Here is a 230686-nt window from a genome sequence, read left to right as displayed (position 1 = left end):
TGCCCATTTGATCATTTTTGCTGGAATAATCCCAGTTGTTTCTAGCAAGTTAGTAAAATCTAAACGCCCCTCTTTAGTAGCTTGTGCCAGCTTATCAAAATAGGGAGCAGTTTCAAAATCAACTGGAGAGACAGATAAAATTAAGTTTTTAATAGGTTCCTCAGCAATGGCTGCATACATGGTAGCAAGTGTTCCACCAAGACAATAACCAATAATGGTTATTTCTTTTGCATCAGAGTGACGAAGTGCCCTTTTGACACCTTTTTGAATATAGTTAACAATATAGTCGCTTGCTGTTATATCCTGATCTTCATAGCCCGGTATACCAAAATCAAGTAAATACACATCAAAACCATTTTCAGTGAAACTTTCAATCATACTATTACCAGGAGCCATATCTAAAATATAGGGCTGATTTACTAACGAATAGACGAGAAATAATGGGATACTGTACTTTTTATTTGGTGAGGGATAATACCACAAAGTTGCTTTATTCTTTTTCCAAACAGCACTTCTGGGCGTCAAACCTACTTCAATTTCTGGGTTTACAATTGCTTTGAAAAATCCCTGCCATCTCTTCATTTCTTGATCCAGATTATATTGATGACCGAGGTCAGATTTACCCATTTTCACTTCCACTATTTCTTATTTTTTCTTGAAGAAGTTTAGTTAGTAGATTATTTACTTCTTTAAGGTCCACATTTGTTGTTGGTTGTAATAGTTGATCTAGTAGTTCTTGCTTTATATTCGCCATGTTAGAATTAGAATGGCTATCCTTAGTTTTTGAACAGATTGAGTGTTTTGACGTGATATCAATTACTGAATCTTTTATTTTATCAATTTTTTTACAAACCTGTTTATTTAGATATACCTGTTTATTTTTCCATTGCTTTTTACCTTTATGACAAGCTGGCTTTATATATTTGGTTGCATGGATTGCTTTTTTATCAATCTCCATTTTAAGTTCTCTAAGTAGATTTATCGCTTCTTTAATTTCATCCTCAATATCATCTAACTTATCTTCTGATTGGACAATTAACTTACCTAGTCTTCCGATATCTTTTTTCGTTGGAAGGTTAAGTTGTGAAGATACTTCTTCTACATATTCTTGAATCGCCTCACTAATTTGAGCAATCACTTTACCACCTGAATTCATTGCCATAGCAATCTCTTCATTATTAAGTTTATCTTTAATAGATGTGTTTAAAGTATGTTCGAGCTTAAATCCAATTTGCTTTAGTAATTTGAACACATCAGTTGTTTTTTTACTCATTAAATTTTTTCCTCCTTGATTGCTGTATTCAAATAAACATGCAAAACTGATAGGTTTATAAATACAAGCAACATTTTTCTATAGTATAAGAAGGTAGAATTGAATGAGTGCTTAAAATGATAGAAACACCCCTGCCTTTTTTTATATGGACAATGATATTCACTGAGTTTTGAAGATTGGAATGTAGTTTTTCTCTATTTAGTCAAAACACCAATCACATCCTATTAACAATGAATAAGATATATTTATTCGAATTTTTAGGAAAAGGGGTGGTTTTACACTGTGTATAAAAATCAAATAAAAGATATATTTCAGGAATATGGGAATGAAAGAGTTTTTGAAAAAGTAGAATACATGAAGATTGATTTAGAAAAAGTCGATGGATTAAATCAAGATAGCTTGGAGGCCTTTTTTTATTTATTTGAGGTTGATGAAAATATGACAGGTGAACAATTTGTATTTCTATTTTGTATGTTTTCAACGTTTTATGAGAAGGAAAAGTTTCCTATTATTTTTTAAGAGTTATCTTTAATCCTATCGATCAGCTTTATATGAATTTAAATTTCCACTTAGTTTTAGTACCTAGCACAAGGCGCCCTCGAGTTGGTAAGCGGCGCCTTGTGTTATTCTTATTCTACTAGATATGAAAGTACAGCAAGTGCTTGTTCTACATTTTCAACGGTTACATTAGCTTTGTTTGATAGTTCCTTTAATGGATGGTGGAGTTGTTCAGGTCGAATGATAATAAGTGGCTTATTTAAGGAGATTGCTGTGCTTGCATCCATTGCAGTATTCCACTGTTTATATTCTTTACCAAATAAAGCAATTACGATATCTGCTTTATTCATAAGGACACTTGTTCTGAAATTATTAATTCCTGAAGCCATATCATCCTTGATAATAGAGTTTGGCTGTTTGCCAAGTATATTTTCACCAATAGAGTCAGACAAATCGTGGTTTTCCATAGGTCCAACAAAATGAAATGGAAGTTGTTTGCTAGATACTTCTTGTTTTATTTGATCTCTCCAGTTTGAATGTATTTCTCCTGCTAAATAAACAATGAATTCCATAAAATCCCTCCTAGATCAATATTACTCAATATTAACATATTTTTCACTCATTATTGTGTTTTGTTCCTATACTTTCTCTTGTCACGTTTTTATGAAAAAGGTTATTATTAAATAGGTTCTTTTTTACGATAACTAAATTTTTCTGCTTTTTAATAAGTATTTCCTTGCATTTCTTTGTTATAAACAATATCTAATGTAAAATCTTTTTATAAAGCAAGCTATCTTTAGGCTATAAAGCAATGTAATAATCGCATACTTAGGTCAATGGCAGCTAAAAAACCTTTGAACCTATCCTTGCATTTATCAGTTTTCGAGGGGGATTGGTGTGAATAAATTAATTACCTTATGTTTTAGTTTTTTTATAATTCTCACTTTAACAAGCTGTAATATATCTGATGAAGATTTATCAAAAACAACAGTCAATCAGGCAAAAATTGCTTTTGAAGAAAAACCTAAGAAACCAAATAAAGAAACAAAACTTTTTTCATATTATGTTCCAGAGAAATTTGAAATAGAAGAAACTAATAAATATAATGTAATACTTGAAAAAGGGAAACAAAGCTATATTTTATTTGTGAATTTAAAGGAAAAATCGAATAGTCAAGTTTCTTATGAAGCTTTGTCAAAACAATATAAAAATCCTTTAATTTTAAAAACATTCGAAAACGAAGAAAAATTTGGTTATTTGTTTGTTGATAAGGTTGAGAAAAATCAGTATGAGATTACTGTAGGTATCGGTGGTACTAAGTTGACAACAGAAACAAATAAAAGTGACATTGAAGAAGATGCACAAAATATGATGGAAATTGTGAATTCAGTGAAAAAATAGGTTAAAGTGGATGACTCAAAAGGAGCTTACTTTTGCTTTTGTGTTATCCACTTTTATTTTATATTGAATATGTTAAGCTTACTATGATTTTAGATGCCTGTAACGGAAATCAACCAATAAGATTAAACAGAGCATTTATACTAATAACCTAAGCTCATTGATATATCTCAAGTTGGTTAACTGGAAACAGGATCGGCAATCATATACACTATAATGATAATAGCCTTAAACAATATAGATATAATGAACGAATAATTTATCCTTAATAATCAACCTAATGTGGAGGGAAATAATATGAAGAAATTACAATCTATTGAAGAATATAAGAATGTTATACAGGAGAAGAATACTATTTTAATGTTTTCAGCTGATTGGTGTCCTGATTGCCGAATCATAGAACCAATTTTACCAGAATTAGAACAGGAAAATACTGAATTTACATTCTACTATGTTGATCGTGATGAATATATTGAGCTTTGTCAAGAACTAGATGTTTATGGAATTCCTAGCTTCGTTGCATTTAATCAAGGAAAAGAAGCTGGTCGATTTGTTAATAAGGATAGAAAAAAAAAGAAACAAATTCAAGAATTTATTGATACGATTCATAATTAAATTTTTTTAAAAAACAACTAGTTTAAAAAAACAAATTATTCATACATGATATTGATAACTAGGTGCTAAGCACTTTGCTAGTAAGATCTAAAAGTATTAAATTTTGTATTAGTGTCTAGCTTCAGCAGCAATTGCCAATAAAACTCCAGATCATCTCCCTATGATAAGTTAACATCGTTCGCTTTGCTTACTGTGTTTCCTTTATCTTAGTCGATGCTCCTATAGTTTGTATGGCGATGAGCAAGACACTTTTGCTTTTCTAAAGAGGAGGAAAATGAAAATTGAAGATGACTTCTAGAAAGTTAGTTGAGATGCTTAAGGAGAAGCTAAATAAGTCCGAATGGCAATTCAATTATGATCGTGAAAAAGATACTTTAAGAGTTGAGGATTCTCAGTCAAATAAAGGTGTTACATTAACTTTACCAAGAATCATTGCAAAATGGGAAAACACAAAGGAACAAGCAATTGATGAGGTTGTGTATTATGTAAAAGAAGCACTTACTGTTATGAATGAGGAGCAGGAGATAACAGGAAAAGAAAGATCGATTTATCCTGTTATTCGTTCAACATCCTTTCCATCAGAAAGTAATGAAGGAATTAAATTGTTTTATAGTGAGCATACAGCGGAAACAAGAATTTATTATGCACTAGACCTTGGAAAAACGTATCGTTTAATCGATGAGAAAATGATGGAAAAAGAAGGTTGGACTAAAGAACAACTTAAAGAAATTGCCTTGTTTAATGTTAGATCATTAAAGACAAGTGTTAAAGAAGATGTTGTTGCAGGTAATGTTTTTTATTTCCTTAATGCAAATGATGGATATGATGCAAGTAGAATTTTAAATGAAAACCTTCTGCAGTCTTTTGAAGAGAAAATTGAAGGTCAAATGGCTGTAGCTGTACCACATCAAGATGTACTTCTTATTGTTGATATAAGAAATGACACTGGTTATGATATATTAGCTCAGTTAACTATGAGTTTCTTTGCAAGTGGGACAATTCCAATTACCGCTCTATCATTTTTATATGAAGAAAAGAAGCTTGAGCCTATCTTTATATTAGGTAAAAATAAACCACACACTAACTAATCTATCCTTTTACGACCTGAACCCCAACAAGAAAAGGATTAATAACGAATGGTATATTATAGCAAGAATTTTTCTGTTAGCTTTTTATTAATAAGTTTAGTGAAAATAAAAGAGGTAGCTCATGCATGTACATTGTGAGCTATCCTCTTTTTTCTATTTTACCGGTTGCTAGTGTCTCACAAGGATCTACTAGTTAGTTATGAACATTGACTAATAAAAAAATAACAGTAGATTTTTTTCTTATCTACAAAACATGACATTTATTGATACAATAGTAAGTAGGATTATATGTTCTATTAGGATATATAAATTGAAATTCGAAAGTAAAAATCGGTTCTACGAGAATGAATTCTAATTTATGAGAGTAATAAGTGAAGTTACAGAAACTTGTGGTATGTTTCTGGGCAAGTTACTTAACTTCAATAGGGTTTAACAAAATCGTAGTATATACAACGATTTTTAATTATGTGAAAGAGTGATTAAGATGAATTGGGTAAAAAAACTAGTAACCTTCTTTTTAGGTGATGATGAAAAAGAATTTAATAGAACAGTTGATGAATTAAAGAATGATGAGCAAATTAATGTGAAAAATGTTTTTAATGAACGAAATATGACTGCAGGACAATCAAATGATCATCAAAAAGCTGAAGCTAGAGTATCTTACCAATATCCAAAAGGTAATTTTAAATTTCCCGTTATTCCAGATGAAACATATACAAAAAAAGAGAGAGATGAAAGACCAAAGCGAACTGTTCGTAATCAGAGCCAGACTCAACAAACAGCCAAAAAGCAGCAAACTACACCAACCTTTGATTATTCTGAATCTTCATTTGAAGAAAAAAAACCTGTTGTTGAGAAAATGAAAAAACCTTTCCACCCGACGTCAACACCATCTCCGATATATGGATTTCAAACAGATCATATAAGGTATCCTAATTCTTCACGAATTGTAACGGAAAAAGCGAATGAGGAAAAAGTTCATTTATTCAGTAGACAACATGAAGAGGTTATGGAAGATAGTAATGAAGAAGCAGAGTTTGAAATCAGTTCTTCTTCAAAAAATAAAGAGATACAAGAAAGTTCATATCAAAGTGAAACGGAAATTGAGGAATCTGAATATGCTGAATCTAGTTTTAGAGATAACAACTACATTTTAGAAGAACGTAATATAGAGCTTTTCGACGATGAGGATAACGATACAATAATAAATAACGAAACAAATGGAGATGTGGAGGATGAGGTTCTTCAGCAACTTCTCAAATCTGAAGTTCAACCAATTGGTGATCAAAGTATAAAAGATAACTTATTATCTGAATCTAATTCACCTAGCCTTGATACTGAAGAAGATGTGGTTAAACATCAAGAAATTGAAAGTAGTCATACGAATTCAGTGTCGTTTAAGGAAGATAAATTAACTGATAATAATAAAGAAAAAGAAGCTAATGTCATTTTGGATCAACCAAATGAAGGTAAAGTTGAACACATCCAAGCTATTCCACAACAGAAGGAAAGTAGAAAAAGTTCACATCCTTTTAATGTAATGATGCTAGGAAGAGATAAACAGCGTATTCATGGTAAAGAAAAAAACGAAGACAGTTATCAATTTCCCTTACTTTCTTACTTAAATGTTCCGACACAAGAATTAACAGAAGATAATACATGGCTTGAATCACAAAAAGAATTACTAGATCTTACATTAACAAACTTTAATGTGCGTGCAAGTGTAGTAAATGTTACACAAGGTCCGGCAGTTACTCGCTTTGAAGTACATCCTGAGCCAGGAGTAAAAGTGAGTAAAGTAACCAATCTAAGTGATGACATTAAATTAAGCTTGTCTGCAAAAGATATAAGAATCGAAGCGCCCATACCAGGTAAAAATACGATAGGAATTGAAGTTCCAAATAAAGTAAGTAAGATGGTTTTTCTGCGTGAAATTTTAAGAAGTCAAGAATTTCGTAATAATCCTTCTCCGATGAATGCTGTCTTAGGTTTAGACATTTCTGGACAGCCGGCAGTTACTGATCTTAAGAAAATGCCACATGGATTAATTGCAGGTGCTACAGGCTCAGGTAAGAGTGTATGTATTAATACGATCTTAGTTAGCTTACTTTATAAAGCTGCACCACATGATGTTAAACTCATGTTAATTGATCCAAAAATGGTCGAATTGGCACCATATAATGACATACCACATTTAGTTAGTCCTGTTATAACAGATGTGAAAGCTGCAACAGCCGCATTGAAATGGGCGGTTGAAGAAATGGAAAGACGATATGAATTATTTGCTCATTCTGGAACAAGAGAAATTACGAGATATAACCAGCTTGTTAAAGAACATAAGCAAGGTGAACATCTTCCATACTTAGTTATTATTATCGATGAATTAGCGGATTTAATGATGGTTGCACCTAATGATGTAGAAGAATCAATTTGTCGTATTGCCCAAAAGGCTCGTGCATGTGGAATTCACTTAATTGTTGCAACACAGCGTCCATCTGTAGATGTTATCACTGGTTTAATTAAGGCAAATATCCCAACTAGAATAGCCTTTTCTGTTTCTTCACAGGTAGACTCAAGGACAATAATTGATGTTAGTGGAGCTGAAAAACTATTAGGAAAAGGAGATATGCTATTTTTAGAAAACGGGTCTTCTAAAGCTGTGAGACTTCAAGGGACCTTTGTTTCTGATGAAGAAATTGAAAGAGTTGTTAAACATGTTAAACTACAAGCAAAGCCAGACTATCTATTTCATCAAGATGAGTTAGTGAAAAAGGCAACAATTCAATCTGAAGAAGATGAGTTATTTGTTGAGGCGTGTGAGTTTGTCGTGAATCAAGGTGGAGCTTCGACATCAAGTCTTCAAAGACGCTTTCGAGTTGGTTATAATCGTGCAGCCAGGTTAATTGACATGATGGAAGAGCAAGGTATTGTATCTGAAAATCGTGGTAGTAAACCAAGAGATATTCTTATTTCCGAAGAAGATTTAGACGCGATACAGGAGAGCAGTACTTTTTAAATAGTACTACTTAAAAATACTATCAATAATTAAAAAACAATTTTTAAAAGCAAAAATTGTAAAGTAATTAACAGAGCTTTAAAGAAATGGTATGATACGAGAAAAAGTAGAGGTTAGTTTCATTGCATGGATAAAATAGTTGATTTAAAATTAATTCGTCAGGAAAAGGAAGATCGTTTGATCACTTTTGCAGCTCAGCATATTGGCGAACTGCATTATTTTGTTAATCGAAAAGTAAATATTCGCGAAAAAGTAAAGGCTAAGCATATTTTCCGAAATAAAAATAGTATTAAGACTATTGAATTTACGGATGATCAGGAATTGCTTTTTCGTGATTGGTTTACGTTTGATTATTTAACATTAAAAGGTTTAACAATTTATCAGTCTTATGTGAGTTCGCAAACTAGTAAGTTACATCCTTTACATTCGGTTATTCATGCCCTTTTTATGGCTTGTGTACTTGAACCATTTAGAGTAATAAAAGTAAATAATGATCATATACATGCAGAGAAATTACTTACAAAAGAAGTAGTTGAAATAAATATCAAATTACTAAATAAGAGTAGAGATATTAAAGAGAAAGAAAATATTTTTATTCGAACGATTCCGATCTATGACCAGCTATTATGTATTAGTGAGGTATATGTACAAAGAGATACAGAGGTTATTAACAGGCTTTTAAAGGATATTGAGAAATCTGAAGAAAACTGGCGTACATTTTTAAAGAAATATTCCATAAAATATACTTGGGTATAAGATTTCACCATGATAATTGAAGGATTTTCATGGTCTTTATGTAAAGCTGATGATATAATATATTTTCGTAAGCTGATTACATATGTATATATTCTGAAGCAATTAGCTAATTTTTGTGGATTGATATAGATGAGTTGCAAATCAAGATGAGCGTCATATACTGTCATCAGATAGACGTTTGTTGGAGGTTCTAATTATGACTGTTTATCATTTTGTTGGAATTAAGGGTACTGGTATGAGTGCCTTAGCACAAATTTTACACGATATGAATTATGAAGTTCAAGGATCAGATATAGAGAAACATGTATTTACAGAAAAAGCCCTTGAAGCACGTAACATTAAAATATTACCCTTTGCCAAAGAAAATATTAAAGAAGGCTTGACCATTATCGCAGGAAATGCCTATGCAGATACACATGAAGAGATTGTTGAAGCAGTTAATTTAGGGCTGCCTGTTATTCGCTATCACCGTTTTCTTGGCGACTTTATTCAAAGATATACGAGTGTGGCAATAACTGGTGTTCATGGGAAAACTTCTACAACAGGATTGCTATCACATGTTATAAAAGGTGCAGAGCCTAGTTCATTTTTAATTGGTGATGGAACAGGCAGTGGTGTACCTAATAGCAAATATTTTGTTTTTGAAGCTTGTGAATATCGCAGACATTTTCTTTCGTATAACCCGGATTACGCAATTATGACAAATATCGATTTTGATCATCCGGATTATTTTACAAACATAGAAGATGTTTTTAGTGCATTTCAAGAAATGGCACTTAAAGTAAAAAAAGGTATTATTGCTTGTGGAGATGACGAGCAACTTCAACAAATCCAAGCCAAGGTGCCAGTAGTATATTATGGTTTTGGTGATGAAAATGATTTTCAAGCTAGAAATGTTGTAAAGTCTACTGAAGGAACTTCCTTTGATGTTTTTGTTCGAAACACTTTTTATGCAAACTTTAAGATTACATCATATGGTGACCATAGTGTGTTAAACGCTTTATCTGTTATTGCATTATGTCATTATGAAGATATCGATGTAGAAATTATTCAGCAAAGATTGCAAACATTTGAAGGTGTTAAACGCCGTTTTAATGAGAAAAAAATCGGTGATCAAATTTTGATTGATGATTATGCACATCATCCGACTGAAATTAATGCAACAATAGATGCAGCAAGACAGAAATATCCAGATCGTGAAATTGTAGCTGTATTCCAGCCTCATACCTTTACGAGAACACAATCATTTTTAGGTGAATTCGCTGAAAGCTTACAAAGAGCCGATCATATTTATTTATGTGATATATTTGGTTCTGCAAGAGAAAATGTAGGGAAACTTTCAATTGATCATTTACTAAATAAAATTGATAATTCTCATTTAATTAATGAAGAAGATACTACTGTCCTTAAGGAGCATGATTCTGCAGTCTTAGTGTTCATGGGTGCAGGAGATATTCAAAAATATCAACAAGCATATGAAAAGGTTTTAGTATAACCTTATAATAAAAAAAGCTGACATCAGGAAGTGGATTGTTGTAATCCATCTTTAGATGTCAGCTTTTTAATTTTCACATAATTTCTTTCTTATTAATTGATTTACTAGTTATTTCAAGTTTTCTGGATTTAAATCATTAAGTTCATCAATGACAAAGCGACCATCTTTACGAATAAGCACGTCATCAAAATAGATTTCTCCTCCACCGTATTCAGGTCGTTGAATCATAACCATATCCCAGTGGATGTTTGATTTATTACCATTGTAAGCATCATCATAGGCTTGTCCAGGTGTAAAGTGGAAGCTACCATCGATTTTTTCGTCAAATAATATATCCTGCATTGGATGTAAAATATATGGATTAACACCTATCGCAAATTCCCCAATATATCTAGCACCTTCATCGGTATCAAAGATTTTATTAATACGATCTGTATCATTTGCTGCTGCATCAATAATTTTTCCATCTTTAAATGTTAATTGAACATTCTCGAATGTAAACCCGTTATAGGGTGATGGTGTATTATATGTAATTTTTCCATTAACAGAATCCCGAACAGGAGCTGTATACACTTCTCCATCGGGTATATTCATTTGACCAGAGCATTTTATTGAAGGTATATCTTTTATTGAGAAAGTAATGTCTGTATTGACACCAGTTAATCTAACTTTATCTGTTTTATTCATGAGTGTAACGAGTGCATCCATTGCTTTGTCCATTTTACTATAATCCAAATTACATACATTAAAATAGAAATCTTCAAATTGCTCGGTGCTCATTTTAGCTAACTGAGCCATTGATGATGTAGGATATCTTAATACTACCCATCGTGTGTTTGGAACCCTAATTTCTCGATGAACCTTTTGTCCAACTGTCTTACCTTGCAGTCTCATTTTTTCATCAGGCACATCAGCGAATTCATTGATATTATTACCAGCTCTTAACCCAATATAAGCGTCCATATTCTTCATAACCTCGGCCTCAAAATCAGCCATCATGTTATATTGCTCTTCTTGTCCACCCATTAGAAGTGCTCGATCAATTTGATGATCTTTTATAGAAACAAACGGGAAACCACCAGCTTTGTATGCTTCATTTACAAGAGCGGAAACTAATTCCTTTTGTAACCCAAAATTTTCAATAAGTACTTTCTCACCTTTTTGAAGTTGAATTGAGTAGTTAATTAGATTTTTAGCCAATTGTTCTATACGTTGGTCTTTCAAAATAAAACCTCCATTTATTTTCTTTTCTGTCATACCTATTGTACCCGATTTTAGCAGCTTTCCCTATATTTATACTGAAAGGCCAGGAAGGTATTATAAACGCTAATATCTCTTTTATAGTAATGATATAGTTCCATTGTCTTCAGACACAGAATTCAACTTTGACACACTAATTTTTTGTCTTTATAAATAGAAACAACAAAAGTAGGAATATTAAAGGGATTGTCTAAATAAGTGGAGAAATTAGATATTATGTAATATTTATGTTTATAATAAGTAATAACCGGGTATGGCAAATAGTAAATGTTATTGGAGGTGTGAGATATGATAATTATTTTATATTTGAGTGTTGCTTTAATTGCGATCGCTTTTACAATTTTAGTTGTATATGTGTCAAAAACCTTAAAAGCACTGCAGGGGACTTTAACAAATGTTGCAGGAACTTTATCAGGTCTTGAAAGACAGATGGAAGGTATAACAACAGAAACGACACAACTGTTACATAAAACAAATGCTTTAGCAGAAGATATACAACATAAGTCAGATAAACTTAATACGGTTGTTGAATCTGTTAAAGATGTTGGTGATACAATTCAGAAATTAAATCTAACTGTTAAGAAAATAACCACGACTGCATCAACAAGTATGGAGAATAATCAAGAAAAAGTTAATCAAGTTGTACAGTGGAGTAATGCAGCAATGGATATTTGGGGAAAATGGAAACAAAGAACTGAAAAAAGACAACAGGTTAATAATGATCACTTAATTTGAACTTGATTAAAATCAACTATCAGGAGGTATAAATAATGGCGAAGAAGAATAATAGCAAAGACTTTTTAGTGGGTTCAGTAATTGGGGGACTAATCGGTGCAGCAACAGCTTTATTTTTAGCTCCTAAAAGTGGTAAAGAAATGCGAGATAATCTTGGTGAACAAGCAAATGTCATGAAAGAACGAACAGGAAAGTTGACGAATAATGCACTTGAAAAGAGTTCAGATATAGCTGCTTTAGCTAAAGAAAAAACAGCTTCTTTATCTCAAGTTGTATCAGATCAATCTACACAAATTATGGATAAAGTAAGAGATATTACGAGTCAATCAAGTGCTAATTCAGAGGACCAAGCAGAATTAGCAGAGCAACAGGTTTCTAAAGCTCTTGAAGAACTGTCAGAGGGTACAGAAGATAAAGATAATACAGAAGAGCAACAAGATAAAACTATACTTTCTGCTGTAGAATCATCTAAGGATGAAGAGAAGTCTAATGCAAATGAAGAAGACAATGACATTACAGAAGATAATAAGAAATAAGTGAACTAGTGAAATCTTACTTTCTATATTGAAGGGTGAAAAATATGAGTACAAAAACGATTTCAACAGTAGAAGAATTTGAAGAGCTACTAACAGAGCATGATCAATTTTTATTTTTAAAGAATAGCTTAACATGTCCAATTAGTCAGGCTGCTTATGAAGAATATCAACAGTTTGCTAATAATCATGATGAGTTTCCTACATATCACCTTCATGTACAAGATTCTCGCCCACTTTCCAATCATATCGCAGAGAATTTTAATATTAAGCATGAATCACCACAAGCACTATTATTTAAAGACAAAACCGTTACATGGAATACATCACATTGGAAAATTACAAGTGATACCCTAAGCAAAGCAATCAGTGAATAATAAAAAAGTGTCTACCATATTGGATAGACACTTTTTTTGCTTCTTTTTATAGCCATTTAATTGAAAGGCTATCTCCTGGTAATAATGGCTCCTGAAAGCTTACTTCTTGCTCGTTTTTTAATAAGATAAATTTACTAGTACCTGAAGTGGGTACATCAATATCAATTGCAATGAATATATCTTGAAAAATAAATGGCTCAACAGCTTTTCTTTTTGTTGTTACTCTATCGCCATTAAGTAAAACATCTTTGTGTGATAACAGTTTTTCATTTCGGTAAAATTCAGTTATTGATTTTTCAAGTGTTATTGATTTTTCGTTAAATGTGATTGGTAAAGATTGAACAAGCATCATTTTTGTTTCTTTTACAAATTCCTCAACAGTTGGTAATTTAGTAGGCTTAATAACAAGGATATCACCATTCTCAAGATTGGAATTTCTAGTTGTTTGAAGCCCATTTTTATAGATTTTACCTGAAAATACATCTAAAGGTACTACTGCTTCATCTAATTGAATTGAAAAAGGTTTAAGCTCTGAAAGTTCGCTCTGTAAGTTTATTTTTTCCAGGAATTCCTCAATTGTTTTAGGTATAGAACATGAAATCTTATCACGATCAGATAAAATTACATCCTCATGTGTTTCTTGATTATTTAGAAGTATATTAGCTTGAACGGTATAGATTGTTCCATTGACTGAAACTGACTTTGATGGTATTTCATCTATTATTTGTGATATTGGGATTACTGGAGTTGATCCATTTTGCCCGTTTTCTACAATAATATTATCTCCATGCTTTATTTCATCATCAAGGAAACATATGCTATCATTTTTTCTAATCACAGGTGATGAGCCTTGATTACCTGGGATCGTAATTGTTTGTCCATTTACTTCAACCATTATGGCCATTCCGGGTTTTCCATAGAGCTTATTTAGTTGTATCCCTGAAGCTAAAAGGCTATCTGCAATTGTTAAAGTTTTCATATGAAAAAGTCTAACAGACCGATCATTTACTTTAACACTTATATATTGAATTGGATTTTGTTTGGATGAAACAGCAATCCCAATTGGTGTTACGAGCTCAGGGCCTTTTTGCACATGATCAGCAAGCTTTAACTGATTTATAGCATCAATCCCCCTTATAGCTACACGATTGGTAGGTAATTGAAGTAGTGCTGCTAATTTTTCTGGTAGCTTGGGTGTTAAACTTCCTCCACCGACAAGCATAATTGCTTTTGGTGCTATTCCATTGTTTAATAACAATAATTCATCTTTAATAGCAATAGCCAGTTTATCAATAGAAGGAGATATTTTTTCGATTACTTCTTCTCTCGGCATCTCAGTTTCAAAGCCCAATATATCTGTTACGATAATCTTTTCTTGAGAAGATAGCTGTCTTTTTGCTTCTTCTGCTTTGGGGAAATCTAATAGAAATTCATCTGAAACTGCTTCTGTGATCTCATCTCCTGCAATAGGCACCATCCCGTAAGAAATGATTGTACCAAAGTCTGTAATGGCAATATCAGAAGTTCCTGCACCAATATCAACAAGAGCGACGTTCAACCTTCTCATTGATGCAGGAATTAAAACGTTAATTGCAGCAATCGGTTCTAGAGTAAGTGCTTCCATTTCCAAGCCGGCACGGTTTAATGCGGCTAGTAAAGATTCAACAACAACTTTAGGAAGAAATGTCGCAATTATTTCTACGGACGCTTCCTCACCTTGTTGATCTATTAAACTACCGATTTCCTGATTATCTAAATGAAAATGAAGAACAGAGTATCCAACACAATCATAATGGTGAGCACGTTCACTATCATATTTTTCAGCTAATTGCTTTTGTGCAATTTGAACAGCCATTAATTCCAAATGTAGGATATCTTCTTTTTGGATCATTGGTTTACCTTTTATTTCTGTGGTGACTTTTGCTCTTTCAGTCCTTAATGCACGCCCTGCTGCTGCAACACATACTTTATTTAAGGATCCATGTGTTTGTTCAAGTTCATTCTTTATTGATAAAATAACGTTAGCCACAGCCAACACATCATGTATTTGCCCATCAAGCATTGCTCGTTTATCATGCTCTTTTATTACTGTATCTATAATGTAATAGAAGCCATCTTCTTCTTTAAGAATTAAACCCACAACAGATCTAGTTCCAATATCCAGAGCAAATGTTAGGTCTTTATTATCCATTTTTTACACCCTTCTTCGTTAGAAAACATGATTTGAGTCCTATTTTATATATTTTATGTCATTACGAGATAGTAAATTAAAATTTGATCGTATATGTGCTTGTAAAGGAAGTGAAGGTCCTTTATTTATAAAAGCAATTCTTTAGAAGACACGTTTGAGGAGTTCTTGCCAAATGTTCGCCAATTTAAATATATTTGAATCAGAAAATCTACAGGTGCTTGTCCTAGTAAAATAATGAAAAGCAACCTCGTTATATGTTACGATGCTGTTTGTATCTGTTAAAATTACTTAACTCAGACACTTTACTGCTTAAAAGCGTTTAAATGTTAAAGTTTTTGGTGACAATCTTAATTTTATCGTATATAATTACAACTAATTATAGAAAATGTACCATACTTTCAGTGAATGATAAAGAAAACATTGTATTTCTATAGTGTTATCCATCAAGATAGATTATGAATCTATAACTTCTACTTTATTCACAAGATTTGTGTGGTTGACAGATTTAATTTTTAATGCGAAAGGATGAGACAGATGAGTAATGCAGAATTAGAAGCATTAAGAGAAAGAGCAGATGAGATTAATTTACAGATTTTAAAGCTGATTAATGAACGAGGAAGTGTTGTTCAAGAAATTGGTAAAACAAAAGAGGCACAAGGTGTACATCGTTACGATCCTGTTCGCGAGCGTAAAATGCTTAATAGTATTAAAGAATTTAACGATGGTCCATTTGAAAACTCAACATTACAGCATATTTTCAAAGAAATATTTAAAGCTGGATTAGAACTACAAGAAGATGATCATAGTAAAGCATTATTAGTTTCACGTAAGAAAAAGCCTGAAGATACAATCGTTGAAGTAAACGGTGTTAGAATCGGCGATGGCAGTCAATCATTCATTGTTGGTCCTTGTGCAGTAGAAAGCTATGAGCAGGTTGCAGCAGTAGCAGAGCAAGCTAAGAAGCAAGGAATTAAAATACTTCGTGGTGGGGCTTATAAGCCGCGTACAAGTCCATATGATTTCCAAGGTCTTGGCCTTGAAGGTCTGAAAATTCTGAGAAGAGTTGGGGATGAGTATGGTTTAGCGATTATAAGCGAGATTGTCAATCCGGCTGATATTGAAAAAGCTCTTGATTACGTTGATATCATTCAAATTGGTGCAAGAAATATGCAAAACTTTGAATTATTAAAAGCAGCTGGTGCTGTACGTAAGCCAGTATTACTTAAACGTGGTTTAGCTGCAACAATTGATGAATTTATAAATGCTGCTGAGTACATTATTTCACAAGGGAATGATCAAATCATTCTTTGTGAACGTGGAATTCGTACGTATGAGCGTGCAACTCGAAATACATTAGATATTTCAGCAGTTCCTATTTTAAAGCAAGAAACTCATTTACCAGTTTTTGTTGATGTAACACATTCGACAGGTAGAAGGGATTTACTTATTCCAACAGCAAAAGCTGCACTTGCAATTGGTGCTGATGGCGTTATGGCTGAGGTACATCCAGATCCAGCTGTTGCGTTATCAGATTCAGCACAACAAATGGACTTTGATCAGTTTGATAACTTTATGACTGAATTAAAACATTTAGTTAAGGTGAATGCGTAATTATCAGGTAATTTTATATATAACACATCAAGAGGCTGACCTTTCGTTAGCCTCTTAATTTTATTTATGTATATAAATGTGGTACATTTAGGCAAAATGATTTTATAGATTGTTATTAATGAGGGAAAATCTAGGGGATTTATCATGAAATTGTGAATAAATAAACAAAATATGTTGCAACAACGTAAAAAACAGTTGAAATAGATTGCAGACGTTTTTAGAGTATCGTATGATTATTTACATAGAATGAGAAATAACTTTATTTTTAGACATAAGTCAACAAACTTTACATACGAAAATAGAGAGCGATTAACTAAACGTATTGAATGTAACAGAAGGAGTGTTTTAAATGTCAAGTGTAACTATATATGATGTTGCCCGTGAAGCTAATGTTTCTATGGCTACAGTTTCTCGTGTAGTTAATGGAAATCCAAATGTAAAACCAACAACTAGAAAAAAGGTACTAGATGCAATAGATCGATTGGGATATCGACCAAATGCAGTTGCGCGTGGATTAGCAAGTAAGAAAACAACGACTGTTGGTGTAATTATTCCTGATATATCAAGCATCTTTTATTCTGAGCTTGCTCGTGGAATTGAAGATATTGCAACAATGTATAAATATAATATTATTTTAAGTAATTCAGATTCCAATAAAGATAAAGAGCTACATCTCTTAAATACAATGCTAGGTAAGCAAGTAGATGGTATCGTATTCATGAGCGGTAATGTAACAGAGGAGCTTGTTGAACAATTTAAACGCTCTCCAGTGCCGATTGTCTTAGCTGCTTCTATTGATTTAACTGATACAACACCATCTGTTAATATCAATTATGAACAAGCTGCCTATGATGTCATTTCAATGCTTGTTGAAAAGGGACATAAACGGATTGCATATGTTGAAGGCCCGGCAGAAGAGCCTGTTAATCGTCTAAAGAAATCTGTTGGATATCGACGTGCTTTAGAAGATGCAAAAATTGCGTTTGATGAATCATTAATCATCGAGGGTGATTATACGTATGATTCTGGTATTGAAGCTTTTGAGAAGATTGATGAGCTTGCTGAAAAGCCTACAGCTATTTTCGTTGGAACAGATGAAATGGCATTAGGAGTAATTCATGCGGCACAAGATCGTAATTATTCAATTCCAGATGACTTTGAAGTTGTTGGGTTTGATAATACAAGACTAGCAACAATGGTCCGACCACAATTAACTACAGTTGTACAACCAACATATGATATTGGTGCCGTATCAATGAGATTGCTTACGAAGTTAATGAATAAAGAAGAAGTAGAAAATCAAAATGTAGAACTACCACATCGTATGGAATTCAGACAATCCACTAAACAATAAATTAATTAGTTAAATATTTATAATGAGGTGAGCGAACTTTAAGTTTTGCTCGCTTTTTTATGTTTATTATTATAACCTTTACAAAAGTACTCGTTTTTCAATTTTTTGTTGGTTGTTATAGTGGGGCGAAATGAAGTGAATTCATTACTACTCCTCTTAGAATATGTTTAAGCACAAGTGTCTAAACGCATCTTATGGATTATGTAATAGGAAGGAGTTTTTCTACATGCCTGATTGGTCATACCACACAATCTTTAAGCATATAGTAGCCAAACTGCCTGGGCATATTGGGAGAGAAGCTATTCATAGAGGAATGAATGGCATTGCCACGATTCCAGGGGGGAAGTATCTTATCCGTTTTTTAGGTCATATGGAGCCTTCGGTACATAATAAAGTAAGAGTTGATGAACTGACTTTTACATCTCCTATAGGACTTAGTGGTAAGGTAGATCCACAATTATCTGGAACGAAGGCATTTGAAAATTTAGGTTTTAGCTTTATAGAGATTGGTCCTGTTACAGATCAGTTACAAAAACCTGAGGTAAGACCTCACTATAGTAAGAAAGATCATTTGAAAATTGAATTTCCAGAACGTGAAGAATCCTTAGGATGTCAAAAAACAATTGAAAAATTAAGTCAGTATGATCATCTTTCAGTAAAGAAGTTAATTAGGATAAAAGGAAATCAAACAGAGCTTTTAAACATGACTAGTAAATTGAGTCCACATGGTGATGCATTTATTATCGAGTATACGACAAATCTAGATGAGCATTCTTTTTTACAATTAAAGAAAAATGTAGATTATTCACCTCTTTTCATTGCTGTTTCACCAAAACAGTTAAATAGTTTCACAGATCATATTTTTGGGCTTATTCAGGATGAGAATGTAACTGGTATCTTACTTGACTGTGATAGAGAAGAAGATAGCTATTCTATTAATCAATCATTACGTATGATTAAGTCATCCTTACCGAAAACTTTGCCTATTATTATTTCTGGAGGAATTAATGAACCTAAAGATGCAATAACCTATCTAAATGAAGGAGTAAGTCTGCTCATGTTATCAGGTGGTTATATTACATCAGGCCCAGGCTTGCCAAAGAGGATTAATGAATTAATAGATGATAAATTTGCTCAAACCTCAGATCGCTCCTATCCAGGATGGATTTGGTATTGGTTATTTGGGTTTTGTATTTTTATTGGTGGAATTTTAGCTTTACTTTTTAGTATGACAAAAGTGATTTTGCCGTATGATGAAGCTTTTCTAGGTATTTCAAGAAGTGAGATATTGGCTTTTAATGAGTTAATAGTCTTTTTTATGGCACATGATCGAATGACTTTAGCAGGCACTATGATATCCGGTGGCATTTTGTATATGCAGCTAGCTAGACATGGAGTACGAAATGGAATTCATTGGTGTAGAAAAACAATTAATATAGCTGGTGTAACTGGATTTTTAGGTATATTAATGTTTATAGGATATGGTTATTTCGATTGGTTACATGGTTTATTTTGGGTGATTTTATTACCACTATTTGTTATGGGATATAGGAAAACTAAGAATGTCACAAATAGCCCTAAGTCAAAAAATGAACGTAACCATCAAGCATGGAAAATTAGTTTATATGGACAACTGTCATTTATTATTTTAGGCTTCTCATTTACGTTAGGTGGTGTCATTATCTCGGTTATAGGAATGACAAATGTTTTTGTTAAAACAGATGTTGAATACTTATGTATGCCTCCTGAAGTAATTAATCAGTTTAATGAAACGTTAATTCCAGTGATTGCTCATGATCGGGCTGGATTTGGTAGTGCTCTTTTAAGTGTTGGGCTTATTGTACTTATGATCTCATTATGGGGATTTCATGAGGGAGACAGATGGGTATGGTGGAGTATGTTGATCGGAGGTCTTCCAGCATTTTTATCTGGCATCATTATTCATTATGTGATTGGGTATACCACCTTTATTCATTTATTGCCAGCATATATAGCGAGCGGTTTATATGTATTCGGACTTCTTTTCTCCTATTCTTTCTTAATGAAGACACATTCTGATAAATCTATAACTGCTATTAGAAATAGTAAGGTACTGGGAAATAATTAAAGAAATAGTCCATAAAGACGAATAAATCTAAACTATTCAATATGTAAAACTGTTTTCTATTAATCAGCTAAGCTGGAGAAACAAGTTTGCTCCATTCCACCAGTACTAAAAAAATAGTATGCAACGTCATAAAATATATTATAGACAGCAAAACCCGAACTTTTAGGCGAAAGAATAATGTAACGATCTCCTAATAATTCGGGTTTATCTTTAAGTTAAATAATAATGTCCCACTCTTAATGGAGTAAAAAATTAATCCTTTGATGGTCGAATGGAGTGTAGAGCTTTTTCTACTGTTAAAGCATTTTTTTCTTCAATTTCAGCTTTTCTAGGTATTGGTTTAACTATTTCTTTAGGATCCTGCCATTGTGTTGGGAGGGTTACTGGAGCTTGAGCTTGCCAATGCTTGATCCATTCTTCAGGGAGGGCTTGTGGTACTTGTATATTATTCATTTCAAGCCAAATTAGACTCCATGCTCTTGGTACAACACGCCATATATCATATCCACCCCCACCTACTGCAATCCATCGACCATTACAATACTTATGGGCTATTTCATGAGCGAGCTTAGGAATTTCATGATATATCCTCATAGTACTAGCTAAGTGTGTTAATGGATCGTAGAAATGGGCATCCGCTCCATTTTGTGTAAGGATAACATCTGGTTTAAAAAATGCTGCTACTTCTTCTAAAGAGGTTTTATAGGCATAAAGCCAAGATTCATCCTCTGTGAAAGCGTCTAAAGGTATGTTAAAGGAATATCCGTAGCCTTTGCCAGCACCTCGTTCTGTAATATTGCCTGTTCCAGGAAATAAATATCTTCCGGTTTCATGAATAGATAAAGTACAAACATTTGGGTCATCATAAAATGTCCACTGTACACCATCACCATGATGAGCATCTGTATCAATATATAGTACTCTTGCGTTGTATTTTTCTTGCATATAACGAATCGCTACAGAGCTATCATTATATATACAAAAACCTGAAGCTTTTCCTCGGAAACCATGATGAAGCCCACCACCAAAGTTAGCAGCATGTGTAACTTTACCTTCCATTACAAGATCAACTGCTGTTAAAGTACCACCAACTAAAAGTGAACTAGCTTCATGCATATTCTTGAAAATTGGCGTATCTTCAGTGCCAATCCCATAATTCATACCTTCTTCACTGGTTAATTTCCCATGTCCAGCTAACTCCACAGCTTTTATATACTTTCTATCATGAACAAGTGCTAATTCGTCAACTGTAGCCATTCTAGGAGGTGCTATATCGTTATCAGTAATAGCATTTATTTTCCTTAATAAATCATAAGTAAGCTCAACACGCAGCTGATTAAATGGATGATCATTATTAAATTTATATGTCTGAAAGAGAGGTGAATAAATAAATGCAGTATCTTTATTAATCATTCTAAGCTCTCCGGAAAATTAGGCCATAAAATTTCATATCCTTCACCCTTTAAATCATTAATTATCATCGTGACGTTTATCGTTTGGACTCTAAAAACAAGTATTTTAAAGTTTGGATCAGCATCAGGGTAAACTAAAACACTTGAGATATTAACATTTCTATGACGAAAAATAGATGAGACCTCTGCGAGCATGCCTGCTTTATTAGGAACCTTTATTTCAATATGTGATGCTGGTTGATCTCCACCAGTCAGTTTTACAAAAGTATGCAGCAAATCTGTTTCTGTGAGCATTCCAACTAGCTTGTCATTTTGTAATATTGGTAAACAACCAATTTTATGCTCCATTAAAACAGCTGCAACTTCTTCAACAAAATCTAGAGGATGACCTGTTACAACATTTTTTGTCATGACGGTATTTATAGGTTTATTTAAAAAGTCTTCTTTTAATTCAAGCTGAAAAATAGATGGGCTTGCATCTTTTACATCTCGTTCTGTAATAATGCCGACTAACTTAGCAGTATCGGATAATATTGGGATGTGACGTATTTTATTTACTTTCATTGTATTTAGTGCTAATTGGATTGTATCGTTTGAGTTTAAGGCTACCACGTTTTGCTTCATTATTTGCTTAACGATCATCATGTTGCCTCCTTACGAAATGAAAGAAATTACCTATAAAAGATTACATTCCCTTTGAAGGGATTTTGTTTATCATTTAATACATAAAGCGATTTTTAAAACGTAATTGATCAAATTGCTGAATAGAGTTAGGTTGTATTCTTTTACCGATTTTGGCCATGAGACAGTTTGCTGGATGAGAACTAATTTCAGGTTCATCTGTAGCGTACCACTCTAAACCACCAGCATTCATCATTTTTTCCATTACTTTTCTATATTCCCAGACATTTAAACCTGAGCCTTTTAAATCCCAATGCCAATAGTATTCTGTTGTGATAATGATATAATCTTCCATTGCATCATCCATCATTGAAACCTTCAAGAGATTTTTACCAACAGAAAAACCTCTGTATTCAGGGGCAACTTCAATGGCTCCTAATTCAATTAGCTCTTCCATATTACCCTCAGACCATCGTTCTAAAGGATCTGGATAAAGGTAAGTTACATATCCAATAATCTGGTCATTTTGTCTAGCGATAATAATCCTTCCTTCAGGTAAAGCCGCTATTTCGATCAATGCCTTTTGCTGTTGCTTAGGCTGACGAAAAGCAACTAACCCTTCATGGAAATCATATGTAGCAAGTTTTTCAGGTGAGATAGGACCTTCAATAAAAATACTCCACGTTGGTGTTTTTATTTCTTTTGCATTATATGTTTTAGGGTGTTTCAATAAGGTCACCGCCTTTTAATATTGTGATGATCAGATAGTAAACTAGTTTTGGTTTAGAAATTCTACACTTTCATTATAGACCATGATAAATGATGGAATCATCCATAGAAACCTGACTTATGTAAAAGCAGATTATTGCTGTTATTCTATTATTATACTAAATGCAGTATAAAATAAAGCGTTTACAATATAATTTAGTAAATATATGTCTCAAAATTGTGAAAAGTGAAATATTGTAATATAATAGGAATGTAAAATGTTACATAAGGGGGAGTAAATAATGAAATTGGAAGCGTTGTCACCGACAAAGGGGAAATTCAACTTATCAGACTATGATGCTGCTTATGCATCCTTTGATTGGAATAAGGTAGAAGAGAACTTTACATGGTCAGAAACAGGTCGGATTAATGCAGCTTATGAAGCAATTGATAAACATGCAGAATCTCACCGTAAAAACAAAATTGCTCTTTATTATCGCGACCCTGAACGAGAAGAGAAGTATACATTTAAAGAAATGAAGGAACTTTCAAATAAAGCTGCAAATGTTTTAAAAAACAAGGCTGACGTTGAAAAGGGAGATCGACTATTCGTCTTTATGCCAAGAACACCAGAATTATATTCTGTTATTTTAGGAGCAGTTAAACTAGGTGCTATTGTAGGACCATTGTTTGAAGCGTTCATGGAAGGAGCAGTTAGAGATCGTCTTGAGGATAGTGATGCTAAAGTAATTGTAACTACACCAGAACTATTGAAAAGAGTTCCTGTAGATGAGCTGCCTTCATTAAAGCATGTTGTTGTTGTTGGGGAAACAACTGATGACTCACAAATTGATTTCTTACTAGAAATGAAAACAGCAAGTAAAAATATTGATATTGAATGGGTAGAAAAAACAGATGGATTATTGCTCCATTACACTTCTGGTTCAACAGGAAAGCCAAAGGGTGTTTTACATGTACATCAAGCCATGGTCCAACATTATCAAACTAGTAAATGGGTCTTAGATTTGCAAGAAGATGATGTATACTGGTGTACAGCAGATCCTGGTTGGGTAACAGGAACCGTTTATGGAATATTTGGTCCTTGGTTATCTGGAGCAACGAATGTTATTGTTGGAGGAAGATTCAAGCCAGAATCCTGGTATAAAACAATCGAGGATTATGGAGTAACTGTTTGGTATAGTGCCCCAACAGCATTCAGGATGTTAATGAGTGCTGGAGATGAGCTGGTTAAGCAGTTTGATACAACCTCATTAAGACATGTTTTAAGTGTTGGTGAGCCGCTAAATCCTGAAGTTGTTCGTTGGGGAGTAAAGGTATTTAATAATCGCATTCATGATACATGGTGGATGACAGAAACAGGTGCACAGACTATTTGTAATTATCCTTGTATGGAGATCAAGCCAGGATCTATGGGTAAACCGATTCCTGGAGTTCAGGCAGCCATTGTTGATGACCAAGGTAACGAGCTTCCACCATACCGAATGGGGAATCTGGCTATTAAAAAAGGCTGGCCATCAATGATGCATACAATTTGGAATAACCAAGAGAAATATGAATCTTATTTTATGCCTGGAGATTGGTATGTATCAGGTGATTCCGCTTATATGGATGAAGAGGGGTATTTTTGGTTCCAAGGTAGAATTGATGATGTTATTATGACATCTGGAGAACGTGTTGGTCCCTTTGAGGTTGAAAGTAAATTAGTTGAACACCCAGCAATTGCAGAAGCTGGGGTAATCGGTAAGCCTGATCCAGTTAGAGGGGAAATTATTAAAGCGTTTGTCGCATTGCGTGAAGGGTATGAGCCATCGGATGAGTTAAAGGAAGAAATCCGCTTGTTTGTAAAACAGGGTCTGGCTGCCCATGCTGCTCCAAGGGAAATTGATTTCCGAGATAAGTTACCAAAAACAAGAAGTGGTAAAATTATGCGGCGAGTTCTTAAAGCGTGGGAACTTGATTTACCAACAGGTGATTTATCAACGATGGAAGATTAACAAAACCAATAAAAAAGAGATGTTCGCAAATTAAATGAACATCTCTTTTTTATTGGTTGTTTATTTTAAAAAGAAAGGAAAAAAAGTTTTTCTTATTCTGTAACTGGTTCTGGTGCTGAATCAGATGGTGATTGTGGTGAATCTTCATTTGTATCAGGTTTTTGAGAAGTTTCTTGTTTGTTTGGCTTTTGATCTTTAGGTACGGTAGGTTTAGGTTTTTCTTCTAAATAGTCTCCTACCTTAATAATTGAAGAAGGAGCTGATTCGTTTCCACCAACGTCTACAGCAACGATATAATATGCAGCTGGTGTACTTCCAACTGATACTGCTAATGAATCTGTTGATAAAACACTAGCAACTTTTCTAAAGTTTTTTGAAAAGTTTGGAGCTGCATATATTCGGTAGCCTAATACATCGTTATCACCATTTGCACTCCAACTAATTCTTGTACCGCTAGCAGAAACACCACTAACTTGTCTTGGATTTGAGCCATTATCAGATATTTCCTTACCTTCAGTAATTACTAGATTATCCCAGCGTACTGTCTTAGGTAATAGTTTTCTTAAATCAATTAAATTACTGATATCATGTTTTTCTAATATTTCCTTTTTGAGCATAACACCTTCTTGGACAAATTCTGATGGTGCTGAGGCAGGTACCTTGTATGCTCTATCTTTTACAAAAACATATTTGCCTCGAGTTAAGCTATCGTCAACCTTATTTGGTACATATTTAGCATTAAAAAGATCTGATGCGACTAATCCAGCACTTCTACATAGATCAGAAGGTAACTCTCCTGTTAACGCACAGTAAGAACGCTGGACGATACCACCTGGCATTTCAAAACGGTTTTTAGGTGCTAATAACTCTGGCTCTACATCGTGTGCCACATTCATTAACTTTGCCCATAGTAGAATATTTCTTCTACTGTATGACATGCCCTTATAGTTTTGCTCTAATGACTTCGGAGTATCATACCCTATCCAGGTTCCGAACGTTACATTTGGGTTGGTTGCGACAAACCATGCATCCTTATAATCCTGTCCAGTTCCGGTTTTACCAGCCCAATCTGCACTAAATCCTAAATAGCCATTCAAAGAAGTAGCAGTACCACTATTAATGACATCCCGCATCATATCAATAGTTAAGTATGCAGTTTGAGCTGAGAACACATCATTTTCTACTTTTTCATGTTGATAAATAACTTGACCATCACTATTCTCAATTTTTTCTATGAGATAAGCATCAATAAACTTTCCTTGGTTGGCAAATGTTGCATAGGCATTAACATTTTCTTCTACTGTTACACCATCTGTCATAGCACCTAAACTAAGAGATTCGATCCCGTAATCAGCTTTATTCAAACTTGTAAATCCCATTTTTTCTAGATAAGAAACTGGATTTTGGTCTAATATATTCTTATACGTTTTTACGGCGGGAACGTTGTAGGAATATTTGAGTGCCGTTCTAGCACTTGTCAGACCATGGTAGCCACCGCCATAATTTCCTGGATTATAGCCGGATGCAATTGGCATATCTGCTATGACTGAACCTGGCTGTGATTTACCTAATTCCATTGATGGAGCATATACTAGCAATGGCTTCATAGTAGAACCATTAGGACGTTTTGAATCAGTAGCATGATTAAGATTTTCTCGCTCGAAGTCACGCCCACCTACAAAACTTATAATTCTACCTGTACTATTCTCAATTAACACCCCACCAACCTCGACAGGCTCTTTAATCGTTATCTCTTTCCCTGTATCTGGATCAATTACCTCTTCAGGTTTGTCACTGCCATAATATTCGTAATTATTAACAACATCCTGCATTTTATCGTAAATTTCTTTATTGATTGTTGTATGAATTCGATAGCCGTTTTGTCTTAAATTCACATCGGCTAGTGATCTATATTGTGCATCTAACTTCTTATCCTTCTTTAAGTCTTCCGCCGTATAGCCATCTTCTTCTGCTAATTGAACTTTAATAATCTCTTTTGCGCGATCTTCAACTTCATATGTTAAATATGGGTACTGATCAACAGATGAAGGTTTTTTCGCGACTAAATTAGCACGTACATCAAATGCAAGTGCTTCTTCATATTCAGTTTGATCAATATAACCAGCTGAGAGCATGCGGCTTAAAACTGTTTTCATTCGAGTAATTCCCGGATCAAGTTCTTCTTTTACTTCTCCTCCATTATTTGAAAAAGGTGTATATCCGAAAGGACTCTGAGGTAAACCAGCTATAAAGGCAGCCTGTGCAATCGTTAAATCCTTAGCAGGAACACCAAAAATTCCTTTTGCTGCAGCTTGGATTCCGGCAATATTTTTACCATTTGAATTTCGACCAAAATCAGCAACATTTAAATAAGCCTCGAGTATTTCCTCTTTCTCGAAGAATTTCTCTAAACGAAGAGCTAAAAGAATTTCCTTTGCTTTTCGATCAAATGATACTTCATTAGTTAAAATTTGATTTTTAATCAATTGCTGTGTAAGTGTACTACCACCCGTTTGAACAGATGCGTTTGTAAACTCTTGAAAAAGGGCTCGAAGTATTGCTTTAGGGACAACACCCTCATGCTCATAAAACAATTCATCCTCTGTAGCGACTACAGCATTAATTACATGTGGTGAAACATCACTTAATTTGACTTCTTCCCGCTCGATATCAGTGTTTAATTTACCCAAGTGAACATTTTTATCAAAGTATATGAGTGAAGTCTCTTCGTAGTTGTATATATCCCTTTGCATATCTTCAAAAGATCGTATTGGCTCGTCCTTGACTAATGAAGCAAAATAACCAGCACCAACCCCCCCAGCAAAGCATAAACCAATTAGTCCTATGACGAAAAATAGCAATAAAAGATTTCCTATGACGTTATATGATATTCTAAGACCTTTGGTTATATCTTTGTTAAAAGGTGAGAAGCGCCTATTTGTTTTATCCTTTTTATCCATTTATGCAATCCCCCCAAACCTAACTTATTATACCATAATAAAGTGAGGAATTTGTATGGTTTTGTCAACAAGAAGTTCTAATGTATTGTTTCTCCTATTGACTTTCATAAGTGTTTATGGTTAAAATTGCTTGTAATTATAACTAAATATTTAAGCTTTGATTGGAATAAGTAGTAGAAATCTCCCTGTTTTAGAGAGCTGATGGTTGGTGGAAATCAGTACAAAGGTATTCTATGAATTACATCCATGAGCATCTTTTTTGAAAAGGATAGTTCCCTAGTAGAAAAAGACGGATTATCCGTTAAATAGCCGAGATAGAAGTAACTTAGTTATTTCTAAGTAGGGTGGTACCGCGATTATTTCGCCCCTTCAGTGATGAAGGGGCTTTTTGTTGTTTTGTACATTACGTTCATTATGGGCACTATGTTGAAAGAAGCTATTACAATAGTTGTTTGACAATTAGAGAGTCCTTTGATAATTGCTCTTTTCTAAAAGATTGTTGCTAATTTTACTGTGAACATTGCTGTTACCTTGAAGTTCTAAAAGCGACAAAATTCGCGAAAATAGCCTAGCTAAGAAACATCTTGAAATTTAAATGTGTGTAAAAGGAGGAAAAATAATGAGTGATTTATTAAAAGATTTAAAATTCAGAGGGTTAGTAAACCAAATAACTGATGAAGAAGGACTTGCAAAAGCTTTAGAAGAAGGGGAAATAAAACTGTATTCTGGATTTGACCCAACTGCTGATAGCCTTCATATTGGGCATATGCTACCTGTTTTAACTTTAAGACGCTTTCAACTAAATGGACATCATCCAATCGCACTTGTTGGTGGAGGGACTGGATTAATCGGTGATCCGAGTGGTAAGAAGGCAGAGCGCACTTTAAATACAGCTGATATTGTCCAGGATTGGTCTAATCGAATTAAAGAGCAATTATCTCAATTTCTTGATTTTGAAGCGAGTGATAACCCAGCAATTATTGTTAATAATTATGACTGGATTGGTAGCTTGGATGTTATATCATTTCTTCGTGATGTTGGGAAAAACTTTGGTATTAACTATATGCTTGCAAAGGATTCTGTTCAATCACGCATAGAATCAGGTATTTCCTTTACTGAGTTTAGTTACATGATTTTACAATCATTTGATTTCTTAAAGCTGTATCAAAATAATGGCTGTAAACTTCAGATTGGTGGTAGTGATCAATGGGGGAATATTACAGCGGGCTTAGAATTAATTCGTAAGTCAGAAGAAAATTCTAAAGCTTATGGGTTAACCATTCCACTTGTTACAAAAGCAGATGGAACAAAATTTGGTAAAACAGAAGGTGGCGCTATCTGGCTAGATGCAGAAAAAACATCTCCTTATGAATTTTATCAATTTTGGATTAATACAGATGATCGAGATGTAGTGAAATATTTAAAATTCTTTACATTCCTATCACACGAGGAAATTGAAGAGCTTGAAGGTGAAGTTGCATCTGCACCTGAAAAACGTTTAGCACAAAAAGCGCTAGCTGAAGAAGTGACAAAGCTTGTTCATGGTGAAGCGGCTTTACAGCAAGCAATTAAAATCTCTGCTGCATTATTTAGCGGTGAAATTAAAGATTTAACGGGCAATGAAATTTTAGAAGGCTTTAAAGATGTTCCGACAACAGAAGTGACGGAGGGGGAGATTGGTTTAATTGATCTACTTATCCAAGCAAAAATTGCACCTTCTAAACGTCAAGCTCGTGAAGATATTACAAATGGAGCAATTTATATTAATGGTGAACGTATTCAGGATTTAGAAAAAATCATTTCTAGTGATGATAAAATTGATGGGAAATTCACTGTTATCAGAAGAGGGAAGAAAAAGTATTTCCTGATCAAATACATGTAATGTGCTCTATTGAACAGGGGAATGGATGAAAGTCCTTCTCCTGTTTTTTATTTTGTCGTGATAAATCTAGTCTTAGTTCTTATAAAATAAAAAACCTGTACCAAAATTGGCACAGGTTTTTTGTAGCTATTAACGAGAGTAGAACTCAACGATAAGAGCTTCGTTAATTTCAGCAGGTAGTTCAGAACGTTCAGGTAAACGAGTGAAAGTACCTTCTAATTTATCAGCGTCGAAAGTTAGGTAATCAGGTACGAAGTTACTTACTTCGATAGCTTCCTTAACGATATCAAGGTTGCGTGATTTTTCACGTAAAGTGATAGTTTGACCAGGTTTTACTTGGTATGATGGAATATCAACACGTCCACCATCTACTACGATATGACCGTGGTTAACTAATTGACGAGCTTGACGGCGAGTACGTGCTAAACCAAGACGGTATACTACGTTATCAAGACGAGAATCAAGAAGAATCATGAAGTTCTCACCATGCTTACCAACCATTTTACTAGCTTTATCAAATAAGTTACGGAATTGACGCTCATTTACACCATACATATGACGAAGCTTTTGCTTCTCTTGTAGTTGTAAACCATATTCAGAGATTTTTTTGCGTTGCCCTGGACCATGTTGTCCTGGAGCGTATGGACGCTTTTCTAATTCTTTACCTGTACCACTTAATGAAATTCCTAATCGACGAGAGAGTTTCCAGCTAGAGCCTGTATAACGAGCCATGCTAACTCCTCCTTTATGTTTTTATTTTTGCATAAAATAAAAACCAGACTGACTATACAATTCTGCACATTTTGTTTTCATGTATCCTCGCTCCAGCAGCATAGAGTTACTCGATACACCTCCTTATTTACCAAGGGGAACAAAATGAAATCACAACTGCTACATCAATAGGCTGCATATTTTATACACAACGAATATTATATGACTTAAAACATATTAAGTCAAGAATTTTTCTGACTATCTATTTTTTAGTGTTTTTTAAGAGTTCAGGTAAAATAATTTTATCCATAAATAAGGTCTTATTGAAGGTCAAAAGAATATATGTCAAAGATAAAGTTAATTATAATTCAATGGACAATCTGTATTTTCTTTCTACTATTTATGTGATGGTTTTATGTTATAATAAAGAGTAAATATGGTATTATTTTGTAACTTAATTAGTGTGGGTGATTTTTGTGGGTAGTCAATCAGTTGAAAAGACAATTAAATATGCTTTTTTTAATTATTTAAGTGAAAATAATGAAAAGCCTTCTATTAACGATGTAGTAGAAAATCTTACAAGTATACTAAAGAATGAACTGTCTATTCAGCACGTAGTTTTCTATCTATATAATAAAAAGCTAGATTACCTTACACCACTTGACAATCGTGATCTTCCGTCAAAATCTTTACCACACAGTTTCATATACGGAGAAGTATTTCAGCATGAAGGAACATCTTTTATTCCAATTATGCAGAAAGATCGTTTGATTGGAGTAATAGAACTAGCGGATATAAATGAAACTCTAGCAAATAAAGAGCTGACAGAAGTAGCTAAAGCATGTTCTACCTTTTATTCTTACTGTATGAATTTAGTTTCTGTAACTCAAAATGATCAAAAATATGAAGAGTTGTATCGTATAACAGAAAAATTTCATTCTTTAATGGACAAAGATGATGTATTAGTTGAATTGATATCAACACTGCAAGCATTGTATTCAGAATTTATTTTTTATCTATTTTTATCACATGATAATGAAAATCACCGAAACTTACCAATTAAAGAATTAGGTTTTGATCATCAAGATGGTAATGAGCTTGCAATGGAAGCATACGTAACGGGGAAAGTTACAGTATCAAACCAAGATGAGGCAAATCAAGCAACTATATATTCACCTTTAAAGGGAAAACAGGGTGTGTATGGTGTTTTACAAATAGTCGCAAATAATGGCGTTGAGTTATCAGATGAAAATAAAAATTTCATTGTTATGCTTGCAAATACAGCTGGGACTGCATTAGAAAATGCTCAACTGTACGATCAGTCTAAACGATTAATAAAAGATTTACAGCTTATTAACGAAACATCGCATCGATTAAATAAAAATTTAAGACTTACAGATACAATGACATATATGTCTTCTAGAATTATGGAATCATTTGATGCAGATGAGGTAGGTTTTTTCTATATTAATCCAGATGGGACAATTCAGATATTCCCAGGTAGTACTAAATTTTTTAGTTCAGATGAATTACAAATTTATCTTGATTATATAAAGGGGAAAATTGAGAAGGATTTAGAGGGCTTGTTCATTGGGGATATTTCAACATACCTTTCAGGTGCAGAGTACTCTTCAATAATGGCTGTTCCAATGGTGCAAAGTGATAGTCTTAAGGGTTGTGCTTTAGTCATGCATAAAAATCCCTATCATTTTTCGTTCGACATGTTTAAGCTGCTTCAATCGTTAATTCATCATTCAACACTAGCTTTAACGAACTCACTTCTTAGAGAAGAGCTTGAAACTTTAGTTAAAACAGATCATTTAACACAGCTACATTCTAGAAATCATATGAACAATCGTATTGAAAAATCAATTAAAGTTGATCGTCAAGGTACATTTGTTTTGATAGATATTGATAATTTCAAAATGGTGAATGACACATATGGTCACCAAATTGGTGATGATGTACTTATACAAGTTGCTAACATAATTCGCAATAATATTCGTGAACAAGATATAGGTGCTAGGTGGGGTGGAGAAGAGCTTGCTATTTATCTGCCACATGTAGATTTGGAAGCCGGGATAGCAATTGCCGAAAGAATTGTTACTCGTGTTAGAGAAGATACAACTCCAGCCATAACTGTTTCATGTGGAGTTTCATATTGGAATGCTGAGAATCAGTATAATTTTGATCAACTATTCAAAAAAGCGGATAATGCACTGTACGAGGCGAAAAGTCTGGGGAAAGATCAAGTCATTGTCCAATCGGATACAAAATAGAAAAAGGATGACAATTTGTCATCCTTTTTTGCTGTTCTTAAAGATTGATGCGTTAACTGAAACGAACATATGTTACGAAATTTTAAAGATATTGAATTAATACATTTACAAATTCTTCTAAAAATGTTTGATCTTCCTCGTCGAATCTATTTTTAATCGGGCTATCAATATCTAAAACCCCAAGTAATTTACCTTCTTTAACGAGTGGAACGACAATCTCTGAGTTTGATGCTGCATCACATGCGATATGTCCTGGAAACTCATGCACATCTGCTACACGTTCAGTTTTTAAATTAGCAGCAGCTGTACCACATACACCTCTGCCAACTGGAATACGAACACAAGCAGGTAAGCCCTGGAATGGTCCTAGAACTAGTTGATCTTCCTTCATAAGATAAAAGCCTACCCAATTTATGTTATCTAGAAATTGATTTAATAATGCAGATGCATTAGATAGATTTGCGATCTGATCTTCTTCACCATCTAGTAGTGCTTTGAGTTGATTAAGTAATAATTGATATTGATCTTGTTTATTACCATTGTATTTTTCGACATGAAACATGAATATTACCTACTTTCAGCTATTTAGTTACAAAACCTCATCAAACATTGTCGAGCGAATGATAAAGGATTCTTCTAATTCGAATTGAATTATTACATAAGGAGGTGAGTGTGATGGCTCAAAAAGTGTTAAAAGATACAAGACAGAAAATTCTTACTGCTGCGATTGAACTTTTTAATTCAAAGGGTTTTACTGGAACATCAGTTAGAGAAATCGCCAGTAAGGCAGACGTAAATGTAGCTCATATATCTTACTATTTTAAAGGAAAAGGTGGCTTACTAGAATTTCTTGTTTCTTATTACTATGAAGGATATATTAAACTAATAGAAGATAATTATTCTCTTCTCCAATATAGTAATGTCCACGCAGTATTAAGTAAGATTATTCTAGATATATTAAATTATCAACATGAAAATCGTCAACTTTCAAGATTAGTATATCGTGAAGTGACGGTTGATTCGATCTTAATACGTGAGGTTATGACAACATATTTAACAAAAGAGAAGTACTATATTAAGTCTTTATTTGAACAAGGAATTAAAGAAGGTTATTACCGCAAGGCCTTTATTCCACATTTGATCATTCAACTTCGAAGTCTTTTGCATACGCCATACCTACAGCCACAATACATGAGTGAAGTGCTGCATATTCAGTCACACGAAGCTTATTTTGTTCATCAATATTATAAAGAGTTGAAAATTTGGTTAAATTCATTGCTAATCGAAAGCTATTCAAGAAATGAAAAAATAGCAGTTATTCGGTAGAAATGTAACGAATACTTTAAAAAAATTGGAATAAACAGTTTTTTAAGAAAAGAATTATGTTAATGAATAAAAATAAGAATAATTCTTCCCTACATCCCTTGCACAATGGGCATCAGAACCGTATATTAAAGGGATTTTTTGTTTTTTCGCCAATTCGATAATTGTTGATCCAGGATACGTTTCTCCACAGAATTCTTTTCTTAAACCTGCTACATTATAATCAATCTCCATACCTTGTTCCTTAATTGCCTGTAGGATATGATAAATCGATTTTTCCATAGAAAATGTTACTGGATATAACTTTTGGAATTTTTTCACTAATGTTAAATGACCAATTCTATTTGGTTTATAAGTACCTAGATTACTATTAACTGAATGTAAAACTTCATCATAATATAATTGGTGAAGTTTTTGCAATGTTCCGGTAAGCTGAACCATTTCTCCAAAAGTATTTTCATCAAAGTCTAGGCAATAGTAGGAGTCCTTTATATTTAAGAAATGAACAGAGAGAATACTATCGTCTAAGTACTTTCCATACTTATTTAAAAACTTTGTTGTTTCATTTTCAAAATCTTTAATATAATCTACCTCTAGTCCAAGGTTGATTGCTATTTTATTATGATATTTATTTTTTACTTTTTGAACTCTTTCAATATATTCCTCTAAATCGTCTAGCTTCATTGCACTATCCTTCATAGGTGTAGGATCCATAAAACCAATTGGAAGTGGAGCATGCTCCGTAAAACTTAAGCTTTGAAAGCCTTCTGTAATTGCTTTTTCAACATATTCTTCTAATAAATCTGTAGTCCCGTGTGGACAATATGGTGTATGAACATGTCCATCTATTTTCAACATATTTCTCTCCCTCTCCGCAACCATTGTATTTATGCTTTTCAACTATAGCTGTAGCATTTAGAACTTGAAGAAAGCAGTTTATAAAAGACTTGATATATTGCCATAGGATGTTTTCATAATAATGATATGCTTCATCATTACTCCTCAGACACAGGATTATATAGGCGAAAATCTTAGGCTTCTAGTTCTCTGATGTTGGGGCTCGATCTTTTCTCGACCAAACACTATTATCAATTATTTCCTTTGCTTTTTTAGTTTTTTTGAGTGAATTTCGCTTACAAAATCACATTTACAACAAAATAGGACAAATAATGTAAAAAAATAAAAATTTCTGGTCAAAAAATGTCGTTTACATGGTATCATAAAAACATTGAAAAAACATTATAAACTCTTATATAAAGTGTGTTCTGTTTTAGGACTTTACCATATGTTTAAATAAATAAAGTAAATTAGCTTAGCATGTAACAGAAATCAACAACAAAATTTAATAAATTCTAATAATTAGTAAATATAATTTGATATAAACGCTTATCAGCATGATCATGTGAAACCTTTCATCTTTGGGGAGTTTCAATCATCCCTGTCATGACGATTTTGTGTAACAACGAGGGGGCTCATTATGGAAGTTATCATTGGACTAGTCCTTCTAATATGTATTTTATTTGGTACTGGATATGTATTAAGAAGAAAGATATATAAAGAAGTAGATCGGTTAGAGGCTCGGAAAATTGAAATTATGAATCGATCTATTATAGACGAGTTATCAAAAGTAAAAGAATTGAAAATGATCGGACAAGCAGAAGAGTTGTTTGAGCAGTGGAGAGATGAATGGGATGAGATTATCACTTCTCAACTACCAGAAGTTGAAGAACTTCTATTCGATGCTGAGGATTACGCTGATAAATATCGTTTTAAGAAATCAAAAAGTGTTCTTGAACATATTGATGAGGTCTTAAGAACTGTAGACGATAATATTGATAAAATCATCTTAGAAATTAATGAGTTGGTTTCAAGTGAGGAAGAAAACTCACTTGAAAGTGAAGAAGTAAAAGAACAAACGAAAAAAATGAGAAAGACACTGTTAGCACACAGCCACCAATTTGGGAAATCTCATAGTAAATTGGAAGATACGCTTGATGAGATAACGAGTGCGTTAAAGCAATTTGATATTGAAACAGAACAAGGCAATTATTTAGTAGCGAGAGATCTATTAAAGAATACAATGAAAAATGTCGATACACTTCAAGTCAAAATAGATGAAATTCCTAAGCTATTGACTGAATGTCATACAACAATTCCAAATTTACTACATGAGCTAGAAGATGGTTATAAGGAAATGATCGCAACTGGTTATTATTTAGAACATCTCCAAGTAGACGAAGAAATTAGAAAAGTTAGAGAAAAGCTTTCCTTGATTAGTCAAAAAATAGAGGATACTGAAACAGAGGATATTCAAGAAGGTCTTCAATTACTACAAGAATCAATAGACCAATTATATGATCTACTAGAAAAAGAAGTGGAAGCAAGTCAATTTGTGAAGCAATCTAAAAACAAAATAGATCAACAATTAGAAAAGCTATCAGAGCAAAAAACAGCTACTTTACTAGAAACGGACCTAGTGAAACAAAGTTATCAATTATCTGAAACTGAGTCTGAGAAACAGAAAGTTATTGAAAAGCAGATTTCTCAAATTGAAAAGAAGTTTGTGCATATACAGCAAAACCTGCAAAGTGATCATGTGGCACATTCAATCATTAAAGAAGAGCTTATGGAAATTGAAATACAAATTGCTCAACTTTTTGCTGATCATAATGCATATAGAGAAATGCTTCAGACACTGAGAAAAGACGAGCTTCAAGCTAGAGAAAGACTTAACGAATTAAAACGCATGCTATTAGATACGAGTCGATCTGTTCAACAAAGTAACATACCAGGTTTGCCAATTGAATTTGGAGAATTGATTGATAAAGCGAGAAAAGATGTACAGAAGGTAACAAATAAGTTAGATGAGATTCCTTTAAATATGACTGTTGTCATTCAATTACTAGATGAAGCTGTACAGTCTGTTGAGTCACTGAAGGAATTTGCTGATGCATTAATTGAACAAGTTCTATTAATAGAGCAGGTTATACAATATGGGAATAGATATCGAAGTAGAAACCAAGAGCTTGCATCCAGGTTTAGAGAAGCTGAGGATTTATTTAGGGACTATGACTATAGTAAAGCATTAGACGAAGCTGTAGCAGCCCTTGAGCAAGTTGAGCCAGGCTCCTTTCATAAAGTTCAAGAACTTTATGAAGAACAATATAGTAAACCAAAAAATCGTAAATCTTAAGAATTATTCATATTCAAGGATGACACTATAAAATGGTTGTAGTTTTGAAACTAGAGAAATCTTGTTTTTAATCACCATTTAATTTTGTTATCCTTGTTTTATTTTTAGGCATTTATAAGAGTTTTTTAGATAGTCTACAATAGATCATTAGCGAATTCTTGCTTTCGTTTAGGAAACTATAACGATGACCCTTTTGATTGTGCTTAGCATAGTTGAATAACTTTTTGCGAAAAGTAATATATCTAGCCTAGCTATCGAGAAGGAAAATCAGACTCTAATACCTAGTGGGAAAATAAAGAATAGAAAGTTTTTCAACAATCATAAGAGGGTTTAAAAAGGGGAAAAATGGTAGTTTCCATATTAAACTGTCTTACTTGCTGCGGCTGTTTAAGGTGCTTGCTCTTTTGTTGTTGAGGTTGTTATGATATGATTACTTCTGAATTTTTCCCTTACAAGGAAAAGATTTGGATTATAATTTATGAGGTTTCTTGCTTGGGGGAAGAAGAAGGATGCTGTATTTAGATAACAGTGCAACAACAAAGCCATATAAAGATGTACTTGCTACCTTTATTAAGGTCACTGAAGAATACTTTGCTAATCCATCTTCTATACATAAATTAGGTAGTGAAGCAGAAGGATTACTCAATCAATCAAGAAAACAAGTAGCAAATTTATTAGGAGTATTACCTAATGAAATTATTTTTACTTCTGGAGGAACAGAAGGAAATAATTTAGCCATAAAAGGTGCAGCATTCGCAAATCAACATAAAGGGAAACATTTGATCACCTCAGTTATTGAACACCCATCAGTATTAGAGTCTTTTAAACAGCTTGAGAAAATTCATGGCTTTGAAGTGACTTATTTATCTGTTGATGAAAATGGAACTGTATCATGCGAAGACTTACAAAAGAATTTACGAAATGACACAATTCTTGTCTCAATTATGCATGTAAACAATGAAGTCGGAACAATTCAGCCGATAGCTGAGATTGGACAACTTATAAAACAATTCAAAAATACATTATTCCACGTGGATCATGTTCAAGGTGTGACAAAGGTACCCTTAAATATCAATGATGCACATATAGACTTATGCACCATTTCAGGACACAAATTTCACGGACTAAATGGAACAGGAGCTGTATTTATAAAAACAGGAGTACATTTGCTGCCCCTTTTTACAGGTGGCTCTCAGGAACTAGAGATGAGATCTGGAACTGAAAGCCTTGCGGGGAATGTTGCTTTAGCCAAAGCACTTAGACTTACAACAGAGAAAGCAGAAAAGCAATTGAAGATCGTGAAAGAAACACAAGAAAAGCTAAGAAGTGAATTAATGAACATTAGTGGTGTTGTCATTAATACCCCAGTTTTTGCAGCACCACATATATTGAACTTTTCAGTTCCAAACTTAAAAGCAGAAGTATTAATTCATTATTTTGGTGAACATGGTATTTATTTATCAACTACTTCAGCATGTTCATCTAGAAGAAGTACTGTAAGCCATACCTTGTTAGAAATGAAGAAAAAAGAAGAAGTAGCCAAAAGTGCAATTCGTGTAAGCTTATCAGTTGATCATAATGAAGAGATAGTAGAACCGTTTATTACTACACTTAAAAATGGAATAAGTAAATTAACAAAAGTTATGAGGTAGAAAAATGAAATTTGATCATATTTTAATACGTTTCGGCGAAATTTCTACAAAAGGCAGAAATCGCAGGAAATTTATCGATCGTTTAAAACGAAATATACGTGAAGTCTTAATAGATTTTCCTAATTTAAATTATCAAGGCACAAGAGATCGAATTTATATCCTTTTAAATGATGAAAGTCATGAAGAAATTGTAAAAAAATTAAAGCTGGTTTTTGGAATTCAATCTTTTAGTTTAGCTATTAAGTGTGAAAGTGAAATATCAGCTATAAAAGATACAGCTTTAAATGCGATTACTAGTCTCTACAAACCGAACGATACATTTAAAGTAACAACAAAGCGCGCTGATAAGCAGTTTCCATTAGATACAAATGCATTAAATTATCAAATCGGCAGTCATGTTCTTATAAATACAGATAACTTAAGCGTTGATGTGAAAAACCCTGTTATTAACCTTCGAGTTGAAGTAAGAAGTGAAGCAACATATATTACCTGCTTCGATTATCAAGGTGCTGGTGGCTTACCAGTAGGCTCTGGTGGAAAAGGATTGCTTCTATTATCTGGTGGAATAGATAGCCCTGTAGCAGGTTATCTAACCTTAAAAAGAGGTGTAGAGCTTGAGATTATTCACTTCTTTAGCCCACCTTATACAAGTGACCGTGCTAAACAAAAGGTGGTTGACTTAGCTAAAGAGTTAACTTCATATGGTGGTAAAATAAAGCTTCATATTGTTCCTTTTACAACTATTCAGGAAAAAATTCAGGCTCAGGTACCGGAAAACTATACGATGACATCTACACGAAGAATGATGTTAAAAATTGCTGATCAATTGAGAGAAAAACAACAGGCTTTAGCATTAATTACAGGTGAAAGTCTTGGTCAAGTTGCAAGTCAAACATTAGAAAGCATGCTTGCTATTAATGCTGTGACAAATACACCGATCTTAAGACCACTAATTACAATGGATAAGTTAGAAATAATCGAGATTGCTAAAGAAATAAATACTCATGATATTTCTATTCGTCCTTATGAAGATTGTTGCACAATCTTCACTCCTGCAAGTCCTAAAACGATGCCAAAATTAGAAAAGGTTTCAAGATTTGAGAGCTTTGTCGACTTTGATGAGTTAATATCAGAAGCTGTGGATAACATCGAAACAATTTTGATTACAAAAATTCAAAAAGAAGAAATGAATAGTTTATTTTAAGTAATTTTTTTGTAAAAGGCTGAGTTAAGGCTTAATGTTGATTATTAGAACTTTTGTTGATTGAAGTGAAAAGCATGAGACTTTTGTAACGGAAATCAACAACAATGTTTAACATCGCCAAGTAAATAAAAGCAGAGAGAAGAAATTACCAATAAATATTATGAATGAAGCCATGTGTATTGACACATTCTATACTCACAAGGAGGTGATACACATGGCACAAAACAGCGGATCAAACAGCTCAAACCAACTTGTTGTACCTGGTGCACAACAAGCAATCGATCAAATGAAATACGAAATTGCTTCAGAATTTGGTGTTAACTTAGGACCAGAAACTACTTCACGCGCAAACGGTTCTGTTGGTGGTGAAATCACTAAGCGTCTAGTTTCTTTTGCTCAACAACAAATGAGCGGTTCTTATCAACAACAATAATTGAATAGATAATGGCTACTAAGGTGGGAGTTTATCTCCTGCCTTTTTTGATGCCTTCTTTACTACTTGGGCTTCGCAAACTTTCACCTTAAGCTAGACAGTTTTTTCAGGAATTCATCAACTTTTGTTGCTATTCCATCAACTTTCTGCGATATTCAATCAACTTCTTACGATAATCCATCAACTTTCACGAATAATCCATCAATCGACAAATCTCATCAACTACCCGTGCCCCCTTTTACTTTCCAATTTCAGATGTAAAAGAATATGGTCAACTTATAAAATGAGAGAAAGATAAATAATTTTTTAACATAACCTTTATTACCCGAAAATAAACTATAAAAAATCCATTCTAAATATCATTAGTAATATTTTAAAAATTATAATAATTATGTATACTATTATTGTACAAACATTGGGGAGGGGAAATAATGGTTAAAGAAGAATTGCTTGCACCTTCAAAATATAATCTTGTTGAAGAGATTGAAAAGTATGCTGCAGAGCCATCAAAAATTGCTTTGAAATTTGAAAATGAAGATGGTGGCAAAAGTGAAATTACATATTATTCCTTGATTGAAAAAGTGAATAAAATTGGAAACGCTTTAATTAACCAAGGCCTAACTCCTGGAGATACTGTTTTAGTTGTCATTCCTCGAATGATAGATGCTTATGTTGTCTATTTAGCAGCCCTAAAGGCAGGACTAGTAGTCATTCCCAGCTCTGAAATGTTGAAAACAAAAGATTTACAATATCGAGTAACACATGGTGATGTTAAAGCCATTATTAGTCATGTGTTGTATATAGATGAATTTAAAGAAATTAGAGAATTTAATGATTTAAAGAAATTTGTAATCAATGGTAATAATAATGAGTGGATATCACTTGAACAATTAAGTAGTAGAGAAAGTAATAAAATGAATATAGCTGATACATTGTCTACAAGTATGGCTTTTTTATCTTATACTTCCGGTACAACTGGAAATCCAAAGGGTGTGGTGCATACACATGGTTGGGCTTATGCTCATTTAAGAACAGCAGCAAAAAATTGGTTAAGTATTAATGAAGAAGATACAGTTTGGGCAACAGCGGGTCCTGGTTGGCAGAAGTGGATTTGGAGTCCATTTTTGTCTGTATTAGGCTGTGGTGCTACAGGGCTTATTTATCAAGGTAAGTTTGATCCAGAAAAATATTTACAGCTTTTAGATGAATATCAAGTTAATGTATTATGTTGTACACCTACAGAATATCGGTTAATGTCTAAGGTTGAAAATCTTGAAAGATATTCTCTCTCCTCATTGCATAGTGCTGTATCTGCTGGCGAACCATTGAATCGTGAGGTGATTGATACCTTCCAGAAACATTTCAAGGTAAGTGTACGCGATGGATATGGTCAAACAGAGAACACACTGTTAGTTGGAGTTATGAAAGGTATGACAATTAAGCCAGGATCAATGGGGAAGCCAACACCAGGTAACGACGTCATTATAATAAATGATAATGGAGAACCTTGTGAAGTAAATAAAGTAGGGGATATTGCGGTTCATAAAGATACACCTGCGCTATTTAAAGAATATTATAAAGACACCGAAAGAACGCTAATGCAATATAGAGGAGATTATTATATTACAGGAGATCGTGCGAGAATGGATGAAGATGGATATTTTTGGTTTGAAGGAAGAATGGATGATATCATCATCAGCTCTGGCTATACAATAGGACCATTTGAGGTTGAAGATGCTTTAGTGAAGCATCCATATATTAAAGAATGTGCTGTTGTAGCAAGTCCGGATGAAATTAGAGGAAATATAGTTAAGGCTTATGTTGTTCTAAGAGATCAATCATTAACAATAGATAATAAACTAATTACTAGCTTACAAAATCATGTAAAAGAATTAACAGCTCCTTATAAGTATCCTCGTGAAATAGAATTTATCGAAGAATTACCGAAAACAACATCAGGAAAAATTCGTCGAATAGAGTTGAGGCAACGTGAACTTAAACTAAAACAAGCATAAACAAAAACTTTTTAAGCCAGGTGACTTTACCTGGCTTTTTTATATGTTTCTATGATTACAAATGACTTGAAGCTGTTGTTTGGTCTTCAAAATTGATTTAACTTATTGAGAGAATACTTTAAGCTTACAACGTAAGTATTTTACTGGAGTCTCTACCTTGCCCACCGCTCACCACAGAAGTCTCGCACTTCCGCTTCCGTCAACCTTAAGTAGCTTGTAGCAAAATTGCATTGAAACTTCTAAATCTAATTTTGATTCATTATAAACTATATTTCCAAAATACATGGATTTCTGGTAATGTTTCAAATAACAACATTATTGGTGATTTATATCCTTAATATTGAGGACTTAAATTAGGAAGAAATTGCTTGACGGAGGGAAAACATCTTGGGAACTTTATGGTACGGAGGAAATATTTATACATTAGAATACGAGGATTGCAAAGTTGAGGCTGTTTTTTCAAAAGAAGGAAGAATTATTGAGACAGGAAAGTATAGTGATCTTGTTAACCAATATAAAGAAGAAATCTCTAAATACATAGACTTACATGGTAAAACAATGATTCCTGGTTTAGTTGATAGCCACCTGCATTTAATTGGACATGGAGAAAAACTTGTAAGGTTAGATTTCTCTGAAACAACAAATTCAGATGAAATTATCCAAACAATAAAAGATAGAACCCTTCATCTTAATCCTGGCAGCTGGATAATTGGAGAGGGATGGAATGAGAATCAATTAGAGGATCAAAAAATTATACATCGAAATGAATTAGATGAAATATCACCGAATCATCCGGTAATGCTAAAAAGAATATGCAGACATGCAATTATTGTGAATTCAAAAGCATTAGAGCTTGCTAATATATCAAGTGATACACAAGATCCCCCTGGTGGAGTCATTGTGAGAGATTCAACAAATACTCCAACAGGATATTTACTAGATCAGGCTCAAGAGCTTGTGTTTGAGGTTGCACCAACTTCTTCAAAAGAAGATCTTGTTCTTGCACTTGAAACATCTATAAAAGATTGCTATAAAAAAGGGTTAGTTGGAGCACATACAGAAGATCTCTCCTATTACGGTGGATTAGATAAAACTTTGCATGCTTTTGATGAAGTTTTATCAAAAGGCTTAAAATTTCGAACACACTTACTTGTTCATCACCTTATCGTCGATGAATTTCAGCAGAAAGAACGAGATTTAGGAGAGTTTGGAGAATTCGGTGCGATGAAAATATTTGCTGATGGTGCCTTAGGAGGAAGAACTGCTCTTTTAAGCTTTCCTTATCATGATGATCCATCAACAACTGGTGTGGCTATACATACAGAAAACGAGCTTGCTTTATTAGTAAAAAAAGCTAGAAGCTATAAAATGGAGGTAGCAGTGCATGTAATCGGTGATTTAGCCTTTGAAATGACCCTTGATGCGATAGAAGCTAATCCCCCTCAAGCTGGTCAACACGATAGGTTAATACATGCTCAAATATTGAGAAAAGATTTGATTGAAAGAGCAAAAAAATTACCGATCATTCTTGATATACAGCCACGATTTGTGGCAAGTGATTTTCCATGGGTAATTGATAAAATCGGTGAAGATCGAATGAAATCTTGTTATGCATGGAAGACTTTAGTAGAAGAGGGTATTCACTGTGCTGGAGGATCTGATGCACCAATAGAACCAATCGATCCGTTACTAGGTATCCATGCAGCTGTTACAAGAGAGAGTATTTACGACAATACGGGAACATGCTATTTTCCAGAACAAAAGCTATCTATATACCAGGCAGTTGAATTGTTTACAAAGGGAAGTGCATATGCGATTCATCACCAACATGATAGAGGGATGATTAAAAAAGGATTTGTAGCAGATTTTACAGTTTTTGATCAAGATATATTCAAGCAAGAGCCGGATACTTTATTACAAGCAAAAGTTATGATGACAATTGTAGACAATGAATTTATGTATCAACATAGTACTTAATAAAAAAAGAAGCGAGAAATTCGCTTCCTTTTTTTATTTCTTATAGAAATGATCTTTTTACCTTTTCCCAGAAAGAATTATCTTTAAGTTTAACGGTTTTGATTGGTTGATCACTTAAGCTGTATTCTAATTTCAATACATTTCGAACACTTAGAGCCTCATTGTCCATTCCAATTACAGGATAATCATTTCCGTCTTGAACTATCTTTAATGTTAGTTTTCTCTTTTCACTTAAAATGAATGAAGAACCTAGTGTACGATACAGGTTATTATTTAAGGAAGCCAATTCACTAACTTGTATGCAAGGAAGCATTGGGTCAACAACAGCACCATTAACTGACTTATTGTATCCAGTACTTCCTGTTGGAGTAGCAATTAACATTCCATCTCCTCTAAATGTTTCAAAATGAAGATCATCAATGAAAACGTCGATAGCGAAAGTTTTAATAATACTCGATCTAATTGAACATTCATTTAAACATTTAAAGGTTGCTAAGTCATCAATTTTAACTTCTAACACAGGATAGCGTCTTACTTCAATTTGAGATTCATTCATTGCAGATATCATTTTTTCTTGTTCGTCAATGTGGAAGTCACAGTAAAGGCTTAATGTGTCATCAACAGAAACACCTGCATATAAACAATCTGTTCTGAAGTTTGTTTTTCGAACAGCTTGTAAAAACGCCCCATCTCCACCAATACTCACAACAACATTTGCTGTATTCACATCATCAACAATCGTAAATTCATTATCCTTTGCAAATTGAATTAATGAGTTGATTTTTTCTAAGAGGTTGTCCTCCTTTTTATAGAAAAAGAATATATTACGACGATCTGGCATAATGATTCCTCCTTATGATTATGTAAATCTCCACATTTTTCCTTAAAGGTGTTACAATACTTTATGTTGTTTAGTTTACCACTTTTAGATATTTAAATGTTCTAAGAAGCAATAAATTTGAAACTAAAAGATAATTGCTCTTTTCCGATTTTTATTAGTATTTGCGTAAGTTAACCTTGTATATTCCTGACATTATGTAATCACTTGTCATCAATCTACAAGGTAGATAATGCACAGAAAAGAGTCAAATAGTAAACTAAATAGGCTTGGCTAACGGCAAAGCACGATTCAAGATAGTAAAGGAGGAAGTAAGAGATGAATGGTAAACGGTGGGGAGCATTAGGAATAGCGGCAGGTTTATTTGTTATTTCGATTATTATTAGCTCATCAATGTTATTTTTAAAACAAAGTGATATGTTTAGTGAAGCATTTGCTGCGACTAATAGTGATTTTGCTGAGGAGGTTATTGAAGAAGGTACTTCAGCTAGCAAAATACTCGTCTTAAATGTAAATGGAGTTATACAGGATACTGGTGAGGATGTTGCTTCTTTTTTTAGTACAGCAGGATATCAACACCAAACCTTTTTAGATATGGTTGAGGCAGCTGGAAAAGACAAGAATGTAAAGGGTGTAATTGTGCGAGTTAATTCACCTGGTGGCGGTGTTGTAGAAAGTGCAGAAATACATAAAAAGCTAACAGAATTAAAAGAAAAAAGTAAAAAGCCTGTGTACATCTCAATGGGGACAACTGCTGCATCTGGTGGTTATTATATCGCAACTGCAGCAGATAAAATCTATGCTGCACCAGATACATTAACAGGATCTCTAGGTGTTATTATGCAATCTGTCAATTATGGTGAGCTTGCAGAAAAGTATGGAGTGAAATTTGAAACAATTAAAAGTGGACCATATAAAGATATTTTTTCTCCAACACGAGATATGACTGAAGAGGAAAGAGATATTCTTCAGACTATGGTAGACAATGCGTACAAAGGTTTTGTCAAAGTAATTACTGAAGGTCGCCCTCTTACTGAAGAAGAGGTACGTAAAGTAGCGGATGGTCGTATATATGATGGAAGACAGGCAAAAGAAAATAACTTGATAGACGAGTTAGGATATTTAGATGATACAATTCTTGCTATGAAAAAAGACTTAAAAATTGAAGATGCTCAGGTAATTGAATATGAAACTTCTTTAGGTTTAGATAGCTTTCTGTCTATGGGAGCTTCGAAAATGTTTAAAGATGATATAGAGCTTTCAAACTTATATCAGTTTATAGCTCAGCCTAATTCTCCAAGACTTATGTATCTGTATTCTGAATAAGGGGGGACTATTATAATGGATGCTACATTTGAAGGTTCAGAAAAAGAGGAAGCATACTATAGCTCTGAAACTGTAAACAAAAGTACTGTTTTGGATTATAGCCATTTACTAGCAGGCTTTTGGATACGTTTTTGGGCATATCTTGTTGACCTCTTAGTAATTGGTAGTGTAAACCGAATCGTGATTTATCCATTGTTTGAACTGTTAGATATAAGCACAAAGAAGACATTCATTTTTTCACCAATAGCAATAACAACTGCTATAACATTTTTTGCTTATTTTGTATTGCTGACAAAGTTTAAAAATCAAACTTTGGGAAAGATGATTTTTGGTTTAAAGGTTGTATCTTTAAAAGAAGAAAGAATAACGTGGGGAACAATTATTTTCAGAGAGTTGATTGGAAGATATATATCCAAATTAATTTGGGTTGGATATATCATTGTTGCTTTTACCCCAAAGAAACAAGGTCTGCATGATCTTTTTGCAGATACTCAAGTTATTCATGAAAAACTCTATAAACAAGAATCATTAACAAAAACTGTATCCTAATTCTTATAGAAGAAAACCTGCTATAAAAATGGCAGGTTTTTTGTTACTTAAGGCTCTTTTCTGAAAGATTGTTGCTATGTATTTAGAATTTGCAGTAGAAACAGTGTATTTTCGCATAAAGGCTACTATTTTATGAAGAAAAGATGCCACTTTACTAATACAATGTTGATTTCTTCCGGTATTTATAAGCAACAAAGTTTGCGAAAAGAGCCTTGCTTAAAGTTCACCAAAAATAGTCCTTCATATAGCTACAAAAATTCATAAAAAGTTTTCATGCCTGCTATCTATTTAGTAGGTTTATTTTATTTATAAGAAGGTGATAATGAAAAATTGAAAGGGTGTGATAAGGCTGTACTGGTTTATTGGTATTTTACTGCTATTATTATTACTATTTTTCCTCATTATTTTTACGAGATTAACAATCATTCTTGATTTAATACATATTGGAGATAATGATCATATCAAAATTAAAATCAAAGCGTGGTTCGGTTTATTAAGGTATACGATAAAGATTCCTTTTGTGAAAATCGATGACCAAGCAAATATAATCATAAAACAGGAACAAAAAGTTGGAGATGAAGATACCGCTAATAAGGTTTCAAAAGGTAAAGAAAAGATCACCCCAGAAGAAGAGGTCAAAGCACTACATGACATAAAAGAAATCGTACAGCATGTTGTAGGTTTACATAAAATCGTTCAACGTTTTTTAAGAAAAATCAAAGTGAAACAATTTATCTGGCATTCTCAAATTGGGATAGGTGATGCTGCTCATACAGGATTAATAACAGGTGTTGCTTGGTCAATAAAAGGTGTTGTCATTGGGATTGTAGGAGAATATATGAAGCTTAAAACAACTCCAATCGTAACGATAACACCAGAATTTAATCAAATTTGCTCAAGGACAAAACTTCAATGTATTTTTCAGTTTCGAATCGGGCAAGCTATGTTGGCAGGTATACAATTCCTCAAATACTGGAAAGGTGGACGTCCAGATTTAAAAAGTAAACCTTTTTCCTTTTTTGCTAACTAGTGATTAAGGATTACAGTATTGGTAGGAAATGACCGGTTTTTTAAATTGTTAAAGGAGGCTACATATATGAGTGATCACCCAATTCAAGGTTTAATGAAAACAGCCATGGAGAATCTAAAGCAAATGATTGATGTTAACACAATCGTTGGTGATCCTGTTGAAACACCAGATGGTAGTGTCATCTTAACTGTTTCAAAGGTTGGATTTGGTTTTGCAGCAGGTGGTAGCGAATTTAATTCAACTGGTGCAGAAGAGGGAGATAAATCCCCTAAGCTACCATTTGGTGGAGGTAGTGGTGGAGGAGTTTCTATCACGCCAATAGCGTTTCTTATCGTTTCCTCAAATGGTGTAAAAATGCTTCATTTAGATGAAAATACACATTTATATGAAAAAATTCTTGAGGCTGCACCACAAACGGTGGAGAAAATTCAAAGCCTTTTTAAAAAGAATAAAGGAAGCAATAGCAGCGGTAACAGCAACAGCAAAGAAGACCCAGCTGAAGATGTAGATTTTAAGTCAGGTCAAAAGCAAGATCTAGATATTTAAGTTCTTAAAAGGTTCAGCGTTTCTATTAGAACGTTGAACCTTTTGCATGTTTGTAAAATTTTTAATAGTTAAATTTTATTTAGAAGTACAAAGCGACAAAAAACTAATGGTGTTTGAAAACGGAAAGCTTAATACATAATAATTGATAATTCTGATTAGCTGGGCTATATTTACACTGTACATAATTTTTAATTATAGGGAGGATTTTAGTATGGCTTCAATCACTTTTAAAAATAACCCTGTTACATTACTTGGAAATGAAGTTAGTGTTGGCGATCAAGCACCAGACTTTACTGTTTTAGCAAACGATTTATCTCCTGTAACATTAGCAGATACAAAAGGCAAAGTTCGTATTATCTCTGTTGTTCCATCAATTGATACAGGAGTTTGTGATGCACAAACTCGCCGTTTTAACGAAGATGCTTCAACAATAGAAAATACAGAGGTTTTAACAGTTAGTATGGATTTACCGTTTGCACAAAAAAGATGGTGTGCTTCAAATGGTCTTGAAAATGTGAAAACTTTATCTGATCATCGTGATGCCTCATTTGGAGAATCATATGGTGTCCTTATTCAAGAATTGCGTTTATTAGCACGTGCTGTATTTGTTGTTGATGCAAATGATAAAGTTACATATTTAGAGTATGTTAGTGAAGCAACAAATCATCCAAACTATGAAGCAGCAATCGAAGCTGCTAAAGCTGCAAAATAATATTTTTTGTTAATTGAACTGTGAAAAATTGAATGATAAAAAAACTGTCCTTAGGGCAGTTTTTTTATGTTTTAATTCTTCAGTTTAGTTGTAATTAGTTTACTGAGCTCTTAGTGAGCCTGTTTGTGAGCAGAGATTCAAGAAAATTTTTGTCATAATATGACCTAATTCCACTAATGTTGTTTTCCTTTGACTATACTAAGAACTATGTCTAGAATTAGAAGAGGTAAATGGCTAGGAGGAGTATAAGCATGCAAACACTTTCAAAGATAGAGAATTTATTTACTGTAATAAATGAAACAGCAGAATTAATTTCAAATGAAGCTCAAATCACGTATATAGAAGCAGTAGCTGAAACAGGTGAGAATATTTTCCACAATTCTATTCTTCAAGAAAATCTTAGTGAAGTTACAGAGAAAAGCTTAAAAAGAAAATACGAGACAATTCAAATCGATTCATATGATAAAGAAGAGCTACGTAAAGCTTATCAACTAGCTATCTTGAAAGGATTGAAAGAAGGAGCACATCCTAATCATCAAATGACCCCTGATACAATTGGGTTATTTTTAGGTTATTTGGTTAGTAAGTTTTTGGGGAAACAAAAGAATGTTACTATATTAGATCCAGCAGTGGGAACAGGAAATTTATTAACAGCAATATTAAACTATCTTTCATTAGAGAGTATAGAAAGCTATGGAGTAGATGTTGATGATCTTTTAATTAAGCTTGCTTATATAAATGCAAATCTTCAAGAACATCCAATTAGCTTATTTAATCAAGATAGCTTAGAACGTTTGTTAATCGATCCTGTCGATATGGTTGTTTGTGACCTGCCTGTTGGTTATTATCCGAATGATATGGAAGCTGCCAAATATGAGCTTAAAGCTGATGAAGGGTATTCATATTCACATCATCTTTTTATTGAACAAAGCTTAACTCATACGAAAGATGATGGCTATTTATTTTTTATTGTTCCTAACTCTCTTTTTGAAACAAAGGAAGCTCCAAAGCTAAATAAATATTTAAGAGATACAGCTATTATTCAAGGGTTTATTAAGCTTCCTGTCTCTTTATTTAAAGATGAGAAACATGGGAAAAGTATTCTCATCCTTCAGAAAAAAGGTGAAACAAGTATCGCTCCAAAACAGGCTTTGCTTGCAGAATTACCGAGGTTTTCAAATAAAGAAGCAATGAACTCAATTATGAAAAAAATGGATGATTGGTTTAAAGAAAATAAGTAGGAAAAAGGAGAGCTGATCAGTTTAGCTCTCTTTTTTATTGAACTTCCTTATTAAATGGTTTCTTTTGTAAACTTTGTTACTGTGTCCTATTAATTTGCTGAAAATATCTGTAAACGCATTGTAGAAGCAAAGCCTTATTTTAACCCACTACATTTAGAAAGAATTATTAGAATTATAAGAATTTTACCTGTAACCGATTGCAATTTCATCAAGTTCTTGAAATGTCGAAATGTCAGTGTTTAAATGGAAAAGGCAGATAATAATCAGAAGTTTTTTGCAAAGACTAAGGAAGTAAAGAAGAACACATCTAAAGAGCTAGTTTATTGCTAATAGTTTTGTGTCGATTAATTGTATTACATATATACATTATTAACACCTATAAAGGTGATTTGAAAATAAAAAGGAGCGAAACAAAATGGCTAAGGTTATAGCAATCAATGCAGGTAGTTCATCACTAAAATTTCAACTATTTGAGATGCCTAGTGAAACAGTTTTAACAAAAGGTTTAGTTGAAAGAATAGGTATAAATGATTCAGTGTTTAGCATTTCAGTTAATGGTGAAAAGCAAACAGAAGTAACAGATATTCCTGATCATGCAGTAGCGGTAAAAATTCTCTTATCAAAGCTAACTGATTTAGGAATTATCAAATCACTAGATGAAATTGAAGGTATTGGTCACCGTGTAGTTCATGGAGGAGAGATCTTTAACGACTCTGCTATCATTACTGACGATACATTAAGTAAAATTGAAGAGTTATCTGATCTGGCACCACTTCATAACCCAGCGAACATTGTTGGAATTAAAGCTTTTAAAGAAGTACTACCAAATGTTGATGCAGTAGCAGTATTTGATACAGCTTTCCATCAGACGATGCCTGAGCAATCATTTTTATATAGCTTACCTTATGAATATTATGAGGATTATGGAATTCGTAAATATGGTTTCCATGGTACATCACATAAATATGTTTCTGAAAGAGCAGCAGAAATCCTTGGAAGACCTGTAGAACATCTTCGTCTCATTTCTTGTCATTTAGGAAACGGAGCAAGTATTGCTGCAATTGAAGGCGGAAAATCAATTGATACCTCAATGGGCTTTACACCACTTGCTGGAGTTGCTATGGGGACAAGATCTGGAAATATTGATCCTGCGCTTTTACCTTTTATTATGGAGAAAACAGGAAAAACGGCTGATGAAGTATTAGATATTTTAAATAAAAAGAGTGGAATCCTTGGTATATCAGGGCTTTCTAGTGATCTTCGTGATATCGAACAAGCAACATCAGAAGGAAATGAACGAGCAAAAACAGCTCTTGAAGTATTCGCAAGTCGTATTCATAAATATATTGGATCTTATGCAGCTAGAATGTCAGGTGTTGATGCAATTATCTTCACAGCTGGAATTGGAGAAAATAGTACTGAGATACGTGCACGTGTATTAAACGGATTAGAGTTCATGGGAATATATTGGGATCCTGCTCTAAATAAGGTTCGTGGTGAAGAAGCATATATTAGCTATCCGCATTCACCTGTTAAGGTTTTAGTTATTCCTACCAATGAAGAAGTTATGATTGCAAGAGATGTTGTTCGCCTAGCGAAATAAATATAGATCTCATCTAAAAAGATTATTGAGGTCAATTGCTATGAATAATTAATTGACCTATTAACCGAACAGAAGAAATAATAAACATAAAAAGACAGTCGTGAACCAAACGACTGTCTTTTTTATGTTATGATAAATAAAGGATCCTTTCTGAAGTTTTTATGGATCTATTTACGTGTTAAAACAAAGCTTTCCAAGTAAAAAATGTCATTTAGATCATATAAAGTACTGTTTTCTTTGCAAAGTTACTTCAGCAACAAAATTTAGGAACAGCTTAATAAAGACCACTTATTACGTTAATAAGGAGACATTTCTCATGAATGAATCAGTACGTGAAAAAGCCATATTAGCCGAAATTACTAGTTGGGAAAATGATATGCAAAATGATGTAAGAACAGATTTTCAACGAACATTTAACAGGTGGATAGATAGAAATATCGAGGAAATACCAAAGCGAACGAAAACAATGATATTAAAAAAAATTGATGCTAGTTTTTTTAACTTACATTCGTTTATTCAAAATTCGTTTATACAACAAGATGCTAAGCAACAAATTTTACTATCTGCAAAAGCATTAAATGAGGATATTTTTCAAATTAATGATTTACATAAGCTTTCAATTAGTCAACTACATTACTTAGCAGACCTACAAACCTCAAAGCACAGATTATACTCCTTCCTACAGGGAGGCATTACCGGAACTGGTGGTATTCTTTTAACAGGGGCCGACATTCCTTTACAAACGATACTAAATTTACGTGCAATTCAAATGATTTCAATGTGTTATGGATATGAAATAAATAACCCGTATGAAATGATGACTTCCTTGAAATTGTATCATGCTTCTTTATTGCCAAAGCATTTACAATATAAAGCTTGGATAGAATTAAAGCAGGATATAGAAGAAGAAAGTGTTTCCTACTTTTACGAAGGAAATGAGGATTTAGCAGATCCTAAGAGTATGGAATACATACTTAAGCAGATAGCGAAATTGTCAGTAATATCAATATTCAAACGCAAACTTATTGCTGGAATACCTTTAGTCAGTATGATGATTGGTGCTGGTGCTAATTATCAACAAACTCGACATATTAGTGATTTTGCAAATAGATTTTACCAATATCGATATATAACACAAAAATCAACTTACTTTGATGGAGGGTATTATGAGTAGTATTGAGCATAAACTTGAAGCACCAAATCAGGTTAGATGTAAAGTAATTACGATTAGTGATACTAGAGATGAAGAAACTGATAAAAGTGGTTATCTTATAAAAAGCTATTTAAAAGAACATAATCACTTGGTTGTGGATTATGAGATCGTAAAGGATGAAAAAACGCTCATTCGAAGTTCGATCCTAAAAGGCTGTGAAACAAGAGAAGTTGATGTGGTACTTACCAATGGAGGAACGGGTATAGCAAAAAGAGATGTTACTATTGAAGCAGTTGAATCAATCATCGACAAAGAAATTCCTGGCTTTGGTGAGATTTTTCGTATGCTCAGCTATCGTGATGATATTGGTTCAGCTGCTATTCTTAGCAGGGCTATAGCTGGTGTTGCAATGGATACAGCTATATTTGCCATGCCGGGGTCATCAGGAGCTGTTAAGTTGGCAATGGAAAAGTTGATATTACCTGAAATAGGTCATGTTGTTCGTGAGGTAAAAAAAGATTTATTTCGTTAATCTTGTTAATTTTTAATTATTCATAACAAACAAATGAATGTAAGACAATTTGTGTTTTCCATTCATTTTACTTCTACTTTATACAAGCTCAATAATCCTTGAGCTTGTATTTTTGTTATGTGTGGACTTTATCCTTAGATATTTGCTGATTTGATCTATACCAAATCCATAAATCATTTATAATCGATGCTAATTCAGAAATTTCCTCGGTTAGCTCACAGGACGTTAGGAAATTCTCCTCTTCATTTAATGCCTCTTGTTTAAGATTAATATCTTCTTCAAGTTCTGCAATACGGTCAGGAATATGACCTCGAATATGTTCCCAATCTGCCAAAATACTATTTTGAGTATGTAAGCTATAAGAATTCCAATCTTGATCTAACTTCGGAAGATATATTTTTAATCTAGGGTTATAGGTGAAGTATTCATTCAATTCCCATTCCTCCAAATTTAATTTCACATCTATTGTACCATTAGTCGAAAAAAAAGTTCTATGCACATTTTATTAGTCATTTTAACTGAAACTAAGGGGTGATATTTATTTTTATACAAAAATTATGAGAAAATATACAAAATTTCTATTGACGAAATAGGGAAAGAGTTGGTAAAGTGATACTTACATAGAAAATGTATTTTTATTAGTATATATTAATTTTTATACAACTAAGGAGGAACAAATAGATGAAAAAAGTAGTTTTAGCATATTCCGGGGGTTTAGATACTTCTGTTGCAATTAAATGGTTACAAGAACAAGGGTACTCTGTTGTTGCGTGTTGCTTAGATGTTGGTGAAGGAAAAGATACAGCTTTTGTACAACAAAAAGCACTGCAAGTTGGTGCAGTTGAATCATACATGATTGATGCAAAAGAAGAATATGCAAATGACTTTGCATTACTTGCACTACAAGCACATGCTCTATACGAAGGGAAATATCCTTTAGTTTCAGCACTTTCACGTCCATTAATTGCAAAGAAATTAGTTGAAATTGCAGAAAAAGAAAATGCAGTTGCAATTGCACATGGTTGTACTGGTAAAGGAAATGACCAGGTTCGTTTTGAGGTTTCTATCAAAGCGCTGAACCCAGACTTAGAAGTTCTTGCTCCAGTAAGAGAGTGGGGCTGGTCACGTGAGGAAGAAATTGAATATGCAATTAAGCATGATATTCCAATTCCAATAAACTTAGATAGCCCATATTCAATTGACCAAAATCTATGGGGTAGAAGTAACGAGTGTGGAATTCTTGAAGATCCTTGGGCTGCTCCACCTGAAGGGGCATATGATTTAACAGTGCCTTTAGAAAAAACACCTGATGAAGCGGAAGTAATTGAAATTCATTTTGAGAAGGGTGTTCCTGTTAAAATTAATGACAAAGCATACCCTCTTCATGAATTAATTCTTGAGTTAAATGATATTGCTGGTAAACATGGTGTTGGACGAATTGATCATGTTGAGAATCGTCTTGTAGGAATTAAATCTCGTGAAGTGTATGAGTGTCCAGGTGCTATGACACTTATTAAAGCACATAAAGAGCTCGAAGATTTAACGTTAGTAAAAGAAGTAGCACACTTCAAACCAGTAATTGAACAAAAATTAACTGAGCTTATCTATAATGGACTTTGGTTCTCACCATTAAAAAATGCTTTACATGCATTCTTAGAAGAAACACAAAAGTACGTAACCGGAACAGTACGTGTGAAACTTTTTAAAGGTCATGCAATTGTTGAAGGAAGAAAGTCTGAGTACTCATTATATGATGAGAAACTAGCAACATATACGAAAGATGATGCGTTTGATCATAATGCAGCAATCGGATTTATCGAGCTATGGGGACTTCCTACGAAAGTGAATAGCATGGTGAAAAATAAGAAGGTGGAAGTATGAAAAAACTTTGGGGTGGACGCTTCCAAAAAACCCCTGAACAATGGGTGGATGAGTTCGGCGCATCCATCCATTTTGATAAAGAATTAGTTGAAGAAGATATTACAGGCAGTCTTGCACATGTTGAAATGTTAGGTAACTGTGGCATTATCACAAAAGATGAAGCAAAAGAAATTTCAAATGGGTTAACGACACTGTTAGAAAAAGCAAAGAGAAATGAGCTTAATTTCTCAGTTAACTATGAAGATATACATCTGAATATCGAGAAGCTGCTAATTGATGAGATTGGTCCTGTTGGAGGAAAGTTACATACAGGTAGAAGCAGAAACGATCAAGTAGCTACAGATATGCATTTGTATTTACGTAAACATGTTGAAATGGTTGTTGAACTGATTGAAGGACTTCAAGCATCACTTGTTAGTAAAGCAGAAGCGCATGTAGAGACGATTTTACCCGGGTATACACATTTACAGCGTGCTCAGCCTATTTCGTTTGCACACCACCTAATGGCTTACTTCTGGATGTTAGATCGTGATAAACAAAGATTTGAAGAATCCTTAAAACGTATTAATATATCTCCTTTAGGATCTGCTGCACTTGCAGGAACAACATTTCCAATTGATCGGGAGTTTACTGCAGAAAAACTGGGGTTTGAAGGAATATACGAAAATAGCTTAGATGGTGTTAGTGACAGAGATTTTATTATTGAATTTCTAAGCAATAGTTCACTAGTTATGATGCACCTTTCTCGTTTATGTGAGGAAATTATTTTATGGTGTTCACAAGAGTTTCAGTTTATTGAGCTTGATGACACATATGCAACAGGTAGTAGCATTATGCCACAGAAGAAAAATCCTGATATGGCTGAACTAATTAGAGGGAAAACAGGTCGGGTTTATGGTAACTTAATGTCATTATTAACTATTTTAAAGGGGCTTCCTCTTGCCTATAACAAAGACCTTCAAGAAGATAAAGAAGGTATGTTTGATACTGTTAAAACAATAGAAGGTAGTCTTCAAATTTTCATTGGAATGATTGATACATTAAAAGTAAATAAAGAAAACATGGAAAAAGCAACAAAAGAAGATTTTTCAAATGCAACAGAGCTTGCTGATTATTTATCAACTAAAGGAATGCCATTTAGAGAGGCACATGAAGTTGTCGGTACACTAGTGTATCAATGTATTCAGTCAGGAATATATTTGAAGGATTTACCTTTTGAGGAATATAAAAAATCCTCTAACCTATTTGAGGAAGATTTATATGAAGTAATCAATCCATTCGAGGCAGTAAGAAAGCGTATGAGTGCAGGCGGAACAGGCTTTGAAATGGTTAAAAAGGCAATTCAAAAGGCAAAAATATCGCTAGAAGGATAAACAAGTAAATTAACGGTATAAGCTTCTTATTTTCAGAAACACTATATGGGAACAGTTGAAAATAAGGAGCTGAAAACAGTGCGAGAAAGAAGAGTAACACGACAAACATATTACTATGACCACCTAGGTGAACAGGAAACAATGCAACAATTAACAGATTCCTATTCAAGTGGTGTTGTCGAACAGCAATATGATCCCAATTTTCTTCAAGAGCATTTCCAAGTAAAAAGGGACTAATACAATTTACTTAGCAAAACAGCTGATTGTTATATGATCAGCTGTTTTTTTCTGCTTTGGAAATAATTCTGTTAAAATACATTAATTTTTTATGGTATTCTTAGCTACCTTTTACAAAATGTAACAAGTTTCAAAACAAGATTATTGTAAAATGGTCTTATTACAAGCACAATAGAATTGGAAACAACCAACTTAAGTTCAGTATAGTATATAAAGAGAGAGATGTAGATTGTTAATTATATTTATAAGGACAAGTTAGGGGAGGAAATTTATCGTGCGACATGCCCTTATTACCGCAGGATCTAAAGGGTTAGGAAAAAAAGTAACGGAAGAATTTCTAAAGAATGGTTTTTCTGTGACGGTAAATTATCATAAAGACATCGAAGCAGTTGAAAAGTTAAAACATACATATTCACATATGAAAGATCGGATGCTTTTTGTTCAAGGAGATGTGACTAAAAAAGAAGATTTAACAAAAATAATCGAGTTAACACTGAAACGCTTTGGTCGAATTGATTGCTTAATAAATAATGCCGGACCTTATATTTTCGAAAGAAAAAAGCTAGCTGATTATACAGATGAAGAGTGGTATCAAATGATAGAAGGAAATCTTAGCTCTGTTTTCCATTTATTTAAATTAGTTATACCTGTAATGAGGCAACAGCAATATGGTCGGATCATTACCTATGGTTTTCAAGGTGCTGAATCATCACCAGGATGGCTTCATCGTGCAGCATTTAGTGCGGCAAAGGTAGGACTTGTATCCTTGACAAAATCTATTAGTATCGAGGAAGCTGAAAACGGTATTACCGCTAACATGATATGTCCAGGTAATATAATCGGAGAGATGAAGGAAGCAACAATTGAAAGCTCAAGAACACTAGCTGATAAAAATACACCAATTGGCCGGTCTGGTACTGGTGAGGATATTGCGAGAACGTTAGCATTCATTTGCCAAGAAGATTCAGATATGATAACTGGTTCAATAATTGAAGTAACAGGTGGAGCTAATGTGATACATAGGTACCATATCTAATTTTATGGATCGTAAGTAAATGGACTTTTCTTTATATATCAATTTCAATCGAACTACATAGAGGTGTGTGAAGATTAGCAGAAAATAGTAAAATATGGGAATGGAAAAGCTGAATTTATCTAAATCTTCACTTACCTGTCTCACTGCGTAATCATATGATAAATTACGGTCATACTGATAAGGACGCAAAAGTGAAAGGGTTGATTTATATGAAGATTGGGATTCCGGTAGAAATAAAGAATCATGAAAATCGTGTTGCAATGACTCCTGCGGGTGCTGTTCACCTTATTAAGCATGGACATGAAGTTTATATTGAAAAAAATGCTGGGTTAGGATCCGGTTTCACTGATGATCAGTATATTAATGCAGGGGCGCAAATTGTTGATACGGCTCAGCAAGCATGGTCAATGGACATGGTGATGAAGGTAAAAGAGCCTTTAAAAGAGGAATTTCAATATTTCCGTGAAGGATTGATTTTATTTACTTATCTACACCTTGCACCAGAACCTGAATTAACTCTTGCACTGATCAATCATAAAGTAATAGCTATTGCATATGAAACTGTACAGCTACCAAATGGATCTCTTCCACTTTTAACTCCAATGAGTGAGGTGGCAGGAAGGATGGCATCGCAAATTGGTGCTCAATTTTTAGAAAAAACACGTGGAGGGAAAGGGATTCTATTATCTGGTGTACCAGGTACTCAACGAGGTAAGGTTACAATTATTGGGGGTGGTGTGGCTGGAACCAATGCAGCGAAAATTGCTGTGGGATTAGGTGCAGAAGTCACAATGTTAGATGTGAATCCGGAAAGATTAAGACAGATAGACGATATTTTTGGTCACGATATTTCAACTTTAATGTCGAATCCACTTACAATCTCAGAAGCAGTTCGTAGATCAGATCTTGTTATCGGAGCTGTGCTTATTCCAGGAGCAAGAGCACCTCTTTTAGTAACAGAAGATGATGTTAAATCTATGTCAAAAGGATCCGTTATTGTGGATATTGCCATTGACCAGGGTGGTATTTTTGCAACTACTGATAAAATAACCACACATGATTCTCCAACATATGAAAAACATGGTGTCTTGCATTATGCAGTAGCTAACATGCCTGGAGCTGTTCCACGTACATCAACGATTGCGTTAACAAATGTAACAGTACCATATGCAGTTCAAATTGCTAATAAAGGCTATAAAAAGGCGTGTTTAGAAAATGAAGCTCTTCTAAAAGGAATAAATGCATTAGGTGGATTTGTTGCTTATGAAGCTGTTTCAGAAGCACATGGTCTCTCATACACAGATCCGCGTACATTTTTGTTAGGAATTTAACCATTGTGGTCTGCCAGAAACATATTGTCAGACCTCCTTTTGCTATGTTTAATTGTTATTTAAATATGGTATTTATAAACTTAGAGTGAAATTTTAATCATCATAAAAATGTATAGAAGGTAGGGGAAAATATGCAAACATCTTATCATGGACATGCTGTAGTACAAATTTTTACAGAAAATACAAAGGTAATCATCGATCCATTTATTTCAGGAAATGAGTTAACTGATTTGAAGGTAGATAACATTGAAGCAGATGTCATAATTTTGACTCACGGTCACAACGACCATGTAGGTGATACTGTAGAAATAGCAAAGAAAAATGATTCACTTGTTATCGCACCATATGAATTAGCTATGTACATAGGAAAACATGGAATTAAAGTTCATCCAATGAATATTGGAGGTGCCTATCAGTTTGAATTTGGAACAGTCAAATTAACACAGGCCTTCCATGGTTCAAGTTATGAAGAAAAAGATGGTACTGTTATTTATACAGGGATGCCCTCAGGTGTCTTATTCACATCAGGCGGAAAAACAATCTATCATGCAGGAGATACTTCATTGTTCTCTGATATGAAAATGATTGGAGAGCGAAACACAATTGATTTGGCGTTTTTACCTATCGGTGATAATTTAACTATGGGTCCAGAAGATGCAAAATATGCAGCTGAATGGTTAAAAGCAAAAAAAGTCGTGCCAATTCACTTTAATACATTTGAACTAATCAAACAGGATCCACAAGTATTTATTAATATGTTACCAACAAATATTGGTTTATTATTAGAAGTTGGAGAAAAATATAACCTTTTAGATTCTTAATCTGTATGCATATAACAACTATAACGGATCTGTTTGTTAGTGCGCACAACGTGTATTGTTTCATAATAAAAACCACATAGAAATTGAGTAACCTGTAAAAAAAGCTGTTGATGAATTCAGCAGCTTTTTAAGTATAATCTGTTTTCTCTTAGTTACTTTTGCTTTTAACGCAAACCCCGCAGGAATCAAGTGACTTCTTTCTATTTCACTAAGTTTTTATATACTTATCCTCTAATAGCTAGATTATTGCTGTGGTTTAAATTCAAAATGCTCGTTGAAGATTTTTGTTTGTTCTTCTTACACCCTTCTTATTATCTCAGGAATTCCCCTCATTTTTTAAATATCTATATATGCCCAATTTTTTAATGAGCATGATTTATTAGGGAAATATATTTCGATTTTTTACCCAAATCAGCAGCTGTTCTTTTTGCATTCGCTTCTTTTTTTTATTGTACATGCATAAATTGAATTATAGAAAAGATTTGAAAGGATGATTGCATTTGAAAAATTTATTGTATGCATTGATTGCCTTGATCATGCTTTATTATGGACTTCAGCAAATCACATTATCAGGTAACCAAATGCAAACTGTTTTTGCTATGAGCTGGCTATGTTTAGCGATCTTCGTTATCGGAGGTAATTTTGCGCATTATTTATATCGTCCAAAAAAAGCTGTTAGTGTAAAGCAATCGTACAAGCAATCTCTTCAGAAGAAGAGACAACGTCAAATGATGCGTTGATATAAGTTTCCTTGACCTATATAATAATAGTGGATTCTAGTTACTTAAATAGTCCTATAACATTTAGTTGTTCGTTCATATTTCTAATTATATAACTAATCTATTATAGAACTAAAAAATGAATTCACTATTATAAAGGGTGATGAAGCTTGGCTACAAAGCATGAGCAAATTTTACAATATATTACTTCACTTTCTGTTGGTGAAAAGATCTCTGTACGTCAAATTGCAAAGGAAATTAATGTGAGTGAAGGAACTGCTTACAGAGCAATTAAGGAAGCAGAAAACAAAGGGTATGTTAGTACAATAGAACGTGTTGGCACGATAAGAATTGAAACTAAGAAAAAAGAAAACTTTGAGAAATTAACATTTGCAGAGGTTGTTAATATTGTTGATGGACAGGTTTTAGGTGGAAGAACAGGATTACATAAAACATTAAATAAGTTTGTTATTGGTGCTATGAAGCTAGAGGCAATGATGAGATATACAGGTGCTGGTAATTTATTAATAGTTGGTAACCGTACAAATGCTCATCAATATGCTCTTGAAGCAGGAGCGGCTGTGTTAATTACAGGTGGCTTTGATACAGAAGATCATGTAAAAAAACTTGCGGATGAACTGGAATTACCAGTTATTTCAACAAGCTATGATACATTTACGGTTGGTACGATGATTAATAGAGCTATTTATGATCAGCTTATCAAAAAGGAAATTGTGCAGGTTGAAGATATTTTAACTCCTGTTGATAAAACAATTTGCTTATATACAAGTGATAATATTGCAACTTGGTATCAACATAATTATGAAACTGGACATGGTCGTTTTCCAGTAATTGATCAAAACATGAAGGTACAAGGTATTGTTACTTCAAAGGATATTATGGGCTATGATCATGAAACAATCATTGAAAAGGTTATGACAAAAAGTCCTATCACGGTAATTGGCAAAACCTCTGTTGCTTCAGCTGCACAAATGATGGTATGGGAAGGTATTGAGGTTCTTCCTGTAGTTGATCAACAAAATAGGCTGCAAGGCATGATTAGCCGTCAAGATGTTTTAAAAGCACTTCAGATGATTCAGCGTCAGCCGCAGATTGGTGAAAAAATAGATGATATCGTGACAAATCAATTTGTCACGATCGAAGATGATTCAAAAAGAAGTAGTGTCTTTAGGTGTGAGGTAAGTCCACAAATGACCAACCATCTTGGAACGATTTCGTATGGTGTGTTTACAACTCTAGTTACAGAAGCAGTTAATCGTTATCTGCGAGCTCAAAAAAAAGGCGATATTATTGTTGAAAATATAACCATCTATTTTATAAAGCCTGTCCAAATGGAAACAATGCTTGAAATTCATCCGAAAATATTGGAAGTAGGACGTAAATTCGGAAAGATTGACATTGAAGCATATAGTGATGGAGCGGTAGTTGGAAAAGCTATGATGATGGTTCAATTAATTGAGCGCTAAAAAAGGTGGAAACATATTAAAGCACGAAGAGCCCCCTCAAGTTTACTTGGAGGTTCTTCGTGCTTTAAAAGTTCTTTATTTCTGCTGCCCAGCTTCTTTAATTATTTGTGGTAAAAAGTGTTTATAAGCACGATAACCAGCCCATGCGCTTGCGAGACCTAAAATGATGAAGATCATTCCAATAACAAATGCTAAGGTTGAACGAAACAAAAACATTTGATTAGCTCCAAACGATGCTACAAATATACCTAAAGCAATACTAGATTTAGCAGACATCCATCGTTTTTCCAACTGATTCTTAGATCTATATGCTTTCATTTTATAAAATACATAAAAAGCAATTGAAACAACAATAAAGAAAACAAATACTGGCATAAAACAACCTCCGAGATCGTGTAAGAATTAATTAATATATAAATCAGATCTAAATGTTCCAACTCTATTTTAACATTTCATTAGGGAAAATCTATTTTTTTACGTCCTGTTTCTAAAAGTCTATTGATCATCCTCTAAATAGTTTAAAGTTAATGGTTCGATTGAGCATGGATAGGCCCTTATTGATGAACGGATGTTGAAGGACTTATCCTAATAGTAAATGATAAACAACTTTTTTTTAAAAAAACTGATTGTTCTTTCTTTTTAAATGTCTTTATTTATGCTTTAATAATTGTTATAGAGAGCAAAGGAGAATATGATGAAACAACAAATTATAGATACAATCGTACAGAATTCAACAATAATCATCCATCGTCATGTTAGACCTGATCCTGATGCATATGGATCTCAATGTGGTTTAGCAGAAATCTTAAAAACATCTTTTCCAAATAAGAATATATATGTAGTGGGTGAAACAGAACCTTCATTAGAATTTCTTTATAAAATGGATGTTGTTCCAGATGACGTATACAATGAGGCATTAGTTATTGTATGTGATACTGCAAATCAGGCTCGTGTAAGTGATAAGCGGTACAACACTGGTAAGTCACTAATAAAAATTGATCACCATCCTAATGATGATCAATATGGAGATATTTTATGGGTGGACACAGAAGCAAGTGCTACAAGTGAAATGATTTATGAGTTATATTTAGCTGGAAAAGACCAAGGTCTAGTATTATCTACAAAAGCTGCTGAGTTATTGTATGCAGGCATTGTAGGGGACACAGGACGCTTTCTTTTTCCAAGCACAACAGAAAAGACATTTCAATATGCAAGTGCTTTAATATCTGAGGGAATTAAACCAGCACCACTATATGATGAGCTATATAAAACCAAAAGGAACGTAGCTCAATTAAGTGGATATGTGCTGCAAAACTTTAATTTAACTTCTTATGGCTCAGCACATATGAATATTACAAAAGAGATGTTAGCAAAGTATAATGTAACACCGTCAGAAGCATCTCAGTTAGTAAGCATTCTTGGAAATATTGAAGGTGTAAGAGCCTGGGCATTCTTTGTAGAAGAATCAAGTCAAATACGTGTAAGATTACGCTCAAAAGATATAGTTATTAACCAACTCGCTAAGAAGTATAATGGTGGAGGCCACCCATTAGCTTCAGGTGCATCAGTATATAGCTGGGATGAAGTAGATATGGTATTAAAAGATTTAGATCTCCTCTGTCAGCAGGTCTAATCTTATTATGTAATTGTGGTTCGGAACTTTCTTCCGAACCTTTTGCAAGTGGGGAATTGTAGTAAGCTTTTTTGTGAAACTTTATAATTTAGTTGAAGTTTCTGAAGTAGGAGTATGCTTGCGGTATATGTTGATAACGCTTACCTTTCTTTGTTGGGAATAAACCAAAAACCAAATTCTGTGGCATCTTCATAAACATCGAGCTGAAGCACACGGATTTCTCTTTTTATTAAATCAGCAATTTCAGGTGATTCTTCATATGCGGAAAATCCTCTTTTAATCGTTTCTAGTTTTTCTTGAGCAAGTTTTCGATGATTCAAGATATACATGGTAATCCCTCCAATTTATCATTAATTTTCTTCTGAAAAATCCTTCTGTTAATTCAAAGCCAAGGTATGAACTTCTCCTTGAAAAGAATATTAGAAATAGATTCTCCCTAGTAAGTTTGTAAATGTCTCCTCAGTAGAATTAATTGACTTGTTGTGTAAAGTGGACGAACACATCTACATCTCAAATTGGTGGTAATTGAAGAGTGATGTACCTTTTCGAATTCTACAATAAGGAAATAGTATGATGTAAATGATAAAACAAGGCAGTGAATAAGAAAGTGCAAAACTAAAATGACGGTGATGTTTTGATGTTAAACGAAGGAGAGGAAAAGTAAGAAGTATTTTCCTTGTTTTTCCTATTTCTATTTTATCAAAAAAATCAGAAATTGCGATAGATTTCTTAACATTTACATAAAATTGTTAAATTTAAACTTTATATTCTAAATTATTTTACTAAATTGTTGACTATGTTAAACGTTGAATTGAGATGGACAATATGTTACTCCTGTGGGATAGTGTTTAAAGATAGATCCCACAGGTGCTAAGCTTTCGAGGAGCATTTCTGAGGGGAAAAGTAACCTTTTTTTTACCCCGGGAAAGCGAATGCCTGTGACAGAAATAAGCTGCGAAGTTTAGCAGGTGTGAAAAAACATTCATAGAACATAGGGGATTTGTAAAATAAAACGATGAGGTCAATAAGTCAGTCAGAAAATGAAATTTCAATTTCAATGGAAAGAGTTGTATGTAACATAAATTTAGTCATATTTAGCTTATACTTATTCCCATCTTCAAGTTTTATAGGAAGGTTTTCAATCATTCTCTCAATTAAAAGGTGGTTAGAATTAATACTTTCAATATCTTTTGCGATCACAATATCTGCTAATTCATTTTTGACTTTATCTTCAATATTTTTCACCTTAAATTCTTTCAAGTGATATTTATCACCATTTGTTAAATCAATATTTAGCTCTTGAACTGTAAGCTTCTTTTGTGCTTCTTTATTTAATTTACTATATTCCTGTTGGTAAATTTCTCCTTTCTTTATTAATTCTTTAATTGTTGTGCGCTGTTCTTCAATTTCTGTGCTTTGTTTTTCTTGAACAACACCAAAAATAAATAAAAAAACACCCCAGCTAATAATCGCTCCAATTGCGACACCTGCAAAAAAACGCTGCCATGATGGTTGCTGATAATGTGGTGGAATTCTCATGAAATATGCTCCTGTGTTAACCAAGCAATTAAATGCCATCCAGTTTGTGCGCCACCCATCGCCGATACAATCAATAAAACCTGTTTTATGATATCACGTGTTTCACCTTGGAAAATGCCTCTTTCAAAACTATAAAATGCATCAAAAGTTCCTCCGATTGCAGCAACCAGGGCCCAAATTTTTAACCTGTTAGCAAATTCAAACATTTTTGTTAACGGTGGTTCACCTGCTAAAAAGGCGCCAATTGCACCTATTAAAGTACCACCTAAAATTACTCCTAGTGCTATAAAATAGCTATGAATAAATGCCGGTATAAAAGCTTCTTTGTCCATATTGATCAACCTCCTCTTTCTATATATATGGACGACCTATTTTAAGTATGTTTTGTTTTATTTTTAAACCTCTTATTTGTGCTCTTAAAAATCTCAGAATATAATGGAATGTAGACATATAGTATGGTGGTAGTCAGTAGTAGAATTATTCAATTACTTATATTGCTTGAGTGAAAGTAAAGGCATTATTAATGCTTAATGTTGATTTTTAGCACTTTGTAATACTTTAAACACAAATTCAACGCACAGCTACGTTTACATAAATGATGAAGTAAATTGAAAAGGGGGGAGACTTTTGCCTTTTGTACATCTTCAAGTGAAAAGCGCATATAGTCTTCTAACAAGTTCTGTTAGACTTGATAAACTTGTTAGCAAGGCGAAGGACCTTAATTTTAAAGCATTGGCATTAACAGATTTTCAAGTAATGTATGGAACAGTACCGTTTTATAAATTATGCAAAAAAAATGGAATTAAGCCAATTATAGGATTAACAATTAAAGTTTTAGATGAATCGAGCGAAGAACAACAAACAACAGCCTTAGTATTGTTAGCCGAGAATAATAAGGGTTACAGAAATTTAATTAAAATAAGTAGTGCTCTGCAAACAAAATCTGTTGAAGGTCTCCCAGAAAGATGGTTAAAAAGCTACAGTGAAGGACTAATTGCAATAAGCCCCAAAAGCGAAGGACTTGTAGAAAAATATCAATTTGAACAAACAGATGAAAAAATAATTGAAGTGATACGAAAATATATGACTATTTTTGGTGAAAATTCATTTTACTTAGGATTACAAAAATCTAGTAATCATAATGATGATTTTACAAGTGAAACGATTTCTTTAAGCAAGAAAATAGGGGTGCCAGTAGTTGCTACAAATGATGTTTCATATATAGAAAAAGAAGATTTTATTGCTCAACAATGTTTATTAGCCATTAAGAATAATGAAAAGCTTTCAGAAGATCTTTATGAACTAGATCATTTACATGAAAATAATCTAAAGTCTGCTAAGGAAATGGTTAGCATCTTTGAACAATTTCCTGAGGCGCTTGAGAACACGATTCATATCGCTAATCGTTGTGAAGTGAACCTTGAATTAGGAATTTCACGGTTACCAAAATTTCCGACAGCAACTAAACAAAGTGCTGATGAATTCTTAACAGAATTATGTCTAAAAGGATTGGCAGAAAAAAATTGTGAAGATGATTTCGTTTATAAAAAAAGATTGGCATATGAATTAGAAGTAATAAAAAAAATGAAATTTAGTGATTACTTTTTGATTGTTTGGGATTTTATGAAATATGCTCATGAACATAATATCCTTACAGGACCTGGGCGTGGATCTGCAGCTGGTTCACTTGTGTCTTATGTTCTTAATATTACAAATGTAGATCCTATAAAACATAAATTGTTATTTGAGCGTTTTTTAAATCCTGAACGAATTTCAATGCCTGATATAGATATTGACTTTCCTGACACTAGAAGAGATGAAGTTATTGACTATGTAGCAAAAAAGTATGGAAAGATGCATGTGGCACAAATTATTACATTTGGTACATTAGGAGCAAGAGCAGCTATAAGAGATGTTGGAAGAGTACTGGGAGCTTCACCAAAGGATACCGATATTCTTTCAAAATTAGTACCTTCTCGTCCTGGAATATTACTTTCAGATGCCCTAAAAGAATCTCAAGCATTAACAAAACTTATTAACTCAGATTCATTATTTTATAAGATTATTGATACAGCCTTGAAGGTTGAAGGATTACCAAGACATACTTCTACACATGCAGCAGGAGTTGTACTAAGTGATCAGCCTTTAACAAGCATTGTTCCAATCCAAGAAGGTCAAACAGATGTTTATCTAACACAGTTTTCAATGGATTTCTTAGAAGAACTAGGGTTATTAAAAATGGACTTCTTAGGATTGAGAAATTTATCATTAATTGAAAACATAACAAAATCAATACAACGTGGAGAAAGACAAGTTGTAAACTTAATGAACATATCTTACCAAGATCAAAAAACATTTGAACTTTTAGCAAATGGTGATACAACAGGTATATTTCAGCTTGAATCAGAGGGGATGAGAAGTGTTTTAAAGCGTCTTAAACCCACCAATCTTGAAGATATTGTAGCCGTTAATGCTTTATATCGACCTGGTCCAATGGAGAATATTCCAATTTACATAGATCGTAAGCATAATAGAAGTGAAATTGATCTTATTCACCCTGCACTGGAACCTATTTTACGAAATACCTATGGTGTAATTGTGTATCAAGAGCAGATTATGGAATTGGCTTCCACAATTGCAGGTTTTTCTTTAGGAGAAGCAGATTTATTAAGGAGAGCAGTGGGAAAAAAGAAAAAAGAAATTCTAGATAAAGAGAGAGTCCATTTTGTAACAGGTTGTATTAAGAAAGGATATAGTGAGCAGGTAGGTCATGCTATTTATGATTTGATTGTCAAGTTTGCTAATTATGGATTTAATAGAAGCCATGCGGTTGCTTATAGTATGATTTCCTATCAATTAGCTTACTTAAAAGCTAATTATCCTATCTATTTTATTGCAGCTTTATTATCAAGTGTAAGTGGAAATGAAGATAAAGTTACACAATATGTTAGAGAAGCTAAACAAAAGGAATTGACTATTCTACCTCCTTCAATAAATAAAAGTGAATATCGATTTTCTGTTGAAGGTAATAGTATCCGTTTTAGCTTAACAGCAATTAAAAATGTCGGTGTTTCTGCAATTAAAGAAATATTCCATGCAAGAAGGAAAAAACGCTTCACGGATTTATTTGATTTTTGTATTCGAGTTTCGATGAAAATTGTTACGAGACGAACAATGGAGCAATTAATCTTTGCCGGTGCAATGGATGAATTTGAAGAAGATCGAGCAACGTTATTAGCAAGCTTAGATGTTGCAATCGAACATGCTGAGCTAATGAAACCAGCTGATGATAATCAATTTGACTTGTTTTTAGATGATGAATTTATGTTAAAGCCGAAATATATTGAAGTTGATCCATTTAAAATAGATGAAAAATTAAAGTTTGAAAAAGAAGCTTTAGGATTTTATTTTTCGAGTCATCCTGTTGAAATCCATCGTCCTACATTTGATTTATCAGGGGCAGTAAATATATCGGAATTATCCTCAAAACTTGATAAAAAGGTCTCAGTTGGAGCCATGATAGTAAGTAGTCGAACAATAAGGACGAAAAAAGGCGATAACATGTCATTCATTATGATAGGAGACGAAACAGGTGATGTAGATGCAGTGTTATTTCCACAAGTGTATATGAAACATAGTGAGGAGCTTAAACTCAATCATATTTTTCTGTTCGAAGGAAAGGTGGAAACGCGTGACGATCGACTTCAGTTTATTGTCAATCAAATGGTTGCTGTTGATGAGATAAAAACTGAAGAGTCTAAAGCAAAACTATTTATAAAAATCGACAAAGATTCAATGGATCAACAAAAACTACTTGAAGTGAAAATACATTTGAAAAACTTTCAAGGTACTACGCCTGTTTTTGTATATTACGGTAAAGAAAAGGTAACCGTTAAACTTCCTAGTGAGTTTTTCATCTCACCATCTGAAGAATGTTTGGAGGGTTTAGTAAAGATACTCGGAAAAGAAAATGTTGTTCTGCAAAAGAGATAATAGGGACATATATTGACCAGCTATGAAATGTAATAGGGTAATATATTCTTTACAAACGTCTGAATTATGTTATCATTTAGTAATGATCAAAAGTGGTCTGACCACTTTTTTGAATATAAGTGCATAGCTCCTCAGAAGAAAAATAATATCTTTTTCTATGTAATAAGCATTTTTAAATATAGGGATTAGAACTCAATTCCTACTATATTAGAATGTCTTATAAAAAATGCTAAGCCTTAGCAAGGTTCTTTTCGTTTTTTTATATTGCTGTTTATACAAAACGAACAACGAATATGAACGTAAACAACCTGTCATAATTTCTTGTTTATATCAAACTCATAATTTTTGTTGCTAATTACGTTAATTAGACGAAGAAAAATGGACGATAACAAGGGGAGTGTTAAAAGTGTCATTACGAGAAGAAGCCTTACATATCCATAGAGTTCATAAAGGTAAACTAGAAACAAAATCAAAAATACCGGTAAGAAATGCACATGATTTAAGTCTTGCATATTCACCTGGTGTAGCAGAGCCTTGTAAAGATATTTATGATGATAAAAATAAAGTTTACGATTATACAATGAAGGGCAATATGGTTGCGGTTGTTTCTGATGGTACAGCTGTTTTAGGTCTTGGTAATATTGGCCCTGAAGCAGCACTTCCCGTAATGGAAGGCAAAGCTGTGTTATTTAAGAGCTTTGCAGGAGTTGACGCTTTTCCAATTTGTTTAAATACAACTGATATTGATACAATCATTAACACAGTGAAGCTCTTAGAGCCGAACTTTGGTGGAGTTAATTTAGAAGATATTGCAGCACCTAATTGCTTCGTTATTGAGGAACGCTTGAAAAAAGAAACGAATATTCCTATTTTTCATGATGATCAACATGGTACAGCAATCGTAACGGTCGCTGGACTTGTTAATGCTTTAAAAATTGTAGGGAAAAGCATGGGGAAAATTCGAGTTGTAGCAAATGGAGCTGGTGCTGCCGGAATTGCCATTATTAAATTATTATATCGTTATGGTGTCAGAGATATCATTATGTGTGATTCAAAAGGGGCCATTTACGAAAACCGCCCATATGGAATGAATGATGTGAAGGCAGAAGTAGCTAAATACACCAATCGAGATCAAGTTGAAGGCTCACTTTCTGAGGTGCTTACAGGTGCAGATGTTTTTATTGGTGTCTCAGTTGAAGGGGCATTAACAGCAGAAATGGTTAAATCTATGAATAGTGGTCCTATTATCTTTGCAATGGCAAATCCAGTACCTGAAATTATGCCTGAGGATGCAAAATCAGCCGGAGCAATGGTTATTGGTACTGGAAGATCAGATTTTCCTAACCAAGTAAACAATGTACTAGCGTTTCCTGGTATTTTTAGAGGGGCTTTGGATGTTAGAGCGACTCATATTAACGAACAAATGAAGATTGCTGCTGTAGAGGCCATTGCGTCATTAATTTCAGAAGATGATTTAAATCCTGAATATGTTATCCCAGCTCCATTTGACCCTCGCGTGGCACCAGCAGTTGCATCTGCTGTTGCTAAAGCAGCAATGGAAACTGGAGTGGCTAGAATCAATGTTGATCCTGAGGAAGTTGCGGAAAAAACAAGGAAACTTGCCATAATCGAATAAAAGTGAGTGATATGTCTTTGACAGCTGCACAATCGAAAGTTTATATTGAAATCCTTCGCCACATAAAAGCATATATTTCTGAGAAACAGCTTTCTTATGGAGATAAAATTCCTTCTGAAAGAGAGTTTGCAGAAAAGCTTAAAGTAGGCAGATCATCTGTTAGAGAAGCATTAAGAGCTCTAGAATTATTAGGTATGATAGAAACAAGAAGAGGCGAAGGTACGTTTCTAAAAGATTTTAGAGAACATAACCTTATTGAAATACTTGGCACTTTTATTTTAGAAGATTCGAAGGCAATTGATGATATTTTTGAGATGAATACTATTCTTGAACAAAGTGCCTTAAACTTAATATTAAACACAAGTCATGAGGAAGCTCTTAAGCAGCTAGCTCGTAAATTAGAAGAAAATAGTATGATAACCAGATATGAATTTATGAATAATATTGTTTTAATAGCTAATAATCATTTGCTTTCTCGAATTTGGAGAGTTCTTAATGAATATGTTCATTTTGTTGCAAAGGGTAATAAAGTAGATACATATCCAAAGGAATATTTTGAAAATCTAGTAAATGCCTTATTAATTAAAAATCCAGAAAAAACGATGAAAGCCTACCAAATGTTAGCACTTGAAGAAAATGTCGAATAGGTGATGACAATTTTCAACACCATACAAGCTAAAAATTCTTTAAAGTAGGATATATATAAGCTCTATGTGTATGACTATCACTAGGAGATTGTGGAGAAGTGAATGCCTGTAATGGGAATGATCACAAAAATTCCAACTAACACAAAGTAAAAAACTAGAAATAAAATGTTTTAATAGAGAAACGTTAATAAGGGAGGTACTGTTTTGCTCAAAGATTTATTTTCAAAACCAAAGAAAAAAAAGTATGCTTCAATTCCTTCTGAGCAAGCAAAGCAAGATGTTCCTGAAGGTATTGTTTTGAAATGTTCAAGCTGTAAAAAGATTATGTATACAAAAGAATTAACTAAAAATTTAAAGGTTTGTATGAATTGTGGCTATCATCATCAAATGAACGCTAAAGAACGAATTAAAAGCTTATTTGATGAAAATACCTTTGTAGAATATGATAAAGAAATGATGTCAGAAAACCCATTAAATTTCCCTGGTTATGAAGAAAAGCTAGAAAAAGATCGAAAGAAAACTAAGCAGAATGAAGCTGTTGTAACTGGTGAAGGTATGATTAATGGATTTAAAACAACGGTAGCTATTATGGATGCCAGCTTTAGAATGGGAAGCATGGGTTCTGTAGTAGGTGAAAAAATAACGAGAGCGATTGAGAAGGCGAACGATCAAGGATTACCATTTATTATTTTAACAGCCTCTGGGGGAGCTAGAATGCAAGAGGGTGTGTTAAGTTTAATGCAGATGGCGAAAACTAGTTCAGCTTTAAAGCATTTTAGTGACAATAGAGGATTAATTATTTCAGTTATGACTCATCCAACAACAGGTGGAGTTTCAGCTAGTTTTGCATCTTTAGGTGATTACAATTTTGCAGAGCCTGGTGCACTTATTGGGTTTGCTGGAAGAAGAATCATTGAACAAACAATTCGTGAAGATCTACCAGAAGACTTTCAAACTGCTGAATTTTTACTTAAACATGGCCAGTTAGATGCTGTTATCCATCGAAAGGATCTTAAGGAAACTCTAGGAAACATCCTTGATATTCATCAACCAGGAGGTGAGTTAACTTGGTAGGAGAATTGGAATTTGAAAAGCCTGTTGTGGAGCTTAGAAAAAAGATTAGTGAGCTTAAAGAGTTTACTAGTCAATCAGATGTGGATCTTTCTTCAGAAATAGAAAAACTTGAAGCAAGATTAGAATTTTTAGAAGGTGAGATCTACACAAATATTAAACCATGGGATCGAGTACAAATTGCCAGACATCCAAGTAGACCTACAACACTGGACTATATAGAACATATTTTTACGAACTTTCTTGAATGTCATGGTGACCGTTATTATGGTGATGATGATGCAATTGTAAGTGGAATTGCAAAATTTAATGGTATGCCAGTAACAGTAATTGGTCATCAGCGCGGAAAAGATACAAAAGAAAATATTCGTAGAAACTTCGGTATGCCACATCCAGAAGGATATCGAAAGGCACTAAGATTAATGAAACAAGCAGATAAATTTAATCGACCGATCATTTGTTTTATCGATACAAAAGGTGCATACCCAGGTAAAGCAGCTGAAGAGCGTGGACAAAGTGAAGCAATTGCCAAGAATCTATTTGAAATGGCTGGCTTATCAGTACCGGTAATATGTGTTGTAATTGGTGAAGGTGGTAGTGGCGGAGCTTTAGCATTAGGTGTCGGCAATTACATTCATATGCTGGAAAATTCTACTTACTCTGTTATCTCTCCAGAAGGTGCTGCTGCATTGTTATGGAAGGATTCAAGCTTAGCAAAAAAAGCTGCTGAAACAATGAAAATAACAGCTCCAGACTTAAAAGAACTTGGTGTAGTGGATGAAATCATACCAGAGGTAAAAGGCGGAGCACATAAAGATCTATCAGTTCAAGCAAAAAATATTGAGATAGTTCTTGCTGATTCCCTTAAGTCATTATCTGTTATGACTGGCGAGGAATTAAAGCAACACCGCTATGAAAAATATAAAAGAATAGGTCAAGTATCGTTTGCGGATGATTTACTTGGGGTAAAATAGATAAAACGTGAGGCCACTAGGTCCACGTTTTCTTTTCGAAATTGAACTGTATTGAAAAAGGGAATAGAATAATCTAAGTTATTTAACTTTCTTTTTTGCTGAATCCAATGAATGTGAATTGTTTTAGGTATTTCAACAATTATTTTATAAAATTACATAATTCAATAAACACAGTAGATAATTTATTGTATAATGAAAAAGGTTCAATAAAAGGTTATTCGACAAAAAGTGAGTATTTGAATTTGGCAATTGTTGTGATAACTATGTATTCATGGTATTTTTGTTATAGATAACAATTGCCATTTAATTATAGTGGGGTGAAGTAAGTTGAAAAAAATAGGTGTCCTAACTAGTGGAGGAGACTCACCTGGTATGAATGCAGCTGTTCGTGCAGTTGTACGTAAAGCAATTTATCATAATGTAGAAATCTATGGTATCTACCACGGGTATTCTGGATTAATAAATGGACAGATTGAGAAATTAGAATTAGGATCTGTTGGAGATATTATTCATCGTGGAGGTACAAAGCTGTACACTGCTAGATGTCCTGAATTTAAAACAGTTGAAGGACGTATGAAGGGTATTGAACAATTAAAAAAACATGGAATTGAAGGACTAGTTGTTATAGGTGGAGATGGCTCTTATATGGGAGCGAAAAAACTAACAGAACATGGTTTTCCATGTGTTGGTGTTCCAGGAACAATAGATAATGATATACCTGGAACAGATTTTACAATTGGTTTTGATACAGCTCTCAACACAGTAATCGATGCAATTGATAAAATTCGTGATACAGCAACATCACATGAACGTACATATGTAATTGAGGTTATGGGAAGACATGCAGGTGATATTGCTCTTTGGTCTGGATTAGCTGGTGGTGCTGAAACAATCTTAATTCCAGAAGCTGAGTATGATATGGACAGTATTATCACTCGTCTTAAAAGAGGTCATGAAAGAGGAAAGAAACATAGCATAATTGTTGTCGCTGAAGGTGTTGGTAGTGGAGTTGATATCGCTAAGCAAGTTGAAGAAGCTACAACATTTGAAACACGTGTTTCTGTACTAGGTCATGTTCAGCGTGGAGGCTCGCCAACTGCTTTTGATCGTGTTTTAGCAAGTAGACTTGGTGCATTTGCAGTGGAGTTACTACTTGAAGGAACGGGTGGACGCTGTGTTGGTATTCAAAAAAATGAGCTTGTTCATCATGATATTTTGGAAATTTTAGATCAACCACATACAATTGATGAAAATATGTATCAATTATCTAAAGAGTTATCCATCTAATAGTTTGGGTGGTATCGTTTTCACAAAAGATGAAAAATATATGTGAAGTATAAGAAGAACAATGAATTGATATAGAAAAATTGAGACTAGCTTCATGTTTTAACATATGCTGGTCTCTAAACCACTAGATGGTAGGAGGAAATTGTAAATGCGTAAAACGAAAATAGTATGTACGATTGGCCCGGCAAGTGAAAATATTGATAAGTTATCAGAATTAATGGAAGCTGGGATGAATGTTGCTCGTTTGAACTTTTCTCACGGCGATTTCGAAGAACATGGTGCTAGAATAAAGAATATTAGAGAAGCTTCTGTAAAATTAAATAAAAATGTTGCTATTCTTTTAGATACAAAAGGACCAGAAATTCGTACAAACACAATGGAAAATGGTGCAATTGAACTTGAAGTTGGTAAAGAGATCATCGTGTCAATGGAAGAAGTTGTAGGTACAACAGAGAAATTCTCAGTTACATATGAAGGATTAATTGATGATGTTCATATTGGATCAACTATATTGTTAGACGATGGTTTAATTGAACTTGAAGTTATTGGCTTAGACCAATCTAAAGGTGAAATTAAAACAAAAATTAATAACAGTGGTACATTAAAGAATAAAAAGGGTGTTAATGTACCAGGTGTAAGCGTAAAACTTCCTGGAATCACTGAGAAAGATGCAAGAGACATTGTATTCGGTATAGAACAGGATGTTGACTTTATAGCCGCTTCATTTGTTAGACGTGCATCAGATGTTCTTGAAATTCGTGAATTACTTGAAGAACATAATGCAGGTCACATTCAAATAATTCCTAAGATTGAGAATCAAGAAGGTGTTGATAATATCGATGAAATTCTTGAAGTATCTGACGGTTTAATGGTTGCTCGTGGCGATCTAGGCGTTGAAATTCCTGCTGAAGAAGTACCATTAGTACAAAAAGAATTAATCCGTAAATGTAATGCATTAGGAAAACCTGTTATTACTGCAACTCAAATGCTTGATAGTATGCAACGTAACCCAAGACCGACTCGTGCAGAAGCTAGTGATGTTGCAAATGCAATTTTTGATGGAACAGATGCTATTATGCTATCTGGTGAAACAGCTGCTGGGACATATCCAGTTGAAGCAGTGAAAACAATGCACAATATTGCTTCAAGAGCTGAACAAGCATTAGATTACAAGCAAATCCTTTCAAAACGTAGTACACAGGTAGGTACTACTATTACTGATGCGATTGGTCAATCAACAGCTTATACTGCGCTAAATTTAGGTGTTGCTGCAATTGTTACTCCTACAGAGAGTGGACATACTGCAAGAATGATTTCAAAATATCGTCCTAAAGCACCGATTGTGGCAGTTACTGTTTCTGAATCTATTTCACGCAAGCTTGCTTTAGTTTGGGGAGTATACCCTAGAAGTGGTAATCATTCAACGACTACAGATGAAATGCTTGACAACTCAGTAATTGAAGCAATCAATAGTGGCTTTGTTACTCATGGTGACTTAGTTGTCATTACTGCTGGTGTTCCAGTTGCAGAAGCTGGTACAACAAACTTAATGAAAGTTCATGTTATTGGTGATGTTATTGCCAAAGGACAAGGTATTGGTAGAAAATCTGCATTTGGTAAAGTAGTTGTTGCAAGTACTGCACAGGAAGCTCAAGATAAAATGAAAAAAGGTGCAATTCTTGTTGCTCAAGGAACTGATCGTGATATGATGAAAGCACTTGAACAAGCTTCTGCATTAATTACTGAAGAAGGTGGATTAACTAGCCATGCAGCAGTTGTTGGCTTAAGCTTAGGAATTCCTGTTATTGTTGGTGTTGAAAATGCAACATCATCATTGAAGGATGGTCAAGATATAACAGTAGATGCTGTTAGAGGTGTAATTTACCAAGGACATGCAAGTGTACTCTAAAATTTTGTGTATGAAAATATAATAGCTGTTGGTTGTTAGCTTAAGAGAAGGGATATTCCTTCTCTTTTTTGCTATAATGAAATAGAATGGTAGGGAGCTTCAAGAGAAAGTTAAGAGGTGAACACATGAGATTATTAATGCTTTTAATCATCATCATACCTGCAATTGAGATAGGTGTTCTAATTCTTTCTGGTAGAACCATAGGAGCTATAGCAACAGTTTTGTTAATTATCTTAACTGGAGTTATTGGGGCATGGCTTGCTAAGCAACAGGGAGTAGAAACATTAAGAAATGCACAACAGCAAATGAAATATGGTCAAGTTCCAGGTGTGGCAATAATTGATGGTCTTTGTATTTTAGTTGGGGGATTATTATTACTAACACCAGGCTTTATCACAGATACAGTTGGTTTTCTTTTACTAATACCAATCACTCGAAATAAAATAAAACCATTGATCTTAACAATGATTAAAAAGATGATTGATAAAAATCAAATAACGATTATTCGATAGATAGTTCTTTATCAATTTAAGAGAAAAACTAAAATGGAGGTTTTTTAACTCCTTGATAGTGTTGATTGCTGTATTTCGTAAATACTGCAATCAACATATTTTTTAAGTTCATGAGTTTTAGGCGTGATTCATTAAAGCTTTTATTTACTTTATTTTTGTTGACCACCAATTACAAACTTCCAAACATCCTCATATACTCCTGCTCTGTGTAAAGTTTTAATGATAACTAATACAACAGGGCCAGCAATTAACCCTAGAAATCCTAATAGCTTGTATCCAACAAAAAGCGAAATAAGTGTTGCGAGTGGATCTAAACCTATTGTCGAAGAAAGTATTTTCGGTTCTGATATTTGTCTTTGGACCATGACAATGATGTATAAAGTACTGATTCCGATTGCAAGTGGTATACTGCCACTAAATGATAAATAAATAATCCAAGGAATGAAAACAAGTCCGGTTCCTAGGTAGGGAAGTATATCAACTAGCCCAATTAACAAAGCAATTGTTATTGCGTATTCAACTCTAAGAACAAGGAGACCGATGAGAACAATAATTGTTGTTATCGAAATAAGTGTTGCTTGAGCACGAATAAATCCAATAAGTGCTTTTCTTAATTCGTCAAAAATTGTTTTACCACTTTTTCTAGCTCTCTGTGGCAAAAATACAGATAATGTAGCTTTAAATTTATACCAATCTTTACTAATAAAAAAAGTAGCAAGTAATGAGAAAATGATAACGGTAGCAGCATTTGGAAGGAAACTGATCAGGACAGGTATTTTTTCTAAAAAGTCCTTTATAAAAGTTCCAGCACTTGAAGCAACTTGCTCGCCAATACTTTGTATGTTAACTATAATTGAATGCTGTTGGTTTGATCCAAGAGTATTAAATAAATATGTAAGCTGATTGTATAAAGGCATGATTTTTGTTACAAAAAAAGTTTCAATATAAACAGCTAACAAATCTAAATGACCTGGTAGTACCTTTGCTAAATATGTAGTACCAGTTACAATTTCTGCTACCAATAGAATAAGCGCACCTGCTATTACTCCAATCAATAAAATGATAGCTAAAACAACAGCTATCCCTCTTGGAATTCTCACCTTTTTCTCTAAAAAGTTGACAAATGGATTTATGAGCATGGCAATGAAAATCGCTATAATAAAAGGGTAAATTAAGGTAGAAAGATAAAAGCTAATAATAAGACTAAGGCAAACAACTCCTAAAATGAGGAGAAGTCGTAATGAACTATATAGATAATCCAAATTCAAATTGTTTCCCCCGTTCATTTTTCGTGATCAGTCTTGAATAATAAATACCAAACTTCCGAAAATTTATATGATCATCAAAACAATCTTTAGTCGAGGATCATTTTCATCACCCGTTATTTATGAGCAAGAATACGAAAGCATAAAAGTAAATGTTAAAAAGTCTAGTCCATATAGGATGTTTATTACAAATATAGCTTGTTTATACTAGTTGAATTGAACGCATTTATAGATTTAATTCGTACAATAATTTAACAACACAGATTTCATAGGAGGACATACTTCATGTTTAACCAATCTTTTTTATTTTTGATCATTTTATTAGGGGTAGGATTAATAGCTAAAAATCAGGCATTAATAATCGCAACTTCCTTTTTAATGATCATTAAATTAATTGGCTTAGATACTAAAATATTGCCAACTGTCGGTGCGAAAGGTATTAATTGGGGGGTAACGATTATAACAATTGCTGTCTTAGTTCCTATTGCAACAGGAGATATTGGATTTAAACAGCTTGGTGAGGCACTAAAATCTACTTATGCATGGATTGCTTTAGCTTCTGGAATAGCAGTTGCATTAATAGCTAAAAATGGAATAACACTGTTAGCCGAGGATCCACATATAACAGCGGCGCTTGTTTTAGGGACGATTTTAGCTGTTTCACTGTTTAATGGTGTTGCTGTTGGACCACTAATTGGAGCAGGGATCGCTTATATAGCTATGCAAGTTGTGAAATTTTTCAGCTCATAAACAAATTTGATCCACAGTGAATTTTATTAATGAGAAATTATTTCCGTTATTTGGATTGTGCAGATTTCCTAAAATGTACACTAATATAACAAATTTATGGTATGGTTATATCAGTAGGGTTGATTCGTGAACTAAATATCTTAAAAAACATTTTTCTAACAAATTTTTTTGTTGTTTGAGTTGTTTTCATTCACAAAAGTCTGATAATTGTTTATAATAGATATAGGTTCAAAAAAATCAGTGCCTACAAAAATACTAATCCCCTGGCTAATTAAGAAAAAAAGTACAAGTGAATAGGTACATAAAAATCTGCTTGTAATGCGGGTTAGAGTAAGTTTGATAGGTCACACTGAAAGTTGTTCATTGTGTCTATTTTTTAAGTTAAAAATGTAAGCATTTACTTTTTTCTTTGCTTGCATGTGAGCAAGCGCTCAATCGTCTTAAAGTTTAAAGGAAAGAGCATTTGGGTATTTATACTTGATTAAATCCCTTGCTCAAATAAGGATCGAGTATCTTTTACATATGAAAACTATGAAAAAGCCATAATATATATGTTTTCATAGTTATTTCTTTAAACTTATTGATGAAAATATGGGGAATAAAAGGTAAAGGAGAGATTTATATGACAGCAACACGCGGTCTTGAAGGAATCGTAGCGACTACTTCATCTGTTAGTTCAATCATTGATGATACTTTAACATATGCGGGTTATAACATTGATGATTTAGCAGAAAATGCTAGCTTTGAGGAAGTAGTCTATTTACTATGGCACAGAAAGCTTCCAAATACAGATCAATTAAATGAAATTAAGAAACAACTTGCGGAGAATGCAAAAATTCCACAGCAAGTTATTGACCACTTCAGAACATATCCTATCAATAGTGTGCACCCAATGGCAGCTCTTCGAACAGCTGTATCTTTACTTGGCTTATTTGATGAAGAAGCAGATGTGATGGATACAGAAGCTAATTACAGAAAAGCAATCCGTCTACAAGCACAGCTTCCAATTGTTGTAACATCTTTTGCTCGTATTCGTAAAGGGTTAGAGCCAATTGAACCAAGAACTGATTTAACAATGGCTGCTAATTTCTTATATACATTATCTGGTCAAGAGCCTGATGAAGTAGCTATTGAAGCATTCAACAAAGCTCTGGTTTTACATGCCGATCATGAATTAAATGCTTCTACATTTACAGCTAGAGTATGTGTGGCTACACTGTCAGATGTTTATTCTGGAGTTACTGCTGCTATTGGAGCTTTAAAGGGACCATTACATGGTGGAGCTAACGAAGCTGTAATGAAGATGCTTGCTGAAATTGGTGAAGTTGAAAACGCTGAAAGCTACATTAATGAAAAACTAGCTAATAAAGAAAAGATCATGGGATTCGGCCACCGTGTCTACCGTCAAGGTGATCCTAGAGCTAAGCATTTAAGAGCTATGTCTGAAAAACTTACTAAATTAACAGGTGAACCAAAATGGTATGAAATGTCAATGAAAGTTGAAGAATTAGTTACTTCACAAAAACCATTACCACCAAATGTTGATTTCTATTCTGCATCTGTATACCACAGCTTAGGTATAGATCACGATTTATTTACTCCAATCTTTGCTGTAAGTCGTGTTTCTGGGTGGTTAGCTCATATTCTAGAACAATATGACAACAATCGATTAATTCGTCCTCGTGCGGATTATGTTGGTCCTGATAAACAAGTATATGTACCTGTTGATCAACGCAGTTAATAAAAGGTCATATTATAGTAAGTGATCCTCCCAGCTTTAAGGGAGGATTGCTTTACGCATTCGTTATTTTATTTGTACTAAATAAAAGACTGTTTTCTCTCATTATTGCTTTTGAATGTATGATAGAAATGGATCATGTGCATTACTTCCTTATAATTTCTTTTGGTACAATGGTTTTTAGAAAATAACGAAGATAACATAATTTTAAAAAAATAAAAACATCAACACTTAATATTTCAGTGATCTATTGATACAATAGATAATTGAAAGTACATAATTTGGGAGGTTATTAATTTGACACAAGGTGAAAAAATTTCAGTTACAAACGGAGTACTTAACGTACCAAACAATCCAGTTATCCCATTTATTGAAGGTGACGGAATTGGATCAGATATCTGGGCTGCCGCTTCACGTGTATTAGAAGCAGCTGTTCAAAAAGCATTCAATGGTGAAAAGGAAATTGTATGGAAAGAAGTACTAGCTGGTGAAAAAGCTTTTAACCAAACTGGTGAGTGGTTACCTGCTGAAACATTAGATGTTATTCGTGAATACTTAATTGCAATCAAAGGACCTCTTACAACACCAATCGGTGGTGGAATTCGTTCACTGAATGTTGCTCTACGCCAAGAATTAGATTTATTTACTTGTTTACGTCCTGTACGTTATTTCCAAGGTGTGCCTTCACCAGTTAAACGTCCAGAAGACACTGATATGGTTATTTTCCGTGAAAATACTGAAGATATTTATGCTGGTATTGAGTATGCAAAAGGATCTGAAGAAGTAGAAAAATTAATCAACTTCTTGAAAAATGAGTTAGGTGTTAATAAAATCCGTTTCCCAGAAACATCTGGTATTGGTATCAAACCTGTATCTCAAGAAGGAACAAGCCGTCTTGTAAGAGCAGCAATCAACTATGCAATCGAGCATGGAAGAAAATCAGTAACACTTGTTCACAAAGGAAACATCATGAAATTCACTGAAGGTGCTTTCAAAAACTGGGGTTATGAGCTTGCTGAACAAGAATTCGGTGATAAAGTATTCACATGGGCTGAATATGATCGCATTGTTGAAAAAGATGGTAAAGATGCTGCTAACAAAGCTCAATCAGATGCAGAAGCTGCAGGCAAAATTATCATTAAAGATTCGATTGCAGATATCTTCTTACAACAAATCTTAACACGTCCTCGTGAATTTGATGTTGTTGCAACAATGAACTTAAACGGAGATTACATTTCTGATGCACTAGCAGCTCAAGTTGGTGGAATCGGAATCGCTCCTGGAGCAAACATTAACTATGAAACTGGTCATGCTATATTTGAAGCTACACACGGTACTGCACCAAAATACGCAGGACTTGATAAAGTAAATCCATCTTCTGTTCTTCTTTCAGGGGTTCTTATGCTTGAACACTTAGGTTGGACTGAAGCTGCAGATCTAATTACAAAGTCAGTTGAAAAAACAATTGCTTCTAAAGTTGTAACTTATGACTTTGCTCGTCTAATGGATGGAGCTACAGAAGTGAAATGTTCTGAATTTGCTGATGAACTAATTAAAAACATGGGATAATAAGAAAAGAAATACGCTTTATTAGTAAACGTTAAAAGATGTAGGGGAGCTCTTTTGGTAGGTAGATTGAATGTAAACATTCTTCTAGGAACCTAAAGTAGTTCCCCTTTATTTGGATATAATCATATATTAAGGAGATGTTTATATATGGCTAATAAACGTAAAAAGGTTTCTGTTATTGGTGGAGGCTTTACTGGAGCAACCACTGCATTTCTATTAGGTCAAAAAGAATTGTCTGATGTTGTGTTAGTAGATATTCCTCAAATGGAAAACCCTACAAAGGGGAAAGCGCTAGATATGTTAGAAGCAAGTCCTATACAAGGATTTGATGCAAGCATAACTGGCACTTCAAATTATGAAGATACAGCAAATTCAGATATTGTGGTTATAACTGCTGGTATTGCTAGAAAACCAGGAATGAGCCGTGATGATTTAGTATCAACTAACGCTGGAATAATGAAAAGTGTCACAAAGGAAATTGTAAAGAACTCACCTGATTGCACAATTATTGTTTTAACAAACCCTGTTGATGCAATGACCTATACTGTTTATAAAGAATCAGGCTTTCCTAAACACCGTGTAATTGGTCAATCTGGTGTACTTGATACAGCACGATTCCGTACATTTGTAGCACAAGAACTAAATTTATCTGTTAAAGATATAACAGGCTTTGTGTTAGGTGGTCATGGTGATGATATGGTGCCATTAGTACGTTACTCATACGCTGGTGGAATACCATTAGAGACTCTTATTCCAAAGGAACGTTTAGATGCTATTGTAGAAAGAACGCGAAAAGGTGGCGGTGAAATCGTTAATCTATTAGGTAATGGAAGTGCATATTATGCACCCGCTGCTTCTTTAGTAGAGATGGTTGAAGCGATCCTAAAAGATCAACGCCGGGTTCTTCCAACAATTGCTTTTTTAGAAGGTGAATATGGATTTGATGGTATTTACTTAGGTGTGCCAACAATTCTAGGTGGCAATGGAATAGAGAAAATTATTGAATTGGATTTAACAGAAGAAGAAAAGGCCGCTCTTCAACAATCTGCTGATTCTGTTAAACAGGTAATGAAGGTATTATCATAATAAGGGATGAATATACTATACTAAGGCTTAAACGTTCAGAAATATTTCCCTGATAACTGTGAGAAATAGTGTGTTTTTTTTAGAAGAAAAGCTGTCACTAGATTTTTGATAATGCTGTTTTCTTAAATAACCAATGAAAATAGCTTATATTAAAGAAAGTTGGGGGAAATACCTCAATTTTCTTTTTTGTACATAAAATGCATCCATAGTAATTGTAGCAGGAAGTAGATTTTTACCCTACGAGAAAAAGGTGGAATATTAATGCTTCTAGGAAAGAAAAGAAAGCTAGGTAGACAAATAGGAGAAATAACTATTGGCGAAAAGTTATCATTAACAGAGAAAATTGAAGATAAAGATATCCTGTTATATCTTGGTTTAACAAATGATGCTAACCCCCTGTATATTCAACATGATTATGCATCACAAACTCCATATGAAAAACCACTTGTACCTAGTATTATGCTGACTGGAATTATAACAGCTGCTGTTTCAAAATACCTACCTGGTCCAGGAAGTCATATCTTAAAGCAAGAGATCGAATTCCTCAAACCGATATTTCATTATAGTATTGTTCAATTTATGTTCGAAGTGACAGAAGTTTTTATTGAGGAAAATAAAATTATTGTTCAGATTGTAGCTGTTAATGCTGATGAAGAGAAAGTTTTAGATGGGAAAATTACTGTATGTCCCCCATGTAAGGTTACTCCGATTGAAGGAAAAGCACTAGAAAATTTCTAGTGTATAGATGTAGTTTAAGCCCTGAATTATCTTATAAGAAAGTACTGATAATAGAGAGCTACTAAATGACTTCGGAATAAAGCCGGAGTCATTTTTATTAATTCAAAATCTACCTTTCTATTTTTTTGAAACCAATAGTTGCTCTTTTTCACTAATATTCGCTAGAATAGATATAACACATAGAGAGAAAAAAGTTTTAGTTAATCATTAACTTGGATCATTCGAAGGGAAATATATACTTTGGAGGCTTATATGAGTAAGAAAATACTAGTAGTAGATGATGAACAATCTATTTCAACATTGCTAAAATATAATCTGGAACAAGCAGGTTATACTGTTATAACAGCAGTGGATGGTGAGGAAGGCCTGCAAATGTGTATGAAAGAAGAGCCTGACTTACTTGTATTAGATTTAATGCTACCGAAAATGGACGGAATAGAAGTTTGTAAACAGCTTCGTCAAAGGAAGATAATGGTGCCTATTTTAATGTTAACAGCAAAAGATGATGAATTTGACAAAGTACTTGGCTTAGAATTAGGCGCTGATGACTATATGACAAAGCCATTCAGTCCTAGGGAAGTAGTTGCGAGAATAAAAGCCATACTTAGAAGAAGTCAAACTCAAATAGAACAACAAGAAACAAAAGAGTATGATGAGGAAAACCAAGTAATAATAGGTGATTTAAGGGTGTTACCAGACCATTATGAGGCTTATTATTCTAAAGAAAGATTGGATTTAACACCAAAGGAATTTGAATTACTTATTTATCTAGCCAAACATAAAGGTCGAGTTCTTACACGAGATCAGCTATTAAGCGCTGTTTGGAATTATGATTTTGCGGGTGACACTAGGATAGTTGATGTACATATAAGTCATTTGCGAGAGAAAATTGAACGAAATACAAAAAAACCATTATATATTAAAACGATTCGTGGACTAGGTTATAAGTTAGAGGAGCCAAAGGTGAATGAGTAGGTTTCGTTCCAGGTTTTTATTTGCTCTAACTACATTAATCATTGCCGTACTGGTTGGATTAGGTTTATTATTGGGGCAAATTTTTGATAGCTATTATATGAATTCTTTTAAAGATGAGTTGAGAAAAGAAGCGTTGTTAGCAAAATCAATTTTTTTAGATGAACAGTTATCGGGGGAGTCAATCTCTAACCTTGTAGCTGAACTAAGTGAAAATTTCAATTCTCATATAACGATTATTGATCAAAATGATAAAGTGATCTTAGATGAAGGGGAGAACACCAATCATGACCATCAATTTTTGTTAGAGGAAATACTTCCACTTATTAAAAGTGAGGGCAAGGCTTTTTATTACACAGATAAAAATAATAATTTAGCTTATTATAGTATCCCTCTAAATGAACAAAGTAATGATGAAGGTGTATTGATTATCAATTCATCTATCGACTCGTTAATTCGAGTCAATCAACAGATGTGGGGTATATTAGGTGCGAGTTTAGGATTAGCATTTATTATTATTTTATTATTAGGTATTAGAATAACAGCACAATTTACACGCCCGATTGAATCTGCTACCCAAGTGGCAATGGAGCTTGCAAAAGGAAATTATAAAGCAAGGACATATGAAGACCACTTAGATGAAACAGGAATGCTTAGTCAGTCAATAAATATACTTGCTAGAAATTTACAAGACATGACAAGGGCACAGGAAATGCAGCAAGACCGACTTCAGACATTGATAGAAAACATGGGTAGTGGACTGATTTTAATAGATGGAAGAGGTTATATCAATTTAGTTAATCTTGCATATAAAGAATTATTTGATGTGGATTCTGCAAAATTCCTTTACCAACTATATCATGATGCGTTTACACATCATGAAATTATCGAGATTGTTGAAGAAATTTTTATGACTGAGGTAAAGGTTAGGAAACAACTTCACTTGCCACTGGCAATTGAAAGAAGGCACTTTGAGGTTTATGGTGCGCCAATTATTGGGACAAATGATGAGTGGAAGGGAATTGTTCTTGTTTTCCATGATATCTCAGAGTTGAAAAAATTAGAACAAATGAGAAAAGATTTTGTGGCAAATGTTTCTCATGAACTAAAAACACCAATTACTTCAATTAAAGGTTTTAGTGAAACACTATTAGATGGGGCGCTTAGTGATAAACAAACTGCGGAATACTTTTTATCAATCATACTAAAAGAAAGTGATCGTTTACAATCACTTATACAGGATCTTTTAGATTTATCTAAAATTGAACAACAAGGATTTCAATTGTCTGTTCAAAATTGTGATTTAAAAGAGATTATAGAAGATATAAGGATTATGTTGGAAGGTAAGGCGAAAGAAAAAGAGGTAGATTTAACGATCCGTTACCCGGAAGGCCTGGTCTTTATTGAAGGAGATATCTATCGTTTAAAACAAATTTTTATCAATTTAATTAGTAATGCGTTAACTTATACTCCTAAGGAAGGCTCTGTAGCTGTTACTCTAGAAAACTTTAATGAATATACAATGATTACTGTATCAGATACCGGAATTGGGATTAGTACGGAAGAAATACCTCGAATATTTGAGCGTTTCTACAGGGTAGACAGAGCAAGAAGCCGAAACTCTGGAGGAACAGGTCTAGGGCTAGCAATTGTTAAGCACTTAGTGGAAGCACATAAGGGACAAATAAGTGTACAAAGTAAAATTGGAGAAGGAACGACCTTTTCAGTGAAATTATTTAAAAAGTGGATTGATAAATGATCTGCTATTGTATGTAAAGAGGACAAAGGGATGAATGTGGTTTTTTCGACATAATTTACAATTAATTTACACCAAATTTATTATTGCTTAATATTCAATTGGTATTATACAAAGTGAAAACCCCTTCATCCAAGGAGCCAATCTTTTGGACATGAGCACAATCTGCTCATGTCCCTTTTTTTATTTTATAAAGAAAAAGGTTCTTATTATTGGATCTATATGTATACTTTCTCCCATTACATTTTGACATTTTCATTGTTCTAGACAAAGTAAAAGCTAAATGAAGGGACAATAACTAAAATGAAATAATAAATCCTATCATAAAGTAGTCGTACATTTAGTTTGTTTGTATAGAATGATAGAAAGAGAGACTTTAGAGAATTTGTAATAATACTGAAACCTTTTTGACATAAGTTCGTATTAAAGATAAGCAAATAAACATCTAAATACATAGATGTAGAAAAAGGGTGGGGATAAGATGTTAAGTGTGAAGAGAATTTATAGCATAGTTGGATTTGTCTTTCTAATTGCCATCTTAGCAGTGATTGCATTTACTTCATGGTATACAGTTGATGAATCAGAGCAAGCTGTAATGATTACATTAGGAGAAGTTGAGGAAGGGGTTAGTGAACCAGGACTTCATTTTAAATATCCTTGGCCTATTCAATCTGTTGAAGTGCTTTCTAAAGAAACCTTCAGTTTACAATTTGGGTATGAAGAATCAGAAGATGGTAATGTAAAGGATTTTCCCAAAGAAACTAAGATGATAACAGGTGACGAAAATATCGTTTTAGCAGACATGGTTGTTCAATGGAAAATAACAGATCCAGGTAAATATTTATTTAATGCAGAAAATCCTAAGGAAATGCTGGAGGATGCAACTTCTGCTAGCTTAAGAAGTATTATAGGTAGCTCTACTATTGATAACGCCTTAACATCTGGTAAGGTGGAAATTGAAAAGCAGGTACAGGAATTATTATCAACATTAATAAATGATTATGATATTGGTATTACTGTATTGGCTGTAAAGCTTCAGGATGTGGATTTGCCAAATGAAGAAGTTAGAAAAGCATTTACAAATGTTACAGATGCACGTGAAACGATGAATACAAGAAAAAATGAAGCGAATAAATATAGAAATAAGCGTACTGAGGAAGCACTTGGTGAAAAAGATGCGATTATATCAGCTGCAGAAGGTGACAAGGCAGCACGTATGCAAGAAGCTCGTGGAGATGTGGCTCAGTTTAATGCAATATATAACGAATACAAAGATGCTCAAGATATTACACGTAAACGTTTAGTTCTGGAAACAATTGATCAAGTATTGCCAAATGCTGAGGTATATATAATGGAGGATAACGGTAATACAATGAAATATCTACCGATTAAGGATGCATCCTCAACCACCAAACCTGTAGCACCAGTTGAACAGGAAGGAAGTGAAAAGAATGGACAATGATAACGTTGTAAACATGGACGAAAAAAAGCCTTCATTCTCTTTCAAAGGATATCTTCGTGGAGGTATAGTTTTATTAATTATCATACTTATTCTCTTCATCACATTAACAAACTTATATATTGTAAAAGAAAATGAATATAAAGTTGTTCGTCAATTTGGTGAGGTTGTTAGAATTATTGAAGAACCTGGACTAAATTATAAAATTCCATTTATCCAGTCTGTTACAACATTACCAAAATATCAAATGACTTATAATGTAGAAGAAGCAGAGATTAATACGAAAGACAAAAAACGCTTAATTATTGATAATTATACAGTTTGGCATATTGAAGATCCTAAACTAATGATTTCAAATGCTCGAACAATTGTTAATGCTGAAACGAAGATGGCGGAGTTTGTTTTTTCAACAGTACGTTCTGAGTTAGGTCAGTTAGACTATGATCAAATTATTAATGACGAGAAATCATCAAGAGGAAGTTTAAATGATCAAGTAACTGACATTGTTAATGAATTATTAGCAAAAGATGGATATGGCATCAAAGTAACAGATGTAAGAATGAAACGGACGGATTTACCTGCTGAGAATGAACAATCAGTATTTACCCGTATGATTTCTGAACGTGAATCAACTGCACAAGGATATCTTTCAAAAGGTGACGCAGAAAAAAATAGGATTATAGCGAATACCGATCGAGAGGTAAAAGAAATGTTGGCTGAAGCTAAGGCTGATGCTGAAATAATCCGAAGTGAGGGTGAAAAAGAAGCTGCTAAACTTTACAACACATCCTATTCAAAAGACCCAGAATTTTATGAGCTGTTTAGAACGCTTCAATCATATAAACAAACAATAAATGAGGAAACAGTTCTGATTATTCCATTTGATTCTCCATATGCAAATTTACTTAAGGGTAGTGAATAAGCAACAATAATGAACCACAGTTTTCCTTTCTATTTGGACTCATGATAAAATAGAGAGGAAAGCTAAGGTTCTTTTTTTAGTGTTTCCTACTGTTTTTCTATAAGGTTGTTGCTAATTAACTGTACTTGAAATCAACAAAGAATGTTTAAAGGGGATTTCTAGAAAAATGTAAAATCTGTATGATCATAAGTTATGAAGACTTTAGATGCAAACATAATTAAGTAAATGATATGAAGAACCTATTTACAAGCTATTGGAGGATTAAAAATTGACTAAAAAGAAAATTGTATTGATTGATGGTAACAGTATTGCATATCGAGCGTTTTTTGCTTTGCCACTACTAAATAATGATAAAGGTGTACATACGAACGCTATTTATGGATTTACTATGATTTTAATGAAGATACTTGAGGATGAAAAGCCATCACATATGCTTGTAGCATTTGATGCAGGGAAAACTACGTTTAGACACAAAACGTTTCAGGAATATAAAGGTGGTAGACAAAAGACTCCACCTGAATTATCTGAACAATTTCCATTTATTCGTGAATTACTTGATGCTTATCAAGTATCACGTTATGAGCTTGAGAATTATGAAGCTGATGATATAATCGGTACTCTTTCTAGGCAAGCTGAAAAGGATGGCTATGAAGTTAAAGTCATCTCAGGTGATAAAGATTTAACACAATTAGTTACAAATAACATAACAGTTGATATTACACGTAAAGGAATCACTGATGTTGATTCTTATACTCCTACTTTTGTACAAGAAAAATATGGCTTAACTCCCGAGCAAATTATTGATATGAAGGGCTTAATGGGCGATACGTCAGATAATATTCCCGGTGTACCAGGTGTGGGAGAAAAAACAGCGATTAAGTTACTAAAGGAATTTACGTCATTAGAAAATGTGTTAAATTCAGTTGATCAGATAAGTGGGAAAAAACTAAAGGAAAAGCTTGAGGAAAATCGTGAACAAGCATTAATGAGTAAAGAGCTTGCAACAATTGAATGTGATGCTCCAATCACGATTGGTTTAACGGAATTAGAATATGAAGGATTTGATCAACAAAAGGTAGCAAATATATTTAAAGAGCTTGGCTTTAATTCATTATTAGATAAAGTTGGGGAAGAAGAAGCACAAGATATAGTTGTAGAAGAGATTGAGTTTAAGCATGTAACAGATGTTACGAATGAAATATTAATCGATGAATCTGTGCTATATATTGAAGTTCTAGAAGAAAGCTATCACCAAGCTAATATCATTGGGATATCGATTGTAAATAAAAATGGATTATTTTATGTGCCAGCCGATACTGCTTTAGCTTCTGAAGAGTTTAAAGCATGGGCGGAAGATGAGTCGAATAAGAAAATAGTTTATGATGGTAAGAAAACAACAGTTGCTTTAAATTGGAAGGGTATTTCATTAAAAGGAATTAACTTTGATGTATTAATCGCTGCTTATTTACTAAATCCTTCAGCAACCTTTGAAGATGTTTCGAGTGTGGCAAAGGTTAATGGACTATCAATTGTGCAAACAGATGAAAGTGTTTATGGCAAAGGAGCAAAACGTGCTATTCCAGATGAAGAGCATTTGAGTGAGCATATTGTTAGGAAAGGACAAGCTCTTTTCCAATTGAAAGAAACACTAGAAAATCAGTTAGCTGAAAATGATCAATCTTCTTTGTTATATGACTTGGAATTGCCTCTTTCTCTTATTCTTGCTGAGATGGAAGCAACAGGTGTTAAGGTAGATATTGAACAGCTAAAAGCTATGGGAAAGAATCTTGCTGAAAAGTTAAAATCGCTAGAAGAGAATATTTTTGAACAAGCTGGTGAATCTTTTAATATTAATTCTCCAAAACAATTAGGGGTAATATTGTTTGAAAAGCTGGGTCTACCAGCTATGAAGAAAACAAAAACTGGCTACTCAACATCAGCTGATGTTTTAGAAAAGCTTGAAGATAAACATGAGATTGTAAGAGAAATTCTCCACTATCGTCAACTTGGGAAATTGCAATCAACTTATATTGAAGGTTTATTAAAGGTGGTTCATAAGGATACGTATAAAATTCATACACGTTTTAATCAGGTGTTAACAACAACAGGAAGATTAAGTTCAATCGACCCTAATTTACAAAATATCCCTATTAGACTTGAAGAAGGGCGTAAAATACGTCAAGCATTTGTAGCTTCAAATAAAGATTGGGTAATCTTTGCAGCAGACTATTCTCAAATTGAATTAAGAGTTTTAGCTCATATTGCTAATGATCAAAATCTTGTAGAGGCTTTTAGAAACGATCTTGATATCCATACAAAAACGGCTATGGATGTATTTCATGTTGAACAAAATGAAGTTACATCTAACATGAGAAGGCAGGCAAAAGCAGTTAACTTTGGAATTGTTTATGGAATTAGTGATTATGGACTTTCACAAAATCTTGGCATTACCCGTAAAGAAGCAGGAGAATTTATTAAACGTTATTTAGAAACATTTGTCGGTGTTCAAGAATATATGGACGATATTGTGGCAGATGCAAGAGGTAAGGGGTATGTTAAAACATTGCTTCATAGAAGAAGATATATCCCTGAGCTTACAAGTCGTAATTTTAATATAAGAAGCTTTGCAGAAAGAACGGCAATGAATACACCGATTCAGGGAAGTGCGGCTGATATTATTAAAAAGGCCATGATTGATATGGCTGATCGTCTTAAACAGGAAAAGCTTCAAACAAAGTTATTGTTACAAGTTCATGATGAATTAATCTTTGAAGCTCCAAAAGAAGAAATAGCTATATTAGAGAAAATCGTTCCTGAAGTAATGGAAAATGCTGTTGAGTTAATTGTGCCATTAAAGGTAGATTATTCTTACGGTGATTCATGGTATGATGCTAAATAATAAACAAGATCAACATTTTTTACAATTGGTATCTGTTTAAAAGATCAATATATCATTCTTAGTGAGATAAAGGGTATGTGAGTGGTCAAATGAGATATTAATACACTTCTACACACCATTATAGAAAGTTTAGCCACTGAGGTAACCTAGGGGCCTTTGTAAAGAGGCCCTAGGTAATAAATTGGGTTAGGCAATTAGAGCTAGAGAACATAGATAAAAGGAAGTGATGACATGCCAGAGCTGCCAGAGGTTGAAACTGTTCGCCGCACATTACTTCAGCTCGTAAAAGGGAAAACAATCGAAAAAGTAACAATACATTGGCCCAAAATGATTAAAAAGCCAGAGGAACCAGATCAATTTGTAGATGCTTTAATTGGTCAGACAATTCACGATGTTAACAGAAGAGGGAAATTTTTAAAGTTCATATTAGATGACTATGTACTTGTTTCTCATTTGCGAATGGAAGGTAGATATGGTTTGTATGAGAAAAATGAGGAATCTGATAAACATACACACGCCGTATTTACATTTACTGATGAAACAGAGCTACGATATCGAGATGTACGTAAATTTGGCACAATGCACTTGTTTAAAAAAGGATTAGAAGAAAATGAATTACCCCTTTCTCAGTTAGGTCCTGAACCATTTTCTGAAAATTTCACTGTATCTTATCTTGAGGAACGATTAAAGAAAACAACAAGAAAAATCAAATCTGCTTTACTTGATCAAACAATCGTTGTTGGACTTGGAAATATATATGTTGATGAGGCATTATTTCGCTCTGGAATAAACCCCGAAAGAATCGCAAATACATTAACAAAAAAAGAGTATAACCTATTACATAGGGAAATCATTTTAACCCTAGATGAAGCTGTTGCCCAGGGAGGCAGTACTGTGCGCTCCTATGTAAACACACAGGGTGAGATAGGTATGTTTCAACTTCAGCTATATGTATATGGTAGAACAAATGAGCCATGTAAAAAATGTGGGACAACATTAACAAAGACAGTAGTGGTCGGAAGAGGTACACATTATTGTGAAAAGTGTCAGAAATAAAGATATTTATAAAAGCGAGAAGCATAATTATGTTTATCGCTTTTTTCTTTGAGGTGATATATTTATTGGCTATGTTAAAGCTTAATGTTGATTTTCAACTTTGTTGATTGAAGGGGAATACATGAGACTCCTGCTTAGAGAAGCATGTCAAAGGGAGACCCCACAGGCGCGCAGCTTACAAGGAGGCCCCCGGACCTAGGAAGAATTGTCTTTTGAAAAAGCCGGTAGTTGTGATTTTTCATTATTCTTCCCTAGGAAGAATTGTCCTTTGAAAAAGCCGGTAGTTGTGATTTTTCATTATTCTTCCTTAGGAAAAAAGGTGCTTTTTTCCTGGGAAAGCGAATGCCTGTAACGGAAATCAACAACAAAGTTTAACAGAGCCTATTTATTTCACTGATTTAAACATTTTTATGCCAAATTTAGATGAAAGGAAATTGAAAGTTTTATTTAATTCATATCAACCTAAAGATAGCCATAAACTCAATACAGTTCTGTTTTCGTCTCTTTATAAACAACAAAGTCTTTCGAAAACAGCTCTCTTTGAAAAAAACCTTCTTTAACATTATATAGGCTACTATCATACACTATGTTAGCAATTAGAAGGAAGGGGCTAGGCTTTATGGTTCAATATGTATCATTATTGTTGTTAGCATTCGCAGTAAGCTTAGATAGCTTTTCTGTAGGTTTTACGTATGGCATGAGAAAAATGAGAATACCATTTAAATCGATCCTTGTTATTGCTTGTTGCTCAGCCGCAACAATGCTTGGCGCAATGTTAGTGGGTGATTTGCTAACAAAGATATTTCCTATTTACGTTACAGAAAGGCTAGGCGGAATTATATTAGTTCTAATTGGTATGTGGGTTTTATATCAATTCTTTCGCCCTGGAAAAGAACATTCAGAGGAAGAAGAAAAGACAGAAAAAACATTAATTAACTTTGAAATAAAAACACTAGGTATTGTGATCAATATTTTAAGAAAGCCGATGTCTGCAGATATTGATAAATCTGGAACTATAACTGGTATTGAAGCATTTTTGCTAGGATTTGCATTATCTCTTGATGCTTTTGGAGCAGGAATAGGTGCATCATTGTTAGGTTATTCCCCGATTATAATGAGTATTCTTGTTGCATTAATGAGCTCGTTATTTGTCTCAATAGGCATACATTCTGGAAATGTACTATCAAGATTTAGCTGGATGGACAAATTTTCTTGCCTCCCAGGTGTTATCCTCATTATGATAGGGATATGGAAAATTTAAGGACGTACTGGAGGAAATGGTTGTGACAATTGTCATTGGGTTAACAGGCGGAATTGCAAGTGGAAAAAGTACGATATCTTCAATGCTTCAAGAAAAAGGAATTCGAGTAGTGGATGCTGATCACATTGCAAGAGTTGTAGTGGAGGTTGGGGAACCAGCTTATAACCAAATTGTTGAAGAGTTTGGTATCGAAATATTAAAAGAGGATAAAACAATCAATCGAGAAAAGCTAGGGACAATCATTTTCTCTGATGAGAATAAGCGCCAAACGTTAAACAGCATTGTTCACCCAGCTGTAAGGAAAGAAATGCTAAAACAAGTAGAAGAAGAAAAAAACAAGCAATCTAATGCTGTTGTTTTAGATATTCCTTTATTATTCGAAAGTAAACTAACACATATAGTTGATAAAACACTACTTGTATACGTAGATCAAGAAACACAGATGAAAAGGTTAATGAAAAGAAATGGATACAATGAAGAAGAAGCTAAAATGAGAATGGACTCACAGCTGCCATTATATGAGAAAAGAGAACTTTCAGATTACATTATTGATAATAATGGATCAATTGAATCAACGAAGAAACAGTTAAATGACCTACTAGAGAAGATTCTCTAGGTGCAGAATTTAACAATATAAAAGTTCGAGAAGCAGGAGACTAGAAATAGTCTCTTTTTGAATGGAAAAAAGTTAATAAAAGAGTTAAATATATCACTATATGTGTTATACTTAATACGAAAATAGAATAATTAGTATAACATATATAGCGAGAGGGGTAATATGATGAGAGCCAATATTGCAATAAATGGTTTTGGTCGTATTGGGAGAATGGTTTTTCGTAATGCAATGATGCAAGGTATGAATATAAAGGTCATTAATGCGAGTTATCCAGCAGAAACGTTGGCACATTTAATAAAGTATGACACAAATCACGGTAAATTCGATGGAAATGTGATTGTAGAAGAAGGTCATTTAATTGTAAACGGTAGCAAAGTAATTTTAATTAATGAAAGACATCCTGAAAATCTCCCATGGAAACAATTGGGGATTGATATTGTCATTGAAGCAACAGGTAAATTTAATCATAGAGATCAAGCAATTCTTCATATTAAGGCTGGTGCTAAAAAAGTTATTTTAACGGCACCAGGTAAGAAGGAAGATCTAACAGTTGTTATGGGAGTAAATGAAAATAAGTATAAATCAGATCAACATAGTATTATTTCAAATGCATCTTGCACGACAAATTGTTTAGCTCCGGTAATGAGGGTAATTGATGAAAATTTCATCGTCAAAAATGGCTTAATGACAACAATACACGCATATACAAATGATCAAAGAAACATTGATAATCCACATAAAGATTTACGAAGAGCAAGAGCCTGTGGGCAATCAATTATTCCAACCTCAACGGGTGCTGCTAAAGCTTTAGAATTGGTGTTACCACAATTAAAGGGGAAGATGCATGGAATGGCATTGCGTGTTCCAACACCGAATGTCTCTTTAGTTGACGTAGTGGTAGATGTAGAGAAATCTGTTTCTGTAGATGATGTGAATTTAGCCTTTCAGCAAGCAGCAAAAGGCTCTCTAAAAGGAATTCTTGATTATACAAATGAACCCTTAGTATCAATAGATTTTAATACAAACCCTTTTTCAGCAATCATTGATGGTTTATCGACAATTGTTATGGCGGGAAATAAAATAAAAGTTCTAGCTTGGTATGATAACGAATGGGGATATTCATGTCGTGTAACAGATCTTACGATGATGGTTGAGAAGAAAATGAGTTCCATGATTGAGGTTTAAACGTTTACCTTTTGTATGCGAACCGTCCAAATGGTCGTGATAAAAAATTCACAACCTGGACGGTTCTTTTTTCGTGAAAAGCAGGGTGAATAGAATAAAAAAACATGAGAAAAATAGTAAGTGATTGCCCCTTTACTTTAATGGTTAACAAAACTTTTTAAAAAAGTTTGTTGCAAAAGATATATAAACAAAGTATACTATTTTTCGTGAACTTCTTATAAAAAGCCAAGGTGTTAAAGGCTACTTAAAGGGTTAGGACCTCTTTGGACTAACTTTCCCCCGTGGTAGTTACACATATACCATTAAGCAGAGAATTCATGTATAAAAATAGTTAAAGGGGGATCCATTAATATGGAAACAATGGGTAGACACGTTATCTCAGAATTATGGGGATGCGATTTTGATAAGTTGAATGATATGGATTACATTGAAAAAACATTTGTAAATGCGGCATTAAAGTCTGGTGCAGAAGTAAGAGAGGTTGCTTTTCATAAATTTGCTCCACAAGGAGTAAGTGGTGTAGTAATCATTTCTGAATCGCATTTAACAATTCACAGCTTTCCTGAGCATGGTTATGCAAGTATTGATGTTTATACATGCGGTGATTTAAATCCGAATATAGCAGCAGATCATATTGCTGAATCTTTAGGTGCTCAAACTCGTGAAAATATCGAAATTCCTAGAGGCATGGGTCCTGTTCAAGTTAAACAAGCTCAAGCAAAAGTTCTTTAATTTTCGACTAATATTGAACATTTAGTTAAGAGGTGTGGATTTATTTAATCCACACCTCTTTTTATTATTGTGAAATTTCAGTATGATAGTAGGTAGAATACTTTGGACACGACAAGTGAAAATTATGATAAAGGGGTTTAAACATAATGAGTTTTGTAAACAAGCTTAAAGATATTTTTAGTACACATCAAGAAACGCGTGAAAATCATTACAACGAAGATCTGAAAAGTCATTATTATAAAACAACGTATAAAACTGCTTTACAATCTGTTAAATCAATTATCGAAGAAACACCTGGAATGACAATAACATCGGTATCTGAAGACCGTGGTGAAATGAGTGTAAATATCGATCGACCAAAAAAAGGTTTCTTAATTGTAACAATAATATCTGTTCGTCCTTTTGAAACAGCAGTTGATTTTACAGCAACTACAAATACCGTCTTACCAACAGATTTTGGATATAGTAAAAAGGTAATTCTTGAGCTATATAAAAAGCTTGATAAAAAAGAAACATTTGTAGGAACAGGTAAAAGTGGAAGATAAATAAACATTTTGTTTTATACTGGTACATACTAAGAAAAATTTTGTTATTCCAATGAATGTAATTATTTGAGAAATTGATTGGAGTTGGGTTTTATGAAATGTCCTTCCTGTCAACATAATGGGACAAGGGTATTAGATTCTAGACCAGTTGACGAAAGTAAATCGATAAGACGTCGACGTGAATGTGAAGAATGTCAGTATCGTTTTACTACATTCGAAAAAGTTGAAGAAATCCCTTTAATTGTGGTAAAAAAAGAAGGGACTCGTGAAGAATTCAGTAGAGAAAAAATATTAAGAGGTCTTATTAAAGCATGTGAAAAAAGACCTGTTCCATTGCAAGTATTAGAAGATCTTGTTCATGATATAGAAAAAGAATTAAGAAACCAAGGTGTATCTGAAATAAACAGTGAGCATGTCGGTGAGATGGTCATGAATCGCCTTGCGGTAATCGATGAAGTTGCTTACGTTAGGTTTGCTTCAGTGTACCGACAATTTAAAGATATAAATGTATTTATTGATGAATTAACAGATTTAATTAAAAAAGTAAGATAAAAAAGGAAGAGCTAGTAAAGAAAAATTTCTTATAGCTCTTTTTTCAGTGAGCTAGGGATGAAATGGTCAACAAAAGTTAACCAATACCTTAGAAAGTGAAGCAAAGAGCGAATATGTTTTGAAAGGTTTGAAGGGGATGGATCAGCATCATTGGAAAGAAATTCTTGCAATTGATCGTTACAAAGTGAAAAGTAATTCGGTTCTTAACGATCTTGATCGTAAGATTTTAACATTATTATATCAACCTTTGATTGGTTCAAAATGTTTTAGTCTTTACATGACACTTTGGGGAGAGCTTGAACAAAGCAGGGTATGGAGTGTAGAAAAAACACATCATAGTTTGATGACAATCATGCAAAGCAATCTTAGGGACATTTATCTTGAACGTATAAAGCTTGAAGGATTAGGTTTATTAAAAACCTATATGAATGAATCAGAGGGGTGTAAACGATACGTATACGAGCTTCATGCACCGTTAAAACCTAATGAATTCTTTCAAGATGGTGTTTTAAATGTCTATTTGTATAATCGAGTAGGTAAAAATACTTTCCTACACTTAAAGCAATTTTTCTCAGATGATCGAATTGATACAGAGATGGGTGAGATCACGAAATCCTTCGATGAGGTTTTTGATTCTGGGCAATCTGCTGAGATGATTGCAAAATTGAACAATGAGACATTGGAAGATTTAACATTGCAAGTAGACAAAGAATATATGCAAACTGAAACCCGAGCATCAATGGAAGTATCAGATCATGCTTTTGATTTTGACTTGTTTTTATCAGGTATTTCGAATGTGATTATTCCTTCAAAATCAATTACGGCTAATGTGAAGGATGTTATAAAGAAATTATCGTACCTTTATGGAATTAATGCTGTAGATATGAAAAATGTCGTCATGAATAGCATTGATCAAAATGATTCTATTGATATTGAAATTTTACGAAAGTCAGCACGTGATTGGTATCAATTTCAACATGGTGATGAACTACCTGGATTGTTAGATAAACATCAACCTCTTCCGTTAAGGTCTGAAATGAAAAAAGAAAACCTTACAAAGGATGAAGAATTAATTCTACAGTTAGAATCTATTACACCAAGGAAATTTTTAATCGATGTTTCTGGGGGAGTTCCACCTAGTGCTGGAGATTTGAAGATTATTGAGGAAGTTATGATTAACCAAAAACTTCATCCTGGTGTTATAAATGTATTGATCTATTATGTTTTGCTAAAAACGGATATGAAATTAACCAAATCTTATGTAGAAAAAATTGCTAGTCATTGGAAAAGAAAAGAAATAAAGACTGTAAAAGCAGCGATGGACTTAGCTAAAAGTGAGCATCGCCAATATCAACAATGGGCAGAGGAAAATGCTAATAAGAAAAAAACAAATTATAAAAAAGCTCCAGTTCGAAAAGAGCAGTTGCCAGCTTGGCTTGATCAAGAACAAGAAAGTCCAAATAAAAAAATCGAGTCAAAAAAACCAGATGAGAAAACAGATCTTGAGCGTGAACAATTTGAGCTTGAGAAAAAGAAATTATTTGATCGAATAAAGAATTACAAGGATAATAAAACAAAAGAGTAATCAAAGCTGTTTTCAAAAGCTTTTTTACGATTTGGAAGTTGAAATAAATAGGAATGAATTTAGCGGCATCTTTTCTTCATAGATTGTACCCTTTAAGTGAAAAAACTTTCTCCACCACATAGATCAACAATCTTCCAGAAAAGAGCCTCACTTAAAGAAAGAACTGAGGTGAAAAAGAATGGAACATATGAGTAAATCTCTTAAAAAATTACAAAGTAGACCAGATTTTAAAGATCGCTATAACGATCTAAGAAAACAAGTTCTAAATGATCCAGATGTACAAGCTTTTATAACCAATCATTCATCTGAAATTGAGAGTGGGATGATTGATCGAAGTATCGGGAAATTATATGAATTCACGAATCAAAGTAAAAACTGCAAGAAATGTCCTTCTTTATCACAATGTCAAAATTTATTGCAAGGATATCACCCACGACTAATGATTGTTGGAAGAATGATTGATGTTCAATATGATAAATGCCCAACAAAGGAAACTCATGATGAGCGCAAGAAACATGAGTCTTTGATAAAGAGTATGTATATTCCGAAAGATATTTTAGAAGCTCAATTTCATAATATTGATGTTGATGTAGAAGAAACAAGTAGATTAAAAGCAATAGGTATCGCACAAGACTTTGTCGAGGAATACAATAAAGGTAAACGTCCAAAAGGTTTATATTTATATGGCTCCTTCGGGATTGGTAAAACATATATCTTAGGAGCGATTGCAAATGAACTGGCTTCACATCGAGTTTCGTCGATGCTCGTTTATGTTCCAGAGTTTATGAGAGAGTTAAAAGGATCTTTCCAAGATTCTTCTTTAGATGAAAAATTGGAAGCTGTAAAGAAAATACCTGTGCTGATGTTAGATGACATAGGTGCTGAATCTGTATCAAGCTGGATGCGTGATGAAATTTTAGGAACAATTTTACAATATCGAATGCTAGAAAATTTACCAACGTTCTTTTCATCTAACTTTAATTTGAAGCAGCTTCAACATCATTTATCTGTATCACAGCGTGGTGAAGAGGAGCCAGTTAAAGCAGCAAGGATTCTAGAACGGATTAAACATATGGCGATTCCTATTGAGTTAATTGGGAAAAATAGAAGAGGCTAGAAGATTAACACTTATGATGAAAAATATCTAAATAATATAATGTAGACCAAATCGAAAATTGATTTGGTCTTTTTATGGTTATAAATAATAAACAATAAATTAACATGTGAATTTTGTTTTCTCTACATTCTTTACTTCTAATTTTAAATGTTTCCCCATATACATAGAACCAGGTATTGGTAAAAAGGGGGGACAAACATGCTTGAGATTTTATTTTCGTCTCCGAAAGAGGCAAGAACAATTTACGCTATTTTTCGTTCCATTCGTAAAGAGTTCCTTTCAGAATTACAACTTATTAATGACGAGCTTATAAAAATTAGCCCTAAATCATGGGATGTATCATTAGAGCAAATTGTAATTCCTGGATTTATTCAATTTATCTTAGAATATAAAGAACATCAATTCATGCTTTCAATACTAAAAGAAGAATATTATTTTGTAGAAGAAATAGAACAGCAACAGATTTTACAAATTGCCAATTCAATCATTGACGGGGAAAGAACAGACATACCAAGAATTCAAGGGTTATGCCCCCGTGATGAAGTGCTCAAGGAGACTTTGGGGATGTTTTTAAAGCCTGAGTTGAATTTCTCATTTGCTTCGTTTCAAAAATTCCGTCTTCATCAATATATTGCTAGATTAAGAGAGTATGTTGAAGTGGCCATTGAGGAGTACAAGCTAGAGCAAGAATATCAATCCTTTATCCAAAGCTTACGAGATTATCAATGTGAACAGAAATCTAAATTAGAGAGGATTTCAATTGTACATAAAGAGGGCTATGTAGTTTATGATGATAATAAACAACATTTAAGTGATGATCAACTAACTGCTTATGTAGATCAAGGGTTTATTTATCAACATCCAATGTATATTGATTCGAATTTATTGGCTCCTTTAGTATCAATTGCACCAAAAGAAATTTTCGTTTATACAAATGACTCAATAGATGGTATGATTCAAACAATTCAAAATATCTTTCAAGAAAAAGTGAGAATACATAGCTTAGCTGAATTTACATAATAACTATTATAGTGAAATGTCTGCTTGATTTTAGAACCAAAACAATTTATAATACGAATTAATTGAAAAAATCATCAGTATTGATAAGGACATGAGCTTGTTTATACGGTTTTACAGAGAGGGAAGGATATGCTGAAAACTTCCTAACACGATAAACAATTTTACCACCTTTAAACTTCAGCTGTGAACACATGTTTAGTAATAGCTGACGGTCTTCCCGTTATCGATTTAAAGCCATATCTAATTTTTTTGCATTTTTTTTAAATGCAAGATCAATGATTTAATTAGATATTGGGAATAAGGGTGGAACCACGATCCATTGACTAGAGTATAACTCGTCCCTTTTATAGGGGCGGGTTTTATTTGTTTTTAAGGGGATTTTAGAAATTTCCAATAGCTGATAATTTTAAAAGATACTTTTGCCGTGTTTTAGGTGGTACGGCTATGAGCCACTTATAAATAGAATGTAAACATTTGCTTTCCTTTCTATTTATAAGTGTCTTATACAACGGATCTAATTCAAGAGGCACAACTAATTTAAGATGATAGAGGAGTGAACAAGGATGTCAGACGTTATAAAGATTGCGTTCCCAGACGGAGCTGTTAAGGAGTTTGCTAAAGGTACCACAACTGAAGATATTGCGGCATCCATAAGCCCAGGTCTAAAAAAGAAATCTTTAGCTGGAAAATTAGATGGACAAGTAATCGATTTACGTACACCTATTCAACAAGATGGTGCGATTGAAATTGTTACACAAGATAGCGGAGAAGCGCTTGAAATCATGCGTCATTCAACTGCACATTTAATGGCCCAAGCAATAAAGAGGATATATAAAGATCAATCTGTAAAGCTTGGTATTGGACCTGTTATTGAAAATGGTTTCTACTATGACATTGACATGGAGCATGCAATAACACCAGAAGATTTACCAGTAATTGAAAAGGAAATGAAAAAGATTGTAAATGAAAACTTAGATATTACACGAATTGAAGTAACTCGTGAAGAAGCTAAGCGTCGATATGAAGAATTAGAAGATCCACTAAAGCTTGAGCTGCTAGAAGTAATTCCAGAAGGAGAAGCAGTATCTATTTATGAGCAAGGTGAGTTTTTTGATTTATGTCGTGGAGTACATCTTCCTTCAACAGGGAAAATCAAGGAATTTAAACTACTTAGTGTCGCTGGTGCTTACTGGCGTGGAGATAGTAAAAATAAAATGCTACAACGTATTTACGGAACAGCCTTTTTTAAGAAAGCTGATTTAGATGAGCATCTACGTATTCTTGAAGAAGCAAAAGAGCGTGATCATCGTAAGCTTGGTAAGGAGTTAGGCTTGTTTGCTACATCACAAAAGGTAGGGCAAGGTTTACCATTATGGCTTCCAAAAGGTGCAACTATTAGACGAATTGTAGAACGTTACATAGTTGATAAGGAAGAGCGACTAGGCTATCAGCATGTATATACTCCAGTTCTAGGAAGTGTAGAGCTTTATAAAACATCAGGTCACTGGGAGCATTACCAAGAAGATATGTTTCCGAAAATGGAGATGGATAATGAAGATCTAGTACTTCGCCCAATGAATTGTCCTCATCATATGATGATTTATAAAAATGATATTCATAGCTACCGTGAATTACCTATTAGAATTGCTGAATTGGGAATGATGCACAGATATGAAATGTCAGGTGCTTTAACAGGTTTACAGCGTGTTAGAGGAATGACATTAAATGATGCACATATTTTTGTACGCCCAGATCAAATCAAAGACGAGTTCATCCGTGTTGTTCGTTTAATCGAAGCGGTTTATAAAGACTTTGGTATTGAGAAATACTCATTTAGATTGTCGTATCGTGACCCTGAAGACAAAGAAAAATACTTTGACGATGATAGCATGTGGGAAAAAGCACAAAGCATGTTAAAAGGTGCAATGGATGAGTTAGGTCATGATTATTTTGAAGCAGAAGGAGAAGCTGCATTTTATGGCCCTAAGCTTGATGTTCAAGTAAGAACAGCACTTGGTAAAGATGAGACTCTTTCAACTGTTCAACTGGATTTCTTACTACCAGAACGTTTTGATTTAACATATGTAGGTGAAGATGGTAAGCAGCATCGACCAGTAGTCATCCATCGTGGAGTTGTATCAACAATGGAACGTTTTGTTGCTTTCCTTATTGAAGAATACAAAGGGGCATTCCCAACTTGGCTTGCACCAACTCAAGTTCAAGTCATTCCAGTGTCTCCTGGTATCCATCTTGATTATGCTAAACAAGTACAGGAAGAGCTTCAAGAAGCTGGATTACGTGTTGAGTTAGATGCTCGTGATGAAAAAATTGGCTACAAAATTCGTGAATCACAAATGCAAAAAATTCCTTACATGCTTGTTGTAGGTGATAACGAAATCGCAGAAAAAGCTGTTAATGTTCGTAAATATGGTGAGCAAAAATCTGAAACACTTGCGTTTACTGAGTTTTTACAGAGCATAACAAATGAAGTAAAAAGATAAGTATAGTTTTCAGTAAAATGAGTTGAAGCAGAAATAATTTGATTTTAACACTAATAAGAGCTTTTAAATAAAAGTGTTGCAGAATGATTCTTGGTCTGATAGAATAACATATGTTGTTGAAATAAACATATAGCATCTACTTGCAATATCTTTTGTTCGATGTTATAATGTTCAAGGTAATTGAATAGTCTTTCATATATACAAGTAGAAGCACCCGCTTCTCACCTGATTGACACATCCGTTTGTAGTTGACAGGTTGCGATGAATTTTTATATACAATCGTAGTGTGGGTGTTTATACATCCGCACTTTTTTATTTTACAATAAAAAAACCAAGATCTATCTACAATTAAACGGATTTGAAAAACTACTATTCAGTTTGATAAAACCTTGGAGGTGGCTAATTATTAGCAAAGATATGATGGTAAATGACGGAATCCGCGCACGTGAGGTTCGTCTGATCGGTGCCAATGGAGATCAGCTTGGAATTAAATCTCGTCAAGAGGCGTTAGAAATTGCTACTAGAGCTAACTTAGATTTAGTTTTAGTTGCACCAAATGCAAAGCCTCCTGTATGTCGCATCATGGATTACGGAAAATTCCGTTTTGAACAGCAAAAGAAAGACAAAGAGGCTCGTAAAAATCAAAAGATCATTAATTTAAAAGAGGTTCGTTTGAGCCCAACTATTGATGAGCATGACTTTAACACTAAGCTTCGAAATGCACGTAAGTTCTTAGAAAAAGGCGATAAAGTAAAAGCTTCTATCCGTTTCAAAGGCCGTGCCATTACACATAAAGGAATTGGTCAAAAGGTGCTTGATCGATTCTCAAGCGAATGTGCAGATTTAAGTACAATTGAGTCTCATCCAAAAATGGATGGTCGTAGCATGTTCTTAGTATTAGCACCGAAAAACGAAAAGCAATAATTCTTAAGGAGGAATCCCTTATGCCAAAAATGAAAACACACCGTGGAGCTGCGAAACGTTTCAAAAAGACCGGATCTGGTAAACTTAAACGTTCACATGCTTACACTAGTCACTTATTTGCTAACAAATCTACAAAAGCTAAACGTAAACTACGTAAATCAACTGTAGTAAGCAAAGGCGATTTCAAACGTATTCGTCACTTATTAGACAATATTAAATAATCGGAACATCGTAATATAGGAGGGAATTTACATGCCAAGAGTAAAAGGCGGTATCGTTTCACGTAAACGTCGTAAAAAAGTATTAAAATTAGCTAAAGGTTATTTCGGTTCTAAACATACATTATACAAAGTTGCTAACCAACAAGTAATGAAATCATTAATGTATGCTTACCGTGACCGTCGCCAGAAAAAACGTGACTTCCGTAAGCTTTGGATTACACGTATCAATGCAGCTGCACGTATGAATGGTCTTTCTTATAGCCGTTTAATGCATGGCTTAAAGCTTGCTGGTATCGAAGTAAACCGTAAAATGCTTGCTGATATAGCTGTAACAGATGAAAAAGCATTTGCTCAATTAGCTGACGCTGCAAAAGCTCAACTAAGCAAATAATAGATAAACATAAAAGAGTTGATTCCTAAGTGGATCAGCTCTTTTTTAGCTTCGTGTTGGGAAATGAATGTTACTATATAGAGAGAAAAGGAGAGATATTAAATGATCTTTATATTTTTATACTACATAATAATAAATGTTATTGGTCTAGCTTTAATGGCTACTGATAAAGGGAGAGCTAAACGCAAGGAATGGAGAATCAAAGAATCTACATTGTGGTCTGTATCTCTAATAGGTGGTGCACTTGGGAGTTATATTGGAATGAGGTTATATCGTCATAAAACAAAGCATACTTCATTTAAAGTTGGCTTGCCTTTGCTAGTTTCTTTACATTTTGGTTTAGTTTTATATCTAGCTGTATTTTAAATGGTGATTTGAGGATCTGAGCAATTTTCATGGTGCGGGAGTGACTTCCCGACCAGATTTGGATGTTATTACAGCTAAAAAAGCTGTAATAGTATGTGAAGCAGCAAGTAAGTTTGAGTAATATTATTTGAGAACGTTTTCAAATGCTTTTTCCAACCTACATATAGGTTTTTTTTAGCTAACAAGAGTTATAGAAAAAATTTATCAGCGATTTTTTGAATTTATCGTCGATTTTCTCGATTTATCGTCGATTCTGCAAATTTATCAGCGATTTTTCGGATTTATCGTCGATTAGACATTTTTCGACAAAATACACCTCTATTGAGAAAAAGCCCACTTACAAAGAAAGCCACCACATCCTTAGATTGCCACCTTCTGCAAAACTGATTCCATATACTCAAGAAGTTATCCGTCCAATGAATTAGCATAAATCACAAAAATTCTCGTAAAATGTATAAACACTACTAACCTGCCAGAATGACAAACAAGAAAGTGGTGATTAAAATCGAGCTTGCGACGTCTACTGTTTTAACTGCCATCCAAACTACAGGATTATTTGCACCGCTATTCTTTATTCTATTTCATATCATTAGACAATTTCTGTTTATTCCAGTAGCTGTTGTTTGTGTTGCTGGTGGTATTTTATTTGGTACCGAATTAGGATCGCTATATTCAGTTGTAGGCCTTACTTGTGCAAGTATTACTTTTTATTTGTTTTCCAGGCTGTTTCCTAAATTATTACATCGATTTGTGAAAATGAAAGAAAAATGGATAGGTGCGTACACCTATTTTTCAACTGGCCAAATTATGGTTTTACGCTTGATTCCACTTGTAAACTTTTCACTTATCTCTCTTTGCATTTTAGAAAAAACAAAAGGATTTATGAGATATGTGAGGCTTTCATTTATCACTCATATACCTTCATCACTATGTTTTACCTTTTTAGGGGCATCAATTCAAAATTTGTCACCAATATTGATTGGTTCAATCTTGTTAACCTTGCTATTTCTTATTTATTTTTTAAGAGAGAAACAGGTCTTTATCAAGTGGGAAGATTTCTTTTTAAAAGAAAAAGGTACAGCTCGACAATGAACTGTACCTTTTATTACGAATTAGACTTTGATTTAAGTTTCTTATTTCTCACGTTTTTTCACAAGAAGCTCTTTAATTGGACTTTTCCAATCAATCTTTGCGTGTGGATAACGTTTTTTTATTTGGTTCTCTACATATGAAAAATCTTCTAATGTTAATCCTTGTAGTGAACTAGTGTTTTTTGCCCATATAAAAATGGAGACAACCTCAAACGAATGTGTTGTTGTACCTAAGTATTTTTCTCCTTCAAATAATACACCTTTGTAGGTTAATAAAAAATTTTTTCGGACATTTTCTTTATCATCTAAGAAATGAAATTGTTTTTGTTCATGAGCTAATTCAAGTTTACGCTTTGGATTAAATAAATATTTGAATCCAGAATAAATAAGAAATAGAATGAAAATGATTAAAAGCAGCCTTAATAATATAACAAACATTTTTAACCCCTCCTGAGGGTATTTTTCCTTATTTACGATTTAGGAAGCGAAAAGGTTTCAAGTTTTTTTCAATTTGTTATAATTTTTTAGTAGGATATTTTTATTGGAGGCAAAATTGACGGTTATTTCAAGTTTATATCAAATGCAATAACAATTAGATCTAAGAATTGAAACACAGCATTAGTTAGAAAAGGTAAAACAATAGAGCGAAAATACTGGTGTTTTGTCATGAATGAGAAAATGATAGATCAATAAAAAGAATTAGGAATATTTTTTCAAAAAAAAAAAAACAGAAGATACTTATACTAAATCAAGGGAGAGCTAAATTTGAAATATAAGTTGAAGGTAAAGTTATTAAATAAAGATGCTTTATTACCACTTCAAGCTAATAAAGGAGATGCTGGATTAGATTTGTATTCTAATGAGGAAAAAGTAATTATGCCTGGGGAGGCTGAGTTGATAAGCACAGGTATTAGTATTGAGCTTCCTGAAGGAACTGAAGCACAAGTTAGACCAAGAAGTGGTTTAGCATTAAAGCATTCAGTAACTGTATTGAACAGTCCTGGAACAATTGATGAGGGTTATAGAGGAGAAATTAAAGTGATCTTAATAAACCATGGAAAAGATGAGTTTAAAGTAGAAAAGCACGTAAGAATTGCACAAATGGTTATTGCTCCAGTTCCGAAAGTTGAATTAGTTCAAGTTGAAGAATTATCTGGCTCTGCAAGAGGTGAAGGTGGATTTGGTTCATCTGGTTTGAAGTGAAATGTATTCAGGTATTACCCGGCAAAATAAAATATGTCAGTTCAGCAAGTAGAAGAAGCGTATGTTTCTAAAAATGAAGTAAATCATATAAGAGACAACAGCAAGGTTAATTAAGACAACCATATCAGAAGTTCGTTCAGGTATAGTTCTTTCATGTATAATGAAGAAGATTGTTAATTAAGGAGGATTTACATAATGGCTAAACTAGATGAAACATTAACAATGCTTAAAGATTTAACAGATGCAAAAGGGATTCCAGGAAACGAGCGTGAAGTTCGTGATGTTATGAAAAAATACATATCGAGTTATTCTGATGAAGTTACAACAGATCATCTTGGAAGTTTAATTGCTAAAAAAGTAGGTCAAGAAAACGGACCTAAAATCATGATTGCAGGTCATTTAGATGAAGTTGGGTTTATGATTACCCAAATTGATGACAAAGGTTTCTTGCGTTTTCAAACGGTAGGTGGCTGGTGGTCACAGGTTATGCTTGCACAACGAGTGACGATTGTAACAAATAAAGGTGATGTAACTGGGATTATTGGTTCGAAGCCACCACATATTTTACCTCCAGAAGCTCGCAAAAAACCAGTTGATATTAAAGATATGTTTATTGATATTGGGGCATCAAGTAAAGAAGAAGCTATTGAATTTGGTGTAAAACCTGGAGATCAAGTTGTTCCATATTTTGAATTTACTGTTATGCAAAATGAAAAGATGCTTCTTGCAAAAGCATGGGATAATCGCATTGGGTGTGCAATTGCAATTGATGTGCTTAAAAATCTTACAGAAGTAGATCACCCTAATGTTGTGTACGGTGTTGGAACTGTTCAAGAAGAGGTAGGACTACGTGGAGCTCGTACATCTGCAAACGTAATTCAGCCAGACATTGCATTTGGCGTTGATGTTGGAATAGCTGGGGACACACCAGGAATTTCTGAAAAAGAAGCTGCGAGCAAAATGGGTAAAGGTCCACAAATCATTCTTTATGATGCCTCAATGGTATCTCACAAAGGGTTACGTGATTTAGTAACAGATACAGCTGATGAATTAGATATACCTTATCAATTTGATGCGATTGCTGGTGGTGGAACTGATTCAGGTGCTATTCACATTTCAGCAAATGGTGTGCCTGCTTTATCAATAACAATTGCTACTCGATATATTCACTCACATGCAGCAATGCTTCACCGAGATGATTATGAAAATGCCGTGAAATTAATTACTGAGGTTGTAAAACGTTTAGATCGCGATACTGTGAATAAAATTACATTTGAATAACAAAAAAATGCTGGGACATAAGTACCCAGCATTTTTTAAAGTTTTGTATTATTTCTTTAATCCTTGTTCTAAAGTTGCCAACATTTCTTGTTTATCTTGATCATTTGCATTTTGCCAGATTACCTCGAAAAGAACTCCTAGACCTGGTAGCATTTTTTCTTCTCCACTTTGAATGGCATCAACAATTGTATCTTGTAGCTGACCTTGATCGTTTCCAGAAACATTTGAAATAACAGCATGACGAAGATTTAAATTCATTAATATCAACTCCTTTGCAGAAATGTTACTACTTATCCTATAGCATTTGTTAAACGATAAAATATTATGTATGATGAGAAAGAGAAAATGTAAATGCACTTAAAAGGAGTATGAATGTGGACCGAATTGAATCAGTAAAAAACTCTAAAGTAAAACAATGGCGTAAGTTGCACACAAAAAAAGAACGTGAAGCAACAGGCACATATATTATAGAAGGATTACATTTAGTTGAAGAAGCATTAAAAACGAAAGACATCATTAAGGATTTAATACTGTGTGAAGATATCACGATGCCAACACATTGGAATGTAGATGGCTTAAATATAATTTTAGTGACAAATGAGATCATGAAGGCTATAAGTGATACAGAAGCTCCACAAGGTGTAGCGGCAATTTGTGAATTTCAAAATCAGCATACACCAAACACATGGAAGAAAATTCTTTTAGTTGATAGTGTTCAAGATCCGGGTAATCTGGGTACAATTATTCGTACAGCTGATGCTGCAGGAATTGATGGTGTTATTTTAGGAGAAGGAACAGTGGATCATTATAATTCAAAGGTTATACGATCTAGTCAAGGCTCCATTTTTCACTTGCCAATTGTTAAGGGAAACTTGCTAGAAAAGGTAATGGATTATAAGGAGCAGCAAATTCCGATTTATGGAACTTCTCTACAAAACGGGATAAGTTACAATGAAGTAAAATCTACTGAGCAATTTTGCTTAATCATTGGTAATGAAGGTAGTGGAGTTAACGCTGATCTACTTGAGAAAACAGATAAAAATTTATTTATTCCAATATATGGTGGTGCTGAATCATTAAATGTTGCTATCGCAACAGGAATTCTCTTATATCATTTACGTGGGTAGCCTTGCAGTAACATTTTGTTTTGATTATAATAAGATAGAAATTACATATGAAACAAAACGATGACAGAGCATAGTAATTTATCATTCGTTCATTCAGGGATAAAGTGCCTTAGACTGAAAGCACTTTTATGATAGAGATAAATGAATTCACCTCTCGAGTTGACACTTAGACCATATGATAAATATGTAAAGGTGTTCCGGTTTTTACCGTTATGGAAATGAAGTGAGTCGTATGAGTTTTTCTATGTACGATTAACAAGGGTGGTAACGCGAATTCAAACTCGTCCCTTTCTGGGATGGGTTTTTTATTTTGCAAAAAAAGCTACTTTTAGAATGGCTTTAGTAACTAAACAAATGAAGTAAAACAGAAAGCCTAAAATAAGGAGGAAAAAATGATGCAGGAGCAATTAAAACAGCTGCAACAAGAAGCGCTTGAAAAGATTGAACAAGCGCAGGAACTAAAAGCGTTGAATGATATACGTGTTGCATACTTAGGAAAGAAAGGCCCTATTACAGAAGTGCTACGTGGAATGGGGAAATTGTCTGCTGAAGAACGACCAGTAATGGGAGCTCTAGCAAATGAAGTTCGTGAAGTGATTGCAAATGCTATTTCAGGTAAACAAGAGCATTTAGAACAGCTAGCAGTAGAAGAAAGACTAGCAAACGAAACAATTGATGTTACTTTACCGGGGAGACCTGTAAGAGTAGGAAATCATCACCCAATAACAGCAGTTGTAGAAGAAATAGAGGACCTGTTCCTTGGCATGGGGTATCAAATTGCAGAAGGACCTGAAGTTGAAACAGATTATTTCAACTTTGAAGCATTAAATCTTCCAAAAGGTCATCCAGCTCGCGATATGCAGGATTCCTTTTATATAACTGAAGAATTGCTTTTACGTACACATACTTCTCCAGTACAAGCTAGAACAATGCAAAAACATGAAGGTCAGGGACCAGTGAAAATCATTTGTCCTGGTAAGGTGTATCGCCGTGATAATGATGATGCAACACATTCACATCAATTTACACAAATCGAAGGACTTGTGGTAGATGAAAACATTAGCATGAGTGACCTTAAAGGTACACTTGAAGTGTTTGCGAAGAAAATGTTTGGTGAAGAACGTGAAATTCGCCTACGTCCAAGCTTCTTCCCATTTACAGAGCCTTCAGTTGAAGTTGATGTGTCTTGCTTCTCATGCGGAGGAAAAGGCTGTAATGTATGTAAAAAAACTGGCTGGATCGAGATTTTAGGAGCAGGAATGGTTCATCCTAATGTTCTAGAAATGGCAGGCTTTGATTCTAAGAAGTATAGTGGTTTTGCATTTGGAATGGGTCCTGAGAGAATCGCAATGTTGAAATATGGTATTGATGATATTAGACATTTCTACACAGATGATGTGCGTTTCTTAAAACAATTTAAACGAGCGTAAATAGGAGGATTTAAACATGTTTGTTTCATATAAATGGTTAGCAGAATATGTTGATTTATCAGGCATTACTCCAGATGAATTGGCAGAAAAAATTACACGTAGCGGAATTGAAGTTGAAGGTGTAGATGTCTTAAATGAAGGCATGAAGGGTGTAGTGATCGGGCATGTTGTTGAAAAAGAACAACATCCGGATGCAGATAAACTCAATAAATGTCAGGTTGACCTCGGTGATGGTGAACTTGTCCAAATTATTTGCGGAGCAAAAAACGTTGATAAAGGTCAAAAAGTAGCTGTTGCGACAGTTGGAGCTGTGTTACCTGGCAATTTTAAAATAAAAAAAGCTAAGCTTCGTGGTGAGGTTTCTAATGGAATGATTTGTTCGCTACAAGAACTTGGCATTGAATCAAAGCTAGTTGCCAAAGAATATTCTGAAGGTATTTTTGTTTTCCCGAGTGATGTTGAAGTTGGAAAAGATGCATTAGCACAATTAAATTTAGATGATGCGGTTCTTGAGCTAGGGTTAACGCCAAATCGCTCAGATGCTTTAAGCATGTTAGGTGTTGCACATGAAGTGGCAGCCATTTTAAGTCGTGAAGTTAAATATCCTGAGATTTCTTATGACAAATCTTCGGAAAAAGCTTCATCTGAAGTAAGTGTTAAGGTTGATGCAACAGAAGATAACCCATTATACATTGCTAAAGTAATTAAAAATGTAACAGTTGCTCCATCTCCACTATGGATGCAAACACAATTAATGGCAGCAGGAATTCGTCCACACAATAATGTTGTCGACATAACAAATTTTGTTCTTCTAGAATACGGTCAACCACTACATGCGTTCGATTATGATCGTTTTGGTTCAAAAGAAGTTCTTGTTCGTCGAGCTAATGATGGTGAGAAGATCGTTACATTAGATGATCAAGAACGTACATTAACATCTGACCATTTAGTGATAACAAATGGAACAGAACCAGTAGCATTAGCTGGTGTGATGGGTGGAGCAAATTCAGAGGTTCAAAATGATACAAAAACCATTTTATTAGAATCTGCATTATTTAATGGTCAACGAATACGAACGGCTTCAAAAGATCATGGTTTAAGAAGTGAAGCTAGTGCTCGTTATGAAAAAGGTGTAGATCCAAATCGTGTTCAAGCTGCAGCAGAACGTGCAGCACAACTGATCTCTTTATATGCAGGGGGAGAAGTTTTAGAAGGATCTGTTGAAGTTCAGTCAGCTTCATTTGAACCTGCTGTTGTGCAAACTACAGTTGAGAAGGTTAACAGAATTTTAGGAATGAATATTTCTGCTGAAGAAATGAAATCTATCTTCGACCGACTGCAGTTTGGTGTTGAGCTTGATGGATCTACATTGACTGTAACTGTTCCAACTCGCCGTGGAGATATAACAATAGAAGAGGATTTAGTTGAGGAAGTAGCAAGACTATATGGTTATGACAATATTCCAACTACATTACCAGTAGGTCAAGCGATTCCAGGTAAATTAACTTCTTATCAAGAAAAACGTCGTAAAGTACGTCGTTATCTAGAAGGAACAGGTTTATATCAAGCAATCACATATTCACTAACAAGTGAAGAAAAAGCTGCTAAATATGCATTAGAATCTGCAGAATTAACAAAGCTTTCTTTACCAATGAGTGAAGAACGAAGTGTTCTACGTTTAAGTCTTCTTCCTCATTTATTAGATGCACTAAGATATAATGTAGCAAGACAAATTGATCAAGTAGCTTTATATGAAGTGAGTTCTGTTTTTCTATCACAAGGAAAAGATACTCAACCACTTGAAAAAGAAAGATTATCAGCTGCAATTACAGGATTATGGCACTCACATTCTTGGCAAGGCGAAAAGAAGCCAGTTGATTTTTATGTTGCTAAAGGAATAGTTGATGGTCTTGTTTCACTATTAGGCTTAACAAATCAAATTGAGTATAAGCAAGCAAAGCGTGAAGGTATGCACCCTGGTCGCACAGCAGAGGTATATTTAGGTGATAAGCTTGTTGGTTTTGTAGGTCAAATTCACCCTACGGTTCAAAAAGAATTAGATTTAAATGAAACATATGTCTTTGAGTTATCTTTAGAAGATCTATTAACTTTTGATATTGAAGAAACACGCTTTGAGGTTATTCCACGTCACCCTTCTATCACAAGAGATATCGCTCTTGTTGTAGATAAGAATGTTATCGCAGGTGATATTGAGAAGGTGATCACTGAAGCTGGTGGAAAAATGTTAAAAGATGTATCTGTTTTTGATTTATACGAAGGAGATCGTCTTGAAGAAGGTAAAAAATCTGTTGCATTCTCATTACGTTATTTCGATCCGGAAAGAACTTTAACAGATGAAGATGTGACAAAAGTGCATGATAAAGTGCTAAAAGCTGTTGAAGAAAAAGTGAATGCTTCTTTACGTGGCTAAAGGTAATTAAAAAGAGGAATCATCTCAATTTTAGAGATGATTCCTTTTTGTTTGACTTTTTTAACGTAATGTATAGCTTCTGTTTTGTCGAAATTTGCAGAATCGCTGATAAATTTGGAAAATCGTCGATAAATCATTAAAATCGATGATAAACTGAACCAATCCTTTAACATGACTGAAAATTAGACTGCATTCTAGGGATTTACCCCCTTATTAAGACCTCACAAGCTGTTGTATTTACCTTTTCGCAATCTTAAGTGCTTTTTCGGTATTAGCAAAATGCTTTTTCGTAATCGATGCTAAAAATTCCCCGCCATTTCTTTTTATAATCTTCGCAGCAGCTAGATCTACGTGAGCTCCTGCACCTTTTGGTATCGTTACACCAGCAATTTCTGATAATCGATCAAACTCTTTTACAAATGAATACCTTGCAATAATGGAAGCTGCTGCAACTGCCAAATGAATGCCTTCAGCTTTTGTTGAGAAATAGGTTTTTTCATCAGGGAGTTTTTTTCCAGCTAGATGTTTAAAGTATATAGTAGGATCAACAAATTGATCAATTAATAGTCCGTCAGGTTTTTGTGGTGCAATTTTACTTAATAAATTATTAATTGCTTGATTATGTAGTAAAGCTTTCATTTTACCTTGTGACATACCTTGCTGTTGAAGTTCATTATATTTCTCATTATGTAACACAAGTAAACTATAAGGAATTGTATTAATAAGGTTTTTCGCTATTTCGATAATTTGTGGATCTTTTATATTTTTTGAATCTTTTACACCTAGTTCTTTAAGCAAAGGAATTTGCTCTTTTTGCACATAAGCAGCAACTACTGTTATAGGTCCAAAAAAATCTCCAGTTCCTACCTCATCTGAACCAATAATTGATAAACTTGCAATATTTGAAGGTGGTTGATAACTTGTTGGCGTTTTACTAGATAAAGCTGGCTTTTCTTTTTGCTCTAATTTAGTTCCCCATTTTGTTGATTCCGCTTCTGCAGATCCACCTTGGAATAAGACCTTACCTGATTTGTATGCAGTAATTGTACATCCATCTATTTTCGCAGAGAAAACAGCTCCTGGAGGTATTTTTGCTGTTTTATGAATTGAGTAATGAGCATCCATTTTATTAATAATAGATTGATTTACTTTAATAACAGAGTTTGCCAATAGGGACATCCTTTCTAGTACTTGATTTTACTCTTTTAAGAGTCTATTGAACTTCTTCCCATATCATTAAGCTTCGTGTTATGATAAGGAATAGGATTTGCAGGAAATGGAGGATTTATCGTTGTCAAATCGCCCTAAATCGAAAACAACAGTAGATATATATAGTCAACAATATTCAATTATTGGTTCAGAAAGTACGAGCCATATTCGGGCTGTTGCTTCAATTGTTGATGATAAAATGCGAGAGATTAATAGTAAAAACCCTTCTCTTGATATAAATAAGCTAGCTGTGTTAACAGCGGTAAATGTTGTGCATGACTATCTGAAACTAAAAGAAGACTATGAAAAATTAGAGAAACAATTAATAGAAAAGGATTGAAGCCAAGAAATGCTAGATTTCGTATTATTTATTATTTTAATGTTTGGGATACTAGTCGGCTTAAAACGCGGATTTATCCTTCAATTTATCCATTTAACTGGGTTTGTTGTAGCCTATATAGTAGCATACCAGTATTTTGATGATCTTGCACCGAAATTAAAGCTTTGGATTCCATACCCTGTAACAAGTGAGGGACCAGCAATACTCACATTATTAAGTGGGGAAGATCTCGAAGGAGCTTTCTATCGAGCGGTAGCGTTCGTTATATTATTTATAGGAACAAAAATTGTTATGCAAATCATTGGTTCTATGTTAGATTTTGTTGCATTATTACCAATTTTAAAGCAATTAAATCGTTGGGCTGGTTCAATTTTGGGATTTCTGGAATCATATCTGGTTTTATTCATACTCCTTTTTATAGGCGCGTTACTACCAATTGAACAAATCCAACTTGCCTTAGATCAATCTGTACTTGCAGATTTAATTGTTAATCATACTCCATACTTCTCTGATAAAGTTAATGAGCTCTGGATTCAATACATATCATCATAAGAGGCTGACTTAATGAAACAATGCTTCCTCATAATCAATATTGGTTTGAGTGTCATAAATCATTCATTACTAGTGTTGTACGGAGGAAAATGTTTTTTTAAGTCAACCTCTTTTTTCTAGTTACAATTTAAGGTGGGAGACAGTTAAAATGCATAACAGATCAACAGTAGACCAACTCTTGAAGACGAATTGATCTGCTTTTCTGATTTTAATTCTAAAATGATAAGATTAACTTATATAGTGATCTTTGTAACCAAGTATTGACGTAAAAGATAAAGGTCATTCTATGATAAAATAGATGAAGAGTTCTAAAGGGTTTCCCCATTATAAGACAATTTTTTTCGGAAATGATTCTGTTAAATTCATAATAATGGAGCGGATTTTAAACGTAACGTAAATTATTGATAGGTCTTTACTTACTTAAGGTTCAATAAATAGTTTTGATATATATGTTGAAAATAGAATACATCAATACCGGTAAAAAATTGTACATTTGTATTTTTTATTTGTATCATTTTTAATAACAAGTTACATATAGAGGTGAAAAGAATGGAATTACATAAAAAGGACGTAATTCGTCTATTAGAAAAGATTGCAGTATTAATGGAGTTAAAAGGAGACAATCCCTTTAAAATATCAGCATTTAGAAAAGCGGCAAATGCACTTGAAGTTGATGATAGAAGCTTATCACAAATAGATGATTTTACTAAAATCGCAGGAATTGGAAAAGGAACATCTGCTGTTATTAAAGAGTTTGTTGATTCGGGAAAATCTGAAGTTCTTGAGCAACTGGAAGAGGAAGTTCCTTCAGGGTTATTACCTCTACTAAAGCTACCAGGTCTTGGCGGTAAAAAAATTGCTAAGTTATATAAAGAACTAAATATCGATTGTGTAGACTCCTTAAAGCAAGCATGTGAAGACAATAAAATTCAAGCTTTAGCAGGCTTTGGCAAAAAATCAGAAGAAAAAATATTAGCTGCTATAGCTGAAATGGGAAATAGACCAGATCGTTTACCGTTAGCTTTTATGCTACCGATATCAGAAGATATTGAGCATTATTTGCAGCAATGTGAAGGGATAGACAAATTCTCCAAAGCCGGAAGTCTTAGAAGAATGAGAGAGACAATAAAAGACTTAGATTTTATTATTGCAACAAATCATCCTGAAAAAGTAAGGAATCAGTTATTAGCGATACCAAAGCTTTCTGAAATTATCGCAAGTGGTGACACAAAGGTTTCGATCCAACTTAGCTATGAATATGGTGTTAGTGTTGATTTTAGATTAGTGAAGCCAGAAGAATTTGCCACAACACTTCATCATTTTACTGGTTCAAAAGACCATAATGTTAGAATGAGGCAGTTAGCTAAAGAGCGTGGAGAAAAAATAAGCGAGTATGGAGTTGAAAATATTGAAACAAACGAAGTGAAAACGTTTGAAACAGAGGCAGACTTTTATGAGTATTTTCAATTACCACATATTCCACCTGAATTAAGAGAAGATGGAACTGAGGTTGAATTATTCCATCATGAAACAAAGTCAAAGTTAATTACTTTAGATCATATAAAAGGCGATCTTCATATGCACTCTACCTGGAGTGATGGGGCATACACGATTAGAGAAATGGTTGAGGCATGCAGAAAAAAAGGCTATAAATATATAGCTATTACTGATCATTCGCAATATTTAAAGGTTGCAAATGGACTAACATCAGAACGATTAAGAGCACAACGTAAAGAAATAGATGCTTTAAACGAAGAGTATAGTGATATAACCATTTTAGCAGGTGTAGAAATGGATATTTTACCTGATGCTACATTAGATTATGATGATGAATTATTACAAGAGATGGATCTCGTCATTGCCTCTATCCATTCGAGTTTTTCACAATCGCAGGAAGTGATTATGGACCGATTAAAAACAGCTTTAAAGAACAATCATGTTGATATCATTGCACATCCAACAGGAAGAATTATTGGCAAAAGAAAAGGATATGACGTAGATATAGATATGCTTATTGAGCTGGCAAAAGAAACGAATACCGCTCTTGAGTTAAATGCAAATCCTAATCGTTTAGATTTAAGCTCAGAATATATTAAAAAGGCTCAGGAAGCGGGAGTAAAACTAGTCATTAACACTGATGCTCATAATATTGATATGCTTGAACATATGACAATCGGTGTATCAACTGCAATAAAAGGCTGGATTAAAAGTGAAAATGTCATAAATACATGGGATATGAACCAATTACAAGCCTTCTTAGATAGGCACCATCATTAAAATGATCAACTATTGTGAAGATAAGAAATATTAATGAACACATGGATAAAGGGAAATGGTGCTAGTGCTATTTAGAAAAAGTACATTGCATTTCATAGGAGGTTTATCGTTTTGCAGCAAAAAGTACTACATGTATTAGAGTTTGAAAAAGTAAAAGATCAGCTTGTTCAGCATGCATCTTCTTCTTTAGGGAAGGAAAAAGCAAAGGCGTTAATTCCTTCAACTAATTTTCAAGAAGTGGTGATTGCTCAGGAGCAAACAGATGAAGCAGCTAAAGTATTACGCTTAAAAGGAAATGTCCCACTAGGTGGACTTGTTGATATAAGAACAACAATGAAAAGAGCTAAAATCGGCGGGATTTTGAATGCAGTTGAATTAAATGAAGTTTCAGGAACACTATATGCAGCTAGGCAAATGAAGAGATTTATTGAAAAGATGGTGGAGGAAGAGATTGAGCTTTTTCATTTACCAGTTTTTGCTGATAAAATTGTCGTCTTACAAGAAGTAGAAAGGAAAATTTCTGAATGTATTGATGATAATGGCTATGTTCTAGATAGTGCAAGTGTTGCATTAAAAGGCATTCGTCAGCAATTACGAACAACAGAAGCAAGAGTTAGAGATAAATTAGAGTCAATGATTCGTTCGTCATCCGCATCAAAAATGCTATCAGATGCCATTATTACGATAAGAAATGAACGATTTGTGTTACCAGTTAAACAGGAATATCGTGCCTCTTATGGAGGAATTGTTCATGATCAGTCAAGCTCTGGAGCAACATTATTTATTGAGCCTCAAGTTATCGTTGATTTGAACAACACACTTCAACAAGCGAAGGTCAAAGAAAAGGTAGAGATTGAACGAATTTTAACGATTTTATCTAATGAAGTGGCTGAATTTAGTGATGACATATTACAAAATGTGTATTGTCTTGCTGAGTTGGATTTTATGTTTACAAAAGCTAAGTATGCTAAGAAAATGAAGGGCACTAGACCTGATGTTAATGAAAATGGAATTGTTAGGTTGGTAAGGGCTCGTCATCCTTTATTAGCTGAAAATGAAGTTGTTCCTAATGATATTGAGCTAGGTACAGATTTTACTACGATTGTTATAACAGGTCCTAACACAGGTGGTAAAACAGTAGCATTAAAAACGCTAGGTCTTTGTACGATAATGGCACAAGCTGGATTACAAATACCTGCAATGGATGGCTCTGAAATTGCTGTATTTCAAGCTGTATACGCAGATATTGGTGATGAGCAATCAATCGAACAAAGCTTAAGTACCTTTTCATCACATATGGTGAATATAGTCGATATTCTTGATAAAGTTGATCATAAAAGTTTGGTGTTATTTGATGAGCTAGGAGCTGGAACCGATCCTCAAGAAGGAGCTGCACTTGCTATTTCTATTTTAGATGAAGTGTATAACAGAGGAGCTCGTGTTGTGGCAACTACGCATTATCCAGAGCTTAAAGCATATGGTTATAACCGTAGTGGGGTTATTAATGCAAGTGTTGAATTTGATGTTGCAACATTAAGTCCAACTTACAAGCTGTTAATAGGGGTGCCTGGCCGAAGTAATGCTTTTGAAATATCCAAACGATTAGGGTTGCAGGAAAAAGTGATCAATAAAGCAAAAGCACAAATGACTGATGAGCATAATGAAGTAGATACAATGATTGCTTCATTAGAAACTAGTAAAAAAACAGCTGAAAATGAGTTAATAGAAGCTGAAAAAATCCGTAAAGAAGCAGAACAGCTCCATAAAGAGCTACAGAAGCAAATACTAGAGTTTAATTCACAACGAGATGCTTTGTATGAAAAAGCAGAGCGTAAAGCACAAGAAAAAGTAGAGGAAGCTTCACAAGAGGCTCAGAAAATAATCCATGATCTACGAAAAATGAGAAAAGAGCAACATGCACAAGTGAAAGAGCATGAGCTTATTGATGCAAAAAAACGGCTGGAAGATGCGTTACCACAATTTGAAAAAAGTAAAAAAATTGATAAAAGTCAACCTGTTACACAATCCTTACAACCTGGAGATGAAGTGAAAGTAATAAGTTTTGATCAAAAAGGTCATTTAATTGAAAAAGTAAGTGATAATGAGTGGCAGGTACAAATGGGTATTATGAAAATGAAGGTGAAGGAAAAAGATCTTCAATATATAAAAAGGCCTAAACAGGAAATACAGGAAAAGCCTTTAGCAACTGTAAAGGGTAAGGATTATCATGTGTCACTAGAACTAGATTTACGTGGTGAACGGTATGATAATGCGTTGTTAAGAGTTGAAAAATATTTAGATGATGCTGTTTTAGCTGGTTACCCTAGAGTTTCTATTATTCATGGTAAAGGAACCGGGGCTCTTCGCACAGGTGTTAAAGAGCTGCTTAAAAATCATCGAAGTGTGAAGAGTACACGTTTTGGAGAAGCAGGAGAAGGTGGCTCTGGTGTAACAGTTGTTGAACTCAAATAGCAGGGAGAGGAATAATGAATACATTTTGGGAAAATGACTTAGTTCAGACTGCTGCTTATTACAGCGTTGTTGTTTTATGTATAATCGTATTTTTAACAATTTTTGAGCTTGTTACTAAATATAAAAACTGGGACGAGATTCAAAAAGGAAATATGGCAGTGGCAATGGCAACAGGTGGGAAAATTTTCGGAATAGCTAATATCTTTCGTTTTTCAATAAACCAACACGACAGTGTGTTGGAAATGATGGGTTCGGGATTATTTGGTTTTATTTTGTTATTGTTAGGTTATTTTATTTACGAATTTATGACACCCAAATTTAAAATCGATGAAGAAATTCGAAAAGATAATCGAGCTGTAGGTTTTATATCACTCGTTATTTCAATAGGTTTGTCATATGTTATTGGGGCTAGTCTGTAAGGAGAGTGTAATGTGGAAACATTAGCTAAAGTCATGTTCGGCCTTTGTGGGGTCTTTATTTTAATAGGAGTTATTTTTTTAGTTTTTTTCTAACGTTTTTATCATTTATTATCTCTAAATGCTAAAAAATAAAAGTTCACAAAAACAGCCTTTTCTGAAATAGTATTTTCAGTATTGTAATAAAAAGGAAAGTCTATATACAAAGGCCTGACCCATTATGGAGTCAGGCCTTTGTATTATTTAAAAATATTTATATTTCTGAAAAAAGAAAAATCTGCTATACTTTTCACAAGGGGAGATAACAGTTTTTAGTTATTAGATTTCAAGGGGGAGATAAGATGGAAGTGCAAAAACCTTGGTTAACTTTATATCCAGAAGAAATTCCTCACGAATTATTGCTTGATGATGGTAAGTCATTACATGATTATCTTAAGCAATCTGCATTAGAATTCCCAACAAAAACGGCGATACATTTTCTAGGGAAAGAGCTATCATATTCAGAGGTTTACAATCAATCTTTGAAGCTGGCTAATTATTTCCAATCTCTTGGTTTACAAAAGGATGAACGTGTTTCAATTATGTTACCTAACTGTCCTCAAGCAGTGATTGCATATTATGGGGTTTTGTTAGCTGGAGGAATTGTTGTTCAAACAAATCCACTTTATATGGAAAGAGAGCTTGAATATCAGCTAAAAGATAGCGAGTCCACATTTATTATTACGTTGGATTTGTTATATCCGAGAGTTTCTAAAATGAAAGCGTTAACAAAAATTAAACATATTATTGTAACAAGTATTAAAGACTATTTACCTTTCCCTAAGAATCTTTTATATCCAATGATACAGAAAAAGCAGAATCAATTAGTTGTAAAAGTTGAGCATGAAGGAACAACACATCAGTTTAAAAAAATCATGGAAATAGCACAACCTGATATTGAGATACATGATTGTGATCCGATTAACGATATTGCACTTCTTCAATATACGGGTGGAACAACAGGATTTCCTAAAGGGGTAATGTTAACTCATCATAATGTTGCATCAAATACAAAAATGTGTTCAACCTGGATGTATAAATGTAAAAGAGGAGAAGAATCGATTTTAGGAATTATCCCATTTTTCCATGTGTATGGAATGACTACTGTTATGAATCTCTCTGTTATGCAGGGCTATAAAATGATTCTCTTACCGAAGTTTGATGCAAAGGATGCACTAAAAACAATAGGAAAATTAAAGCCAACTTTATTTCCAGGTGCACCTACAATTTATATTGCATTATTAAATCATCCAGACATTCAAAAATATGACCTGTCTTCAATTAAATGCTGCATTAGTGGATCTGCACCACTACCAGTTGAGGTTCAAGAGAAATTTGAGCAAGTTACTGGTGGACGTTTAGTCGAAGGATATGGATTATCTGAAACCTCTCCTGTTACACATGCAAATTTTATATGGGGGGAAAGAAAAAAAGGCAGTATTGGTGTACCATGGCCAAATACAGAGGCAATCGTTTATTCATATGAACGCGATGGGATAGCTGAACCAAACGAGCTAGGAGAAATAGCTATTCGTGGGCCTCAGGTTATGAAAGGATATTGGAATAAAAAAGAGGAAACAGAAGCCACTTTTAAAGATGACTGGTTACTTACTGGAGATATTGGCTATATGGATGAAGCTGGCTATTTTTACATTGTTGATCGTAAAAAGGATATGATCCTTGCAGGTGGTTATAATATATATCCTCGTGAAATTGAGGAAGTATTATACGAGCATGAGAAAGTACTAGAGGTTGTTGTTGCAGGTGTACCTGATCCGTATCGAGGAGAAACAGTAAAGGCTTATATTGTTTTAAAAGATGGGCAAGATGCTACAACTGAAGAATTTAATGAATATGCTCGTAAGCATTTAGCAGCATACAAAGTACCGCGCATCTATGAATTTAGAGACGAACTTCCAAAAACAGCAGTTGGGAAAATACTTAGACGTGCATTAGTTGATGAAGAAAAAGAAAAAATGAAAAATGCTAACTAAATAAATAAGAGAACCATTTGGTTTAGCATGGTTCATTTTCTTTTACTGAAATTGTATCATGCTAATTTGTTTTCAATCTAAGATCAATAGTAGACTCTTTTGTTGATTAATATTGACCTAACTAAACAGTAATTTTATATTAGAGGATTTACTTACGCAACCAAGTCTCCGAACATAGCCTTTATAGTTACGAATAAAATCTATTTTTTTATGAAATAGTATTGACATAATAGAAAGGAAAAACTATGATTAAATTATGAATGATGATTCATTCATTTCAAAAGGAGAGTTTAGATTGAAACAGAAAAAACCAAAATACAAACAAATAATTGATGCAGCAGTTATTGTAATTGCTGAAAATGGCTACCATCAAGCACAGGTTTCGAAAATTGCAAAGCAGGCTGGTGTAGCTGATGGAACCATTTACCTCTACTTTAAAAATAAGGAAGATATTCTCGTATCTCTTTTTCAAGAGAAAATGGGAAACTTTATAGAAAAAATTGAAGAGGAAATTGAGTTAAAGCAAACAGCTGCTGAAAAGCTTTACTCTCTTATAGAAAAGCATTTTTCTTTATTATCAGAAGATCATCATTTAGCCATTGTAACACAACTTGAGCTTAGACAATCAAACAAAGAGCTAAGATTAAGGATCAATGAAGTGTTAAAAGGATATTTAAATGTTGTAGACAAAATCATAACTGCTGGTAAAGAAACAGGAGAATTTAAAGCAGAGCTAGATACAAGGATAGCTAGACAAATGATTTTTGGTACAATCGATGAAACCGTAACAACATGGGTTATGAATGAACAAAAATACAATTTACCGAAACAAACCGCAAAAGTTCATAGTTTATTTATTAACGGTTTTGCAAACTAAGTATAAGAAACATTTTATCTTTAGAAGTTGAAGTTCATCTCTATTTCTAAAGATAAGGTGTTTAAAATATAGTCATTTTCCTACATGATAAAAAATATAGTAAAAGGATTGATACTAGTCTAGTCATAGGAGGAAAGAAGAATATGGGACTTTTAAAAGTAAATATATCTGATTTCATAGCAATTGTAACAATTGATAATGCACCAGCAAATGCTTTAGCATCAGGAGTTTTGAAAGAGCTTTCAAACCTTTTGGATGAATTTGAGAATAATGAAGCTGTTAGAGTGATCATTTTACATGGTGAAGGCAGATTCTTCTCAGCTGGCGCAGATATTAAAGAATTTGTACAAGTACCATCTGGTGAAGAGTTTGCTAAATTAGCATCTAATGGTCAAGATCTATTTGAACGTGTTGAGAATTATAGCAAGCCTGTTATAGCTGCGATTCATGGTGCAGCATTAGGCGGTGGATTAGAGCTAGCGATGTCCTGTCATATTCGACTTGTAACTAATGACGCAAAGTTAGGATTACCAGAACTACAATTAGGCATCATACCAGGTTTTGGTGGTACTCAACGATTACCAAAATATGTAGGTACAGGCCGTGCATTAGAAATGATGCTAACAAGTGAACCGATTTTAGGCTCAGAGGCTGTAAAGTTAGGTCTTGCTAATCATGCACATCCCGAAGAAAAACTTTTAGAGGAAACCAAAGCGTTAGCAAGTAAATTTGCTCAAAAAAGTCCCAATTCAGTAAAAGCTGTTATAGAGCTTTTAAATATTGCCAAAACTGAAACTTACCAAAATGGAATGAAAAAAGAAGCAGAACTATTTGGTGGTTTGTTTGGTAGTAATGATGCGAAAGAAGGTATTACAGCATTCATTGAGAAGCGAAAACCAAACTTTACAGGTAAATAATTACTAATAACATATTGTGTTATATAGAGGTAAAAGAGATCTGTTTTTTCCTTTTTAAAACTACTTAATGAACATGGGGGAATGGGAAATGAATATCTTTGTAATGATGAAAAGAACATTTGACACTGAGGAAAAAATCACTGTACAAAATGGACAGATTAGTGAGGATGGAGCAGAGTTTATTATCAATCCTTATGATGAATATGCGATAGAAGAAGCAATTCAAGTTCGTGATGCAAATGATGGGGAAGTTACAGTTGTAACAATTGGTGGAGAAGAGTCTGAGAAAGAATTAAGAACAGCATTAGCAATGGGGTGTGATAAAGCTGTTTTGATTAATATTGAAGATGATCTTGATGAAGGTGATCAATATACAACTTCGAGAATATTAGCAGAATTTTTTAAAGATAAAAATGCTGATTTAATTATTGGTGGAAATGTTGCTATTGATGGGGGATCAGGTCAAGTTGGTCCGCGTTTAGCAGAGTTACTTAATATTTCATACGTAACAACAATAACAAAGCTTGAAATCGATGGAGATAAAGCAACTGTTACAAGAGATGTTGAGGGTGATTCAGAAGTAATTGAGACAACATTACCCCTGCTAGTAACAGCTCAACAAGGTCTAAATGAACCGAGATACCCATCTTTACCTGGAATCATGAAAGCAAAGAAAAAACCACTGGATGAGTTAGAACTCGATGATCTTGATTTAGAAGAAGATGATGTAGAGCCAAAAACAAAAACGATTGAAATATATTTACCACCGAAAAAAGAAGCAGGAAAAGTGTTAGCAGGTGAGCTTGAGGATCAAGTAAAAGAGCTTGTAACACTACTTCGTAATGAAGCAAAGGTTGTTTAATCATAGATTAATAGAGTGATAGGGAGAAAAATATTTGAACAGGGGGAAATAATCATGGCTAGAAAAGTACTTGTATTAGGTGAAGCTCGTGATCAATCATTAAGAAATGTATCTTTTGAAGCAATTGCAGCAGGTAAAACCATCTCTGAGGGTGGAGAAGTAATCGCTGTATTACTAGGTGACCAGGTTGAATCGCTTGGTAAGGAGTTAATCCACTATGGAGCAGATCGTGTAATAATAGTGGAGGATGCAAAACTTAGCACATACACTCCTGATGGTTATTCTCAAGCAGTTTTAGCTGTAATTAAAGAGGAAAATCCCGAGGGTATTGTGTTTGGACATACAGCGTTAGGAAAAGATCTATCACCAAAAGTAGCGGCAAAGCTAAGCTCAGGACTAATTTCTGATGCAACCTCCATTGAAGTTGCTGGTGGGAATGTCGTGTTTACACGTCCAATTTATTCAGGTAAAGCTTTTGAAAAGAAAATCGTAACAGATGGAATCATTTTTGCTACGATACGTCCAAATAATATTAGTTCATTAGAAAAAGATGAGTCTAGAACAGGTGATGTTCGTGCTTTATCTGTCGAGATCAAGGATTTACGTACAATTGTTAAAGAAGTAGTCCGCAAAGCTACTGAAGGTGTCGATTTATCAGAAGCAAAGGTAGTTATTGCAGGTGGTCGTGGAGTAAAGGGTGAGGATGGTTTTGAACCATTGAAAGAATTAGCTGACGTTCTTGGCGGAGCAGTTGGGGCATCGCGTGGTGCATGTGACGCGGAATATTGTGATTATTCTTTACAAATCGGCCAGACAGGGAAGGTTGTAACACCTGATTTGTACATTGCTTGTGGAATTTCCGGTGCGATCCAACATTTAGCTGGAATGTCAAATTCTAAAGTTATAGTGGCTATTAATAAAGATCCAGAAGCAAATATATTCAAAGTTGCTGATTACGGAATCGTAGGCGATCTTTTCGAAGTAGTTCCGTTACTAACAGAAGAGTTTAAAAAGTTAAACGTACACGCATGAAAAAGGTAAAAGCACGCTTTAAGTGTGCTTTTACCTTTTTTTTATTTGTGTATTTAAGAATTGTTGAAATTCGCTAAAGAAGGTGTGAAAGTCTTAAAGAGAGCAATTGGAGCGCAAAGTTAAGATCATGGTCAGTATGTAGTATAGGAGAATGGTCGATAAACTGAACTTTCGCTTTGAAGCGGTAAGAGAGTAGCAGGCGCGCAAAGATGAGAGCATGGTCGACAAATACAGGAGAATGGTCGATAAACTGGGTTTGATGGTCGGTAAGAGAGCAGCAGGCGCGCAAAGTTGAGAGCGTGATCGATAAATACAGGAGAATGGTCGATAAACTGGGTTTGATGGTCGACAAGAGAGCAGCAGGAGCGCAATGATGAGAGCATGATCGACAAATACAGAAGAATGGTCGATAAACTAGGTTTGATGGTCGGAAAGAGAGCAGCAGGAGCGCAAAGTTGAGACTATGATCGACAAATACGGGGTAATGGTCGATAAATTTGGTTTGATGGTCGGAAAGAGAGCGGATGGCGCGCAAAGTTGAGAGCATGATCGATAAATACAGGAGAATGGTCGATAAACTGGGTTTGATGGTCGACAAATACAAAAGGATGGTTGAAAAAATCAATTAGATGGTTTGCTTGAAAAATTAAGAGTAAAAAAACTATGTTTTAATCGTGAATCATAGGGAAAAGTAAAGTAGAAGCAAATTGTTCGCTTACTTACTATGTGAATGCTATAATTTAAACATATTTTAACCAACATATTAGGAGGAATTTCAATGGCTATAACAAATGTAACAGATCAAACTTTTTCAGGTGAAACAAACGAAGGTGTAGTATTAGTAGATTTTTGGGCACCATGGTGCGGACCATGTAAGATGATTGCTCCAGTTCTTGAAGAACTTGATACAGATATGGGAGATAAAGTGAAGATTGTTAAAGTTGATGTTGATGAAAACCAAGAAACAGCTGGTAAATTTGGTGTTATGAGTATCCCAACTTTATTAGTATTAAAAGATGGCGAAGTTGTTGACAAAGCTGTTGGATATCAACCAAAAGAAGCACTTGCAGAAGTTTTGAACAAGCACCTTTAATTTCTAAAAAAAAGTTATTTTTCATACACAAAAGGGATTGACATATGTCAGTCCTTTTTTCTTAGATCAAGAGGATCCAACTTTTACTTAGATTTGGTGTTTAGTTCCAGAGAGCTATCACCTATCAAACTTCACATCATCTCACTACGATAAGTCAACATCGGTTTAGCAATCATTTCTCCGGAAATAATTGTATATATTTCGACATTTTAACATAAGACGAAACATGATCTGTCATGATAAAATAGTTTGTTAGTAGGCAGTAATGTGTCATTTTTTTATCAAGTCTGTTTTCATGAACTTTGTTGCTTTTAAGTAACTTAAATTGTAGACAGTACTTATAAAATGGTAGATTACTGCCTATCACATATAAATAAGATAATGGGGAGTGTTTGCTATGAGAGAACATTTTAAGGAAAAGCTCGCACTTCTTCCTGATCAACCTGGCTGTTATATAATGAAAGATAGACAAGGGACAGTTATATATGTTGGGAAGGCAAAGGTATTAAAAAACCGTGTTAGATCTTATTTCACAGGTTCTCACGATGCTAAAACATTACGATTAGTCAATGAAATTGTTGATTTTGAATATATCATTACATCTTCTAATCTTGAAGCACTCATTTTAGAATTAAATCTGATTAAAAAATATGACCCAAAATATAATGTCATGCTCAAGGATGATAAAACATATCCGTTTATTAAAATTACAAATGAGCGTCATCCTCGATTACTTGTAACTCGAAAAGTGAACAAAGATAAAGCAAAATATTTTGGTCCTTATCCCAATGTTTTTTCTGCACGAGAAACAATCAAGCTATTAGATCGATTATATCCATTACGAAAGTGTTCTACATTACCTGACAGAGCTTGTTTGTATTATCATATGGGACAATGTCTGGCACCTTGTGTGAAAGACGTTTCAGAGGAAACAAATCGTCAAATGGTTGAAGAAATAGCTAAGTTTCTTAATGGCGGATTTAAAAAAATTAAAGAAGAGTTATCTGAGAAGATGGGGAAAGCATCTGAGGAATTAGATTTTGAACGAGCTAAAGAATATCGCGACCAAATTCTTCATATTGAAGCCACAATGGAAAAACAAAAAATGACATTAAATGATTTTGTTGATCGTGATGTGTTTGGTTATGCATATGACAAAGGCTGGATGTGTGTACAAGTATTTTTTATTCGTCAAGGAAAACTAATTGAGCGTGATGTATCATTGTTTCCCATCTATGATAGTCCAGAGCAGGAATTTTTAACATTTCTTGGACAGTTTTATTCAAAATCAAGTCACTTTGTTCCCAAAGAGATTGTACTACCTGACAGCATTGAGGTTGATGTGATCGAGCAACTGCTAGAGGTATCAACAATTCAACCGAAAAGAGGGAAGAAGAAGGATTTAATACTACTTGCCCATAAGAATGCAAAAAATGCACTTGTAGAAAAATTTGCTCTTATAGAAAGAGACGAAGAAAGAACAATTAAAGCTGTTGAAAATTTAGGAGACATTTTAGGAATAGCAACACCACATCGTATTGAGGCTTTTGATAATTCTAATATTCAAGGAACAGATCCAGTGTCTGCAATGATTGTGTTTGAAGATGGTAAACCTGCTAAAAAGCATTATCGTAAATATAAAATTAAGGGTGTTGAAGGTCCTGATGATTATGAATCAATGAGAGAGGTTGTAAGGAGACGTTACAGCCGTGTGTTAAAGGATGAACTACCTTTACCAGACTTAGTGATCATTGATGGTGGAAAAGGGCATTTAGCAGCAGCACAGGATGTATTAGTTAATGAATTAACACTTGATATCCCAGTTGTTGGACTTGTTAAGGATGATAAACATCGTACATCAGAGCTTTTAATAGGATCTCCTCCAGAGTTTATACAATTAGAGAGGAATAGTCAGGAGTTTTATCTTTTACAGCGAATTCAAGATGAGGTTCATCGATTTGCCATTACATTCCACAGGCAGTTGCGGGGAAAAACAGCTTTTCAATCAATCTTAGATGATATTCCTGGAGTGGGTGCACAAAGAAAGAAATTGTTATTGAAGCATTTTGGTTCGTTAAAAAAGATGAAGGAAGCTAGCTTGGATGACTTTATTGAGGCAGGAATGCCCAATAGTCTTGCAAGTACGATATACGAATATTTAAAGGAGTAGCAGTTAGATAAAAATGTGCTTGCATGCATAATAGAAGTCTGATAATCTAGTAAGTAATTTGATATATGATCGTTAGTTTGTTAAATGAAGGTAGAGGTGCGAACATTATTAGTAACCTGCTTGAGGAGAAATGGTTTCCGATGAAGGCTGGTGAAAGGAATATTCGCCGAAGTGATTAAAGCACCATTTGTTTTAATTGCTGGTTTTACATTTAAAAAATGTAAAATTGTCAAGAGTTTTTATATTCTTGGAGAGCTATCTCATTGTAAAGAACGAATTTATTTTTTCGTTTTAAAAGCAATGGGGTATTTTTTATCCCATTGCTTTTTTTATTGCACTTTTTAAGCTTCTAAAATCCTTTAAGAACATATGGAGAATGGACGTTTAGCAGGTTTATTGTGATAACTTTGGGCGCTACCTTTAGCAGACAATGATCGATTATCTAGGCTCTTTTCTGAAAAATTGTTGCTATGTAATCAAAACAGTGTCAAAGCAACAAAGTTTGAGAAAACAGCCATCATCTAAAACAATTGAAGGGTGAGGTTACTCATGAGTATAATCGTTCAAAAATTTGGTGGTACTTCTGTTGGTTCAGTTGAAAGAATTCTAAATGCGGCAAATCGAATTATTCAAGAAAAAGAAAATGGTAATGATGTTGTGATTGTCGTTTCAGCAATGGGGAAATCCACTGATCAGTTAGTTGATTTAGCAGCTCAAATTACTGCGAAGCCAAGTAAAAGAGAAATGGATATGTTGCTGACCACAGGTGAGCAAATAACGATCTCACTGCTTACTATGGCACTAACGGAAAAGGGATATGATGCAGTGTCCTTTACAGGCTGGCAGGCCGGAATTGAAACAGAAGCTGCTCACGGTAATGCGAGAATAACTAATATTAATACAGACAGAATTAAAAATGAATTAACAAAAGGTAAAATTATCGTTGTAGCTGGTTTCCAAGGAATCTCAAGTGATCAACAAATTACAACATTGGGGCGTGGCGGATCAGACACTACTGCTGTAGCTTTAGCAGCTGCACTAAAAGCAGATAAATGTGATATCTACACAGATGTTACTGGTGTTTTTACAACAGATCCTAGATTTGTCAAAGAAGCAAGAAAACTAGCTGCTATTTCATATGATGAGATGCTTGAGTTGGCTAATTTAGGAGCGGGTGTGTTACATCCTCGTGCTGTGGAATTTGCAAAAAATTACAATGTGCCGTTAGAAGTTCGTTCTAGTATGGTAAACGAGCGTGGAACAATTATTGAGGAGGCAACAAACATGGAGCAAAATTTAGTCGTAAGAGGAATTGCATTTGAAGATCAAGTAACAAGAGTATCTGTTTTAGGATTACCTAATGAACTAACAACATTATCAACAATTTTTTCAACTTTGGCTAAAAATGGTCTGAATGTAGATATTATAATTCAAAACACAACAAGTGATGATCGGACATCAATATCCTTCTCTGTTAAAACGAGTGACTTAGAAGATACGATAACCATTCTAGAGCAACATAAGTCTGTATTACAATATGAAAAAGTTGAATCAGAAACTGGGTTAGCAAAAGTATCAATTGTTGGTTCTGGTATGGTATCAAATCCAGGTGTTGCTGCTGAGATGTTTGACGTATTAGCAAATGAAGGTATAGCTATCAAAATGGTAAGTACTTCTGAAATTAAAGTTTCAACTGTTATTGATCAAGCTCATATGGTGAATGCTGTAGATATCCTTCATAATGCTTTTGAGCTATCTAAAGTAGCGGTTATTGTATAAACTTCCTTATAATTTTTAGCTTTATTAATGCATATGTAGTAAAACATAGGGGCTTTTAAGAAAAGCCCCTTGTTTTTAAGGAAATTAAAGTTTTCGTTCACTTCTTTTTCCAATTGAGTTTTCTTCAGCTTGAATCGGATCTTTTTGATCCCACTTTACTGTAAAAACAGCTTTATTTGCTCGTTTTTTTAATTGTTCATATGTTTCAGTTATTTGATTATTTAAAGTTTGAAGTTGTTCAGCAATAAAACCAGCTTCCATTTGAAATGTATGCTCGTTTGATTTTTTAAAACGAATGGAGATAAGCTCTCCACTTAGCTCAAATTCCATTTCAGTCTTTTTATTATGTACTAGTGAAAGATTTCCCCATCCAGCTTTTTCAAAAAATGCTGTTAATTCATCTAGTGATGAAACAGGATATTTGCGAGCTAATGCTTTTCCTGCCCAGTAAAGCATTTGAGGATGGTCTTGTCCTAGTATATCAGGAATAAGGACTTCTCTTAATAATTCAAAACCAAATGCAGGAACTGAGATATCTTGTAGTTCTTCTAAGTTAATGATTGTAGATTGTTTATTCACGATATTCCCCTCTTTCTTCGTTTATTATATAACAACATACTTGTTGAAACACATGTAATATTAAGTAAAATGATATGAAAGGCTAATTTTGGATTCACTACCGCTTGAATAAATTGATATAGTTTATGGATCAAATGAGTGGTACGAGAAAGATTTCTATTGCAAGGAAAATTAAGGTACTTGAGGGAAAAGAGGCTTTCTATACTTGCTTGAATTTTAAGTATACTGATAAAATAAATTTTATAAGGATTAGTTATTTTTCAAAAAATTTTAATTTATGAACGCGTTTTCTTGACGCTAATTCTTTATGGGAGTAAAATGTATTTGTCACAAATTTATCTCGAATAACATACAGATGGGATTTTAATAGTCTGTAAGTTTGATTCCAATAGTCTATTTTCTAACATTCACTAAAAGACCATCAGTGATAAAGGTAAATTTTATTAGGAAAGAATTATTGGATTGAGAATTGTATTTGTTTTTGAATCGTGAGCGCATTATTGATACTAGGGGGTAAGTACATGGCTGGAAACCGAGAGTTTATGAATCGTAGACTGCACTCATTATTGGGAGTAATTCCGGTAGGGATCTTTTTGATTCAGCATTTAGTTATTAACCATTTTGCAACAAGAGGTGCTGAAGCGTTTAATGAAGCTGCACATTTTATGGAAATGCTTCCATTTAGGTATGTATTAGAAATTGTCATTATCTTTCTACCACTTCTCTACCATGCTATTTACGGAGTTTACATCGCATTTACAGCAAAGAACAATGTGAGTAACTATGGATATTTACGAAACTGGCTATTTATGTTACAGCGTGTTTCAGGGGTAGTTACATTTATATTTATTGCTTGGCATGTATGGGAAACAAGAATTGCAGCTGCACTAGGGGCAGAAGTAAACTATGACATGATGGCTTCCATTTTAAGTAGTCCATTTATGCTAGCATTCTATTTAATCGGAGTTATCTCTACTATTTTCCATTTTGCTAATGGACTATGGTCATTTGCAGTAAGCTGGGGAATTACTGTTACTCCTCGCTCACAAGTTATTTCCACATATGTAACTCTAGCAATCTTTATTGCTCTTTCATATGTTGGTGTTCGCGCAATTTTCGCATTCGTATAATCCAGAAATAGCTATAAAAGGGAGTGGGGTTAATGAGTAAAAGTAAAATTATCGTTGTCGGTGGCGGATTAGCTGGTTTAATGGCAACAATTAAAGCTGCTGAAGCAGGTGTTCAGGTAGATTTATTTTCATTAGTACCTGTTAAAAGATCTCACTCAGTGTGTGCACAGGGTGGAATTAATGGTGCAGTAAATACAAAGGGTGAAGGAGATTCACCTTGGGAACATTTTGATGATACAGTTTATGGTGGAGATTTCTTAGCGAATCAACCACCAGTTAAAGCTATGACAGAAGCAGCACCAGCAATCATTCACCTATTAGACCGAATGGGTGTAATGTTTAATCGTACACCAGAAGGGTTACTTGACTTTAGACGCTTTGGTGGAACTCAGCATCATCGTACAGCCTTTGCAGGTGCAACAACAGGACAACAGCTTCTTTATGCATTAGACGAGCAAGTTAGACGTTATGAAGTAGCTGGCCTTGTTACTAAATATGAAGGATGGGAATTCCTGGGTGCCGTTATTGATGATGATAATGTGTGTCGAGGCATCACATCGCAAAATTTAACATCTATGAAAATTGAGTCATTTAGAGCAGATGCAGTAATTATGGCAACTGGTGGACCTGGAATTATTTTCGGGAAATCAACAAATTCTGTTATCAATACAGGATCTGCTGCTTCTATTGTTTACCAACAAGGAGTTTATTATGCAAATGGTGAGTTCATACAAATTCATCCAACAGCAATACCAGGAGATGACAAGCTTAGATTAATGAGTGAATCAGCTCGTGGGGAAGGTGGACGAGTTTGGACATATAAAGATGGTAAGCCGTGGTATTTCCTTGAGGAAAAATATCCTGCTTATGGAAACCTTGTTCCTCGTGATATTGCTACACGTGAAATTTTTGATGTATGTGTAGAGCAAAAGCTAGGTATTAACGGAGAAAACATGGTGTATCTAGATTTATCTCATAAAGATCCGAAAGAGCTTGATATTAAGCTTGGTGGTATCATTGAAATATATGAAAAATTCATGGGTGATGATCCACGTAAAGTTCCGATGAAAATCTTCCCTGCAGTTCACTATTCAATGGGTGGATTATGGGTTGATTATGACCAAATGACGAACATTCCTGGTTTGTTTGCAGCCGGAGAGTGTGACTATTCTATGCACGGTGCAAATCGTCTAGGAGCTAATTCACTTCTTTCTGCTATATACGGAGGAATGGTAGCTGGACCTAATGCTGTTAAGTATATAAACGGTCTTGAAAAGAGTGCTGAGGATTTATCATCTTCTGTGTTTGATAACCATGTTAAACAGGAAGAAGATAAATGGAACAACATTATGAATTTAGACGGTAAAGAAAATGCTTATGTAATCCACAAGGAATTAGGAGAGTGGATGACTGACAATGTAACTGTTGTGAGACATAATGATAAGCTTCTAAAGACAGATGAGAAAATTCAAGAGCTAATTGAAAGATTTGATAACATTAATATCAATGACACAGCGAAATGGAGTAATCAAGGTGCTGCATTTACTCGTCAATTGAAAAATATGCTACATTTATCACGAGTGGTTACACTTGGTGCTTATAATCGTAATGAAAGTCGTGGAGCACATTATAAACCAGATTTCCCTGAGAGAAATGACGAAGAATGGTTAAAAACAACAATGACTAAATTTACAGGGAATCTTACAGCTCCAGAATTTACGTATGATGATGTAGATGTGTCTTTAATTAAACCACGTAAGCGAGATTATTCTAAAAGCAAAAAGGGGGATAAATAATGAGCGAGAATAAAGTAGTTCAGTTTGTTATTACCCGTCAAGATTCGCCTGAAGCAGCTCCTTATGATGAGAAATTTGAGATTCCTTACCGTCCTAATATGAATGTTATTTCGGCATTAATGGAAATACGCCGAAATCCAGTCAATTCAGCTGGTAAGGAAACAACACCTATTAACTGGGATATGAACTGTCTTGAAGAAGTATGTGGTGCTTGTTCTATGGTTATTAACGGCAAACCACGTCAATCATGTACAGCACTTGTTGATCAGCTTGAGCAGCCTATTCGCCTTGAGCCAATGCGTACCTTCCCAGTTGTTCGTGATTTACAGGTTGATCGTAAGCGTATGTTTGATTCTCTTAAGAAGGTTAAAGCATGGGTACCAATTGATGGTACGTACGATTTAGGACCAGGACCTCGTATGCCAGAGAAAAAACGTCAATGGGCTTATGAATTATCGAAATGTATGACATGTGGTGTATGTTTAGAGGCATGTCCTAACGTTAATAGTAAATCTAACTTCATTGGACCTGCTCCATTATCTCAAGTGCGTTTATTCAATGCACATCCAACAGGTGAGATGAATAAATCAGAGCGTTTAGAGTCGATTATGGGTGATGGTGGATTAGCGAATTGTGGTAACTCACAAAACTGTGTGCAATCTTGTCCGAAGGGAATCCCTTTAACAACTTCAATTGCTGCACTAAACCGTGATACTGCTATACAGTCATTCCGTAATTTCTTTGGTAGTGACCAAGGATAAGAATATATGTTTAGAAAATGAGGCTGACCTTATATGAATTTGGGTCAGCCTTTTTATGTGCATTTGATTATTCTGATTTATTATTTAGGTTTAAATTAGTAAAAGTAAATTCCCTATAATGATGAACAATGTTTTCACTTTTTACATACTTTGAAGAAAAGGCTGTTACTTTCACAATTTTATATCAATATAGTTGGAGAAATGATTGTACATAGCATGGTACCTTCAAAGTGATAAACCACAGCTGCTATGGATGTTTAGTTAGATTTTGAACAATATTGTAAATGAATAGTGATTACTAACACTTTCATTTAAATTTAGGGAGAGACTTTTTAGTGAGGAACAATGTGTGCAGATGTATTAAATGGAAATCGGAGAATGTTCGTATACTAAAAAGGATAACTAATAGCTTATTTTATACAACAGTAGAAATTGGACGCAGTAATGCAACTTTTCCTATAAGTATTCTGTCACAGTAGTTCTCATTAGCACATAGTATATGTTGACTAAATATATTATACCCATCTGGTAGATCAGCTCTCACCTTAGCAAGGAGGGTTACAATACTTGAAAGAGAAAGAATTTCAATCAAAACCACTACTCACGAAAAGAGAGAGAGAAGTTTTCGAATTGTTAGTTCAAGATAAGACAACTAAGGAAATTGCTAGTGAGCTCTTCATAAGTGAAAAAACGGTTCGAAATCACATCTCGAATGCGATGCAAAAGCTTGGTGTTAAGGGACGTTCTCAGGCGGTTGTTGAGCTCCTTCGAATGGGTGAACTAGAGCTCTAATCAAAACCGGCTATCCTTTTAAGTAAAGGGAGCCGGTTATATTTATTTTATATTATTATATGTAACTTGCATTTTATTAAAAAAACAGGGAAAATAGCTAGTGAAATATATAAGTAAAATGTTAGTGAGGGTTTATAAGTGACAATAGAACGTGCAGATGTTACGAATGAAACAGTAGCTGATCTTGAAAAGGCACTTCGTCATATTTCAGCTATTATAAAGCAAAAGGGTCGAGAAATATTAAGCGACTATAGCATCACACCACCGCAATTTATTGCTCTACAATGGCTATGGGAAAATGGTGACTTAACAATTGGTGAGCTTTCGAATAAAATGTTTTTAGCTTGTAGTACAACAACTGATTTAGTGGATAGAATGGAGAAGAATGAGCTTGTTGTTCGAGTTAAAGATCCTCATGATCGAAGAGTGGTCCAAATACATTTATTAAAAGAAGGCGAACGTATAATAGAAGAAGTAATTGAAAAACGTCAAAATTATTTAAGAGATAAGCTTGTTAATTTTGAAGATAAAGAAATTGTATTGCTTGAAAGGTCATTAATAAAGCTACAGCATGATATGAGAGAAGAATGAGGCGATAATTTGAAAAGACCGATTGGTGTTATTGATTCTGGAGTGGGTGGTTTAACAGTCGCAAAAGAAATCATGAGACAGTTACCAAAAGAAGAGATCATCTATTTAGGTGATACAGCTCGTTGTCCTTATGGACCAAGAGAAGCTGATGAAGTTCTTCGGTTTACTTGGGAAATGACGAACTACTTACTTGAACATCATCATATAAAAATGCTGGTAATTGCATGTAACACAGCAACAGCTATTGCACTTCAAGAAATTCAGGACACAATAGATATTCCGGTTATCGGAGTTATTTTACCAGGAGCTAGAACAGCTATAAAAGTAACTAAAAATGATCATATTGGTGTAATTGGAACAGTTAATACAATTAAGAGTGCAGCATATGAAACAGCTCTTAAAACGTTAAACAATGGATTAAGTGTTGAAGGATTAGCTTGTCCAGAATTTGTACCTCTTGTTGAGAGTGGCAATTTTGAAGGTCAAAAGGCAAACGATATTGTTGAGAATTCTTTGGTTAGCTTTAAGCAAAGTAATATTGATACACTTATTTTAGGATGCACACATTATCCAATCTTACAAAAGCAAATAGAAGAATATATGGGACAAGCAGTAAAAATCATCTGTTCAGGAGATGAAACGGCTAGAGAAGTGAGTACGATATTGTCGTTTAAAAAGTTACTCAATCAAGATACTAGTCAAAAAGAACATAAATTTCTGACAACAGGTCCTAAGCAACTATTTGAAAAGATTGCCTCTAAATTATTTGAACAACCGATCCTACATGTAAAGTCGATATCGTTAGAATCTACTAAAAACTATTAATATGATTATTATAAAAAGTACCGTGTGTAATAGCACTGTGCTTTTATTTATTTACGCTAATTTTCTGTTCTCTAAAAGTTTGTACAAAAAATCGGTCTAATTTGAATAATAGCTCGTATACATAGTAGTACAAACTGCCTTTGGAGGGATTGGAAATGATTAAATACAACAAACAGATTGCTGTTACTGTTCTTGCTTCATCTATGTTACTATCTGGTTGTGGTTTATTTGATGCAGATAAAGCAACAAAGGAAATTGATCCACCACAGGATGTAACCTTTACGGAAGATGGGGAACTTATTGAGGGTGAAGGAACAGCTGTAGGAGAAGATGGAAAAGAGGATGCTGCAGTAGAAACAATTTCTAGTCAATTGTTTTTATTTGATAAAAGTGGTTTTGTTGTGCCTTATACAATGAATTTGCCTAAAACAGACAGTATTGCTAAACAATCTTTAGAATATTTAGTTGAAGGTGGGCCTGTTTCTAATGTACTACCAAATGGGTTTAAAGCTGTATTACCTCAAGATACTATAGTGCTAGGAGTAAATATTAAAGAAGATGGCACAGCAATTGCAGATTTCTCTAAAGAGTTTAACAATTATAACAAAGAGGATGAAGCAAAAATTCTTCAAGCTATTACTTGGACATTGACTCAATTTGATTCAGTGAAAAAAGTGAAGATTTGGGTGAATGGACATGAACAAAAGGAAATGCCTGTTAATAGTACGCCAATAGGTGAAGGTGTTAGTAGAGCTGATGGAATTAACCATGATTCAAGTGACATTGTTGATATAACGAATACTCATCCTTTAACTGTTTATTATATGTCAGAGTCTGATGGTCAGCAATATTATGTACCTGTAACAAAACGAGTGAGTAACGAAAAAACAGATCCAATTGTATCAGCAGTAGAAGAGCTTGTAGAGGGTCCTTCACAATCTTTAGGTTTAATGAGTGATTTTCAAGAAGGCGTAAAGCTGCTAAGTGCACCAAAATATGCTGATGGAAAAGTTACTCTTGATTTTAATGAATCTATTTATGGTAGTTTTGATGAAGAACAAAAAATTGTTTCATCTCAAGCACTTCAATCACTTGTTTTAACATTAACAGAGCAACAGGGAATTGAAAGTGTTGCAGTTACAGTTAATGGAAAGGCAGAGTTAATTAACGAAAACGGTGAAAAACTAACAGAACCTGTAACAAGACCAGCAAAAGTAAATACAGGTAGTTTTTAATTTACTTGTTTTTGATATACTATATAGAGGGTAAAGAGAGGTATGCTTATAAAAAGCTACCTCTTATTTAATTTTTATTGCAATATTGAATCCAAAGATTAATCCAAACCCAATTACGGTCTTGAGAAGCTGATGACTATTGTAGTTTTTTTGAACACCATGATCTGTAATTTCACTAATTTGTTTTAATCAATTGTTAGATTTAATAGTGCGAGACATACATATAAAAACAAATTGAATTTTTGGAGGAATTTAAATGAGACATGATGGAAGACGTGATGATGAGTTAAGAAAAGTTGATATTCGTAAGGATTTTGTTATTCATCCAGAAGGCTCGGTTTTAATATCCGTAGGTGAAACGAAAGTAATATGTAACGCTAGTATTGAGGACAGAGTTCCTCCATTTATGCGTGGTGAGGGTAAAGGGTGGATCACTGCAGAATATTCTATGCTCCCTAGAGCAACAGAACAACGAACAATTAGAGAATCATCTAAAGGTAAGATAACAGGACGTACAATGGAAATACAGCGTTTAATTGGGAGAGTATTACGTTCAGTTGTGAACTTAAAAGAGCTTGGTGAAAGAACGATTTGGATCGACTGCGATGTGATTCAAGCTGATGGTGGAACAAGAACAGCATCAATAACTGGTGCGTATGTGGCCATGACAATTGCACTTGGAAAATTACTTGATGAAGGTAAATTGAAGACTTTACCTATAACTGATTATCTTGCAGCAGTTTCAGTAGGTGTTGATCGGGAGCATGGTGAAATATTAGACCTGAATTATAAAGAAGATTCAAAAGCGGAAGTGGACATGAATATTATTATGACTTCTCAGGGAGAACTTGTTGAAGTACAAGGAACTGGAGAGGAAGCAACATTTACACGTCAACAATTAAATAATATGCTCGATTTGGCGGAAAATGGCATTAAGTCACTTATTGAAATTCAAAAAGAAGCACTTGGAGATCTTTCCCTAATTGTTGAAGAAAATATAAAAAAGCAGGGCGAAAACAAGTGAACAAAATAATTATTGCAACAAAAAATAAAGGTAAAGTAAACGAATTTGAAGCATTGCTAGCTCCTTTAGGTTATCAAGTACAATCTCTTTTAGATTATCCTGATGCAATAGATGTTGAAGAAACAGGTAGTACGTTTGAAGCTAACGCAATATTAAAAGCAGAAGCTATTTCAAAGCAATATGGGATGGTAACAATAGCTGATGATTCAGGTTTAGAAGTTGACTATTTAAATGGTCAACCAGGTGTTTACTCAGCACGTTATGCTGGTACTGACAAAAGTGATCAAGCTAATATGGAAAAGGTACTGAAAGAATTAAGTGCTATTACTGAATTGGAAAAACGATCAGCTAGATTCATCTGTGCATTAGCATTGTCTACCCCTGGACATGTTGTTCAAACTGTAAGAGGGGCATGTGAAGGCTTTATAGCTGAAACCCCAACAGGTGAAAATGGCTTTGGTTATGATCCTATTTTTATTTTGCAAAATTCAAATAAAACGATGGCACAGCTTTCTAAAGAAGAAAAAAATAAAGTTAGTCATCGCTCAGATGCACTTAAGAAGCTTATCGAACTGATAAGCTAAATTAAATAAGGCGGGGAATTTCATGAAGGTTTTACTATTAAGTGATAGTCATGGTTTAACTTCAGAAGTTGATATCATTAAAAAGAGACATGAGGATGAAGTGGAATTAATGCTACACTGTGGAGATTCAGAGTTATCTTCAACAAGTCCACAATTAAGTTCATTCAAAGGAGTAAAAGGAAATTGTGATTTTGGATCTGATTTACCAAATGAAATAATTGAAGATCTAAATGGCCAAACGCTTTATATGACACATGGACATTTATACAATGTAAAAGTTACCCTTATGAGCTTGAAATATCGAGCAGAAGAGGTAAATGCTAAGATTGTTTGCTATGGACACTCTCATGTTGCTGCTGCTGAATTAATTGATGGGATTTTATTTATCAATCCGGGTAGTATTAGGCTTCCAATACAACGGAGACAGAAAACCTATGTAATAATTGAAGTTGAGGATTCTCATGCAAATGTTAAATTTTTTGATGTAAGCGGAGAAGAGATACAAGAATTGTCAAATGATTTTATGATCTAGTGGCTGTTTTAATGCTTGGTTGTGGATCTTTTACCGTTTCTACCTGGGTGAAAGTGTAGTTCGTTTTCTCCCAGGTAAATAAGTTTTAAAAACAATTTAATAAAAATTCTTTAAAGTATTGACTTTTATATGAAGGAGAAATATAATAATAAATGTCGATGAAAATCATCAGATATTAATAAGGCAATATTAAATGTCCCAGTAGCTCAGCTGGATAGAGCAACGCCCTTCTAAGGCGTCGGTCGGGAGTTCGAATCTCTCCTGGGACGCCACATATTACATACTCAAACCTTCTATTGGAAAAATAGAAGGTTTTTTTGTTGATCTAAACCGAAAACTAAAAAGTGCATGAAACTATACTTATTTGGATGTCCTATGTTTGGTTGAATATTTCATGTTAGATTTTATGCCAAGTTTGTTTTCTTGTTGCCCATTCAGTTGTAATATATGGATATCAGAATTCTGTTTTGTGTATTCTTTTATTACCCCAAAGAAATCCCTCAATATAATTCCATTATCTGCAATTCTCCACACGTGCGGATTTTAAAAAATTCTTTATTTTTTTAAAAATAGAGCTCTTCCCATCATACCAACAATGAAAGCGTATACAAAATAATCAATAAATCTAAATAGTCAAATAATTCGTAAAACACTGTTGACACTTAGATTTATTGAGCGTAATATAAGTTCAAATAAAGTTATACGAACATTTGAAAAAGTGTAGAAAATTCTTTGAAGTAAAAGTTTTCTTTTAACTATCATAATGTTCAATGATCTAACAGATCCAACTTATATAAAGGAAGGCGTGCTCTTATGGGTGATCAGTGGATCTTTCTAAACGATGATTTTGTAAAGAAAGAAGATGCAAAAATATCAGTTTATGATCACGGTTTTTTATATGGTGATGGAGTATTTGAAGGAATACGAGTTTACAGTGGGAATATATTTCGGATGAAGGAACATATGGACCGATTATATCAATCAGCTAAATCAATTTTGTTAACTATTCCATACACACAAGATGAACTCACAGAATTAGTCGTTAAAACTGTTGAAAAAAATGGTTTAAGCGATGCGTATATTCGGTTAGTTGTCTCTCGTGGAACAGGTGACTTAGGTTTAGATCCTTATAACTGTAAACGAGCAAATACGGTAATTATCGTTGAGCCACTTTCAATTTTCCCTAAACATCTTTATGAGACCGGGATTGACATTGTGACAGTTGCTACAAGGAGAAACAGACCTGATGTCTTAAGTCCAAAGGTTAAATCTCTAAATTATTTGAACAATGTGTTAGTTAAGATTGAAGCACATTTAGCAAACGTAAGTGAAGCGTTAATGTTAAATGATCAAGGTTATGTTGCAGAGGGATCTGCTGATAACGTCTTTATTTTTAAAAACGGGAGGTTATTAACGCCCCCTGGATATATAGGTGCTCTTGAAGGAATTACACGTAATGCGATCATTGATATTGCGAAAGAAATGGATTACGAGGTATGTGAAGAGCCATTTACTCGACATGATGTTTATACAGCTGAAGAGGTTTTCTTAACTGGAACAGCCGCAGAAGTAATTGCTGTAGTAAAAGTGGATGGTCGAATCATTGGTGAAGGAATACCAGGTGAACAAACCAAGAAGCTTTTGGAGGCATTTCGTAAAAAAGTTGTTAAAGAAGGCGTTAAGGTGGAGAATATCCCACAAAATCTTCATGTAAGCTAACAGCTATCATATAGTAAAACGATGAAGAGGATAAGTAGTCTTTGGTCAAGTATCTACAGAGAGCCGGTAAAGGTGGAAGCCGGTGATACTCCCATAGGTGAACTCACCTCTGAGTGTTAATCCGAATTTTTAGTAGGATTGACCGAGTCCCATTCTTCGGTACTCGTTACAAAAGGGAACAGGTTATCTGTTCGTAAGGTGGTCATATGATTTGACCATGAAGAAGGGTGGTACCGCGAAAAGTTTATTAACCTTTTTGCCCCTTTGGCACACAAAATAATGTGGAGTCTTATGAGGGGTGGGAAGGTTTTTTATATGCAGTTTATATCAAAAAAAACAAAGGCTAAGAGCCTGCTAAGGGAGGAAAGAAAATGGGTACAAATGTACAGTTGAATAACTCAGCTGCCAAATGTACAAACACAATGTCGGGGTCTTTGATGCTAATAGAAGCACTTAAGCAGGAAAAGGTAGAGGTAATTTTCGGATATCCTGGTGGTGCTGTTTTACCAATCTATAATAGTCTTTATGATTCAGGAGTGTTTCACGTATTATCCCGACATGAACAAGGAAGTATACACGCTGCTGAAGGATATGCACGTGTTTCTGGAAAGCCTGGTGTTGTTATCGCAACAAGTGGACCAGGTGCGACAAATTTAGTGACTGGCTTAACAGATGCAATGATTGATTCCTTACCATTGGTTGTTTTTACAGGTCAAGTTGCAACATCTGTGATTGGATCAGATGCTTTCCAAGAAGCTGACATTATAGGAATTACAACTCCTATCACGAAACATAACTACCAAGTTCGTGAAGTAAGTGAACTTCCTAGAATTATAAAAGAAGCATTTCATATTGCGACTACAGGCAGACCAGGTCCTGTCTTAATAGATATTCCAAAAGACATTGCAATATTTGAAGGTGAATTTAGTTATGATATGCCTGTTAATCTACCAGGCTATCAACCAAATAGTGAACCGAATTATTTACAAATTCGTAAATTAGTAGAAGCAGTAAGTAGAGCGAAAAAGCCAGTAATTTTAGCTGGTGCAGGTGTTTTACATGCTGATGCATCTAATGAACTAACAAAATTTGCGGAGCAACAGCAAATTCCAGTTGCTAATACACTTCTTGGATTAGGAGGCTTTCCATCTGATCATCCATTGTTTTTAGGAATGGCTGGTATGCATGGAACGTACTCAGCAAATATGGCACTTTATGACTGTGACTTATTAATTAGTGTTGGTGCAAGGTTTGATGATCGTGTAACAGGTAATTTAGAGCATTTTGCCAAAAAAGCAACGATTGCCCATATTGATATCGATCCTGCTGAAATTGGGAAAAATGTACCGACGGCAATCCCGATTGTAGGTGACGCAAAGCTTGCTTTAGAGCAACTAATAAAGCAGGATGGCAAACAAGGTGATAATGAAGAATGGAATGAACTTGTTTCATCTAATAAAAAGGAATTTCCATTGGTTTATAAAGAAAGTGATACAGAATTAAAGCCTCAATATATTTTAGAGCTTATTCATAAATGGACGAATGGTGAAGCAATTGTAACTACCGATGTAGGGCAACACCAAATGTGGGCTGCACAATATTACAATTTTAATAATCCTAACAAATGGGTTACATCTGGTGGTTTAGGTACAATGGGATTTGGCTTACCATCAGCAATTGGTGCACAACTAGCAGATAGAGAAACACCAGTTGTTGCTATTTTAGGTGATGGTGGATTCCAAATGACACTGCAGGAATTGTCAGTAATTCATGAATTAAACCTACCTATTAAGATTGTTATCTTAAATAACGGTGCACTAGGTATGGTAAGACAATGGCAGGAGTTATTTTACGAAGAACGATACTCTCATTCTAAGTTTGTTACACAACCTGACTTCGTGAAAATCTCAGAAGCATACGGTATAACTGGTGTTCGTATTGAAAATAGTGAAGGTTGGGAAGAGAAGTTAAAGCAAGCCATCACTTCTAATGAGCCAGTATTACTAGATATTCATGTTGCTAAGGATGAAAACGTCTATCCAATGGTTGCTTCTGGCAAAGGGTTACATGAAATGGTAGGTGTGAAATTATGAAAAGAATTCTCTCTTTAACAGTTTTAAACCAAACTGGTGTTTTAAATAGAATTACAGGTTTATTTACAAAAAGGCATTACAATATTGAAAGCATCACTGTTGGTCATGCTGAAACAGAAGGTGTTTCTAGAATGACAGTTGTGGTAAATGTTTCAGAGGAAAAAGAAGTTGAACAAATTACAAAACAGCTCAATAAACAAATTGATGTATTAAAGGTAACGGATATTACTTCACAATCAATTGTTTCTAGAGAGCTTGCTTTAATAAAAGTAATGTCAACTGCTGCTACAAGGATGGAGCTTCAAGGTCTTATTCAACCATTTAGAGCATCAGTCATTGATGTTAGTCGTGAAAGTGTAGTTGTTCAAGTGACAGGAGAGCCTGAAAAAATTGAAGTTCTAATTGATTTATTAAAGCCTTATGGCATAAAAGAAATTGCTAGAACTGGTACAACTGCTTTTACTCGTGGAACTCAAAGAACAACCAAAGAAGTGCCAATTTCAATCGTCTAAATTCAGTTAGTAATCTTGCCTGAAACCAGGTTTAAAGATTCATATAAAGCAATAGATCTACTATAAAAATCATAAATCATATTAAGGGAGAGATTATACATGACAACAGTATATTATAACGGAGACGTAAACGAAGCAGCATTACAAGGGAAAAAAGTAGCAATCATTGGTTATGGTTCACAAGGTCATGCACATGCATTAAATTTAAAAGAAAGTGGAGTAGACGTAGTAGTTGGTGTACGTCAAGGTGGTTCTTTTAATAAAGCAGTTGAAGATGGTCATCATGTTGTAACAGTTGCTGAAGCAGCAGAGCTTGGAGATTTAGTAATGGTATTACTTCCAGATGAGCAACAAGCAAAGGTGTATGAAGCAGAAATTAAGCCTGGTTTAGAAGCTGGTAATTCATTAGTATTTGCTCATGGCTTCAATGTACATTTCAGCCAAATCGTACCACCAGCTGATGTTGATGTATTCCTAGTAGCTCCAAAAGGTCCAGGACACTTAGTAAGAAGAACATATGAGCAAGGTGCTGGAGTTCCTGCATTATTCGCAATCTATCAAGATGTTACTGGAACTGCAAAAGAAAAAGCATTAGCATACGCGAAAGGTGTAGGTTCAGCTCGTGCGGGTGTTCTTGAAACTACATTTAAAGAAGAAACAGAAACTGATTTATTCGGTGAGCAAGCAGTACTTTGTGGTGGTTTAACTTCATTAGTAAAAGCAGGATTCGAAACATTAGTTGAAGCTGGATACCAACCAGAAGTTGCCTATTTCGAATGTTTACATGAATTAAAGCTAATCGTTGATTTAATGTATGAAGATGGTATGGCAGGAATGAGATATTCAATTTCTGATACAGCACAATGGGGTGACTTTGTTTCAGGACCAAGAGTTGTAGACGGACGTTCTAAAGAAGCAATGAAAGAAGTATTAAAAGATATTCAAAATGGTAAATTTGCTAAAGATTGGATCTTAGAAAACCAAGCAAATCGTCCTCAATTCAATGCAATCAATAACAATGAAAATGAACATCAAATTGAAGTAGTTGGGAAAAAATTACGTGCAATGATGCCATTTGTAAAATCAAACCAAAAACAGAAAGAAGCGGTGAGTGTGAGTGCGAAAAATTAACCTATTTGATACAACGCTCCGTGATGGTGAGCAATCTCCTGGTGTGAACCTTAATGTAAAGGAAAAACTTGAGATTGCGAAACAGCTAGAAAAACTCGGAATGGACGTTATTGAAGCAGGATTTCCTGCTACATCAAAAGGTGATTTATTAGCAGTTCAAGAAATCGCAAAAACTGTAAAAAATAGTTCTGTAACAGGTCTTGCTCGCTCAGTTAAAGGAGATATTGATGCAGCGTGGGAAGCATTAAAATATGCAGAAGAACCTAGACTTCATGTGTTCTTAGCAACTTCTCCAATTCACAGAGAATATAAGTTGAAGAAAACAAAGGATCAGGTTATTTCAACAGCAGTTGATTCTGTTAAATATGCTGCTCAATTTTTCCCAATTATTCAATGGTCAGCGGAGGACGCTTGTCGAACTGAATTACCTTACCTAGCTGAGATTGTTGAACAGGTGATTGAAGCAGGTGCACACGTTATTAATATACCTGATACAGTTGGCTATATTACACCTAAGGAATACGGTGAAATTTTCACATATTTACGTGAAAATGTAAAAGGAATTGATAATATCATTCTATCAGCACACTGTCATGATGATTTAGGCATGGCAGTTGCTAACTCTCTATCAGCGATTGAACATGGTGCTGGTCAAATTGAGGGAACAATCAATGGAATTGGTGAAAGAGCAGGTAATGCAGCTCTAGAAGAAGTGGCAGTAGCTCTTCATATTAGAAGCGATTATTATAAAGCGAAAACAGGTTTATATTTGAAAGAAACAAAACGTTCAAGTGATCTTATTAGTAATCTAACGGGCATGGCTGTTCCTGGAAATAAAGCAGTTGTAGGTAAAAATGCCTTTGCTCATGAATCTGGAATCCATCAGGATGGTGTTTTAAAAGAAAAAACAACATACGAAATTATTTCACCAGATCTTGTTGGTGTATCTACAAATTCAATGGTTCTTGGGAAACACTCAGGTCGTCATGCGTTTAAAAATAGATTACAAGAATTAGGTTATGAGATTTCTGATGAAGAAGTGAATAAGTTATTCGTAGCATTTAAAGAATTAACAGAAAAGAAAAAAGAAATTTCTGATGATGATTTAAAAGCACTGTTAATTGAAGAGAAAGTGTCAAGTAAAGAAGCTGCCTACGAATTGAAGTCATTACAAGTTCAATACGGTACGGCACAGATTCCAACTGCAACTATTACGTTAACAAATGCAGATAATGAAATAATCCAGGAAGCAGCAACAGGAGCAGGAAGTGTTGAGGCAATCTATAACACACTAGAACGTTGTATTGGTCAAACAATTAACTTAGTTGATTATCGTATCCAATCAAATAGTGGTGGAAGAGATGCTCTTGCACAAGTATATGTAAAAATGCAAATTGGTGAACATGAAGCAAGTGGTAGAGGTATGGCGCAGGATGTTTTAGAAGCATCAGCTAAAGCTTATATCAATGCAGTTAACCGTATTGCATTGCTTTCTGAAATGCCAAATGAATTATTAGAAGCAAGTCTACTAAAATAAATTACTCGGAGGGGGTTAGAACATGAAGAAAAGAATTGCATTATTACCGGGTGATGGAATAGGCAAAGAGGTAGTGGATGTAACAGTTGAAGTATTAAAAACAGTAGCTGAACATTTTCACCATCAATTTCAGTTTGATTATGGACTTATCGGTGGAGATGCAATTGATCAAAAGGGCAATCCATTGCCAGAAGAAACAATTGCTATTTGCAAGCAGGCAGACGCAATTATTCTAGGTGCTGTTGGTGGACCAAAATGGGATCAAAATCCAATGGAGCTTCGCCCTGAACGTGGACTATTAGCACTCCGAAAAGAGCTTGATTTATTTGCGAATCTTCGCCCGATTACAACGTTCGATAGCTTACTAGATTCTTCCCCTTTAAAGAAGGAGTATGTTAATGGAGTAGACTTTGTTATCGTACGGGAACTAACAGGTGGGTTGTATTTCGGTAAACCGAGTGAACGCATAACGTATGAAGGTCAAGAGGCTGTTGTTGATACACTTCTTTATAAGCGCTCTGAGATTGAGAGAATTATTGAATCAGCATTTGAAATTGCTTCAAAACGACGTCGAAAACATATTACATCAGTTGATAAAGCAAATGTATTAGAATCTAGTCGTGTTTGGAGAGAAGTAGCTGAGGAGGTAGCAAAACGCTATCCTGAAGTTACACTTGAACATATGTTAGTGGATAATGCAGCAATGCAGCTAATACGTTCACCAAAACAGTTTGATGTTATTGTGACTGAAAATATGTTCGGAGATATTTTAAGTGATGAGGCGTCAATGATTACTGGATCACTTGGTATGTTAGCATCTGCAAGTCTTTCTTCTACAGGTTTACATTTATACGAACCAATTCATGGTTCAGCTCCTGATATTGCTGGGAAAAACATAGCAAATCCTGTAGCGACTATTCTGTCTGCAGCGATGATGCTTCGCCAATCATTTGGTTTAGAGGAAGAAGCAAAAGCCATTGAAAAAGCTGTTGATAATGTATTGAACTCTGGAACTCGTACAGCAGATCTTGCTCAAGGAAATAAAGCTGCCTCAACAAAACAAATGGCTGAAGAAATTAAAAATGCACTTGCAGATGACCATGCTATATTAAACATTATGGAAGCTTATTCGTAAACCTTAGATATAATGAAGAAGGTAGTTTTTAATTATTCGAACGAATGTAAGTAATATAGTGTTTTTATAAAACCTATTTTGTATGAGGGGCCTGACACTTACTTCGTCAGCCCCTCATTTTTCAATCAAAGAGGGGGTTTTTAGACCATGACCGTGAAACCGAGAACTATAATTGAAAAAATTTATGATGAGCATATTGTTCAACAAGAACAAGGCAAACCAGATCTAATATATATAGATTTACATTTAATCCATGAGGTTACCTCACCACAAGCATTTGAAGGATTACGTGAAAAAAACCGTCAAGTAAGAAGACCAGACCGAACGTTTGCGACAATGGATCATAATGTTCCAACTGTTAATCGTTTTGTTATAGAAGATGAGGTTGCCAAAAATCAAATTAGTGCATTAGAACGAAACTGTAAAGAATTTGGTATTCGCTTAGCAGACTTAACAAGTGAAGATCAAGGAATTGTTCATGTTATAGGGCCTGAGCTTGGATTGACATTACCAGGAAAAACAATTGTTTGTGGTGACAGTCATACATCTACACATGGAGCATTTGGTTCAATTGCTTTTGGTATAGGAACGAGTGAGGTAGAACATGTTTTAGCAACGCAGACTTTATGGAGACAGCGTCCAAAAACACTTAATATTCATGTGCCTGGTAAGCTTCAAAAAGGAGTTACTGCAAAGGATGTTATTTTAGCTGTTATTGGTAAATATGGTGTTCGCTTTGGAACAGGATTTATCATTGAATATACAGGTGAAGTTATAGAGAATCTTTCTATGGATGAGCGTATGACTATTTGTAATATGTCAATTGAAGCAGGAGCTAGAGCTGGATTAATTGCACCTGACGAAACAACATATTCTTATGTTAAAGGTCGAAAATATGCACCAAAAGGTGAAGAGTTTGATAAAGCAGTAGAGTATTGGCAAACGTTGAAGACTGATGAAGGTGCAGAGTATGATGAAGTTATTACACTAAAAGGTGAAGATATTCCACCAATGGTAACTTGGGGAACAAATCCTGGAATGTCAGTTGGTGTTGATGAGAAAACACCAGATCTTGCTAGCTTTACTAATGAAGAAGAAGTTGATGAAGCTAAGCGTGCATACAGCTATATGGGACTTGAGCCTAACACGCAAATTGAGAAAATTACAGTTGAGCATGTATTTATAGGGTCTTGTACAAATTCACGTATAACAGACTTAAGACAAGCGGCAGAAGTGATTACAAGTCTAAAAGGATTAAAAGTTCCTTCAACTGTTCGTGCGATGGTTGTACCAGGATCACAAAAGGTTAAAAAGGTAGCAGAAGCAGAAGGTCTTGATGTGATTTTTAAAGAAGCTGGCTTTGAATGGAGAGAATCAGGCTGTAGTATGTGCTTAAGTATGAATAACGATGTTGTACCAGACGGAGAACGTTGTGCTTCAACATCTAACCGAAACTTCGAAGGAAGACAAGGTAAAGGTGCTAGAACTCATTTAGTTAGTCCAGCAATGGCAGCAGCCGCGGCTCTACATGGCAGATTTGTAGATGTCCGTCATATCAAGGAAGGTGCAATGTCCTTTTAATTTGTGGAAGCAGTATAGAATGAAGGATATCCATCTAAGAAGAAAAATTGCCACCATGTTATATACTTTGCTGTTGACTTTCGAAAATAAACTAAAATAGAAGCTATATTATGAATGAGTAACTTTAGGAGGGGAAATATGAAACCTTTTACAACACATACAGGGAAAGTAGCTGTATTAAATCGTGCAAATGTTGACACAGATCAAATCATTCCAAAGCAATTTTTAAAGAGGATAGAGAAAACAGGATATGGTAGATTTGCGTTTTTTGATTGGAGATACCTTCCAGATGGAAGTGAAAATCCAGAATTTGAATTAAATCAAGAAAAAAGTAAAGGTGCCTCTGTTCTACTTGCTGGTGAGAACTTTGGTTGTGGATCATCTCGTGAGCATGCACCATGGGCTCTATCAGATTATGGATTTCAAGTGATTTTAGCACCTTCTTATGCTGATATCTTTCATCAAAACTGTTTGAAAAATGGAATTCTACCTATAGCTTTAGATCAATCTGTTTTAGATTTAATACGTCAGAAATCACATGTTGAAGGCTATGAATTGAAAATTGATTTACAGAATCAAGAGATTTTAGATAATGATGGATTATCACAAGATTTTTCTGTTGATCCTTATTGGAAAGATATGCTTTTATATGGTAAGGATGAAATAGATTTAACGTTAAATTATGGTGAAAATATCACGAAATTTGAAGATACTAGAAAAGCAACATTTCTATGAGCGTAAAGTTAATTTAATAAAGGATATTCATTAATTGTTGAGCTTCTCTTAAAAATGAAGCTCAATTTTTTTGTTTGTGACTATTAACAAGTTCGTTCCATTTCGCTCCAGACACAAGATTCGCCTGGGAGGAAGCTCGAGTCTCCTTGGCTTCGCCTGTGGGGTCTCACCCTTTCCTCTACACCCGCAGGAGTCAAGTGTCTTCCGCTCAATTCCACTATAATGTATCCAACTGCAATAAAATCTTTCAAAATACTTTTGTGAAAAATCAAATGCATGTAATGAATATTAAACAACAAAATATAATTATTAAGAAAATAAATTAACCCAAAACTCATTTCAGAAAGAAATACCTCCTAGTATAAAATAGTATTTTTTATACTAGGATCGATAGACTCTATGCAAGCCTGTTAACTTCAATCAACAAATTACATAATAAGCATCATTAAGCACTATCGCTGACTTTGTTTCTAAAAAATATATTTAGTTTACCGTTATAAAAATTAAATTAAATTTACTGTTAGAACTTGCGCTTGTTTTCCAAGTCTTGGATTGTTACACTTGTATGCATACAAAGGTTGCTGGAGTTGACCACATATGAAAGAAGATAAACGATCAAATGTTATCCCTTTTCCGAATTTAAAAGAGAAATTTTTGGATAAAGGAATGGCACTATTAAAGGAAAAGAAATACACTGAAGCACTTGGTATGTTTTCAGAAGCAAAAGCATTAAATGAGGATAAGGCAGAAATTTATTTAGGGATGGCCATTTGCTTGATGGAGCTTGGTGAGTTAAATGAAGCAAAAGATGTTTGTAAAAAAATGCTTCAAGAAGATATTGGGCATTATTTTACTGTTCTACAAATTTATTTAACAATCTTGATTCAATTAAGAGAGTATCAAGAAGTACAAGCAACAATAGAGGCTGTTTTAGAAGAAAATAACCTTCCTGCTGAAAGTGCTGAACATTTTTACAAATTATTAGAGTTCAGTAGGAAAATGACACAAAATCAAGATGATATCGTTGAGGATTTAGAAGAAAACCAGGAACCTACGATGTACATAGAAGATATTCTTGAAGATGTCTCAAAGCAAATGTCCTATATTGAGTCTTTAAGAGATCGAAATATTAATAAACACTTTTCCTCACTAAAGATATTGTTGGAAAATCCTATGACTCACCCTATGGTTAAAACAATGATATTGCATTTGATGATTGAAAATGAGATAAGCAAAGAAGTAACAGTAACGAAGTTTGGAGAATCAATGAGTATAATACCTTCTGATCTGAAAGATATTTCAGATCATCTTTTCACAAAAAAGGTATTAAATATATTAGACGATACACTAGGAATAGAAAATCCTACTCTTTATGAAGCTGTAAAAGAAATCTGGATTAGGCATTTATATGTACTATATCCATTTTTACCAAAACCAACTGAAGCAAAACTATGGGCAGCAGCTCTACAAATTGTTGGCTATGAAATGCATGGAATTGGGTTAGAAGAAGAAGAAATAGAGAAATTGTATGATAAATCAATTGCTCATCTAGAGGAAGCCTGTCAAAAAATATATCAAATAGAAGAAATTTCTTATATGCAAATATAAGCTAAATGTTGAAAGGTATATATTCTATGTTATAATTAAATGGTTGCAAAATAGTGATCATCGTAAATTAGGTCTTTTTTATCGTGGGCAAAATAGGCCTTCTTTTTTATTACGAAATCCTGAGCATGGTTAGTATCCGGTTATTGTTTACCGTACATAAAAACAGGTATATGATCTAGGCAGTTTGTTCAAACTGGACAAGCAGCCAAAAATTACCTATCACTTATTCGCACATCATAATAGATCTTTGGAGGGAACAACATATGTCAGTAAAATTTGAAAAACTTGAGGGGAACGAAGGCGTTCTTACGGTTGAAGTATCTGCAGAGGACTTCACACAAGCACTTGATGAAGCATTCAAAAAAGTAGTAAAACAAGTATCTATTCCAGGATTCCGTAAAGGCAAAATCCCACGTGGCATGTTCGAACAACGCTTTGGTGTTGAATCATTATATCAAGATGCTTTAGATATTATCTTACCAAAAGCATATCCAAATGCAGTTGACGAAGCTGGAATCGATCCTGTTGATCGTCCTGAAATTGATGTTGAACAAATCGAAAAAGGCAAAAGCTTAATCTTCACTGCTAAGGTTACAGTAAAGCCTGAAGTTAAATTAGGTGAATACAAAGGTCTAGAAGTTGAAAAACTTGACGATACTGTAACAGATGAAGATATTGAAAATGAGTTAAAACAACTTCAAGAGCGCAATGCTGAGTTAGTTGTTAAAGAAGAAGGTTCAATTGAGAATGGTGATACAACTGTTATCGATTTTGACGGATATGTAGATGGTGAAGCATTTGAAGGCGGAGCTGCAGAAAACTACTCGTTAGAAATTGGATCAGGATCATTTATCCCAGGTTTTGAAGAACAGCTTATTGGTCTAGAAACAGGTGCTGAGAAGGAAGTAGAAGTAACTTTCCCAGAAGAATACCATGCAGAAAATCTTGCAGGTAAGCCAGCTGTATTTAAAGTAAAAATTCACGAAATTAAAACAAAAGAGCTTCCAGCTTTAGATGATGAATTTGCTAAAGATGTTAACGAAGAAGTTGAAACTCTTGATGAACTTAAAGCTCAAACAAGAACTCGTCTTGAAGAAGCTAAAAAGACAGAAGCTGAAAACCACTTACGTGATACATTAGTAGAAAAAGCTGCTGCAAGTGTTGAAGTTGACATTCCAAATGCATTGATTGAAAATGAAATTTCAAGAATGATGCAGGAGTTTGAACAACGTCTTCAAATGCAAGGTATGAATTTAGAGCTTTACTTCCAGTTCTCTGGACAAGATGAAGAAGCACTAAAAGCACAAATGAAAGATGATGCTGAAAAACGCGTTAAATATAACTTAACTCTTGAAGCAATTGTAAAAGCAGAAAACATTGAAGTTTCTGATGAAGATGTAGAAGCAGAAATCGCTAAAATGGCTGAAATGTATAACATGCCTGTTGAAAACGTTAAACAAGCATTAGGTGGATCAGCTGATGGACTTAAGGAAGATCTAAAAGTTCGTAAAGCAATTGATTTCCTTGTAGAAAATAGCAAAGTTGTTGCATAATATAATTATAGAACAAGGCGCGAGTAGATCGTGCCTTGTTTTGTACAAATAAGGCTGTTAATAGTTCAGTTACATATTGCTAACTCGTTAAGTCTGGAGTTCCATTTTATACATAGTATGAAATTTAAGTTTGCATATAATAGATCACTTTTAATAACCATGTTTTAAATATATTCCTTTGGGAATGATATAAGAAAGCCATTACATACATAAAATAAGATAACATGCATCACCGTTCTTACTAAAAAATCATGAACACTTGCAGGATAGGGTAGTTGAGGCTTATTTGTTTTGTCAATCTTCATCTTTGTAACCTTTTTCAGGTGACAAAAGTAGTATCACTACCTCTCATTGCTCTACTTATGGTAAAATGCAATACATACCTGTTTTACAATTTCTGTTTGAGGAACTACTACCTACATGGAGAGATTTGGGTAGCTCGGATTGATTGAGATAAAGATATAAGGGGTGAAACAATGTTTAAATTTAACGACGAAAAAGGACAACTAAAATGTTCGTTTTGTGGTAAAACTCAAGATCAGGTTCGTAAATTAGTTGCAGGACCTGGAGTATATATATGTGATGAGTGTATTGAACTCTGCACAGAAATCGTAGAAGAAGAACTTGGTACTGAAGAAGAAGTAGAATTTAAGGATGTACCAAAACCAAAAGAAATTAATGATATCCTTGATGAGTATGTAATTGGTCAAGATAATGCGAAAAAATCATTGGCAGTGGCTGTTTACAATCATTATAAAAGAATCAATTCCAATAGCAAAATTGACGATGTTGAATTATCAAAAAGTAATATCTCAATGATTGGTCCAACTGGTAGTGGTAAAACTCTACTTGCACAAACATTAGCTCGTATACTTAATGTACCATTTGCAATTGCTGATGCTACGTCATTAACTGAAGCTGGTTATGTTGGGGAAGATGTTGAAAATATCTTACTAAAGCTTATCCAAGCTGCAGACTATGATGTTGAAAAAGCTGAAAAAGGCATTATTTATATTGATGAAATTGATAAAGTTGCTCGAAAGTCTGAAAATCCATCGATTACACGTGACGTTTCAGGTGAGGGAGTTCAGCAAGCTTTATTAAAAATTCTTGAAGGTACTGTGGCAAGTGTTCCACCTCAGGGCGGAAGAAAACATCCACATCAAGAATTTATTCAAATTGATACAACGAACATTTTGTTTATATGTGGTGGGGCATTTGATGGTATTGAACAAATCATCAAGCGTCGTCTAGGCAGAAAAGTAATTGGCTTTGGATCTGATAATAAAAATGCTGATCTAGACAAAAAAGCACTTCTTTCACAGGTATTACCCGAAGATTTACTTAAATTCGGTTTAATTCCTGAATTTATCGGACGTTTACCTGTTATTGCAAGCTTGGAGCCGCTTGATGAAGAGGCTTTAGTTGAAATATTAACTAAGCCAAAAAATGCATTAGTTAAGCAATATCAGAAAATGCTTGATTTAGATGGAGTGGAACTGGAATTTGAAGATGGTGCACTGTTAGAAATTGCGAAAAAAGCAATTGAAAGAAAAACAGGTGCTCGTGGACTTCGCTCGATCATCGAAGGAATCATGTTAGATATGATGTTTGACTTACCATCAAGAGATGATATTGTTAAGACAATTATTACGGATGAAGCAGTAAAAGGTGAAATGCCACCTAAACTTGTCTTAAAAGACGGAACTGTTATACAAGAAGATAAAAAGACTTCTGCTTAATTGCATATTTATTAAAAAGGGATGAAAGCTGTTTACAGCTCTCATCCCTTTTTTGAATGCATAATGAGTAAGACCTGAATCATAATCAAAGGAAATTCTTCGATAGAATCTTTAAATGATGTTTAATCCTTCCATTGCTAGGAGATACTAGCTATAAATAACCGCTTCTAAAATAGTTAAAAAATAGTGTTGCTTTAGAATGACAAGTAGTAGCTTGTCTTTTGTTAGCTATCAGGATATTTCCCCTAACTACATAACGATTTTTATTCGATTTTTTTTATTGGGAATAACTACAGACTGTTTATTTGTTCATTTAGTAAGTTTTTTATCTGAAAGAATGTTGTTTGTAAAGGTACGAGGCTTATGTTGTGTGTATTAACCTTCTTGGTTCGTAATTTGTTTTATGGAAAGTGTAAATCAAAATGAAAACATAACCAAAAATCTCTTAAAAGTATCTCTAGAAGCAACATGTGTTAAAGATTACCATTAATCTTTAACAAAGACTTAAAGTATTTAGATTTAATTTATTTTTCACCTTTGTGGTAATAAGCATCTTAGTAGGAGGGACGACAATGAGTTGGACAAGTATTGCTTTGTTTATTCAATTGTTCTTTGGAATTATTATAGGAATGTATTTTTGGAACCTATTAAAAAATCAACGGTCACAAAAAGTCTCAATTGATCGTGAATCTAAAAAAGAGATGGAACAGTTGAGAAAAATGAGGGCTATAAAGCTAACGGAACCATTAGCGGAGAAAGTTAGACCAAATAGTTTTGATGATATTGTTGGACAACAAGATGGTATTCGTTCACTACAAGCTGCATTATGTAGTGCTAATCCACAGCATGTTATTGTATATGGGCCACCTGGAGTTGGAAAAACAGCTGCAGCAAGACTAGTATTAGAGGAAGCGAAACGAAATAAACGTTCACCATTTAATAATAACGCTGTATTTGTAGAGTTAGATGCTACGACTGCAAGGTTTGATGAAAGAGGAATTGCAGATCCTTTAATTGGCTCAGTACATGACCCTATCTATCAAGGTGCAGGTGCTATGGGACAAGCTGGGATTCCACAACCAAAACAGGGTGCAGTAACACATGCTCACGGTGGTGTTTTATTTATTGATGAAATTGGTGAACTTCATCCAATTCAAATGAATAAACTTTTAAAAGTTCTTGAAGATCGAAAAGTATTTTTAGAAAGTGCTTACTATAATGAAGAAAACAATCAAATTCCAACACATATTCATGATATTTTTAAAAATGGATTTCCAGCAGATTTCCGCTTAATTGGTGCAACAACACGAACACCAAATGAAATCCCACCTGCAATTAGATCAAGATGTTTGGAAGTGTTTTTTAGAGAATTAGAGCAGGATGAATTAAAAGTAATTGCAAAAAAAGCTGCTAGTAAAGTAACCATGGACGTAAGTGATGAAGGCATTGATTTATTAACATCTTATGTACGAAATGGTCGTGAAGTTGTTAACTTAATGCAAATTGCAACAGGTGTTGCATTATCTGAGGATCGTGGCATCATCACAGTTGAAGATATTGAATGGGTGATTAATTCTAGTCAATTAACACCTAGATATGATCGTAAAATAAATGAAAGTTCTAAGGTAGGTTTAGTTAACGGATTAGCTGTTCATGGACCAAATACAGGGGCGCTACTGGAAATTGAAGTAACGGTTATTTCAGCAGAGAAGGACAAAGGCACGATTAACATTACAGGTATTGTGGAGGAAGAAAGCATAGGCGATCGATCAAAGTCGATTAGAAGAAAAAGTATGGCAAAAGGCTCGATTGAAAATGTAATAACTGTTTTGCGTTCAATGGGAATTAATGCGAGCGATTTTGATATCCATGTAAATTTCCCAGGTGGAACACCGATCGATGGACCGTCAGCAGGTATTGCAATGGCAACAGGTATCTTTTCAGCTATACACCGCATAGCAATTAATAATAAAGTCGCAATGACTGGAGAAATAAGTATCCATGGAAATGTAAAGCCTATCGGAGGCGTTATTCCTAAAATTAAAGCAGCAAAGAAGGCTGGAGTAGAAACTGTTATTATTCCACAAGAAAATATGCAATCAATTCTAAAGGAAATTCAAGGAATTAAAATTGTACCTGTTTCTAATTTACAGGAAGTGTTTGATTTAGCACTTGTTGATCCACCAACTGAAAAGATTGAACCGATTATCCAAAAGGAGTCACAAGATTTTCCACAGCAAGAATCTGTATAATAGGAGAAAACCTACTCGAGTATATATAAGACCTCGAGTAGGTTTTTTTTAGCAATTTATTATGGTTAAAAAATGCATTCGAAGGTGTTAAAGTTTATTTTTTATGTTAGCCACTAAGCTAAACATTTTTTTATGTAAAACAACTACTCTTATGTAAATGGCTCATTTTTAAAAATGATTTTCACATTTTCTTTTTCAAATGTAAGGAATAGGGTATACTACGTATGGAATTGGTTGTTGTAAAGTTGTTACAAATAGACACTTGAAAAAGAATAAGATAGAATTGAACAATAACTTACTATTATGTCATGGAGGTGTAAACGCATGGCGAAATCAACTACTCAAATCGTCCCACTTCTTCCGTTAAGAGGCTTATTAGTCTATCCGACGATGGTATTGCATCTTGACGTAGGAAGAGATAAGTCTGTACAGGCGTTAGAGAAGGCAATGATGGAAGATCATATCATCTTTTTAACAACACAAAAAGAGATTTCGATAGATGAGCCACAAGAAGAAGACATTTATGAAATTGGTACTTTAACAAAGATTAAGCAAATGCTTAAATTACCAAATGGGACAATTCGCGTTCTCGTAGAAGGAATCGAACGAGGAGAAATAGAACGCTTTGTTGAAGAAGATAACTATTATTCTGTAGAAATAACCATGCATAAAGACCCAGAAGAAAAAGGTGTGGAAGAAGAAGCTTTAATGAGAACAATGTTGGAATACTTTGAACAATACATAAAGCTTTCTAAAAAAGTATCCGCAGAAACATATGCAACTGTTTCAGATATTAATGAACCAGGTCGTATGGCAGATATTATATCATCTCACCTACCGCTTAAGCTTAAAGAAAAGCAAGAGGTTCTTGAAACTCTTGATGTGAAAGAAAGATTAAATAAAGTAATTTCGATTATTCATAATGAAAAAGAAGTTCTTCAGCTTGAAAAAAAGATTGGTCAGCGTGTTAAGCGTTCAATGGAAAGAACACAGAAAGAATATTATCTGCGCGAGCAAATGAAGGCTATTCAGAAAGAACTTGGAGAGAAGGAAGGGAAACTTGGAGAAGTTTCTTCACTATCTGAAAAGATTGAAGCAGCTGGAATGCCTGATCATGTTAAATTACTTGCTTTAAAGGAACTTGATCGTTATGAAAAAGTTCCATCAAGCTCTGCAGAAAGTGCCGTTATTCGAAATTATATTGATTGGCTACTTTCTTTACCTTGGACAAACGCAACTGAAGATCGATTAGATGTTAATGTTGCTGAGAATATTCTAGACGAAGATCACTATGGCTTAGAGAAAGTAAAGGATCGTGTGATTGAATATTTAGCTGTTCAACAGCTGACTAATTCGCTAAAAGGTCCTATACTATGTTTAGCAGGACCTCCTGGAGTTGGGAAAACATCCTTAGCACGATCAATCGCAAAATCATTAAACCGTCATTTCGTCAGAATTTCTCTAGGTGGAGTAAGAGATGAATCTGAAATTCGTGGTCATCGCCGAACATATGTGGGAGCAATGCCAGGAAGAATTATTCAAGGGATGAAAAAGGCAGGAACAATTAACCCAGTGTTCCTTCTAGATGAAATTGACAAAATGTCCAGTGATTTCAGGGGAGATCCTTCAGCCGCTTTACTAGAAGTATTAGATCCAGAGCAAAACCATAATTTTAGTGATCATTATATTGAGGAAACATATGATCTATCAAAGGTAATGTTTATTGCAACAGCAAATAATTTGGCGACAATACCTGGTCCTCTCCGTGATCGTATGGAAATCATTACGATTGCTGGGTATACCGAGCTAGAAAAAGTCCATATAGCAAAAGATCATCTACTACCACGCCAGTTAGAAGATCATGGCTTAAAGAAAGCGAATTTACAAATACGCGAAGATGCGATTCAAAGTATTATTCGTTACTTTACTAGAGAAGCAGGAGTACGTGGTTTAGAGCGTCAATTAGCTTCGGTTTGTCGAAAGGCAGCCAAGCTTGTTGTAAAGCAGGAGCGTAAGAAAATTATTGTTACGGATAAAAATATTGAAGAGTTTCTTGGTAAAAAGCAATTTAGATATGGACAGGCCGAGCTCGAGGACCAAATTGGGGTTGCAACAGGTTTAGCTTATACAACGGTTGGTGGAGATACATTATCAATAGAAGTATCAGTTTCACCTGGTAAAGGAAAATTGATATTGACTGGTAAGCTTGGCGATGTTATGAAAGAGTCAGCACAAGCTGCTTTTAGCTATATTCGCTCTCGAGCTGAAGAGCTAAAAATTGACCGTGATTTTCATGAGAAAAATGATATCCATGTCCATGTTCCAGAAGGTGCTGTTCCGAAGGATGGGCCATCAGCAGGAATCACAATGGCAACAGCTCTTATATCAGCTCTAACTGGTAAACCTGTTCGTAAAGAAGTTGGAATGACTGGGGAAATAACGTTACGTGGAAGAGTGCTTCCAATAGGCGGATTAAAAGAGAAAACGCTAAGTGCGCATCGTGCAGGGTTAACTAAAATTATTGCACCTAAGGATAATGAAAAAGATTTAGATGATATCCCAGAAAGTGTTCGTAATGAACTAACCTTTGTGCTTGTGTCACATTTAGATGAAGTATTAAAACATGCGTTAGCAGAGGAGAAATAATGAAGGTTACAAGTTCTGAAATTGTTATTAGTGCTGTGAAGCCTGCGCAATATCCGGATGTGAATATTCCTGAGATAGCATTAGCAGGTCGATCAAATGTAGGGAAATCATCATTTATAAATAAAATTCTAGCAAGAAAGAATCTTGCTAGAACTTCATCTAAACCCGGTAAAACACAAACATTGAATTTTTATATAATTAACGAAGTTCTTCATTTTGTTGATGTACCTGGTTATGGATATGCAAAGGTTAGTAAAACAGAGCGTGAAGCATGGGGAAGAATGATTGAAACATATATTACAACACGAGAACAGCTGAGGGCTGTTGTGTTATTAGTGGATGTTCGTCATCCTCCATCAAAAGATGATGTTTTAATGTATAACTTTTTAAAGCATTATAATATCCCAACAATTATTGTTGCGACAAAAGCGGATAAAATCCCTAAAGGGAAATGGCAGAAGCATGTTAAAGTGATTAAAGATACATTAGACATGGATAAATCAGATTCCTTAGTTTTATTTTCATCAGAAACTGGTCAAGGTAAAACAGAGGTATGGAGCATTATTGAACACTATACTTCATAATGGAAAAAGGCTGACTAAATGATAGTCAGCCTTTTTGGCGTTATTTAGCTTTAGGAGTATAAAATCCGAAGCATCTATCCCCTATCACACGTCAGAGCAAGTTTCTATGTTTTTATGCACGATTACTTGCGTTTCTTCATTAATAATAAGTAGCTACCAATTATAATAAGTAAAAGTGGCCAATATTTTTCAATTAGCGTTGCGAAATTTTGAAGTAATGTAATTGATTCAATGATCTTTTGGAAAAAATGCAGGAATAATCCAGTAGCGAATAATGCAAATCCTTGAACATAGCCTGTTTTCGTTTTAATAGAAGTTAAAATCATCCCTATTGCTAATATGAATAAAAACGCAGCAGGGTGATCTGGCCATGAAGTGAGTTTATCATAGTAAATGAAATGCACACCAAGTCCAGTTAAGATAACTCCTGGTAATATAGATGAAAAATCTTGGGCAAAATGTCCACTAATTAAGAATGCAAAGCCTAGTAAAATTAATAACATTTGCCAACTATTTTGGAAATTAAATAAATGGATATTAAAATTTTGGATAGAATAAAAAATACCGAGAGCCAATAAGATAATTGCTGGTAATAATTTTTGGTTTTTCATCGTACACCTCTAGGAAATTAATTGATGAAGTCGAGCCTTTTTAGTAAACTTAGTTGCTTTAGCATATTTAAGGAATAGCACTGTATAAAGTCTAGTGGCATCTTTTCATCGTAAAATATACATTTTAACTAGCAACAAATTTATAAAAAAAGCTTTATTTCATACTTGGTAAATTGTAATACTAATAGAAGCCATTAGCTTGATTATTACGTTAATATTTGTTATTGTACTCATTGAGAGTATGAGTAATTTGTCTTAGTATGTAGAATGTTTACTGAGAATAGATGATCTTCAATAAATATTGAACAAACATATTTTATCATATAGTTTCAAACACTGTTCACATTTTTAAACAGAGTTTTCACTATAAGATGATATACTAGTAAATAGAGATCCTTGTATGTGGGGGTGTAAAAGGGAATGCATATACTTGTTGTCGGGCTAAACTATAAAACTGCCCCTGTTGAAATTCGCGAGAAGCTTAACTTTCAACCAGATGAGCTTGCAGTTGCGATGCAACAGTTAAAAAAACAAAAAAGTGTACTTGAAAATGTAATTGTTTCTACATGTAATCGAACTGAGTTATATGCGGTAGTTGATCAGCTACACACTGGTCGTTACTATATAAAAGCATTTTTAGCTGAGTGGTTCGGTTTAGATAAAGATGAGATCACACCATATTTAACGATTTTTGAACAAGATGGAGCACTTGATCACTTGTGTAAAGTTGCTTGTGGGCTAGATTCAATGATTCTAGGTGAAACACAAATATTAGGACAGGTTCGTTCTAGCTTTTTACTTGCTCAGGAACATAACACAATTGGTACAATCTTTAATCAATTGTTCAAGCAAGTTATCACATTAGCTAAACGCTCACATTCTGAAACAGATATAGGTGCAAACGCAGTATCTGTTAGTTATGCAGCTGTGGAGCTGGCTAAAAAAATCTTTGGTGATTTACGTTCAAAGCATGTCCTTATTTTAGGTGCCGGAAAAATGGGCGAGCTTGCTGTGCAAAATTTACATGGCAGTGGTGTTGGAAAAGTAACTGTTATGAATAGAACATTGCAAAAAGCAGAAGAGCTAGCAAATCGTTTTGATGGTAATGCGAAGGGGATTAACGAACTTCAATGTGGCTTGATTGAAGCGGATATTCTTATTAGTTCAACAGGAGCTAAAAACTTTGTGATTACAAAGGAAATGGTCACTCATGTTGAGAAAATGAGAAAAGGTCGCCCATTGTTTATGGTTGATATTGCTGTACCGAGAGATTTAGATCCAAAGCTAGCAGATTTAGATAGTGTTTTCCTATATGATATCGATGATCTTCAAGGAATTGTAGAGGCGAATCTTCAGGAACGTAAAGTTGCTGCTGAGAAAATTGAACTTATGATTGAGGAAGAGATCGTTCAATTTAAGCAATGGATTAATACATTAGGTGTTGTACCAGTCATTGCTGCTCTTCGTAATAAAGCACTAACTGTTCAAGCAGAAACAATGGAAAGCATTGAACGAAAAATGCCAAACTTAACTGAACGTGAAAGAAAAGTGCTTAATAAACATACGAAAAGTATCATCAATCAATTGCTAAAAGATCCTATTGTTAAAGTAAAGGAACTTTCTGCTGAACCAAACGCTCAAGAATCATTGGACCTTTTTAAAAAGATATTTAACATTGAAGAAGATGTTGAAGAACAAATGGTTAAAGAAAGATTGGAAAAGCAATCATTAAGATCTAATGAGCAGATGATCGATTATCGTGCTTCACTTCAATCGTAAGTGAAAGGACCTTTCATTATGGAAATGAGTTTGACTAGAATTAATGAAGTTACCATCATTCTTTATGCATTATGTGTACTTTTATATTTTATAGATTTTCTTAATAATAACCGGAAGGCGAATCGTGCTGCCTTCTGGTTACTTTCTATTGTTTGGCTTTTGCAAACAATTTTTTTATTTGCTCGTATGTTTGAAACAGGGCGCTTTCCAGTTCTTAATATGTTTGAAGGGCTATATTTTTACACCTGGGTACTTGTAACACTCTCTGTTGTAATAAACAAATTTCTTCGAGCAGAATTTATTATCTTTTTTACAAATATAATTGGATTCATCATGATGTCCATACACACATTTGCACCTGCGCAATATGAGTCTGCTGCAGTATCAAGTCAGCTAGTATCAGAGTTACTATTAATACATATTACGATGGCTATTTTATCCTATGGCGCTTTTTCACTGTCATTTGTTTTTTCTACTTTATATGTTATTCAACATAACTTATTAAAAAAGAAAAAATGGGGAAAACGTCTGCTTCGTATAGAAGACTTGTCAAAGCTTGATCACATGTCTTATGTATTAAATGTTATTGGAGTGCCGATGCTTCTATTAAGCTTGATATTAGGTATTATTTGGGCATATATCAAAGTTGTAAACTTTCATTGGTATGATGCAAAAATACTAGGTTCTTTTACAGTTTTACTCACATATAGTGCTTACTTGTATATAAGAATTGTAAGAGAATTGCAAGGTAAATCAGTAGCATTAATGAATATCGCAGCTTTTCTAGTGTTATTAATAAATTTTTTCTTATTTGGTAGTTTATCAAGATTTCATATTTGGAATTCATAAAGATATCTTTGGATGTAGTAGGAGGAAAACATGCGTAAAATTGTCATAGGCTCAAGACGAAGTAAATTAGCATTAACGCAAACGAATTGGGTAATTAATCAATTAAAAGCTTTTGGTTTACCCTTTGAATTTGAAATAAAGGAAATCGTAACAAAAGGTGATCGAATCTTAGATGTGACTTTATCAAAGGTTGGTGGGAAAGGGTTATTTGTTAAAGAAATTGAGCAGGCAATGATTGATGGTGACATTGATATGGCTGTACATAGCATGAAAGATATGCCTGGTATTCTTCCAGATGGTTTAACAATTGGTTGTATTCCGAAACGAGAAGACCATCGAGATGTACTAATTTCAAAGGATCATAAAAAGCTTTCTGAGCTTCCAGCAGGAGCAATTATTGGCACAAGTAGTTTAAGACGAAGTGCACAGCTATTGATCGAACGACCTGACATAGAAATTAAATGGATTCGAGGAAACATTGATACCCGACTTGATAAATTAAAAACTGAAGATTATGATGCTATTATTTTAGCAGCAGCCGGTTTATCAAGAATGGGTTGGAGTAAGGATGTTGTGACAGAATTTCTAGAGCCTGAGTCATGCTTACCTGCAGTAGGTCAAGGTGCATTAGCAATTGAGTGCCGCGAAAATGATGAAGAGCTATTAAACTTACTAGAAAAGTTAACAGATAAAAGAACTAAGTTAGCTGTAACAGCAGAAAGAACCTTTTTAACAAAAATGGAGGGTGGCTGCCAAGTGCCAATTGCAGGCTTTGCAACGGTAAATGAAAATGATGAAGTTTCATTTACTGGGTTAATCGCTTCTCCTGATGGAAAAGAGTTATATAAGCAACATGTAACAGGTAGTAATCCTGAAGAATTAGGCAAAAAAGTTGCTGAAGCTTTAACGAAACAAGGTGCAAAAGAATTGATTGACCGAGTGAAAGAGGAGCTAGATCAATAATGAAAAGTGTAGATCCTTTGCAAGGGAAGCGAGTATTAATAACACGAGCGAAATCTCAGGTTGAAGGATTTATTCGCAAAATTGAAGAGTCAGGTGGAGTAGCCATTTCTGCTCCACTTCTTCAAATAGAACCAAATGATTCGAATGAAGCGGAAATTTCTACCATACTTAGTAAACTTGAAGATTATCATTGTATTGTATTCACCAGTGCAAATGGTGTCACACATTTTAAACATTACCTAGATAAATATCATATATCCTATGATTATCTACAGCATCTAATTGCTGCTTCAGTTGGTAGAAAAACAAGTAAAAAAATGAAAGATATCGGCCTAGAAGTCTCAATTGTTCCAGAGGAATTCGTTGCTGAAAAATTAGCAGAAAGCATATCCACTAACCTACATACGAACGCTAAAATACTTGTAATCCGTGGAAATCTAGCACGACCAACCCTTGTAACTGAATTACAAAACAAAGGGTATGAAGTAACAGATCTGGTTGTCTATAAAACAGTACATAATGTTTCAGAAGCAAAAAAGCTACAAAGTCATATAGTGAACGATGAGCTTGATTATATAACCTTCACAAGCTCTTCAACGGTTGATAGCTTTATGAAGGTACTTAATCAAGTAGAACTACATCATCATTTAAAAAAGTTGACTTTTATCTGTATTGGGCCAATTACGAACGATACACTGAAAGGCTACGGATTTATAGGGTTTATGCCACAATCTTATACAATAGATGATATGGTACAGTTAATGATAGAACTTGAGGATAACTAAGGGAGGACTTCTAATGAATATCGAATTTACAAGACATCGTCGTTTACGAAATAGTGATAGTATGAGATCAATCCTAAGAGAAACACATCTTAGAGCAGAGGATTTTATTTATCCTATTTTTGCAGTTGAAGGGGAAAATAAGAAAAATGAAGTTCCATCTATGCCAGGTGTTTTTCATTTATCACTAGATCTATTAAATGCTGAGATAGAAGAAATTGTTTCATTAGGTATTAAATCTATTATTTTATTCGGAGTTCCAGAAGAAAAAGATGATGTTGGTACACAAGCATATCATGATAATGGAATCGTACAACGTGCAACAAGACAGGTTAAGGAAGCTTTTCCAGAGCTTGTTGTAGTGGCTGATACTTGCTTATGTCAATACACTGATCATGGACATTGTGGCATTGTAGAGAATGGAAAAATATTAAACGATCCTACATTAGATTTATTAGCACGTACTGCAGTGAGTCAAGCAAAAGCTGGTGCAGATATTATTGCCCCATCAAACATGATGGATGGCTTTGTTGCAGCAATCCGCTATGGTTTAGATGAAGCTGGCTTTGAGCATATTCCGATTATGTCTTATGCTGTTAAATATGCAAGTGCATTTTATGGTCCTTTCCGTGATGCAGCACACAGTACACCACAGTTTGGTGATCGTAAAACATATCAAATGGATCCGGCTAATCGTGATGAAGCGTTAAGAGAGGCTCAATCAGATATTGAAGAAGGTGCAGATTTCTTAATTGTGAAACCGGCTTTAGCTTATTTAGATATTATTCGTGATGTAAAAAACAACTTTAATGCACCTGTTGTTGCTTATAACGTAAGTGGAGAATATTCAATGATTAAAGCAGCCGCGCAAAATGGCTGGGTAGATGAAAAAGCAATGGTTATGGAAATGCTAATTGGAATGAAGCGTGCAGGTGTAGATTTAGTCATTACTTATTTTGCAAAAGATGTGGCACGTTGGTTAAAAGAAGATCAACAATGAATAAAGCAATCAATTGTAAGAAAGGGGAATACTAATGAGAAGTTATGCGAATAGTGAAAAGGCATTTAAAGAAGCGCAAACATTAATGCCTGGAGGAGTAAACAGTCCTGTACGTGCATTTAAATCTGTTGGAATGAACCCAATTTTTATGGAGCGTGGAAAAGGCTCTAAAATTTTTGATATTGATGGTAATGAGTATATCGATTATGTATTATCTTGGGGTCCGCTTATCCACGGTCATTCAAATGACACAGTTGTGGAAGCTATTAAAAAGGTTGTTGAATCAGGAACAAGCTTTGGAGCCCCAACTTTAATTGAAAACGAATTAGCACAGCTTGTTATTGATCGTGTGCCGTCAATTGAAGTTGTTCGTATGGTGAGCTCTGGAACGGAAGCTACGATGAGTGCCTTGCGCCTTGCAAGAGGTTATACTGGCAGAAATAAGATTATTAAATTTGAAGGATGTTATCACGGTCATGGAGATTCTTTATTAATTAAAGCTGGCTCTGGTGTTGCTACATTAGGTTTACCAGATAGTCCTGGTGTACCAGAAGGTATTGCAAAGAATACCATTACAGTACCTTACAATGATCTTGAAAGTATTCGTTATGCATTTGAACAATTCGGAGAAGATATTGCAGGTGTAATCGTAGAGCCTGTAGCAGGTAATATGGGAGTTGTTCCACCACTGCCTGGCTTCTTAGAAGGATTGCGTTCAGTTACGGAAGAGTTTGGTGCTTTGCTAATCTTTGATGAAGTGATGACAGGCTTTAGAGTTGATTATGGATGTGCTCAAGGGTTTTACGGCGTTACACCTGACTTAACTTGTCTAGGAAAAGTAATTGGTGGAGGCTTGCCTGTAGGTGCGTACGGTGGGAAAGCGGAAATTATGCAGCAAATAGCTCCAAGTGGACCAATTTATCAAGCAGGTACTTTATCAGGAAATCCTTTAGCAATGACAGCTGGACTTGAAACATTAAAGCTGTTAACAAAGAATTCTTATAAAGAATTCCAACGTAAAGCAGATCTCCTTGAAGAAGGACTTTCAAAAGCTGCAGCTGAATATGAAATTCCACATACAATTAACCGTGCAGGTTCTATGATCGGCTTCTTTTTTACAGACAAAGAAGTGACAAACTATGAAAAAGCAAAATCATCTAATCTTGAATATTTTGCAAAATATTATAGAAGTATGGCAAACGAAGGTGTTTTTCTACCACCATCGCAATTTGAAGGACTATTTCTTTCAACAGTACATACTGATGAAGATATTCAATATACAATTGAGGCAGCTAGAAAATCATTTGCTGGTCTTAAATAAAGCTAGTAATATCGCGTTGCGTGAATCCTTATAAAAGGGATTCACGCTTTTTTGTGGTTAGCATGCAACTTAGAGGCGTTTGGAAGAGTAAAGGTCGTCGTAGTTATGTATGATGAAGCCTATAAAGGAGTGGAAGGGGAAGTACGTCAAAGCCGTGAAGAAACCCGTAAAGTGTAAATGATAAGAAAAGGATGTACAATTTTGATCGTTTATGTATGTGCAAAAATTAATCAACATCTGCTTTTTCTAAGTGATCTTTAATTTGAAAGGAGGCCCAACAATATTCGCGACTGTTGCGTTGTGTAGAACACAATCTAATATTGCATTTCCTAATTTAGTTTCCAGGAACACCGCATCTCTTTACTTATGTCCTTCATCAGCTCTATGACGAACTTTTTCTCGGGCTTTTCCCTCGCTCATGTCCTTCATTAGCTCTATGACGGACTTTTTCTCGGGCTTTCCCCTCGCTTATGTCCTTCATAATAAAGAAGTGGAAGTGTAAAAGGCGTCAAAGCCATGATGAACCACTAAACAAAGTGGAAAAGCTTAAATAAAGCGCATCATACAATAAATCCTAAAATAAACAAAAGAAAAAGTTGGTATCAGTTCCCCTCTTTACTCATATCATTGTCCTAACAGCTTATTTAAGTGACAAACAGTTCTGGTTTTCTCTGAAATTCATGCTACAAACCAATAATTCCGTAATAAATCAATCATATTTTTTAGTTTTCATACATACATCTGTATTGTCATAGTAATTTACTAGGCTATTTGAAAGGAGGAATTCTTTTGTCACAGGAACAGCAGCTACGTTTCTCTGTAGAAGAATCAGTTTGGTTTCAAAAAGGACAGGAAGTATCTGAACTTTTATCAATTTCATTAGATCCTGATATTACAATTCATGAACATGATCAGTACATTTCAATTCGAGGTGCATTGCAACTTACGGGAGAATACAAAATAGATAATGACGCGAGTGTGAAGGAGCAATTTGAATATGCAAATGTTCGGTATGTGAATGAGGTGTCAACTCGCGAGGATGGAGTAAGTGTATTGAACCATCGCTTCCCTGTTGATATTACAATTCCTAGAAACCGGATTGAACAATTAGAAGAGGTGTATGTATCAATTGAGTCATTTGATTATGAATTGCCAGAATACAAATGTTTAAAGCTAATTGCAGATTTATCGATAAGTGGAATTTCAGATGGGCAAGTAGAACAAATTTCTACTGAAGTAGTGAGACCTGAGGAAAAGGAAGAAGCATTTGAAGCTTTATTCAGAGGTCAGCAACAACAACCAAATGCGACTGTTGAGACATCAACACCAACACCACCTCAAGTAAATGAAGAAGAAAATGTATCTCCATTTTCATCTTTTTATGAAGACTCAACAAGTGAACAAGACTTGGACAAATTCTCTTCATTTCAATTAGAGGAAACAGAAGTGAAAGAAGATCGAGTTCTTGAAGAAAGTCACGCTGAAGTTGAACAACTTACTTCACCTAATGATGTAAATAACAGTGAAGTAGAAGAAACGATAGTAACTAATGAAATTGAACAGCAAGTGGAAGAAGTTATTGTTAGTGAAGAACAAGAAGAACAAAAGGAAGAAGATCCACAAGAGGACTTATATGATCCTTTCGTAGTTGAAGTAAGAAAAGAAGTTCAAGAAGTTGAAGAAGAGCCTAAAGAGGTGCAGTATTCCTTCTTTTCTAAAACAGAGGATTCTTCGTTAGAACCAGAAACTGAGGAAGAAGATGTTGATGGAAGAGATGAAACAAATGCTAAAGATGCTCATTATTTAACTAGTTTATTTGCGAGAGATGAAGAAGAAGATTTCTCAAGAGTAAAAATGTGCATTGTGCAGCAAGGTGATAGCATTGAGCTTATTAGTCAACGCTATGATATTTCGGTTCAACAGATTTTAAGAGTAAATGACTTTCATGCAGATCAAGATGTTTATGAAGGGCAAATCCTTTATATTCCCGCATATTCTACTAGCAAATAAAATGAAGAAACAGCATGGGGGCAAATCCTACCTCAGCTGTTTTTTTCATTAATTAGTTGAGCTGATTGGAGGTGTTGTTGAATTGTCTATAAAAGTTGAAGCTATCACACCGTTGCTAAAGCAATATGATTTGAATTTAGAGTATTCGGAAGAAATTAGTAAAAGAGTGGTAAAGGTATATACTGATAATGGTTCATATGCTTTAAAAAAATTATCGAAAAATCCAAATCCCTACTTTATTGAATCATATTCAATCTTGGATCAAACAAAATACTCTAAATATGTTCCACTCGTTAGAAATCGCTCAAATCAAACAATTTCTCAAATGAATGGTGAATATTACTACTTAATGCCATGGTTAACAAATGAAACGGAAGAAGAACGAGATGCGAGACATCAATATCTTTTTAAAGAAGTTGCAGAGCTACATAGTCGAACAGAAAAGGATGTCAAACTATCTAGTGATGCAGCTACTCATCATTTTGAATCTTTTGAAAAACATCTTGATGAAACAAAGATCTATTATGAATCTTTTGTTGAAGAGTGTGAACAGAAATTATATCTTTCTCCTTTTGAATTACAAGCAGTCACTTATTTTATAGAAGTGAGTAGAGCAATAGATTTCTCAAAGAAAAAGCTTGTAGAATGGTATGAAAAAATGCAAGAAAAAGAGTCATCCAGAATGGTTTTAACACACGGGAAAATCTCAGCTCGTCATTTCCTATATGATGGTGAGGGAAATGGATACTTAACAAACTTTGAGAAATCTAAATATGCAGCTCCGATCGATGATTATTTATATTTTATCAATCGAACGGCAAAAACATATCCAATACCAAGTGATGATTGTGTGAACTGGTTTTATACGTATCAAAAAGGCTATCCTTACAAAGAAGAAGAAATGCTTCTCTTTTTAAGTTACTTATCTTATCCAGAACGAATTTGCCGGCTTATTAAATCCTATTCTGCAAAAAATAATTCAACGGAGTTAGAGAAAAATAGACAATTGGTAAAAGCGTACTGGCAATTCAAAAACATTGAGTATTTTGTTATGAAGATTTCTGAAATCGAAGAAAAACGAAAACAAGAAGCTCAACAAGCTCAAGAACAGTAGATTTCTACAGGGTTTTTCATTTTTTTCTGGTCCAGGTGTTCTTTTGACTGGAATAGCACTCACCACAACCTAGAAAGTAAATATCATTTATTGAAAAAGCAGAGGTTCACTCTTTTTAAAATGAGTAAGCCTCTGCTATAAAAGATCTTTTCATTAAAGCCATTCAAGGCGTAATGCTATTGCTAACAAAATTAATAATCCTAGTAGTAATACATCAAATGACGTTGGGAAGAAGACAGTGCGAATTCCCTGAAAAATAGTTAACGGTATAATAATTTGAATACTAATCTCGCGCATTTGTCTTACCCATGGTGGAAGTGTGTAAGGATTATAACGCCGCTTCATTTAACCCCTCCTCTTTCAAAAGGCTCTATTTTCCTAAACTTTATGCTTTTATAAATCTGAAGGATGCAGCACTGTATAAAGTTTAGTGGCATCTTTTCTTCTAGAATTCGAACCTTTTATCATATAAAACATTGTATCTAACCAGCATATAAGATCAATTAGGAACAATCTTTCAGAAAAGATCCTTCAAAAACTCTATAAAAATTTAATGCTCATCTGTCTAAAAGAGATAAGTATTTGTCATAAATATAATCGTAAGATAAAATATGCACCTAAATCGTGATATGTGCCTGTATGAAAAAAGATAAACATGGCAAAGATATTGACGAAAAAAAGGATTGTTTAGTAATATATAAGAGATGTTATACTTTGAAGACAAATTTCATATTGAATAAACGAAGATTGGGAAGAGTACAATCACCATCACTTTACAGAGAGAGAAATCATTTGCTGAAAGATTTCTTAAGCCAGAGGGATTGGAATGTCGCCCAGGAGTTGTTTCTTTGAAATGATAGTAGAAGAAACCGGTAAAAACCGTTATTTTGTTGAGTGTATAGACTATGAAAAAGACCCTAGTTTTATTTGGTTATAGTCTGTAAAAAAAGGTGGTACCACGAAAATATTCTCCTTCGTCCTTTTATGGATGGAAGGAGTTTTTATTTTTTCTGCTACTGTTTAGAACGGACTGTTGATTTTATGAGTATAAATGAAGTTAACAATATGTGATAACAGTGTCAAATATCGTACATAAATAATACTCAGTAATAAGGAGGAAATAAAAATGGAGAACAATGAACAACAATTATCTTTACCAACAAAGTATGATCCAAATGCAATTGAAAAAAATCGCTATTCATTTTGGTTAGAAGGTAAATATTTTGAAGCAAAAGGTGATGAAACGAAAAAGCCTTATACAGTTGTAATTCCACCACCAAATGTAACAGGTAAGCTTCATCTAGGACATGCTTGGGATACGACACTACAAGATATTGTGACACGCATGAAAAGAATGCAAGGCTATGATGTGTTATGGCTTCCAGGAATGGATCATGCGGGGATTGCAACTCAAGCAAAGGTTGAAGCTAAGCTGCGTGAAGAAGGTATTTCACGTTATGATTTAGGACGTGAGAAATTCATAGAAGAAACGTGGAAGTGGAAAGAAGAATATGCTGGACATATTCGTAAGCAATGGTCAAAGGTTGGACTTGGACTAGATTATTCTCGTGAAAGATTTACCTTAGATGAAGGTTTATCAAAAGCTGTTCGTGAGGTGTTTGTTAATTTATATAAGAAAGACCTTATTTATCGCGGAGAATATATAATCAACTGGGATCCACAAACGAAAACAGCACTTTCAGATATTGAAGTTATTTATAAAGATGTTCAAGGTGCATTTTATCATATGCGTTATCCTTTAGCAGATGGAACAGGCTCTATTGAAATTGCGACAACACGTCCTGAGACAATGCTTGGTGATACAGCTGTAGCGGTTCATCCTGAAGACGAGCGTTATAAGCATTTAATAGGTAAGAAAGTACTGTTACCAATCGTAGGAAGAGAAATTCCAATCGTTGGTGATGATTATGTAGATATGGAATTTGGATCAGGAGCTGTTAAAATTACTCCTGCTCATGATCCGAATGATTTTGAAATCGGAAATCGCCATAATCTAGAGCGTGTTCTTGTTATGAATGAAGATGGCACAATGAATGATAAAGCTGGCATTTATAAAGGACTAGATCGTTTTGAATGTCGCAAGAAAATAGTTAAAGATCTTCAAGATCAAGAAGTGTTATTTAAAATTGAGGAGCATATGCATTCTGTTGGACATAGTGAACGAAGTGGTGCAGTAGTAGAACCATATCTTTCAACACAATGGTTTGTTAAAATGCAGCCATTAGCAGATAAAGCAATAAAACTTCAGCAAGAAGAAGATAAAGTTAATTTTGTTCCAGATCGTTTTGAAAAAACATATTTACGCTGGATGGAAAATATCCGCGATTGGTGTATTTCACGACAGCTATGGTGGGGTCACCGTATTCCAGCTTGGTATCATAAGGAAACAGGCGAAGTATATGTAAATCAAGAGCCACCAGCAGATATTGAAAACTGGAATCAAGATAATGATGTATTAGACACATGGTTCAGTTCAGCTTTATGGCCTTTTTCAACAATGGGTTGGCCTGATGTTGAATCTGCTGATTTCAAGCGCTATTATCCAACTGATGTATTAGTAACTGGGTACGATATTATTTTCTTCTGGGTATCTCGTATGATTTTCCAAGGACTAGAATTTACAGAACAACGTCCATTTAAAGATGTATTAATTCATGGTCTTGTGCGTGATGAGCAAGGACGTAAAATGAGTAAGTCATTAGGCAATGGTGTTGACCCAATGGAAGTAATTGATCAGTACGGAGCAGACTCTCTTCGCTTCTTCTTATCAACAGGAAGCTCTCCAGGTCAGGATCTACGTTTTAGCTATGAAAAAGTAGAATCAACTTGGAACTTTGCTAATAAAATCTGGAACGCATCTCGTTTTGCGCTTATGAATATGAATGGATTAACATTTGAAGAAATTGATTTAACAGGCAAAAAATCGGTTGCAGATAAATGGATTTTAACTCGTCTGAACGAGACGATTGAAAATGTAACAAAGCTAGCTGATCGATATGAGTTTGGAGAAATCGGTCGTTTGCTTTATAACTTCATTTGGGATGATTTCTGTGATTGGTATATTGAGATGGCAAAGCTTTCATTATATGGAGAAGATGAAGCTGCGAAAAAGACAACTCGATCTGTATTAGCTTATGTTTTAGATTCTACGATGAGATTGCTTCACCCATTCATGCCATTTATTACAGAGGAAATTTGGCAATCACTTCCACACGAAGGAGAATCAATAACTGTAGCTTCATGGCCAACAGTAAAGGCTGAATTATCAGATGATAAAGCGGTAGTTGAAATGAAGCTTTTAGTTGAAGTGATTCGTGCAGTTCGTAATATTCGTGCTGAAGTGAATACACCAATGAGTAAACAGATTCCAATGAAAATTAAAGCAAAAGATAATGGTGTCGTAACACAGCTTGAAGATAATCGTGTATATGTAGAGAGATTCTGTAACACAAGCTCACTAGATATTGCTACAGACATCTCAACAAGTGAAAAATCAATGTCATCTGTTGTTACAGGTGCAGAGATTATTTTACCGATACAAGGATTAATAAATATTGAAGAAGAAATTAAACGATTAGAAAAAGAACGTGAAAAGCTTGATAAAGAAGTAGAACGCGTTCAGAAAAAATTAGGTAACGAAGGCTTCTTAAAGAAAGCTCCTGATAAAGTTATAGAAGAAGAAAAAGCAAAAGAAAATGATTATATTGAAAAGCGAGAAATCGTTTTAGCAAGAATTAAAGAGTTAAGAGGTTAAGTTAGTTACTCGGGTGGTGCTTTATAGCGCACCCGAGTTTTTAAATAGGTGGAATAAAAGGAGGTCTAAACGTGTTTAATACGTATCAAGAAGCGTTGAATTGGATTCATGGCCGTTTAAAGTTTGGTGTTAAGCCTGGATTAAAGCGGATGGAATGGCTTTTAGAGCAAATGAATTCTCCTGAAAGAAATATACCCATTATCCATGTAGCAGGAACAAATGGTAAAGGCTCAACTATTTCTTATCTGTTACACATGTTAACAGAAGCAGGATATGATGTTGGAACTTTTACATCACCATATATTGAAACTTTTAATGAAAGAATTAGTGTGAATGGCAAGCCGATCTCAGATCATGAAATGCTAAAGCTTGCTAACGAGGTAAAACCATTTGTAGATAAAGCTGAAACAACTGAGCTTGGTGGTCCGACAGAATTTGAAATTATTACAACCATGATGTTTTTATATTTTGGAAAATACCATAAACCTGATTTTGTATTGCTTGAAACAGGGCTAGGTGGAAGATTAGATTCTACAAATATTGTTACTCCGATCTTATCAATCATTACAAATGTAGGATATGATCATATGAACATATTAGGTTCAACGATTGCTGAAATTGCTTTTGAAAAAGCAGGAATAATAAAACAAGGAATCCCAGTTTTCACGGGATCAGAAAACAAGGAAGTAGTAGAAGTCTTATCACGTATAGCTAATCAAAACCAAGCTCCTTTGTTTAAAATTGGAGAAGAATTTCAAATACTAAATAGTTCGCAACAACATAAAGGTGAAATGTTTTCGATGAAAACGAATCATAATGAATATAATCAAGTCTCGATCATGATGAAGGGACAACATCAAGTTCAAAATGCTGCTTTAGCAATAGCTGCTATTGATTTCTTAAATGATCATAAAATAGCTTCTCTAAAGAAAGAGCATATTTATGATGGCATCAGTAAGGCATTTTGGATGGGAAGATTTGAACAAATTTATAATAATCCTGAAGTGATTATTGATGGAGCACATAATAAAGAAGGCATAGAATCACTAATAAATACAGTGAACAGGCACTTTCCTAATCGAAAGATTCATATCCTTTTTAGTGCATTAAAAGATAAGGAATACAGTGAGATGATTAATAGATTAACAAGTATTGCAACAAGCATTACCTTTACTACCTTTGATTTTCCTAGAGCAGCTACTCCAGAAGAACTCTTCTCAGCTTGTGAGTTTAAGAAGAAAAACTTTTTTTCTTCATGGAAACAAGGTGTGGAAGAAATGTTGGAAACATACGAAAATAAGGATGATTTAATTCTTATAACTGGATCTCTTTATTTCATATCAGCAGTTCGAGAGTACGTGAGTAAAAAGTAGTTTTATCATAAAGAAACAAAAATAACAATATGACAAAAGTTAGAAAATTTGCTAAAATAATGAAATATGATAGTAGGATGTAATTTAGGAGGCGTAATTTTGGACAAAAAAGTACAGGTAGGATTATGGCTATGCTGGTTAATTGTTACCCCTATTTTATTGTGGGTTGCCTATCAACTTGCGCCTCCAACATTTAATGGTCTTGAAGTAGATATCTTAGCTTTTTTAATATTAATGTGTCTTGTCTCCTTTTGGCCAATCATCATCAACGAAACACCTATTTTCTATGTTCAAGGTGTATCACTAGTTGTATTTCTTTACTTTGGTTTATTTATCGAAATGATTTTAACTCAGATTGCTGTCATTGTGTTGCTTTTAAAGGTACGAGTCAATATAAAAGATTTATATAGGTATCCTCTAAATTCATTGTTATTTTCTTTAGGTTCATTAGGTGGAGCGGTTGTTTTTTATATGATCGGAGGAACACATGGAAGAGTTTTATTTAGTGATACTTTCCTCACAACAATCATCTCTTATGAATTAACTGTTTTTCTATTAAATCAATTTTTATTTAATATCCTTCAACTAGTAATCTATAAAAAAAGATTCAAAATATTAACGAAAAGCTTTTTGTGGGAATTCTTTACCTCATTAATCATCTTTCCAATCGGTATTGCTCTTTATTTCCTCTATCTTGAAGTTGGTATAGAAGCGATTATTTTTATTGGGACTCCATTATTAGCATTATCTATCATTTTAACTTTGTATTATAAAACACAACAAATTAATCATTATTTACAGCAAGCAAGTGAAATTGGGCATCAATTAACAGGTAGATTAAATATAAAGAATGTCCTTGATATTTTTATGGACAAAGTGACTGCAATGATACCTGTAGAAGCAGCTTACATCATTGATGTTGATTCTGAAAAACTAAGAATAGTAAGAAAGTATGAAAATGGAACAATACAGATAGATACAGAAGAACCAAAGTCTCCAGATCGTGGACTTTCCGGACATGTTTATGTCATGAGGGAAAGTATATTATTTCATAGTCGCAAAGAATGGCGTCATATTCACCAATCCCAATTACCTCATACAGTCGAAAGTGTGATTGGTGTTCCTGTAATGAGAAATCAAGATTTAATTGGTATTGTTATACTTGCCTCGAATAAAAAACATGCTTTTGACAAAGCACAGCTTATGATTATAGATTTATTATCTGCTTACTTAGGTGTTGCAGTAGAAAATGCTAAGAATTATGAAGAAACAAAAAGACAAAGTGAGCATTGCTCGTTAACCGGTCTTTATAATTATCGTTATTTAGAAAATAAACTAGAGGAAAACTTTTTATCTCTTAATCAAAGAAAAGTTGAATCACTTTCCCTCATTTTATTAGATATTGATCATTTTAAAGATGTAAACGATACATATGGTCATCATGCTGGAAATGAAGTATTGATTCAGCTTGCAAACCGCCTACTAAAAACATTTCGTCATAGAGGAATTGTTGCAAGATACGGTGGAGAGGAATTTGTGATCCTTTTAGCTGATTATACTAAGGCTGAGACAATTACTATTGCTGAAGAAGTTCGTTTGTTAATTAGCAATACACCTTTTGAAATCGAACAAAGTTTACATAATACCAATACAATGATATCTATTTTTATAACAGCTAGTATAGGTGTAGCAATAGCTCCAGAAGATTCAGAAGATGCTATTTCACTAGTAAGACATGCAGATCGAGCAATGTATATTGGCGCAAAAAGAGCAGGTAGAAATAAAGTTGCTGAATATGTTAGTTAGTTTTAAATGGGAAATAGTTTAATATCAAGTATTTCCTGCGCAATAATCGACATGATTTTGTAGAGTTTGTGTAAATATTTCAACACCTACTATTTTAATCTGTACGTTTTGGTATAATAGGACTATCTAAAAATATAAAATTACTAATATTAAAGTAAAAGAAATGTCGTGGGAGGTATTGTGAACATGTATAAGCATATTATTACGATATTTCTAGTGTCTTTGCTTACGATACAAGCCTTTATACCTATTAACAACGCTGCAGCTGTGGATGGCCTCTCAATTAATGCGACGGTTAAAGGTGAGCACACATTAGAAATTGAAGATAATGGTTCAGTAACATCAGATGTCATATTTAATTTGTTTCCTGAAGGTGAAGCTACTTCTAATGAAAGAAAGCCAATGGATGTAGTTATTGTTTTTGATAAATCTGGTTCAATGAAAGACGTTGTAAGAGGAGGAAGTTCCAAATTAGAGCTAGCCCAAGAAGCTGTGGATCAAGCGGTAAATATATTCTTTGAAAATTCAAAAAAGGGTTTTGATGATAGATTTGGACTGGTGACTTTTGACTCTGTTGTTCAGTATACTATTAACAATCTTCATTCAAACCCGAATATTGTTTATAATAGAGTAAAGAATGAAAGTGCTGAAGGTGGGACTAATTATTCAGATCCATTGAAAGAAGCAAAAGACCTCCTACTAAATGCAAAAGATAATGGGAAGTATAGTGGTCCACGCGATCAATATATTATTTTTATGACAGATGGAAAACCTACAAACTCAACTTCTCAACAAAATATCTCTGGAAATTACAAAGAACTTATTAAATATCAAGATTATCAAAAACAGTATAGCTATAATTCTTATCGAGATAAAGTTTTAGCTGGTCAGTTTGCTTTTTTTGAAAATGAACTCTACATTGTTTCAGATAATCAAAAGGATATTAGTGGAAACTATACACTCCATTTTGACTCAAATTCAGATGGCAATAACATTGCTTTTACACACGATAGAAAAGTATATTTATATTCAAAGTCTAACCCAACTGTACCACAAAAAATAGTAGAGCATACTCGTGAACAGGCTCTTGAAATAGCGAAAAATAATATCACCTTGCTTTCAATTGGGTTCGGTGAAGAACATCAGCTTGATATGAATTTATTAGCAGAACTATCTAGCTTGTCAAACGGTAAAGCAGAAAGAGCTTCAGGTGAGAATATAGTAGATGTCTTTAAAGATATTTCTGATAGTATTTCAGCAGAATATCCTTCATTATCTAATGGATTTATCAGATTTGTTTTACCATCAGGAGTGACAGTTCAACAAAATGATAAAGTTAGGATAATAAAAGAAGAGGTAGATGGAAAAAACGAAGATGTTGTTTATATGAATTTAAGCGATATTAAATTCAATCCGACCCCTCCTCAAGCTGGAGATCAATCCTTACAATATAATTTGCCATTAATATTTACCAGCCCTGGAGATTACAGTTTTTCTTTTGATGTACTTTACAATTCAGGGAAGAATGCTAAACGTGGATTAAAATATGATGTAAATGTAGTCATTCCTCTAAAGAAAATTGAGTTTAGGCAAAAAACAAAAACGATTAAAATAGGTGAAAGAATTAAGGTAGAAGATTACCTATCATTTACTCCCTTGAATGCGACAAATAAAACCATTAAAGAAGTACTTAATATTGGAGACACTTCACCAATATCTATAGAAAAGATTGGGAATGAATGGTATGTAAAAGGAGAGACTATAGGTTTTACTGAGATCAAAGCAGTTGCTGATTATAAATATCCGACGATCTCTGATGAAATGACGATTGTAATAAAGAAAGAAGATGGCACTACAGGTGGAACAAATCCAGAAGGTGGGACAGAATCTGGAGAAGATTCTGATTCTTATGGTAAATGGTAAAAAACTCGAGTTGACATTGATCAACTCGAGTTTTTTTATTTTTATATTAATTTCCAGAATCACTTTAAAATGGAGCATTACTTATTACAGGTTGATCTAACAATATTTGAAATCGATCCACCTTAGGCAATGAATCTATTTGATCTGCTAATACTTTTAAATCTTGTTCCACTTGGAATCTAGATTGTTCACTTTTTTGAAAACTTACAGGCTTTATACTTTGTAAAAGATCAATTTTATTATTAGTAGAATGTAGTTTTTTCTCAATTTCATTTTGCCGAATTGCGTTAACAGTAAGTGTATCTCTTGCGAATATGCCTCCATTTATTAAGAATAGTGAACCAACACCATATAAATCAGCACTTTTTTGTGTATAGAAGAATGCATCTAATTTTTGAATATCATCTGTAATATTTTTGAATTCATTTATTCTATTAATTAAAATATCCTCTTGTGAAATCAGAACAAGTTGTTTTTCATTAAGTCCTTTAATATTTGTATTTGTTATATCTGATTTTCCAAGAACATAAATCGTTGAATCTACCAGAAGATTATCATCTTCTTTTTCGAGACCTTCCTCATTATTACCCTCAATAACTAAGTTACCAGTCACAACGATATTTCCTTGTAGATTAACTGTTTTATCTTTAGGGAAGATAACAAGATCACCATGTACAACAAGCCAGCTATCGTCATGCATGACTACATCCTTTGTAATATATAAAGGAGGATAATCATTAGACGCTGGGTTTATCAACTTACCAACAGCAGAAGGATCAGAACTAGAATATACATATGTTCTAGGGTTAGTAGGTTTTATTTTACCAGTCAAATAGTCAAAATCGATTTGCTCATTTAATGAAAAGCTTAGTAGTTCTATATCATTTTCACATCGTTCTGTTTGAGTAGAAAGAAATGAAGATGATGGGATAAGTTGATTTCCACAACTTTTCAATAATTGTTCAACAGATAGGTGAACGTTTGAACGACTTGTAAACATATCGTCTGTAAATCCATATGAAAGCTCATTAAACAATTGAGCCATTGTATTTCCGAAATTCACATCAATAAACTCTGAAGTATCTTGGGTAACGGTCAAAATCGATTCTGGATCAAATGACTGATCATACTCTTCTTTTGTACGAGGTAAAGCTGTTAAACTATTTAATTGGTTTTTCAATAATACATTTCCATTAATCCTTGGCAATAACGTGTCTTTTTCTTGTAATGGATTATCTGGTGTGGAATTCGCATCCTCAAAATAAGCGATATCATTAGTGTTTAAGTCTCCAGAAAACAAATCACCTTTAATATCTGCAGCACCGTTTAATGTAACTAATCCGTCAGGACCAGATCCGATTGCATAATTTAAGAAGCTTGGAGTCGGAGATAAATAAACAGTTCTTGTGATTTTTTTTGCGATTTTTGCTCCGTCCGTATTTTTGTTTATATAAGATAACTCGAAGATGCGTGTGAAATATTTGCTGGTGTCAATCTTGTATTTATCTTGTTTGGATACATCGGTTACAATAATATTTTCATTTTTTAATTCGTTGATAATTGGTAGAAACTTATCATCAAACGTTGCAAGATCTCTTTCCAGTAATTGAAATCCACTAGCTTCTTTTGTGAATTTCGCGATACCTTCATTCAAGATCTTGGTCGCCTCTGTTGTTAGTTCTATTTCATCAATTCTAACTCCAGTTCGTTGATTACTATTAATAGAAGCTGCAACTATTGTTAAACCTAAAACAGTAAAAATTAAAGAAACAAGCAAAACTGTAATCAATGTTTGTCCTTGTTCATTCCTCATGTTTTGCACCTCACTTAAAACCCAAACTTACTTTCAAGCTTAATAGGTTTAACTGATATTACTTGATCTTCTGTAAAGTTATTATGCTGAAGCTCTAAAACAACTTCAATTAGTCCTCTTTCACAGCCTGGTTCTCCATCTTCATTTATACATTGCAATAAATTTATTCTCGAAGCAATTTCTTCACCTTCTGAATTCTGTTCGAAAATTAATGAATAATCATTAGTTAATAGGTTTCTAGCAATAGGATCAGCTTCACCAACTGTTGATAACAATTCAACTGAGTTTGCAGATAAAGTTACTTTATGTTCCTCTTTTAGGCTTTTATCAGCTGTTTCCTCTCTAATTAAAGAAGGGAAATCTTGATCTACAACAAAAGATTGATCTTGGCTTATTTTCAAACAGTTATTGCCACAATCTTCTACAGAATCAATCGGTGTTTCATAGAGAGTTTGTAGAATGGATGAAACAATATGATCTGCTTCATCTCGTAATTGCATTTCAATACCAACTTTTTCATAGGTTTTAATTCCCATCATAAACACATTATAGACAACAACTAAAATAATTGATGAAATAACAATTGTAGCCATGACTTCAATTAGTGTGATTCCATTTTCATTGTGAAATTTTTTAACGAAGCTTTTCATTCGTTATAAACCCCTCTAGTATAGATTCGTTATCATCTTCCCATTTAACTGTTACTTTAGTTGGAATTAATGAATCGCGCAGTGCAGAATCATTATGCTTCTGTAGCTCTACATCAATATCAAATTGTCGGTTATTAATATAAGGTTCAAATGTAGATTCACATAACTCTCGTTTTTTTAAAGTAGCTGGATCATTTTCTGGATACCATTGACGGCATATATTGCTTTTTAAAACAAATGTAGAAGCTGCTCCTTCTTCTGTTAAAGAATCTACATAATTTGTTTTCATTTCTTGGAAATCTCTTTGCTCAATAAAGTTAAGCATGTTTCTAGCAGCATACACACCAATTGTATCATTCTCACTTTTTTGTGTATAAGTCATTGCTTGTGAAAAAAGAGTAAGCATACCTAGTGTTAAAATACTAAAAATAACGATAGATAACATAACTTCGATTAAAGTGAATCCTTTGTTATGGGTGAAAAGTTTTGCCAATTTGAATTTCATTCCAATCCCTTCTTTCAAATAGGTCAAGTTTATTATACAATAAGTTATGGTCGATATTTGTCTTTTTTTAGATCTTTTATAGGATAAATGTTAGAGGAATAGGAAAAATTACTTAATTATTAAGTGGGGTGAGTTCTTGCACTTATATTTGTTTACTTTAGTAGGTTTTCTGATATTAGTTCCAATCTTACTACTTGTTCCAATTGGGTTAAATAAGAAAGGGAAGCTTATTTTATCAGGTGTTGCTTTGTTATGTTCAGCGATGTTTACTTTTACGCTTCAAGTTATTCCTACTTGGCAATCAGCATTAGCCATACTTATTTTGTTGGCTGCAATTGCTTATTTACTAAGAGATAAAGAAGCTCTCTTTGAAACCGAATTTCTGGATGATGATACAGAAGAATTGGTTTGGGAAGATGAAAAAGCTTTTGATAGTACAATTGAACTAGTTGTGAATAGTGAAAATGTACAGAAAGTAAACGATATAGATAAAGCTGCTGATACAACAAATGAAAATATATATGAAGAAATAAATGAAGAAGTTCTCAAAGAGGAAGCTGAATTGGAAAATACAATTCAAGCCCAGAACAGTGAGTCTCAGGTACAAGAGGAGAATTTCTTTGAAGATTTCTTTGATTCATTAGATTCTAGAGAAGATCTTCAAAGTCGTGAAACGTCTAGTTCAGAAGACAATGAGATAATAAAAGAAACTGCTGCGACAATCGAATCTTCGGAAGAACAAGAAGAAGAAAAAGAACTAAATTCTGATGATCTTCTATTAGAGTTGTTTGAAGGTCGAGATCAAGTTGAGCATAAAGAAGATCATTCATCTGTTTATGAATCAGTAGATGAATTCGGTATAACAGAAACTTCTTCAAGAGATGATCTTTTTGAAACTTTGATAAATGAATATTCAGAGAAACAAAATGAAGACTCTCCATTACATACTTCTATGGAGGATAACAACACGAAATCTGAAGAAGTAAGTCAACAATTACCTGATTATAAGGTTGTTGAAAATGAAGAAAGAAAAATTGAAGAAAACACAGATGAAGCTGCTTTAATTGAAATTGATGACATTCATTTCAATCAAATAACAGATCATTCTGCAGAAGTTGAAGAAATTCAAGAGAATACAAGAGATAGTGATTTTCTTCAAAATGATATATTGGACATGCTGCTAGACCAATTCTCGGTTTATAAAAAGTCTCTTTCAAGTGAAGAGTATGAAGAAGTCTTAAAAAAGGCAATTGAAGATGCTAAATCTCCAAAAGAGTGTTTTTTATTTTCTAAAGAACTACTTATACATTATCAAGAGTGTTTAGTAGATGGAGAATATGATTTGTTTCTCTCTGAGATAAGTCGGAAATTAGAGAAATACCCACTATTAGTTGAACAGTTAACATGGATTAAATAACCAACTAATTAACGTGAAAATATAAAGAATAGGTGTGTGAAGTTTATGAAAAAAAGTACTGAAGTTGTTGGGTTACCAATTATAAGCATATCAGATGGTTTAGAGCTTGGAAATGTGAAGTCTCTTGTTGTTAATCCTGAAAAGGGTACGGTCGATTTCTTAACAGTTGAGCACGAAGATTGGCAAGTGAGCGTAAAAGCAATTCCTTTTAGTAAAGTCATCGGTATTGGTGAATTTGCTGTAACAATTGATTCAGATAATGTGATTATTGATTTGAACGAAATTCCGATAGCTAATCAGCTAGTGAACAAGCGTATTAAAATTACAGATACCCGAGTTATTACTCGTAAAGGTCAGTTGCTTGGTGAAGCAAAGGAATATTTTCTTGATGAAGATAATGGTGTAATTATTGGACTTCAATTACTTGTAAATGATCAACATGTATTTATTAAGTCGGAAAATGTTTTAACATTTGGAAAAGATATTTTAGTTGTTAATGAAGAAACAGCTGAAAATTTATTACATTCAGAGCATGAGCTAGTAAAACAGCCAGAAAGTGATGAACCAGTAGCGGAAGAATTAATTGAGGATTTAATACCTCAAGAAGAAGATAAGTTTGAAGACTTGAACAATCAACAAATTGAAGTTATTAAAGAAAAGCAAATTAAATTATTAGAAGGTAAAGTTGTGATTAAGGATATATTAGCTTCAGACAGTACTGTATTAATTGCAAAAGATACTGTTTTAACAAAAGAGGATATTCAAAAAGCACAAAATGAAGGACCTAGTACATTTGTAGAGCTTTCGATGAATACAGAAATGTAGAAGGAGCAATGAGTTGTGAATGTAAACAAAGGTGTGAAGCTTTTTGTTGTCCTACTTCTTTCAGTGATTTATTTAATTAGCTTTTCACACATAGGTGTAAAGGCATTTGATTTAATTGCAAACAAAGGTACCTTTGAACCCGGAACACAGATTGCTTCTGTAACAATAGAAAATTTATCAAATGATCAGGCAGCGCAAGAACTAAATGATGAAATTACAGAATGGTTTGCTAGTGAATACTTGCAAATATCAATAAATGAACAAAATATGGTGATTGATCAAGACTTCTTTGTCATAGATATTCCGAGTACTCTCGACGCTGTAGTTAATGGCAAAAATAACCCACTTGTTGTTTCTATTAATCAAGAAGTATATGAAGCTGATTTAAGAAGTGAATTAGGAGACCGTTATACAACGATTGATCATACTCAGCTTCAGTCAGTTTTCTTAAATGCTATAAGTGGATTAGCAGCTGAACAACAGTTTTATTCCATTCAAGCTTATGTAAAAGGTGATTTAAATTCAATTGCTACAGAAAATTTTGTTTCAGTACCATCAGAAATTGACCAAATTCAACCGTTAATTGATTCAATTGGAAGTATCTCTGTACCTGCTCAATCACAAGTATCTTTATTAGAGTTAACAAAGGATATAACAAAGCCTTCAGAAGTTGGATTAAATATAGTAGCTTCAGCTCTTTATAAAACTATTTTACTAACAAACTTTGAAGTTGTTGAAAGACATACAAGCTTAGAGCTTTCAGAGAAAATAGAATTAGGTTATGAAGCATCTGTCATACCAAGTAAATTAGATTTAAAATGGTTTAATCCAAATAAAAATGATTATACAATCGATTTTCAACTAACAAATTCTGTTCTTCATGTAACAGTAAATGGAGCACCATTTTTATATAAATATGAATTGAAGTTATCAGAGCAAACCTCGTATCCGCCTAAACGAATTATCCGATATACTAGCTTACTAGATGAAAATGAGGAAAATGTTGTTGAAGAAGGAAAAGAAGGACTTTATATCATTGTAACAAGAAATGTTTTTGATTTAGATGGTGGTTTAATTGAAACAGAACAAATTTCAGAAGACTTTTATCCACCAACTTATAAGATCATTGAAACTGGTTTAATTAATAACTTATTAAAAACGGAAAATCAAGAAGATATCATAAACAGTGATTCAATTAATGGTGAAGCACTAAATCAGGATGAAAATGAAGAAGTTACGACCGGTTCTAATCAGAATGAAGAGCAAGCTGATTCAAAATCTCAAGAAAGTGATGCAGATCATAATACGAATCAAGATACAGTAATTTGGGAAAACCCTAGTAAAGTGATTGAAAAATAATATCTGCTAAAGAAGGGATCTTTAATGAACGATACTAGAAAAAGATTAGGCGATTTATTAGTAGAATCAGGACTGATTTCTGAGGAACAATTGCAAGTTGCATTAGTAGAGAAACCTAAAGGTCAAAAACTAGGTGACGCTCTTCTTGAAAGAGGATATATAACAGAGCAGCAGCTAATTGAAGTGCTAGAATTTCAGCTAGGCATTCCTCATGTGAGTCTTTACCGTTTTCCATTTGATCAGAAGCTTGTTAAACTTGTGCCAAAGGAAATGGTCAAACGTAATTTATTGATTCCGATTAAAATTGAAGGTGACAAGTTATTTGTTGCAATGGCAGATCCAATGGATTTCTATGCGATTGATGATCTTAGACTTTTAACAGGCTTTCAAATCGAAACAGCGATTGCTTCTAAAGATGATATTTTAAGAGCGATCAATAAATACTATGAAATCGATGACAGCATGTCAGACATCATGAGTGAATTAAACGTTCAAGATGATGTTCAAGAAGAGAAGATTACTAGTGAAGATTCACCAGTTGTGCGTCTTGTTAATCAAATATTACAAAATGCAGTACAACAAAAAGCCAGTGATATTCATATAGATCCCCAAGAAACGAAAGTGTTAATTCGCTATCGTGTTGATGGTGTATTAAAAAATGAACGAACTTTTCCAAAGCATATGCAAAGTGTTCTTATTGCCAGATTAAAAATAATGGCAAACTTAGATATTACAGAACATCGTGTTCCACAGGATGGACGAATTAAAATGCATATTGAATTTCATCCAATTGATCTACGTGTTTCAACATTACCGACTGTATATGGTGAAAAAATTGTTATGCGTATTTTAGATCTTGGAAGCACGCTAAATGACTTAAATAAATTAGGCTTTAATAGCTTGAACTTTAAACGTTTTGTGAAGTTGATTGAAAATCCAACAGGTATTGTCTTGATTACGGGTCCAACAGGTTCTGGTAAATCCTCTACTTTATATGCAGCATTAAATCACTTGAATTCTGAGGAAGTTAATATCATTACGATAGAAGATCCTGTTGAATATCAGCTTGAAGGAATCAATCAAATTCAGGTGAATGCAAATGTTGGAATGACATTTGCAAAAGGATTGCGCTCTATTTTGCGTCAAGATCCTAATATTATCATGGTCGGGGAAATTCGTGATCGTGAAACGGCTGATACGTCTGTTCGAGCATCATTAACAGGTCATTTAGTATTAAGTACACTTCATACAAATGATTCTCTAGGAACCATTACACGTCTAATTGATATGGGTGTTGAGCCGTTTTTAGTTGCTTCCTCTTTAACAGGTGTTGTTGCTCAACGTCTTGTACGAAAAGTATGTCGAGATTGTGCCACAGAGCAAGCTCCAACAAAAAGAGAGATTGAAATATTTGCTAAACGAGGATTATCGATTGATAAAGTAGTTCGCGGCAAAGGCTGTGGTACGTGTAATATGACAGGCTATAAAGGTCGTATTGCCATTCATGAGCTACTAGAGTTAAATGATGAAATGAAGCGTGTGATCATGAATAACGAATCTTTTAGTAAGCTAAGAGAATTAGCGATTAAAAATAAAACAATCTTTTTAATTGATGATGGATTATTAAAAGTAAAGCAAGGATTAACAACAACGGAAGAAATCTTGCGGGTAGCAGTCGCAGAGTAGGTGATATGATGAAGAACAAAATTGATGCCATTTTAAAGCTCGCATTTGAAAAGAATGCATCAGATATTCATTTATCTGTAGGTGTACCTCCTATAATGAGAGTCAATGGTGACTTAGTTAAAATTGGTGAAGATTTTTTGATGCCTGCTGATACGGAAGGAATGGCCAAAGCAATGATCTCTCAAGCAAAATGGCCGTTGCTTGAAGAAAAAGGAGATCTTGACTTTTCATATGGTATTCCTGGTATTTCGCGATTTAGGGTAAATGCATTCCGCCAACGTTCATGTATTTCGCTTGCCATTCGAATTGTTCCAAGAAATATCCCTTCTTTAGATGAATTGCATTTGCCAGCTATACTAAAGAATATCGTGGAAAAGCCACATGGACTTGTATTAGTCACAGGTCCTACTGGTAGTGGTAAATCAACAACACTTGCATCCATGATTAACTTTATGAATCGTTCAATGAAGCGTCATATTATTACGTTGGAAGATCCTATTGAATATTTGCATAAACATCAGCAATGTGTTGTTGATCAGCGTGAGGTGGGCTTTGATACAATGAGCTTTGCTTCAGGCTTGAAATCTGCACTGCGTCAAGATCCTGATGTTATATTAGTTGGTGAGATGCGAGATTTAGAAACTATTCATACGGCCATAACTGCGGCAGAAACAGGGCATCTTGTTTTAGGAACATTGCACACATCTTCAGCTGCTTCAACAATTGATCGAATGATTGATGTATTCCCAGCAAATCAGCAGCCACAAATTCGTTTACAGCTTGCATCTGTTTTAGTAAGTGTTATTTCTCAAAGACTTTTTCCAACAGTTGATAAAAAAGGTCGCCGAGCAGTGATTGAAATACTCTTAAACAATTCAGCTGTTTCAAGTCTCATCCGAAACGAAAAGACATATCAAATTCCTAGTGTTATTCAAACAAGTCGAGCTCAAGGGATGCAGTCGTTTGAAAGTAGTTTAACAGAATATGTGAAAAACGGAATTATTTCTGCTGAATCAGCATTACCGTATAAGCAAAGGACATCAGAATAATGCCAAAGTTCAAATATGAAGGCCGTGAGCGTTCAGGGAAAAAATCAGGAAGAGTAACAGCAAGCTCTAAGCGGGAAGCCGTATTAAAGCTAAGCGAACTTGGAATTCGGATTACAAGTATTGAAGAAATTCCCGAAACACTTCTAACAAAGGATATTTCGATTGGAAATCCTGTCAAGCTTCAAGAATTTGTTATTTACTTAAGACAGTTTGCTACATTACTTCGAGCGGGTGTCACAATAGTTGATGCAACAAATATCCTCTCTCAACAAACAAGTAGTAAAGCACTTCGTAATGCTTTAGAGCAAATGGAAGATGACCTAAAATCTGGACAATCATTATCTGCTACAGCTGCTAAGCATAAAAAAATCTTTTCATCAATGTTTGTGAACATGATCAAAGCTGGTGAAGCAAGCGGAAGCATGGAAGAAACACTTGAAAGACTAGCCATTCAATATGAAAAACAAAATCGAACAAAACAAAAAATACAATCTGCATTAGCGTATCCTATGGCTGTTGCAATTGTAGCAATAGTTGTTGTGATTTTTCTTTTAGTATCTGTTGTACCAACATTTGTATCTATGTTCGAAGGCTTTGGAGCACAACTACCAGCAATTACGCTATTTGTCTTAAATTCTAGTATTTTCATGCAGGAATACTGGTATATTGTGATTGCTTTCTTTGTTGCAGTTTTTGTGACTTTTTTTGCTCTCAGGAAAAATAAACAAACAAAATACTATCTAGATGTTGCAGCACTAAGAATGCCGATTTTCGGGAGCATGATCCAAAAAGCTGTTCTTGCTAGAATGACAAGAACACTAAGCTCACTGTTTTCAAGCTCAGTACCGATTCTTCAATCATTGATGATTGTTGAAAAAATCGTTGAAAACGAAGTGATTGCCAAGGTCATTGCAAGCTCTAGAACGTCTCTTGAAAATGGTCGTTCTTTAACAGAGCCAATGAAAAAACACTGGGCATTTCCACCATTGGTCACTCAAATGATTGCGATTGGTGAGGAAACGGGATCTCTAGATGAAATGCTCGGAAAAGTAGCCGATTTTTACGAAGAAGAAGTAGAAAACAGTACAGATCGTCTCAAATCACTAATTGAGCCACTAATGATTGTTTTACTTGCTGGTATTGTCGGAACAATTGTGATCGCGATAATCGTTCCAATGTTTGACATTTTTAACCATGTTCAAATGTGAATTTACAAATTTTTTATATTCATAGTGATGATTACTCATGTATAATAGGTAATAGATTTAGGGAATTAGAACTAATATATTAGGAGGAACTAAAAATGTTTAAAAAACTAGTAAAAAATGAGCGCGGCTTAACTCTTATTGAGCTTTTAGCAGTAGTTGTTATCTTAGGGATTATTGCTGCGATTGCGATTCCGGCTATTGGTGGGATGATTAATAATTCTCGAGTTGATGCCCATATTGCTAATGCAAAACAAATTGCAAACTCTGCTAGATTAATGGTTACAACAGATAATCTTGATATTGATACAACTGGCACATCAATTACTCTGGGAGCATTAATAACAGCTAATCACATTGAAGATATTACGGACCCATCTTCAGATGCAAACTATGATAGAACTGAAACTACTGTTCTAGTAATTGAAAATGCTGAAGGAAATACAGAGTATCAGGTGCAATTATCCGATGGAACAACCGATTATGTAGATACTCCGTTACCTAACGCAGAAGAACTAGATAGGGAAGACATAATTAACGAATAACAATAGATAGTCCTTCAATGGACTATCTATCTTTCTATTAAAAAGGAGCCCAAAAACAATGCCAACAACCATCATCCTATACACCTACATCTTCATCCTTGGCGCAGTTCTTGGCTCCTTTTATAATGTTGTAGGAATGCGTATCCCATTAAAACAATCAATCGCATATCCTGGCTCAGCATGTCCAGTATGTAACAAGAAACTAACAGCTCTAGAACTAATTCCGATTTTTTCATACCTCTTTCAAAACGGTAAGTGCAAAAACTGCAAAACATCAATCTCACCTTTATATCCATCTATTGAACTAGTAACGGCAATTCTTTTTACGATTTCACCGATGTTGGTGGGATGGTCAAAGGAATTGATTTTAGCATGGTCACTTATTTCTCTATGTATGATTGTGACTGTTTCTGATTTAAAATATATGATTATTCCAGATAAAGTGAATTTGTTTTTTCTTGTCCTTTTTACTGTGGAAAGAGTGTTCATCCCAGCTGATCCTTGGTATGATCCTGTTGCAGGCTTTCTTATTGGTGGGTTAGTTCCCCTTGTTGTCATATTAGTTAGTCGTGGTGGTATGGGCGGAGGAGATATGAAGCTTCTCGCTGTGTTTGGGATCGTTCTCGGCTGGAAGCTTGTTCTTTTAAGCTTTTTTCTGGCTACCTTGGTCGGAACGATTGTTGGGTTCCTTGGAATGATGACAGGCTCTGTTAAAAAGGGCAAGCCCTTTCCATTTGGTCCATTTTTAGTTGTGGGTGCACTACTTTCATATTTCTTTGGAAATGAATTAATTCACCTGTATTTATCGTACTTCTTTTCTTACTTTTATTAAGAAGGGGTTTTTATAAATGGCATTTTCGCTATTTCGTCAAAATCATCAATTTGTGAATTTATATATATCAAATTATTCAATACAATTACTTGAGTTAAAAAGCAGTGATCCACTTGTTGTAAGTCGTTTTGTTGAAAATTACCTTCCAGAAGGTGTTGTTGTTGATGGAAGTATTAAGGATTTTGAGAAGCTTTCCATGATACTTGAACAAAGCATAAATGACTGGGGTATTAAAGGGAAAAAGGTCCGTTTTATAACACCTGATTCTGCTGTGAGTGTTCGTAAAGTTAAGGTTCCTTTAGAATTGAGTGAAGATGAGATAAAAGGTTATCTGTATTTAGAGCTAGGTAATAATATTCATCTACCATTTGAAGAGCCTGTTTTTGATTTTGTTTTACTAAATGAAACAGAAAATGATAAAGAGATTCTTTTATTTGCAGCACCAGAAACAATGATAAAAGAATACATCGAACTTTTAGACAATGTGAAGCTTACAGCAAGTGTTGCGGATTTGTCATCATTAAGCATGTATCGTTATCTATATAAAATGCAAAAAGTAACACAAAAGGAAAACACATTATTAATTGAAGTAAAACTTGATTGCATTAATTTTAGTATTTTTGAAAATTTAAAGCCTATTTTTACAAGACATATGCAACTTGAAGGTGAAATGCGTGACTGGACGTATCAAATCGATGCTGAAACACAATGCTTCTATAAATATGAGTTGAAGGAAAAAGAACCATTATTGGTACAATTTCAAGATGTGGCAAAGGAAATTGAAAAAATTATTAATTTTTACCGCTTCAGTATTCATCAAGGAGATCAACAAATCACCCAAATTATCTTAGTGGGAGATAATCCATATATTGATGAACTCCTTACACTATTAACAAATGCTATTACAACGATTTCAATCACACATTATCAAAATCGAGTGTATACGTATAAAAATCTAGCTGTTCCGAGTAAGTTTCAAACTGTTCTTGGCTTAGCATTAAAAGAGGTGTAAGCAAATGTTAGCTGAAATTAATTTACTACCTCAGAAGCAAAAACGTGATTACACCAATCTATTAATTGCTGCTTCATTAATCGTGATCATTATTACTACAGTGATGATTATCGTTTCTTTAGGAAATCAAAAGAATAAAGAAATTAGCGCATTAGAGCAAGAATATACATTAGCTCAAAAACAAACAGAAGTTCTACAGCAACAGGCAAATCAAAGTAATGCAAGCTCAGCTGTTTCTGAACTTGAGAAAGCAATTTCATGGTCAGAAAAGTATCCAGTAGATTTTGTGCCGATTTTAAATGAATTAACTAAAATTTTACCTGAAAAAGGATACTTTTATGGTTTAGATTATGAAAACAGTTCTTCATTAAATTTACTTATTCAATTTGAAAGCTCACGTGAAGCTGCATTTTATTTAAGTCGTTTAAAAGAATTAGAGATTTTGGAAACTGTAAAATTGTCTACTGTAGAAACAGTAACTTTACAGAATGAAGATGAAACAGTTCCACGTTATTTAGCAACATATCAGCTTTTAATTGATCGTACTGTCCTTAAAGCAATTCAAGAGGAGGACAATGAGAAATGATTGAATGGAGAAAAAAACATACTATAATAATTGTTCTAGCTCTTTTATTAGCTGCTTTAGCTTGCTATTTTTCATATGTGCTTTTTGTACAGCCTAAAAATCTAGAGCTTACTAGCTTACAAAATCGAATTGAAACAGAAAACAAATTAATAGAATCGATGCAGAAATCAACCGGTTCCTCAACAGAAGAGGCATTATTATCAGCGGTTGAATTGCAAAAGATCTTACCTGTTAGTCCATTTGAAGAGCAGTTTCTTTTAGAGCTAGAAAAAGCTGAAACAATGTCTAGCAGCGAAATTACATCTATTTCTTTTCAAGATGGTGGAATGGTTGAAGAAGAAGACCAGGGTGACGAAATGGTTGAAGCCTATGATGAAAAATTAGATCCAGATAATGAAGATAGTAATGAAGCAGAGCAATCGGAGTCTAGTAACACGGAAGCTATTCCTGAAGGCTTAGAGAAGCTAACAGTTGAGCTAGATGTGAAATCTCCTAGTTACTACGAATTAGAGGATTTTATAAAGATACTAGAAAATACAAATCGTATTACACAAATTGAGTCATTACAGGTAGAGGGTTTTCCTGAGCTTATTCAAATTGTTGAAGATCCCGATACAACATATGAATATAAAGTGGTTGTTTCTACTTACTATTTCCCAACACTTGATGAGCTTCGTGAACAGCTTCCACCGTTTTCGGTTCCTTCACCAAGTGAAAAGGAAAATCCGTTTACAGATATAATAAAAGAAGATGAAGAAGAAGAATAAAAAAATTGACGAAAAATATTAAGGATGAGACGACAAATGTCTTGTTCTTTTTTTTTGTTCTTCTGATAGCATTATAGCCATGCTGTGTGAACGGAATTGAAGAGAAAGGTGGTAGGCATATGGACAAGCAATCGTCTGAGACTATCAAAATTAAAATAAATGGTGAAGATCGTCCATTGTCACAAGGTAATGAACCTTCAAAGGAGATTTCATTTTCAACATGGGAGGAAAAGGTGAAAGCTGAGAAAGAGATGGCTTCAGCTAAACAGCCAATAAATGATGAAGAAGAATTTCCTTGGCTATTACCTGATGAAGAGGATTCTGATTTTAAAGAAGATCCGAAGGTTGTGACATCACCAAAAAAGAAGAAGGTATATTCAAATTCAACCGTAGCACCTTATCTTTACTCGAAAAAAAGTAATCGTAAGGTTCCTCATATTGCTTTTCCATTTAAACAAATCGTCACAATTGTTTTATTAGCAATAGGAGTAGGAACAGGGTTCGGTTATATTGCTTTAAATTTTTTATCAAACAAAGATATGCCAGTTATGGCTAATCCGAGTGGAGGAACTGATGTTGTGGTTCCGAGAGAAACCGGAGAAGATCCAGCAGGTGGTGAAGAAGCTACTGACACAAGTACATCTGCTTCATCAAATGCCACACTTCAAGTTTATGCTGTTCAAGGTGGAAGCTTCACTGCTAAAGAAGGTGCAGAAACACTTGCAGCACAAATAAAAGATAAGAACTTGGCATCAACAGTATTAGAGCTTGATGGTAAATTTACAGTTATCGCAGGCTTAGGTAAAGCGAAGACAGAAACTGATGCACTTAATGAGATTTATAAACAAAAGCAGTTTGTGAAGTTTTGGGGAGGTAAGCAGCTCGGACTTGAGGTTTCTACAAGTAGCTCTGCGGATCAATGGGTAAACATAATTACAGAGCTATCACCCTTAGCATCAGCCGCTGCTACTGGATCAGGCGTAAGCAGCGAAAATATTACGAAATTAGAGACGCAAATTAACGCAATTTCACCTAATGATGCTGAAAAGCCTTTGGTTGATAAGCTACTACAAGCTGTTTCAAGTCTTAAAGAACAAAACGGATGGCAAGCACAGCAAAATTTGTTAGAGGTTGTGCAGGCTATACAGAAGAAGTAAGGTAGCATCGAAAACCTAAAACAGTATTTTTAGATAAATTTTAATAAAATCTTAATAAAGAGAGAAAGTTACTCCTAAACCACTATCGTAACAAAGACAAAAATATGATAAAGGTCGCATTTTTTGCGGCTTTTTTTGTTTTTAACATTAATGTAGGTACTCCTCTTCTTTTTTATTTATCTCCAAAAATGAAAAATGCTAAATTGTTACGATACACTTGATTTGGTAAGATGTAGAAGTATCTTCTTATCTGAAACGAAGAAAGGACGGAACATCATGAAATCAAACCTCATCTTAGCTTCAGCTTCTCCCCGTAGAAAAGAACTACTCGAGCTTCTTCAGCTGCCATTTGAGGTGATCCCAAGTTTGGTAGAGGAAGTTATGGACGAGGAGCTACAACCAGCAGAAATGGTTCAATCATTAGCACAACAAAAAGCTAAAGGTGTAGCAAAAGAACATCAGCATGCATTTGTTATTGGCTCCGATACGATTGTTGTTAGCGATAATAAAATGCTAGGTAAACCCAAAAGTCATGACGAAGCAAAGAAAATGCTTAGAAATCTATCTGGTAAAACACATGAGGTTTTTACAGGTGTGTCGATTATTAATGGAGAAAAAATTCATACTTTTCATGAAAAAACGGCCGTAACTTTTTATCACCTTACAGAAAGTGAGATTGAGGACTATGTGTTATCAGGTGAACCGATGGACAAAGCGGGTGCATATGGTATTCAGGGTCTTGGCGCACTTTTAGTAAAAGAAATATCAGGTGATTATTTTTCTGTTGTTGGGCTGCCGATTGCCAGAACAAGCAGAGAATTAAAGGAAATGGGATTTAGCAGATAAATAGGCTATTTCTAAATATTTGAGCCTCTTTTTTGAAACAAGTTTTTCAAATACACCCAATTAAAACAACATGGAATAAAACGGGTACGTAGGAACATTATAATACACATAGAAAATAAATATTTGAGCAGAAAGGGAAATGAAGGAGGACAAATGGAGCTGTCAACTTTTAAAATCCGTGATTTTCCCGAAGATGAACGACCTAGAGAACGCTTGTTAAAGGAGGGTGCTGATAAGCTTACAAACCAGGAGCTTTTAGCCATTTTACTTCGTACAGGCACGAAAAAGGAATCGGTTTTAGATCTTTCTCAACGTTTATTAAAGCATTTTGAAGGGTTGAGAATGTTAAAGGATGCATCTGTTGAAGAAATTACAACGATATCAGGCATTGGAAATGCAAAAGCCGTTCAAATTTTATCTGCTCTTGAGCTTGGAAGAAGAATGAATCGTCTTACTTATGATGAACGTTATGTGATCCGCTCCCCACAAGATGGTGCGAATTATGTGATGGAGGAAATGAGGTTTTTAAGTCAGGAGCATTTTGTTTGTTTATATTTAAATACAAAAAATCAAGTTCTTCATAAACAAACAGTGTTTATCGGTAGTTTGAATGCCTCGATCGTTCATCCGCGAGAGGTGTTCAAGGAAGCTTTTAAACGATCTGCAGCCTCACTTATTTGTATTCACAATCATCCATCAGGAGACCCTTCACCAAGTAGAGAGGATATCGAAGTAACGAAAAGATTAGCAGAATGTGGAAAGGTTTTAGGTATAGAACTTTTGGATCATCTTATAATTGGCGAACAAAAATTTGTTAGTCTAAAAGAAAAAGGCTACGTGTAATACTTTTTTTTTTGCGTAAATACGATATAATAAGGTTTATGAGTTTTTTTGATTCGTTTCTTTCTATAAACTAGGTTTTTGCCTTTTTAAAGAAATTCACTTCTAAAATAAAGCTCATAGCAGGAAATATGAAGAAGAGCAAATGAAGAATTCCTCTAATTTATAAAGAAAATTCTAACATTCATGATTGAAAGTAGTTTAACTACCACAATATAGAAAGTTGTTTTCTATCAATTTTCCTAAAGATAAGAAAAAGTATATTCGTTTCAGAAAGGAAGATACACCCTATGTTCGGTATTGGTACAAGAGACCTTGGAATAGATTTAGGGACAGCTAACACACTTGTATTTGTAAAAGGAAGAGGAATTGTTGTTCGTGAACCTTCTGTAGTTGCTTTACAAACAGATACAAAGCAAATTGTAGCAGTCGGTAATGATGCAAAAAATATGATTGGTCGTACACCTGGTAATGTTGTTGCACTTCGTCCGATGAAAGATGGAGTTATTGCAGATTATGAAACAACAGCAACAATGATGAAATATTATATTAGACAAGCAACAAAAACAAAAGGTGTTTTTTCTAGAAAACCTTATGTTATGATCTGTGTTCCGTCTGGAATTACAGCTGTAGAAGAGCGCGCTGTAATTGATGCAACAAGACAAGCTGGAGCACGTGATGCTTATACTATAGAAGAACCTTTTGCTGCTGCAATTGGTGCTAATTTACCTGTTTGGGAACCAACAGGAAGTATGGTTGTAGATATTGGTGGAGGTACAACAGAAGTAGCCATTATCTCACTTGGCGGAATTGTTACAAGTCAATCAATTCGCGTTGCTGGTGATGAGATGGATGATGCGATTATTACATATATTCGTAAAACGTATAACTTAATGATTGGTGATCGTACTTCAGAAGCGATTAAAATGGAAGTTGGATCAGCAGGATCTCCTGATGGTGTTGAAAATATGGACATTAGAGGTAGAGACTTGTTAACTGGTTTACCAAAAACAATTGAAATTACAGCTGCTGAAATTGCAGATGCATTAAAAGATACAGTTTATACAATTGTTGATGCTGTGAAAAACACACTTGAAAAAACTCCACCTGAATTAGCAGCAGATATTATGGATCGTGGAATTGTGCTAACAGGTGGTGGTGCACTGCTTCGCAATTTAGATAAAATCATTGGTGAAGAAACAAATATGCCCGTATTAATAGCAGAAGATCCATTAGACTGTGTAGCTATTGGTACTGGTAAGGCACTAGAGCATATACACTTATTTAAAAACAAAGCAAGAGATAGTAGATAATTGCTTTGAAGAAATTATAGGCGAGCAAGTATTTATACTTGGCAAAAAAATTGTATAAGTTAGCTTAGGTCAATAACAAATGAATAGTATTATTCTTTTTGTTCATAATTTGTGTCATTTTCTAGATATAGAATCATGAAAGTAAGGGTTGAAGCCCTTCTTTCATGATTAACTTTTATTTGACCAAGCTTAAATCTGCTCGCGATTTGTGATGAAATAAAAGGTAAGAGGGTGTTCATCATGCCACAGTTTTTTTTAAATAAACGCCTCATCTTGTTGCTAGTAAGTGTTATTGTTTTAGTGGCATTGATTGGCTTTTCTATTAATGGAGATCGCAAGTTAACTTGGCCTGAACAATTTATACAAGATACAGTAAGTGTGTTTCAATCAATTTTCCATACACCAGCATCATATGTATCAGGCTTCTTTGAAAATGTAAATGATCTTAAAAATACATACGAAGAAAATGAGCTTTTAAAAAGCAGGCTTGATGAGTATATGCAGTTAGAAGCTGATTTACAAGAATATAAGCTTGATAATGAAAAGCTAAGAACTGAACTTGGGGCAATCTCAGATTTAAGAAAATATGATCCGATTTTTTCAGCTGTTATCGGTCGAAATCCTGATCGATGGTATGATTATCTATCAATTGACAAAGGTGAGCAGGATGGAGTAGAGCCAAATATGGCTGTTGTGACTGCACAAGGTTTAATCGGGAAGGTAAAGTCAACATCCCAATTCACTTCAACTGTTCAATTGTTAAGTGCAACAGACTTGAAAAATAGGATTTCAGCTGAGGTTCTACCACTAACAACTGAAGAAAATAAAGAGGCGGATAATGAAGCTAAAGAAAAAGTAACAGGTTTAATTGAAGGGTATGATGAAGAAAAAGGTGCGCTTTTACTTCGTCGTATTGAATCAAAGGTGGAGCTAGAAGTCGGGCAGAAGGTTACTACTGCAGGCTTGGGTGGAGTTTTTCCAGGTGGTATTATGATTGGTGAAATTATTGAAATTGAACCTGATTCATATGGATTAGATCAAATGGCTTATATTAAGCCAACTGCCAATTTCTATGATCTTGATCGTGTGTGGGTAGCAAAACGTCAAGCAGAATCAGAAGATCCAGTAGAAGTATTAACGCAAGAGGAGGAAGAATCGTGAAACGTTTCTTTCTTCCTTTTCTCGTACTTTTTGCTTTTATTAGTGAAAGCTCATTTGCTCATTTAGTCCACTTTACCTTTGTTTCTGAAGACTATTTATTTATTCCACGGTTTGTCTTAATATTTGTCATCTTTATTACAGTTTATTTGAATCGTACACAAGGTATGGTCCTAGGCTTCTTTTTTGGCTTGTTGCATGATATTGTTTTTATAGAAGTGATCGGTATTTATTTATTTGCTTATGGAATATTGGCTTATCTTATTCATAAAGCAATGAAAGCATTACACGGACATATATTGATCGTCTGGTTATTAATCATTTTATCTATATCAGTACTTGAATTTTATGTTTATGGAGTCAATTATTTGATAGGAGTCACTAATATATCACTTTACAAGTTTACAACCTTAAGATTATTACCGACTTTATCATTGAATTTAATTGCTGCAATTTTGTTTAGTTATCCTATCAAAGTGTATTTAACAAAGTTAAAACTTGAAACGACTGAGGATTAAGTAAATGCCATTTAATTTAGTTAATCCTTCGTTATGCTGAATTAACAGAAGGATCCTAAAAACTATTAGATAATTATCTACTAAAAGAAGGATTTCATGCATTTCTGTCGAATAGTACAATCGTTGAGGTGAACGTCATGAAGGTCCAAAAACAACAATTTGTTACGATAAAAGGCACAAAAGATGGCTTAACGTTACATCTCGATGATTCATGTTCTTTTGACCAATTACTCCATGAACTCGAGGAAATGCTATCTTTGAAACAATACATTCAGCAGGATGGTCCCGTGATCGGAGTGAATGTAAAAGTAGGAAATCGTTTTGTAAACAAGAAACAACGGGAAAAATTAGAACTGATCATTAAACAGAAGCGTAACTTAATGATCGAATCTATTGAAAGTAACGTGATAACAAAGGATGAGGCTCTTAGATTAAAAAGAGAAACCGAGGTTATTTCAGTTGCTAAAATTGTACGATCTGGACAAGTCTTAAAAGTTAAAGGTGACTTACTACTTATAGGTGATGTAAATCCAGGTGGGACTGTCATAGCATCAGGGAATATCTTTGTTCTGGGTGCTTTAAGAGGAATTGCTCATGCAGGTGTTGAAGGAAATATACAAGCCGTAATTGCAGCCTCTTTAATGAAGCCGGCACAATTGCGTATTAGTGATATAATTAATCGTGCACCAGATCATTTACCTCATGAGGGTAATGAACTAGAATGTGCACATATTAATGAAAATGGTGAAATGATTATTGAGCGACTACAGCAACTTACTCATTTACGACCTAATTTAACAAGGTTTGAAGGGGGAATCTAACAATGGGTGAAGCAATTGTCATAACTTCAGGTAAAGGTGGAGTTGGTAAAACAACGACATCAGCTAATATTGGAACATCTTTAGCTATATTGGGCAAACGTGTTTGCCTTGTAGATACAGACATCGGTCTTCGTAACCTAGATGTTGTAATGGGATTAGAAAACAGAATTATTTATGATTTAGTAGATGTAGTAGAAGGTCGATGTAAAATACATCAAGCTCTTGTAAAAGATAAGAGATTTGAAGACTTACTATATTTATTACCTGCAGCTCAAACTAGCGATAAAACCGCTGTTAAACCAGAGCAAATGAAAAAGCTTATTGACGAGTTAAAGCAAGATTATGATTATATTATTATAGATTGTCCAGCCGGAATCGAACAGGGTTATAAAAATGCTGTTGCAGGTGCTGATAAAGCTGTTGTTGTCACAACACCTGAAATTTCAGCTGTACGAGATGCTGATCGAATAATTGGATTACTTGAACAAGAAGATATAGAACCACCTAAGCTAGTGATTAATCGTATTCGTAATCATCTTGTTAAAAATGGTGATATGCTAGATGTTGATGAAATTGTTACACATCTATCAATCGATTTAATCGGAATCGTAGCAGATGATGATGATGTGATTAAAGCTTCTAATAATGGAGAGCCTATTGCAATGGACCCAAACAACAGAGCTGCAATCGCTTATCGTAATATAGCGCGTCGTATTTTAGGTGAATCTGTTCCTTTACAATCTTTAGATGAACCAAATAAAGGCGTTCTAGTAAAACTGAAGAAATTTTTTGGTGTACGAGTTTAATAGAATATGATGATATAACGACTAGTTTACATTCTTGCTCCTGAAGGAAGCTGCAGAATCTCACTAGTCTTTTTTTTGTTTCGATTTTCTAAGTTAAACGTTCACATAGTTAGATGAATTAACAACAATCTTTCATACAGCAAGCCTTAAAAAGAAAAGATTTTGATCATATCTCCACAGGACAAGGCATAGACTTGTACAAACTTGCTAAAAGGATGGATGGGGATGAGTCATCGAGCGGACGAAATAAGAAAAAGAATTGCTAAAAGAAAAAGAGAACGAGGAACGACTTCGGAGCAGGATTATTCCAAAAGAACATCGTTATTTATGTCTGATGAAGAACGGCACGGTGGGTTTTATGCTCCGCCGAATTATGATATGGGACCTAACAAAAATCAATCAGGACATCCATTATTTCGAACAGAGGTTTTTATTTTTAAGGTTTTATTATCTGCCGTTTTGATACTTGTGACAGCAATTGTCTTTAAAAATGGATCTCCTATGTTTGATCAAGCAAAATCGGTAATTACTTATTCTTTAGAAGAAGAATTTCAGTTTGCTGCTGTTTCAACATGGTATCGTGATCAATTTGGTGAACCATTAGCTTTGTTCAACACAAACAAAGAAACTAGCGATGTGGTTGATGAAAACACTCAAACTGCTCAATTAGCTGTACCTGCATCAGGAAAGATCTTGGAGTCATTTAAAGATAATGGTCAGGGAATAATGGTGGAAACAAATAAACCAACTGTTGAAGCAATGAATGAAGGAATCATTATTGAAGCTAGTGAAAAGGCAGAAACAGGCTTAACAATTGTTGTCATGCATGCCGATGGAACGAAATCATGGTATGGAAATTTAGATAGTGTAAATGTGGCCCTATATGATTTTGTTAAAAAAGGAACTGAATTAGGAAAAATAAAGTTATCTGATAAGCAAAAAGGTACCTATTATTTTGCCATTAAAAAGGGTGACGCTTTTATAGACCCAATTCAGGTGATCAAATTTGAATAACTATCTAGGTCTACTTCGGAAGATTCATATACATCCTTTGTTATGGGTAATTATAGGGCTTAGTGTTGTGACTGCAAATTTTAAATCATTATTTTTGTTAATGCTTATCGTTTTTGTTCATGAAATGGGCCATGCAATTAGTGCTCATTTTTTTTCTTGGCGAATAAAAGCGATCATGTTGCTTCCATTCGGCGGGGTAGCTGAAGTAGATGAACATGGCAATCGTCCTTTAAAGGAAGAATTTATAGTTGTATTATCTGGGCCATTACAGCATTTATGGCTTCAAGGAGCGGCATTTATTTTACAATTTGTGAATGTAATAAATAGCAGTGATTATCAGCTTTTTACCTTCTATAATTTATCGATATTATTGTTTAATTTGCTGCCTGTTTGGCCATTAGATGGTGGTAAGCTGTTATTTATTTTGTTCTCAAAATCATTCTCATATCGCAAGGCACATATGTTTATGATGCTAACATCAATAGCATTTTTGTTTATATATGTCCTTACAATTGCTATTACTTCACCAAATCACCTGAATATGTGGATTATTACAACTTTTCTTATTTATAGCTTATATTACGAATATAAACATCGAATGTATAGTTGTATGCGTTTTTTAATGGAACGTTATTATGGAAAACAGAACACAATATATAAATTAAAACCAATTATTGTTGATGAGTCAGAGCTCGTATATAGTGTTTTACTTCAGTTTCAAAGAGGATGTAAACATTTAATCGTTGTTGAGAAAAATGGTACAAAAGTATCTGAAATGGATGAAAATGAATTATTACATGCTTATTTTGCAAACAAACTAACGAATTCAAAAGTAGGCGATCTTGTTTATCCCTATTAGGTGGAACCGTACACACTTCCTTTAAAACAGGCTCTTTTCTGATAGGTTGTTGCTAACTTCTTAATTTTGCACTGTAATATTGTTTGATAGCATAAAAGGTAGTAATCTCTGAAGAAAAGATGCCACTATGCTTTATACAGTGCTTTTTCTTGAAGTTGTAAAAAGCAACAAAGTTTACGAAAATAGCCTTGATAATGTTATAGTTTAATGTAACATTAAAGTGGACATTTGCTCCTCAGAAAGAGAGTCTTACCGTGCGAAAAATATTTATAAATGAAAAAATAAACGAAAAAAGACTAGCTGTTTTAGAACATGATTCGTTAACAGAGATCCATCAATCACAAGCATCTGAAGAAGATATTGTTGGTAATATATATAATGCTCGAGTAAAAAAGGTTCTGCCAGGTATGCAAGCAGCATTTGTTGATATAGGATCATATCAAAATGGATACCTTCATCGTAATGATTTAATATCTTATCAATTAAGTCAGCATAAAGATTCAAAACCATCGATATCTCATTATATTAGAGAAGGTGAACAAGTACTTGTTCAGGTTGTGAAGGAAGGCAATGATCAAAAAGGACCTAAATTAACAACAAATATTGAATTTAGCGGAAGTTCGATTGTTTTTATGCCATATGGTAACTATACTGCAGTCTCAAAAAAAATCGCTGAAGATCAAGAGAGAAAACGACTTTTACATATTGCAAATGAGTTAAGACAAGAAAATGAAGGTCTTTTATTCCGTACATCATGCCAAAACCTATCAAAAGAAGAGCTTTGTCACGAATATATCAAATTAAAGGAAATGTTTTTATCACTACAGATAAAGCAAAGTGATAAACCTGTTTGTGTGTTTGAAGCAAAAAGCTTTATTGATCGTTTATTAAATGAAATTGTGATCAATCAAGAAGATACAATTATTTGTGATGTCATTGACAGGGTGCAAAATTTAAGAAGAGAGTTTCCAAATACAACAATTGTTTTTCATGATAAAAAGGAGGCGCTTTTTTCCTTCTATAATCTTGAACAAGAAATAGATAAATTGTTTAAAACAATTGTTTGGTTAAAAAATGGTGCGTATATTATCATTGAACAAACAGAGGCAATGGCGATTATTGACGTAAATACAGGAAAATTTTCCGGGAAATTATCGATGCGTGACACTGTGTTAAAAACAAATCAGCTAGCTGCAATCGAAATTGCCAAACAAATTCGATTACGCAATTTAAGTGGCATAATCTTGATTGATTTTATAGATATGAAGCATAAAGAAGATCAAAATGATGTAGTAAATACAATTAATAACGAAATGAAGAAAGATCGTGTTCAACATAAGGTGATTGGTTTTACAGAGCTTAATATTTTGCAAATAACAAGAAAAAAAGTCCGCCAGCCTCTTATCACAAGCATAACTGATCAATGCTCAACATGTAATGGTTTGGGAAGAGTCGTTTCTGCTGAAACAGTTGCTTTTAAATTAGAAAGAGAGTTATGGAATTATCAATTTATGGATAATGAAGCCATCTTAATAGAAGCAACAAGTGATGTTATACAATTATTAAATAATGAGAACCACATAGCCAAGTTAGAAAGCACACTTCAGTATAAAATAGTGTTTACAGAATACTCTCGAAGAATCCCTAGCTATCATATTAAACATATTGGGGATATGAAAACTGTTCTTGAGAGATCAGAAAACTAATTATTAAGTTAGCTATTTTATAATTAAGGCTTTTGCTTAAAGTGGTAGCCAATATGAGACCTCACTTGCACTAGCACCAAAGAGGCTCCTAGGGTAGCGAATACCTGTGACGGAAATTAATAACAAAGCTTAAAAGGAGTTACATGAAAAAAACAGTTGCATATTTGAAAAGATATTGGTATTATATTTAATGTTATGACTTGTAGCGCACCCGTGCTACAACCGCTCAAATTTAGGTATTAAAGTGATGTTTTATTACATACACCTCATTTTGGCGAGTCTGAGTTTATAGGAGGTGCATTGGAATGTATGCAATTATCGAAACTGGTGGAAAGCAAATCAAAGTAGAAGAAGGTCAAGTTATCTACATTGAAAAGCTTGGTACTGATCAAGGTGAAACTGTTACGTTTGACAAGGTTTTATTTGTAGGTGGAGACAACGTTAAAGTTGGTAGCCCAACTGTTGACGGAGCGACTGTAACTGCTAAAGTTGAAAAGCATGGTCGTCAAAAGAAAATCACTGTCTTCAAATATAAAGCTAAGAAAAACTATCGTAAAAAGCAAGGTCACCGTCAGCCATACACTAAAGTTGTTATTGAAAAAATCAACGGGTAAGGCTATTTGAAATGATAAATGTTAAGATTTATCGTTCAAATGAGGGACTTATAACATCGTTCATTTTGTCTGGACATGCTGAGTTCGCTGAGCATGGCAAAGATCTAGTTTGTGCTGGAGCATCAGCTGTTACCTTTGGATCTGTTAATGCAGTTCTTAGTTTAACAAAAATTGAGCCACAAATTGATCAAGGTGGAGATGGAGGGTATCTACATGTTAGATTACCTAAAAATCTCGATCCATCAACAAGTGAAAAAGTTCAACTTTTGTTAGAAGGTATGGTTGTTTCTCTTCAAACAATTGAAACAGACTATGAACAATATATTTCGGTATCAATTATGAATGAAACAGGAGGTGAAACTTCATGTTAAGATTAGATCTTCAGTTCTTCGCATCTAAGAAAGGGGTAGGTTCGACTAAAAATGGTCGTGACTCTATCTCAAAACGTCTTGGTGCTAAGCGTGCAGATGGACAGTTAGTATCAGGTGGTTCAATTCTTTACCGTCAACGTGGTACGAAAATTTACCCAGGTGAAAACGTAGGCCGCGGTGGTGATGATACTCTATACGCTAAAGTTGATGGTGTTGTTAAGTTCGAACGTTTCGGACGTGACCGCAAAAAAGTTAGTGTATACCCAGTAGCACAAGAAGCATAAGTTCATTTAGAAAAACTCTAACCTAACTTAGGTTAGAGTTTTTTTTATGAAGCTGGGACATAATTGTTTAAGCTAATGATAAGCTCGAATTATAAGGTGATAATTCAAATAATCTTTCACCTTAATCACTTACATTCAATATTCTTATGCTTATTTCTATTGAAATTTGGAATATCCCTTATGTTCTAATTCAATGTTTGTTATAATTTCTATTGCAGCCTAAAATAATGACTCCTTAATGAAAATAATTATTTTTAAAATAGTGGGAGAAATGTATGGAAAATAAATCGAACGAAGCTAGAATTGTTGATATATTAAGTCATTCACGCCACGATTGGATGAATAAACTACAACTAATTAAGGGAAACCTATCTTTGCAAAAATATGATCGTATTAAAGATATTATTGAGGAAATTGTCATAGAAGCACAGCAAGAATCGAAGTTATGTAATTTGAAAATGCCTGCTTTTGCTAGCTTTCTTATGACATTTAACTGGAGTAAGCATCAATTTTATCTAGAGTATGAGGTTATAGGTGAACTAAAAGTATTAAAAGAATATGATGAATTATTAACTAAATGGTCTAAAGGCTTTTTGGATATACTAGATCATACAGTTGATAGTACATGTGAAAATCATCTTTGTTTAACACTTAAAACAGACGATCAAGTTGAAGACAAAATTTGTTTTATCTTTGAATTTGATGGGAAAATAAATAATACAGAGCTAGTAACAGAATGGATTCATTCAACAGATCATACCGAAATTGGTATTGATGACTTTGAAATAAGTACATATGAGCTTAATACAGCTATATCACTTACTATCACAGATCGTTAAAACAATGAATGATTCTTTTGAGCATATGTTATAGGCATTAGATAGAACGGAGGAAGACAATGTTTGTCGATCAGGTCAAAATATATGTAAAAGGTGGCGACGGAGGTAACGGAATGGTTGCTTTTCGTCGTGAAAAATATGTACCAATGGGTGGCCCAGCCGGTGGTGATGGTGGTAATGGTGCTGACGTAGTATTTGAGGTTGAAGAAGGCTTAAGAACATTAATGGATTTCCGCTATAAAAGGCACTTTAAGGCTCCTCGTGGTGAGCATGGAATGTCCAAAAATCAACATGGTAAAAATTCTCAACCAATGGTTGTTAAGGTTCCACCAGGAACAGTTGTTACAGATGAAACAACAGGATACATTATTGCTGACTTAACTGAACATGGTCAACAAGCAGTCATTGCAAAGGGTGGACGTGGAGGACGTGGTAATTCAAGATTTGCCACACCTGCAAATCCTGCTCCCGAGCTTTCAGAAAATGGAGAACCGGGAATTGAGCGTAATGTTATATTAGAATTGAAAGTATTAGCAGATGTAGGATTAGTTGGATTTCCAAGTGTAGGTAAATCGACTTTATTATCTGTTGTTTCATCTGCAAAACCAAAAATTGCTGAATATCACTTTACAACACTTGTTCCTAATTTAGGAATGGTTGAAACAGAGGATGGCAGAAGCTTTGTTATGGCTGATCTTCCTGGGTTAATTGAAGGTGCACATCAAGGTGTTGGATTAGGTCATCAATTCCTTAGACATATTGAAAGAACACGTGTCATTGTTCATGTTATAGACATGTCAGGGTTAGAAGGCAGAGACCCTTATGAAGATTACCTAACAATTAATGCAGAATTAAAGGAATATAACTTACGCTTAACAGAGCGTCCGCAAATTATTGTAGCAAATAAAATGGACATGCCAGACTCTGAAGAAAATCTAGCTGAATTTAGAAAAAAACTTGATGATGATGTGAAAATCTTCCCAGCATCAGCTGTAACTCGTGAAGGTGTTCGTGAGCTATTATTTGCAGTAGCAGATGCGATTGAAAACACACCAGAATTTCCACTTCATGAAGAAGAAATTACGGAAAATCGAGTTGTTTATGAATTTAAAAAGGAAGAACCGAACTTTGCGATTACACGTGATGATGAAGGTGCTTTTGTGCTTTCAGGTGAAAAGATTGAAAAGCTATTTAAAATGACTGACTTCTCACGTGATGAATCAATTAAACGTTTTGCAAGACAATTAAGAGGCCTAGGTGTTGATGAAGCCCTTCGTGAACGAGGAGCAAAAGATGGCGACATCGTCAAACTGCTTGAATATGAATTTGAATTTATTGAGTAGAAGAATTTTCTTCTCAGTTATAAATTGATGTAATAAGGAGAGCTAATTAATGGCTCTCTTTTTTGTAGCTTTTTATAAATTTTTTATTTAAAGTCAAATGGAAGTAGTATTTGTATTTAATTCTGTTATTTACTAGTATTTTAAAGTGATTTTATATCATTTTCTCTTTTCTTTTAGAAAAAAGGAGAAATTTAGCCAATATTGTGATAAATTATCTACAGTGAGAAAAATCATGGGAGGGACATCATGAAGGATGATACCTTTTATTTAGTGCGTGAAGATATATTACCAGAAGCAATGAAGAAAACGCTTGAAGTTAAGAAGTTAATAGAAAGAGGGAAAGTTGATTCTGTTGCTGAAGCTGTACAGCGGGTTGATTTAAGCCGTAGTGCTTTTTATAAATATCGAGATGCAGTTTTTCCGTTTCATACAATGGTAAAAGAAAAGTTAATAACACTATTTTTCCATTTGGAAGATCGAAGTGGAACACTTTCTCATTTATTATCTGTTGTAGCTACTGCTGGATGCAATGTGTTAACGATCCATCAATCAATTCCGATTCAAGGAAGAGCGAATGTTACACTTTCTCTTAATACGAATGGAATGACAGAAGATATTAATCGCTTAATGACAAAGCTTAGAAGATTAGAGTTCGTAGAAAAAGTCGAAATTCTTGGTCAAGGTGCATAATAAGGAGTTGAAGGCAAGTTGACAGTGAAGGTAGGATTCTTAGGTCCTAGAGCAACTTTTACTCATTTGGCTGTACAAGCCTTTTTTGGAGAAAAGATTGAGGAAGTAGCATATTCAACAATACCTCAGTGTATTGATGCTGTTGCAGAAGGTAAAGTTGATTATGCTGTAGTACCTACAGAAAATGCATTAGAAGGATCAGTTAATTTAACAATAGATTATTTAATTCATGAACAACCATTAAATATTGTTGGTGAAATTGTTTCTCCGATTGAACAGCATTTAATGGTACATCCTGAAAACACAGGAAAATGGGAAAACATCACAAGAGTTTTTTCACATTCCCATGCAATTGCACAATGTCATAAGTTTTTACATCATACTTTTAATGGTATTACATATGATTATGCAACATCAACGGGAGCAGCTGCTCAATATGTTAGTAATCATCCAGATGAAGCTGTTGCTGCAATTGCTAACGAGCTTGCAGCAAAAGAGTATGGATTAGAGATTGTAAAAGAAAATATACATGATTATCAATATAACCACACAAGATTTGCAATCTTACACCCTGCAAAAAAAGAATACAATAGTCCCTTACTTTCTCCAGATAGGGAAAAGTCTACTTTAATGATCACACTTCCATCTGATCAATCAGGAGCATTACATCAGGTATTATCAGCATTTACGTGGCGAAAATTAAATTTATCAAAAATTGAATCAAGACCAATGAAAACAGGCTTAGGAAATTACTTTTTTATCATAGATATTGATATGCGAATAGATGAAGTGTTAATTCCAGGAGCTATTGCTGAATTAGAAGCATTAGGTTGTGGAGTGAAGCTACTAGGATCATATGAAGCTTATTCAATTAAGAAGAGTATTAAGAAATAATGACGTGAAAATAATGAAGGAGGCTGGGACATAAGTAGTAAAGCAAATGATAAACCCGAATTATTAGGTGGAATTTCAAATGATCATTCTCCTAATAGTTCGGGTTTTTATTTTGCTGTCTTCAATAGTTATTTGATTTTGCTTACTATTCTTAAGAACTAGTGGAATGGAGCGGAAGACATTCGACTCCTACGGGACTAGAGGAAAGGCTAAGACCCCGCAGGCGTAGCTGAGGAGGCTTAGCTTCCTCCCCGTGGAAAGCGAGTGTCTGCAGCGCAATGGAACGAACTTGTTTTTCAGCTTAACTGAATCTAGATTTATTCTTTCTTTTGGATGATTTCTTTAGTTATGTCCCAACCTCTCTTTATGTTTTAAATATCACCATTAAATAAAAATCCAGCCCTATCAAGCTCTTCACAAGCAAGATCAAGCTTATCAAGTGAATCAGCTTGTATCGTGTGTAAATGCAGTCCCTCGGTTAATTGAGATAAATAGGAGGCATTATGCTCAGTAATCTTTTTAATAAACTCCTTTACATCATTTCGATTACCAACCATTATGGATGCTGTTAAGTCTCCATAAACAGGGTGCTCAACGATAACATCTTTTACAAAAACACCGTGATCAACAAGGATATTCAATTCATCCTTCGTTTGTTCAGGATTATGTTTACAAGCTATGATTCGTTCACTCATTTTTGTAGGGTTTTCTTCTTTTGCAATATAAACATACCCTTGGCTTGTTGCCATAATAGGATAATTTTTAGCCTTTAATAGAGAGATATCCTGTACAATGACTTGTCTACTTACATTGGCTAGGTTTGCTAACTCTCCACCTGTTGTAGGAGAAGCTGCTTTTATTAAAAAATCTAATATAAAATTTCTTCGTTCTTCCCCTAGAATTTTATCAGTTTTCATCGTATTCTACCTTTCTTTATGAATGAGTAACAATACCATAAGATTAAAAATTTTTAACGATCGAATATAACGTTTGTGTAAAGTTCTCAATTTGTTGCTTCGTTGTTTGTTTACCTAGTGAAATTCTAATATATTGCTTTGCTTGCTGTTCGTCAAATCCGATAGAAGTAAGAGGTCGTGATGGTGCTTGCATGCCTACTTGACATGCACTTCCTGTAGAAATGGCATAACCATGCCTATTGCATTCTAACATTGTGTATTGCCCTTCTATCCCTTTAATCACGATAGGTAAAATATTTGGTAGTGATTGATCGATATTTTCTGTTAATAAGATGATTTTATCTTTATAAGGCTCAAGTAAAGAGATGAAATGATTTTTTAACTGTAAAAAGTGTTCAGTATTTTTCTCCATTTCACTTATGATCTCTTGTGCAGCCGTTGCAAATGCTGCAGCACTTGGAACATCTACTGTTCCAGGTCTAAACCCTGATTCATGGGTAGTGCCGGCTATGAGTGGCTGCCAGTGAATGGCTGGATTGATATAGGCAGCTCCAATGCCTTTTGGTCCATAAATTTTATGAGCAGATATTGAGATAGCATCAAGATGGGAATTCTCAACAGAAATTGGTAGCTTTCCAAATGTTTGTACACAATCACTGTGAAAAAGAATGTCTTTATTTTTTAATAATTGACCAATTTCTTTCAATGGTTGAATAGAGCCTATTTCTGAATTTCCATGTTGAATAGAAACTAAACCGGTATTCTGCTTAAGCTGATTTTGGAGATCGTATACTGAAATATGACCATTTTCATCAGGCATCAAAAATGTCACATCATATCCTTTGCTAGCTAATGTTTTGAAAAAAGTATGAAGAGAAGAATGCTCGATTTGAGTTGTAATAATATGATTCTTTTTCGAATCAAGTCCTTTTAATAATGATTGAATGGTTAATATATTTGCTTCGCTACCTCCACCTGTAAAAAAAATACCTTTCTCATTTGCACCAAGTAGATTAGCTATTATTTTTCTAGAAGCTGCCAATGTTCTTGCTGAAAGATCACCAATATCATGTAAGCTACTACTGTTACCATAGGCAGTTTTAGCTACTTTACAATATATATCAAGTGCAGAATCACTTATTGGAGTTGTTGCTGCATAATCCAGATAAATCACTACCTTCACCTCACCTTTATCATTATCTTACTGTAAATGTAATAAAAACTCTTGTCATTATTTTAAATTTATGTAAATATAGGTGTCAAGACAGGTGTAATTTACAGGAGGGTTGTTATGCCTCAAACAGATGTAATTATAATTGGAAGTGGACTTGCAGCCCTTTCTACTGCATACCATCTTCGTCATAAGCATATTACAATGATTACCAAATCTTCATGGGTGACAAGTAACTCGATGCTGGCACAAGGGGGGATTGCAGCTGCAGTTCATCACCGGGATTCATGGAAAAGTCACTTTGCAGATACGTTAGTTGCTGGATGCTATCATAATAATGAAACAAATGTTGAGTATCTTGTGCAAGATGGCCCTTCTTCAATACTTGAATGGTGTGAACGGGGAATGAATTTTGACTACGATGAAAAAGGTGAATTGCTTCTAGGAAAAGAAGGAGCACATACTCATCATAGAATCATTCATGCAGGTGGAGATGCTACTGGCAAAGAATTAACAAAGTTTTTATACCAAGCAACAAGATCATCAATCAATTTAATCGAAAATGAACTAGTTATCGATCTTATTATAAAGAATGGCCAATGCTTAGGCGTTTATACGAAAAATAAGCAGGGTGAAATAGAGCAATATCTAGCAAGTAAAACGATTATAGCTAGTGGTGGTTGTGGTGCGGTATATGGTCATACGTCAAATGCAGACGTTATTACAGGTGACGGAATTGCCATGGCTTACCGGGCAGGAGCAGAAATTGCTGATATGGAGTTTATTCAATTTCATCCAACAATGCTTCATATTGATAGGAAATGTGTTGGGCTTATTTCTGAAGCTGTTAGAGGAGAAGGTGCAACATTAATTAACCAGAACGGTAAAGTATTTATGAATGATCTTCATCATCAAGGTGATTTAGCTCCAAGAGATGTTGTATCAAGGGCTATTTTTGATGAAATGAAAAAAGGAAACACAATCTACCTTGATATTTCAATGATTGCCAACTTCACTACAAGATTTCCAACGATTTCAAAGCTATGTCGTGAGCATAAAATTGATTTAGCTAGTGGGAAAATCCCTGTTGCCCCAGGAATGCACTTTTTAATGGGTGGAATCCTAACTAATGATAAAGGTGAGACGTCAATTCCAAATTTATTTGCTGTTGGAGAAGCGGCATGCACAGGTGTACATGGTGCGAACAGACTGGCAAGTAATTCTTTGTTAGAAGGACTTGTTTTTGGTAAAAGAATCGCTGAGTATATCTCTACATTATCTTTTGACAGAGAGTATTTCTTTAATGAAGTACCTTCTATGTATCAGACGGAAATAGAGCTACCAAATAAAAAAGAAATCCAAGAAATCATGACAAAATATGTGGGCATACAAAGAACAGAAAATGATTTACTCTATGCTGTTAAATGGTTTGAATCATATAAAGATCAAGTCTCTTTTTGGGACTTTAATGTGAAGGATTTCACAATTGAACAAATTGAAGTAATTAATATGTTAACAATTGGTTGGATCATATCGTCATCAGCATTAACAAGAACTGAAAGTAGAGGCGGTCATTTTCGACTAGATTTTCCTGAGAGTAATGATCAAATCTGGAGACAAAAATATGTTATTCGAACAAAAGATGAAATGCAAGTGGAGGTGTAACGGTTGAATACGATCAAATTAAAGAAAAAATTAGAAGAATTCTTTTTAGAGGATCTTGGAGAATTAGATATCTCCAGTTCAACAATCTTCGGTGAAGCCGCTAGAGGTGAAGCTGTTATTGTTGCAAAAGAAGATGGCATCTTCTCTGGTGCTAGTATTATAGAAGCAGGATATTCTCTGTTTCAGTCAGATCTTCTTGTGAACGTAAAAAAGCTTGATGGAGATATATTAAAAAAGGGAGATATTATTGCTGAAATTGAAGGACCTGTTTCTGTCATTTTAAGTGGAGAGCGTGTTATTTTAAATTTAATGCAACGGATGAGTGGGATTGCTACTTTAACAAATCAAGCAATTAACTTACTGAAATCAGATTCTACCAGAATTTGTGATACAAGAAAAACATCACCTGGTCTAAGAATGTTTGAAAAATATGCAGTTCGTTGTGGTGGTGGCTTCAACCATCGATTTGGATTGTATGATGGAGTCATGATTAAGGATAATCATATTGCTTTTGCGGGATCTATTTATAATGCTGTGAAAGAAGTAAGAAATAAAACAGGTCATATGGTCAAAATCGAGGTCGAAATTGAAACTGAAGAACAATTATTAGAAGCCATTGAAGCTAAAGCAGATGTTATTATGTTTGATAATCGAACACCAGAGGAAGTAGCAAGATTTGTTAAGCTAACACCCAAACAAATTATAACTGAGGCTTCTGGAGGTATTGGATTTCATAATTTAGCAGATTACCGAAATACAAATGTTGATTATATTTCTTTAGGAATGTTAACTCATTCATATAAATCATTGGATATTAGCTTAAATGTAAAATAGGGGGGATACACGTGGAATTATTAGATATTCTTGAACATGAAAAAAAAGAGATGATGCCAGAATCTTATAAAACACGATCAACTGAGGAGATGGAAAAAAGAGTTAGAGAAATAAAAGAGAAGTTTGGTTCAAGATTGTATATACCAGGACATCATTACCAAAAAGATGAAGTTGTTAAGTTCTCAGATGTTACAGGAGATTCATTACAGCTAGCACAAGCAGCTGCTGAAAATAAAGACGCAGAATATATTGTTTTTTGTGGAGTACACTTTATGGCGGAAACAGCTGATATGCTTACTACTGAACATCAAAAGGTCTTATTACCTGATATGAGAGCTGGTTGTTCTATGGCAGATATGGCTGATATTGAACAAACAGACAGAGCATGGGAAAAACTTCAAAATGTTTTTGGTGATACCATTCTTCCTTTAACATATGTAAATTCTACTGCTGCTATCAAGGCATTTGTTGGAAAAAATGGCGGAGCTACTGTTACATCTTCAAATGCTAAAAAAATGCTCGAGTGGGCATTTTCACAAAAACAACGAATCTTATTTTTACCTGATCAACATCTAGGAAGAAATACTGCATTTGATTTGGGCGTTCCTCTTGATAAGATGGCGATATGGAATCCTATCTCTAATGAATTAGAATACGATGGAAACCCCGAAGACGTTGTGGTTATTCTCTGGAAAGGGCATTGCTCTGTTCATGAAAACTTCACTGTGAAAAACATCGAACATATACGTAAAACAGAGCCTGACATGAATATTATTGTTCATCCAGAATGTAGTCGTGAAGTTGTAGGCTTATCTGATTATGCTGGATCTACCAAATACATTATCGATATGATCGAAGCGGCAGAACCAGGAACTAAGTGGGCAGTTGGGACTGAAATGAATCTTGTTAATAGAATCATTCAGCAGCATCCTGATAAGAAAATTGTCTCATTAAATCCATTTATGTGTCCATGCTTAACAATGAATCGTATTGATCTTCCTCACTTATTATGGACATTAGAAGGTCTAGAAAAAGGGGAAACATCCAACAGAATTGTTGTACCTGAACATATAACTCAGGATGCAGTATTAGCACTAAATCGTATGCTAGCAAATGTATAAAAGGAAGAAAAATGACTTCCTAGTGAAAATAAAGAATATATAAAACATACTAACATAAGTAGTTAAGCTAATGTTAAACCCGAATCATTAGGTGATATTTTAATTAATCATTCACCTAATAGTTCGGGTTTTTTGTTGTTTTTGATTTTGTTTACTATTTTTAAGAACTAGTGGAATGGAGAGGAAGACAATCGACTCCTACGTGAATAGAGGAAGAGCTGAGACCTAAGCAGGCGAAGCTGAGGTGGCTTAGCTTTCTCCCCGTCGAATGAACTTGTTTCTTTCAGTTTAACTGAATTTATTCGTCTTTTTGTATGACTTCTAAATTATGTCCCAGCCTATTCTGTATAAGTAATTCTTTAATCAACTTTTACAAACTAAAACAAAAGTTGAACAACTAGTGATACCGCTCATCTTTTGAACTATTGATTATAAAGCCAGTTCTTCTTTTTTTTGACCTCTTTCATTAAGCACTTACTGTATAAAATAACTATTTTAAAGAGAAGAGAATCCACTAGTCTTTATACATTTTTGCTTTCTTCAATCGACTCAAAGCAAAAAAGTATACGAAAATAGCCTTAATAATTTCCATAAAACAAACATAGGTATAAATATAGCCATTTGAGAGGTAATCATTTCTTTTATATTAATTTTTATCATATTTACTGATTTCTTCTCATAACTTGTTATGAAGAATAATGGCATTATGCTTATGTTCATATTTTGCTGAAAAATAATGGTGTTTTTGTAAAATCATTATGATTCATTATCCATCAGATACTTTTTTTATGCTTAGGAGGGAAAGCATTGAAAATTCATATTGTACAAAAAGGCGATACACTTTGGAAGATTGCAAAAAAATATGGAGTTAATTTTGAAGAAGTAAAGAGCATGAATACACAATTAAGTAATCCAGATTTAATTATGCCTGGTATGAAAATCAAAGTTCCTTCTGGAAATGTAGCTGTGAAAAAAGAAGCTCCAATTCAAAAGGAAGCACCAATTCAAAAAGAAGCACCAATTAAGAAAGAAATGCCTTTAGCGGAGCATCCTTTTGCTAAGGAAAAACCAAAAGCAGTTGTAGATGTAGAAGACACTGTACCTAAGGAACCTATCACAGAAAAACCATCAAAACCTTATATACCGCCTGTACCTAATGCACAACATCCGGTATATACTGGGATGGAAGCGAATAATTATTATACGGTGAATATGGCAATGATGCCGCAAATGGGAAATCCACAGCTACCACCGAAACCAGCAAATGTGTTACCTGACATGACAAAAGTAGACGAAGAAATGCCTAAGGAAAATCATCATACAGAGCCATATTATCTACCAAAAGAAGAACACCATGAGGAGGATTTAAAAGATATGGCCAACATGCCGAATGTACCAAACATGCCTAATATGCAGATGCCTGCCTATAATCAACCGGCAATGTATCAACCACAACCGCAATATGTAGCACCACAATACATGGTGCCAGTTTCACCTGTATTACCGGGAACAGGACTTTGTCCACCATATTATCCTATGCAACAAATGCCTTATGCGCCTGGTCCTGCTATGATGCCGAATCAGCCATATCCAACTGCTGTGAGTCCTGAAGCTTATGATGAAGATGATGATTATGATCATGAAAATGTACCAAATCAACCTTATATGCCTTATCAACAGGCAGTAGCTCCAGCTCATTATGGGCAAGGACATGGATTTCCTGTAAACCCATATGCAGGTGTACCAGTTTCCCCAGTTATGCCAGGTACAGGACTGGGATATCCAAACCAAGTGATGGGTGCTTATGGAGAAGCACATGAGGGAGAATATGCAAATATGCCAAATCAGCCATATCCTCAAGTAGCTCCTGCTTATGATCAGGATGATTGTGGCTGTGGAGGTCCGTCACCACAACAATATGCAAATCCATATCCATATCAACAAGGCTATCCTATGGCTCAGCAGCCTTATGGTGGATACCCAATGCAACAACCATACATGGCTCCACAAGGTTATGCACCATCACCATATGGTTATAATCCATATGGCTATAATCAAACACCATACCCAGGTCAACCAGGTCAACCAGGTCAACCAGGTCAACTTGATCCAAGTGCGCAGATGTTTGGTATGCCAAATTATGATCGTGAAGAAGAGGAAGATTAAAACTTACGACAAACAGGGGATGATTTATTCATTCCCTGTTTTTTATATTAGGTTAATTTCGTAAACTTTGTTGTTTTTAGAATCATGATAGAAACAACTCTGTATGTATTAACAACTCTGTATGTATAAAGTCTAGTGGCATCTTTTTTTTTTGCAATTTGTACCTTTTATGCGATAACAAACTGGTTGCAACAGGAAATGACGTCTTAAAGCAACAATCTTTTAGAAAAGAGCCTTATATTACATACAAAAAACTTCCCTTGTTTTCGGTCGAAAATAAACGAATCTCCATTATTTAAACAAGTTGCCGTAAAGTAACAGACTTAACTTCCTGTTTCAAGCACATCATAGGTAATGAGCAATTCATAATTGATTGCTTAATTTGAGTGTATCTAAACAGGGAGGTTTTTGTTTTGATAAACAGTAAAAAGGCTTCTACTTTAACGGCAATCGCTCTATTAACAACGAGTTTAACAGCTTGTAATGGTAATAATGAAGGTGCCTTAAATAATGGAGATTATGATAACAATACTCGACCTATTGGATACTATTCAAATGAAAATACAGATGTTGATAATGAAGGACCTATCACAGAAATGCTGGATGGCATGAATGACGAAGATAATTATTTTCGTCGTGTAAATGATCGTTATGACAATCGTAACATGTCAAATCCAACAGTGCCTTTAGGTGACCGGGATAACGGTCTTGTAAGAGATAATCGTTTTAGTCATGGTGACGCAAATTATCATGGACACTTAAACGAGGTTGGATATTACAATCGTGGAGATGGAGCAGTTTCAGATAAAGTAAAGAACGCAGTTGAAAAAATTGACAACGTAGATGATGCTCGTGTTTTAGTAACCGATGATAATGTAATCGTTGCTGTTGATACTAATGACAGAAACGATGCAGATATGAAAGAGAAAATCACGAGTGAAATAAGAAAAATGACTGAAGGCAGAAATGTCCAAGTTATTACTGATGAAGGAACATTTACTCGTATACGAAATATTGACAATGATATTCGAAATGGTGGAGATAGAGAAGCTATTGATACGGATGTTAATGATTTAATGGAAGATTTAGGTGATGCTATTCAACGTCCATTTAATGGTGAGCGCTAAATTTTCGTAAAGAGGGGGCAAAGCCCCTTTTTTTTATTGATCTTTTTTGGATAATCCTTCTATAAATGGTCACAATAATAATTGAGATTGTGTTTAATGAATTTTATGAACGAGGTGAGATTGGTGAGTAAGTTTCATCGTGGTCACATCATTACTGTTTGTTGTATTCTTGTTTTTATTGTAAGTATCACAGTAACAAACGGTAGTCATCAGTATATAAGAGCAGAAGAACAAAGTGTAAGAGATCCATTAACAATTGAGGTTATCTTACAGCGGAAATATTTAGACGGAGAAGTTAGTGAAGAGATCACGAAAGAAACAATCCTTTCTATGGAGGATTTTTGGGCATCATATGAGAGCTGGCAGCTTGTTGATCAAAATGAAGAACGAGTTGTTTTTAAAAAGAATATTGATGATATTTCACCTTTACTAAAGACAAATGGATATTTTGGTATTGCTGGAGATGGGACACTCTCCATATTTAATGGCAGACCAGAAACAAGTGAAGTTATTCAATCTTTTTTTCAAATTGATATGGATAAGCTTGAAAGTCATAAGCATGACGAATTAATTCAAGGCATAAGAATACAAACAAAAGATCAATACTTAGAAGTAATAAAAATGTTTGAGACGTATTCAAAAGCTGAAAAGAAGTAGGTGTTTTGCTAACTTAGATTTTTTCTGGTTAGCTTTTTTTCTTTTTACTATTTTTGAAAAGAATTATTTATTGAAAAGTTGTTGTACCCAAATCATTATATTTTAGATTAAATGCAGGACCTTATCTGAGGTTTTTTGTCGTAAAGTGTCTAATCGGAGATAAATTACAATAATCGAAGATAAATCACAATAATCGAAGATAAATCAGAAAAATCGAAGACAAATTCAAATAATCGAAGACAAATCTACTAAATCAAAATCAATAACTAAATGTTAACGTTCACAAAATATATTTTTTCTTAGTTTTGCAATCTTCTTAATGAGTAGTTGCCTTTTTGTGAAGGATCTCTACTGCTAATTACCTGTAAAAACAAATTTCACCGTATACTAGGTTACTATTATAAGAATCAAAGATACCACAGAGTACTTTTACAAACACTCCACAAATTACTCTTTAATAAATTCATACAAATTCCTTCATATCATGGTAAAATATAAGGGAACAATTGTACGTGTTTTTTTATTGTATTGAATTATACTTCTGATTAGTCAAATTTTTTGATACAATGAGGTACAGTCAATAAGAGGTGAAGGAAATGATTGAATTTATTAAAGGGTATGTGGATAATGTAACACCTGAATACATTGTGATTGATCATAGAGGAATGGGATATCAAATTCATACACCTAATCCTTTTAGCTATAAAAAAAATAATAGTGAAGAAATCATTGTTTATACATATCAACATGTTCGTGAGGATTTATTAGCTTTATATGGCTTTCCATCTAGAGAGGAAAAAGCACTTTTCATGAAGCTATTAAACGTAACAGGGATTGGACCAAAGGGCGCACTTGCGATCTTAGCATCTGGTAATCCATCACAAGTTATTGAAGCAATTGAAAATGAAAATGATACGTTTTTAGTGAAATTTCCTGGTGTTGGTAAAAAAACTGCTCGTCAAATTATTCTCGACTTAAAAGGTAAATTGGGAGAAGTTGCCGCACTTTATTCTCCAGACTTATTTACGCATGAAGATATAGAACAAAAATACACAACAAACCAGGCATTAAATGAAGCAGTTGAAGCTTTAAAAGTGTTAGGCTATGCTGAACGTGAAATTAAAAAAGTTCTTCCTGCGTTACAGGAAGAAAGCTTAACAACAGATCTTTATATTAAAAAAGCATTGCAAAAGCTATTAAAATAGGTGATAAATATGGATGAACGTCTTGTGTCCAGTGAAGCAGATTTACAAGAGTCGTATATCGAACAAAGCTTAAGACCACAAACATTATCACAATATATCGGACAAGATAAAGCAAAGGAAAACCTTAAAGTATTTATTGAAGCTGCAAAAATGAGAAGTGAGACTCTCGACCATGTCCTCTTGTACGGTCCCCCAGGATTAGGAAAGACCACTTTGGCTACGATAATTGCAAATGAGATGGGTGTAAATATTAGAACAACATCAGGTCCTGCTATTGAAAGACCCGGTGATTTAGCGGCGATTTTGACAGCACTTGAACCTGGTGATGTACTTTTTATAGATGAAATCCACCGATTACAACGTTCAATTGAAGAGGTATTATATCCAGCAATGGAGGACTTTTGTTTGGATATTGTGATTGGTAAGGGATCAACAGCAAGATCTGTTCGCCTTGATCTGCCTCCTTTTACATTAATTGGTGCCACGACAAGAGTAGGCTTATTAACGGCTCCGCTTCGTGATCGCTTTGGAGTTTTAAGCAGATTAGAGTACTATAATGAAAGTCAATTGGCTCATATTATAGAGCGAACAGCTGATATTCTTGAAATTGGTATTAAGCATGATGGTGCCATTGAAATGGCAAGAAGATCAAGAGGTACACCTAGAATTGCTAATCGTTTATTAAGAAGAGTGAGAGATTTTGCTCAAGTTATGGGTGAAGATACGATCACATATGAACTTGCAATTGATGCCTTGGAAAAACTTCAGGTTGATAAGTTAGGTTTAGATCATATTGATCATAAGCTATTGTTAGGGATTATTGAAAAATTTCGTGGTGGACCGGTTGGGATTGATACAATTTCGGCTACAATAGGAGAAGAATCACATACAATCGAGGATGTTTATGAGCCATATTTATTACAAATTGGTTTTCTCCAACGAACTCCAAGGGGAAGAGTTGTAACAAATCTTGTTTATGATCATTTTCAAATGGAGGCTCCACATCATGACTGAATTTCCTAAGATACTCATGATATTAGGTGGATTACTTTTAGTTATTGGATTTTTCATGCAATTTATTGGTAAACTACCTGGTGACCTTATTTTTAAAAAAGGAAATACCACAGTCTTTTTTCCAATAGTAACTTGTATTGTAATAAGCATAGTGCTATCAATTGTCTTTTCAATTTTAGGTCGTTTTAAGTAACAAGTTTAGATAGAAAATAGGTGAGTTTATTGAAGGTAGAATTATTTGATTTTCATCTCCCAGAAGAGCTGATTGCTCAGGTTCCTCTTATGGAAAGAGATGCTTCAAGGTTAATGGTTCTAAAAAAAGAAACAGGAGAAATAAAGCATGAGTCTTTTAAGGCAATTATTGATTATTTCAATGAAGGTGATTGTCTTGTGTTGAATAATACAAGAGTTATGCCTGCAAGACTTTTTGGTGTAAAAGAAGACACGGGTGCAAGTATTGAAATTCTCTTATTAAAACAACAGGAAGATAATGTGTGGGAAACACTTGTTAAACCTGCAAAGCGTGTCAAAGAAGGAACAGTCGTTACATTTGGTTCAGGTGTCATGAAAGCTACATGTGTTGGATCTAGTGAACATGGTGGACGATTATTAAAGTTTGACTATGAAGGTATTTTTTATGAAGTACTTGAAACACTTGGAGAAATGCCTCTCCCACCATATATTAAAGAACAATTAGATGATCGTGAGAGATATCAAACTGTTTTTTCTCGTGAAATAGGGTCAGCAGCTGCACCGACAGCTGGTTTACATTTTACAGAGGAGATTCTTGAGCAACTTAAATCAAAAGGGGTACATATTGCTTTTATAACTCTTCATGTTGGTTTGGGCACATTTCGGCCTGTAAGTGCAGATACAGTGGAGGAGCATGAAATGCATGCAGAATTCTATCAAGTTACAGAAGGTACTGCAGCCCTTTTAAATGAAACAAGGGCAAAAGGTGGCCGTATTATTTCTGTCGGTACAACATCTACTAGAACGCTTGAAACCATTGCATCAAAGCATAATGGTCAATATGTTTCAGAAAACGGTTGGACAAATATCTTTATTTATCCAGGATACGAATTTAAAGGTATTGATGGAATGATTACAAATTTCCATCTTCCTAAATCTTCGCTTATTATGTTAGTCAGTGCTCTTGCTTCAAGAGAAAATGTCATGAACGCATATGAAACAGCTGTAAAAGAGCAGTATAGATTTTTTAGTTTTGGAGATGCCATGCTAATTATTTAATTTTAGTAAGATAATTAAGACAGTTAATTAGTGTATGTTCATATCTTCTTTGGATAATAACATACACTTTCTATTAAGGAGGAAATATAGGTGTCAACATCACCAATTCGTTACGAACTGATTAAAACATGCAAACAAACAGGTGCAAGACTTGGAATCGTTCATACTCCACATGGTAGCTTTGAAACACCAGTTTTTATGCCTGTAGGAACACTTGCAACTGTAAAAACAATGTCACCTGAGGACTTGAAGCAAATGGGTGCTGGTATTATTCTAAGTAATACCTATCATCTTTGGCTTCGTCCAGGTAATGAGATTGTTAAAGAAGCTGGTGGATTACATAAATTTATGAATTGGGATCGATCTATTTTAACAGATTCTGGTGGATTTCAAGTATTTAGCTTAAGTGATTTCCGTCGTATTGAGGAAGAGGGAGTTCACTTCCGTAATCATTTAAATGGTGATAAGCTATTCCTTTCACCTGAAAAGGCTATGCATATTCAAAATGATTTAGGATCAGATATTATGATGGCTTTTGATGAATGTCCACCATATCCTGCTGAATATGATTATATGAAGAAGTCAGTTGAAAGAACAAGCCGATGGGCTGAGCGCTGTTTAGAAGCTCACCAAAGACCAAATGATCAAGGGTTATTTGGAATTATTCAAGGCGGAGAATATGAAGAACTACGTAAACAAAGTGCAAGAGATTTAGTATCATTAGATTTCCCAGGATATGCGGTTGGTGGATTATCAGTTGGAGAACCAAAGGACGTTATGAACAGAGTGTTGGATTTTACAACACCACTTATGCCTGATAATAAACCTCGTTATTTAATGGGTGTAGGATCTCCTGATTCGTTAATTGATGGTGCGATCCGTGGTATTGATATGTTTGATTGTGTTTTACCAACACGTATTGCAAGAAATGGTACACTAATGACAAGTGAAGGTCGTCTTGTTGTGAAAAATGCAAAATTCGCTAGAGATTTCGGTCCTCTTGATGAAAATTGTGATTGCTATACATGTAAAAACTATTCAAGAGCATATATTCGACACTTAATAAAATCTGAAGAAACCTTCGGATTAAGATTAACATCTTATCATAATCTATATTTTCTGGTAAACTTAATGGAGCAAGTTAGACAAGCTATTCGTGAGGATCGTCTAGGCGATTTCCGCGATGAATTCTTTGAAAAATATGGTTTCAATAAACCAAATGCAAAGAACTTTTAATACATGCTTGAAAGGGGTGATATTCAATGGATATGTTAACAACAGTTTTACCGTTAGTGTTAATGTTTGCGATCTTTTACTTCTTGCTAATTCGTCCGCAACAAAAGCAACAAAAAGCGGTTCGCGAAATGCAGAACAGCCTACAAAAAGGCGACAAGATTATTACAATTGGCGGACTTCACGGTATTCTTGATTCAATCGATGAAAATAAGATTGTCTTAAAAGTTGGTGACGGTACTCGTTTAACGTTTGATCGTCGTTCAGTACGTGAAGTACCAAAAGACTAATAAGTAAGATACATACAAAAAGAAACAGGGATTAACCCCTGTTTTTTTTGTATGGTCTTTTATAAGGAAAGAAAGGTAACCTAGTATCGGTGTCTAGCGAATGGTATGTCCTATATGTCTTCAGATTATCTCCCTAGGAACTCAGTCAATGCTCATCTTAGTTTATCGGTGATGACAAAATGCACCATCTTATTTACCTTCTCTTGATGCAGACAAATTAACGCCAAAAACTCCACCTAACATTGCAATTAATAAAAATCCTCCATGATACATCAACTCTTCAGTAGTAAATACCTGTCCGTGACCCAAAAATTTAAATAGAAGAATAATTAGCGAATAAAGTAACGCAGTTATCCCCCCAATTAACCAACCCTTTTCTTTACCATTACCTCCAGCAACAAATCCACCGATAAATAAAGTCAATAATGAAATGCCTAGTAATACCCATGTAATAGAAGATTCTGTGAGACTAGTAAATTTTAATAATAAAGAAAAAGTTAAGCTTGTCACTAAAGCGATCACAAATATTGTAATGAGACCATAAAGAATCGCTTTTCCCCATCTTTTTGTTTCCATTTTAACGTCCCCCCCTAAAAAATAAAAAAAGTACCAAAGCTTGTTGTAGCTCGTCTTATTACAGAATATTCATAGAAGAAAAAAAAAGACTATAAATATTTTAGTGGACTTGCATCATATGATGGTAAAGAGGACATGTACCATGGTGGTAGATACTAAAAAACATTGAAAAGAAATCAATAATACTATAGATAGATTTTTAATGCTTATATGAAAGGGTAGATTGCTTTGTTGCTTTGTTTTTAAATCGAAGTTCTAGGAGTAACATAGTTTATGAAAATAGCCATATAAAAGTTTCAAAAAGCTAATAAAGCATATAGAGAAATTGTTGTACTAAAAGTGCACATGAAGCAAAGCACTAGGACATTTGTGCTTTCAAGGGGGATAAACGATGCTTACAATTTTAACTGTTATCATCTTTCTCGTAACATATTTTATTATTATGACTGAAAAAATTGATAGAGCTGTAGCAGCAGGATTTGGCGGAGTTGTTATGCTCATAGTAGGGATATATGATGTGAACAAAGCTTTTTTATCATATATTGATTGGAATACAATCGCTTTATTATTTTCAATGATGCTTATTGTTATTATTACAAGTCAAACAGGTGTATTTGAATATGTCGCGATCGTTATGGCAAAAGCAGTTGGAGGAAAGCCGATACCACTTCTCATAGTGATATCTACATTAACTGCAATTGGCTCAGCATTTTTGGCAAATGTAACGATGGTTTTGTTATTAGTTCCAATCATCTTAACAATAGTTAGAATGCTTGATATTCCTGCAATGCCTTACTTAATCTCTATAATCATTGCTTCTAATATTGGAGGAACAGCAACTTTAATTGGTGATCCACCTAATATTATGATCGGTCAGGCGGTGGAGCATTTAACATTCAATGCTTTTCTTTTTCACTTGAGTCCGATTGTTTTAATTATCTATGCAGTTGTATTAATTTATTTAATCATTCTTTACTGGAGTAAGTTAAATGTAAATCACATTGATCAAGTGAAATTATCTTCAAT

The 230686-nt window shown here is 34.1% G+C and carries 202 protein-coding genes, 1 tRNA gene, 1 riboswitch and 6 other annotated features (2 of these 210 only partly in view); of the genes, 172 read left to right on the top strand and 31 right to left on the bottom strand.

Annotated features, from left to right (window positions below; translation table 11 throughout):
• Both FS935_RS14480 and FS935_RS14475 read right to left on the bottom strand, forming a co-directional pair.
• Positions 1 to 627, bottom strand: partial view of an alpha/beta fold hydrolase gene (locus FS935_RS14480; RefSeq protein WP_240050916.1) — the 5' portion only. 429 nt of this gene lie to the left of the window's left edge; 627 of the gene's 1056 nt are visible here — the first part of the coding sequence; the start codon lies at positions 625 to 627; its stop codon lies beyond the left edge, outside the window.
• On the bottom strand, positions 620 to 1273 hold the full coding sequence (locus FS935_RS14475) for a hypothetical protein (RefSeq protein ID WP_146949354.1): 654 nt from the start codon (positions 1271 to 1273) through the stop codon (positions 620 to 622). Before FS935_RS14475 ends, FS935_RS14480 begins: the two co-directional genes overlap by 8 nt.
• Before the next feature lie 282 nt (positions 1274 to 1555).
• On the opposite strand from FS935_RS14475, the gene FS935_RS14470 reads away from it, so the two are divergent.
• The gene (locus FS935_RS14470; protein WP_146949353.1) at positions 1556 to 1792 is read left to right on the top strand and encodes a hypothetical protein; all 237 of its coding nucleotides are present in this window, start codon (positions 1556 to 1558) and stop codon (positions 1790 to 1792) included.
• A 110-nt stretch (positions 1793 to 1902) separates the two neighbouring features.
• Here the strand turns inward: FS935_RS14470 and FS935_RS14465 are convergent, their stop codons facing one another.
• Positions 1903 to 2343, bottom strand: a complete 441-nt coding sequence (locus FS935_RS14465; protein ID WP_146949352.1) for a YtoQ family protein — start codon at positions 2341 to 2343, stop codon at positions 1903 to 1905.
• A 325-nt stretch (positions 2344 to 2668) separates the two neighbouring features.
• Between FS935_RS14465 and FS935_RS14460 the strand changes: the two genes are divergently transcribed.
• The 6 genes from FS935_RS14460 (at position 2669) to murC (ending at position 10139) form a co-directional block, all read left to right on the top strand.
• Positions 2669 to 3172 (top strand): hypothetical protein, encoded by a 504-nt coding sequence (locus FS935_RS14460; RefSeq protein WP_146949351.1) that lies wholly within the window; start codon positions 2669 to 2671, stop codon positions 3170 to 3172.
• A 294-nt stretch (positions 3173 to 3466) separates the two neighbouring features.
• Positions 3467 to 3784, top strand: coding sequence for a thioredoxin family protein (locus tag FS935_RS14455; protein ID WP_146949350.1), 318 nt, complete (start codon positions 3467 to 3469; stop codon positions 3782 to 3784).
• Between the two features lie 281 nt (positions 3785 to 4065).
• The gene (locus tag FS935_RS14450; protein ID WP_240050915.1) at positions 4066 to 4872 is read left to right on the top strand and encodes a DUF1444 domain-containing protein; all 807 of its coding nucleotides are present in this window, start codon (positions 4066 to 4068) and stop codon (positions 4870 to 4872) included.
• Positions 4873 to 5356: 484 nt separating this feature from the next.
• Positions 5357 to 7888, top strand: a complete 2532-nt coding sequence (locus FS935_RS14445; RefSeq protein ID WP_146949349.1) for a DNA translocase FtsK — start codon at positions 5357 to 5359, stop codon at positions 7886 to 7888.
• A 126-nt stretch (positions 7889 to 8014) separates the two neighbouring features.
• Complete coding sequence (locus tag FS935_RS14440; RefSeq protein WP_146949348.1) at positions 8015 to 8644, top strand: hypothetical protein; 630 nt, start codon at positions 8015 to 8017, stop codon at positions 8642 to 8644.
• A gap of 196 nt (positions 8645 to 8840) precedes the next feature.
• Complete coding sequence (murC, locus tag FS935_RS14435) at positions 8841 to 10139, top strand: UDP-N-acetylmuramate--L-alanine ligase (protein ID WP_146949347.1); 1299 nt, start codon at positions 8841 to 8843, stop codon at positions 10137 to 10139.
• 108 nt (positions 10140 to 10247) lie between these two features.
• Here the strand turns inward: murC and FS935_RS14430 are convergent, their stop codons facing one another.
• Positions 10248 to 11363 (bottom strand): aminopeptidase, encoded by a 1116-nt coding sequence (locus FS935_RS14430; RefSeq protein WP_146949346.1) that lies wholly within the window; start codon positions 11361 to 11363, stop codon positions 10248 to 10250.
• Between the two features lie 324 nt (positions 11364 to 11687).
• On the opposite strand from FS935_RS14430, the gene FS935_RS14425 reads away from it, so the two are divergent.
• The 3 genes from FS935_RS14425 to ytxJ are packed head-to-tail and all read left to right on the top strand — an operon-like array spanning position 11688 to position 13044.
• Positions 11688 to 12134: a DUF948 domain-containing protein gene (locus tag FS935_RS14425; RefSeq protein WP_146949345.1), complete on the top strand. Its 447-nt coding sequence runs from the start codon at positions 11688 to 11690 to the stop codon at positions 12132 to 12134.
• Positions 12135 to 12169: 35 nt separating this feature from the next.
• Positions 12170 to 12670 (top strand): YtxH domain-containing protein, encoded by a 501-nt coding sequence (locus tag FS935_RS14420; protein ID WP_146949344.1) that lies wholly within the window; start codon positions 12170 to 12172, stop codon positions 12668 to 12670.
• A 44-nt stretch (positions 12671 to 12714) separates the two neighbouring features.
• Positions 12715 to 13044 carry a bacillithiol system redox-active protein YtxJ gene (gene ytxJ / locus FS935_RS14415; protein WP_146949343.1) on the top strand — a complete coding sequence of 110 codons (330 nt, stop codon included), beginning with the start codon at positions 12715 to 12717 and terminating at the stop codon, positions 13042 to 13044.
• A 46-nt stretch (positions 13045 to 13090) separates the two neighbouring features.
• Here the strand turns inward: ytxJ and FS935_RS14410 are convergent, their stop codons facing one another.
• Positions 13091 to 15235, bottom strand: coding sequence for a cell division protein FtsA (locus FS935_RS14410; RefSeq protein ID WP_146949342.1), 2145 nt, complete (start codon positions 15233 to 15235; stop codon positions 13091 to 13093).
• Between the two features lie 534 nt (positions 15236 to 15769).
• Here FS935_RS14410 and FS935_RS14405 point away from each other — a divergent pair.
• From FS935_RS14405 to FS935_RS14395, 3 genes are all read left to right on the top strand, one after another.
• Positions 15770 to 16846, top strand: coding sequence for a bifunctional 3-deoxy-7-phosphoheptulonate synthase/chorismate mutase (locus FS935_RS14405; protein ID WP_146949341.1), 1077 nt, complete (start codon positions 15770 to 15772; stop codon positions 16844 to 16846).
• Positions 16847 to 17195: 349 nt separating this feature from the next.
• The gene (ccpA, locus tag FS935_RS14400) at positions 17196 to 18200 is read left to right on the top strand and encodes a catabolite control protein A (RefSeq protein ID WP_146949340.1); all 1005 of its coding nucleotides are present in this window, start codon (positions 17196 to 17198) and stop codon (positions 18198 to 18200) included.
• Positions 18201 to 18426: 226 nt separating this feature from the next.
• On the top strand, positions 18427 to 20307 hold the full coding sequence (locus FS935_RS14395) for a dihydroorotate dehydrogenase (protein ID WP_146949339.1): 1881 nt from the start codon (positions 18427 to 18429) through the stop codon (positions 20305 to 20307).
• A gap of 252 nt (positions 20308 to 20559) precedes the next feature.
• Here FS935_RS14395 and FS935_RS14390 read toward each other — a convergent pair whose 3' ends face one another.
• The 3 genes from FS935_RS14390 to FS935_RS14380 all read right to left on the bottom strand — a co-directional run bounded on the left by FS935_RS14390 (position 20560) and on the right by FS935_RS14380 (position 23070).
• Positions 20560 to 21720 carry an acetoin utilization protein AcuC gene (locus FS935_RS14390; RefSeq protein ID WP_193559365.1) on the bottom strand — a complete coding sequence of 387 codons (1161 nt, stop codon included), beginning with the start codon at positions 21718 to 21720 and terminating at the stop codon, positions 20560 to 20562.
• On the bottom strand, positions 21717 to 22361 hold the full coding sequence (locus tag FS935_RS14385; protein WP_146949338.1) for an acetoin utilization AcuB family protein: 645 nt from the start codon (positions 22359 to 22361) through the stop codon (positions 21717 to 21719). Before FS935_RS14385 ends, FS935_RS14390 begins: the two co-directional genes overlap by 4 nt.
• A 76-nt stretch (positions 22362 to 22437) precedes the next feature.
• A complete protein-coding gene (locus tag FS935_RS14380) occupies positions 22438 to 23070 on the bottom strand; it encodes a GNAT family N-acetyltransferase (protein WP_146949337.1) in 633 nt (210 codons plus the stop codon).
• A 280-nt stretch (positions 23071 to 23350) separates the two neighbouring features.
• On the opposite strand from FS935_RS14380, the gene acsA reads away from it, so the two are divergent.
• On the top strand, positions 23351 to 25063 hold the full coding sequence (gene acsA / locus FS935_RS14375; protein WP_146949336.1) for an acetate--CoA ligase: 1713 nt from the start codon (positions 23351 to 23353) through the stop codon (positions 25061 to 25063).
• A gap of 92 nt (positions 25064 to 25155) precedes the next feature.
• Here the strand turns inward: acsA and FS935_RS14370 are convergent, their stop codons facing one another.
• Positions 25156 to 28023: a transglycosylase domain-containing protein gene (locus FS935_RS14370; RefSeq protein ID WP_146949335.1), complete on the bottom strand. Its 2868-nt coding sequence runs from the start codon at positions 28021 to 28023 to the stop codon at positions 25156 to 25158.
• Between the two features lie 148 nt (positions 28024 to 28171).
• Positions 28172 to 28395 (top strand) — a binding site (T-box leader).
• A gap of 247 nt (positions 28396 to 28642) precedes the next feature.
• Here FS935_RS14370 and tyrS point away from each other — a divergent pair.
• On the top strand, positions 28643 to 29905 hold the full coding sequence (tyrS, locus tag FS935_RS14365; protein ID WP_146949334.1) for a tyrosine--tRNA ligase: 1263 nt from the start codon (positions 28643 to 28645) through the stop codon (positions 29903 to 29905).
• Between the two features lie 129 nt (positions 29906 to 30034).
• On the opposite strand, the gene rpsD is transcribed toward tyrS, so the two are convergent.
• Complete coding sequence (gene rpsD / locus FS935_RS14360) at positions 30035 to 30637, bottom strand: 30S ribosomal protein S4 (RefSeq protein ID WP_146949333.1); 603 nt, start codon at positions 30635 to 30637, stop codon at positions 30035 to 30037.
• A gap of 455 nt (positions 30638 to 31092) precedes the next feature.
• Here rpsD and FS935_RS14355 point away from each other — a divergent pair, with 455 nt between their 5' ends.
• Complete coding sequence (locus tag FS935_RS14355; RefSeq protein ID WP_240050914.1) at positions 31093 to 32895, top strand: diguanylate cyclase domain-containing protein; 1803 nt, start codon at positions 31093 to 31095, stop codon at positions 32893 to 32895.
• Between the two features lie 82 nt (positions 32896 to 32977).
• Here FS935_RS14355 and FS935_RS14350 read toward each other — a convergent pair whose 3' ends face one another.
• Positions 32978 to 33457, bottom strand: coding sequence for a free L-methionine (R)-S-oxide reductase MsrC (locus FS935_RS14350; RefSeq protein ID WP_146949332.1), 480 nt, complete (start codon positions 33455 to 33457; stop codon positions 32978 to 32980).
• 113 nt (positions 33458 to 33570) lie between these two features.
• Between FS935_RS14350 and refZ the strand changes: the two genes are divergently transcribed.
• Positions 33571 to 34221, top strand: a complete 651-nt coding sequence (gene refZ / locus FS935_RS14345) for a forespore capture DNA-binding protein RefZ (protein ID WP_439116658.1) — start codon at positions 33571 to 33573, stop codon at positions 34219 to 34221.
• Positions 34222 to 34275: 54 nt separating this feature from the next.
• Here refZ and hisJ read toward each other — a convergent pair whose 3' ends face one another.
• On the bottom strand, positions 34276 to 35076 hold the full coding sequence (gene hisJ, locus FS935_RS14340; RefSeq protein ID WP_193559364.1) for a histidinol-phosphatase HisJ: 801 nt from the start codon (positions 35074 to 35076) through the stop codon (positions 34276 to 34278).
• Between the two features lie 619 nt (positions 35077 to 35695).
• Between hisJ and ezrA the strand changes: the two genes are divergently transcribed.
• The 6 genes from ezrA (at position 35696) to FS935_RS14310 (ending at position 44692) form a co-directional block, all read left to right on the top strand.
• Positions 35696 to 37411: a septation ring formation regulator EzrA gene (gene ezrA, locus FS935_RS14335; protein ID WP_146949331.1), complete on the top strand. Its 1716-nt coding sequence runs from the start codon at positions 35696 to 35698 to the stop codon at positions 37409 to 37411.
• Between the two features lie 509 nt (positions 37412 to 37920).
• A complete protein-coding gene (locus FS935_RS14330; RefSeq protein WP_146949330.1) occupies positions 37921 to 39063 on the top strand; it encodes a cysteine desulfurase family protein in 1143 nt (380 codons plus the stop codon).
• 4 nt (positions 39064 to 39067) lie between these two features.
• Positions 39068 to 40267 (top strand): tRNA uracil 4-sulfurtransferase ThiI, encoded by a 1200-nt coding sequence (thiI, locus tag FS935_RS14325; RefSeq protein WP_146949329.1) that lies wholly within the window; start codon positions 39068 to 39070, stop codon positions 40265 to 40267.
• 214 nt (positions 40268 to 40481) lie between these two features.
• Positions 40482 to 40700: an alpha/beta-type small acid-soluble spore protein gene (locus tag FS935_RS14320; protein WP_146949328.1), complete on the top strand. Its 219-nt coding sequence runs from the start codon at positions 40482 to 40484 to the stop codon at positions 40698 to 40700.
• A gap of 431 nt (positions 40701 to 41131) precedes the next feature.
• On the top strand, positions 41132 to 42715 hold the full coding sequence (mbcS, locus tag FS935_RS14315; RefSeq protein WP_146949327.1) for an acyl-CoA synthetase MbcS: 1584 nt from the start codon (positions 41132 to 41134) through the stop codon (positions 42713 to 42715).
• 387 nt (positions 42716 to 43102) lie between these two features.
• On the top strand, positions 43103 to 44692 hold the full coding sequence (locus tag FS935_RS14310) for an amidohydrolase (protein WP_146949326.1): 1590 nt from the start codon (positions 43103 to 43105) through the stop codon (positions 44690 to 44692).
• Positions 44693 to 44732: 40 nt separating this feature from the next.
• Here the strand turns inward: FS935_RS14310 and FS935_RS14305 are convergent, their stop codons facing one another.
• Positions 44733 to 45536 carry an NAD kinase gene (locus FS935_RS14305; RefSeq protein WP_240050921.1) on the bottom strand — a complete coding sequence of 268 codons (804 nt, stop codon included), beginning with the start codon at positions 45534 to 45536 and terminating at the stop codon, positions 44733 to 44735.
• 312 nt (positions 45537 to 45848) lie between these two features.
• Here FS935_RS14305 and sppA point away from each other — a divergent pair, with 312 nt between their 5' ends.
• From sppA to FS935_RS14260, 9 genes are all read left to right on the top strand, one after another.
• Positions 45849 to 46856 carry a signal peptide peptidase SppA gene (gene sppA / locus FS935_RS14300; RefSeq protein WP_146949324.1) on the top strand — a complete coding sequence of 336 codons (1008 nt, stop codon included), beginning with the start codon at positions 45849 to 45851 and terminating at the stop codon, positions 46854 to 46856.
• 15 nt (positions 46857 to 46871) lie between these two features.
• Positions 46872 to 47405 carry an RDD family protein gene (locus FS935_RS14295; RefSeq protein ID WP_146949323.1) on the top strand — a complete coding sequence of 178 codons (534 nt, stop codon included), beginning with the start codon at positions 46872 to 46874 and terminating at the stop codon, positions 47403 to 47405.
• Between the two features lie 340 nt (positions 47406 to 47745).
• Positions 47746 to 48435: a DUF2953 domain-containing protein gene (locus tag FS935_RS14290; protein WP_146949322.1), complete on the top strand. Its 690-nt coding sequence runs from the start codon at positions 47746 to 47748 to the stop codon at positions 48433 to 48435.
• Positions 48436 to 48501: 66 nt separating this feature from the next.
• Positions 48502 to 48981: a GerW family sporulation protein gene (gene ytfJ, locus FS935_RS14285; RefSeq protein WP_146949321.1), complete on the top strand. Its 480-nt coding sequence runs from the start codon at positions 48502 to 48504 to the stop codon at positions 48979 to 48981.
• Between the two features lie 211 nt (positions 48982 to 49192).
• On the top strand, positions 49193 to 49693 hold the full coding sequence (tpx, locus tag FS935_RS14280) for a thiol peroxidase (RefSeq protein ID WP_146949320.1): 501 nt from the start codon (positions 49193 to 49195) through the stop codon (positions 49691 to 49693).
• 251 nt (positions 49694 to 49944) lie between these two features.
• Positions 49945 to 50934: a class I SAM-dependent methyltransferase gene (locus FS935_RS14275; protein ID WP_146949319.1), complete on the top strand. Its 990-nt coding sequence runs from the start codon at positions 49945 to 49947 to the stop codon at positions 50932 to 50934.
• A gap of 415 nt (positions 50935 to 51349) precedes the next feature.
• Entirely contained in the window at positions 51350 to 52537 is a 1188-nt protein-coding gene (locus FS935_RS14270; protein WP_146949318.1) for an acetate kinase, read from the top strand.
• A 316-nt stretch (positions 52538 to 52853) separates the two neighbouring features.
• A complete protein-coding gene (locus tag FS935_RS14265; protein WP_146949317.1) occupies positions 52854 to 53711 on the top strand; it encodes an EcsC family protein in 858 nt (285 codons plus the stop codon).
• On the top strand, positions 53704 to 54222 hold the full coding sequence (locus FS935_RS14260) for a MogA/MoaB family molybdenum cofactor biosynthesis protein (RefSeq protein ID WP_146949316.1): 519 nt from the start codon (positions 53704 to 53706) through the stop codon (positions 54220 to 54222). The genes FS935_RS14265 and FS935_RS14260 overlap by 8 nt, the downstream gene beginning before the upstream one ends.
• Before the next feature lie 115 nt (positions 54223 to 54337).
• Here the strand turns inward: FS935_RS14260 and FS935_RS14255 are convergent, their stop codons facing one another.
• A complete protein-coding gene (locus FS935_RS14255; protein ID WP_146949315.1) occupies positions 54338 to 54655 on the bottom strand; it encodes a hypothetical protein in 318 nt (105 codons plus the stop codon).
• 248 nt (positions 54656 to 54903) lie between these two features.
• Here FS935_RS14255 and FS935_RS14250 point away from each other — a divergent pair, with 248 nt between their 5' ends.
• The 8 genes from FS935_RS14250 to FS935_RS14220 all read left to right on the top strand — a co-directional run bounded on the left by FS935_RS14250 (position 54904) and on the right by FS935_RS14220 (position 63107).
• Positions 54904 to 56103 (top strand): argininosuccinate synthase, encoded by a 1200-nt coding sequence (locus FS935_RS14250; RefSeq protein WP_146949314.1) that lies wholly within the window; start codon positions 54904 to 54906, stop codon positions 56101 to 56103.
• Positions 56100 to 57476, top strand: coding sequence for an argininosuccinate lyase (gene argH / locus FS935_RS14245; RefSeq protein WP_146949313.1), 1377 nt, complete (start codon positions 56100 to 56102; stop codon positions 57474 to 57476). Before FS935_RS14250 ends, argH begins: the two co-directional genes overlap by 4 nt.
• A 78-nt stretch (positions 57477 to 57554) precedes the next feature.
• Positions 57555 to 57713, top strand: a complete 159-nt coding sequence (locus tag FS935_RS23445; protein ID WP_158638614.1) for a hypothetical protein — start codon at positions 57555 to 57557, stop codon at positions 57711 to 57713.
• A gap of 274 nt (positions 57714 to 57987) precedes the next feature.
• The gene (locus tag FS935_RS14240; RefSeq protein WP_146949312.1) at positions 57988 to 58749 is read left to right on the top strand and encodes an SDR family oxidoreductase; all 762 of its coding nucleotides are present in this window, start codon (positions 57988 to 57990) and stop codon (positions 58747 to 58749) included.
• Positions 58750 to 58958: 209 nt separating this feature from the next.
• Positions 58959 to 60080, top strand: a complete 1122-nt coding sequence (gene ald / locus FS935_RS14235; RefSeq protein ID WP_146949311.1) for an alanine dehydrogenase — start codon at positions 58959 to 58961, stop codon at positions 60078 to 60080.
• Positions 60081 to 60211: 131 nt separating this feature from the next.
• Positions 60212 to 60901 carry a metal-dependent hydrolase gene (locus FS935_RS14230; RefSeq protein WP_146949310.1) on the top strand — a complete coding sequence of 230 codons (690 nt, stop codon included), beginning with the start codon at positions 60212 to 60214 and terminating at the stop codon, positions 60899 to 60901.
• A 500-nt stretch (positions 60902 to 61401) separates the two neighbouring features.
• Positions 61402 to 61641 (top strand): hypothetical protein, encoded by a 240-nt coding sequence (locus FS935_RS14225; protein WP_146949309.1) that lies wholly within the window; start codon positions 61402 to 61404, stop codon positions 61639 to 61641.
• A gap of 149 nt (positions 61642 to 61790) precedes the next feature.
• On the top strand, positions 61791 to 63107 hold the full coding sequence (locus tag FS935_RS14220) for a DRTGG domain-containing protein (protein WP_146949308.1): 1317 nt from the start codon (positions 61791 to 61793) through the stop codon (positions 63105 to 63107).
• Positions 63108 to 63182: 75 nt separating this feature from the next.
• Here FS935_RS14220 and FS935_RS14215 read toward each other — a convergent pair whose 3' ends face one another.
• Positions 63183 to 63482, bottom strand: a complete 300-nt coding sequence (locus FS935_RS14215) for a YtpI family protein (protein ID WP_146949307.1) — start codon at positions 63480 to 63482, stop codon at positions 63183 to 63185.
• A 319-nt stretch (positions 63483 to 63801) separates the two neighbouring features.
• Between FS935_RS14215 and FS935_RS14210 the strand changes: the two genes are divergently transcribed.
• Complete coding sequence (locus FS935_RS14210; RefSeq protein ID WP_146949306.1) at positions 63802 to 64740, top strand: DHH family phosphoesterase; 939 nt, start codon at positions 63802 to 63804, stop codon at positions 64738 to 64740.
• A 140-nt stretch (positions 64741 to 64880) separates the two neighbouring features.
• On the opposite strand, the gene FS935_RS14205 is transcribed toward FS935_RS14210, so the two are convergent.
• From FS935_RS14205 to ytrH, 3 genes are all read right to left on the bottom strand, one after another.
• Positions 64881 to 65069 carry a YtzJ family protein gene (locus tag FS935_RS14205; RefSeq protein ID WP_146949305.1) on the bottom strand — a complete coding sequence of 63 codons (189 nt, stop codon included), beginning with the start codon at positions 65067 to 65069 and terminating at the stop codon, positions 64881 to 64883.
• A gap of 700 nt (positions 65070 to 65769) precedes the next feature.
• Positions 65770 to 66279 carry a sporulation membrane protein YtrI gene (gene ytrI, locus FS935_RS14200; RefSeq protein ID WP_146949304.1) on the bottom strand — a complete coding sequence of 170 codons (510 nt, stop codon included), beginning with the start codon at positions 66277 to 66279 and terminating at the stop codon, positions 65770 to 65772.
• On the bottom strand, positions 66276 to 66611 hold the full coding sequence (gene ytrH / locus FS935_RS14195; protein WP_146949303.1) for a sporulation membrane protein YtrH: 336 nt from the start codon (positions 66609 to 66611) through the stop codon (positions 66276 to 66278). The genes ytrI and ytrH overlap by 4 nt, the downstream gene beginning before the upstream one ends.
• Positions 66612 to 66906: 295 nt before the next feature.
• On the opposite strand from ytrH, the gene dnaE reads away from it, so the two are divergent.
• The 8 genes from dnaE to FS935_RS14155 all read left to right on the top strand — a co-directional run bounded on the left by dnaE (position 66907) and on the right by FS935_RS14155 (position 78308).
• On the top strand, positions 66907 to 70272 hold the full coding sequence (gene dnaE / locus FS935_RS14190; protein ID WP_146949302.1) for a DNA polymerase III subunit alpha: 3366 nt from the start codon (positions 66907 to 66909) through the stop codon (positions 70270 to 70272).
• A gap of 406 nt (positions 70273 to 70678) precedes the next feature.
• Entirely contained in the window at positions 70679 to 71908 is a 1230-nt protein-coding gene (gene ystJ / locus FS935_RS14185) for an NADP-dependent malic enzyme (protein WP_146949301.1), read from the top strand.
• Between the two features lie 17 nt (positions 71909 to 71925).
• A complete protein-coding gene (locus FS935_RS14180; RefSeq protein ID WP_158638613.1) occupies positions 71926 to 72555 on the top strand; it encodes a FadR/GntR family transcriptional regulator in 630 nt (209 codons plus the stop codon).
• Between the two features lie 204 nt (positions 72556 to 72759).
• The gene (accD, locus tag FS935_RS14175) at positions 72760 to 73629 is read left to right on the top strand and encodes an acetyl-CoA carboxylase, carboxyltransferase subunit beta (protein WP_146949299.1); all 870 of its coding nucleotides are present in this window, start codon (positions 72760 to 72762) and stop codon (positions 73627 to 73629) included.
• Positions 73623 to 74600 (top strand): acetyl-CoA carboxylase carboxyl transferase subunit alpha, encoded by a 978-nt coding sequence (gene accA, locus FS935_RS14170; protein WP_146949298.1) that lies wholly within the window; start codon positions 73623 to 73625, stop codon positions 74598 to 74600. The genes accD and accA overlap by 7 nt, the downstream gene beginning before the upstream one ends.
• Before the next feature lie 327 nt (positions 74601 to 74927).
• Complete coding sequence (gene pfkA / locus FS935_RS14165) at positions 74928 to 75887, top strand: 6-phosphofructokinase (protein ID WP_146949297.1); 960 nt, start codon at positions 74928 to 74930, stop codon at positions 75885 to 75887.
• 148 nt (positions 75888 to 76035) lie between these two features.
• Positions 76036 to 77796, top strand: coding sequence for a pyruvate kinase (gene pyk / locus FS935_RS14160; RefSeq protein WP_146949296.1), 1761 nt, complete (start codon positions 76036 to 76038; stop codon positions 77794 to 77796).
• Positions 77797 to 77921: 125 nt separating this feature from the next.
• Positions 77922 to 78308, top strand: coding sequence for an FxsA family protein (locus FS935_RS14155; protein WP_146949295.1), 387 nt, complete (start codon positions 77922 to 77924; stop codon positions 78306 to 78308).
• A gap of 149 nt (positions 78309 to 78457) precedes the next feature.
• On the opposite strand, the gene ytvI is transcribed toward FS935_RS14155, so the two are convergent.
• The gene (gene ytvI / locus FS935_RS14150) at positions 78458 to 79576 is read right to left on the bottom strand and encodes a sporulation integral membrane protein YtvI (RefSeq protein ID WP_146949294.1); all 1119 of its coding nucleotides are present in this window, start codon (positions 79574 to 79576) and stop codon (positions 78458 to 78460) included.
• Between the two features lie 282 nt (positions 79577 to 79858).
• Here ytvI and FS935_RS14145 point away from each other — a divergent pair, with 282 nt between their 5' ends.
• The 26 genes from FS935_RS14145 (at position 79859) to FS935_RS14020 (ending at position 108626) form a co-directional block, all read left to right on the top strand.
• A complete protein-coding gene (locus FS935_RS14145) occupies positions 79859 to 80323 on the top strand; it encodes a DUF441 domain-containing protein (protein WP_146949293.1) in 465 nt (154 codons plus the stop codon).
• Between the two features lie 622 nt (positions 80324 to 80945).
• Positions 80946 to 82064 carry a citrate synthase gene (citZ, locus tag FS935_RS14140; RefSeq protein ID WP_146949292.1) on the top strand — a complete coding sequence of 373 codons (1119 nt, stop codon included), beginning with the start codon at positions 80946 to 80948 and terminating at the stop codon, positions 82062 to 82064.
• 294 nt (positions 82065 to 82358) lie between these two features.
• Entirely contained in the window at positions 82359 to 83630 is a 1272-nt protein-coding gene (icd, locus tag FS935_RS14135; RefSeq protein ID WP_146949291.1) for an NADP-dependent isocitrate dehydrogenase, read from the top strand.
• 147 nt (positions 83631 to 83777) lie between these two features.
• Positions 83778 to 84716, top strand: coding sequence for a malate dehydrogenase (gene mdh, locus FS935_RS14130; protein WP_146949290.1), 939 nt, complete (start codon positions 83778 to 83780; stop codon positions 84714 to 84716).
• A gap of 261 nt (positions 84717 to 84977) precedes the next feature.
• Positions 84978 to 85454, top strand: coding sequence for a MaoC/PaaZ C-terminal domain-containing protein (locus FS935_RS14125; protein ID WP_146949289.1), 477 nt, complete (start codon positions 84978 to 84980; stop codon positions 85452 to 85454).
• 252 nt (positions 85455 to 85706) lie between these two features.
• Complete coding sequence (locus FS935_RS14120; RefSeq protein ID WP_146949288.1) at positions 85707 to 86429, top strand: response regulator transcription factor; 723 nt, start codon at positions 85707 to 85709, stop codon at positions 86427 to 86429.
• The gene (gene pnpS / locus FS935_RS14115; RefSeq protein WP_146949287.1) at positions 86422 to 88185 is read left to right on the top strand and encodes a two-component system histidine kinase PnpS; all 1764 of its coding nucleotides are present in this window, start codon (positions 86422 to 86424) and stop codon (positions 88183 to 88185) included. The genes FS935_RS14120 and pnpS overlap by 8 nt, the downstream gene beginning before the upstream one ends.
• 478 nt (positions 88186 to 88663) lie before the next feature.
• Positions 88664 to 89644, top strand: coding sequence for an FtsH protease activity modulator HflK (gene hflK / locus FS935_RS14110; RefSeq protein ID WP_146949286.1), 981 nt, complete (start codon positions 88664 to 88666; stop codon positions 89642 to 89644).
• On the top strand, positions 89634 to 90563 hold the full coding sequence (gene hflC, locus FS935_RS14105) for a protease modulator HflC (RefSeq protein WP_146949285.1): 930 nt from the start codon (positions 89634 to 89636) through the stop codon (positions 90561 to 90563). The genes hflK and hflC overlap by 11 nt, the downstream gene beginning before the upstream one ends.
• Before the next feature lie 268 nt (positions 90564 to 90831).
• Positions 90832 to 93462 (top strand): DNA polymerase I, encoded by a 2631-nt coding sequence (polA, locus tag FS935_RS14100; RefSeq protein ID WP_146949284.1) that lies wholly within the window; start codon positions 90832 to 90834, stop codon positions 93460 to 93462.
• 231 nt (positions 93463 to 93693) lie between these two features.
• Positions 93694 to 94518: a DNA-formamidopyrimidine glycosylase gene (gene mutM, locus FS935_RS14095; protein ID WP_146949283.1), complete on the top strand. Its 825-nt coding sequence runs from the start codon at positions 93694 to 93696 to the stop codon at positions 94516 to 94518.
• 619 nt (positions 94519 to 95137) lie between these two features.
• Positions 95138 to 95779 carry a sporulation membrane protein YtaF gene (ytaF, locus tag FS935_RS14090; protein WP_146949282.1) on the top strand — a complete coding sequence of 214 codons (642 nt, stop codon included), beginning with the start codon at positions 95138 to 95140 and terminating at the stop codon, positions 95777 to 95779.
• Positions 95780 to 95801: 22 nt separating this feature from the next.
• On the top strand, positions 95802 to 96395 hold the full coding sequence (gene coaE / locus FS935_RS14085; protein WP_146949281.1) for a dephospho-CoA kinase: 594 nt from the start codon (positions 95802 to 95804) through the stop codon (positions 96393 to 96395).
• Between the two features lie 165 nt (positions 96396 to 96560).
• The gene (locus FS935_RS14080; RefSeq protein WP_146949280.1) at positions 96561 to 97580 is read left to right on the top strand and encodes a glyceraldehyde-3-phosphate dehydrogenase; all 1020 of its coding nucleotides are present in this window, start codon (positions 96561 to 96563) and stop codon (positions 97578 to 97580) included.
• Positions 97581 to 97931: 351 nt separating this feature from the next.
• Positions 97932 to 98312 (top strand): adenosylmethionine decarboxylase, encoded by a 381-nt coding sequence (speD, locus tag FS935_RS14075; protein WP_146949279.1) that lies wholly within the window; start codon positions 97932 to 97934, stop codon positions 98310 to 98312.
• 146 nt (positions 98313 to 98458) lie between these two features.
• Positions 98459 to 98857, top strand: coding sequence for a cytosolic protein (locus FS935_RS14070; RefSeq protein ID WP_146949278.1), 399 nt, complete (start codon positions 98459 to 98461; stop codon positions 98855 to 98857).
• Positions 98858 to 98950: 93 nt separating this feature from the next.
• Complete coding sequence (nrdR, locus tag FS935_RS14065) at positions 98951 to 99409, top strand: transcriptional regulator NrdR (RefSeq protein WP_146949277.1); 459 nt, start codon at positions 98951 to 98953, stop codon at positions 99407 to 99409.
• Positions 99410 to 99545: 136 nt separating this feature from the next.
• Positions 99546 to 100994: a replication initiation and membrane attachment family protein gene (locus FS935_RS14060; RefSeq protein ID WP_146949276.1), complete on the top strand. Its 1449-nt coding sequence runs from the start codon at positions 99546 to 99548 to the stop codon at positions 100992 to 100994.
• A gap of 178 nt (positions 100995 to 101172) precedes the next feature.
• Positions 101173 to 102111, top strand: a complete 939-nt coding sequence (dnaI, locus tag FS935_RS14055) for a primosomal protein DnaI (protein WP_146949275.1) — start codon at positions 101173 to 101175, stop codon at positions 102109 to 102111.
• Between the two features lie 198 nt (positions 102112 to 102309).
• On the top strand, positions 102310 to 103131 hold the full coding sequence (ytxC, locus tag FS935_RS14050) for a putative sporulation protein YtxC (RefSeq protein WP_146949274.1): 822 nt from the start codon (positions 102310 to 102312) through the stop codon (positions 103129 to 103131).
• Positions 103132 to 103694: 563 nt separating this feature from the next.
• The gene (gene thrS, locus FS935_RS14045; protein WP_146949273.1) at positions 103695 to 105632 is read left to right on the top strand and encodes a threonine--tRNA ligase; all 1938 of its coding nucleotides are present in this window, start codon (positions 103695 to 103697) and stop codon (positions 105630 to 105632) included.
• Positions 105633 to 105828: 196 nt separating this feature from the next.
• Positions 105829 to 105952: a sequence feature (ribosomal protein L20 leader region), on the top strand.
• Between the two features lie 82 nt (positions 105953 to 106034).
• A complete protein-coding gene (gene infC, locus FS935_RS14040) occupies positions 106035 to 106556 on the top strand; it encodes a translation initiation factor IF-3 (protein WP_168714488.1) in 522 nt (173 codons plus the stop codon).
• A 20-nt stretch (positions 106557 to 106576) separates the two neighbouring features.
• On the top strand, positions 106577 to 106777 hold the full coding sequence (rpmI, locus tag FS935_RS14035; RefSeq protein ID WP_066326889.1) for a 50S ribosomal protein L35: 201 nt from the start codon (positions 106577 to 106579) through the stop codon (positions 106775 to 106777).
• Positions 106778 to 106808: 31 nt separating this feature from the next.
• Positions 106809 to 107168, top strand: coding sequence for a 50S ribosomal protein L20 (gene rplT / locus FS935_RS14030; protein ID WP_146949269.1), 360 nt, complete (start codon positions 106809 to 106811; stop codon positions 107166 to 107168).
• Positions 107169 to 107270: 102 nt separating this feature from the next.
• Entirely contained in the window at positions 107271 to 107534 is a 264-nt protein-coding gene (locus FS935_RS14025) for a DUF1294 domain-containing protein (RefSeq protein ID WP_146949267.1), read from the top strand.
• A 492-nt stretch (positions 107535 to 108026) separates the two neighbouring features.
• Entirely contained in the window at positions 108027 to 108626 is a 600-nt protein-coding gene (locus FS935_RS14020; RefSeq protein ID WP_240050913.1) for a TVP38/TMEM64 family protein, read from the top strand.
• A 41-nt stretch (positions 108627 to 108667) separates the two neighbouring features.
• Here the strand turns inward: FS935_RS14020 and FS935_RS14015 are convergent, their stop codons facing one another.
• Positions 108668 to 109063 (bottom strand): sigma-w pathway protein ysdB, encoded by a 396-nt coding sequence (locus FS935_RS14015; protein WP_146949263.1) that lies wholly within the window; start codon positions 109061 to 109063, stop codon positions 108668 to 108670.
• Positions 109064 to 109390: 327 nt separating this feature from the next.
• Here FS935_RS14015 and dut point away from each other — a divergent pair, with 327 nt between their 5' ends.
• Both dut and FS935_RS14005 read left to right on the top strand, forming a co-directional pair.
• Positions 109391 to 109828: a dUTP diphosphatase gene (gene dut / locus FS935_RS14010; RefSeq protein WP_146949261.1), complete on the top strand. Its 438-nt coding sequence runs from the start codon at positions 109391 to 109393 to the stop codon at positions 109826 to 109828.
• Positions 109829 to 110023: 195 nt separating this feature from the next.
• The gene (locus FS935_RS14005) at positions 110024 to 111109 is read left to right on the top strand and encodes a M42 family metallopeptidase (protein WP_146949259.1); all 1086 of its coding nucleotides are present in this window, start codon (positions 110024 to 110026) and stop codon (positions 111107 to 111109) included.
• A gap of 48 nt (positions 111110 to 111157) precedes the next feature.
• Here the strand turns inward: FS935_RS14005 and sspI are convergent, their stop codons facing one another.
• Positions 111158 to 111367: a small acid-soluble spore protein SspI gene (gene sspI / locus FS935_RS14000; protein ID WP_146949257.1), complete on the bottom strand. Its 210-nt coding sequence runs from the start codon at positions 111365 to 111367 to the stop codon at positions 111158 to 111160.
• Positions 111368 to 111483: 116 nt separating this feature from the next.
• Here sspI and FS935_RS13995 point away from each other — a divergent pair, with 116 nt between their 5' ends.
• From FS935_RS13995 to pheT, 3 genes are all read left to right on the top strand, one after another.
• The gene (locus FS935_RS13995; RefSeq protein ID WP_146949255.1) at positions 111484 to 112236 is read left to right on the top strand and encodes a TrmH family RNA methyltransferase; all 753 of its coding nucleotides are present in this window, start codon (positions 111484 to 111486) and stop codon (positions 112234 to 112236) included.
• 51 nt (positions 112237 to 112287) lie between these two features.
• Positions 112288 to 112528: a binding site (T-box leader), on the top strand.
• Positions 112529 to 112631: 103 nt separating this feature from the next.
• Entirely contained in the window at positions 112632 to 113666 is a 1035-nt protein-coding gene (gene pheS, locus FS935_RS13990; protein WP_146949253.1) for a phenylalanine--tRNA ligase subunit alpha, read from the top strand.
• 16 nt (positions 113667 to 113682) lie between these two features.
• Positions 113683 to 116097 carry a phenylalanine--tRNA ligase subunit beta gene (pheT, locus tag FS935_RS13985; protein WP_146949251.1) on the top strand — a complete coding sequence of 805 codons (2415 nt, stop codon included), beginning with the start codon at positions 113683 to 113685 and terminating at the stop codon, positions 116095 to 116097.
• 237 nt (positions 116098 to 116334) lie between these two features.
• Here pheT and rnhC read toward each other — a convergent pair whose 3' ends face one another.
• Entirely contained in the window at positions 116335 to 117267 is a 933-nt protein-coding gene (gene rnhC / locus FS935_RS13980; protein ID WP_146949249.1) for a ribonuclease HIII, read from the bottom strand.
• A 121-nt stretch (positions 117268 to 117388) separates the two neighbouring features.
• Between rnhC and zapA the strand changes: the two genes are divergently transcribed.
• From zapA to FS935_RS13915, 13 genes are all read left to right on the top strand, one after another.
• The gene (gene zapA / locus FS935_RS13975) at positions 117389 to 117646 is read left to right on the top strand and encodes a cell division protein ZapA (RefSeq protein WP_146949247.1); all 258 of its coding nucleotides are present in this window, start codon (positions 117389 to 117391) and stop codon (positions 117644 to 117646) included.
• 9 nt (positions 117647 to 117655) lie between these two features.
• Positions 117656 to 118198 (top strand): CvpA family protein, encoded by a 543-nt coding sequence (locus FS935_RS13970; protein ID WP_146949245.1) that lies wholly within the window; start codon positions 117656 to 117658, stop codon positions 118196 to 118198.
• 549 nt (positions 118199 to 118747) lie between these two features.
• A complete protein-coding gene (gene polX, locus FS935_RS13965) occupies positions 118748 to 120475 on the top strand; it encodes a DNA polymerase/3'-5' exonuclease PolX (protein ID WP_146949244.1) in 1728 nt (575 codons plus the stop codon).
• Between the two features lie 111 nt (positions 120476 to 120586).
• Entirely contained in the window at positions 120587 to 122947 is a 2361-nt protein-coding gene (locus FS935_RS13960; RefSeq protein WP_146949242.1) for an endonuclease MutS2, read from the top strand.
• A 14-nt stretch (positions 122948 to 122961) separates the two neighbouring features.
• Positions 122962 to 123366 carry a DUF350 domain-containing protein gene (locus FS935_RS13955; protein WP_146949241.1) on the top strand — a complete coding sequence of 135 codons (405 nt, stop codon included), beginning with the start codon at positions 122962 to 122964 and terminating at the stop codon, positions 123364 to 123366.
• 338 nt (positions 123367 to 123704) lie between these two features.
• On the top strand, positions 123705 to 125396 hold the full coding sequence (locus tag FS935_RS13950; protein ID WP_146949239.1) for an AMP-binding protein: 1692 nt from the start codon (positions 123705 to 123707) through the stop codon (positions 125394 to 125396).
• 295 nt (positions 125397 to 125691) lie between these two features.
• Positions 125692 to 126273, top strand: coding sequence for a fatty acid metabolism transcriptional regulator FadR (gene fadR, locus FS935_RS13945; protein ID WP_146949238.1), 582 nt, complete (start codon positions 125692 to 125694; stop codon positions 126271 to 126273).
• A gap of 143 nt (positions 126274 to 126416) precedes the next feature.
• Positions 126417 to 127190 carry an enoyl-CoA hydratase gene (locus FS935_RS13940; RefSeq protein WP_146949237.1) on the top strand — a complete coding sequence of 258 codons (774 nt, stop codon included), beginning with the start codon at positions 126417 to 126419 and terminating at the stop codon, positions 127188 to 127190.
• Between the two features lie 88 nt (positions 127191 to 127278).
• Positions 127279 to 128052: an electron transfer flavoprotein subunit beta/FixA family protein gene (locus FS935_RS13935; RefSeq protein WP_146949235.1), complete on the top strand. Its 774-nt coding sequence runs from the start codon at positions 127279 to 127281 to the stop codon at positions 128050 to 128052.
• Between the two features lie 54 nt (positions 128053 to 128106).
• On the top strand, positions 128107 to 129084 hold the full coding sequence (locus FS935_RS13930) for an electron transfer flavoprotein subunit alpha/FixB family protein (RefSeq protein ID WP_146949233.1): 978 nt from the start codon (positions 128107 to 128109) through the stop codon (positions 129082 to 129084).
• Between the two features lie 778 nt (positions 129085 to 129862).
• Positions 129863 to 130177 (top strand): thioredoxin, encoded by a 315-nt coding sequence (gene trxA, locus FS935_RS13925; protein ID WP_146949231.1) that lies wholly within the window; start codon positions 129863 to 129865, stop codon positions 130175 to 130177.
• Between the two features lie 397 nt (positions 130178 to 130574).
• Positions 130575 to 132347: an excinuclease ABC subunit UvrC gene (gene uvrC, locus FS935_RS13920; protein ID WP_146949230.1), complete on the top strand. Its 1773-nt coding sequence runs from the start codon at positions 130575 to 130577 to the stop codon at positions 132345 to 132347.
• Positions 132348 to 132430: 83 nt separating this feature from the next.
• Positions 132431 to 132613, top strand: a riboswitch (Lysine riboswitch).
• A 283-nt stretch (positions 132614 to 132896) separates the two neighbouring features.
• Positions 132897 to 134126 (top strand): aspartate kinase, encoded by a 1230-nt coding sequence (locus tag FS935_RS13915; RefSeq protein WP_146949229.1) that lies wholly within the window; start codon positions 132897 to 132899, stop codon positions 134124 to 134126.
• Between the two features lie 84 nt (positions 134127 to 134210).
• Here the strand turns inward: FS935_RS13915 and FS935_RS13910 are convergent, their stop codons facing one another.
• Positions 134211 to 134705 carry a YslB family protein gene (locus tag FS935_RS13910; protein WP_146949227.1) on the bottom strand — a complete coding sequence of 165 codons (495 nt, stop codon included), beginning with the start codon at positions 134703 to 134705 and terminating at the stop codon, positions 134211 to 134213.
• A gap of 521 nt (positions 134706 to 135226) precedes the next feature.
• On the opposite strand from FS935_RS13910, the gene FS935_RS13905 reads away from it, so the two are divergent.
• From FS935_RS13905 to yihA, 25 genes are all read left to right on the top strand, one after another.
• Complete coding sequence (locus FS935_RS13905) at positions 135227 to 135835, top strand: succinate dehydrogenase cytochrome b558 subunit (protein WP_146949226.1); 609 nt, start codon at positions 135227 to 135229, stop codon at positions 135833 to 135835.
• A 32-nt stretch (positions 135836 to 135867) separates the two neighbouring features.
• Positions 135868 to 137631 (top strand): succinate dehydrogenase flavoprotein subunit, encoded by a 1764-nt coding sequence (gene sdhA / locus FS935_RS13900; RefSeq protein WP_146949224.1) that lies wholly within the window; start codon positions 135868 to 135870, stop codon positions 137629 to 137631.
• Positions 137631 to 138392 carry a succinate dehydrogenase iron-sulfur subunit gene (sdhB, locus tag FS935_RS13895; RefSeq protein ID WP_146949222.1) on the top strand — a complete coding sequence of 254 codons (762 nt, stop codon included), beginning with the start codon at positions 137631 to 137633 and terminating at the stop codon, positions 138390 to 138392. Before sdhA ends, sdhB begins: the two co-directional genes overlap by 1 nt.
• A 567-nt stretch (positions 138393 to 138959) precedes the next feature.
• Complete coding sequence (gene gerE / locus FS935_RS13890; protein WP_003184172.1) at positions 138960 to 139184, top strand: spore germination transcription factor GerE; 225 nt, start codon at positions 138960 to 138962, stop codon at positions 139182 to 139184.
• Between the two features lie 138 nt (positions 139185 to 139322).
• The gene (locus FS935_RS13885; RefSeq protein ID WP_439116656.1) at positions 139323 to 139775 is read left to right on the top strand and encodes a MarR family winged helix-turn-helix transcriptional regulator; all 453 of its coding nucleotides are present in this window, start codon (positions 139323 to 139325) and stop codon (positions 139773 to 139775) included.
• A gap of 9 nt (positions 139776 to 139784) precedes the next feature.
• Complete coding sequence (gene racE / locus FS935_RS13880; protein WP_146949221.1) at positions 139785 to 140600, top strand: glutamate racemase; 816 nt, start codon at positions 139785 to 139787, stop codon at positions 140598 to 140600.
• A gap of 155 nt (positions 140601 to 140755) precedes the next feature.
• Entirely contained in the window at positions 140756 to 141835 is a 1080-nt protein-coding gene (locus FS935_RS13875; RefSeq protein ID WP_146949219.1) for a GerMN domain-containing protein, read from the top strand.
• A gap of 256 nt (positions 141836 to 142091) precedes the next feature.
• On the top strand, positions 142092 to 142859 hold the full coding sequence (rph, locus tag FS935_RS13870) for a ribonuclease PH (protein WP_146949217.1): 768 nt from the start codon (positions 142092 to 142094) through the stop codon (positions 142857 to 142859).
• The gene (locus FS935_RS13865) at positions 142856 to 143443 is read left to right on the top strand and encodes an XTP/dITP diphosphatase (RefSeq protein WP_146949216.1); all 588 of its coding nucleotides are present in this window, start codon (positions 142856 to 142858) and stop codon (positions 143441 to 143443) included. Before rph ends, FS935_RS13865 begins: the two co-directional genes overlap by 4 nt.
• Positions 143444 to 143465: 22 nt before the next feature.
• Positions 143466 to 143975, top strand: a complete 510-nt coding sequence (locus FS935_RS13860) for a metallophosphoesterase family protein (protein WP_146949214.1) — start codon at positions 143466 to 143468, stop codon at positions 143973 to 143975.
• Positions 143976 to 144170: 195 nt separating this feature from the next.
• Positions 144171 to 144247 (top strand) — tRNA-Arg (locus tag FS935_RS13855).
• Positions 144248 to 144788: 541 nt separating this feature from the next.
• The gene (gene ilvE, locus FS935_RS13850) at positions 144789 to 145694 is read left to right on the top strand and encodes a branched-chain-amino-acid transaminase (protein ID WP_146949213.1); all 906 of its coding nucleotides are present in this window, start codon (positions 144789 to 144791) and stop codon (positions 145692 to 145694) included.
• A 12-nt stretch (positions 145695 to 145706) separates the two neighbouring features.
• Positions 145707 to 145961, top strand: a binding site (T-box leader).
• A 104-nt stretch (positions 145962 to 146065) separates the two neighbouring features.
• Positions 146066 to 147787, top strand: coding sequence for an acetolactate synthase large subunit (ilvB, locus tag FS935_RS13845; RefSeq protein WP_146949211.1), 1722 nt, complete (start codon positions 146066 to 146068; stop codon positions 147785 to 147787).
• On the top strand, positions 147784 to 148299 hold the full coding sequence (gene ilvN / locus FS935_RS13840; RefSeq protein WP_146949209.1) for an acetolactate synthase small subunit: 516 nt from the start codon (positions 147784 to 147786) through the stop codon (positions 148297 to 148299). Before ilvB ends, ilvN begins: the two co-directional genes overlap by 4 nt.
• Before the next feature lie 99 nt (positions 148300 to 148398).
• Complete coding sequence (ilvC, locus tag FS935_RS13835) at positions 148399 to 149430, top strand: ketol-acid reductoisomerase (RefSeq protein WP_146949208.1); 1032 nt, start codon at positions 148399 to 148401, stop codon at positions 149428 to 149430.
• Positions 149417 to 150967, top strand: a complete 1551-nt coding sequence (locus FS935_RS13830; RefSeq protein WP_146949206.1) for a 2-isopropylmalate synthase — start codon at positions 149417 to 149419, stop codon at positions 150965 to 150967. The genes ilvC and FS935_RS13830 overlap by 14 nt, the downstream gene beginning before the upstream one ends.
• A gap of 22 nt (positions 150968 to 150989) precedes the next feature.
• Positions 150990 to 152102, top strand: a complete 1113-nt coding sequence (leuB, locus tag FS935_RS13825; protein WP_146949205.1) for a 3-isopropylmalate dehydrogenase — start codon at positions 150990 to 150992, stop codon at positions 152100 to 152102.
• Positions 152103 to 152255: 153 nt separating this feature from the next.
• The gene (gene leuC, locus FS935_RS13820) at positions 152256 to 153683 is read left to right on the top strand and encodes a 3-isopropylmalate dehydratase large subunit (protein ID WP_146949430.1); all 1428 of its coding nucleotides are present in this window, start codon (positions 152256 to 152258) and stop codon (positions 153681 to 153683) included.
• 138 nt (positions 153684 to 153821) lie between these two features.
• Positions 153822 to 154418, top strand: a complete 597-nt coding sequence (leuD, locus tag FS935_RS13815) for a 3-isopropylmalate dehydratase small subunit (protein ID WP_146949203.1) — start codon at positions 153822 to 153824, stop codon at positions 154416 to 154418.
• 597 nt (positions 154419 to 155015) lie between these two features.
• A complete protein-coding gene (locus FS935_RS13810) occupies positions 155016 to 156026 on the top strand; it encodes a tetratricopeptide repeat protein (RefSeq protein WP_146949202.1) in 1011 nt (336 codons plus the stop codon).
• Between the two features lie 263 nt (positions 156027 to 156289).
• A complete protein-coding gene (gene tig / locus FS935_RS13805) occupies positions 156290 to 157579 on the top strand; it encodes a trigger factor (protein WP_146949200.1) in 1290 nt (429 codons plus the stop codon).
• A 476-nt stretch (positions 157580 to 158055) separates the two neighbouring features.
• Positions 158056 to 159321, top strand: coding sequence for an ATP-dependent protease ATP-binding subunit ClpX (gene clpX, locus FS935_RS13800; RefSeq protein ID WP_146949199.1), 1266 nt, complete (start codon positions 158056 to 158058; stop codon positions 159319 to 159321).
• A gap of 572 nt (positions 159322 to 159893) precedes the next feature.
• Positions 159894 to 161573 (top strand): ATP-dependent protease LonB, encoded by a 1680-nt coding sequence (gene lonB, locus FS935_RS13795; RefSeq protein WP_146949198.1) that lies wholly within the window; start codon positions 159894 to 159896, stop codon positions 161571 to 161573.
• A gap of 324 nt (positions 161574 to 161897) precedes the next feature.
• Positions 161898 to 164219, top strand: a complete 2322-nt coding sequence (gene lon / locus FS935_RS13790) for an endopeptidase La (RefSeq protein WP_146949197.1) — start codon at positions 161898 to 161900, stop codon at positions 164217 to 164219.
• Positions 164219 to 164803 (top strand): ribosome biogenesis GTP-binding protein YihA/YsxC, encoded by a 585-nt coding sequence (gene yihA, locus FS935_RS13785; RefSeq protein WP_146949195.1) that lies wholly within the window; start codon positions 164219 to 164221, stop codon positions 164801 to 164803. Before lon ends, yihA begins: the two co-directional genes overlap by 1 nt.
• A gap of 122 nt (positions 164804 to 164925) precedes the next feature.
• Here yihA and FS935_RS13780 read toward each other — a convergent pair whose 3' ends face one another.
• Positions 164926 to 165414 (bottom strand): LiaF transmembrane domain-containing protein, encoded by a 489-nt coding sequence (locus tag FS935_RS13780; protein ID WP_146949194.1) that lies wholly within the window; start codon positions 165412 to 165414, stop codon positions 164926 to 164928.
• Positions 165415 to 165834: 420 nt separating this feature from the next.
• Here FS935_RS13780 and hemA point away from each other — a divergent pair, with 420 nt between their 5' ends.
• The 8 genes from hemA (at position 165835) to ysxE (ending at position 175232) form a co-directional block, all read left to right on the top strand.
• Positions 165835 to 167193 carry a glutamyl-tRNA reductase gene (gene hemA, locus FS935_RS13775; protein ID WP_146949193.1) on the top strand — a complete coding sequence of 453 codons (1359 nt, stop codon included), beginning with the start codon at positions 165835 to 165837 and terminating at the stop codon, positions 167191 to 167193.
• Positions 167194 to 167211: 18 nt separating this feature from the next.
• Positions 167212 to 168042 (top strand): cytochrome C assembly family protein, encoded by an 831-nt coding sequence (locus FS935_RS13770; protein WP_439116655.1) that lies wholly within the window; start codon positions 167212 to 167214, stop codon positions 168040 to 168042.
• A 30-nt stretch (positions 168043 to 168072) separates the two neighbouring features.
• Complete coding sequence (hemC, locus tag FS935_RS13765; RefSeq protein WP_146949192.1) at positions 168073 to 169005, top strand: hydroxymethylbilane synthase; 933 nt, start codon at positions 168073 to 168075, stop codon at positions 169003 to 169005.
• Positions 169005 to 169790, top strand: coding sequence for a uroporphyrinogen-III synthase (locus FS935_RS13760; RefSeq protein WP_146949191.1), 786 nt, complete (start codon positions 169005 to 169007; stop codon positions 169788 to 169790). Before hemC ends, FS935_RS13760 begins: the two co-directional genes overlap by 1 nt.
• A gap of 13 nt (positions 169791 to 169803) precedes the next feature.
• Positions 169804 to 170787, top strand: coding sequence for a porphobilinogen synthase (hemB, locus tag FS935_RS13755; protein ID WP_146949190.1), 984 nt, complete (start codon positions 169804 to 169806; stop codon positions 170785 to 170787).
• A gap of 34 nt (positions 170788 to 170821) precedes the next feature.
• The gene (gene hemL, locus FS935_RS13750; protein ID WP_146949189.1) at positions 170822 to 172108 is read left to right on the top strand and encodes a glutamate-1-semialdehyde 2,1-aminomutase; all 1287 of its coding nucleotides are present in this window, start codon (positions 170822 to 170824) and stop codon (positions 172106 to 172108) included.
• A 789-nt stretch (positions 172109 to 172897) separates the two neighbouring features.
• The gene (gene spoVID / locus FS935_RS13745; protein ID WP_146949188.1) at positions 172898 to 174118 is read left to right on the top strand and encodes a stage VI sporulation protein D; all 1221 of its coding nucleotides are present in this window, start codon (positions 172898 to 172900) and stop codon (positions 174116 to 174118) included.
• A gap of 82 nt (positions 174119 to 174200) precedes the next feature.
• Entirely contained in the window at positions 174201 to 175232 is a 1032-nt protein-coding gene (gene ysxE / locus FS935_RS13740) for a spore coat protein YsxE (RefSeq protein ID WP_158638612.1), read from the top strand.
• A gap of 153 nt (positions 175233 to 175385) precedes the next feature.
• On the opposite strand, the gene FS935_RS13735 is transcribed toward ysxE, so the two are convergent.
• Complete coding sequence (locus FS935_RS13735) at positions 175386 to 175577, bottom strand: YszA family small membrane protein (protein ID WP_146949186.1); 192 nt, start codon at positions 175575 to 175577, stop codon at positions 175386 to 175388.
• A gap of 389 nt (positions 175578 to 175966) precedes the next feature.
• Positions 175967 to 176217, top strand: a binding site (T-box leader).
• A 141-nt stretch (positions 176218 to 176358) separates the two neighbouring features.
• Between FS935_RS13735 and FS935_RS13730 the strand changes: the two genes are divergently transcribed.
• The 4 genes from FS935_RS13730 (at position 176359) to FS935_RS13715 (ending at position 184109) form a co-directional block, all read left to right on the top strand.
• A complete protein-coding gene (locus tag FS935_RS13730; protein ID WP_146949185.1) occupies positions 176359 to 179007 on the top strand; it encodes a valine--tRNA ligase in 2649 nt (882 codons plus the stop codon).
• 71 nt (positions 179008 to 179078) lie between these two features.
• Entirely contained in the window at positions 179079 to 180380 is a 1302-nt protein-coding gene (locus tag FS935_RS13725; RefSeq protein ID WP_146949184.1) for a bifunctional folylpolyglutamate synthase/dihydrofolate synthase, read from the top strand.
• Between the two features lie 99 nt (positions 180381 to 180479).
• Complete coding sequence (locus FS935_RS13720; RefSeq protein ID WP_158638611.1) at positions 180480 to 182186, top strand: sensor domain-containing diguanylate cyclase; 1707 nt, start codon at positions 180480 to 180482, stop codon at positions 182184 to 182186.
• 186 nt (positions 182187 to 182372) lie between these two features.
• Positions 182373 to 184109 carry a vWA domain-containing protein gene (locus tag FS935_RS13715; RefSeq protein WP_146949182.1) on the top strand — a complete coding sequence of 579 codons (1737 nt, stop codon included), beginning with the start codon at positions 182373 to 182375 and terminating at the stop codon, positions 184107 to 184109.
• 64 nt (positions 184110 to 184173) lie between these two features.
• Here the strand turns inward: FS935_RS13715 and FS935_RS13710 are convergent, their stop codons facing one another.
• The 3 genes from FS935_RS13710 to FS935_RS13700 are packed head-to-tail and all read right to left on the bottom strand — an operon-like array spanning position 184174 to position 187077.
• The gene (locus FS935_RS13710; protein WP_146949181.1) at positions 184174 to 185922 is read right to left on the bottom strand and encodes a hypothetical protein; all 1749 of its coding nucleotides are present in this window, start codon (positions 185920 to 185922) and stop codon (positions 184174 to 184176) included.
• Between the two features lie 14 nt (positions 185923 to 185936).
• On the bottom strand, positions 185937 to 186572 hold the full coding sequence (locus tag FS935_RS13705; protein WP_146949180.1) for a PilW family protein: 636 nt from the start codon (positions 186570 to 186572) through the stop codon (positions 185937 to 185939).
• The gene (locus tag FS935_RS13700; protein WP_146949179.1) at positions 186556 to 187077 is read right to left on the bottom strand and encodes a type IV pilus modification PilV family protein; all 522 of its coding nucleotides are present in this window, start codon (positions 187075 to 187077) and stop codon (positions 186556 to 186558) included. Before FS935_RS13700 ends, FS935_RS13705 begins: the two co-directional genes overlap by 17 nt.
• 136 nt (positions 187078 to 187213) lie before the next feature.
• Here FS935_RS13700 and FS935_RS13695 point away from each other — a divergent pair, with 136 nt between their 5' ends.
• The 29 genes from FS935_RS13695 (at position 187214) to pheA (ending at position 214433) form a co-directional block, all read left to right on the top strand.
• A complete protein-coding gene (locus tag FS935_RS13695) occupies positions 187214 to 188494 on the top strand; it encodes a hypothetical protein (RefSeq protein ID WP_146949178.1) in 1281 nt (426 codons plus the stop codon).
• Positions 188495 to 188539: 45 nt separating this feature from the next.
• Entirely contained in the window at positions 188540 to 189319 is a 780-nt protein-coding gene (locus FS935_RS13690) for a PRC-barrel domain-containing protein (protein ID WP_146949177.1), read from the top strand.
• 15 nt (positions 189320 to 189334) lie between these two features.
• Positions 189335 to 190678: a VanW family protein gene (locus FS935_RS13685; RefSeq protein WP_146949176.1), complete on the top strand. Its 1344-nt coding sequence runs from the start codon at positions 189335 to 189337 to the stop codon at positions 190676 to 190678.
• A 24-nt stretch (positions 190679 to 190702) separates the two neighbouring features.
• Positions 190703 to 192364 carry a GspE/PulE family protein gene (locus tag FS935_RS13680; RefSeq protein ID WP_146949175.1) on the top strand — a complete coding sequence of 554 codons (1662 nt, stop codon included), beginning with the start codon at positions 190703 to 190705 and terminating at the stop codon, positions 192362 to 192364.
• A gap of 8 nt (positions 192365 to 192372) precedes the next feature.
• The gene (locus FS935_RS13675) at positions 192373 to 193413 is read left to right on the top strand and encodes a type IV pilus twitching motility protein PilT (RefSeq protein WP_146949174.1); all 1041 of its coding nucleotides are present in this window, start codon (positions 192373 to 192375) and stop codon (positions 193411 to 193413) included.
• Complete coding sequence (locus FS935_RS13670) at positions 193413 to 194621, top strand: type II secretion system F family protein (RefSeq protein WP_146949173.1); 1209 nt, start codon at positions 193413 to 193415, stop codon at positions 194619 to 194621. The genes FS935_RS13675 and FS935_RS13670 overlap by 1 nt, the downstream gene beginning before the upstream one ends.
• Before the next feature lie 95 nt (positions 194622 to 194716).
• Positions 194717 to 195163: a prepilin-type N-terminal cleavage/methylation domain-containing protein gene (locus FS935_RS13665; protein ID WP_146949172.1), complete on the top strand. Its 447-nt coding sequence runs from the start codon at positions 194717 to 194719 to the stop codon at positions 195161 to 195163.
• A 58-nt stretch (positions 195164 to 195221) separates the two neighbouring features.
• Positions 195222 to 195995 carry a prepilin peptidase gene (locus FS935_RS13660; RefSeq protein ID WP_146949171.1) on the top strand — a complete coding sequence of 258 codons (774 nt, stop codon included), beginning with the start codon at positions 195222 to 195224 and terminating at the stop codon, positions 195993 to 195995.
• 16 nt (positions 195996 to 196011) lie between these two features.
• Positions 196012 to 197007: a type IV pilus biogenesis protein PilM gene (pilM, locus tag FS935_RS13655; RefSeq protein ID WP_146949170.1), complete on the top strand. Its 996-nt coding sequence runs from the start codon at positions 196012 to 196014 to the stop codon at positions 197005 to 197007.
• A gap of 4 nt (positions 197008 to 197011) precedes the next feature.
• A complete protein-coding gene (locus tag FS935_RS13650; protein ID WP_146949169.1) occupies positions 197012 to 197593 on the top strand; it encodes a PilN family protein in 582 nt (193 codons plus the stop codon).
• A complete protein-coding gene (locus tag FS935_RS13645) occupies positions 197590 to 198360 on the top strand; it encodes a hypothetical protein (RefSeq protein ID WP_146949168.1) in 771 nt (256 codons plus the stop codon). The genes FS935_RS13650 and FS935_RS13645 overlap by 4 nt, the downstream gene beginning before the upstream one ends.
• Before the next feature lie 119 nt (positions 198361 to 198479).
• A complete protein-coding gene (locus FS935_RS13640; RefSeq protein ID WP_146949167.1) occupies positions 198480 to 199517 on the top strand; it encodes an SPOR domain-containing protein in 1038 nt (345 codons plus the stop codon).
• 276 nt (positions 199518 to 199793) lie between these two features.
• The gene (locus FS935_RS13635; protein WP_146949166.1) at positions 199794 to 200363 is read left to right on the top strand and encodes a Maf family protein; all 570 of its coding nucleotides are present in this window, start codon (positions 199794 to 199796) and stop codon (positions 200361 to 200363) included.
• 153 nt (positions 200364 to 200516) lie between these two features.
• Positions 200517 to 201206 (top strand): RadC family protein, encoded by a 690-nt coding sequence (gene radC / locus FS935_RS13630; RefSeq protein WP_146949165.1) that lies wholly within the window; start codon positions 200517 to 200519, stop codon positions 201204 to 201206.
• A 287-nt stretch (positions 201207 to 201493) separates the two neighbouring features.
• A complete protein-coding gene (locus FS935_RS13625; RefSeq protein ID WP_146949164.1) occupies positions 201494 to 202516 on the top strand; it encodes a rod shape-determining protein in 1023 nt (340 codons plus the stop codon).
• A gap of 240 nt (positions 202517 to 202756) precedes the next feature.
• The gene (gene mreC, locus FS935_RS13620; protein WP_146949163.1) at positions 202757 to 203677 is read left to right on the top strand and encodes a rod shape-determining protein MreC; all 921 of its coding nucleotides are present in this window, start codon (positions 202757 to 202759) and stop codon (positions 203675 to 203677) included.
• Positions 203674 to 204192 (top strand): rod shape-determining protein MreD, encoded by a 519-nt coding sequence (gene mreD, locus FS935_RS13615; protein WP_158638610.1) that lies wholly within the window; start codon positions 203674 to 203676, stop codon positions 204190 to 204192. Before mreC ends, mreD begins: the two co-directional genes overlap by 4 nt.
• A 137-nt stretch (positions 204193 to 204329) precedes the next feature.
• The gene (minC, locus tag FS935_RS13610) at positions 204330 to 205013 is read left to right on the top strand and encodes a septum site-determining protein MinC (RefSeq protein WP_146949161.1); all 684 of its coding nucleotides are present in this window, start codon (positions 204330 to 204332) and stop codon (positions 205011 to 205013) included.
• Between the two features lie 2 nt (positions 205014 to 205015).
• Positions 205016 to 205819, top strand: a complete 804-nt coding sequence (minD, locus tag FS935_RS13605) for a septum site-determining protein MinD (protein ID WP_146949160.1) — start codon at positions 205016 to 205018, stop codon at positions 205817 to 205819.
• Positions 205820 to 206044: 225 nt separating this feature from the next.
• Entirely contained in the window at positions 206045 to 206833 is a 789-nt protein-coding gene (locus FS935_RS13600) for a M23 family metallopeptidase (protein WP_146949159.1), read from the top strand.
• On the top strand, positions 206826 to 207692 hold the full coding sequence (locus FS935_RS13595) for a M50 family metallopeptidase (RefSeq protein ID WP_146949158.1): 867 nt from the start codon (positions 206826 to 206828) through the stop codon (positions 207690 to 207692). The genes FS935_RS13600 and FS935_RS13595 overlap by 8 nt, the downstream gene beginning before the upstream one ends.
• A 254-nt stretch (positions 207693 to 207946) precedes the next feature.
• Entirely contained in the window at positions 207947 to 209398 is a 1452-nt protein-coding gene (locus FS935_RS13590) for an Rne/Rng family ribonuclease (protein WP_146949157.1), read from the top strand.
• Positions 209399 to 209608: 210 nt separating this feature from the next.
• Positions 209609 to 209690, top strand: a sequence feature (ribosomal protein L21 leader region).
• A gap of 13 nt (positions 209691 to 209703) precedes the next feature.
• A complete protein-coding gene (gene rplU, locus FS935_RS13585; RefSeq protein WP_146949156.1) occupies positions 209704 to 210012 on the top strand; it encodes a 50S ribosomal protein L21 in 309 nt (102 codons plus the stop codon).
• 11 nt (positions 210013 to 210023) lie between these two features.
• The gene (locus FS935_RS13580) at positions 210024 to 210383 is read left to right on the top strand and encodes a ribosomal-processing cysteine protease Prp (protein ID WP_146949155.1); all 360 of its coding nucleotides are present in this window, start codon (positions 210024 to 210026) and stop codon (positions 210381 to 210383) included.
• Positions 210377 to 210667, top strand: a complete 291-nt coding sequence (gene rpmA / locus FS935_RS13575; RefSeq protein WP_146949154.1) for a 50S ribosomal protein L27 — start codon at positions 210377 to 210379, stop codon at positions 210665 to 210667. Before FS935_RS13580 ends, rpmA begins: the two co-directional genes overlap by 7 nt.
• Before the next feature lie 275 nt (positions 210668 to 210942).
• Positions 210943 to 211506, top strand: coding sequence for a Spo0B C-terminal domain-containing protein (locus tag FS935_RS13570; RefSeq protein ID WP_146949153.1), 564 nt, complete (start codon positions 210943 to 210945; stop codon positions 211504 to 211506).
• Between the two features lie 59 nt (positions 211507 to 211565).
• On the top strand, positions 211566 to 212849 hold the full coding sequence (gene obgE / locus FS935_RS13565) for a GTPase ObgE (RefSeq protein ID WP_146949152.1): 1284 nt from the start codon (positions 211566 to 211568) through the stop codon (positions 212847 to 212849).
• Between the two features lie 246 nt (positions 212850 to 213095).
• A complete protein-coding gene (thrR, locus tag FS935_RS13560; protein ID WP_146949151.1) occupies positions 213096 to 213539 on the top strand; it encodes a transcriptional regulator ThrR in 444 nt (147 codons plus the stop codon).
• 24 nt (positions 213540 to 213563) lie between these two features.
• A complete protein-coding gene (pheA, locus tag FS935_RS13555; RefSeq protein WP_146949428.1) occupies positions 213564 to 214433 on the top strand; it encodes a prephenate dehydratase in 870 nt (289 codons plus the stop codon).
• 371 nt (positions 214434 to 214804) lie between these two features.
• On the opposite strand, the gene FS935_RS13550 is transcribed toward pheA, so the two are convergent.
• Positions 214805 to 215350: a transcription repressor NadR gene (locus FS935_RS13550; protein ID WP_146949150.1), complete on the bottom strand. Its 546-nt coding sequence runs from the start codon at positions 215348 to 215350 to the stop codon at positions 214805 to 214807.
• A gap of 43 nt (positions 215351 to 215393) precedes the next feature.
• Positions 215394 to 216524 (bottom strand): IscS subfamily cysteine desulfurase, encoded by a 1131-nt coding sequence (locus tag FS935_RS13545; RefSeq protein ID WP_146949149.1) that lies wholly within the window; start codon positions 216522 to 216524, stop codon positions 215394 to 215396.
• Between the two features lie 117 nt (positions 216525 to 216641).
• On the opposite strand from FS935_RS13545, the gene nadB reads away from it, so the two are divergent.
• The 12 genes from nadB (at position 216642) to yajC (ending at position 229084) form a co-directional block, all read left to right on the top strand.
• Positions 216642 to 218186, top strand: a complete 1545-nt coding sequence (gene nadB, locus FS935_RS13540; protein ID WP_146949148.1) for an L-aspartate oxidase — start codon at positions 216642 to 216644, stop codon at positions 218184 to 218186.
• 3 nt (positions 218187 to 218189) lie between these two features.
• On the top strand, positions 218190 to 219020 hold the full coding sequence (gene nadC, locus FS935_RS13535) for a carboxylating nicotinate-nucleotide diphosphorylase (RefSeq protein WP_146949147.1): 831 nt from the start codon (positions 218190 to 218192) through the stop codon (positions 219018 to 219020).
• 50 nt (positions 219021 to 219070) lie between these two features.
• Entirely contained in the window at positions 219071 to 220141 is a 1071-nt protein-coding gene (nadA, locus tag FS935_RS13530; RefSeq protein ID WP_240050920.1) for a quinolinate synthase NadA, read from the top strand.
• Between the two features lie 807 nt (positions 220142 to 220948).
• Positions 220949 to 222307: a SafA/ExsA family spore coat assembly protein gene (safA, locus tag FS935_RS24230; protein WP_146949145.1), complete on the top strand. Its 1359-nt coding sequence runs from the start codon at positions 220949 to 220951 to the stop codon at positions 222305 to 222307.
• Positions 222308 to 222720: 413 nt separating this feature from the next.
• Positions 222721 to 223434 (top strand): YhcN/YlaJ family sporulation lipoprotein, encoded by a 714-nt coding sequence (locus tag FS935_RS13520; RefSeq protein ID WP_158638609.1) that lies wholly within the window; start codon positions 222721 to 222723, stop codon positions 223432 to 223434.
• A gap of 123 nt (positions 223435 to 223557) precedes the next feature.
• Positions 223558 to 224091: an intercompartmental signaling factor BofC gene (locus FS935_RS13515; RefSeq protein ID WP_240050912.1), complete on the top strand. Its 534-nt coding sequence runs from the start codon at positions 223558 to 223560 to the stop codon at positions 224089 to 224091.
• A 596-nt stretch (positions 224092 to 224687) separates the two neighbouring features.
• Entirely contained in the window at positions 224688 to 225296 is a 609-nt protein-coding gene (ruvA, locus tag FS935_RS13510; protein WP_146949143.1) for a Holliday junction branch migration protein RuvA, read from the top strand.
• Between the two features lie 9 nt (positions 225297 to 225305).
• The gene (gene ruvB, locus FS935_RS13505) at positions 225306 to 226310 is read left to right on the top strand and encodes a Holliday junction branch migration DNA helicase RuvB (RefSeq protein ID WP_146949142.1); all 1005 of its coding nucleotides are present in this window, start codon (positions 225306 to 225308) and stop codon (positions 226308 to 226310) included.
• Complete coding sequence (locus FS935_RS13500) at positions 226303 to 226503, top strand: DUF2905 domain-containing protein (RefSeq protein ID WP_146949141.1); 201 nt, start codon at positions 226303 to 226305, stop codon at positions 226501 to 226503. Before ruvB ends, FS935_RS13500 begins: the two co-directional genes overlap by 8 nt.
• Before the next feature lie 29 nt (positions 226504 to 226532).
• On the top strand, positions 226533 to 227561 hold the full coding sequence (gene queA / locus FS935_RS13495) for a tRNA preQ1(34) S-adenosylmethionine ribosyltransferase-isomerase QueA (RefSeq protein WP_146949140.1): 1029 nt from the start codon (positions 226533 to 226535) through the stop codon (positions 227559 to 227561).
• Between the two features lie 90 nt (positions 227562 to 227651).
• On the top strand, positions 227652 to 228797 hold the full coding sequence (tgt, locus tag FS935_RS13490; RefSeq protein WP_146949139.1) for a tRNA guanosine(34) transglycosylase Tgt: 1146 nt from the start codon (positions 227652 to 227654) through the stop codon (positions 228795 to 228797).
• A 26-nt stretch (positions 228798 to 228823) separates the two neighbouring features.
• Complete coding sequence (gene yajC / locus FS935_RS13485; RefSeq protein ID WP_146949138.1) at positions 228824 to 229084, top strand: preprotein translocase subunit YajC; 261 nt, start codon at positions 228824 to 228826, stop codon at positions 229082 to 229084.
• 189 nt (positions 229085 to 229273) lie between these two features.
• Here yajC and FS935_RS13480 read toward each other — a convergent pair whose 3' ends face one another.
• A complete protein-coding gene (locus FS935_RS13480; RefSeq protein WP_146949137.1) occupies positions 229274 to 229660 on the bottom strand; it encodes a TIGR04086 family membrane protein in 387 nt (128 codons plus the stop codon).
• Positions 229661 to 230051: 391 nt separating this feature from the next.
• Between FS935_RS13480 and FS935_RS13475 the strand changes: the two genes are divergently transcribed.
• Positions 230052 to 230686, top strand: the 5' portion of a protein-coding gene (locus FS935_RS13475) for an ArsB/NhaD family transporter (protein ID WP_146949136.1). 658 nt of this gene lie beyond the right edge of the window; only the first 635 of its 1293 coding nucleotides appear in the window; its start codon is at positions 230052 to 230054; its stop codon lies beyond the right edge, outside the window.

The organism is Metabacillus litoralis (genome assembly GCF_007994985.1).
Taxonomy (GTDB): Bacteria; Bacillota; Bacilli; order Bacillales; family Bacillaceae; genus Metabacillus; species Metabacillus litoralis.
The sequence above is the reverse complement of the archived record's forward strand: the minus strand, read 5'-3'. Positions and strand labels throughout refer to the sequence as shown.

Coding starts and splice junctions, on each gene's coding strand:
- FS935_RS14475 (WP_146949354.1), bottom strand. CDS start 1,273: ATGAGTAAAAAAACAACTGATGTGTTCAAATTACTAAAGCAAATTGGA.
- FS935_RS14465 (WP_146949352.1), bottom strand. CDS start 2,343: ATGGAATTCATTGTTTATTTAGCAGGAGAAATACATTCAAACTGGAGA.
- FS935_RS14455 (WP_146949350.1), top strand. CDS start 3,467: ATGAAGAAATTACAATCTATTGAAGAATATAAGAATGTTATACAGGAG.
- FS935_RS14445 (WP_146949349.1), top strand. CDS start 5,357: ATGAATTGGGTAAAAAAACTAGTAACCTTCTTTTTAGGTGATGATGAA.
- FS935_RS14440 (WP_146949348.1), top strand. CDS start 8,015: ATGGATAAAATAGTTGATTTAAAATTAATTCGTCAGGAAAAGGAAGAT.
- murC (WP_146949347.1), top strand. CDS start 8,841: ATGACTGTTTATCATTTTGTTGGAATTAAGGGTACTGGTATGAGTGCC.
- FS935_RS14425 (WP_146949345.1), top strand. CDS start 11,688: ATGATAATTATTTTATATTTGAGTGTTGCTTTAATTGCGATCGCTTTT.
- FS935_RS14420 (WP_146949344.1), top strand. CDS start 12,170: ATGGCGAAGAAGAATAATAGCAAAGACTTTTTAGTGGGTTCAGTAATT.
- ytxJ (WP_146949343.1), top strand. CDS start 12,715: ATGAGTACAAAAACGATTTCAACAGTAGAAGAATTTGAAGAGCTACTA.
- FS935_RS14410 (WP_146949342.1), bottom strand. CDS start 15,235: ATGGATAATAAAGACCTAACATTTGCTCTGGATATTGGAACTAGATCT.
- FS935_RS14405 (WP_146949341.1), top strand. CDS start 15,770: ATGAGTAATGCAGAATTAGAAGCATTAAGAGAAAGAGCAGATGAGATT.
- ccpA (WP_146949340.1), top strand. CDS start 17,196: ATGTCAAGTGTAACTATATATGATGTTGCCCGTGAAGCTAATGTTTCT.
- FS935_RS14395 (WP_146949339.1), top strand. CDS start 18,427: ATGCCTGATTGGTCATACCACACAATCTTTAAGCATATAGTAGCCAAA.
- FS935_RS14390 (WP_193559365.1), bottom strand. CDS start 21,720: ATGATTAATAAAGATACTGCATTTATTTATTCACCTCTCTTTCAGACA.
- FS935_RS14385 (WP_146949338.1), bottom strand. CDS start 22,361: ATGATCGTTAAGCAAATAATGAAGCAAAACGTGGTAGCCTTAAACTCA.
- acsA (WP_146949336.1), top strand. CDS start 23,351: ATGAAATTGGAAGCGTTGTCACCGACAAAGGGGAAATTCAACTTATCA.
- FS935_RS14370 (WP_146949335.1), bottom strand. CDS start 28,023: ATGGATAAAAAGGATAAAACAAATAGGCGCTTCTCACCTTTTAACAAA.
- tyrS (WP_146949334.1), top strand. CDS start 28,643: ATGAGTGATTTATTAAAAGATTTAAAATTCAGAGGGTTAGTAAACCAA.
- rpsD (WP_146949333.1), bottom strand. CDS start 30,637: ATGGCTCGTTATACAGGCTCTAGCTGGAAACTCTCTCGTCGATTAGGA.
- FS935_RS14350 (WP_146949332.1), bottom strand. CDS start 33,457: ATGTTTCATGTCGAAAAATACAATGGTAATAAACAAGATCAATATCAA.
- refZ (WP_439116658.1), top strand. CDS start 33,571: ATGGCTCAAAAAGTGTTAAAAGATACAAGACAGAAAATTCTTACTGCT.
- hisJ (WP_193559364.1), bottom strand. CDS start 35,076: ATGTTGAAAATAGATGGACATGTTCATACACCATATTGTCCACACGGG.
- ezrA (WP_146949331.1), top strand. CDS start 35,696: ATGGAAGTTATCATTGGACTAGTCCTTCTAATATGTATTTTATTTGGT.
- FS935_RS14330 (WP_146949330.1), top strand. CDS start 37,921: ATGCTGTATTTAGATAACAGTGCAACAACAAAGCCATATAAAGATGTA.
- thiI (WP_146949329.1), top strand. CDS start 39,068: ATGAAATTTGATCATATTTTAATACGTTTCGGCGAAATTTCTACAAAA.
- FS935_RS14320 (WP_146949328.1), top strand. CDS start 40,482: ATGGCACAAAACAGCGGATCAAACAGCTCAAACCAACTTGTTGTACCT.
- mbcS (WP_146949327.1), top strand. CDS start 41,132: ATGGTTAAAGAAGAATTGCTTGCACCTTCAAAATATAATCTTGTTGAA.
- sppA (WP_146949324.1), top strand. CDS start 45,849: ATGAATGGTAAACGGTGGGGAGCATTAGGAATAGCGGCAGGTTTATTT.
- FS935_RS14295 (WP_146949323.1), top strand. CDS start 46,872: ATGGATGCTACATTTGAAGGTTCAGAAAAAGAGGAAGCATACTATAGC.
- ytfJ (WP_146949321.1), top strand. CDS start 48,502: ATGAGTGATCACCCAATTCAAGGTTTAATGAAAACAGCCATGGAGAAT.
- tpx (WP_146949320.1), top strand. CDS start 49,193: ATGGCTTCAATCACTTTTAAAAATAACCCTGTTACATTACTTGGAAAT.
- FS935_RS14275 (WP_146949319.1), top strand. CDS start 49,945: ATGCAAACACTTTCAAAGATAGAGAATTTATTTACTGTAATAAATGAA.
- FS935_RS14270 (WP_146949318.1), top strand. CDS start 51,350: ATGGCTAAGGTTATAGCAATCAATGCAGGTAGTTCATCACTAAAATTT.
- FS935_RS14265 (WP_146949317.1), top strand. CDS start 52,854: ATGAATGAATCAGTACGTGAAAAAGCCATATTAGCCGAAATTACTAGT.
- FS935_RS14260 (WP_146949316.1), top strand. CDS start 53,704: ATGAGTAGTATTGAGCATAAACTTGAAGCACCAAATCAGGTTAGATGT.
- FS935_RS14250 (WP_146949314.1), top strand. CDS start 54,904: ATGAAAAAAGTAGTTTTAGCATATTCCGGGGGTTTAGATACTTCTGTT.
- argH (WP_146949313.1), top strand. CDS start 56,100: ATGAAAAAACTTTGGGGTGGACGCTTCCAAAAAACCCCTGAACAATGG.
- ald (WP_146949311.1), top strand. CDS start 58,959: ATGAAGATTGGGATTCCGGTAGAAATAAAGAATCATGAAAATCGTGTT.
- FS935_RS14230 (WP_146949310.1), top strand. CDS start 60,212: ATGCAAACATCTTATCATGGACATGCTGTAGTACAAATTTTTACAGAA.
- FS935_RS14215 (WP_146949307.1), bottom strand. CDS start 63,482: ATGCCAGTATTTGTTTTCTTTATTGTTGTTTCAATTGCTTTTTATGTA.
- FS935_RS14210 (WP_146949306.1), top strand. CDS start 63,802: ATGAAACAACAAATTATAGATACAATCGTACAGAATTCAACAATAATC.
- FS935_RS14205 (WP_146949305.1), bottom strand. CDS start 65,069: ATGTATATCTTGAATCATCGAAAACTTGCTCAAGAAAAACTAGAAACG.
- ytrI (WP_146949304.1), bottom strand. CDS start 66,279: ATGAGAATTCCACCACATTATCAGCAACCATCATGGCAGCGTTTTTTT.
- ytrH (WP_146949303.1), bottom strand. CDS start 66,611: ATGGACAAAGAAGCTTTTATACCGGCATTTATTCATAGCTATTTTATA.
- pyk (WP_146949296.1), top strand. CDS start 76,036: ATGCGTAAAACGAAAATAGTATGTACGATTGGCCCGGCAAGTGAAAAT.
- FS935_RS14155 (WP_146949295.1), top strand. CDS start 77,922: ATGAGATTATTAATGCTTTTAATCATCATCATACCTGCAATTGAGATA.
- FS935_RS14145 (WP_146949293.1), top strand. CDS start 79,859: ATGTTTAACCAATCTTTTTTATTTTTGATCATTTTATTAGGGGTAGGA.
- citZ (WP_146949292.1), top strand. CDS start 80,946: ATGACAGCAACACGCGGTCTTGAAGGAATCGTAGCGACTACTTCATCT.
- mdh (WP_146949290.1), top strand. CDS start 83,778: ATGGCTAATAAACGTAAAAAGGTTTCTGTTATTGGTGGAGGCTTTACT.
- FS935_RS14125 (WP_146949289.1), top strand. CDS start 84,978: ATGCTTCTAGGAAAGAAAAGAAAGCTAGGTAGACAAATAGGAGAAATA.
- FS935_RS14120 (WP_146949288.1), top strand. CDS start 85,707: ATGAGTAAGAAAATACTAGTAGTAGATGATGAACAATCTATTTCAACA.
- pnpS (WP_146949287.1), top strand. CDS start 86,422: ATGAGTAGGTTTCGTTCCAGGTTTTTATTTGCTCTAACTACATTAATC.
- hflK (WP_146949286.1), top strand. CDS start 88,664: ATGTTAAGTGTGAAGAGAATTTATAGCATAGTTGGATTTGTCTTTCTA.
- hflC (WP_146949285.1), top strand. CDS start 89,634: ATGGACAATGATAACGTTGTAAACATGGACGAAAAAAAGCCTTCATTC.
- mutM (WP_146949283.1), top strand. CDS start 93,694: ATGCCAGAGCTGCCAGAGGTTGAAACTGTTCGCCGCACATTACTTCAG.
- ytaF (WP_146949282.1), top strand. CDS start 95,138: ATGGTTCAATATGTATCATTATTGTTGTTAGCATTCGCAGTAAGCTTA.
- FS935_RS14080 (WP_146949280.1), top strand. CDS start 96,561: ATGAGAGCCAATATTGCAATAAATGGTTTTGGTCGTATTGGGAGAATG.
- speD (WP_146949279.1), top strand. CDS start 97,932: ATGGAAACAATGGGTAGACACGTTATCTCAGAATTATGGGGATGCGAT.
- FS935_RS14070 (WP_146949278.1), top strand. CDS start 98,459: ATGAGTTTTGTAAACAAGCTTAAAGATATTTTTAGTACACATCAAGAA.
- nrdR (WP_146949277.1), top strand. CDS start 98,951: ATGAAATGTCCTTCCTGTCAACATAATGGGACAAGGGTATTAGATTCT.
- FS935_RS14060 (WP_146949276.1), top strand. CDS start 99,546: ATGGATCAGCATCATTGGAAAGAAATTCTTGCAATTGATCGTTACAAA.
- dnaI (WP_146949275.1), top strand. CDS start 101,173: ATGGAACATATGAGTAAATCTCTTAAAAAATTACAAAGTAGACCAGAT.
- ytxC (WP_146949274.1), top strand. CDS start 102,310: ATGCTTGAGATTTTATTTTCGTCTCCGAAAGAGGCAAGAACAATTTAC.
- thrS (WP_146949273.1), top strand. CDS start 103,695: ATGTCAGACGTTATAAAGATTGCGTTCCCAGACGGAGCTGTTAAGGAG.
- rpmI (WP_066326889.1), top strand. CDS start 106,577: ATGCCAAAAATGAAAACACACCGTGGAGCTGCGAAACGTTTCAAAAAG.
- rplT (WP_146949269.1), top strand. CDS start 106,809: ATGCCAAGAGTAAAAGGCGGTATCGTTTCACGTAAACGTCGTAAAAAA.
- FS935_RS14025 (WP_146949267.1), top strand. CDS start 107,271: ATGATCTTTATATTTTTATACTACATAATAATAAATGTTATTGGTCTA.
- FS935_RS14015 (WP_146949263.1), bottom strand. CDS start 109,063: ATGTTTGTTATATTATTAAGGCTGCTTTTAATCATTTTCATTCTATTT.
- FS935_RS14005 (WP_146949259.1), top strand. CDS start 110,024: ATGGCTAAACTAGATGAAACATTAACAATGCTTAAAGATTTAACAGAT.
- sspI (WP_146949257.1), bottom strand. CDS start 111,367: ATGAATTTAAATCTTCGTCATGCTGTTATTTCAAATGTTTCTGGAAAC.
- pheS (WP_146949253.1), top strand. CDS start 112,632: ATGCAGGAGCAATTAAAACAGCTGCAACAAGAAGCGCTTGAAAAGATT.
- pheT (WP_146949251.1), top strand. CDS start 113,683: ATGTTTGTTTCATATAAATGGTTAGCAGAATATGTTGATTTATCAGGC.
- FS935_RS13970 (WP_146949245.1), top strand. CDS start 117,656: ATGCTAGATTTCGTATTATTTATTATTTTAATGTTTGGGATACTAGTC.
- polX (WP_146949244.1), top strand. CDS start 118,748: ATGGAATTACATAAAAAGGACGTAATTCGTCTATTAGAAAAGATTGCA.
- FS935_RS13955 (WP_146949241.1), top strand. CDS start 122,962: ATGAATACATTTTGGGAAAATGACTTAGTTCAGACTGCTGCTTATTAC.
- FS935_RS13950 (WP_146949239.1), top strand. CDS start 123,705: ATGGAAGTGCAAAAACCTTGGTTAACTTTATATCCAGAAGAAATTCCT.
- FS935_RS13940 (WP_146949237.1), top strand. CDS start 126,417: ATGGGACTTTTAAAAGTAAATATATCTGATTTCATAGCAATTGTAACA.
- FS935_RS13935 (WP_146949235.1), top strand. CDS start 127,279: ATGAATATCTTTGTAATGATGAAAAGAACATTTGACACTGAGGAAAAA.
- FS935_RS13930 (WP_146949233.1), top strand. CDS start 128,107: ATGGCTAGAAAAGTACTTGTATTAGGTGAAGCTCGTGATCAATCATTA.
- trxA (WP_146949231.1), top strand. CDS start 129,863: ATGGCTATAACAAATGTAACAGATCAAACTTTTTCAGGTGAAACAAAC.
- uvrC (WP_146949230.1), top strand. CDS start 130,575: ATGAGAGAACATTTTAAGGAAAAGCTCGCACTTCTTCCTGATCAACCT.
- FS935_RS13915 (WP_146949229.1), top strand. CDS start 132,897: ATGAGTATAATCGTTCAAAAATTTGGTGGTACTTCTGTTGGTTCAGTT.
- FS935_RS13905 (WP_146949226.1), top strand. CDS start 135,227: ATGGCTGGAAACCGAGAGTTTATGAATCGTAGACTGCACTCATTATTG.
- sdhA (WP_146949224.1), top strand. CDS start 135,868: ATGAGTAAAAGTAAAATTATCGTTGTCGGTGGCGGATTAGCTGGTTTA.
- sdhB (WP_146949222.1), top strand. CDS start 137,631: ATGAGCGAGAATAAAGTAGTTCAGTTTGTTATTACCCGTCAAGATTCG.
- FS935_RS13875 (WP_146949219.1), top strand. CDS start 140,756: ATGATTAAATACAACAAACAGATTGCTGTTACTGTTCTTGCTTCATCT.
- rph (WP_146949217.1), top strand. CDS start 142,092: ATGAGACATGATGGAAGACGTGATGATGAGTTAAGAAAAGTTGATATT.
- FS935_RS13860 (WP_146949214.1), top strand. CDS start 143,466: ATGAAGGTTTTACTATTAAGTGATAGTCATGGTTTAACTTCAGAAGTT.
- ilvE (WP_146949213.1), top strand. CDS start 144,789: ATGGGTGATCAGTGGATCTTTCTAAACGATGATTTTGTAAAGAAAGAA.
- ilvB (WP_146949211.1), top strand. CDS start 146,066: ATGGGTACAAATGTACAGTTGAATAACTCAGCTGCCAAATGTACAAAC.
- ilvN (WP_146949209.1), top strand. CDS start 147,784: ATGAAAAGAATTCTCTCTTTAACAGTTTTAAACCAAACTGGTGTTTTA.
- ilvC (WP_146949208.1), top strand. CDS start 148,399: ATGACAACAGTATATTATAACGGAGACGTAAACGAAGCAGCATTACAA.
- leuB (WP_146949205.1), top strand. CDS start 150,990: ATGAAGAAAAGAATTGCATTATTACCGGGTGATGGAATAGGCAAAGAG.
- leuD (WP_146949203.1), top strand. CDS start 153,822: ATGAAACCTTTTACAACACATACAGGGAAAGTAGCTGTATTAAATCGT.
- FS935_RS13810 (WP_146949202.1), top strand. CDS start 155,016: ATGAAAGAAGATAAACGATCAAATGTTATCCCTTTTCCGAATTTAAAA.
- tig (WP_146949200.1), top strand. CDS start 156,290: ATGTCAGTAAAATTTGAAAAACTTGAGGGGAACGAAGGCGTTCTTACG.
- clpX (WP_146949199.1), top strand. CDS start 158,056: ATGTTTAAATTTAACGACGAAAAAGGACAACTAAAATGTTCGTTTTGT.
- lonB (WP_146949198.1), top strand. CDS start 159,894: ATGAGTTGGACAAGTATTGCTTTGTTTATTCAATTGTTCTTTGGAATT.
- lon (WP_146949197.1), top strand. CDS start 161,898: ATGGCGAAATCAACTACTCAAATCGTCCCACTTCTTCCGTTAAGAGGC.
- yihA (WP_146949195.1), top strand. CDS start 164,219: ATGAAGGTTACAAGTTCTGAAATTGTTATTAGTGCTGTGAAGCCTGCG.
- FS935_RS13780 (WP_146949194.1), bottom strand. CDS start 165,414: ATGAAAAACCAAAAATTATTACCAGCAATTATCTTATTGGCTCTCGGT.
- hemA (WP_146949193.1), top strand. CDS start 165,835: ATGCATATACTTGTTGTCGGGCTAAACTATAAAACTGCCCCTGTTGAA.
- FS935_RS13770 (WP_439116655.1), top strand. CDS start 167,212: ATGGAAATGAGTTTGACTAGAATTAATGAAGTTACCATCATTCTTTAT.
- hemC (WP_146949192.1), top strand. CDS start 168,073: ATGCGTAAAATTGTCATAGGCTCAAGACGAAGTAAATTAGCATTAACG.
- FS935_RS13760 (WP_146949191.1), top strand. CDS start 169,005: ATGAAAAGTGTAGATCCTTTGCAAGGGAAGCGAGTATTAATAACACGA.
- hemB (WP_146949190.1), top strand. CDS start 169,804: ATGAATATCGAATTTACAAGACATCGTCGTTTACGAAATAGTGATAGT.
- hemL (WP_146949189.1), top strand. CDS start 170,822: ATGAGAAGTTATGCGAATAGTGAAAAGGCATTTAAAGAAGCGCAAACA.
- FS935_RS13735 (WP_146949186.1), bottom strand. CDS start 175,577: ATGAAGCGGCGTTATAATCCTTACACACTTCCACCATGGGTAAGACAA.
- FS935_RS13730 (WP_146949185.1), top strand. CDS start 176,359: ATGGAGAACAATGAACAACAATTATCTTTACCAACAAAGTATGATCCA.
- FS935_RS13715 (WP_146949182.1), top strand. CDS start 182,373: ATGTATAAGCATATTATTACGATATTTCTAGTGTCTTTGCTTACGATA.
- FS935_RS13710 (WP_146949181.1), bottom strand. CDS start 185,922: ATGAGGAATGAACAAGGACAAACATTGATTACAGTTTTGCTTGTTTCT.
- FS935_RS13705 (WP_146949180.1), bottom strand. CDS start 186,572: ATGAAAAGCTTCGTTAAAAAATTTCACAATGAAAATGGAATCACACTA.
- FS935_RS13700 (WP_146949179.1), bottom strand. CDS start 187,077: ATGAAATTCAAATTGGCAAAACTTTTCACCCATAACAAAGGATTCACT.
- FS935_RS13690 (WP_146949177.1), top strand. CDS start 188,540: ATGAAAAAAAGTACTGAAGTTGTTGGGTTACCAATTATAAGCATATCA.
- FS935_RS13680 (WP_146949175.1), top strand. CDS start 190,703: ATGAACGATACTAGAAAAAGATTAGGCGATTTATTAGTAGAATCAGGA.
- FS935_RS13675 (WP_146949174.1), top strand. CDS start 192,373: ATGAAGAACAAAATTGATGCCATTTTAAAGCTCGCATTTGAAAAGAAT.
- FS935_RS13670 (WP_146949173.1), top strand. CDS start 193,413: ATGCCAAAGTTCAAATATGAAGGCCGTGAGCGTTCAGGGAAAAAATCA.
- FS935_RS13665 (WP_146949172.1), top strand. CDS start 194,717: ATGTTTAAAAAACTAGTAAAAAATGAGCGCGGCTTAACTCTTATTGAG.
- FS935_RS13660 (WP_146949171.1), top strand. CDS start 195,222: ATGCCAACAACCATCATCCTATACACCTACATCTTCATCCTTGGCGCA.
- pilM (WP_146949170.1), top strand. CDS start 196,012: ATGGCATTTTCGCTATTTCGTCAAAATCATCAATTTGTGAATTTATAT.
- FS935_RS13650 (WP_146949169.1), top strand. CDS start 197,012: ATGTTAGCTGAAATTAATTTACTACCTCAGAAGCAAAAACGTGATTAC.
- FS935_RS13645 (WP_146949168.1), top strand. CDS start 197,590: ATGATTGAATGGAGAAAAAAACATACTATAATAATTGTTCTAGCTCTT.
- FS935_RS13640 (WP_146949167.1), top strand. CDS start 198,480: ATGGACAAGCAATCGTCTGAGACTATCAAAATTAAAATAAATGGTGAA.
- FS935_RS13635 (WP_146949166.1), top strand. CDS start 199,794: ATGAAATCAAACCTCATCTTAGCTTCAGCTTCTCCCCGTAGAAAAGAA.
- radC (WP_146949165.1), top strand. CDS start 200,517: ATGGAGCTGTCAACTTTTAAAATCCGTGATTTTCCCGAAGATGAACGA.
- FS935_RS13625 (WP_146949164.1), top strand. CDS start 201,494: ATGTTCGGTATTGGTACAAGAGACCTTGGAATAGATTTAGGGACAGCT.
- mreC (WP_146949163.1), top strand. CDS start 202,757: ATGCCACAGTTTTTTTTAAATAAACGCCTCATCTTGTTGCTAGTAAGT.
- minC (WP_146949161.1), top strand. CDS start 204,330: ATGAAGGTCCAAAAACAACAATTTGTTACGATAAAAGGCACAAAAGAT.
- minD (WP_146949160.1), top strand. CDS start 205,016: ATGGGTGAAGCAATTGTCATAACTTCAGGTAAAGGTGGAGTTGGTAAA.
- FS935_RS13600 (WP_146949159.1), top strand. CDS start 206,045: ATGAGTCATCGAGCGGACGAAATAAGAAAAAGAATTGCTAAAAGAAAA.
- rplU (WP_146949156.1), top strand. CDS start 209,704: ATGTATGCAATTATCGAAACTGGTGGAAAGCAAATCAAAGTAGAAGAA.
- FS935_RS13580 (WP_146949155.1), top strand. CDS start 210,024: ATGATAAATGTTAAGATTTATCGTTCAAATGAGGGACTTATAACATCG.
- rpmA (WP_146949154.1), top strand. CDS start 210,377: ATGTTAAGATTAGATCTTCAGTTCTTCGCATCTAAGAAAGGGGTAGGT.
- FS935_RS13570 (WP_146949153.1), top strand. CDS start 210,943: ATGGAAAATAAATCGAACGAAGCTAGAATTGTTGATATATTAAGTCAT.
- obgE (WP_146949152.1), top strand. CDS start 211,566: ATGTTTGTCGATCAGGTCAAAATATATGTAAAAGGTGGCGACGGAGGT.
- thrR (WP_146949151.1), top strand. CDS start 213,096: ATGAAGGATGATACCTTTTATTTAGTGCGTGAAGATATATTACCAGAA.
- FS935_RS13550 (WP_146949150.1), bottom strand. CDS start 215,350: ATGAAAACTGATAAAATTCTAGGGGAAGAACGAAGAAATTTTATATTA.
- nadB (WP_146949148.1), top strand. CDS start 216,642: ATGCCTCAAACAGATGTAATTATAATTGGAAGTGGACTTGCAGCCCTT.
- nadA (WP_240050920.1), top strand. CDS start 219,071: ATGATGCCAGAATCTTATAAAACACGATCAACTGAGGAGATGGAAAAA.
- ruvA (WP_146949143.1), top strand. CDS start 224,688: ATGATTGAATTTATTAAAGGGTATGTGGATAATGTAACACCTGAATAC.
- ruvB (WP_146949142.1), top strand. CDS start 225,306: ATGGATGAACGTCTTGTGTCCAGTGAAGCAGATTTACAAGAGTCGTAT.
- FS935_RS13500 (WP_146949141.1), top strand. CDS start 226,303: ATGACTGAATTTCCTAAGATACTCATGATATTAGGTGGATTACTTTTA.
- yajC (WP_146949138.1), top strand. CDS start 228,824: ATGGATATGTTAACAACAGTTTTACCGTTAGTGTTAATGTTTGCGATC.
- FS935_RS13480 (WP_146949137.1), bottom strand. CDS start 229,660: ATGGAAACAAAAAGATGGGGAAAAGCGATTCTTTATGGTCTCATTACA.